Genomic DNA, 225,572 nt, shown 5'->3' on the forward strand with positions numbered 1-225,572 from the left:
CCTGGTCGACCCGGACCGTGCCCCCGAGGGAAAGCACACCTACTGGGCGTATGGCCATGTGCCGCGGGGCTGGGACGGCGACCTCACCGACGCCATCGAGCGGCAGATCGAGCGCTTCGCCCCCGGCTTCCGTGACCTTGTGCTCGCCCGTGCCACCGCGGCCCCCGCCGAGCTGGCCGCCCGCAACGCCAACTATGTCGGCGGCGATATCGCCTGCGGGGCCTTCTCCGGCCTCCAGACGCTGCTCCGCCCCAAGCTCGCCCTGGTCCCTTACGCCACCTCGCACCCGGCCGTCTTCCTGTGCTCCTCAGCCAGCTGGCCCGGCCCCGGGGTGCACGGCATGTCCGGCCACAACGCGGCAAAGGCGGTCTGGCGCCGTCTGCGCCAAGCCAGGTGACGGGGCCCAGGGAGCCGGTTTCGGCTGACTCGGGCGGCTATGGGGCCGTATAACCGGATTCATTCGAGTGGCGTGACGTGCGTATCCGCCATGCCAGACCGTGCGGCGTGGTCGCCGGACCCATCCGCCGGATAGGCTCACAGAGGCGCGACTACCTGTTCGAAAGCAAGGGACGACCCACATGACGCAAACAGGGCGCGTGCTGATCGCCGCGGATAAGTTCAAGGGATCGCTCACGGCCGTCCAGGTCGCCGAGCATGTGACGGCTGGACTCCACCGCGCCCGGCCGGGTGTGGAGATCGAGGCACTGCCCGTCGCGGACGGCGGCGACGGCACCGTCGCGGCGGCGGTCGCAAGCGGCTTTGAACGGCGTGAGGCCGTGGTGACCGGGCCACTCGGGGATTCCGTGACCGCCGCGTACGCGCTGCGCGGCACCACCGCCGTGGTCGAGATGGCTGAGGCCTCCGGCCTCCAGCTGCTGCCTGAGGGTGTCTTCGCACCGCTCACGGCGACCACCTACGGCAGCGGTGAGCTGCTGCTGGCCGCCGTGGAGGCGGGAGCCCGGACGATTGTCTTCGGTGTCGGCGGCTCGGCGACCACGGATGGCGGCGCGGGCATGCTCGCCGCGCTGGGTGCCCGCTTCCACGACACGGACGGCCAGCTGGTCGCGCCCGGCGGCGGATCGCTGCGGAATCTGGCAAGCGCGGATCTGTCCGGCCTGGATCCCCGGCTCGCGGACGTCGAGATCATCCTCGCCAGCGATGTGGACAACCCGTTGACCGGTCCGAAGGGTGCTCCGGCGGTCTATGGTCCGCAGAAGGGTGCCACCGAGGATGATGTCGCCGCGCTGGACGCGGGCCTCAGCCGGTACGCGCGTGTGCTGGAGCAGGCCGTCGGGACGCGGGCCGCGGAGTGCGCACTGGCGCCGGGCGCGGGCGCGGCGGGCGGTATCGGCTATGGGGCGCTGGTCGGTCTGAACGCGACGTTCCGTCCCGGCATCGAGGTGCTCCTCGATGTGCTGGGCTTCGCCCCGGCGCTTGACCGTGCTGACCTCGTCATCACGGGCGAGGGCTCCATGGACCTCCAGACCCTCCATGGCAAAGCTCCGGCGGGGGTGGCGGCGGCGGCCCGTAAGGCGGGCAAGCGGGTGGTGGCGGTCTGCGGCCGTCTGGCGATCGACGAGCAGTCGATCGCTGCGGCGGGGATCGAGGCGGTCTATCCGCTGACCGACATCGAGCCCGATCCCGAGAAGTGCATGGCCAACGCGGGTCCTCTGCTGGAACGGACCGCCGAGCGCCTGGCCGGCCACTGGCTCAGCTCGTAGCTCCGCAGGGCGGCCGCGTTGGGGGTTTCCCCGGTTCCCGCCCCTTCCCGGCTGTGCCGATGTGCGGCTCCGCCGCGTGGCGGGGCTTTATCCGGCTGCGGGGTGCCGGGGGCGGGTTTCCCCGTATCCCGCCCCTTCCCGGAAACCGGGGCTTCGCCCCGGGGCCCCGGGGGTTGGCCGGTGCGGGCCGGTGGCCGGGTTGTGCCCATCCACAGCCCCTCGCGGGGCTGCGAGTGCCCCCAGTTTCGGGAAGGGGCGGGAATTGGGGGAGCCCCACCGCTACGCCGCGGCGTCCGTGAGGCGGAAGGCGTCCAGGGCGAGGGTCATTTCCGTGAGGTCGCGAGGGTGGGACAGCGACCGCGAGGTCAGCTGCTCCAGGCGCCGCAAGCGGTTGAAGACCGTATTGCGGTGGCAGTAGAGCCGGGTCGCCGCCCGCCCCGCGGAGGCCCGGCACTCCAGCCAGGCGTCCAGCGTCTCCAGCAGCACCGCACGGTCGGCGGCCTCCAGCTCAAGCAGCGGGCCGAAGACATCCGAGATCAGCAGCCCGGCCAGCTCCGGCTGGCTGACCACCAGCGCGGTCGGCAGCCTCTCGTCCAGCCGTACGCAACGGTCGGCCTCAGGCGCACAGGTCCGCAGCGCGACCTCGGCCAGCCGACGGGCCCGGCCGAGCTCGCCCAGGCTCTCCACCACCGGGGAGATGCCGCCCGGCCCCGGGCAGCGGGCGCTGAGCACCGCCGCCAGCGCGGCGAGCCCGGACTCGCCCAGGGCCACCACCGCCACCTCGTAGTCGGTGCGCATCCGCCAGGTGAAGCCCATCCCCTCGGCGGCGGAGATGCGGTGGAAGGGGGCCTGCCCCGGACGCCGCTCGGCGCGCAGCGCCACCACCGCGTACCGGCCCTGCTCCGGCAGGTCGAGCGCGGCCGAGGCGCGCTGTACCAGGCCCGGCGCGTTCTGTCCCTCCAGGAGCGCGTCCAGCAGCGCCTGTACCCGTTCATCGGTGCGCCGCAGCATCTCCTGCTCCGTGGCCCGGTAGGCGTCCGCGGCCGTGGCCGCCTGCCGGTCGACGGTCGCCCACATCGCCGTGGCCGCGTGCATCACGGCCGACAGCGCCTCCGGACCCTGCTCGTCCGCCGTCTCCAGCAGCGCGTCCCAGGTGATATACCCCGCATGCCGGTAGGCGTGCACCAGCAGATCGAGCGGCAGGCCCTGCTCGGCCCGGCGGCGGCCGGTGCGCTCCGCCAGCTCCAGGTCACGGCGCTCGGTGGTGGTGGGGGCCGCCATCACCTCGATGCCCAGGCGCATCGCCGTACAGACCGAATGCCACTGCTCATCGGACGACAGCGCCCGGCTGTACAGCGGTGAGTAGTCATTGAGGTCGGTGACCAGCTGCTCGGTGAGCTGCGGCACCTGCTCCAGCAGCTTCCGGGCAGCACAGGTCACCAAAGTGCGCTCTTGCTCGGTGCGGGGCTTGCGGACGGTCACGTCACCTCCCGGCGGCACGGGCGGCCAGGATGCCACCTCCACGGGCGCCTGGACAGAGCTGTGCCCGTGCACAGCTCGGCGGCTCCGCCGCTGGTCACCGGTAGCGATTCCGCCATGGCGCGTGGACGCCGCACCCACACCGGTGCTGTGGTGAGCGCCTTATCCGGTTGGAAGGAGGAGCCGATGACGGCTGCGGCTCTGGAGCTGCGGGGGGTGTCCGTCGGCTACGGCCCGGTGCGGGCACTGAACGCGGTCTCCGTGGAGGTGCCCGAAGGGGCGGTGGTCACCGTGCTCGGTGGCAATGGCGCGGGCAAGTCAACACTGCTGCGGGCGGTCTCCCGCACGCTGCCCTTTCACGGCGGGGCGATCGGCTCGGGCTCGGTCAGCTTCGCCGGACAGCGGTTGGACGGGCTCTCCCCGGCCCAGGTAGTGGCGACCGGCGTGGTGCAGGTGCCGGAGGGCCGCCAGGTGTTCGCCCGGATGACCGTGGCCGACAACCTCAGGGCGGGCGCACTGGGCTCCCGGGGCGGTCGTAAGGCCGCCGCGGCGGCGCTGGAGCGGGTGCATGACCTCTTTCCGGTGCTGGCCGAGCGGGCCCAGCAGCGGGCCGGGCTGCTCTCCGGCGGCGAGCAGCAGATGCTCGCCATGGGCCGGGCCCTGATGGCCCGCCCCCGGCTGCTGTTGCTGGATGAACCCTCCCTGGGCCTGGCGCCGATGATGGCCGCCCGGATCGCCGATACGGTGCGGGACATCAACGCCCAGGGCACCTCGGTCCTGCTGGTGGAACAGAACGCGGCCCTCGCCCTGACGCTCGCCTCCTCGGCGTATGTGCTCGAAGTCGGCGAGATCACTCTCGAAGGACCGGCCGGAGAGCTCGCCGCCTCGGATGAGGTACGCCGTCGGTATCTGGGCGTGGTCGACGAGGACGCCGCCGCTGACGCTTCCCGTGCCGAGCAGGCGGTTCCGGCACTGGGCAGGTGGTCGCAGTGAACGCCCCGGCCAGAGTCCCGGCCACAGCCCCGGACATACCGGCGCTCGCAGTCCGGGAGGTGACCGTGCGCTTCGCTGGGCTGACCGCCCTGGACGCCGTCTCCTTCACCGTCGAGCCCGGCAGCGTGCACGCCGTCATCGGCCCGAACGGCGCCGGCAAGTCGACCTGCTTCAATGTGCTCTCCGGGGTCTACCGGGCGGCATCCGGCAGCGTCCGCTTCGGCGATGACGAGCTGACCGCCCTGGCTCCCCACCAGATCGCGGAGCTCGGTGTCGCCCGTACGTTCCAGAACATCGCACTCCCCGCACATCTCACCGTCGCCGATGCCCTGATGCTGGGCCGTCACCGGCTGACCCGGGCGGGCTTCCTCGCTGCGGGACTGCGACTGCCCTTCGCCACCAGGGAGTCTGCCCGGCACCGCGAACGGATCCGGGAGATCGCCGCGTTCGTCGGCCTGGAAGGCCAGCTGGACCAGCCGACCGGTGCGCTGCCTTACGGCTCGCAGAAGCTGGTCGAGCTCGGCCGTGCGCTGGCCATGGAGCCCCGGCTGCTGCTGCTGGATGAGCCGGTGGCCGGTATGACCGCCGATGAACGGCGCCGCACCGCGGCCGTCATCGCGGGAGTACGCGAAAGCCTCGGCATCTCCATCGTCCTGGTCGAACACGACATGGGGGTGGTGATGCGGCTCGCGGACGCGGTGACCGTACTCGACTTCGGGCGCCGCATCGCGGATGGCGCGCCCGCACAGGTACAGAGCGAACCCGCGGTCGTGCGTGCCTACCTGGGCGAGGAGGCAACCCAGTGACGACCTTCACCGAACTGCTGCTGAACGGGCTCTCGCTCGGCTCGGTCTATGCGCTGATCGCCCTCGGTTTTGTGGTGATCTTCAAGGCGACCGAGGTGGTGAACTTCGCCCACGCCTCACTGCTGCTGGCCGGCGGCTATGTCGCTGCCGTGCTCCAGGAGGACATCGGCTTCTGGGCCGCGCTGGTCGCGGGGATCGCGAGCGCCGCCACCCTTGGTGCCCTGGTCGAGTTTCTGGTGATCCGCCGCTACCGGGGGCGGGACCACAGCGTGCTGGCCATTGCCACCATTGGCGTCGATATCCTCCTCATCACGGAGCTGACCCGGCGGATCGGCTCCCGGGTCTACGGCCTGAACGACCCCTGGGGCGACCGGCTGCTGACGATCGGGACCATCACCATCCCGCAGACCCGGGTCGCCGCGCTGGTCGTCGCGGCCCTGCTCATCACCGCCTTTCTGCTCGCCTTCCGCTACACCTACTGGGGTGTGGCGATGCGCGCGGCGGCCGAGCACCCTGAGACCGCGGCGCTGATGGGCGTGCGGCTCGGCCGGGTATCGATGTCCGCCTGGGCGGTGGCCGGGGGACTGGCCGCTGTCGCCGCGCTGTTCCTCTCCGTCTTTCCCACTCCCGGCCTGGAGCGCGGCACCTCGCTGGCCGCGTTCAAGGCGTTTCCGGCGGCCATCCTCGGCGGTCTCGATTCCACCACCGGAGCGCTGGTGGGCGGACTGATCGTCGGCGTGACCGAGGCGCTGGCCACCGGCTATCAGGGCGAGCTGTCGTTCCTGGGCCGCGGCATCGGAGAGCTGGCGCCGTATCTGGTGATGATCATGGTCTTGCTGGTGCGACCGGCTGGGCTCTTCGGAACGAGGGAGCTGACCCGTGTCTGAGCGTCCCACTGGATACACCTGGGCCGTACGCGGTGCGCTCGGTGTTCTGCTCCTCGCCCTGCCGTTCTATCTGGACCGTTTCTGGCTGCAGGCCGGGCTCTTCGCGATGGCCGCCGCCATCGGGGCGATCGGCCTCAATATGCTGACCGGATCGACTGGCCAGCTCTCCTTGGGCCATGCCTTCTTCCTCGCCGTCGGCGCCTATGGCTACTGCGTCCTCGCCGGGGACGGCGGCGGCAAGGGGGAGCTGATCGGTTTCGGCCTGCCGCCCTGGCTGGCGATGCTGCTGGCGGTGCTCATAGCGGGGGCCGCGGGCGGGCTGTTCAGCCCGATCGCCGGGCGGCTGCGCGGTGCGTATCTCGGCATCGCCACGCTGGCGCTGATCTTCGTCGGTCAGCATGTACTGTTCAACGCCCATGATCTGACCGGTGGTTACAACGGCCGCGATGTGCCACCGCTGTCGCTGTTCGGCTTCGCCTTCGACGACACCGAGGTGATCGTCGCCGCGGTGCCCTTCCAGTCCGCCGAGAAGCTCTGGTACGCCGGTCTGGTCCTGCTCACCCTGTCCGCGCTGTTCGCCCGCGGCGTCCTGCGCGGACGTCCGGGCCGGGCGATGAACGCCATCCGCGATCACCGGATCGCCGCCGGGGTGATGGGGGTCCCGGTGGCCCGCTACCGTGCCGGCGCCTTTGTCCTCTCCTCGATGTACGCGGGCCTGGCCGGGGTGCTGCTCGCGCTGGCCTTCCAGCGCACGGTGCCGGAGTACTTCGGGTTCATTCTCTCCCTCGAATATCTGGCCATGATCGTCATCGGTGGCCTGGGGTCAGTGGCGGGAGCGGTCCTCGGCGCCGCCCTCGTCTCACTCCTGCCGCAGGTTCTCAGCCGTTACGGCGACGCTCTGCCGCTGGTCTCCGCACCCGGTACGGGCGGCGTCTCCCCGGGCGAGATGGCCCGCTATCTGTACGGCGCCACCGTGGTCGCGGTGGTGCTGTTCCTGCCGGGCGGCCTGGTCCAGCTTGCCGCCCGTCGCATCCCCGGCAAGCGCGTCTCACTCAAGAAGGCCCTCAAGGAAAAGGCCCTTAAGAAAGAGGCCCCTGAGAAAGAGGTACAACCATGAGGAAAACCCGTGTGCCACGCACGGCCATCGCCGCGTTCACGGTTCTGGCGGCCCTCTCCGCAGGGTGCAGCAGCAAGGCCGTCAACGAGGACAAGGGCGGTACGGACGCCGACGGTGTGAAGACCGGCAACGGTGTCACCGACAAGGTCATCCCGCTGGGGGTGCTCACGGATATGACCGGCCCCTACGCCTCGCTGGGCAAGAGCGTCACCCAGGCGCAGCAGCTCTACGTCAAGAAGATCAACGCGGACGGCGGGATCTGCGGCCGCAAGCTGAAGCTGACCGTGCGCGATCACGGCTATGACGCGGGGAAGGCGATCCCCGCGTACACCGAGCTGCAGCCCGAGGTGCTGGGCTTTGTCCAGTTCATCGGATCCCCGTATGTGAGTGCGACCAAGGGGCGTATCGGCAAGGACAAGGCGCTGGTGGTGCCGCAGGCCTGGGCGGCCTCGCTGCTGGGCAGCGAGTACATCCGCACGATTGGAGCGACCTACGACATTGAGACGATCAACGCCGTGAACTTCCTGGTCGAGGAGAAGGGGATCAAGAACGGCGACAAGATCGGCCATGTCTACTTCGAGGGCGACTACGGGGAGAACGCCCTGGAGGGATCCAAGTACGCCGCGAAGAAGGCCGGGCTGACCATCGTCGGGCAGAAGATCAAGCCGACTGATGAGGATATGTCGGCCCAGGTCGCGGCGTTGAAGCGGGCCGGAGTCAAGGCGATACTGATCAGCGCCGGGCCGCGCCAGGCGGCCTCTCTGGCGGGTGTCGCGGCGGGCGGCGGGCTCAATGTGCCCGTGGTCGGCAACAACTCCGCGTTCGCCCCGCAGCTGCTGAAGACCCAGGCGGCTCCGGCGCTGATGAACGACTTCTATATCGCCGCTTCCACGCTGCCGATCGGTGCGGAGGACCCGGCGCCCGCGAAACTCGCCAAGGAGTACAAGGCCGCGTACCCGAAGGACTCCCTGGACAACGGCGTGGTCGCGGGCTGGACTGCGGCCGGTGCCTTCGGCACGATCCTGAAGAAGGCATGCGAGGACAAGGACCTCACCCGGGAGGGAGTCGCCAGGGCACTGTCCAAGGTCAAGAACTTTGACGACGGCTTTGGCATCGCCCATGACTTCTCGGACCCGGCCACCCCGTCGACCCGCAAAAGCCTCATCCTCAAGCCCGACGACAAGGTTCCGGGCGGCCTGAAGGTCCACAAGGAGGCCGCGGCGTCGGACGTGGCCGAGGGCTTCACCTTCGGCGACTGACCCCCGCACCCGCGAACGACGCCGCGCGCATCGCCGGGCACATGTGCCCGGCGACGCGCGCGGAAGTGGTGACGGCTCAGCCCTGCGCGGCGGCGCGGGCCTCCCGCCGGTTGTCGCGGAACGTATTGACGCGCCGTGCGGTGGCGAAGAGCGGGATCACCGCACCCAGCACCACCTGGAGCGCGCAGCCGGTCTGGAGCAGCAGCTCACCGCCAGGTGCGTCGAGGGCCCAGGCGGCCAGCATGCCCATCGCCAGCACGATCCAGCTCAGCATCGCCACCGCGAGCAGCCCCCGCGGCTTCGGGTACTCGACCCGGCTCACCATCAGCCAGGCCACCCCGATGATCGCCAGCAGCGTGGGGATGAACGGCAGCTCCAGCAGCACGATCGATACGAGCGTGAGCGCCCCGAAGGGGCTCGGCATGCCCTGGAAGATCCCGTCCCGCAGGGTCACGCAGGAGAATCTCGCAAGCCGCAGCACCACCGCCAGCAGCACCACGATGGCGGCGAGCGCCGAGACATGCTGGTGCGCGTCATTGGCGACCATGCCCCAGACCAGCACAAAGTACGCAGGCGCCAGCCCAAAGCTGATCAGGTCGGAGAGGTTGTCCAGCTCCGCGCCCATCGCCGAGCTGCGCAGCTTGCGCGCCACGATCCCGTCGAAGAGGTCGAAGATCGAGGCGAGCAGCATCAGCATCACCGCGGTGGCCGCGCTGTGCCGTGCCATGCCGCCGTCCTCGCTGCCCGTCAGATGCGGGATGAGGACACCGGTCGTGGTGAAGTACACGGCCATAAAGCCGCAGGTGGCGTTACCGAGCGTGAGGGTGTCTGCTATAGAGAGCCGCGTCGACAGCGGCATTTCCTCGTCGTCCGCCTCGGCGTCGAGTGTCCAGGCGGCCGGTGGAGTATCAGGATCAATCACGGTCAAGACGTGTCACCCCCGCGGTGGTGGCCTGACCCACCTCAAGGGCGGTCTCGACACCCTCCGGGAGGTAGATGTCGACGCGTGAACCGAAGCGGATCAACCCGATCCGTTCCCCCTGCTCCACCTTGGCGCCCTGCGGCACATAGGGAACGATGCGCCGCGCCACGGCTCCGGCGATCTGCACCATCTCGATGTCGCCCAGCTCGGTGTCGAAGTGCCAGACAACGCGCTCGTTGTTCTCGCTCTCCTTGTTGAACGCCGGAACGAATCCACCGGGGATGTGCTCGACGGAGCTCACCGTGCCCGCGAGCGGGGCGCGGTTCACATGGACGTTCAGCGGGCTCATGAAGATCGCGACGCGGGTCCGTCCGTCCTTCCACGGCATGATGCTCTGCACCACACCGTCGGCCGGGGAGATCACCCTGCCCTGGGCGATCTCCCGCTCGGGGTCGCGGAAGAACCACAGCATGCCAGCGGCGAGCGCGGTGGCGGGCACAGCGACAGCGGCCGCCTTGCCGGAGCGCCGCGCGCGGGCGAGGCTGATGGCGGCGGTGGCCACCGTCGGCAGGAGCCACGGCGACGCTCCGCGCGCGAGACGCACGCGACCGCCTGGTGCAGAAGAGGGGCTGTGGGGCATGGATGACCTTCGTAGCGGAGGGTGCCGCGCAGATACGGGGGGCCACGGCTTTACCGAATGGTATCGGTTTCTGGCGGCAACTGGGCAAGCCAGAACCGGAGCCAGGGCCCAGAGACCCAGTTCGGGGTGTGATCCTCTTCTCGAAGAAAACACCCCGAAAAAGGACATTCAGCCCTGGAAGCGGTACTCCTCAAGGAGCCTGCGACCAATGATCATTTTCTGGATCTCAGCAGTTCCTTCACCGATCAGCAGCATCGGAGCCTCCCGGTAGAGCCGCTCGATCTCGTACTCCTTGGAGAATCCGTAACCGCCATGGATACGGAAGGCGTCCTCCACGACCTCCTTGCAGTACTCCGAGGCCAGATATTTGGCCATGCCCGCTTCGAGGTCATTGCGTTGACCGGAGTCCTTCTTTCGGGCGGCGCCGACCATCATCGCGTGTGCTGCCTCCACCTTGGTGGCCATTTCAGCCAGCTTGAACTGGATGGCCTGGTGCTGGGCGATCGGCTTGCCGAAGGTGTGCCGCTGCTGCGCGTAGGAAACACCCAACTCAAAAGCACGCTGGGCGACTCCGCAGCCACGGGCGGCCACATTGACCCGGCCGACCTCGACGCCGTCCATCATCTGGTAGAAGCCGCGCCCCGTGCCGCCGCCGAGTACCCGATTGGCCGGGATGCGCAGCCCATCCATGATCAACTCAGTGGTGTCGACACCCTTGTAGCCCATCTTGTCGATCTTGCCGGGGATGGTCAGACCTGGCCTGACCTCGCCGAATCCCGGCTCCTTCTCCACCAGGAAGGTGGTCATCGACTTATGCGGGGCCGTCCCCTCCGGGTGGCCCTCGTCGGTGCGGCAGAGCACCGCGACCAGCGTGGACGAACCACCGTTGGTCAGCCACATCTTCTGGCCGTTCAGGAGAAAGTCATCGCCGTCCCGGGTGCCCTTGGAGGTGATGGCGGAGACGTCCGAGCCAAGCCCCGGCTCCGACATGGAGAAGGCGCCGCGGATGTCACCGGCCGCCATCTTCGGCAGAAAGTAGTCCTTCTGCTCCTGGGTGCCGTGCTGCTTGAGCATGTAGGCGACGATGAAGTGCGTATTGATGATTCCCGACACGCTCATCCAGCCGCGGGCGATCTCCTCGACGCACAGCGCGTAAGTGAGCAGCGACTCACCGAGACCGCCGTACTCCTCCGGGATCATCAGCCCGAAGATGCCGAGTTCCTTGAGTCCTTCGACGATCTCGGCCGGATACTCGTCCTTGTGCTCAAGCTCGGTGGCGACCGGCAGGATCTCTTTGTCGACGAATCCGCGGACTGTGGAGATGATCTCCTGCTGAATATCCGTCAGTCCATCGGTCTGCGCGAGACGTCCCATCTCACTTCTCTCCGTTCTGCCGCTGGCGTGCCTGAAGCTCGGGGCGGCCCGGCTGCTCTCCGCCGCGTTCCTTGATGTAGGTGGCTGTAGGCACCATCACCTTGCGGCGGAAGACACAGACGAGGGTGCCGTCCTGCTTGTAACCCTTGGTCTCGACATAGACGATCCCCCGGTCCGACTTGGACTTGGACGGGGTCTTGTCCAGCACGGTCGTCTCGCCGTAGATGGTGTCGCCGTGGAAGGTCGGCGCCACATGCTTGAGCGACTCGATCTCCAGGTTGGCGATCGCCTTGCCGGACACATCCGGCACGGACATGCCCAGCAGCAGCGAGTAGATGTAGTTACCGACCACCACGTTCTTGCCGAAGTCCGTCGTCTTCTCGGCGTAGTTGACGTCCATATGGAGCGGGTGGTGGTTCATGGTGAGCAGACAGAAGAGATGGTCGTCGTACTCGGTGACGGTCTTTCCCGGCCAGTGCTTGTAGACGGCGCCGACCTCGAACTCCTCGTATGTGCGGCCGAACTGCATGGTGTGGGTCTCCGGTGGGGTGTGGTGGTGAGCGGTCGGTGCGGGGCGCCGGGCGGGGTTCCCCGTATCCCGCCCCTTCCCGGAAACCGGGGCTTCGCCCCGGGGCCCCGGGGTTTGCCGGTGCGGGCCGGTGGGCGGTGTTGTGCCCACCCGTTCCGCCCTGCGGAACGACTGCCCACAACACCCTGGGGTCTGGGTTACGCCTGCGGGGGTTCGAACTTGGAGGTGCGGTGCAGGCCTGCCGCGCGGCCCTTCCCGGCGATGACGAGCGCCATCTTGCGGCTGGCCTCGTCGATCATCTCGTCACCGATCATCGCTGAACCCTTCTTGCCGCCCTCCTCGGAGGTGAAGTACTCATACGCGTCGAGAATCAGCTCGGCGTGGTCGTAGTCCTCCTGCGAGGGGGAGAAGATCTCATTGGATGCCTCCACCTGCCCCGGGTGCAGCACCCACTTGCCGTCGAAGCCAAGGGCCGCGGCGCGCTGCGCCACCTCGCGGTAGCCCTCCACATTGCGGATCTGCAGATACGGGCCGTCGATCGCCTGGAGGTCGTGCGTACGGGCGGCCATCAGAATCCGCATCAGGATGTAGTGGTACGCGTCGGCCGGGTAGCCCGGCGGCTGCTCGCCGACGACCAGGGACTTCATATTGATCGAGGCCATAAAGTCGGCCGGGCCGAAGATGATGGTCTCCAGCCGCGGCGAGGCGGCCGCGATCTCGTCGACGTTCACCAGGCCCTTGGCGTTCTCGATCTGCGCCTCGATACCGATCCGTCCGACCTCGAAGCCCATCGTCTTCTCGATCTGGGTGAGCAGCAGATCGAGCGCGACGACCTGCTGCGCGTCCTGCACCTTCGGCAGCATGATGCAGTCGAGGTTGGGGCCCGCGCCCTCCACAACCGTGATCACATCGCGGTACGTCCAGTGCGTCGTCCAGTCGTTGACCCGCACGACCCGGGTCTTGCCGGTCCAGTCACCCTCGTTCAGCGCCTTCACAATGGTGTGCCGGGCGTCCGGCTTGGCGAGCGGGGCGCAGGCATCTTCCAGGTCCAGGAAGACCTGGTCCGCGGGCAGGCCCTGGGCCTTCTCCAGAAAGCGCGGGTTACTGCCGGGTACAGCCAGGCAGGAACGGCGCGGACGGAGCCGGTTGACGGTCATGCGGGGACCTCCAGAGGGTCGAGCTGGTTCGCTGTGCGGATCTCATCGACGATACGGCCGATGATCTCCGTAATGCCGAAGTCCTTCGGGGTGAAGACCGCCGCGACTCCGGCGGCGCGCAGCGCCTCGGCATCCGCGGCGGGGATGATGCCGCCGACGATCACGGGCATGTCGTCCACGCCCGTACGGCGGAGCCGGGCCAGTACGTCCGGCACCAGCTCGGCGTGCGAGCCGGAGAGGATGGACAGTCCGACGCAGTGCACATCCTCGGCGACGGCCGCCGAGACGATCTGCTCCGGGGTGAGCCGGATGCCCTGGTAGACCACCTCGAACCCGGCGTCCCGGGCCCGTACGGCGATCTGCTCGGCGCCATTGCTGTGCCCGTCCAGGCCCGGCTTGCCGACCAGTAGCCGCAGCTTGCCGGAGCCCAGCTCGGCTGCCGTGGCCTCGACCTTGCGGCGGACCTCGGCCAGTACGGAACCCTGCTCAGCGGAGACCGCGACCGGTGCGCCGCCCACTCCCGTTGGTGCCCGGAACTCCCCGAAGACATCGCGCAGCGCCCAGGCCCACTCCCCGGTGGTGACCCCGGCACGCGCGCACTCCACGGTGGCGGCCATCAGATTGGTGTCCCCGGCCGCCGCCTTCTTCAGCGCGGCCAGCGCCTCTTGGGCGCGCGGCTCATCACGCTGATCACGCCAGGTGTGCAGGGCCTCCACCACCCGCGCCTCATTGGCCGGGTCGACGGTCATGATGGCCGTGTCGAGGTCGGCGGTGAGCGGGTTGGGCTCGGTGGACTCGTAGCAGTTGACCCCGACGATCTTCTCCTCGCCGGATTCGATCCGGGCCCGTCGCTCGGCGTGCGAGGAGACGAGCTGGGACTTCAGGTAGCCGGACTCCACGGCCGCCATAGCCCCGCCCATCTCCTGGATCCGGTCGATCTCGGCCAGGCACTCGGTGACCAGCGAATCCACCTTTTCCTCGATGACATGGGAGCCCGCGAAGATGTCCTCGTACTCCAGCAGATCGCTCTCATGGGCGAGTACCTGCTGGATACGCAGCGACCACTGCTGGTCCCAGGGCCGGGGAAGGCCCAGCGCCTCGTTCCACGCGGGCAGCTGCACGGCGCGGGCGCGGGCGTCCTTGGAGAGAGTGACGGCCAGCATCTCCAGCACGATGCGCTGGACGTTGTTCTCCGGCTGCGCCTCGGTCAGGCCGAGGGAGTTGACCTGGACGCCATAGCGGAAGCGGCGCTGCTTGGGGTTCTCGATGCCGTAGCGCTCGCGGGTGACCTTGTCCCAGATACGGGTGAACGCCCGCATCTTGCACATCTCCTCGACGAAGCGGACGCCCGCGTTCACAAAGAAGGAGATACGGGCCACCACATCGCCCATCCGCTCCTGCGGCACCTGCCCCGAATCCCGGACCGCGTCCAGCACGGCGATCGCGGTGGACATCGCGTAGGCGATCTCCTGGACGGGGGTGGCTCCGGCCTCCTGCAGGTGGTAGCTGCAGATATTGATCGGGTTCCACTTGGGGATGTGGTTCACCGTGTAGGTGATCATGTCCGTCGTCAGCCGCAGCGACGGAACGGGCGGGAAGACATGCGTCCCGCGCGACAGGTACTCCTTCACGATGTCGTTCTGCGTCGTCCCCTGGAGCCTGGCGGGGTCCGCGCCCTGCTCCTCGGCGACCACCTGATAGAGCGCCAGCAGCCACATGGCGGTGGCGTTGATGGTCATCGAGGTGTTCATCTGCTCCAGCGGAATGTCCTGGAACAGCCGCCGCATATCGCCGAGATGGGAGACGGGGACCCCGACCCGGCCGACCTCGCCACGGGCGAGGACATGGTCGGGGTCATAGCCGGTCTGCGTCGGGAGGTCGAACGCGACCGACAAGCCGGTCTGGCCCTTGGCGAGATTGCGCCGGTACAGCTCATTGGACGCCTCGGCGGTGGAGTGCCCGGCGTAGGTCCGCATCAGCCACGGACGATCCTTCTGACGCTTGGTCATTGAGCCCGCTCTTCTCAGACGTTCCGGCTGGGCTTGCTCGTCTGCTCCGCTGGCGCGTCGCGGAACAGGTTGATGGCGTCGATGTGCTTGGCGCGCATCTCCTCGTCGCGCACGCCCATGCCCTCCTGCGGGGCGAGCGCGAGCACGGCGACCTTGCCCTGGTGGAGGTTGCGGTGCACGTCGTACGTGGCCTGACCGGTCTCCTCCAGGCTGTACGTCTTGGACACGGTGGGGTGGATCTTGCCCTTGGCGATCAGACGGTTGGCCTCCCACGCCTCCCGGTAGTTGGCGAAGTGCGAGCCCACGATGCGCTTGAGCGACATCCACAGATAGCGGTTGTCGTACTCGTGGTTGTAGCCGGAGGTCGAGGCACAGGTGACGATGGTGCCGCCCTTGCGGGTGACGTACACCGAGGCGCCGAAGGTCTCCCGGCCGGGGTGCTCAAAGACGATGTCGACGTCCTCGCCCCCGGTGAGCTCGCGGATGCGCTTGCCGAAGCGCTTCCACTCCCGGGGGTCCTGGTTGTGCTCGTCCTTCCAGAACTTGTAGCCCTCGGCCTTGCGGTCGATGATCGCCTCGGCGCCCATCTTCCGGCAGATCTCCGCCTTGTCCTCGCTGGAGACGACACAGATCGGGTTGGCGCCGCCGGCCAGCGCGAACTGGGTGGCGTAGCTGCCGAGACCGCCGCTGGCGCCCCAGATGAGGACATTGTCGCCCTGCTTCATGCCCGCGCCGTTACGGGAGACCAGCTGCCGGTAGGCGGTGGAGTTGACCAGACCGGGGGCGGCTGCCTCCTCCCAGGTGAGGTGTCCGGGCTTGGGCATCAGCTGGTTGGACTTGACCAGCGCGATCTCGGCGAGGCCGCCGAAGTTGGTCTCAAAGCCCCAGATGCGCTGCTCGGGGTCGAGCATGGTGTCGTTGTGCCCGTCGGCGGACTCCAGCTCCACGGAGAGGCAGTGCGCCACGACCTCGTCGCCCGGCCGCCAGGCGTTGACGCCCGGGCCGGTGCGCAGCACGACCCCCGACAGGTCGGAGCCGATGATGTGGTACGGCAGATCGTGCCGCTTGGCCAGCGGCGACGTGCGTCCGTAGCGCTCCAGGAAGCCGAAGGTCGACAGTGGCTCAAAGATCGAGGTCCACACCGAGTTGTAGTTCACGGAGCTGGCCATCACGGCGACCAGGGCCTCGCCCGGGCCCAGTTCGGGCACCGGGACGTCGTCCAGGTGAAGGGACTTACGGGGGTCCTTCTCCCAGGTGGCCAGCCCCTGGAACATCTCGGCGTCGTCCTTGTGCACGGTCACCGCGCGGTAGGACTCCGGGAGCTGGAGCTGGGCGAAGTCTTCTGAGGTGCTGTCTGGCGCGAGAATCGCGTCAAGGATGCTGTTCACGGTATGCCTCCGGCGAAGCGTGTTACGGGGACGCTTGAGGGACGTCGGGATGAGGCAGTGCCGTCGGTTCGGCGAGGTGTTGCTGTTGGCAGCGCTGGTGAGCGCGGGAGGTGCCTGTGACGCAGGCATCCGGACGCACGGTCGAGCCGTGGGGACAGTGCCCGGACTGGGGCTTACGCTATGACACCCAGTGCCAGTGCACAAGACACTGGGTGCCAAGAATTTCCCTCAATTGTCATCCCCACCGCCCGCATGGGCAACGGGTGGGGTGTCCCCGGTCCCGCCCCTTCCCGAAACTGGGGGTTTGCGCCCCCAGACCCCCACGGTGTTGTGGGCAGTCTCTGCCAGGGGCGGAGGGTGGGCACAACACGGCCGCACCCTGGGACCGGGGACCCCCGGAGCGGGGTCGCCCCATGGGGCAGCGCGCTAGCTCTGGCGCAGGGCGCGTTCGATGGTCTGCATGACCTCATCCAGCGGAGCATCCGTGCGGGCCACCGTCACCAGCACCTTGCCCTGCGCCGAGGCCCGCGCGGCGGGCCCGCCCCGCCCAGTGGTCTCCCCCCGGCTGGCGCCGAACCCGGTGCCGAAGGTCTGCCGCACAATCCCGAACGCGTGATCCAGCTGCGCCTCCACATCGCCCACCCCGCCGCCGCGCAGCCAGCGCCGCAGCACATGGTTGTGCGCGGTGACCACCGCCGACGCGGCGACCTCGGCGAGCAGCGGGTCGTCGTCACCGTCGTGGTGCGCGGCCTCATCGAAGTGGCCCAGCAGATAACGGGTGAACAGCCGCTCATAGCGGGCCACCGAGGCGATCTCCCGCTCGCGCAGCGCGGGCACCTCCCGGGTCAGCTTGTAACGCTCCACGCTCCCGGCCGGTGAGGCCGCGTACATCTTCATGACTTCCTTGATGCCTCGGCACACGGTGTCGAGTGGATGCTCATGCGCGGGCGCGGCATCCAGCACGGCCCGGGCGCGCTCCAGAGTGTCATCGTGGTCCGGGAAGATCGCCTCTTCCTTGGAGCGGAAGTGGCGGAAGAAGGTACGGCGGGCCACACCCGCCGTGGCGGCGATCTCGTCGACCGTGGTCGCCTCGTAACCCTTGGTGGCGAAGAGCTCCATCGCGGCCGCCGCCAAGTCACGCCGCATCTTCAGGCGCTGGGACGATGCGGGCGTACGGGCGGTCTTTGTGGGCTGCGACATGTGTTGAACGTTACACGGGGATATGCGCTCGGGAGGCGGGCTGCCCAGAGGTGGCTCCAGCAGCCCGCCCCACCCGGGGGCCTCGCTCACCGACGGGCGTACTCACGGAAGCCGCGCCCCGACTTACGGCCCAGGCAGCCCGCCGCGACCAGATGCTCCAGCAGTGGCGCCGGGGCCAGGCCCGGGTCGCGGAACTCCTTGTGCAGGACCTGCTCGATGGCCAGTGACACATCGAGCCCGACGACGTCCAGCAGCTCGAAGGGGCCCATGGGGTAGCCGCCGCCGAGCTTCATGGCCGTGTCGATGTCGTCGAGGGTGGCGTAGTGCTCCTCGACCATCTTGATCGCGTTGTTGAGGTAGGGGAACAGCAGCGCGTTCACGATGAAGCCCGCACGGTCGCCGCAGTCCACCGGGTGCTTGCGGATCTTGCCGCACACCTCGCGCACGGTGGCGTGCACATCGTCGCCGGTGAGGACCGTACGCACCACCTCGACCAGCTTCATCGCGGGCGCCGGGTTGAAGAAGTGCATCCCGATGACGTCCTGCGGCCGCGAGGTGGCTCTGGCGCAGGCGACGACCGGTAGCGAAGAGGTGGTCGTCGCCAGCACCGCGCCGGGCTTGCACACCTTGTCCAGGGTGGCGAAGAGCTGCTGCTTGACCGTCAGGTCCTCGGCGACCGCCTCCACCGCCAGATCCACCTCGGCCAGCGCGTCCAGCGAGCCCGCCGGGGTGATCCGGGCGAGCGTCGCGTCGCGGTCCTCCTGGCTCAGCCGCCCCTTCTTCACCGAGCGGTCCAGGGACTTGGCGATCCGGGCCTTGGCCGTTTCGGCCTTCTCCTCGCTGCGGGCGGTGAGCACCACCGCGTAGCCCGCCTTGGCGAAGACCTCGGCGATACCGCTGGCCATGGTGCCCGAGCCCGCCACCCCCACCGCGTTCACCGAGCGGGGAGCACCGCTCTGCGCGCCCTCGGCCGGGGTCTCGGCGTCCGGGACGACGGTCGGGCTCCCCAGCGACTCATAGGAGTAGAAGCCACGGCCCGCCTTACGTCCGGTGAGCCCCGCCTGGGTGAGCTGACCCAGGATCGGGGCGGGAGCGTGCAGCCGGTCCCGGGACTCGGCGTACATGGCGTCCAGGACGGTACGGGCGGTGTCGATGCCGATCAGATCGAGCAGGGCGAGCGGCCCCATCGGCAGCCCGCAGCCCAGCTTCATCGCGGCGTCGATGTCCTCCCGGGTGGCGTACTTGGCCTCGTACATCGCGGCGGCCTGGTTCAGGTAGCCGAAGAGCAGCCCGTCGGCGACAAAGCCCGGCCGGTCGCCGACCGCGATCGGCTCCTTGTCCAGTTCCTCGGCGAGCTGGGTCACCGCGTCAACCGCGTCCGGCGAGGTCAGCACGCAGGAGACCACCTCGACGAGCTTCATCGCCGGAGCCGGGTTGAAGAAGTGCAGGCCCACGACGCGTTCGGGGTGCGCGGAGTCGGCGGCGAGCCGGGTGACCGAGAGCGCGTTGGTGCCGGTGGCGAGGATCGCGGTCGGCTTGACGATGTCGTCCAGCGCGTGGAAGACCTGATGCTTGAGCTCGTAACTCTCGGGCACGACCTCAATCACCAGCTCGGCGTCGGCGGCGGCCTGGAGGTCCGGGTAGGTGCGGAAGCGGGCCAGGATGTCCTGCCGTTCCTGCTCGGTGATCCGCTCACGCTCGACGGCGCGGGCGGTGGCGGCCTCCAGGCTGAGGACGGCCTGCCGGGCCGCCTCGCCGCTGGTGTCGATGCCGATCACCTCGCGCCCTGCGCGGGCCAGGACTTCGGCGATACCGGTGCCCATCGTGCCGAGGCCGACGATGGCAACTGTGGTCAGGGAGGGACGGTCCATCACGGGACTCCAGGAGGGGTGACGACTGACTGAGCAGATGAGGGTGCTGGTGCGCCACACGGAAGGGCGCGCACCGAAAGCGCAGGCATGGACCGCGGCTACGCGGACATACGCGTGGCTGTGTGGAGTTGCCGGGCCGACCCTGTCCCGGGGGCCGGACCGTACTGGAACGTACTGGAACGTACGTGGCGTACTCGTGCTGAACCGACTGACACTCTCGGCGGCTGCGTCACCAGGCCGCCTGAGCGGGGGTGCCGCTCTGATGAGCACGCTAACTCACGAGTAACAAGAACACCAGAGGGCAGAACACGCCATGATGTGTGGTGCGGGTCACTCGGAAGGCGGGGCAGGGATGGATGATCAGCTCCAGACGCTGGCGCGGCGGGTGCGGGGTGAGGCGGAGCGGGCGGAGTGTGAGCGGCTGCTGGCCCTCGTACGGAGGGGCGACCGCGCGGCGCACGATGAGCTGGCACTGGTGCTCACCGAGCCCGGACGGCCGCTGTGGATGCGGGAGATCGCCGCGTACGCACTCGGCTGTGCGGGCGACCGGCGGGCCTTTGAGACGCTGGTCTTCCTGCTCAACTACCGCGATCCCGCGCGGGGTGCCACCGCCGCGGCCGCACTGGCCCGGCTCGGTGATCCGCGTACCGCCCGCGCCGCCGCGACCCTGGCGACCAACGAGCTGCGCACCGCCTATGCCCTGCACCCCATCCGGCTGCTGGCCCAGCTCGGCGCTCCCGAGTCCGTACCGGTGCTCATCACCACGCTGCGGCGGCTGCTGGCCGGACCTGACCACTACTGGCCCATCGCACGGGCCTGCGCGGAAGGGCTCGGGCAGCTCGGCGACCCCCGGGCCCGGACGGTGCTGACCGCGGCCAGGGAATTCGATCAGCTGCGCGCCGTCGCCGACAAAGCACTGCGCTGTCTGTGACACGGTCTGTGACTCATATGCGCTCTTGCCCCGAATGCGGCGGCGGCATCTACTGGGCGCTGCGGCTACAACTGGCTGCAACTGGCGGGTGAGCAACGGAGGTGGAGTGAGCGTGCGGCCCCTGACCTTTGTCGTCGGCACCGGGCGCAGCGGCTCGACCGCGCTGTCGAGCATCGTGAACCTGCACCCCGATGTGCTCAGCCTCAATGAGCTCCTCGCTTCGGTCGGCGCCGACCCCCGCCGTGACCCGCTGCCCGACAAGCCGCTGTCCGGGGTGGAGTTCTGGAGTCTGCTCGCCGACCCGAACCGGGTCTTCGACCGGATGATCCGCAGCGGTGCCCCGTTGCCGGAGTTTCTCTACAACCGGTCCCCTGGCCGCTTCTCGGCCGAGACCACCGGCATCCCCGCGCTCTGCCTGATGGTCCTGCCGCATCTCACCGACGACCCGGACACACTGCTCGATGAGCTCGCTCCCCGGGTCACCGCCTGGCCCAGCCGTCCGGTCGCCGCGCACTACGCGGCGCTGTTCGATCTGCTCTGCGCCCGCTTCGGCCGCCGGGCGGTCATCGAGCGCTCGGGCTACTCCCTGGGCTGGGTGCCCCGGCTGCGCGAGACGTTCCCGGAGGCGCGCTTTGTCCATCTGTTCAGGAACGGGCCGGACTGCGCGCTGTCCATGAGCCGTCACTCCGGCTACCGGATGATTACGCAACTGCGGGAGATCGAGGAGTCGGCCGGGGTCAGCTCGCTGGCCGACCTCACCGAGGAACACATCCGGTCTCTGCCCCCCGAGCTGGCCGGACTGCTGGCCGACCGGTTCGATCCCGCCCTGGTCCTGGAACGGCCGCTGCCGGTTACCCGGTTCGGCTCATTGTGGTCGCGCATCATCACCGATGGGGTGGCCATGCTGAACAAGATCCCGGCCCGGCAGCGTACGACCCTGGCGTACGAGGACCTGCTGGCCGCACCGGAGCGGGAGCTGGCGCGGCTGGCCGAGTTCGCCGGTGTGGAGCCGCTGCGGGACTGGCTGGACACCGGGCAGGCCATGCTCGACAGCGGACGGCGCGGCGCCGCCCTGCGGCTGCCGCCGGAAGAGCTCTCGGCGCTCCGCGAGAGCTGCGCCCCGGGTATGGCGGCCTTGCGCGGAGCGCGCTGATCCGCCTGTTCCTCAGGCGCCCGGCAGCGTGAGGCTCTCCGGGATCGCGTCGAAAGCCTCTGCCGCCTGGCGGGAAACTCTACCCTCACGAGAGGGTAGAGTTCTGGTGGAGAGGCGGTGCGATGGTGCGGCAGCTGATGCGGATCGGCGAGGTGTCCGAGCGTACGGGCTTGTCCCTGCGCACCATCCGGCACTACGAGGAGGTCGGCATCATCGGCCCCACCTCCCGCAGCGAGGGGGGCTTCCGGCTCTATACGGAGGCGGAGGTGCGGCGGCTCGCTGTGGTGCGCCGGATGCGGCCGCTCGGTTTCTGCCTGGAGGACGTACGGTCGTTGTTGGGAGTGCTGGAGCGGCTGCCCTCTACGGACCGGGCGGCGTCCGGGACTGATATCCAAGCGCACGATGAACTGGTGGCGACATTGCGGAAATTCTGGCAGGAAACGGACGCGAGGTGCGAGGGCCTGCGCCAGGAGCTGGCGAAGGCGGAGGACTTCGCCAGCTCGCTGCATGGTCATCTGGCACGCCTCGCGGAGGCGTCGGCGGCTCCGGGCGGGAAGCGATGAGCGGGCCCGCTGAAGAGGCCGCGCGCCGTCGTACGTTCGCTGTGATCAGCCACCCCGACGCGGGTAAGTCGACGCTGACCGAAGCCCTGGCCCTGCACGCCCATGCGATCACCTCGGCGGGCGCGGTGCACGGCAAGGGCAGCCGGAAGGGCGTCTCGTCCGACTGGATGGAGATGGAGAAGGCGCGCGGCATCTCCGTTACCTCCGCGGTGCTGCAGTTCGGTCACCGGGGGCAGGTGCTCAATCTGCTGGACACCCCGGGCCACGCCGACTTCTCCGAGGACACCTACCGGGTGCTGGCCGCCGTCGACTGCGCGATCATGCTCATTGACGCGGCCAAGGGCCTGGAGGAGCAGACCCGCAAGCTCTTCGATGTCTGCCGCCACCGTGGCATCCCTGTCATCACCTTCGTCAATAAGTGGGACCGGCCGGGCCGGGACGCCCTGGAACTGCTGGATGAGATCGAGCGGGAGTTCCGGCTGCGGCCTACGCCGGTCACCTGGCCGGTCGGTATCGCGGGCCATCTGCGCGGCCTCGTCGATGTCCGGGACCCGGACCGCATGCTGCGCTACACCCGTGCCCCCGGCGGTGCGAAGGAGGCCCTCGAGGAGACGGTCGAGGCCGACCGCGCCGCCGCCGAGGAGGGTGAGGACTGGGTACAGGCCACAGAGGAGCTGCACCTGCTGGCCGAGACCGGCGCCGAACACGACCAGGAGTCGTTCGAGGCCGGCAAGTCAACCCCGGTCTTCTTCGGTGCGGCCCTGAGCAATATCGGGGTACGGCTCCTGCTGGACGCGGTCGTCGATCTCGCTCCGGCACCGGCTGGGCGCCCGCTGGAAGGCGGGGGAGAGCGTCCGGTCGACGCCCCCTTCTCCGGGCTGGTTTTCAAAGTGCAGGCCAATATGGACCCTTCGCACCGCGACCGGATCGCCTTTATGCGGGTCTGTTCCGGGATCTTCGAGCGTGGCATGACCGTCACCCGGGCGGCGACCGGGCGGCCCTTCGCCACCAAGTACGCACACAGCGTCTTCGGCCAGGACCGCTCCTCCGTCGAAACCGCCTACCCCGGTGATGTGGTCGGCCTGGTCAACGCCGCCGCGCTACGCGTCGGGGACACTCTCTACACGGACAAGAGAGCCGTCTTCCCGCCGATGCCCACCTTCGCGCCCGAACACTTCGCGGTGGTACGCCCGGTGGACATCGGCCGCTCCAAACAATTCCGGCGCGGCATCGCGCAGCTGGACGAGGAGGGCGTCGTCCAGGTGCTGGTCTCCGAGCGGCGCGGGGAGCAGGCACCGGTGCTGGCGGCCGTAGGACCCATGCAGTTCGATGTGGTTCGGCACCGGATGGAGAACGAGTTCGGCGCCGCGGTCCGGCTGGAACCGCTGCAGTACGGCCATGCCCGCGCCACCGACAAGGCCGGAGCCGAGGCGCTCAACCGCTCCCGGCTGGTCCATGGTGAGGCGATGGTCCGCACCCGCGACGGTGCGTATCTGGGGCTCTTCCCCAACCGCTGGCACATCAGTTCCTTTGAGCGGGAGTTCCCGGACACCCCCCTGGAACCCCTTATCGCGGCTCACGAGTAGGGAGGCGAGCCATGGCGCACGACCTGACCTGTCCCTCCTGCGGTGAGTCCGACGCACTGCACGGAGAGCCGTTCGAGGGCGATATCCGGGTGACCTGCCGGGCCTGCGGCGCGGTGTGGCTGCGGGGCGGTGCGCGCTGTGCGAGCTGCGGCGGTACCGACATCGTGGCGCGTCCGCAGGCGATGACCCGGCACTCGCGCGGCACGCAGCTCTCGATCATCGGCTGGCGGCAGCTCCCGCTGTGCCGGTTCTGCGACTCCGAGGCGCTGGAGCGGTCCATTGCGGAGAACGTCCCGGTGCCGGACACCTATGTCTCCGCGGCGCTGCACGCCCCCGGTGACGCCAAGGCGCCAGTACGGCCAGTACGGTCCGTGCGCCCCGCACTGGCCCGGGTGGCAGCACCCGAGCCGGACGCGCAGCCGCGGGCGGCGAAGCCCGCCACTGAGCCTGCCGCCAAGCCCGCCTCCCGCCCGGCCCCGCAGCGGCCGAAGGCCAAGCCCGCCAACACTCAGGTGCCCACCGTCCGGCAGGCGATCCAGGCCTTCCTCACCGAGGCGTCCGGCGAGGTGGACAACACCGCGATGCTGCTGCTCGGCACCCACCTCGGCTCGTACAACCGGCTCAGCACGCTCGATGAGCCAGGCGCCGCCCATGCCCTCGCTGAGTGGTTCGACGGCCGTTGGGAGGACCGGAACAGCCCGGCCGGTCAGCGGGCACTGAGCACGGTCTGCCGGGCCATCGACTTCTGGGGCGCCCGCGGCTGGCTCGCCTCGGATCCGGCGGCGGAACTGCGCTGACCGTGGCCTCGGCGCGTAACATCTTCCGCAGGTACCTGTCGGCCTCTGAGCTCAGCCTTGTCTGTCCAGCTGGCGCCGCAGTGTCGCGGCGAAGTCCTCGGCGGCAATGAGCTGGGCGCGCAGCTTCTCACAGCGGGCGTCCGCCACCTTGCGGTAGGCGTCCAGTCGCTCGCGCAGCCGTTCCCGGTCCGCCGCCGGAGGCGGCTCGGTCGCGGAGAGCCGGTCGGTGATCTCCAGCAGGTCCCGCGTCTCCTCCAGTGAGAAGTCCAGCGGCTTCATCCGCCGGATCACCATCAGTCGCTCCACATCGGACTCCGTGTAGAGCCGGAAGCCGCCCTTGCTGCGGGCGGAGGGGGTAACGAGCCCCACTTCCTCGTAGTGCCGGATCGTGCGCAGCGACAAACCCGTTCGCTCGGCCACCTCGCCGATCTGCATCTGCCGCTGAGTCATCGCCGCGCATTCTCCTCTTGGTTGCCGTCACTTTTCGGATGCGCTAAGCACAGCCCCGCCCAGTGAGATGAATCACAGGGTCGGAAGCATTGTTCACCTGTGATTCATAGCTCACCGGTCGCATCCATCCCTCACGTCAGGGTAGAGTCTGTTTCACGGGCGGAACACCGCCCAGCCGCAACGAAGGCCCGACGGGGCCCGGCGGCACCCGCAGACCTCTCGGGCAATGATGCCCGACCGGTAGCCCACGGCGGCTACCGACTCCCGGTCCCGCACTGTCCTGGACGACGGCCGCGATGTGACCGGACTCCCGTCCCGGAGTCGCGCACGATGCGCGCGCAGCCGCTCTGCGCGCCCGAACAGAAACGGATGCATGTCCGCTCTAGCAACAGCCTCCCGGCTGCGTATGTCCCGCCCGGACTTTCTGTCGTCCCCGAAGGTGTTCCGCACCGAGGTACTGGCCGGTCTCGTGGTCGCCCTCGCGCTGATTCCCGAGGCGATCTCGTTCTCGATCATCGCCGGGGTCGACCCCAGCGTCGGCCTGTTCGCCTCCTTCACCATGGCCGTGGTGATCTCGGTCATCGGTGGCCGCAAGGCAATGATCTCCGCCGCGACCGGGGCGATCGCGCTGGTCATCGCCCCGCTCAACCATCAGTACGGGCTGGGCTATCTCATCGGCGCCGTCATCCTCGGCGGCCTGATGCAGGTCGCGCTGGGCGCGGTGGGTGTGGCCAAGCTGATGCGCTTTGTGCCGCGTTCGGTGATGGTGGGCTTCGTCAACGCCCTGGCCATCCTGATCTTCCTGGCCCAGGTGCCGGAGATGACCCATGTGCCATGGCCGGTCTACCCGCTGGTTGTCGGCGGACTGGCGCTGATGGTCCTCTTCCCGAAGATCACCAAGACGGTCCCCGCGCCGCTGGTCTCCATCGTCATCCTGACCGTGATCACCATCGCGGCCGGCATCGCCGTGCCGACCGTCGGCGACAAGGGCGAGCTGCCCTCCGCGCTGCCGGTGCCCGGCCTGCCCGACATCCCCTTCACCCTGGACGCGCTGGCCACCATCGCCCCCTACGCTTTCGCATTCGCGCTGGTGGGTCTGATGGAGTCGCTGATGACCGCCAAGCTCGTCGATGACATCACCGACGAGCACTCCAACAAGACCCGGGAGTCCATCGGTCAGGGCATCGCCAATGTCATCACCGGCTTCTTCGGCGGCATGGGCGGCTGCGCGATGATCGGCCAGACCATGATCAACGTGAAGACCGCGGGCGCCCGCACGAGGCTGTCCACCTTCCTGGCCGGTGTCTTCCTGATGGTCCTGGTGGTCGTCTTCGGGCCCGTCGTCTCCAACATCCCGATGGCGGCGCTGGTCGCCGTGATGATCCTGGTCTCCTTCGCCACCTTCGACTGGCACTCGGTCGCCCCCAGGACGCTGCAGCGTATGCCGGTCAGTGAGACCGTGGTGATGGTCGTGACGGTGATCGCGGTCGTGGCCACCCACAATCTCGCCATCGGCGTGATCGTCGGTGTTATCACCGCCATGGTGGCCTTCGCCCGACGGGTGGCCCACCTGGCCCAGGTCTCCGGGGTCGTTGACCCCGACGGCGGGCAGGTCGTCTACTCGGTCACCGGCGAGCTCTTCTTCGCCTCGTCCAATGACCTCGTCTACCAGTTCGACTACAAGAACGACCCGGACGATGTGGTGATCGACCTGTCCAGCGCCCACATCTGGGACGCCTCCTCGGTGGCCGCACTGGACGCGATCGAGACCAAGTACGCCTCCCGCGGCAAGAAGGTCACCATCGTCGGCCTCAACAAGCCCAGCGCCGAGATGCACGAGAAGCTGGCGGGCCAGCTCACCGCCGGCCACTGAGCCGACCGCCCTCCCCGCCAGCCATGGGCCGCGGGAAGGGCGGTCTTCACACCGCGCGGCCGGACCGGACACCATGCCCTGACTGCCCCGGTCCGGCCCGCGCACTCCCCAGGAGCATCCGCTGAGCACCTCCGCTGACTCCCCGCCCTCCAACCCCGTCGGCCAACAGCGGGCTGGGGGACCGGTATCGGGGAGCCGCCGCTTCTCCGGCTGGCGGATCACCGGCTTCAGCGCCCTGGCCCCGGTCGGGGCTGTATTCGGCTCGCCGTCTGGGCGATCGTGGTCCCCATCGCACTGCTGGGCATCCGTAACCGGCCCGCGGATTTGGGCCAGCACGTGGACGGAACACCGCCGCAAGGCGGCCAAGCCGCCGCCCACGAGGGCAGCGGCTGCCCGCTGCGGCAGGTGCTGCGCACCGGGATGTTCTGGGCGACAGCCGCCTGTCTGGCCGCCAGCAGCATGCTCGTCACCGGCCTGAACTTCCACCAGATCGCCCTGCTCGGTGAGCGCGGCCTCAGCCCCGTCGCCCACCTCGGCGCGATCCGTGGCAGCGCCCACACCGTCACCGTCGCCGCCAGCGCATTCGGCCCCGTCGCGGTCGCCCTGGGCTGCGACCTCACCGGCCAGTACGCAGCGGAGCCCTCTTACGTGAAGGCGTCGGTGCGTGCCGTGCCGTCCCAGCCGCCGGACGGGGCCCGCAGTTTGTACAGGGCGGCGACGGTCGGGGCGACATCGACCGTACGGGCGGGAGCGTCGCTGACGGCGCCGGCGCGGATGCGCTTGGAGCCACCGGTGATGAAGAAGGGGATGGGCAGCGTCGCGGGGTGGCCGTGATTGCCGGGGATGGGGTTGGAGAGCGGGCGCGGGTCGGAGAAGCGGTAACCGGGGCGGACATAGGCGACCAGGTCTCCGGCGTGGGTGCCCAGGCGCAGTTCGGCCGGGTCGTGGACCGACAGCACCCCCTTCTCCGCGGTGACCAGCTGCCGTGCCCGGGCCAGCGCCCGCTTGCGCTGGCTGGCTGGGCCGGTCCAGTAGAGCAGGTCAGCGCCTCCGTTCTGGGCGATCTCGACCCGGTCCTTGAGGAGCGGGTCATCGTTCAGGACGGGGGCGAGGGTGACCATATGGGTGGGTATGGACCAGTCCATGGAGTGGTCGGCCAGTACGAGGAGCACGCTGTTCTCCCACCGGCCGGTCTCCTTGAGGTGGCGGACGACCCGGCCGATCTGCACATCCGTGTTGACGAGTGCGGCCTTGCGCGCCAGCTCAAGCGTCGTACCGGTGAGGTCGCTGTGTCCGACCCGGTCCACATCGCCGAAGTTCACGAACATCAGGTCAGGATCGGCACTGTCGATCATCGCGATGGCGGCGTCGGCGGTGAAGTTGTCGGGTGCGTGCCCGGTGAGCGGCAGCAGCGGCCTGGGCTCCCACTGCACATCCGCGCGGGTGCCGAAGATGCCGTGCAGATAGCGCTTCGACAGTACGGTGCCGCTGGTCCGGCCCGTTCGGCGAAGCAGCTCGAACAGGGTGGTGGTCCGCAGGTCGCCGGGCCGGTCCAGATCGCGTACGGCCTTCTCCGCCCGGTCGTACACCGCGTTCGCCGGTACTCCGGACCGGTCGGGGCGTACGCCCGTCATCATCATGACGTGGTTGGGGATGGTCTCCATGACCGGCAACGACTGGGCGCCCGGGTATGTCGTGCCGGTGTCGCGCAGCTTGGACAGGCGCGGCATGAGGAGCGGGCGTATCTCGTCCGGTCGGCACCCGTCCACCACGAGGACATAGGTGCGCAGCCGCGACTCGGCGGCGCCAGCGGTGAGGGCGCCGAACCCGAGGCCGCCGAGTATGGCTCCGCCCGCGCCGCCTGCGACGGTGGCGAGCAGCTTACGGCGGGACATGCGGGACTGGGCATGGCGGGACAAGGATGCCTCCAACAGGGGTGGGGAATGGGGGCGTTGCGATCAGCGGGCGAGCGCTACGCGACGGTAACATTCGTTCCCGTCCTGTCGGCTACGTTTGTGTGACCGCAGGCGTAACGGACGGAGCTGCCATGGCGGGATGGCTCCGACGGTGAGGCGTCCTCGGCGGGGGATCCGGTCTGATGCTTCTTGGACTACAGCAGGGTGAGTTGGGTGCAGCCTGAGGTGCTCTCGGGCTCCTCGGCAGGGTCCGGGAGGCGGCGGGCCGTGCCGGGGGAGGAGGGGCCGATGCCGTACTCGGCGGCGAGTTCGTGCACTTGGCGGGTGATACGGCGCTGGTACCACTTGGGGGCGTAGGAGCCGTCGGCGTACAACGCCTCGTAGTGGCGTACAAGGCCGGGGTGGTGCTCGGTGAGCCAGGTCATGAACCACTCGCGGGCGCCGGGGCGCAGATGCAGGGTGAGCGGGGTGACCGAGGTGGCGCCCGCGGCGGCGATGGCGCGGACGGTGGCGCGGAGCTGGGCGGGGGAGTCGCCGAGGAAGGGGATCACCGGGGCCATCAGCACCCCGCAGCCGATGCCGTGCTCGGTCAGGGTGCGGACCACGCCGAGGCGGCGCTCGGGCGCCGGGGTGCCCGGCTCGACGGTGCGCCACAGGGGCTCGTCGAGGAAGCCGACGGAGACCGAGACCCCGACATCGGTCACCGCCGCCGCGGAGCGCAGCAGATCGAGGTCGCGCAGGATCAGCGTCCCCTTGGTGAGGATGGAGAACGGGTTGGCGTAGTCGCGCAGCGCGGTCAGGATGCCCGGCATCAACCGGTATCGCCCTTCCGCACGTTGGTAACAGTCGACATTGGTGCCCATCGCGATGTGCTCGCCGCGCCAGCGGCGGGCGGCCAGCTCACGGCGGAGCAGATCGGGCGCGTTGGTCTTCACCACGATCTGGGAGTCGAAGCCGAGTCCGGTGTCCAGGTCGAGATAGCTGTGCGTCTTGCGGGCGAAGCAGTAGACGCAGGCGTGCGAGCAGCCCCGGTAGGGGTTCACCGTCCATTCGAACGGCATCCGGGAGGCGCCCGGCACCCGGTTCACGATCGAACGCGCCCGTACCTCATGGAAGGTGATCCCGCGGAACTCGGGGGTGTCGAAGGTACGGGTCACGACGTCCGTGCCGAACAGCGTGACCGGGCCGCTGTCGCCGTCGTCGCGCAGATTGTCCCAGCGCATGGTGCCTCCTCGTGTCGCCGTTCAGGAATAGAACATCTGTTCCCATCAACGGTGTCAAGCTGGATTTTGGTGGGTGGCGTGATGGTGGTGGGATGACTGTGAAGCCCGTAGCGACGGTCCATGGGTCGACGCATCACCACAGGAGGAGTCATGGCGCAGGTCGAGGCCACTACGCAGCGTGAGATCGCGGCGGATCCGGACGATGTCTTCGACGCCATCGCGGATTACAGCGGCACCCGCGAGAAGCTGCTCCCCGGCCACTTCAGCGAGTACGAGGTCCGTGAGGGCGGTGACGGCAAGGGCACCCTGGTGCACTGGAAGCTCCAGGCGACCAGCAAGCGGGTCCGTGACTGTCTGCTTGAGGTCGATGAGCCAACGGAGGGGCAGCTCGTGGAGAAGGACCGCAACTCCTCGATGGTCACCACCTGGACCGTGACCCCCGGTTCGGCGGCGGGGAGCTCCCGGGTGACCGTCACCACCACCTGGAATGGCGCCGGTGGCATCGGCGGCTTCTTTGAGAAGACCTTCGCTCCCAGGGGACTTGGCCGGATCTACGACGAGGTGCTCGCCAAGCTCGCCGCCCAGGTCGAGAAGTAACCCTCCGGTCCACTCACCGGTTCGGGTGGTTTCCGGCAAAGGCAGTGGTGCGCCCGGCGTGCCACTGCCCCGCTGAAAGCCGCAGCTGAGCGGCCGGAAAGGCGCCCCGGGCAACGGACTTGACCGCCCGTTGGGCAGGGAGTGCCCGACTTGCTCATCCTTGTCGCGCAATGCGAGAAATAGCAGCCCATACGGGGCGAAGCTGGCCTGACAAGGGGAGTGTGAATGGGCGGGATCCACCTGCTGGAGAAGGAGCGCCCGACGCCTGCGTCCGTCGCGGTGACGCTGGAGATCCCCGGACCAGACAAGACCCCGCCGCCTCCGACGGCACCGGTGGGATCGCCTGTGCCACCGGCTGTGCCGTCAGCCGTCTCACCGTCCGACGCACGACCCGGCCCGCGCCGGAACCGGCTGGTCTTCCCCGCCCTGCTGCTCGCCCTGCTGCTGGCGGCGCTCGGCCAGACCATCGTCGCCACCGCCCTGCCGAAGGCCGCCGGTGAACTCCACGGTCTGGACGGGATGTCCTGGGCCCTCATCTCGTATCTGCTCGCCGCCACCATCGTGCTGCCGGTCCACGGCAAGCTCGGCGACCTCTTCGGGCGCAAGGGTCCCTTCCTGTTCGCCCTCGCCGTCTTTGTCATCGGCTCCGCGCTGGCCGGCTGGTCCCGCTCGACAGAGGAGCTCACGGTGTACCGCGCTCTCCAGGGCATCGGCGCGGGCGGACTTGTGGTCGGTGCGCAGGCGATCACGGCCGACCTCGTGCCGCCCCGCGCACGCGGCCGTCATATGGGCCTGATCGGTGCCACTCTCGGCCTCGCGGTTCTCGCCGGACCGGCGCTCGGCGGCTTTGTCACCGACCATGTCTCCTGGCGCTGGTGCTTCTACGCCAACGTCCCCCTCGGGGCGCTGACCTTCCTTGTCCTCGCCCTCGCCCTCAAACTGCCGCGCCCCGCGCGCCGCCACAAGCTCGATGTGCCCGGCGCGCTGCTGCTCGCCGCCGCCACCAGCTGTCTGATTCTGCTGGCCCATTGGGCTGTCACGGAGTACGGCTGGCAGTCCCGGGCTGTGCTCGGCCTGGCCGCGGGCGCCGTCGTCACGGCTCTGCTCTTCCTCGTCATCGAGCACACAGCCGATGAACCGATTCTCCCACCGCGGCTGTTCCGGGACTCCGTCTTCACCGTCACCAGCGTCCTCAGCGCCCTTGTCGGGGCCGCGCTCTTCGGCGTCGCCAGCCATCTGCCCGCCTATCTGCAGCTGACCGAGGGCGCGAGCGCCACCGAGTCCGGGCTGCTGATACTCCCCATGGCGGGCGGCGTCATGCTGGCCTCCATCACCTGCGGGCAGCTCATCGCCCGCACCGGCCGCTACAAGCTCTATCTCCTGCCTGGCTGCGGCACCGTGGCCGTCGGCATGTGGCTGCTCTCCCGGCTGGAGCCCGGAACACCACGGGTGGGCTACGGCGCCTGGCTGGCCATCGTGGGCATCGGTATCGGTCTGGTGCTGCCCGTGCTCATCCTGGCGATGCAGAATTCCGTACGCCCGGCTGATCTGGGCGCCGCCACCGGCGCCCACAACTACGCCCGGCAGCTGGGCGGTTCGGCCGGTGTCGTCGGTGTCACCGCCTTTGGCGCCCTGCCGCAGATCTTCCTTTACTTCGTACCCGTGCTGGTCCTCGGACTTGTGCTCAGCTTCCTGCTCAAGGAGAAACCCCTGGTGGTCACCCACACCCATATCCCGGAAGCCCGCAGCCCACAGCCCCGTACCGGCGGGGTGCCGCTCCCCTCCGGCGGTGTGCCGGTGTGCGGTGCCGTGCAGCACCATGACGGCAGCTCGGTGCCGCGTGCCGCGCTCACCCTGATCGACAGCGGCGGCGGGCAGATCGGCCGCAGCGCCACCGGGGAGGACGGCCGCTATGCGCTGACCGTGCCCGGCGCGGGGTCGTATGTACTGATCGCGGCGGCGGCCGGGCATCAGCCGCAGGCCGTCAGCGTTACGGTCGGCGAGCGACCGGTTGATCTCGATGTCGTCCTCGGCGGCGCCGGGCAGCTCGGGGGCAGCGTGCTCACCCCCGAGGGCAACCCGGTCCGGGACGCGGCCGTGACGCTCACCGATGTACGGGGCGAGGTGGTCGCCACCGCGCGCAGCGGATGCGACGGCGGCTATGTGATGGCCGACCTGGTCGCCGGTGAGTACACCCTCGCCGCCAGCGCCCCCGTCTACCGCCCGGCCGCCCTCCCGGTGACCGTACAGGCCGCCCGCGAGACCCAGCAGGACATCGAACTGGCGGGTGGCGCGGTGCTGCGCGGAACCGTGCGCACCAAGGACGCCGGACGGCCCATCGAGGACGCGCGGGTGACCCTGATGGACGCGGCGGGCAATGTGGTGGACACGGCGCTCACCGGCGCGGACGGGACCTTCCGCTTCGCGGACCTCGCCTCCGGTGAGTACACCGTCATCGCGGCGGGCTATCCGCCGGTCGCCACCGTGCTTCAGATCGCGGGCGGCGGCCGCACCGAGCACGACCTCCAACTGGCCCACGATGCCTGAGCCATGTATCGCCGTTTCAATCGCCGTTTCAACTGACGGGTCATTGGGCGGAATGGCTGACTGACAGAGGTGTGCACCTGTCACAGTCCGCCCTAAGGCTTTTGTGACATCGGAGGGACGCGTAACGTTCCGAGCATGAAGATCCTCATCAGCGCCGATATGGAGGGCGCCACCGGGGTCACCTGGCCTGCCGATGTGCTGCCGGGTTCGGCACAGTGGGAGCGCTTCCGGCCGGTGTTCACCGGCGATGTGAACGCCGCCATCGCCGGGTTCTTCGCCGGCGGCGCCGATGAGGTGCTGGTGAACGAGGCCCACTGGAGCATGCGCAATCTGCTCCTGGAACAGCTCGATGGCCGGGCCCAGCTGCTCACCGGGCGGCACAAGGCGCTCAGCATGGTGGAGGGCGTACAGCACGGGGATGTGGACGGCATCGCCTTTGTGGGCTACCACACGGGTGCGGGCACCGAAGGGGTCCTCGCCCATACCTATCTGGCCAACTCCATCACCGGCGTCTGGGTCGACGGCACCCGGGCCAGCGAGGGCCTGCTCAACGCCCTGGTGGTCGCCGAGTACGGGGTGCCGGTGGTGCTGGTCACCGGCGACGACAAGACGTGCGAGGACGCCAAGGGGTATGCGCCGGGCGCCCGTACGGTCGCCGTCAAGGACTATGTCTCCCGCTACGCCGCCGTGTGCCGGGCCCCGGCCCGTACCGCCGCCGATATCCGTGCTGCGGCCCGCGCCGCCGCCGCGCTTGCGGTACGGCAGGAGCCGGTGACACAGCCGCACGAGGTGGCGCTGGAGTTCGATGCCGAGCATCTGGCCGGAGCGGCCACCGTGGTGCCCGGGGTACGGCAGGTGGGGGAGCGGCGGGTGGTGTACACCTCGCCGACCATGTACGAGGGCATCCGCTGCTTCAAGGCGGTCACAACGCTCGTTTCGGCGGCAGTGGAGGAGACATATGGCTGAGCAGGCCGGGCAGGTTGTGCAGGCTGGTCAGGCCGGACAGGCTGGACAGGCGGGACAGGCCGCCCACATTGACCAGCGGGCGCTCGATGAGGCGGTGAGCTACACCTCTGAGCTCATCCGCATCGACACCACCAACTATGGCGGCGGGGACGGCGCCGAGCGCCCGGCCGCCGAGTATGTCGCGCAGAAGCTGGCCGAGGTGGGTCTTGAGCCCACCTTGCTGGAGAAGGCCCGGGACCGCACCAATGTGGTCGCCAGGATCGAGGGCATGGACCCGTCGGCGGACGCGCTGCTGGTCCACGGCCATCTCGATGTGGTCCCGGCCGAGCCCGACGACTGGACCACGCACCCTTTCGCCGGGGAGATCCGTGACGGGGTGGTGTGGGGACGCGGCGCCGTCGATATGAAGGGCATGGACGCGATGGTCCTGTCCCTCGTACGCGCCTGGGCGCGCGCCGGAGTGCGGCCGCGCCGCGATATCGTGCTCGCCTTCACCGCCGATGAGGAGGACAGCGCCGACTATGGCTCCGGCTTCCTGACCGACCACCATCCCGAGCTCTTCGAGGGCTGTACGGAAGGCATCAGCGAATCCGGGGCCTTCACCTACCACGCCGACGAGGACCTGCGGCTCTACCCGGTCGCGGCGGGGGAGCGCGGCACCGCCTGGCTCAAGCTCACCGCGTACGGCCGGGCCGGACATGGCTCCAAGATCAACCGCTCCAACGCGGTGAGCCGTCTTGCCGCCGCCGTGACGCGCATCGGCGAGTACGCATGGCCGGTCCGGCTCACCCCCACGGTACGGGCGGCGCTCACCGAGCTGGCCGGGCTGTACGGGCTCGAACCCCCCGCGTTCGGCGCGCCCGGCTTTGACGTGGACGTCCTGCTCGGCAACCTGGGTGCCGCCGCCGCACTGGTCGAGCCGACCATCCGCAATGGCGCCAACCCGACGATGTTCAACGCCGGTTACAAGGTCAATGTCATCCCCGGCAGCGCCACCGCGTATATCGACGGCCGCATGCTGCCCGGCTTCGAGGAGGAGTTCGCCGCCACCCTGGACCGGCTGACCGGACCCGATGTCGAGTGGGAGTTCTACCACCGCGAGCCTCCCTTGCATGCGCCCGTGGATTCCGCGGCCTATTCCACGATGAGCGAGGCCCTGCGACACTTCGACCCGGACGCGCATGTCATTCCGTACTGCATGCCGGGCGGCACCGACGCCAAGCAGTTCGCCCGGCTCGGTGTCACCGGTTACGGCTTCTCCCCGCTGCGGCTCCCGAAGGGGTTCGACTACCCGGCCCTCTTCCATGGCGTTGACGAGCGGGTGCCCGTCGACGCCCTGCATTTCGGCGTCCGAGTCCTTGACCGCGCCCTGCTCGCCCTTTAGGAGGCGCACCCGATGGCGACGACCCGTTCAGCACCCGTCCCCTACGGCACCTGGCCCTCCCCGATCGACGCGCACCTCGTCGCCGCCCACGACGGGAAGCCGGAGTTCCTGGGGGCGATCGGCAGCGAGCTCTGGTGGACCGCGCCCCGCCCGGCGGAGGGCGGCCGCCGGGCGCTGATGCGGCTGCGCCCGGAGGGCGGTGCCGCCGAGTCCGTGCTGCCCGCGCCCTGGAATGTACGCAGCCGGGTCATCGAATACGGCGGCCAGCCCTGGGCCGGAGTCCAGCGGGCCGCGGGCGGACCGCTGGTGGTCTTCGTCCACTTCGCCGACCAGCGGCTCTACGCGTACGAGCCGGACACCCCCAGCAGCCCACCACGCCCGCTGACCCCCATCTCGCTGGTCGGGGGCGGCCTGCGCTGGGTGGACCCGGTGGTTCTGCCGGAACGCGGTGAGGTCTGGTGCGTACTGGAGGAGTTCACCGGTGAGCGGCCCACTGAGGTGCGGCGGGTGCTCGCCGCCGTACCGCTGGACGGCACGGCCGCCGATGACCGGGAGCGGCTGCGTGAACTGACCGACGACAGCTATGACTTCATCACCGGGCCCCGGCTCTCCCCCGACCGGCGGCATGTCGCCTGGCTCGCCTGGGATCATCCCCGGATGCCCTGGGACGGCACCGAGCTACGTCTCGCGGAACTCACCGAGGACGGCTGGCTGGAGCGGGTGCGTACCGTACTGGGCGGCCCGGAGGAGTCCATCGCCCAGATCGAGTGGGCCGCCGACGGCACGCTGCTCGCCGTCACCGACCGCTCCGGCTGGTGGAATCTGCACCGCGTCGACCCGGAGGGCGCCGCGCCGGTCAACCTCTGCCCGCGCGATGAGGAGTTCGCCGACGCGCTGTGGCGCATCGGGCAGCGCTGGTTCCTGCCGCTCGCCGGGGGCCCGGTCGCCGTGCTGCACGGCCGTGGCGCCAAGGCCCTGGCCATACTGGACCCGGAGACCGGCGAGCTGGTGGACGCTCCGGGGCCATGGACCGAGTGGGGTGCGGCTCTCGCGGTCGACGACACCCGGGTGGTGGGGATCGCGGCCAGCCCGCGCAGCGCTTACGAGATCGTCGAGCTTGACACCGGCACCGGGCACAGCCGGGTACTCGCCGAGGCGCACCGGGATCCGGTGGACCCGGCGTACTATCCCGAGCCGCTGATCCGCACCTTCACCGGCCCCGAAGGCCGCGAGATCCATACACATCTGTATCCGCCGCACCACCCTGACCACGCCGCCCCCGACGGTGAATTGCCGCCGTATGCCATCTGGGCGCATGGCGGCCCGACCGGGCGTTCTCCGCTCGTACTCGATCTGGAGATCGCCTACTTCACCTCCCGTGGCATCGGTGTCGCCGAGGTCAACTATGGCGGCTCCACCGGCTACGGCCGTGCCTATCGCAACCGGCTGCGGGAGCAGTGGGGTGTGGTCGATGTCGAGGACTGCGCCGCTGTCGCCCGGGCCCTTGCCGATGAGGGCGGTGCGGACCGTGCCCGGCTCGCCATCCGTGGTGGCAGCGCGGGCGGCTGGACCGCCGCCGTCTCGCTCTGTTCGCCCGCCGCCGAGGGACTGTACGCCTGTGGGGCCATCAGCTTTCCGATCCTCGATCTCACGGAATGGACGGGCGATGCGACCCATGACTTCGAGTCCCGGTATCTGGAGTCCCTGGTCGGCCCCTACGAGCGCTGCCCCGGCCGCTACCGGGAGCGCTCTCCGGTGCACCACGCGGACAGGGTCAGCGTGCCCTTTCTGCTGCTGCAGGGGCTCGACGACGTGATCTGCCCGCCGGCGCAGTGCGAATGCTTCCTGGAGGCGGTGGACGGGCACGAGGTGCCGCACGCGTATATCGCCTTTGAGGGCGAGGGCCATGGCTTCCGCCGCGCCGACAGCATCGCCCGCGCCGTTGAGGCCGAGCTCTCCCTCTACGTCCAGACCTTCGGGATCAGCCGGGACGACGTACCCGCCCTGGAACTGAGCAAGTGACGGAACTGAGCACGTGACGGAATTGAGCAAGTAACCGGGGCGCGGCGCACGCCACGTCGGCCAGCTTGACATCGTTCGCGAGCTGGCCGACGGGACCTTGGGGAGTGGGGATTCAGCGCTGCTGCGCGTACACCTTCTCAACGAACTCCGCGATCTTGTCGTCAGACAGATGGTGCGCGAGGTCCGCCTCGCTGATCATGCCGACCAGCCGCTTGTTCTCGATGACCGGCAGCCGGCGGATCTGGTGCTCCTCCATCTCGTGCAGCACCTCGTTGATATCGGCGTTGGCGTCGATCCAGCGGGGGGTGCCCTTGGCGAGATCCCCGCAGGTCATCTTCGACGGATCGCGTCCTCCGGCAATGCACTCCACGACGATGTCGCGGTCCGTGACGATTCCGCAGAGTCGCTCGTTCACATCGCTGATGGGTAGTGCTCCCACACCCAGCTCACGCATCAGCTGGGCGGCGCGGTCGAGCGTCTCGGTGTTGGGAATCCACTGCGCACCCGGGTGCATGATGTCTTTGGCAGTGGGCATGACGTGTACCTCCAGAGTGTCCGGCAGAGTGTCCGGACGGTGACTTCCGTACGGCATCCTCATCGTCCACCGGCCCGGCGGGCCCGGCAACCGGAGCCGCCCTCAGCAGCCACCTGCCCCGGCGGTATCAGGTCCGGACGCGGCCACCCGGTTCACCCGGTCGGAGCAACGGCTCGGCGTAACCGGTCGCAGTAACTGGAATGCGCTTGCCGGGACCGCTGTTATGGCGGGTATGAAAGCCATCGCACAGCACAGTTACGGCGGCCCGGACGCGCTGGAACTCACCGAGCTGCCCGAACCCAAGCTCGCCCCCGACCAGGTCCTGGTGCGGGTGAAGGCCGCGGGCGTCAACCCCGTTGACTGGAAGATCGGCGCGGGCTATCTCGACCCGGCGCTGGAGACACACTTTCCGCTGGTCCCCGGCTGGGATGTGGCCGGAGTGGTCGAGCAGACCGGGCTGGACGCGAGCGAGTTCGCTGTCGGCGACGAAGTGATCGGCTATGTCAGGAAGGACGAGGTCCAGCACGGCACCTACGCCGAGCTGGTCGCCGCGCATGTGCGGCACGTGGCCCGTAAGCCCGCCGCACTCGACTGGTCGCAGGCCGCCGGACTGCCGCTGGCCGGGCTGACCGCCCTGCAGTCCCTGGACCGGCTCGCTGTCGGTGCGGGGGACACCGTGCTGGTGCACGCCGCGGCGGGCGGCGTCGGTTCACTGGGCGTGCAGATCGCCGTGGCGCGCGGGGCCCGGGTGATCGGCACCGCCAGCGAGCGTAACCATGACTTCCTGCGCGGACTTGGCGCCGAGCCCGTCACCTACGGCGAAGGGCTCGCCGACCGGGTCCGGGAGCTGGTCCCGGCGGGTGTGGACGCGGCCCTCGATTTCGCCGGGGGCGGCGCGGTCGAGGTCTCGCAGCAGGTGCTCAAGAAGCCGGAGCGGGTGCTGTCCGTCGTCGACCCCGAGGTCACCGCCAAGGGCGGGAAGTACCTCTTCGTACGGCCTGACGCGGGCGGCCTCACCGCGCTCGGGGATCTCGCCGACGCCGGCAAGCTGACCATCAGCGTGGAGCGTGCGCTGCCGCTGGCCGATGCCGCCGAGGCCTGGCGGCTCAGCCAGCAGGGCCGCACCCGGGGCAAGCTCGTCCTGAAGGTGAGCTGACCGGACATCTTCTAGCCGCCCGCTCCCGGACGGTCGACGTACTCGAAGATGGAGCCGTCCGGGTGGCGGGCCACCACGCTGCGGCCGATCGGGGTGGGTTGCGGACCGGCGATGATGTCGGCGCCGACCGCCTTGAGTTCAGCCACCGCCGTATCCGCGTCCCGGACCGCCAGGGTGGCTGTGATCTTGCGTAGTACCTCCAGATGCCCGGCGGGCCCGGTCATCAGAATGAAGGGGCCGACCGCGGCGGCCGACACCGGACCGCTCTCGAAACGCATCGCCTCGGCCCCGGTCAGGCGTTCGTACACCGCGATCGCGGAGTCCAGATCGTCGACGCACACACGCAGTGATGTTCCCAGGATGTCCATGGGCCCGAGGCTAGTTGGCGATGATCCACCGTGTCAGGCGCGGCACCGGATCTCGCCGTGCAGGACGGAGAACCAGCCGTCCGGATGCGCCCCCCAGGTACGCCAGGCCCCCGCGATCCGCGCCAGCTCGTCCGCCGTCGTATGCCCGCCGTCCACCGCGATGCGGGCGTAGTCCGAGCCGACCGTGCGGTCCGCCCAGAGGCCGCTCCACCAGGCGCGGTCCTCCGGTGTGGCGAAGCACCAGGTGGCCGAGGAGGCCGCGATCTCGGTGCAGCCCGCCGCCCGGGCCCAGGCCAGCAGCCGGCGGCCCGCGTCCGGCTCGCCGCCATTGGCGCGGGCGACCCGGCCGTAGAGCTCCTGCCAGGTGTCCAGCGCGGGCAGTCGTGGATACCAGGTCATCGCGGCGTAGTCCGACTCGCGGACGGCGATGGTCCCGCCCGGGCGGCACACCCGGCGCATCTCCCGCAACGCTTGCACCGGGTCGCCCACGTGCTGGAGGACCTGATGGGCGTGGACGACATCGAAGGTGTCATCGGGGAAGTCCAGGACGTGCACATCGGCCTGGCGGAACTCGACCTGGTCCAGACCGCGTTCAGCGGCGACCGCGCGGGCGGCCGTCAGGATGTCCGCGCTGTGATCGACCGCCGTGACCCGGCCCGGTGCGACCAGCTGGGCGAGATCGGCGGTGATGGTGCCTGGGCCGCAGCCCACATCGAGCAGGGTCATTCCGGGCCGCAGCCAGGGCAGCAGATACCCCGCCGAGTTGGCGGCGGTGCGCATGGGGGCACCGCCCATGCCCTTAAGGCTATGGGGGAAGTGGGAGCGCAGTACGGACTCGTGGTGGCCGTGGGTGTACACGGCGGTCTCCTCCGGCATGGTCCGTACGGTACGCCCATGGTCCATATTCCGAGAAGATGTGTCTTGCTATGTGGTCAGCGGCCGGTAGACCGTCAGTGCGTGGTCGGTCTTGGTCAGCAGCAATTCGCCGGGGGCGTCCATGACTTCACCGTCGTACGCCAGCCGGGTGCCCGGCTCGATCCAGTCGATCTGCAGCTTTCGCAGCCTGGCGTGCGCCCACACCGGCGACCGCCCCGACTGGACCACCCGGATATCCAGCAGCCCGTCCGCCAGATTGCTTCTCCGCCGTGGCGTGAGCCCCAGCCCCTTGTACCGGCAGTTCCCCGCGAAGAGCAGCCGCAGATGACGGTGCACTCCGTTGACGCTGACCTCCACCGTCCGTCCGCGGCGCAGTGCCCGTGCGGCGGCCAGCACGCCCGCGGACCACTCGCCTATATACGGCGCCCAGCGGTCCCGGGTCCGCAGCAGGTCCGGATAGACGCCCAGCGCGAAGGTGTTGATAAAGCTGCCGTCCGTGCCGAAGTGGGCCAGATCCACGGCCACCGCCTCGCCGCTGGTCACCGCGGTGCAGGCCGCTGCCGGGGTGGTGATGCCCAGATCGGAGGCGAAGTGGTTGCGCCGTCCGCCCGGCAGCACCGCCAGCGGCAGCCGGTGCCGGGCGGCGGTCCGGGCGGCGGCGCTGACCGTGCCGTCGCCCCCGAACACCCCCAGCGCCCCGCCGAGTTCAACCGCTCGCAGCGCCGCGCTCTCCAGCGTCCCGGCGAGCTGTCCGTCGCCCTGGCGGGAGTGGTACAGCCGCAACTCGGCTCCCGGCAGCAGCGCGGTGATCTGCTCGACGGCCGGGGGCGCCGGGCCCGCGCCCGTATTGACCACGACGACCAGGCCGCGGCCTTCCGGCAGCGCGGGAGCCGACGCGGGCGGCCGGACCGGTTCGGGGCCCGGGAACAGCCCGCGGACAGCGAAGGCCGCGCCCACGCCCAGGGCCAGGCCCGCCAGCACATCGCTGGGGTAGTGCACCCCCACGTAGACACGGGAGAACGCGACGGAGGCCGCCACCGGGGCCACCGCGACGCCCCAGCCGCGTGACTCAAGGGCCACTCCCGTGGCGAAGGCCGCCGCCGAGGCCGAGTGCCCCGACGGGAACGAGGTGCTGACCGGCTGCCGGTGCAGCTGCCGGATCACCGGTACGGCATCCAGCAGCGGCCGGACCCTGCGTACTGACCGCTTGCCCAGGGTGTTGACCGTCAACGACGCGAGCGCCAGCGAGGCGGTGCCGCGCAGTGCGGCGCGTCCCACCCGTGACCGGCCGCCGAGCCCGGAGGCGGCGATCGCGGCAGCGGTGGCGAACCACAGCAGCCCGTGGTTCGCACTGCGGCTGAGCCGGGGCAGCACCGGTTCGGCACCCGGCCACGCACGCCTGGCCACCATGCCGAACAGCCGCCGGTCCGCGCTGCTCAGCGCGGCCCGCAGCCGCCATGGGCCATCGTGCCCGGGACCGCTCACGGCTGGGTAGCCGCTCCGCCGGGCCAGGTGTCCGGCGCGGCGCGGCTGATATCGGCGAGTGCGGAGTCGGGGTCCTGCTCCTGCGCCAGGTCACCGAGGGTGACGATGCCCAGGGGGCGGCCCGCCTCAGCGACCGGCAGCCGCCGGACCGCGTGGGTCCGCATCAGATTGATGGCGACCGTGACCTCGTCGTCGGGCGAGACGGTGATCGGTTTCGGGGTGCAGACGGACTGGCAGCTCACGGTCAGCGGGTCCACACCGTCGGCGACCGCACGCATCACGATATCCCGGTCGGTGAGCACACCGATCAACTGGCCTTCCTTGGCGACCAGCACATCCCCGATGTCCTGTACGCGCATGAGCTGCGCCGCCTCCACCAGTGAGGCGTCGGGGCGTACGGAGGTGACGGTCGGGGTCATGACTTCCCGTACGAACTGTGCCATGACTGCTTGCCTTTCGTGGAACGGGATCCGTGGCTGAGCCGACGCCGTGGCGCTGGCTGTCACCAGCGGATCGACTCGTGTGGACGTGCCCCGCCACCGGGCGGCGCGCCGCCCTCGTACGGCCAGCGCAGCAGCGCACCCAGACCGCCGACCGGCAGCCCAGTGGGCAGCTCCGGCTCCTCGGCGTGCGGTCGTACGGAGATCACTTCGGCCCCCGTGGTGGCCGCCGAGCGCAGCAGCGCGTCATCGGCGCGGGCCGAGACCGGGTGCAGCTCGCCCAGATAGTGGGCCTCGGTGCGGCGCACCGCGATCTGGTCGGGTTCGTCGCCGACCCATACCTCGCGGTACAGATCGGGGCCGTCGGGCCGTACGAGAAGAGCGGCGATGCGGTGCTCCCGGGCCGCGCCGACCAGTGCGGGCACGCCTTCGACGGCGTCGACCTGGCCCTCCTCGGTGGGCACCCGGCCCGCCAGGAAGCGGTCCATCACCTGGGCGGTGTTCCGATGGATATGGGCGGCGCGGGCCGCCTCCACCTCGTCGTCCAGCCGCCCCGAGCGCTCGGCCTCCACCACCGCGTCACGCGTTTCGGGCGGCAGATTGTCCCGTACGGTCAGGCACTGGCGGTGCTCACCGGTGAGGACGACCAGGGTGGCGCCGGTCTCCTTCTGGCAGGCCAGCAGCGCCTCCGCGATGACCGCCGCGTTACGGTCCCAGGTGTTCTCGACCGCGTTCTGGAAGCGCCGTTCGGACCAGTCGGTGGTCGGGGTCCGATGGACCGGCCAGTCGTCCCCATCGACCCGGCCCGCGCTGTGGGTACCGAGCGGGCCACGTATCTCGAAGTCCGCACCGGTGCGATCGATATGGGCGATCAGGCAGCTGGGCTCGGCTTCGCCGAAGTCCAGCAGCGGACCGGTGTGCGGCAGCGGCGCCCAGCAGGTGTACGGCCCGCCGCCGGGCGGCGGAGTCGTCAGCGCCGGGTCGAGCACCACCTCGCCATGAGTGGCGAACACCGCCCGCCCCGGCGGCTGCGAGGTACGCGGCAACGCGCTCAGCGTGTCGTACACGGCCCGGCAGGTGGGTTCGTCAGCGCCCTGCTGCGCCAGCCGGTCACAGGCCGCGCGGGCGCTCAGCTCCTGCTGGGCAGGCGCGTCCTCGGAAGTGGTCGTAGTGTCGAAGTAGACCGAAGCCCAGGGGCCGGGCCGGTCATAGAGCGGGTTGAGGAATCCGAGCTCCATGGCTCCCTCCTTGGATCGCCGCATCCGGGTACCCGGGTAGGCGCAGGTGACACGGAAGGAGGGCACCGGAACATGAGCGGAATCGATCCGGTGCGGCTGACTGAGGCACAGCTCCTCAAGGAGCTGGAGACCATCCACCGCACCCGGCACGACACACTGCTGCATGGCTCGGCGGACGCCTTGGCCACCCACAACGTCCGCATGGCGGAGCTGGAGGGCGAATATCTGCGCCGCCACCCACGGCGCCCGGTCGCAGCCGGGCGCACCAGGGAAGGGGCCCGGGCCCGGGAGTGCTGAACTGCCGCTGAACCGGGTGTGTTTGCCGTCCGCGGGGCGGGGCACTCGGGAGGTGGTCGAGCGGCGGCCCCCGGTGGGGAACACAGCGGCTTTAGGCGCGGGATCAGGGCCCGCGCCTAAAGCCCTGTCCGTGTCCGGGCAGGGGTGAGTGGTGTGAGTAGCCCGCCAGCGCTCGGGTACCCGGCGCGCATGACCGATAAGAGGATGTATCCCAAGCCCGGTGAGGGACCCGGTCCGGTACGGGCCGAGGATGTCTCTGAGCCGGTGGCGAGGCTCATCCGGGAGGAAATCCGGGTCGCCACCGATGAGCTGCGCACCGAGCTGCGCGAGCATGCCCGCCGCCGTGAGGTGCGGCTGCGCAGCGCCGCCGCCGTGCTGGGCCTGTTCGCCGGTGCGACGCTGACCGCGGCCCTGGTGCTGCTGCTCGATCTGGTGATGGTGGCCTGGGTGGCGGCTCTTGTGGTCGGCCTGCTGCTGGCGGTGCTGGCCTGGGCGCTGCGTACCGCCACCCGGGAACGGCCGCGCCATATGGACGCACCGGGCGGCGCACAGGACGCGGTCGTCGTACCCGGCACACCGCCGGGCGGGCCCGTACCGCCGCAGCCCCCGACCGCCAAGCCCCCGCCCCCGGAGGAGGCGGAGCGCCCCGAGGAGCCCGGTCAGCGCTAGCTCATGCCCGGCCCAAAGCTCTTAGCACAGCAGCCGGGGCCTGCCCCGGTGCCGGTGCGCCGCCACGGCCTCGACGAAGGCGTGGACGAAGTCCACACTCGCCAGACCGTCCGCCGTATCCGTCACCACCCCACGGTCGCTGACCGTGCCCGCGCCATCGCCCGCGATGTGCAGTCCACGCGGTTCCAGCGTGGCCAGCGCTCCGACGCCGGACCCCAGCGCGCCGATCGCCTTGCCGTGCCGGTAGGCGTCGCGTACGAAACGGATCACCGCGTCATCGCCCGCCAGCTCCCGCGCGTTGGCCGGCCCTCCGCCGGGCAGCAGCACCGCGTCGTAGAGCACCGAGGCGACCGTGGGAAGAGCCCGGTCCACCGGGTGCTCCTGACCGTCCGAGCCGGACACCGTGCCGTCGTGCGGGGCGAGCGCCTCGACGACCGCGCCGCGTTCGCTCAGGGCCTCCCGCATCTCCCGGACCTGGACGGCGTCGACCCCGGCGGTGACGAGCACCGCGATCTGCCGGGTGCGGATGGATCCGTCACCGCGCAGCGACTCCTGGCTGAGCGCCGGTGAGCAGAGCTTGTGGTGCTGGACTGCGGGCTGCTCCGGCCGGGCGACCCCGATGCCCTCGGCGACGGATCCGGCCAGCCCCTCATCGACGTTCGACAGCTCCTGCACCGTGCGCTCCCGGATACTGACCGAGCCGACCTTGCCCAGTTCGAAGCGGAACGCCTGGACGATGTGCTCCTTCTCCCAGTCGCTCATGCTGTTCCAGAAGAGCGTGGCCTGGCTGTAGTGGTCCTGGAAGCTGGAGCTGCGCCGCCGGATCTTCGCGCCGTCGATGTGTTCCGCGTGGTGTCGGAAGACGCCGCCGTCACCGCCGCCGGCCCCGCCGATCACCGGGCAGCCACCGCCGAGTGAATTGGGCGAGTAGCTGGTGCCCGAGTGAATGGCGGACTGGTGATAGCCGTCGCGCTGGTTGGTCCGGACCGGCGCGACCGGCCGGTTGACCGGCAGCTGGGAGAAGTTGGGGCCGCCGAGCCGGATCAGCTGGGTGTCCAGATAGGAGAAGAGCCGCGCCTGGAGCAGCGGATCATTGGTGAAGTCGATGCCGGGCACCACATTCCCCAGATGGAAGGCGACCTGCTCGGTCTCGGCGAAGAAATTCTCCGGATTGCGGTCGAGAACGAGCCGGCCCAGGGGCTGCACCGGCACCTGCTCCTCTGGGATGATCTTCGTCGGGTCGAGGAGATCGAAGTCAAAGGCGAACTCGTCCCACTCCGGCACGAGTTGCACACCCAGCTCGTACTCCGCGTACTCACCCGCCTCAATGGACTGCCACAGATCGCGCCGGTTGAAGTCCGGATCACGGCCCTGGCACTCCTGCGCCTCGTCCCAGACCAGCGAGTGCACCCCGAGCTTCGGCTTCCAGTGGAACTTCACGAAGGTGCTCTCACCCCGCGCGTTGACGAAGCGGAAGGTGTGCACACCGAAGCCCTGCATCATCCGGTAGCTGCGCGGGATGGCCCGGTCCGACATCAGCCACATCATCATGTGCAGTGTCTCGGGCTGCAGCGAGACAAAGTCCCACAGGGTGTCGTGGGCGGAGGCCCCGGTCGGGATCTCATTGTGGGGCTCGGGCTTGAGCGCGTGCACGAAGTCGGGGAACTTGATGCCGTCCTGGATGAAGAAGACCGGCATATTGTTCCCCACCAGGTCGAAGTTTCCCTCCGAGGTGTAGAACTTGGTGGCGAAGCCTCTCACGTCCCGCACCGTGTCAGCCGAGCCGCGCGGCCCCTGCACGGTGGAGAAGCGCACAAAGACCGGCGTACGGACCGAGGGATCCTGCAGGAACGCCGCCCGGGTGAAGGCCCCGCAGCTCGCATACGGCTCGAAGTACCCATAGGCGCCCGCCCCTCTGGCGTGCACCACCCGTTCCGGGATGCGCTCATGGTCGAAGTGGGTGAGCTTTTCGCGGAAGTGAAAGTCCTCCATCAGCGTCGGGCCGCGCTCTCCCGCGCTGAGCGCGTCATCGGTGTGGTCGACCACTACCCCCTGGTCAGTGGTGAGCGGTCCCTCCCTCGGATCATCGGCGTGGTGCTCGGCGCGCTGCCGCTGCTTGCGGTCCTCGGACATGGGGTGCTCCTCCCGCTCGGTTGACGCCGGGCGAGTTGCCTCGTCAGCGCCATCCGAAACCGGTCGGAGTTCACCCCTCGTCCTGCTCCTCGCCGCGCCGCCGGGCGTCGGCGCGCTCACGACCGAGAAGTTGACACACAGCACGGAGGACCCCGGGCACAAACCAGGACGGCAGGAGCCCGTACATCAGATAGCGGGTTGTCGGCGCCTCGGTGTCATGCGCCCGGTGCCGGGCCAGCGGTCCTCTCACCGGCGCGCCACCACCCGCAGGGTGCGCAGCGTCTGGTCCGCGGTGTCCGGCACATACATACCGGCCTGGACGCCCGACGTCAGATAATCCACCGTCTCCCGGCTGATGCGTTCGCCCGGTACGAGCACCGGCAACCCCGGCGGACAGGGACTGGCCGTCTCCGCGGCGATGCGGCCGACCGCGTCCTCGGCGGGTACCTGCTCGGCCGGCCCGAAGTAGGCGTCGCGGGGCAGCATCACCTGCTCCTGCTCCAGACCGGCGGGCGAGGGCAGGCGCACCTCCGCCGGGGGCGGCAGCGAGCCGCGCTGCTTGACCAGCTCGATCAGGGCGTCGGTGAGGTCGAGGACCGACTCCTGGCTGTCGGCGTGGGTGAGCTGGATGACGATACGGCGGTGGTCGGCCAGCGCGACATCGATCTGGCGGTGCGCACGCAGCCAGTCCGCCACCGCGTAGCCGCTGGTGCCAAGCCCCGGGACATCGATGACGGTGACCAGCGGATCGCGGTCATACGCCCGGCCCGGCCCGGTGAGCTCCTCCGCGAGCGGGGTCAGCCCGGCGAGCTTGCCGACGGCCTCGCGCAGCCCATCGGCCAGCGACAGGGCGTCGTCCAGCAGTTCGCGGCCCCGCTCGGCCATCTGCCGCCGCCAGCCGTCGATCGCGGCGTAGATGAGTACCGAGGGGCTGGCGGTCTCCAGCAGCTCCTCCCGCATGCGCAGCACCGACGGATCCACCAGCTGTCCCCGCAGATGGAAGACCGAGGCTTGCTCCAGACCGGCGCCCATCTTGTGCACGCTGGTCACACCGACATCGGCGCCCGCCTCCATGGCTCCGTCGGGCAGCCGGGGGTGGAACGGCAGATGGGCGCCCCAGGCCTCGTCCACGATCAGCGGGCGGCCCTGCTGATGGCAGACCTCCGCGATGCCCCGGGTATCGGCGCAGGTCCCGTACGCCGTGGGGGAGATCAGCACCATCCCCTTGGCGTCGGGGTGGCGGGCGAAGGCTTCGGCGACCTCCTGCGGGCCCGGCGGATGGGAGAAGTGGTAGCCGGCGTCCCAGTGCGGCCGTACCCACACCGGCTCAATGCCGGCCAGTACCAGACCGGAGACCACGGACTTGTGGGCGTTACGGGCCACCAGCAGCTCGTCGTACGGGCCCGCCACCGAGAGCATGGCCGACTTGACCGCCAGCGAACTGCCGCAGGTCGAGAAGAAGGCGTGCTCGGCCCCGACCGCGTCCGCCATCAGTGCCTGGGCGTCGGCGAGAATCCTGCCGGACATCCGGCGGTCGTCCAGGCCGCTCAGCGACGGCAGATCGGCCGCGAAGACGTCCTGCCCGAGGGTGGCGATGACCCGGGGATCGGCGCCGGCTCCCTGCTTGTGCCCCGGCGGGGTGAAGGAGCGGTGTCGCACGCCGCGCCGGTGCTCGGTGAGCGCGTCCAGGACCGGTGCGATGGAGTGGTCCCGGGTGCGGTTGTCCCGGGCGGTCACTGACATCACTGCTCACCCCCGCTTCCGACGGCGTTCACACCCATGTCGATCGCCTCTCTCAACGAGCCAGCCGTGGCAGGACCTTGGTGCGGTAGAAGTCGAAGAAGCCGCGCATATCCGGGCCGATCTGGTTGATGAGGACCACATCGAATCCGGCGTCCACGTAGGCGCGCGCGCTGCGGATGTGCTCCTCCTCGTCATCGCCGCACGGGATGGGGGAGTCGGCCACCTGCTGCTCGGTCACCAGCTGGGCCGCCTGCTCGAAGTGGCGGGGTGTGGGCAGCAGCTGCCCCAGCTCGCCGGGGAGGAACATGTTCGGCCAGCGCTGGTGTACGGCGCGTACCGCCGCGTCACGGTCCGTGTCGTAGCAGACCTTCATCCCGCCGTGTGCGGACGCCTGGCCCTGCTGTCGTCCGCCGCCGCTGTGCCGGAAGCGGTCCACGGCCTCCCGGTCGGGCGACATGGTGATGAAGCCGTCACCGATCCGTGCGGCCAGCTCGGTCGCGGCCGGACCGGCACCCGCCACATCGATCGGCACCGGTTCATCGGGGACGTCATAGAGCCGGGCGTTCTCGACGGTGTAGTGCCGCCCTTGGTGGCTGACCTCGTCTCCGGTCATCAGCCGCCGGATGATCTCGACCGCCTCCTCGAGCATCTCGTGCCGTACGGCCGTGCGCGGCCAGGCGTCACCGAAGATGTGCTCGTTCAGTGCCTCGCCGCTGCCGACACCCAGCCGGAAGCGGCCGCCCAGCAGGATGCCGCTGGTCGCGGCGGCCTGTGCGATGACCGCGGGGTGAATACGGACGGTCGGGCAGGTCACCGCGGTCTCCACGTGAAGAGTGGTCGCCCGGGACAGGGCGCCGATGACAGACCATACGAAGGGGCTGTGTCCCTGGACATCGTTCCACGGGTGATAGTGGTCGGAGATCCACAGCGAGGTGAAACCAGCCTGCTCCGCCATCTGTGCCTGCTCGACGAGGGCGTTCGGCCCATAGTCCTCGCTGGCCAGGAAGTAGCCGTACTCGGTCATGACGACAGACCTCCACTGCGCCGGTACCGGAGGCCCTCGGGTATCCGGCCGGTCCACACGGAAACCTTGTTTTAGCCGGGGGGCGTGGGGTACACGATGTTCGTGCTTTGGACCGAAGGCACATTCCGCGGGAGCGGTGTCACGGCCGCCCCCGGGCTGAGCCTCGGTCCGGCCTGTGCCTGATCTCGCGGTGATCATCGCAGTGCAGTCGACCTCCTTAGGAGAGACGACAGCCATGACGACCGTACAAGCACGCGCCAAGCACGCACGTCACTCACATGACGACGCCCCTGACACCACGGCCCAGTTCGAGCGCATCGCGGCGCTGCCGGACGGGCCGGAACGTGAGGCACTGTGTCAGGAGGTCGTGAGGGCTTGGATGCCGATGGCGCAGCGGCTCGCCCGGCATTTCCGAAACCGGGGGGAGTCGATCGAGGACCTTGAGCAGGTGGCCGCCCTGGGCCTGGTGAAGGCCGTCCGCCGCTATGAACCAGGGCGCGGCAGCGCCTTCGAGAGTTTCGCCGTACCCACGATCGTCGGCGAGGTGAAGCGGCACTTCCGTGACCATATGTGGGGCCTGCATGTGCCCCGGAGAGTGCAGGAACTGCGTAACCGAGTGCGCACCGCCCACCGGCGGGTCAGCACCCGGCTCGATGGCCGCACCCCAAGCGTTCAACAGCTCGCTGAGATCAGCGGCCTTACCGAGGAAGAGGTACGTACCGGCGCGGAGGCGCTGGACAGCTACAGCACGCTGTCCCTGGACGCCGAGCTGCCCGGCTCCGATGACGGCTACTCGCTGATGGACGCGCTGGGCACCGCGGAGCCCGGCTATGACCTGGTGGTGGACCGGGAGTCGGTCAAGCCGCGGCTCGCCGGTCTCCCGGAACGCGAACGCAAGATCCTCTATCTCCGCTATTTCTGCGATATGACGCAGAGCAACATAGCCGAGCAGCTGGGCATCTCCCAGATGCATGTATCCCGGCTGCTCAGCCGTACGTGCGAACGGCTGCACAACGAGATCGAGGCCGACCGGCAGTGTGCCCGCACCGAGGCACCGTCACCCCGACCCCGGCGGTGCAACTCGCAGTCGGCGTAGGTCGCGGTCGGGTGCAGGCTGCGATCGGTGCAGGTGCCAGCCGGTGCAGGTGCCAGCCGGTGCAGGTCACAGCCGGTGCAGTGCCAGCGCGATATGCCGGGCGATCCGGTCGATGACGCCTGCCTCGGCGAGCGCGAAGGCAAGGCGCCCGCCCGAGCGCAACAGCGTGAGCGCGCCAAGGGGCGGGCCGCCAAGGCCTGTCCGGAGCGGCACACACAGCAGCGAGCTGACCTCCGCCCGGGCGAGTACGGCGGACCCGGAGGCGTCCCGGCCAAGCGCCTCCGGGTCCTCCGGACGCACCTGAAGGGCCTCCATGCCGTGCTGGACCGCGTCGACAACCAGGGGGCACTCATCGGGCGACTGCTTGGCCACGGCGGTACGGACCACGGTGGCCGAGGAGGCGAAAACGGCGGTCCGCTCCAGCTCGCCTCCGGGCAGCGCCAGATCGATGATCACCCAGTCGGCGAATCGATTGTGCAGCACTGTGCCCACGCTGTCGGCCACCGCTTGGGCGGTCTTGGCGGAGATCAGGGCGGCCGCCATATCGTCGAACAGGTCCAGCAGCTCGGTGTTACGGGTGGCCTCGGCAAGATCCGGGCGGGCGGTACGTGGGTCCACCAGCGGCACATCCGGGGTCACCGGCCGGGGTGGCGGGGCGGTGGCCTGCTGGAAGACGGCGAGCACCGCGGTGTGCGGCTCACGCGGCGGGCGCAGCGGAGTCAGTGTGGTGCGCAGCTCCGGGCCGCTCCCCTGGGCTCCCCGCTCCGGGGAGCGCAGTAGCCGGACCATCAGACTGCGCTCACCCTCACCCCGGGCGACCGCCGCGACCTGCGCCCGGAAGGCCGCCCGCTGATCGTGCGCCAGCGCACCCGCCAGCCCCCGGCCGGAGGCGTAGCCCTCACGCATCCCGAACACCTGTGCGGCGGCGTGGTTCAGTCGCCGCACCACCGTGTCCCGGTCCAGCAGTGCGACCGGCAGCGGAAGCCGCTGAAAGAGGGCACGCTGAAGATGCTGCTCATCAGAGCTGCCGCGCCCCGGACCCCGGCGCTGCGGTTCCACACCCGCCGACTCGGCCATGTGGATAACGTATCGCCATACGACTCGCTGGTCCCCCGTTTCCCTTCCGCGACACCGGGCACCATTCCGGATGGAGCCCCGAGCGACGGCGTTTCCCAAGGAAGGCGTTTGCGCAGGAAGGTCCAGCCATGCAGGATCGCCGCGAAGCGGCCCCGTCCGAGCCGGCAGCTGAGGGGTTCGCTCCCGAACCCGAGGTCGGCTCTCCGGTTCGCAGCCTCGCCCACCTCGCCGAGCAGATCGCCCGCCGTACCCCCGGTTGCTGCGGAGTGGCCGCCACGGCCAGCGCCTCCGACGGCCCCGGCGCCGCTGACGCGCCGGGGGAGCCCGTCGTCGTCACCCATCCTGATCTGTCCACGCTGGTCGAGGTGCAGCAGGAGTCCGGCGAGGGCCCGATCCCGGACGCGCTCGCCACCGGCCAGGCCGTCGGGGCGGCCGACCTTCTCTACGACGACCGCTGGCCGCACTATCGCGCCCGGGCCCTGGACCTCGGGGTGCGCTCCAGCGCGACCCTGCCCTGCGAGCGGGATGGGCAGGCGGTCACCCTCAGCGTGCACGGCTTCCGGCCCCGGCCCGTGGAGGAGGCCGTCGGCGGGGCGACCGCGCTGCTCGGCGACCTCACCGCCCTCGGGCTGGAGCGGGACCGCCGCTACCGGGAGGCGCTGGTCCAGGTGGATCAGCTCGCCACCGCGCTGCGCACCCGGCCCGTCATCGATCAGGCCTGCGGCATCCTGATGCATGTGCTGGGCTGCGATGCCGACGAGGCCTTTTCCCTGCTGCGACAGCTGTCTCAGCGCAGCAACCGCAAGATGTCCGAGCTCGCTGGCGCCGTGGTACGGACCCGGGGGCGCGGTATGGAGCAGGAGTTGCGCCGGTTCCGGCAAACGCCGTAGCAGCTATGTGTCCGGCCAGCGGGCCTTCGCGCGGTCTGCGAAAGTGGAAGGAATCGTGCGGTATACCGGGCGATACACGGACACCGGAGGCGCCGATGCAGAGCACCCACCCGGATACCTCCGACACCACCGCCGCCGCCCTGGCCACCGCGGCCTGCGGCTACTGGCACCGCCGCGGGCTGCCCACCGCACCCGGCCAGGTGGTCGCCGCCCCCGGCGCACCTGTAATGCTTCTCGCCCTGCTCGCCGCGACCGGTGCCGGTGGCGTACGCGGCGGCAGTGGGGTACTGCTGCCCCGGCCCAGCGCCGCCTGGTACGCCCCGCAGGCCCGGCTGTTGGGCCGCCCGCTGCACCCGGTGCCGGTGCCCGCCGAGTGCGGCGGGGTGCCGGACCCCTTCGCTCTGCTGGAGACCGTGCGCCGCGTCCGGGCCGGGGGCGGCGACCCCCGGGTGCTGCTGCTCTCCGTCGCCGACGACCCCACCGGCACCGCCGTACCGCCCGAGCTGCTGCATGAGGTGTGTGAGGCGGCGGCCGACGAGGGGCTGCTCATCGTCAGCGATGAGAGCTGGCGCGACACCTCCCACGACCCGCACGACACGGTGATCGTCAGCCCCGCCGAGATGCTGCACAGCGCGGGCACCGACGCGGACTGGGTCGTCGTCCTCGTCGGTCTGGGCGCCGCCCTGCTGCCACCGGGACTGCCCGCCGGAATCGCCCGCTTCCCCGGCACCGACCAGGGCCGGGTACTGGGCGACGCGGTCCGCGAGGTTCTGGACACCCTCCATACGGAGCTTTCCCACCCCGTCGCCGAGGCCGCCGCCGAGGCCCTCACCGAGCCCGCCGCGCTCCGGGAGCAGCGCGCTGCCACGGCCCGTACCCACGGCGCCTACGCCACCGCACTCCAGCACGCCGTCACCGAGGCCGGAGCGCTCTGCCGTCCGCCGCACGCCGGACGGCAGCTCTACGCCGACTTCGAACCGCTGCGCTCGGACCTCGCCGCCCGTGGCATCGAGGACGCGGCCACCCTGGAGGCCGAACTGGTGGTCCGACTGGGCCCTTTCGTCATGGGCGGTCACCGCTTCGGCGACGACCCGCACGCCCTTCGGGTGCGGCTTTCCACCGAAGTGCTGGCCCGGGGCGCCCCGACGCCCCCCGAGGGTTCCGGGGTTCTGGACGGGGTGAGATCAGCTCTGACCGAGCTGACCGCCACCCACTGAGCGGTCCGGCAGCTGCACCGACCCTGGTTCCGGAAACCCGCAGGAGCCCCCGTGACCGATCACACCGATCACACCGACCACACCGAACAGCGCGAACAGCGCGAACAGCACGAGCAACGCGATCAGCGCGAACGGCGAAGCAGGCGTACGGTGTCTGACTCCGCCGGCCCCGCCGAGCCCCGGCCGCTCGGTGAACGCCGCCGCTGGCCACGCAGCTTCGCCGACCGGCTCACCGCGCCGCTGCCCGGTATCTACACCTTCCCCCGGGTCGTTCGTCAGGGCGGTATGCGCCCCAGCGCCGAGGCGTTGCGCCAGGTGCCGCAACTGCCGTTCGAACCCGCCCCACTGCCGCACGTCGACGCCGCGACGGTCGCCGTCACCTGGGCCGGACACGCCAGTTGGGTGCTCCGCGTCGGTGGGCTGACCGTCCTCACCGACCCGGTCTGGTCCCGCAGGATCCTCGGGACCCCGGCCCGCATGACCCCGGTCGGTGTCGCCTGGGACGAGCTGCCGCCCATCGACGCCGTCGTCATCTCCCACAACCACTACGACCACCTTGACGCCCCCACCCTCAGGCGACTGCCCCGCGACACCCCGCTCTTCGTTCCCGGCGGCCTCGCCGCCTGGTGCCGTCACCGCCGCTTCACCCGGGTGACCGAGCTGGACTGGTGGGAGGCCGCCGAGCTGCCCGCGCCCGGCGGCACCGTCCGCTTTGACTTCGTCCCCGCCCACCACTGGTCCAAGCGCACCCTGACCGACACCTGCCGCTCGCTGTGGGGCGGCTGGGTGCTCACCGACCGCACCGGCCAGCGCGTCTACTTCGCGGGTGACACCGGTTACGGCCACTGGTTCGCCGAAATCGGCCGCCGCTACCCGGATATCGACCTCGCCCTGCTGCCCATCGGTGCCTATGACCCGGGGTGGTTGCTCCGGCCCGTGCACACCAACCCGGAAGAGGCAGTGCGCGCCTGCCAGGACCTGGGCGCCCGTCATATGGCCCCCATGCACTGGGCGACCTTTCTGCTCTCCGCCGAGGCCCCGCTGGAGCCGCTGATCCGGGTCCGCGCCGCCTGGGCCAAAACCGGCCGCCCCGCCGGGCAACTCTGGGACCTCCCGGTAGGCGGCTCCCGTGTACTGGACCCCTAGGGGGTGTCTGGTGGATCTCCGCGGCGTCGCGACGCCTGGCACGCACGCTCGCTGCGTTGTCGTCGGTCGCCAACCAACCAGGTTGGCTTCCTCCTCCGCCTTGCGATCGCACGCACCAGACGCCGCTCCTTCCTCCACGGAGATCCACCAGACACCCCCCAGTCGAACTGAATCGCGATCCGCCGGATTGTGAACCGGTCGGCGTTCCACCGGGCCTGAGGAACTAACTAACTCTCTGACACTCTGGTGAATACGCCGTTCGGTGAACCTTATACTTCGCCCATGGCACAGAAGATCGTCACGCTTTATATCGATGACCTCACCGGTGAAGAGGCTGAAGAAGCCCAGACCCACACCTTCTCGCTCGATGGTGTGGCCTACGAGATCGATCTCGGACCGGACAGCTACGAACAGATGCTCCAAGCCTTCGGTCCCTTCCTGAAGGCTGCCCGTAAGACCGGGAAAGTCAAGGGGCCGGGGGCGGCCAGGCGGCAGGCCAAGGCCGGCGGCGAGGACTCCGCCAAAATCCGTGAGTGGGCCAAGGAGCACGGCTACGAGGTCAGCGACCGGGGCCGTGTCCCCGCGAACGTCCGGGAAGCCTACGAAAAGGCCCACTGAGGAGAGTTTCGCAGACAGCGGATAGTGGAGGCTGAGTTGAACCCCCTCTCCCCGGAGGGGGTTCACAGCTGTCTGGAGTCACGCGTTGGGCTGGGCCCAACGAAAGACCACGAAAGTCTGTCCGGCGGTGTCGCCGGTCTTGTCACCACATCATTCCCTCGGCCGTTTCCATTCACCTTCGAACGGGCGCCGATTCCGTTTGAGATGGGACAAAGGAAGACAGGCACGCCGCACAACCGCGGACGCCGGGTCGCCGCACCCTACGCTGGGACCATCCGCACCCCAGCACCCAGACGCGAGGATTACGCCCATGCCCCAGCCCGAGCCCCTCACCGCCACCGAGATCGATGCCGCCCTCGCCGAGCTGCCCGGCTGGCAGCTGGCTGGAGACCGCATCACGCGGACGTACTCCTTCGGCAAACACCTTCCGGCAGCCGCCATGGTCATCCATATCGCGGCAATCCAGGAGGAGCTGAACCACCACTCGGATATGGAGCTCGGCTACAACAAGCTCACGGTCTCCGTGAATACCCACAGCGTCGGATCCAAGGTCACCAGCCTGGATACGCGACTGGCCCGCCGGATCGAGGAGATCGCGGCGGGCCATGGGGCGAGCTAGCTGACTACCCCCGCACCAGACTGAGGCCGTAGGCCGACAGAATCGGGTTGACCGGCTGGTAGAACGTGGTGCCGTCGCTGCGGCAGTTGCCGGACCCACCGGAGGTGACACCCTGCGCCTGGCTGCCGGTGATGAAGGAGCCACCGGAGTCACCCGGCTCGGCGCAGGCCGAGGTCCGCGTCACACCGCGTATCGTGCCCTGCGGATAGGTGACGCTGGTGTTGTGCTGCTGGATGGTGCCGCAGCGCCAGCCCGTGGTGGAGCCGGAGCGGCAGACCGAGGAGCCCACCGGAGCCTGGGTGGACCCGGCGACCCGCTGGCGGGAGCCCTGCACCCGGGAAGTCGGGGTCCAGTTGGCGTTGGTGGCCACATACGCCATGTCCCTGCCGGGGAACTGCGAACCCCGGAAGGTGCCCTGGCCGACCCGGTTGTAGCCGGTGGTGGACGCGCCGACCCGGCCGCAGTGTCCGGCGCTGACAAAGCCGCGCTCGCTGCCGCGGGTCACCGCGAAGCCGATGGAGCAGCGGGCGGAGTTGTTGATGTAGTACGCTTGCCCGCCGACAAGGTCGTAGAAGGGCTTTGGCTGCTCAGCGGACTTGACGATGCGTACCTTGCCGGCGTCGGCACCACTGGTGGCGATGAACTTCTTCGCCTGTGCGGGCTTCGCCGACTCCACCACGACGCTGTTGGACTTCACATCGACGTACCAGACAGCTGTGGCGTCGGGGGTCTTCTTCGCCGCCGCCCTGTCGAGCTTGGCCAGCGCCGAGTCGAGCGCGTTCAGGCTGTGGTCGACGACCTTGGCGGTCGCACCGGCACGCTCGATCGCGGCGGCCTGGCTGTGATTGAGCGAGCCGGTCGTGGCAACGACGAGCTTCGCGGTCTTGCCGGTCACCCAGGCACCGCCGTACTGGCCGCCCAGATCCTTGCGGAGGGCGGGCTCAAGCACGCCCGCCCGCTCTTCGTTGACGACTCGGGTCTGGGCTTCGGCCGGGGTGAGGCCGAGGTCGCGCTCCATGGCCTGCAGCATCCCAGCGGAAAGCTGCACCGTAGCCTCCTTGGCCTGAGAGGCTTCCTGCGCTCCCGCGGTAGCGGGAAGAGTGGTGATACCGAGTGCGGCGATCGCTACGCCTGCCGCGGCGATCGCACTGCGTCTGCGGAGCATGGGGGTTCTCCTCAGTGTTGTAGGGGGTGCAGCTCAAACTAGCCACCCCGAACTGAGGTGTGTACCTGTCAATCCACCCCTCTCGCGGTGCGATGGAACCGGATAGCGGACACTCAACTGGCCGTGCCGAACTGCCCGTTCGCCGCCAGCCACTCCGCGTAGCGCGCATTGCGCCGGGCCGCTTCACTGTGGACTTGCCGGGCGTGCAGCGCCGCCGCGGGCGCCGCGCCAGCGGCCGGTGACCCGGGGTGATGTCCGATCAGATGTCGCCAGCTGAGCGGCGTTCCGGCCAGTGGCAGCGTCACGATGCCGGGGGTCGGCGGGAACGTCGCACGGCACAGTCCGACCGCCCGGCCGACCTGCACAAGATGGATACAGGAGGAGGTATCCGTCTCGAAGACGGAGAGCGGGGTGAAGCCCGCCCGGGCGCAGGCGGCGGAGAAACAGTCTCCGAAACAGCCGTCGCCCGGAGCGTTCGCCCACCGCTCCTCGGCGAGCTTCCCCAGCTCCAGCTCGCCTTCGCCCGCGTGTGGATGCTCCTCCGAGAGCATGATGAAGACCGGGTCGCGTCCCACCGCCTGCCATGACAGCTGGTCGGCGGCGGGCGGCGGGCTCTCCCCGCACACCCCGATCAGCGCGAAGTCCAGCCGCCCCGCCCCCACCAGGTCGCAGATCTCCTTCACCGACCATGAAGTGAAGGTATTCACCGGCGCGTCCGGATGCATCGCGGAGATACGGTCCACCAGCGCCCCCAGCAGCGGGCCGTGCGTACCCCCGATCCGGAACCGTGGAATGTCCCCCCACGACTGGGCGAACCGCTGTGCGTCCTCCTGGAGCTGCCGCATGCCTGGCAGCAGCACCCGGGCGCGGTCAAGTACCAGTTCGCCCAGCGGGGTTGGCTGGGCGCCCGCTCGGTCCCGGATGAACAGGGCTCCGCCCAGCGCTCGCTCGATCCGCTTGAGCTGACTGCTGAGCGCCGACTGGGCCAGCCCCAGCGATGTGGCCGCCCGGGTGAGGCTGCCCGCCTCGTCGATCGCCCGGATGACCTTGAGATGTCTTACCTCCAGGTCCATGCCTGGAAATTACGGCTTCGTGCAGATCACGGCAATACAAGGGCCAGCCCGTAGACCGGCGGATGTGAGCGTCAGCCGACCCAGTCCTGGGTGTCCGGATCCGGCCCGAGGCGGGTGCCGGTATTCAGACCGGCGATTGCGGTCATGTCACCCGCGTCCAGCTCAAAGCCGAAGACATCGATGTTCTGCCTGATTCGGGATGGCGTGGCGGACTTGGGAATCACCACATTGCCCAGCTGCAGATGCCAGCGGATAATGACCTGCGCCGGGGTCTTGCCGTGCTTGTCGGCGATCGCACCGATCCGCTTGTCGTTGAGGATGCCCCTGCCCTGGCCCAGCGGCGACCACGCCTCGGTGGCGATGTTGTGCGCGGAGTGGAAGGCGCGTAGCTGCTCCTGCTGCAGATTGGGGTGCAGCTCGATCTGGTTGAGCGCGGGGGCCACCGAGGCCTCACCGAGCAGCCGCCGCAGGTGGGCGGGGTGGAAGTTGCAGACACCGATCGCCCTGACCCGGCCCTCGGCGTACAGCTTCTCGAAGGCCCGCCAGGTGTCGACGTAGCGGTCGAACATCGGGAGCGGCCAGTGGATCAGATAGAGGTCCACATAGTCGAGGCCGAGCTTGCCGAGCGATGTGTCGAAGGCGCGCAGCGTGGTGTCGTACCCCTGCTCACTGTTCCAGAGCTTCGTCGTGATGAAGAGCTCCTCGCGCGGCAGCCCGGAGGCGGCGATGGCCTTGCCGGTGCCCTTCTCATTCTCGTAGGCGGCTGCGGTGTCGATGCTGCGATACCCCGCGTCAAGCGCATGGCCGATGATGGCCGGGGCTTCCTCATCCGGCACCTGCCACACCCCGAAGCCGAGCTGAGGCATCGTGACGCCGTTATTGAGAGTGATGCCGGGAACATTGCTCACGAGCGCTGCGTCCTCACGTCGGTCAGAGACAGATACACCCCCAGCATCAACGACAACCCCCCACGCCGCATGCTGTGAGCAGTCGCAGCCCCGCGTCAGGAGTAAGCGGTACCGCAGCTTGCCGGGACCGATCGGTCTGGGATGGGCCCTGTGGCCCTCCTGCTCTGACTCCTGGCCGCGGCGGCACAATCGGGACACGGGCGGACTCGGCGTTGCCGCCCCGGCCGCCGCCCAAGTCTCCGTCCCAGCCGGGCTGAGCCACACGCCCAGCTGAATTGGCTGGATCGGTAGCTGTGCGCGTGGGTAGCAGGCGACGCTCAGAAATGGCTGCGCTGCCCCTGGGCATAGCCGCTCGCCTAGGGCTCGAACCCTCCAGCTTTAGACGCACGCGTATGTAATTGAGCTTTGTGGCTATGGCTCGTCTCACCGGATGCGGGCTTGACTGAACCCATGACTCAGAACACGCAGAGCACGAAGGCAGCCCATACGAAGACGACGCTCGTCATCGGCGGCACCGGTAAGACCGGGCGCAGGGTGGCGGAGCGACTCACGGAACGTGGCCTGCCGGTGCGGGTCGGATCACGCTCCGGCGAGCCGTCCTTCGTGTGGGAGGACCCCGCAACCTGGGAGGCCGCGCTTGACGGCGTCGGCGCCGTCTACATCACCTACTACCCGGACCTCGCGTTCCCGGGAGCCGCCGAGACCGTCGGCGAGTTCTCCCGGTTCGCCGTTGGCAAGGGGGCGCGGCGCCTGGTGCTGCTCTCCGGCCGCGGTGAAGAAGGCGCCCAGACCAGCGAGCGCGCCATGCAGGACTCAGGTGCCGACTGGACCGTCGTCCGGGCCAGCTGGTTCGACCAGAACTTCAGCGAGAGCTTCTTCCTGGAGCCCGTGCTCGCCGGCGAGATCGCCCTGCCCACCGGGGATGCCGTCGAGCCGTTCGTCGACGCCGACGACATCGCCGAGGTCGCCGTTGCCGCGCTCACAGACGACAAGCACATCGGCAAGATCTACGAGCTCTCCGGCCCTCGGCTGCTGAGCTTCCACGACGTCGCCGCGGAGCTCTCCAAGGCGACCGGCCGGGAGATCCGCTATACGCCGGTCACGATCGACGAGTACCGCGCTGTCCTCGAGGAGAATGGCCTGCCGGTCGAGTTCGCCGACCTGTTCGGTTTGATCCTCGACGGGCGCAACGCACACCTCGTCGACGGCGTCCAGCAGGCGCTGGGCCGACCGCCCCGGGACTTCAGCGAGTTCGCCCGCGACGCTGCTGCCACTGGCGTCTGGGCGGTCTGATCCCCACACGGCCGACGGGCTCCGCGACCGACGCACGCCAATGGACGGAGCCCGCAGGGCAGAAGGCGCCACGTCGCACGGGCACGCCTGGTGCCGGCCGACCCGCCGCTGGGCAGCCGCCGGCGTACCAGGGCCGGATCGGCGATTCGCTCGGGTGACCCAGCTGCAGCCAGCTCATCGTTGAGCGGGGTGTTGAACCGGCGAGTTACGGCGATCACCGCCAGGTACAGAGCAAAGGCGGCCGCGACCGGGAGCAGAACCTGCCGCCCGTCGCCGACCAGATGCAGTGCCGTCGCCAGGCCCGTCGACAACAGAGCACCCACGAAGCCGATGACGAACCACCCATTGAGAATCGCCACGTTGACCCGCTGCATCACATCGATGAACGTTCTGTCGTCCGTGCGGCGCAGCCCAGGCATCACCGAACAGGCGTATGCGTAGAAGAGGCCCGCGACCAGCCCCATCGTCATCGTTGCCGCCACCAGTGACGCGGTTCGCGCCAGTTCCATCATCCCACCCCTCTCATCTTTAAGACTTGTGAATATGAAAACATGTCAATTCATTCGCCAGCATCTAAACTCTGGACCATGGACACACTCACGGCCCTACTCGAAGGACCGAAGGCGCGCGGAGCGTTCCTGCTCAAGTCGGTCTTCAATCCGCCGTGGTCCCTGCGCATCGAGGACCAGGCACCGGTCTCCGTGGTGACGATGGTGCGCGGCGACGCATGGGTGCTCCTGGCCCACGGCACACCAACGCTGCTGCGTCCCGGTGACGTGGCAGTCATGCGCGGACCGGACCCGTACACCATCGCCGACGCCCCTGACACGCCTGTTCAGATCGTCGTCGGGCCCGAGCAGCGATGCAGCACCTCCCAGGGCGAGGATGTCACTGAGACCATGGCCCTGGGAGTGCGTACCTGGGGCGATGACAGGCGGGACGGCTCGTCGGTGATGCTCAGCGGCACTTATCAGGCGCCCAGCGAGATCGGACGGCGTCTTCTCGACGCCATGCCCGCGCTGCTGGTCCGGCCCGCCGAGGCCGGGGACAACACGCTCGTTTCGCTGCTCGCCGCAGAGATCAGCAAAGACGAGCCCGGCCAGGAGCTGGTACTCGACCGCCTCCTCGACCTGCTGCTCGTCAGCGTCCTGCGCACCTGGCTCGCCACCCCCGGCAGCGGCGCCCCCGCCTGGTACCGGGCCCAGAGCGACCCGGTCGTCGGCCCCGCACTGCGGCTGCTCCATGACAACCCGGCCCATCCCTGGACGGTGGCGTCGCTTGCCCTCAAGGTCGGCGTCTCCCGCGCCGGGCTGGCCCGCCACTTCACCGCATTGATCGGCGAGCCTCCAATGGCGTACCTCGCGGGCTGGCGGCTCACCCTCGCGGCGGACCTGCTGTGCGAGCCGGACTCCACAGTGGCCACGGTGGCCCGGCGGGTCGGGTACAGCAGCGCCTTCGCGCTGAGCGCCGCGTTCAAGCGGGTACGCGGGATGAGCCCGCAGGAGTACCGCCTCAGCGGCCATGCCGCCTCGGCCCGGCCGCTCAGCTCTCGGATACCATCCTTAAACGCCTGTGACCTTCGGAAACGCCGGTGAAATAGATCCCCTCAAGCTGGCAAGCGAAAGGCGGCGCCTCTGTTGCGGAGCACACTGCTGAGCAGCTTCGCACTCGCTGATCCTGCACCTGGGTGCAGGCTGCCTCCCGTCAGCTGATCGAGTCATTCGGTTCATGCGTTCGGTGACGCTCTTCCGGAGGAGTAGTCCATGGAAGTGCTCTCCTTGTCGCCTTGTTCAGCTTGGCCGTACGGTTCAGCTCGCGGAGCTGGGCAGGGCCCCGGTCAGATCCTTGGCCGCCCGGTGGGCCTGGATGGCCCGCTCGACGTCGTCGTCCACCAGTTCGTGGTTGATGGCGAACGCAGCGGCGGCCCCCATCCCGGCCGAACTGACCACAAGTGCCCGCGAGTCCACGACGTTGCCCACCGCCCAGATGCCGGGCACGCTGGTCCGGCCTGTACGGTCGGTGGTGACCCAGCCGTTCTCGTCCTGCTCGCAGCCCAGCCCGGTCAGCAGGCCGTCGCGGGGCACCATGCGGGGCACGAGGAACACCGCGCCGCGGGACACCCCGCTGCCCTCGGCCAGTTCGACGCCGCGCAGCTGGTCGTCCTCCACGACGAGCCGCTTGGCCGTGCCGTCGACGACGCGCACCTCACGCGCGGCCAGGGATTCCCGCTCGTCGTCGGTCAGCTCCAGGGTGTGCCGGAAGAGCACGACGTCGTCGGACCACTGGCGCAGCAGCAGCGCGTGCCGCACCGCGGCCGGGTGTGTGCCCAGTACGCCGAGCGGCTGGTCCCGCACCTCGTACCCGTGGCAGTACGGGCAGTGCAGCAGGTCCTTGCCCCAGCGCTCCCGCACCCCGGGGATGTCCGGCAGGTCGTCGCGCAGCCCGGTGGCCACCACGACCCGGCGGGCAGTGAGCGCCGGGCCGCCGGCCAACCGTACGGCGAAGCCCCGCGTGCCGCCCTCGGCGGCCTGCTGCACCTCGTCGACCTGGCCGTCTATCAGCTCGGCGCCATACCCGGTCACCTCGGCCCGGCCTGCCTCCAGCAGCGCCGCCGGGGCCATCCCGTCCCGGGACAGGAAGCCCTGCATGTGCGCGGCGGGCGCGTTGCGCGGTGCCCCCGCGTCCACGACCGCCACGCTGCGACGCGACCGAGCGAGCACCAGGGCCGCGTTGAGCCCGCCGGCCCCCGCGCCGATCACCACGACGTCGTACTCGGAATTGTTCTGGGTCATGTCCGTCTCTCTCATCTCTCTCGTCCCGCCGAACCTCTCCCGCGATCAGCGCTGTCTCACAGGGTGCGATCGCGGCCCGGGGCGGGCAATTTTTGTTGCTGTTTCCGCAACGGTCCTGTGCAATGGACGACATGGAGCAATCACCTGCCATCACCCAGGTCCTCCGTCAGGTGGGCCCCCGGCTGAGGCGGCTGCGCACCCAGCGCGGCGTGGCGCTGACGGCCCTCGCCGAGGCCACCGGAATCTCCAAGAGCACGCTGTCCCGCCTGGAGTCTGGGCAGCGCCGCCCCAGCCTGGAGCTCCTGCTCCCCATCGCCCAGGCCCACCAGGTGCCCTTGGAGGAACTGGTCGGTGCGCCGGAGGTCGGCGACCCCCGCGTCCGGCTCACGCCCAGCAACGTCAACGGCAACCGGGTGCTGCCGCTGACCCGTCAGCCCGGGCCGCTCCAGGCGTTCAAGATGGTGATTCCGGCCGCCCGCAAGACCCCCGACCTGTGCGACCACGAGGGCTACGAGTGGCTGTATGTGCTCTCCGGCAGCCTGCGGCTGATCCTGGCCGACCACGATCTGGTACTGGGACCGGGCGAGGCCGCTGAGTTCGACACCCGGCTGCCGCACTGGTTCGGCAGCACCGGGAACGGCCCCGTGGAGATTCTCAGCCTCTTCGGGCGCCAGGGGGAGCGTATGCACGTACGGGCTCAGCCCCGGGTACGAGACAGGCCCCCGGCCCCGTGAAGTCCGCCGCCAGCGTGTCGAGCAGCAGTTCGCGCGCCGTGTGCTGTGACCGGGAAGGTTTGCCGGGGTTGGGGTGGTCCGGCCAGGCGGCTAACGGGCAAGATCGTCGGATGCCTTATCTCGGGCTGATGACCGTAGTCGTGCGTGACTACGACGAGGCCATCGCTTTCTACGTGGACGTCCTGGGGTTCGTCCTTATCGAGGACACCCGTGTCGATGACCGGAAACGCTGGGTTGTCGTCGCTCCGCCCGGGGCGAGGGAAACGGCGGTGCTCCTGGTCCGGGCCGCGACCGGTGGGCAGGAGGCTCGTATCGGCGACCAGACGGGCGGCCGTGTCGGCTGGTTTTTGAACACCGAGGCGTTCGAACGCGACTACGAGCGTATGCGGGCGGCTGGGGTCGCGTTCGAAGAGGCACCGCGGCAAGAGCCTTACGGCACGGTCGCCGTCTTCAGGGATCTGTATGGGAACCGCTGGGACTTGATCCAACTGTCTCGTGACCGCGACGCCGGGGAGGCTGGTGACGCGGGGTGAAAGGCGGCCGGGCCGTCACGCCGCCAGCCGGTGTCGTCCGCCCCAGCAGATGTCCTTTTCGCTGCGGACGCGGGCACGTTCGCGTCGCTGGGCGGCCAGAAGGTCCGGGTGGCGGGAGTTCGTGTTGCGCCAGCGCAGGTGGGCATCGAGAGTAGAGAGCAGGACGCGCTTGAGCTTGTAAGGGGCGAGGTGGTCGCGAACAGCGCCGGCTATCCAGGTGCCGATACCTTTGCCGCGATGCGCAGGAGCCACGTATACGTCGCAAAGCCAGGCGAAGGTTGCCCAGTCGGTGACGACACGCGCATAAGCGACCTGAGAACCGTCGGCGTCATAGGCAGCAAAGTTGAGAGAGCCGCGTACCGACTGCTCGACTGTTTCGCGGCTGCGGCCCAACGCCCAGAACGCGTCAGTCGAAAGCCAGTGGTGGATCGAGTCGATGTCGAGACGGTCTGGGTCTGTGGAGAGCTCGTAGCCGTCTTCCCTGCTTGTGATCAGGCTTAGGCATCGTACTTACGGGCACGCTCGGGCAGCCGGAGGCACCCTCACGAACCAGTACCGTCACTCGGGGCGACGGATCACGGAAGTTGAGCCAGAACCCAAAAAGACCGATCGTGTGCCCAAGCCGTCGTGGGCGCGGAGCCGTCGACGACGTCAGGCGGGCGCGGTGGTGAGACCGGCGGCGTGGGTGAGGAGGCGCGCGGTGTGTGTTCCGCCGAGGAGGGCGTGGTGGGTGGTGGTGGGGCGGCAGCGGTCGAGGTCCGGTACGTACTCGGTCATGACGACGCCTGCGTGGTGGGTGTCGGGCTCTTCGAGGTGTATGGGCCAGCCGCGGCCGTGCAGCGCGTCGGCGAACTCCTGGGAGTGCTGGTTCTCGACGACGACGTCCGTCGTGCCGTGGACGAGCCAGACCGGCACCGCAGCGGCGGAGGTACGGGCTAGATCGTTCAGCGGGCTGTTGCCTGTGGTGCGGGATGGCCAGTCGTAGCGGGCGGCGATGCTGAGGGCCGCCATGGGGCGCCAGCCACCGACGAGATCGGGACGCAGCGCGATGGCCACGGCTGCGGGGCCGCCCGCCGACCATCCGGCGAGTACCAGGTGGTCGGCGCCGCCGCCGGGAGAGGCCGCGTACTCCCGGGCGAACTCCAGGGAATCCAGCAGGTGTGCACGCCCACCGTCGGGTGCGTCGGAGCGCCAGTCGGGCACGAGGACGGCCGCGCCTAACCGCGCTGCCGTCTCCGCCAGTGGCTGGAGCACATCCCGCTCGTCCGGGCCTCGGCCATGCCAGAGCAGCACGGTTGGCAGCGAGCCTGGATCCGCGGCCCCAGGGCGGTAGATGTCGATCGCCTTGCCGTTAACTCCGTGCGCGAGGGTATGGGTCACACCGAACGCTGTGGTCACGCTGGGTTGCTCCTGGCGCTTCGGGGCAGTCCGTGGCCGGGGTACGGCCCGCGGGGCGGGGCTTCGGGCAGTCGTGGGCGGTCAGGCGCTGGGGAAGTTTCCGCCCTTGACGGCCGCGACGAACGATGCCCAGCCGTCCACGGGGAAGACAAGCGCTGGGCCGCTTGGATCCTTGGAGTCGCGCACTGGGATGATGGCGGGGTAAGCATCAGTGACCTCAAGGCAGTTGCCATTACTAGCCCCGCTGTAGCTTGACTTGCGCCATGCGCTCAGCGTCGACGCGTCGGGTATGTGCTTACCGCTGTGCATGCTCGTATTCCTCTGCAACAGCCCTGATCAGGGCGAGGGATTCCTGGTGCGACAAGGCGTCGCCCAAGGCGAGATCGTAGGACACCAGCGACTGCTCGACCACTGCCGGAGAGTCCAGCACGGTGCCCGTGTGCAGCCCCTCAACGTAGGCGATCGGCGCCATGTCCTCGAACCTCATCAACGTAACCGCACTCTCTAGCAGAGCGTGTGCCCCACTAGAGAACGGCAACACATGGAGCCGCACCCGCTTTTCGCCAAGGTGAGCGATGTGCCGTAGCTGACCGGCCATGACGGACGGTCCGCCAATGGGGCGGCGGAGTACCGACTCATCAAACATGGCCCACACCTCAGGAGTCAGTGAGCCGTCAAGGATCTTGGCACGGTCAAGCCGTGTGCGGATGTTGTCCGCACACTGTTCCTCGCTCAGACGAGGGAAGCCAGCGGCAAACACCGCACGCGCGTACGCCTCTGTCTGCAGCAGGCCCGGCACCAGCGAGCTGGCATACTCGCGGATCATCACGGCCTGCGGCTCCAGCTCCGCCACTTCCTCGAAGAACGTGGCCAACTTCCCGTCGGGCAGGAAGCGTACGAACACCCCGCCCGTGTCCAGCGCCTGGTCAAGCCGCTGTGCGTCCTCCGGGGAGGGCAGCCGCCGCCCTGCCTCAATATGCGCGATATGGGACCGGGACATAACTGCCTCAGTGCCCAGCTTCTGCTGCGTCCAGCCCTTCGCCTCCCGCCGCTCCCGTAGCTCGTCCCCATACGCATTCCTTTTCGCCGAACCACGCTTGTCCGCCATGCGGTGAACTCCTTTTTGTGCTGCCTGCGTTGGCACGCGGCTACCACTGGTGACAATACCCACGGCCACTCCACGCTGTGAGCAGTTCAGTACAGAGCGGAGGGGTCGAAACCATGACGACGCAGCTGAGTGGCGCGTTCAGGAACGCGGACCGTCCTTCTGTGCCGGGAGCTCGCCGCAGCTCTCCGGGGCGACGCTCACCAGCCGGCAGAGCTGGGGAAGAAGTGACCGGCCGATAACCACGCCACGAGAAGACCCCGGTGAGGTAGTGAGACCCCCGGGGCGTGGCCGCCTGAATGGAGTGAACGACATGAGCATTATCCATGCCCTGATTGCTATGGCCAGAACGGCGATCGCAGCCCTGTACGGACTGGAGAAGCAGCATCCGGCAACCGTCCAGAGCCCGCCTCAGCCACCACCAGCGCCGTGCCCGGAGCCTCCTGCGGCGCTGCCCCGGCATCGGAGTCCTTACGGCCTCCCTGTTATGTGGACGGTCAGCCGCTTGTACGGCCGTACTTGGTGGAGTATGAGCGGCGGCAGCGCCGCCGTCTGGTCATGGCGGCGCACCACGGCATTGTCGTTGACTGCGTTGTCGTTGGGGGTGGCCGGTGAGTGGGTTGTGTGGTGCGCGGCGTCCTGCGTGGGTTGGCCTGCCGCCCCTGTGCGCCGCCCGGTTCTCCTGTGTCCGTCAGCAGGGGCATGACGGGTTGCACCGTGATGTCCATGGTGAGAGCTGGATCGACCCGGACTCTGAACTGGCCGAATGTCTGGGTGTGGCTGTTGCTGCCGAGTATCTGCGGGCCATTCTCGGGTGGAGTGATGACCGGTGACGATGACGATCAAGGTTTACCGGGTACGTCCGGACGGCCGCCGGATCACGGTCGTGCCACGCCGGACCGTCGGCGAGAGCGACCCCACCCGGCTCCCCGGATCACTGAGATTCCCGCCGTGCAGCTGCCCGCGGTGCACACCCCGGCAGCCTGAAGGGGCGAAGTAAGGCCCGTCAGGGCAGTCCGGTTTGCGTGGCCTGACCGTCCGTACGGCGCAGGAAGCCCAGGGCTGTGCCCTACGAGGCGGCATGACCCAGGGAGTTGTGGCGGGACTGGGACATCGGGCGGTCAGCGTTTCTGCGAGGACGCGGAAGATGAGGGAGCCAGGACGAGATCCGCGCCATGCTCAAGCCACTGGGCCCCGTCCGCGATGTCTCGCCAACGCCGAACCGCAGGACAAAGTGAAGGTCTACCAGAACCTCGGGCTCAAGCTCACCTATGAGCCCAGAAAAACAGCTCGTACGGGCCGAGGCTCGCCTTGACCCGCACAAGTTATCGGTGTCCGAGGGGGGACTTGACCCAAAACCCCAACCACTCGTAGTCCGTGGTGACCTGCTTCTTCGCGGCGGAGCCACCGATCGGGTCGACCAGCTGGGAATGCTGGAATGATCCCCGAGGTAAACGCGCCCCACAAGGCCGGGGCCGTGAGGCCGGGCCAGTTCCACCCGAGTGAGTGCCGTCGCGTGTTCCGGCACCGGCATCGGTTGGTGCTCTGGGCGGGACTGCATGTAGAAGGCGGAAGGTGTGACCAGCGGATTTTCGCTGGCGCTCTGCTGATCGAGGGGAGCTTTAACCCTTCCGTGCCGGAGAGGGTGCGGTGATGGCTGCTACCTCACCTGGCCGGGTTTCCTCCACTGGCCACGCGATGGTGATGCGGTCCGTGACCGCGATCACGGCCGCAGTCATCGGGCTGACGTTCCTGTTCGGGTTCGGCAACGTGCTGGCGCTGGGCCTGCGGCTGGGCGTGCCGACGTACGTCGCACCGCTGGTCGCTCCCGCCGTGGACCTGTCGGTTCTCGGCCTGCTGCTGGGCGTGCGCTACCTGGCACTGAATGATGCCCCGCGTGAGCAGATTCGTCCGGCCCGTCGCCTGCTGGTGCTGGCAAGCGTGATGACGCTGGCGTTGAACGTGACGGAGCCGCTGCTCGCGGGCCACTACGGCAAAGCTGCCTTCGAAGCGGTCGGGCCGCTGCTGCTGATCGGCTGGGCCGAAGTCGGCCCCGGCCTTCTCCAGGCCATCAGCACCACGGGTGGTGCGTCGGAGGCGGCGTCCGAACCGGTCGCCGATCCCAAGCAGCCCGCCGTCGTCAGCGGGGAGAAGGAGTCGGACCCATGCCCTGAGCAGCGTGGCCAGTGAACGGAGAAGACCTCTATGGCTTCCGGGAGGGGGCGACTTCAGTTGGCTCCCGAGCCGAGTGTGGGGCCGGGAGGGAAGGGCGCGTCGTGCTTGGAGGAGGAGCTGTTGGAGCAGGCCCGCGCTGAGGATGCTCAGCACAGGGCCAAGTTCCAGCGGCCGATCTCTGCAGAAACACTTCAGAAGCGGCTCGGCGTCGGGGCGAGGAAGTCTCGGGCACTGGTGGCTGCGGTGCGCTATGAGGCGAGCGAGGTGGGGCGTCAGGAGAGCGCGAGTCAAAGAGATGGAGGCGGTTCGCGCGAGGAGGGTGCTCTTGTCTGAGAAAGGAGGTGTTCCATCTAGCTAGTGGCTCATCTCGATTCGGTGGCCGGGTAATTGATCGTTGGCTGGTTGCCGGGCAGGCTGTTTCCACGCGCTGATGGTGGAGGTGGTCGTGGGGCGGCGTCCGGGAGTGTTTGTCCGGCCGGTGAGCATGGAGGAAGGGCGCCGGTTGCAGCGGATCAGCCGGACCGCGAAGGATCCGGTGCGGCTGCGGCGGGCGATCGTGGTGATGATGTCCGCGCAGGGCCAGGCCGTTCGCGACATCACCTCACTGATGCAGGTCGGCGAGGACTACGTTCGCGACATCATCCACGCGTTCAACGAGCGGGGATTCAAGGCACTTGACCCAAAATGGAGCGCTGGAAGTCCTCCAACGACCCCAACTTTGTGGCCAAGATGCACCGGGTCCTGGCGCTCTACGACACCCCGCCCACCGACGGCCGGGTGTCTGCGTGGACAAGTTCGGGCCGCTGAGCCTCCAGCCGCGCAAGGGCAAAGCCTGGCGCCCGCGAAGCTCGCCGCGCCGACTGCGGGCCACCTACAACCGTCGCGACGGCGTGATGCACATGCTCGCCGCCCTCGACCTGGCCACCGGCAAGGTCTACTATCGGATCCGCGAGCGCAAGCGATGGCGCGAGTTCCTGGCCCTGCTCAAGACCCTGCGCGCCCGCTGGCCCGGGGAGAAGCTGTATGTGGTGCTGGACAACTTCTCTCCGCACAAGCAGCCGAACGTGCGGGCCTGGGCTGCGGCCCACGATATTGAGCTGGTCTTCCTGCCGACCTACGGATCGTGGCTGAACTGGATCGAGTCCGAGTTCGTCGCCCTGCGCTACTTCGCGCTCAACGGCACTGACCACCGCAGCCACACCGAGCAGAACGCCGCCATCGGGGCCTACATCCGCTGGCACAACGCCCACGCTGAGCCGAAGACCAACTTCGCCCCCGACTCGGCCATCCGCATCTGGACCAATTACCCGGCCAAAGCAGCATGATGAGCCACTAGCTCCGCAGGCAGACGCTCAGCGGGACGGACACGGACGGGAACGTTCAACCGCTCTGCCGCTCGTGTCATCGCATGAAGACCGGCGAGGACTTCGGGGCGAGGTCGACGCCGTTTTAACGTTCCGCAATTTTAAAGACTTCCTCGATGGGCAGGAGGAAAGGCTTGTCGGTGACGCTCCTGGCCTGCACCGGAGGAAGCCCCTGGTAGACCGAGACGGTCGCCCCTTCCGCGTTCACGAGTACGAGTTGTGCAGGCGCGTGCGTCCCACCATTGACCACGAGTTGGGGCACACCGTCCACGTATCGCAGGCTGAGCGTGCCGATGTCCTCGGGCTTGACCTCGGTTGCCGGGATGAGCCCCAAGTTCGTTTCGGGCTTCACCTCTTCCGTCGGGACCACGACCGGGTTCGCGCTACCGCTCCGAGCCTGTGCAACAGGAACCAAGAAAATCACCAGGTACTTCGATGATTGATTCAAATTCTCGCTCTGGCATTTAGGTGCCTCCAACAGGGCGTAGCGGTCGTCGAGTCGAGCGTCCCATGACACAGCGTCACCAGTTAGCGACTTTCGACGGAACGGCTAAGAACCGACGGTGGCGCAAAGACACCACTTCGGACCGGCCCTGACCAGCCCAACAACCCCCACCCTTCGGGAGGCGCCCCCATGCCGCGCAAACCCCGTCCCCCGGGCAGTGTCCCCGGGTGCCCCGAGCTGATCCGAGCCAGCGGACGGTGCGCGGAGAGGAAGTGCGCCGTACCCATCGATACGTACTCACTTGGATTTGTCGTACTGAATCCACTCCTTGCGGCGCAGCGCGTGCCCCACCGGGGACTTCACCCGCTCCGCGAACTCCATCACCTCGGCGTGCGCACCGGCGGTCCCACTGCCGCAGAACAACGTGACCCGCTCCGCCTCGTCGATCAGGCGGGCGAGCTTCTCGATCTCGGCCTCCCCCCGACGCACCGAGCGGAGGTAGCCGAGGCAGTGCCCCCGCACGCCGCCCCACGACCATCAGCTCGTGGAAACAGCCTTCCCGGCAACCGGCTAACGAGCAATTACCCGGCCAACGAATCGAGACGAGCCACTAGCTGACCAGGACGGAGCCGCACCAGCCCCTGTGTCGTTTAGCGGTTGCCGTCAGCATCGGGTCCTGGAGCAGAAGCGATCCGGGCCGGCCAGGCTGGGTTCTCGAGTGCGGAATCTGCGGATTATCTCCAGATAGTCGCGTGAGTCCGCCAAGCGAAGACCCTTGCTGCGGAATGCCGCGAAATCTGCCGCGGAGGGCCAGGAGCGGTACTGTCGCTGCCTGCGGTCCTGCGGCCGGGTCGTCGGCCAGCGACCCGACTCCAGGTCGGGCAGTATCCGCAAGAACAGGTCGATGCCGAGCGGATACAGCTGCAGTCCGTGCCAGAACATGGACCGCTCGGGATCAACTGGCAACCGACGGATGCCAATGATGGGACCGGTGTCTATGCCCGCGTCGATCACGTGCAACGTGCTGCCCAGGCTGGATTCGCCGGCCAGCATGGCGTACATCGGTGAGAACAACCCCGCATACCGTGGCAGGGCGCCCGGATGAATGTTCAGTACCCCGAGCCTGGCCAGTGCGATGGTCGGCGGCTTGAAGATGAGGCCGAATCGCACGGACAGGATCACGTCCGGGGCGAACTCTTTGATGAACGCATACCCATCACCGCGGTTTATCTCCCTGATGGTACGGATCGGGGTACCGTGCTGTCGCGCAAGATGGCTGTAGGTGAGCAGCTCTCCGGGCGGAACCGTCCGGCGGTCCAACTCCGGACGCACCCGCTCGTTGAACAGGTTGCCGAACCACCGCAACCAGGCCCCCGGATCACCCGTGCTCCGCCGTCCGGGCTCGACGGGGACCAGGGCCACTGCGACCGCGTTCCCAGTCAACCCGGGAAGCAGCCGGTTCAGCGCCACGCACGACGTCACATCATCCTGCGAGCAGACCAGAATGCGCATAGAGAGCCCCGTTCTCCAGTCGATGCGGTTGTGCTGAACCCATCAGCACGGTTTCCGGGCGCCCCGGGCCGCCGCCCGAGGGACCCAGAGCAGTCGGATATGCCCTCTACAGCTCCAGGCTGACGTCGTAGGCGCGCAGCCATCGGTCCAAGGCGAGCACCCGCTCAGCGAAAGGCCGCAGTTCAGCGTTGTCGGCGCGGGCGATCGCGCTGTGCACTGCCGCGAGGTCGAGCAGCTCCCGTGTGGGGGCGTCCCGGTCCGCCAGCAACTGTCCAAGCTCTGCCCGTACGGCGTCGTCGTAGGCTGGATCCTGCGTGGTGGGGTACGGGCTCTTCACCCGCTCGGCGACGACGTCGGGCAGGACATCACGCGCAGCGGCACGCAGCAGCGATTTCTCCCGGCCGTCGAACGTCTTCATCGCCCACGGAATATTGAAGACGTACTCGACCAGGCGATGGTCACAAAAGGGGACTCGGACCTCCAGCCCACTGGCCATGCTGGCCCGGTCTTTCCGGTCGAGGAGGAACGGCAGGAAGCGGGTCAGATGAAGATGGCTGACCTCACGCATCCGCTGCTCATGGCCCGTCTCGCCGTCCAGCCATGGCACCTCAGCGAGCGCTTCGCGGTAGCGGGCGCTGCGGTATCCGGCCACGTCCACCTTCGCGGCGTCGAACAATCCCGTGAGCATGGGCCGCTTGACCAGCCACGGAAAGGTCTCGGCGTGTACCGAATCCGGGTCATGGGACCACCAATAGCCCGCGAAGACCTCGTCGGCAGACTCCCCGGACAGCGCCACCGTGGAGTGTTCACGGATCGCGCGGAAGAGCAGGTACAGCGACGTATCCGTATCGGCTTCGTCCAGGCCGAGAGGCAGGTCCCGCGCTGCCATGACTCGGTCCCGGTTGGCTTGGTCGATCAACTGGGCGGTGTCCAGCAGGACATCACGATGGTCCGAGCCGACATGCCCGGCCAGTGCGTGGGCGTATGGAGCGTCCGGCGTGCTGCGCAGCACATTGGGCGTGAAGTTCTCGACATGGCCGCTGAAGTCCAAGGAAAAGGACTGGACCGGCCCTGCACCACTGGCCTGAAGGCGCTGGGCCGCCAAGGCGGTAATGACCGACGAGTCCAGCCCTCCGGACAGCAGCGTGCACAGCGGCACGTCAGAGATGAGCTGCCGGGCCACGATGTCCTCCAGTAGCGCACGAATGCGCCCCACCGTGGTGTCCAGATCGTCGGTGTGCGCATACGAACGAAGACCCCAGTACTGGCGTTCCGCCAGACAACCGCGGCGTACCCGCAGGATGCAGCCGGGGCGCAACTCTCGCATGCCAAGATAGACAGCATGGCCCGGCGTCTTGGCCAATGCGAGCAGCTCGGCCAGACCCTCGGCGTCGACCGCGGCCTTGACCTGGGGATGGGCCAAAATAGCCTTGGGCTCCGAGCCGAAGATGACACCGCCGGGGATGGGGTAGTAGTAGAGCGGCTTGATGCCCATGCGATCCCGCACCAGCAACAGCTCTTCCTTGTGCGGATCCCACAGCGCCAGGGCGTACATACCGTTGAGCCGCTCGGTGAATTCCTCGCCCCACTCCAGATAGGCGTGCAGCGCGACTTCGGTATCGCTGTCGGTCCGTAAGGAGTGGCCGAGACCTTCCAGTTCGACCCGCAGCTCACGATAGTTGTAGATTTCTCCGCTATAAACGGTGACGAGCACGGTGCGGCCGTCCTCCTCAACCGCCATGGGCTGTGCGCCACCCGCCACGTCGATGACGGCCAGGCGACGATGGCCGAGGCCGACGTGGGTCTCCAGCCACAGCCCCCCGGAATCCGGCCCCCTGCAGATCATCGACTCGGTCATCGCGGCAAGTACGCCACGTTCAGCCGTGACGTCCCGGTCGTAGCAGACCCATCCCGCAATTCCGCACAAGACGTTCGCACCCCCTCGCCGCATCATCCAGGTCGCCGCATCATCCAGGCAAAGCTCGACGGCTTCAAGGTGGCAATCCGGCAGGTGAGTTCGAGCCTCAAGCAACAACGGCGAGCGGCTTCGGATTCCGGATCCGCGACGACGAGGAGGTCGCCGTGTTCCTACGTCGGGAGTGCAGTCCGGCACCGTATGCACGGCGGCGAGCAGCGCGGCGCCTCGGCGCGGGGCGTTACGCGACGGCCTCGCCGCGGATGTGGCGCGCCGGCTGCCTTCGCGCTGCCCTTCACGAAGGTGAGGACGTACTGGTGCCGGGGAGCTGGCCGGCGCCTTCTCGGCCAGCTCTATTACTGCCTACAGCACAACAAGCTGTTCGACGAGCAGGCAGCCTTCCCCGCCCCACTCGCCGTCGCAGCTTGACTTCTAGCGACGCGAGGCGTCTGGTGAACCTCGCCAAGCTCCGCTTGAACGCGGAGCACGCCACCGCGCTGCTGCGGCCCTGCTCGTCCTGACGCGCAGCGAAGTCTCCCGGTGACAAACGACATCCCCGCACCGATCAAGCTCGCAGGCCCTCTCGGCGACAGCCGCGTTGACTTCGGGCAGCGCATCCAGCTGGGGACCGGCCGCCGACCACACCGGTTCAGCGCGGTCCCGGCGCGGGTCAAGCACCACCAACTTAACTGGCAGCTCCAGAACAGCGAGCAGCCGCCGGACCACGGCGGCAGAGCTCCCTCCGGCATCGTCGGTGAGATCGGTGGTGAATGCCACCACCTTCCGGCCCTTGGCGATCCGCAGCGTGTGCACGAGGACGGCCGCGCTGGCCAACAAGATCACCCACCCGCGCAACGTCTACCTGTCCGAGCGCGATCTCGTGCCTCCGCTCGACGACTGGCTCACTCGGGCCTTCGCCCCGCACCGGCTGGAGAAGACCATCGCCCTCATGCAGGCCGCCCAGCCCGACATCGCCCCTTTGCCTGCCGCTGAGGACGCCGCCCGGGTGATCGCCGAATGTGACACCAAGCTCGCCCGCTTCCGCGAAGCCCTGGAAGCAGGCACTGACCCGAAACTCGTCGCTCAGTGGACTGCTGAGGTGCAAGCCTGCCGCGCCGAAGCCCTCAGCCAGTCCCGCCAGGCCACCGGCCAGCGCCGTATGACCAAGGACGAGATCCGCGCCATGCTCAAGCCACTGGGCCCCATCCGCGACGTCCTCGCCGACGCCGAACCGCAGGACAAGGCCGAGGTCTACCAGAACCTGGGACTCAAGCTGACCTACGAGCCCGGAAAACAGCTTGTGCGGGCCGAGGCTCGCCTCGACCCGCACAAGTTATCGGTGTCCGAGGGGGGACTTGAACCCCCACGCCCGTTAAAGGGCACTAGCACCTCAAGCTAGCGCGTCTGCCATTCCGCCACCCGGACCGGTGTGTCGTCGCGGCGCTTGGCCGCGGCGACACGGATAACGATACCAAGCTTTGCGGGTGGTTCTCACCCAGGTCAACGGGTGGCAGCACGGGGCGAAACGGGCATCACCGTGCGTAGCGGCAGGGGTCGGGCGGCCCCTGCCGTCGCAGGTCAGGCGGCTGCTTCGGGTTGGAGCCGGTAGTCGGGGAAGTTGCCCGGGAGGCGTTCGCCGGCGGGGCCCTGGGTGACCGCGCGGATCAGAAGGTCGCCGCCTACGAAGGCGCCGCGCCAGGAGGCGCCGAAGCCGCCGAAGAGCTCGTCGCGGTCGCCACGGGAGCGGGGTTTGTTGTGGCCTACTTTGAAGGCGCGGATCTGGGGGGCGAGGCGGGCGTAGGTGGCCTCGTCGTCGGTGGAAAGGGTGGCGACCAGGGCGCCGTTGCTGGCGTTCATGGCGGCCAGCAGCTCCGCTTCCGTATCGACCAGGACGATCGTGTCGACGGGGCCGAAGGGCTCGGCGTGGTGGAGCGGGGAGGACGGGGGCGGGTTGAGGAGGGTGAGGGGTGGGAGGTAGGCGGCGGTGTCCTGGTCGGGGAGGAAGCGGCCGTCGCGCAGGGTGCCCTGGTGGAGGGGTACGGCGCCGCGGTCGATGGCCTCGGTGGTGAGGTCGGCCAGCTCCTTGGCCTTCGCGGCGTTGATCAGCGGGCCGAAGTCCAGCTCGGGAAGGGGGTCGGCGGGATCGGCCACGGCCAGTGGGTGGCCATAGCGCAGGGAGCGGACGGCGGGGAGATAGGCGGCGAGGAAGTCGGCGAAGAGTGAGCGCTGGACGACGAAGCGCGGGTAGGCGGTGCACCGTTGCTTGGCGTAGTCGAAAGTCTTGCGGAGGAGCGGGGTGAGGGTGTCCCAGTCGAAGTGGTTCCAGACGCCCCAGCAGTTCAGGCCCTCTTGTTCCAGAATGTGCCGCTTGCCGAGGTCGGCGACGGCGGTGGCGACGCGGGCGCCGGTGTCCCGGCCGCCGACGAAGGAGACACAGCCGATCTCGGGCGAGCGGACCAGCGCCTCGGAGAGCTCGCCGCCGCTGCCGCTGACCAGGGTGATGGGGAGCCCTTCGCGTACGGCCAGGGCGCAGGCGAGGGTGAGGCAGGCCACGCCGCCGTCGGTGGGGGCCTTGGCGATCACGGCGTTACCCGCGAGCGCCTGGATGAGCATGGCGTGCACAAGCACGCTCATCGGGTAGTTCCAGCTGGCTATGTTCGAGACCGGGCCGGGGAGTGGGGCGCGGCCCTCGGTCATGCGGTCGATGTGCTCTACATACCAGCGCACCCCGTCGATCGCCCGGTCCACATCGGCCTGGGCCAGCCGCCAGGGCTTGCCGATCTCCCAGACGAGGAGCAGGGCGAGCAGTTCGCGGTGTTCGGTGAGGGCGTCGAGTGCGGCGGTGACCCTGGCCTTACGGCTCGGGAGGGGCGTATGCCGCCAGGACCGGTGCTGATCGAGGGCGGCCCGTACGGCCCGCCCGGCGGTGGCGGCGTCCAGCCGTGGCGGTCCCGCGATCGGGGTGCCGTCGACGGGCGTGGTGGCGAGCAGGGGGCTGCCGTCCAGCTGCCAGCGGTCGTCCCAGAGATTGCGGACGCGGTCGTCGCAGAAGGCTTCGGGTGCGAGGGCTACAGCGCGCTGCCAGGCGTCTGACCAGGCAGTGCCGGGCTTGAGGACGAGTTCAGGGGTGAGGGTTGGCCGTGCCATGTGTGTCTCCGCTCTCACGTGATTCAGGGGAATCTCAGTTGAGCCGGTCGAGAGGGCATCGTGCGGTGTCAGCGGGGTCGCTGCCAACCCCTACTTATCAGGCCTCCCTGGCCGTTCCCCTGGTACTCGCGGTACCAGCGGTGCGGGAGAATGAGGTCGGGACCGGCTGACGAGAGAGCGGGGAGCGCTTATGGGACGGGTCACTGAGCGGCGTCCCGTGACCCGGATCCGGGACGGGGCGGTCACCAGGCGCCCGGACACCCTGGTCGCCGAGGAGCCGCTGGAGATCCGGCTGAACGGCAAGCCGCTCGCGATCACGATGCGTACCCCGGGGGATGACTTCGCGCTGGCGGCGGGCTTTCTGGTCAGCGAGGGTGTGCTCGGCGCGGCTGAGGAGCTGGCGAGCATCGTCTACTGCGCCGGGGCCACGGGTGGGGGAGGCGCGAATACGTACAACGTCGTCGATGTGCGGCTCGCCGACGGGGTGCCGGTGCCGGATATCACCTTGGAGCGCAATGTCTATACGACGTCCTCCTGCGGCTTGTGCGGCAAGGCCAGCCTGGACGCCGTACGGACCACCGCCCGGTGGTCGCTCTGCGATGACTCGCCGGTTCCTCCGGTCCGTATCAGCAGTGAGGTGCTCTCGGCGCTGCCCGACCGGCTGCGGGCGGCGCAGCGGGTGTTTGACCGGACGGGGGGCCTGCACGCGGCGGGGCTGTTCACCGCCGGGGGCGAACTGCTGGACAGCCGGGAGGATGTAGGCCGCCACAACGCCGTTGACAAGCTGATCGGCCAGGCGCTGCGGCAGGGGCGGCTGCCGCTGTCGGACACCGTCCTGCTGGTCTCCGGACGGGCCTCCTTCGAGCTGGCGCAGAAGGCGGTGATGGCGGGCATTCCGGTGCTGGCGGCGGTCTCCGCGCCCTCGTCGCTCGCCGTCGACCTCGCCGCCGAGGCCGGGCTGACCCTGGTGGGCTTTCTGCGCGGGGCTTCGATGAATGTGTATACGGGCGAGCATCGCCTCGTCACCGTCACGGCCGGTCCGCGACTCTGACCAGGCCGTTGAAGACGCCGATGTACGCGCTGCCGTCCGGGCCGATGGTGATGGGCGCCCAGTTGTTGTCGTAGAGGGGGCCGGTGCCGGTGAGGCGTTTCCAGCGGGGCTCGCCGGTGCGGAAGTCCACGGCGGTCAGGTACCAGGCGTCGATGCCGAGGGCGTTGGGCTCTTTGGTGTAGAAGTACAACAGCCCATTGCCGGTGGAGAGTTTGGCGACCGTTGAGGGTGAGCGCACCGGGCTCTCCCAGACGGTGTCACAGCCGCTGCCGTCCGCGCGGATGTCGATACGGGCCGCCCCGCCGGTGACCGTCCTGCCGCCGATGAGTGTGGTGACGTTCGCATAGCCGTAGTTGTTCTCGACGATGAGGCTGTTGCCCCAGCCGATCAGGGAGTTGTCGGTGGTGGAGCGTCCGCTGTCGAAGACCGGGACCGCGCAGACCAGCTCACCGTCGCGCCGGTGGACGAGGACGTTCATCCGGTCGTCGGCGTTGTCGGTGATCGCCACATAGCCGTTGTCCTCATCGCCCAGGAGGGTGGGGGTGGTGCCTGAGCCCTGGTTGACCGAGCCTGGTTTGGCGGCGCTGCCGCGGTCGTAGCCGCGGCGCCAGATGATCTGTGGGGTGCCGTCGGTGGCCGCGCGCAGGCTGTAGAGCGCGTGGTCGGAGACGATCGAGAGGGCATCGGGTCCGGCCGTAAAGGAGTTCTGGATCTCCTCGCCGTCGAGGCGGATGGTGCGGACCACGCCGGTGTCCGGGTCGAGGTTGCCGATACGGCCGAGCCGGGTCACCCACCAGATCCGGCCGTCCCAGTCCGGCACGACGGAGGTGACCGGGTCGCACTCGCCGGTTGGGTCGAGGCTGGTCCAGCTGACGCAGCCGGCGGGGGCGTATGCGCCGAGGTCCCAGTCGTCGGTGACGGTGAAGCGCCACTGACCCTGTTCGTCCTGGTGGTGGGCGAGGCGCAGTAAGTGGTTCCGGGAGTCGGCGAGTACGAGGCGGTCCTTGTGGTCGAGATAGGCGTACGCGCCGCCCGAGGTATCCGTGAAGATCTTGGCGAGGTCCAGCCGGGTGATCGCTTCAATGGTGGAGGGGCGCTGGGCGAGTTGGTACTCGGCGAGGGTCCGTAAGGTCTTCGGGTCCAGCAGCTTCACCAGGAAGCCGGTGAAGGTGCCGCAGACGGTGATGATGCGCCCGGCGCGGTCGAAGGTGACGGTGGCGCACTCACCGCCGAGCGTGGCCATGGCCCGGCTGGTGACTTCCGGGTCCGCGCCCAGCGGCCCGGGATAGGGGTGGGTGTCGCTGGCCGCCGCGTCACCGTGCATGCCGTTGCTGCCGTTCGGTGCCAGATACGGGTGCTGGGGCGGCGGCGGCCCCGGCAGCGGGGCGGCCTCGGCGGGCGCTCCGGCGTAGCCGGGGACCAGCCGGTGGCCGGGCGTCTTCGGTACCGGGTCGGCCTGCACCGGGGCGAGAGTGGTCAGGAGGCTCACGGCCAGCAGGCCCAGCACCGATGAGCAGTTGAGCCGTGGATGACGCATCGGGGTCTCCTCTTCCGCTCGGTTGCCGGGCGGAAGGAGACCGTACGAAGGGGCGGCTCAGGAGTCCATGGGCGCCTCGGCCCGCTCCGCGCGGCGGCCCTGGCGGCGGGAGATGACCGCGCCGGCCATCAGCTGTATCTGGTGGAAGAGCATCAGCGGCAGCACGGCCAGCGAGGCCTGGGCGCCGAAGAGCACCGCGGCCATCGGCAGTCCGGCGGCGAGTGATTTCTTGGAGCCCGCGAAGACGATGGCGACCCGGTCCTCGCGGACAAAGCCGAGCTTCCGCGTGCCGTAGGCGGTGAGGGCCAGCATGGCGGCCAGCAGCAGGGCCTCGGTGCCGAACAGGCCGAGCAGCCGCCAGGGTGAGATCTGCTGCCAGATGCCCTCCGTCATGCCCTGGCTGAAGGCGGTGTAGACGACCAGCAGGATGGCTGTCCGGTCGACCGGGGACAGCGCCTTCCGGTGCCGGGTGATGAAGCCGCCGATCCAGCGGCGCAGCAGCTGTCCGGCGAGGAAGGGCGCCAGCAACTGGGTGGCGATGCTCAGCAGGCCCTCGGTGGAGAAGCCGGTGGTGGCGCCGATGAGCAGCCCGGCCAGCAGTGGGGTGAGCACCATGCCCAGCAGGCTGGAGTAGGTGCCCGCACAGATCGCGGCGGGCACATTGCCGCGGGCGATGGAGGTGAAGGCGATGGAGGACTGGATGGTGGAGGGCACGATGCACAGAAAGAGCAGCCCCATCCACAGCTCCTCGGTGAGCACATACGGGACCAGTCCCCGGGCGGCGAGGCCGAGCAGCGGGAAGATCACGAAGGTGCAGACCACGACCGTGAGGTGCAGCCGCCAGTGGCGGATTCCGTCCACGGCCTCGCGGGTGGAGAGCCGTGCGCCGTAGAGGAAGAAGAGCAGCCCGATCGCGATCTTTGAGGCGGTGCCGATGGCCGTCGCGGCGCTGCCGGTGGCGGGCAGCAGCGCGGCGAGTACGACCGTACCGATGAGCAGCGCGATAAAGGGGTCGAGGAACCGGACGATGCGGCGCATGATCCCTACTGAACCATGGCCGGGGTTCCGCACCCCGCCCGGGGAGGTCGCGTGCAGATATGAGTGGTGTGCCGCAACGACTCCCGGCGGGGACTGGCGATGTGCCGGTAATGCCCCGAGTGACCTGCGTTGACGCCCTTCCCGGCCGCCCTCCGGATCCGGTACCGTCGCGACGCTGTGTGTGTGCCATCGCACAGCACACCGAGGAGACCAGCAATTGCGCGAGTTCACCGTCCCAGCCCTGGTGACGGCGCCCCAGGTTGGAGGGCTGGCGGACGCCGTCTTCGACCATGCCGACGCGGATCCGTACCAGGTGTCGCTGGCCCGTAAGGACGCCGACGGACACTGGCGGGACGTCACCGCGGGTGAGTTCCGCGACCAGGTGCTGGCTCTCGCGAAGGGGCTGCTGGCCGAGGGCGTGCGGTTCGGCGACCGGGTGGCGATCATGTCGCGTACCCGTTACGAGTGGACTCTCTTCGACTTCGCGCTCTGGTCCATCGGGGCCCAGCCGGTGCCGGTCTATCCGACCTCCTCGGCCGAGCAGGTGTACTGGATGCTCCATGACGCGGAGGTCTCGGCGGCCATCGTGGAGCATGAGGACCACGCCATGACCGTCGGCTCGGTGATCGGCCGGCTGCCGCTGCTCAGAAAGCTGTGGCAGCTGGACTCGGGCGCCGAGGACGAGCTCCGGGCAGCCGGGGCGCGTATCGACACGGATGTGGTGCAGCGCCACCGGATGGCGCTGACCCCGGAGACCACGGCCACCATCATCTACACCTCCGGCACCATTGGCCGTCCCAAGGGGTGTGTGATCACGCACGCCAATTTTATGTCCGAGTGCGACAACATCGTCGAGAAGTACGAGCCGGTCTTCCACTCCAAGCCCGGGGACCAGGCGTCCACGCTGCTGTTTCTGCCGCTGGCCCATGTCTTCGGGCGCATGGTGGAGGTCGCGGCGGTGCGCGGCCGGGTGAAGCTGGGCCACCAGCCGGATATGACCGCTGCCGCGCTCCTGCCCGACTTCGCCGCCTTCCGGCCGAGCTTCATCCTGGCCGTGCCGTACCTCTTTGAGCGGATCTTCAACGCCGCACGCCGCAAAGCGGAGGCCGAGGGGAAGCTGGGCCCCTTCGACAAGGCCGTGGAGGTGGCGGTGCGCTACGCCGAGGCGGTCGAGCACCAGTCGTTCGGGACAGGCCGGGGACCGGGCGCTGTGCTGCGGATACAGCACCAGATCTTCGACAAGCTCGTCTACGGCAAACTGCGGGACGCGATGGGCGGCCGCTGCCGGCACGCCATGTCGGGCGGCTCAGCGATGGAACGGCGGCTGGGGCTGTTCTTCGACGGCGCGGGCATGCGGATCTTCGAGGGATACGGTCTGACGGAGTCGACCGCGGCAGCGGTCGCCAACCCACCCGAACGGACGCGCTTCGGCACGGTGGGCCGTCCGGTACCGGGGACGACGGTGCATGTCGCGGAGGACGGCGAGATCTGGCTGCACGGGGGCCAGATCTTCCAGGGCTACCACAACCACCCCAAGGCCACCGATGAGGCGCTGCACGACGGCTGGCTGGCCACCGGTGATCTGGGCTCACTGGACGAGGACGGCTATCTGACGATTACCGGGCGGAAGAAAGAGATCCTGGTGACGTCCGGCGGTAAGAGCGTGGCGCCCGCGCAGCTGGAGAACCGGGTGCGGGCGCACCCGCTGGTGGCCCAGTGTGTCGTGGTGGGCAACGACCGCCCGTATGTGGCCGCGCTGGTCACCCTGGACCCGGAGGCAGTGGCGCACTGGCTGTCGATGCGGCACAAGCCGGAGCTGCCCCCTGCGGAGCTGGTGCGTGACGCGGATCTGGAGAAGGAAATCCGGCGGGCGGTGGTCGCCGCGAACACGCAGGTGTCGCAGGCGGAGTCGATCCGGACGTTCCGGATACTGGGCGCTCAGTTCACCGAGGAGTACGGGCTGTTGACGCCTTCGCTGAAGTTGAAGCGGAAGGCGATTGAAAAGGCTTACGCGGTGGAGATCGAGGCGCTGTACCGCACTTAGGTCCCGGGGCCGGGGTGGGGGTTCCCCTATCCCGCCCCCTTCCCAGCTGTACCGATATGCGGCTCCGCCGCGTGGCGGGGCTTCGCCCCGGGCCCCCGGGGTTTGACGGGTGCGGGCTGCCCGGCGCTGGACGCATCTGCGGGTGCGGGGGCGGGGTGTCCCGCCCCCGCACCCGTGGGCTTCGGTCTCAGTGGCCGTGGGGTTCGTCGTCGTGCCCGTGGTCTGCGGGCTCCTTCGACGGCTCTGGCGTGCTGGACTCATGCGCGGAGGGGGCGGGCGAGGCTTCCTCCGTCGCATCCCCATCGGCGTCCGTGCCGGGGCGGGTCTCCTGCGGCTCGGTGCCCTGGTTGTGGCCGGCGTCGTCACCGTCGCGGTGGCCGTCGTGGTGGCCGTCGTCACCGTGCGGAGCCGACTCCTCCGCCGTGCCGTGGCTGTGGCTGTGGCTCACAGCGCCCTCGACCGCAGGCACCGTCATGCCCACCACCACCGCACTCGCCGCACCGACCAGCACCACCGCCCGCAGCGAGGAGGCAAAACCACGGGAGGCGCGCCGCCGCATCTGCCACAGCGCCACCAGGCAGATCACCACCTCGAAGGCCACGGCGGTGGCACCCACCCGGGTGACCTCCTCGGGCACCCCCGCGCTGGGGCCCACCGGTACCCCCGCCGTCCGGCTGACCGCCCACATCGCGATGACGCCCGCGTTGGCGAGTAGACCGAGCAGCATGACGACCCGGCCGGAGGCCCGCAGGGCCGCCACCGCCCAGCCGGTCTGGAAGGCGCCGACGGCGTAGAAGAACACCCCGGCGACCCACCACTCGGCGTGGTGGTCCGCGGCCGACGCGATATGGATCGCGGCCGCCCCCAGCGAGGCGAACGCCGCGACGATACGGCCGGCGCCCACATCCGCCAGGACGCGCCCTTCGTTCCTGTTCGTGATCTCCATATGCAACTGTCCAATCCGTTCTGTCCGAAGGAAATCGAGAAGCCTTCCTTGTGCGTGCTGCTGGCGCTGGCAGCGGCACGCGGCGTGGCTTCTAGATCCGCAGCACGGACAGAGCGGCCAGGGACGGTTTCGGAGGAGACCGGGACGGCACCGTGGCGCCGCGCCACAGGAGAGCAGGGTGCAGGTCGTCCAGCAGGGTTGTGGAGCGGCCTGCGGCCAGAATCCAGGGATGGGGTCCGCCGCTGGTGACTATCTCGCAGGCGGTTTCATCATGACCGCTGTCGTCATGCGATTCGACGCCGCACGCCTGCGGCGTCGAGAACGACGCGGCCACAACCGCCAGTGCGTCGTCGGGATGACCTGGCAGATGCGTGGCCGGCCCGGCGAACCCGTGGCCCACAGCGAGCACGGGGATGGCGACAAGCGCCAGCCAGCGCATCACCGGTCCGGCGCGCATCCTATGGTCTCCCTTCGAGGCCCTGTCGTTTGTGGCCGCCTACCCAGTGCACCCAGGCACATGTCCCAGCCCCGCGCACGGCAGGCACCGGGAGCGGGCCGGAAGCCCCTTGGCGCCGTGCGCTCCGTGACCGCAGCTCACCACCGCGCTGCGGTCACGGCCGGACCGGGGCGGGTCGCCCCGCATCGTGCGGCCGCGCCGCCCGCCTACGCGGACTTGTTGACCATGGTCTTGCCGCAGCAGCATGTCGGGCTCTGCTGCCCGCTGCGGGGCAGCGGTAGACCTCACCCTCGCGGAACGGCATGGTCCTCGTCTCTCTCGTCACGTCCGCCGCCGCATCCGCACCGGCGGCGGCCCGCTGCCCCTACCCCGTGACGCCGATCATGGACTCCCAGTCCGTCAAAGCGGCCGAGACGGTCGGGAAGGCGTCCCGCGGCTACGACGCGGTGGTGAGACCGGCGGCGTGGGTGAGGAGGCGCGCGGTGTGTGTTCCGCCGAGGAGGGCGTGGTCGGTGGTGGTGGGGCGGCAGCGGTCGAGGTCCGGTACGTACTCGGTCATGACGACGCCTGCGTGGTCGGTGTCGGGCTCTTCGAGGTGTACGGGCCAGCCGCGGCCGTGCAGCGCGTCGGCGAACTCCTGGGAGTGCTGGCTGTCGATGACGACGTCCGCCGTGCCGTGGACGAGCCAGACCGGCAGCGGAGGGGCGGATGTTCGGGCCAGATCGCTCAGCGGGCTGTTGCCTGTGGTGCGGGATGGCCAGTCGTAGCGGGCGGCGATGCTGAGGGCCGCCATGGGGCGCCAGCCACCGAAGAGATCGGGACGCAGCGCGATACCCACGGCTGCCGGGCCGCCCGCCGACCATCCGGCGAGTACCAGGCGGTCGGCGCCGCCGCCGGGAGAGGCCGCGTACTCCCGGGCGAACTCCAGGGAATCCAGCAGGTGTGCACGCCCACCATCGGGTGCGTCGGAGCGCCAGTCGGGCACGAGGACGGCCGCGCCTAACCGCGCTGCCGTCTCCGCCAGTGGCTGGAGCACATCCCGCTCGTCCGGCCCTCGCCCATGCCAGAGCAGCACGGTAGGCAGCGAGCCCGGATCTGCGGCCCCAGGGCGGTAGATGTCGATCGGCTTGCCGTTAAGCCCATGTGCGAGGGCGTGGGTCACACCGAACGCTGTGGTCACGCTGGGTCGCTCCTGGCGCTTTGGGGGAAGTTCCCGCCCTTGATGGCTGTGACGAACGATGCCCAGCCGTCCGCAGGGAAGACCAGCGCTGGGCCGCCCGGATTTTTGGAGTCGCACACGGGGGCGATGGCGGGGTAAGCATCGGTGATCTCAAGGCAGCTGCCATTGCTGCCCCCGCTGTAGCTTGACTTGCGCCATGCGCTCAGCGTCGACGCGTCGGCTATGTGCTTACCGCAATGCATGCTCGTATTCCTCTGCAACAGCCCTGATCAGGGGGTGGGTCGCAACGGACGCTGTGGTCAGGCCGGGTTGCTCCTGGCGCTTTTGGGCAAGTTCCCGCCCTTGATGGCAGCGACGAACGATGCCCAGCCGTCCGCACGGAAGACAACCGCCGGGCCACGCGGGTTCTTGGAGTCCCGCACGGGGACGCCAGCGGTGTAGCAGTCGCTAACCTCGAGGCAGTCGCCATTTCCGCCCCCGCTGTAGCTTGACTTGCGCCAACCGGTGAGGGCAGACGCGTCTGGGATGACATGCTCAGTGCTCATGGGAGTGTTCCTCTGCAACAGCTCTTGTAAGGGCTAGTGAATCTTGCAATGGCAGTGCCTCGCTCAGGGCAAGATCGTAGATTGAGCGGCCCTCGGTGACCAGGGCCGGATCGTCCATGAGACGGCCGGTAAGCACTCCCTCGGTGTATGCGGCGGGTGCTGTGTCCGTGAAGCTCATGAGAGAGACCATGCCTTCCATGAGGGCGTGTGCCCCGACAGTGAATGGGAGTACGTGCAGCCTCAGACGCCCAGCCTCGGCCATGTCGGCAATTTTGGTGAGCTGTTCGGCCATGACATGCCGACCCCCGACTGTCCGTCGGAGCACAGCCTCATCCAGCAGCGTCCACACCACCGGGTGAGCCGGGTTGTCGAGGATGCGTGCTCGCTCTGTTCGGTTGACCACGCGCCGGTCAACATCCTCAGCCGTGTAGTTGGGGTGGTAGGCACGGAAGACAGCACGGGCATATGCCTGTGTCTGCAGCACTCCAGGTACCAGTAGCGCCGCGAATTGCCGGATCTCCGCTGCTTGCTGTTCCAACTCGGCGGCCTCGGCGAAGTGATCGGCGTAGCGGTGCTCCAGATCCTTCAGCCAGCGAGCGAACCAGCCGTCGGTGCCCAGAGCCTGATCGATACGGGTCGCGTCGTCCGGATTGGGCAGACGGCGTCCAGCCTCAATATGGCTGATCAGAGTGGGGGAGCAGACAACCTCTTCACTCAGTGCCTCTTGGGTCAAGTTGGCAGCCAGGCGCCTGCGGCGTAGCTCGTCGCCGTACTTCTGGCGGGCCGTACTGGGCTGCTTCTTCGTCATCCATTAACTCCCCTACTTGAAAGCCTCGTTGTCAGCTTTCTCCCCCTAGCAGCGTAGCGGCCAGGACATCACGCTGTAAGCAGTTCGATACGCAGCGAAAGGGCCGAAGTGGCGGCCTCTGAACGGAGCAGAGCGACATGCGAATTTCCCACGCCCTCATTGCTATGGCCAGAACGGCGATCGCAGCCCTCTACGGACTGGAAAAGCAGCATCCGGCAACCGTCCAGAGCCCGCCTCAGCCACCACCAGCGCCGTGCCCGGAGCCTCCTGCGGCGCTGCCCCGGCATCGGAGTCCTTACGGCCTCCCGGAGCCTCCCTGTTATGTGGACGGTCAGCCGCTGGTGCGGCCGTACTTGGTGGAGTATGAGCGGCGGCAGCGCCGCCGTCTGGTCATGGCGGCGCACCACGGCATTGTCGTTGACTGCGTTGTCGTTGGGGGTGGCCGGTGAGTGGGTTGTGTGGTGCGCGGCGTCCTGCGTGGGTTGGCCTGCCGCCCCTGTGCGCCGCCCGGTTCTCCTGTGTCCGTCAGCAGGGGCATGACGGGTTGCACCGTGATGTCCATGGTGAGAGCTGGATCGACCCGGACTCCGAGCTGGCCGAATGTCTGGGTGTGGCTGTTGCTGCCGAGTATCTGCGGGCCATTCTCGGGTGGAGTGATGACCGGTGACGATGACGATCAAGGTTTACCGGGTACGTCCGGACGGTCGCCGGATCACGGTCGTGCCACGGCGGACCGTCGGCGAGAGCGACCCCACCCGGTTGCCCGGATCCCTGAGCTTCCCGCCGTGCAGCTGCCCGCGGTGCACACCCCGGCAGCCTGAAGGGGCGAAGTAAGGCCCGTCAGGGCAGTTCGGCCAGCGTTTCTGCGAGGGCGCGGAAGATGAGGGCGGTGGAGGTGGCGCCCGGGTCCTGGTGGCCGACGCTGCGGGCGCCGAGGTAGGAGGCGCGGCCCTTGCGGGCCTGCATCGGGGTGGTGGCGCGCATGCCCTCCTCGGCGGCGTCCGCGGCGGCGCGGGCCGCGGTGGTGAGGTCACCGCCGGAGTCGGCCGCCTTCTGGAAGGCGTCCAGCGCGGGGGCGTAGGCGTCGACCATGGTCTTGTCCCCGGGCGTGGCCGCGCCGAGCTTCTGGAGGCTCTGCAGCCCGGCGGCGAGGGCGGCGGCGAACTGCCCGGTGTCGGCGCTGGGCACGTCCAGCGCCTTGCCCATGGCGCGGAAGGCGCTGCCGTACAGCGGGCCGGAGGCGCCGCCGACGCTGGAGATCAGGGTGGTGCCGGCCTTGACGAACACGGCGCCGACGGTGGCCGGTTCAAGGTTGGCGAGGGCGGCCTTGACCGCGGTGAAGCCGCGTTCCATGTTGATGCCGTGGTCGGCGTCGCCAATGGCCGAGTCGAGCTGGGTGAGTTGGTCCTTGTGCTCGGCCATGGCGGCGGCGATGGCCTGCACCCAGGTGCGGGCGAGGGCGATGTCGGCGAGGTCCATGGGGGCCACGGGGTCTCCGATCTGGCGGGCGGACGGCTGTGGGTGTGGGGCGGAGCGTGGGGCGGTACGGCGGTCAGGCGCCCCAGCGCAGGGCGGGGGTGTTCACCGGTGCGTCCCACAGGGACAGCATGTCGGCATCGGCCTTGCAGACGGTGATCGAAACACCCGCCATGTCCAGGCTGGTGACATAGTTTCCGACCAGATTGCGGGCGATGACGATGCCCCGGTCCGCGAACGCGGCGGCGACCTCGTTGAACGCCACATACAGCTCCAGCAGCGGGGTGCCGCCCAGACCGTTGACCATGACGATGGTCTGGTCGCCGGTGGCGAGCGACAGCTCACCGAGGATTGGCTCCAGCATGGCGGACACGATCTCCTTGGCCGGCCGGAGCGGTTCCCGGCGGCGGCCGGGCTCACCATGGATGCCGACGCCGACCTCGATCTCGTCCTCGGGCAGCTCAAAGCCGGGTTTGCCCGCCGCGGGGGTGGTGCAGGCGGTCAGGGCGACGGCGAAGGAGCGGGAAGCGGCGTTGACGCGGCGTCCCAGCTCGGCCACCGCGGCCAGGTCGGCCCCCTGTTCCGCGAGGGCACCGGCGATCTTCTCGACGAGGACGGTGGCCCCGGTGCCCCGCCGCCCGGCGGTGAAGGTGGAGTCCTCGACGGCGACATCGTCGTCGATCAGGACGGTCTCCACGGTGCTGCCTTGCTCGGTGGCCAGTTCCGCGGCCATCTCGAAGTTGAGCACATCGCCGGTGTAGTTCTTCACGATGAACAGCAGGCCCGCGCCGCCGTCGACGGCCTGGGCGGCGGCCAGCATCTGCCCGGGGACGGGGGAGGTGAAGACCTCCCCGGGACAGGCGGCGTCCAGCATGCCCGGCCCCACGAAGCCGCCGTGCAGGGGCTCATGGCCGGAGCCGCCGCCGGAGACCAGCGCGACCTTGCCGGGGCGGGTGCCCTCGGCGCGGGTGATGACCTTGTGCTCCCGGTCGACACGCAGTGTGGGGTGGGCGGCCGCGATCCCGGCGAGGGCGTCGTCGAGGACGGCCTCGGGCGCGTTGATGAGCTTCTTCACGACGGACTCCTCTGGCGGCGGCTGCGACTGCGGCTGGGACGTGGGTGTTCATGATTGCTGAACGTTGTTCGGAAGTTAGGCCTGTGTTTCTGGCCTGTCAAGAGCTTCGGCGGTCGCCATTGGCCATGGGTGCGTACGGAGCGTACGGGTCAGACAGCCCCGTACCGGGCGGCTCCCCGGGGGGCGCCCAGGTCCCGGGAGAGGCTGCGGGCGGTCTCCCGGACGGCGACCCCCAGCTCCTGGCGGGCCGACTCGGCCAGCACCCGCTCGACGGGGCCGACGATGCCGATGGCGCCCACCACCTCGCCGGAGCGGCCGATGGCGGGGGCGGCGATGCCCGCGTCGCCGATGGCGGACTCGCCGTCCTCCACCGCGTAACCCCGGCGGCGGACCTCTGCCAGCTGGTCCGCCAGCTCGGCCGGGTCGGTGATGCTGGCGCCGGTGAGCTGGGCCAGCTCGGCGCCGAGGAGCCGTTCCCGCTCGGCCGGCGGTGCGAAGGCCACCATCGCCTTGCCCAGTGCGCAGGTGCTCCACGGGATGCTGGCCCCGACCTCCAGGATCTGCACGGCGCCGGCGGGCCGGAAGGCATGGTGCACGACCAGGATGTGATCGCCGGTGAGCACGGCCACCCACACCGCCTCACCGGCCCGGGTGGCGAGCTGGTCGGCCCAGGTCAGTGAGCGGGTCCGCAGCTCCTGGGTGTCCAGATAGGCGTTGCCCAGGTGCACCAGGCCGGGGCCGAGCTGGTAGCGGGAGCTCTCCCGGTCCTGGACCACCAGGCCCTCGGCCTCCAGCGTGCGCAGCAGGGCGTGGACGGTGGGCTTGGCCACGCCCAGCCGGTCGGCCAGCTCGGTCACGCCCAGCCGGGGCCCCGCTGCCGCGAGCTCCCGCAGGATCTGGACCGCCCGCTGCACGGCCTGCACCATAAAGAAACTCCTTATTCCCAGGGATTCAGTATTGCTGAACAGCGTTCCGGGATTTACCGTAAGCGTTCATGAGCGCACCTGTCGGCATCGTACTCGTGTCCCACAGCGCCGATCTCGCCTCCGGGCTTCACCAGCTGGTGCGGCAGATCGGCTCCGACGAGGTCCCCATCGGCACCGCCGGAGGGACCGACGACGGCCGGATCGGCACCAGCTACGACGTCATCCACGAGGCCATCCGGCATGCCGACCGGGGAGGCGGCGTCGTCGTCCTCCCCGACCTCGGCAGCTCCGTCCTCACTGCCCGCACCGTTCTCGAGGACCATCCCCGTTCCGACGTACTGATCGTTGACGCTCCCTTTGTCGAGGGAGCCGTCGCAGCCGTGGTCACCGCCGCATCGGGCGGAGACCTGGAAGCCGTCGCCAAGGCCGCCCAGGAGGCCCGTCATGTCAGCAAGCTCTGAGCCCACCGCCGCCGTGCGGCACGAGACCACCGTCGTTCTCCCCGCCCATCTGCACGCCCGCCCGGCGGGCAAGCTCGCCCAGGCCGCAGCCCAGTTCACCAGCACGGTGCAGCTCGAGTACGACGGCCGGACGGTCAACCCGACCGGTGTCCTCGGTGTGATGGCGCTGGGCGCCATGGCCGGGAACACGGTCACGGTGCGCGCGGAGGGCCCCGACGCGGAGCAGGCCGTCACGGCCCTGGCCGGCATCCTCGCCGCCGCCGAATAGCCGGAGGCCAGAATGCGCCTGCCGGTGCCGGACGGAACCCGTCCAGCACCGGCAGGCGCAGTGTGGTCAGCTTGTGAAGGCGTCGGGGTTGGCGCAGTGGGCGAGCGGCTCACCGCGCAGATAGCGGCCGACCTCGGCCGCGACGATGTTCGCGGCCTTGTGCGCGACCTGCTGGCTGCCGCCCGCGATATGCGGGGTGAGGACGACGCCGGGGGTGGTCAGCAGCCGGGACCCGGCCGGGACGGGCTCCTCGGGGAAGACGTCGAAGCCCGCGCCCCGGAGCTGTCCGGAGTCCAGCGCGTCACACACCGCCTCGTAGTCGAGCAGTGCGCCACGGGCGCAGTTCACGAGGACCGAGCCGCGCGGCATGGCCGCGATCTGGGCGCGGCCGATCATGCCTGTGGTCTCCTCGGTGACCCGGGCGTGCAGGGAGACGATGCGCGAGCGGACCAACAGTTCATCCAGGCTGACCTGTTCCGCGATGCCCGCCAACGCCTCGGGGGCGGCGTACGGGTCGTGGACGAGGACCTCGGCGCCCATGGCGGCCAGCACCTTGGCCACCCGGCTGCCGATGGCACCGTAGCCGACCAGGCCGACAGGGGTGCCCTCGATCTCGATGCCGCAGCTGTCGTAGTCGTAGTAGTCGCCACGCCAGATACCCCGGCGCAGCTCGGCGTGAGTGTCGCCGACGCCGCGGGCGGCGGCGAGCAGCAGCGTGAGGGTGTGCTCGGCGGTGGCGGTGGCATTGCGGCCGGGGGCGTAGCAGACGGCGACCCCGTGTTGGGTGGCGGCATCGAGGTTGGCGTTGACCGGGCCGCCGCGGCTGACGCAGAACAGCTCCAGATCGGGGCAGTTGGCCAGGATGCGCTCGGTGAGCGGGGCGAGCTGGGTGACGCAGATCTGCACTCCCCGCAGGGCCTCGATCATCTGGTCCTCGGTGCCGGAGGCCTCCGTCACCTCGGCGACCGTGCCGAACGGGGTGTGTGGCCATGGGAGTTGGAGCTCCCGTACGGCTACGGGGCTGTCGGCTGCCGCTGTCACGGCATCCGTGAGCAGTCGGGGGAGGACAAAGTGGTCGCCGGCGGCCAGCACGGTGGTGCTCATGGAATCTTCTCTCGTCTCTGCGTTTCTGCGTCAGCGGAGTGCGGGGGCAGGGGTGAGGGCAGGCGCGTTGAGGCGGAGCAGCGCTGCCCGTCCGTCCTTCATCCGCAGCTCGGTCAGCGCGCCGTTGTGCAGCTCGGGGAAGACCCGCCGGTAGTTGGTGAGCGGAATGTCCAGCAGCTGGCAGAGCAGCAGACGCAGGAGCGTGGAGTGCGCCACGACCAGGACCCTGCCCACCGGATGCTCCTGGGCGATGTCGGCCAGGCAGGCCGCGGCGCGCTCGGCGGCGCGGCGGGGGTCTTCGCCGCCAGGGAGGTGATGGTTGACGGGGTCGGAGAGAAAGGCGTCGAGCTGCTTGGGAAACCGCTGGCGCATCTCGGCTCTGGTCAGCCCTTCCCCCCTTCCGAAGTCGACTTCGTGGAGGCGTTCATCGATACGCGGGGTCAGGTCGCAGGCCGCCGCGGCGGGGGCGGCGGTGAGGCGGGCCCGGGAGAGTGGGGAGCTCCAGACAGCGCTGAGGTCGGCGGTGGCGGCCCAGTCGGCGAGCGCGGCGGCCTGCTGCCGCCCGCGCTCGGTCAGGGCCACATCGGTCAGTCCGGCGTAGCGGTTCTCGGCGTGCCAGGCGGTCTCGCCATGGCGTACGAGGATGAACTCGGTCACTCTTGGGCCTTTCCGTGGACGTGGTCGGCGACCATCGGGTCGAGCCAGCCGCGCTGGGTCAGCGCGTTGACGAAACTGAGGTAGCGGGGTTGGCAGGCGGCGGTGCGCTCCGGGTCAGGCAGGAGCTCCTGACGGATACGGACCATCGAATCCGCCGCGTCCGGCAGGGAGGCGCCGGAGGATGTGGCGGCGAGGACGGCCATACCGATCGCGCTCTCGGCCTGTTCGGGCAGCGAGACCCGGCGGCCCAGCACATCCGCACGCAGCTGCGACCAGTAGTGGTTGCGGGTTCCGCCGCCGGTGAGGGTGAGCGGCCCGTCGGTCGGGGCACCGAGGTGATCCAGGTAGTCGAAGCACAGCCGCTCCAGGTAGGCCACGCCGAGCAGGCAGGCGTGGAATCGTTCGGGTTCGCCGGCCGGGTCGCCCAGGACGAAGGGCGTGGCGTCGGGAGCGCGGAAGGGGAAGCGCTCACCGCGCGAGACCAGGGGGTAGATGACCGCGTCGCCGGGCGCGGCGGCGGCCCGTGCGGTGAGCAGCTCCAGGTCGGCACCCGGGAACTGCTGGGCGATGATGCCTGCTCCGCTGCTGGAGGCGCCGCCGGGCAGCCAGCTGTCGCCCGGTCCCCGGTGGCAGTACACAACGCCGCCGGGGTCACGGACCAGGTGCGGGCTCACGCCCTTGAGCACCAAGGTGGTGCCCAGTACGGAATTCCACGCGCCGGGCGTGAGTGCGCCGGCGCTGAGCTGCGCCGCGCAGCCGTCGGTCATTCCCGCGACGATGGCGGTCCCTTCGGGGATGCCGGTGGCCCGCGCGGCGGCGGCGCATACGGTGCCCAGGACGCTCCCGGAGCGCACCACACGCGGCAGCAGGCTGTGCGGCACGCCGAGTTCGGACAGCTCCTTGTCCGGCCAGCGTTCCTCGGCCAGGTGGTAGCCGCTCTTCAGCGCGTGGCTGGCGTCGCTGGCCACCTGGTGCCCGGCCAGCCGCCAGGTGATCAGGTCGGCTTGATGGAGCAGCCGGGTTCCGGCCGCGGTCGCCGGGGCGGCGTGCTCCAGCAGCCAGCGGAGCTTGGGAAGGGCCCAGGAGGGCTGCATGCTGCGGTAGCCGAGCTCCTGCCAGACGGCTGAGCCGGTCTCGTTCACCTCGGCGGCCTGCTGGACGGCGCGCCCGTCGTCGTACATCAGGCCGGGGGTGAGCGGGGTTCCGGCGGCGTCGGCCAGCAGGATGGTGCCGGAGGTGGCGTCGACGGCCAGACCGCGGACCCGCCGTGGGTCGAGGTGCGTGAGGACCTCGCGGCAGGCGCCGGTCAGCGCGGACCACCACTGCTCCGGATCCTGTTCGTGCCGGGGGCCGTCGCGGTGGCTGTCGAGCGGCCGGGCGGCCGTGGCCAGCACCTGTCCGGTGCCGCTGACGGCGACACAGCGGGCGCTCTGGGTTCCCAGGTCGAGCCCGAGCCATGCGTCGTCCGGTGACAAGGGGTCAGGCATGGGGCGCTCCCTGGCTGGTGGAGATCCCGGATCCGGTGGCGGACGGCTGCCAGCCGGCGTCCCGGGCCAGTGCGCGCCAGGCAAGGAAGTCCTCGTAGAGCGCGGCGTACAGCGTGCCGCGTGCCGGGTCGGGGTCCCAGGCCGAACCCATGCGTACGTAGGTCGCTGCGGCGCTGTGCATGCTCGACTCGGCGCCGGTGAGCACAAGACCCGTGACGAAGGCTCCCTTGGCGCCGATTTCCGTGTCGGTGGAGCGTGCTGTGGGGACACCGGTGGTGTCCGCGATGAGCTGGCACCAGGCGTCGCTGTTGGCACCGCCGCCGCAGAGTCTGAGCTCGTTCACCTCGCTCCGGGAGGCCGCCAGGGAGTCCCGTACGGTCAGGGAGAGGCCCTCGAATACGGCCCGGGCGACATCGGCCCGGCCGTGTTCCAGGGTCAGTCCCCAGAACGTGCCCCGGGCCCGGGGGTCGAGGAAGGGCGCGCGCTCGCCGGCCGGCGAGAGGTAGGGCAGAAACGCCATGCCCCGGGCGCCGGGCTCCGCCGTGAAGGCGAGTTCGGCCAGCTCCGGCGGTCCGTCGAGACCGAGGGTGGCGGCGGCCCAGCTGAGGACTTCTGTGCCGGCCAGGGTCGGGAAGGCGCGCAGCACACGCTCGCGCCCCCGGTAGGCAATGTTGATTCCGCACGGTTCGCCTGCCGTGTCGACGGTCTTACGGACGATCTCGGTGCACAGCGTGGTGCCCAGGATGCTGCACGCCTGGCCGGGGTTGACCACTCCGACACCGCGCGCGGTTGAGGCGATGTCATAGGGCGCCATGACCACGGGCAGACCCGCCGGCAGCCCGAGCTGGCTGGCCGCTTCCTGGGTGATCTCAGCGATCCGTTCCTGTTCGCCCAGCACTCTGGGCAGCAGTCGGCGCGCCCACTCCAGGCCGAACAGCTCCAGGATCTTCGGGTCGTAGTCGCCCGTGGAGTGGTCGAGGAAAGGAGCGGAGGCATCGGAGGCGTCGACCGCCACCTCACCCGTGAGACGCAGAAAGAGCCAGCCGGCGGCGGTCAGTGCGGAGGCGGAACGCTCCAGCCGCCCCGGGTCGTGCGCGGCCAGCCAGCTGAGGATGGCGTTGGGCATCCCGCTGCAGGTGAGCGAGCCGTTGCGGCGGAAGGCATCCTCCAGCACGCCGTCACTCGCCCAGCGCTCCAGGATCGTGCCCGCGCGCCCGTCGGACCAGAGCAGCGCCGGGCCGGTGGGGCGGCCCCGCTCGTCGACCAGCCAGCAGCCGTCTCCCTGGGCGGTGAAGGAGACCAGCCACACGGGGTCGCGCAGCTCGGAGAGCACATTGCGGACGGTGAAGACCACCGCGTTCCAGACGGTGTCCATGTCCTGCTCGGCCCAGCCAGGGTGCGGACGGTCCACCGCGGTGCCCAGACGGGAGACCGCGATCTCATTGCCCTGATCGTCGAACACCACCGATTTGATCATCGAGGTGCCGACATCAATGGTCAGAACCGACATGATTACCGTCCTTCGCAGTGACAGGATCAATTGCGCCCATACCGGGCCGCAAGCATTCGCCCGCCAGGGCGCCGCCGGACCCCTCTGGCCTGGTGGGATGCAACTCCCACCGCATCGGGGGCGTCAATGAATCCCCGGAACTTCTCACCACCTGTGTGATCTCTCGCGTGAACTTACCCAGGGGTGCTTCTGCCGCCGTGCTGGGTATCGGAGCCGCGGAAGCCGCCAGGGAAGCACCCCGGTAGGCGTGAAACCCACGTGATGTTCACATGGGTTTCCGCAGAGTCAGGCCCGGCAGAGTCAGGCCCGCCCGACCACCTTGAGCGTAACGCCGAGATCGCGGATACGGCGCTGCTCCTCCGCTGGCAGGCCGCTGTCGGTGAGGACAATGTCGAAGGCGGTGAGCGGGGCCAGGGTGTGCAGTCCCTCGCGGGTGAACTTGGTGTGGTCGGCGAGCAGAACACGCCGGGCGGCGGAGTCGATCAGGGCACGCTTGACGTGCACGGTCTCCTGGGACTGGTGATAGCAGCGGCCCCGGGTGATGGCCGTGGTGGACATGAACAGGGTGTCGGCGCGGAACGAGGCCACGGCCTCCGCCGTGTGGAGCCCGAGGAAGGCGTCGTAGGCGGGAAAGTACGTGCCGCCGAGCGCCACCAGGCTGATACCGGACTCGCCAGCCAGCAGTTTGATCACCGGAAAGAAGTTGGTGATCACGGTGAGCGGGGTGCGTTCGGTGAGCCGCTCCGCCAGATACAGACAGGTGGTGCTGTCGTCCAGCATGATCGCCTGACCGGGTGCGATCAGGCTGAGGGCAGCGTCGGCGAGCCGCTTCTTGGTGTCGGCCATGGCGGCCATCCGCTCGCTGACATTGCCGTGGAAGACGGTTGAGGAGAGTGCGGTCGCGCCGCCGCGGACCTTGCGCAGCCAGCCCTGGGACTGCAGCGCGTCCAGGTCGCGGTGGATGGTCATCAGGCTGACACCGAACTGCCCGGCGAGATCGGCGGCGCGCACGAATCCCTCGCCCGAGACGCGGTCGCGGATGTACTGCCGCCGGTCGCGCTGCTCGTCGGAGCGGGGCACGCGCCCAGCGCCGCCTGGGGTTGATGTGTCCATTGGCCGTCACCTCATCGAAGAGCCAATGTGATGTTAACGCACACCTCACGTACTGTTCCCGAGGTGTTTCACGAGCCTGAGGGGCTTCCTCCCAGCAGTCGGAAGAGCTTCTTAACGTGATCTTGTCGGCAGTTGGCGTTGCGTTCCCGGGATTCATTGTCACCGGTAGCGGAACGGGTCTTTCCTCTTCGCAATCGTCCACCGCCGGCCTGTCAGGCCTCGGCAAGCGGGACGTGGATACCTACTGGAGGGAAGGTGTGTCCCCCATGACCAGTTCACCCGGGCTGCCCATGGAAGCCCCAACGCAGAAACCTCGCGGACGGCTGGAGCGGCTGGGCATACCCCGGCCGCTGGCCTGGGGGTTTCTCGGTGTACTGATCTTTATGATCGGTGACGGGGTGGAGTCCGGTTACCTGTCGCCGTACCTGATGGAACGTGGCGTCTCCAAGGACTGGGTGGCGCTGATCTTCACCGCCTATGGGATCACCGCCAGCATCGCGGCATGGCTGTCGGGCGCGCTGTCGGAACTGTGGGGGCCGCGCCGGGTGATGTGGGCGGGCCTGGGGATCTGGGCGCTGTTCCACGTTGTCTTCCTGGTGGTGGCGGTGCCGAGCGGCAGCCCGGTGATCCTCATGCTCAGCTACGCCTTGCGGGGATTCGGCTATCCACTGTTCGCCTTCGGCTTCCTGGTGTGGGTCGCCTCCGCCACGCCGCAGTCCCGGCTGGGCAGTGCCGCCGGCTGGTTCTGGTTCGCCTTCACCGGGGGGCTGCCGACGCTCGGCTCCCTGGTGGCCAGCGGGCTGATCCCGCAGATCGGGGCGTACTGGACGCTGTGGTTCGCCCTGGGCCTGGTGACGGCCGGTGGTTTCATCGCACTGCTGGGCGTGCGCGAGCGCACCGGCTTCCACCGTCTGGCGCCCCCCGGCGAGCGCCCGCTGGTGACGCTGCTGGGAAGTGTCACGATTCTGTGGCGCAGACCACGGGTGGGCCTGGGCGCCCTGGTCCGGGTCATCAACACAGCGCCGCAGTTCGGCTACCTGGTATTTCTGCCGATCTTCTTCACCGAGACGATCGGCTTCAGCCTCGAACAGTGGCTGCGGCTGCTGACGGTGATGTTCGCGGTCAATATCGTGTTCAACCTGATCTTCGGCATCCTCGGGGACAAGCTGGGCTGGCGGCGCACCATCGCCTGGTTCGGCGGCCTGGGCTGCGCGGTGACCACCCTGCTCCTGTACTACGTACCCACCGCGAGCCAGAACTACGGTCTCGCGCTGCTGGTCGCGGGACTCTACGGAGCCACGCTGGCCGGTTATGTGCCGCTGTCCGCGCTGATGCCGTCGCTGGTTCCCCGGCACAAGGGCCAGGCCATGTCCGCGCTGAACCTCGGGGCCGGGGCGAGCGTGTTCACCGGCCCCGCGATCGTGGGCATCTTCCTGGGCACACTCGGCGTGGTCGGCGTGATGTGGATCTTCGCTGGACTGTATGTGGCCAGTGCGGTGATGACCCTGTTCCTGCGCCTGCCCGGCGAGCAGGAGACCCCGGGAGGGAGCGCGGAGGAGCGGGCCGGGCAGCCCGGCGCCCAGGTCGACAGCCCGCTCGCGCCGAGTCCCTCGCCCTAGGACTGGGCGAGGACCTGATCCGACGCGTCCATGAGGGCCGGAGGTCTCCCACTCTCGGGTGGGAGACCTCCGGCCTTCCGTACGAGTAGCGGTGGCGGGCGGGGGGAACCCGGGTCGTCCAGACAGAAAGCGAGGCGAACTCCCATGATCGGATCCCTACGTCACCGATCAGCCGAGACCGCCGAGACGCCCCAGACGGCCCAGACGGCCGAGCACTCGGTGGGAGAGCTGGTCAAGCAGGCATCGCAGCAGCTGTCGGAACTGGTCCGCCGGGAGATGCGGCTGGCGCAGGCAGAGATGGCCGGGAAGGGCAAACGAGCGGGACTGGGCGGCGGGATGTTCGGCGCCGCCGCGGTGGTCGCGTTCCTCGCGTTCCAGGCGTTGCTGGTGGCCGCGATCGCCGCTCTGGCCCTGGTTCTGCCTCTCTGGGCCGCCGGCCTCATCGTCGCGGGCGCGCTGCTGGCCGTGGCGGGCCTTCTGGCGCTGACGGGCAAGCAGCAGGTGTACAGCGCGACGCCGCCGATGCCGGAGCGGGCGATCGGCAGCATGAAGGCGGACGTCGCAGAGATCAGGGAAAGGGCACACCGATGAGGCACCATGCCGGAACAGACGGCCGCCCCGGAGTCAGCGAACGGGAGCTGCGGGACGCGGTGGAGCAGACCCGTGAGCAGCTGGGCGAAACAGTGGAGGAGCTGGCAGCCAAGTTTGATCTGAAGGCCAAGGCCCAGGAGAGGGCCGCGCACGTCAAAGAGCGCGCTGAGCGGACCGCCCGCAGCGGGCCGGGGCCGCTGATAGCCATGGGCGCCGGGGCGCTTGTCGCCGTGATGCTGCTGCGCCGGCTGCTCAGCGGAAGGCGGTGCTGAGCATGGGCAAGCTGCTCTACAAGCCGCTGGGCATGCTGTTCGGCGTGCTCGGCGGCATGCTCGCGGGTGTGATCTTCAGGCGGCTGTGGGGGCTGATTACGGGTGAGGACGACGCCCCCGAGGCCACCGACGAGGAACGTGGCTGGCGCGAGGTACTCCCGGCGGCAGCGCTGCAGGGCGCGGTCTTCGCCGCGGTCAAGGCGGCGGTGGACCGTGGCGGGGCCACGGGCGTACGCCGGGTGACCGGCCGCTGGCCCACCTGACCCACGCGCCTCACTGGTTCTCGCCGGGCTCGCCCTGATCCAGGCCCTGCTCGTCGCCGCGTGGCCGTCGTGGCCATTTACGTGTGTCGCGTGGCCTGACGTACGGCTCTTCCTCCCGGGGATGTCCACCCGCGATGGCCCGTTCCCGCGAGAGTTCGGCGTCGAATTCCAGGCCGAGCAGGATCGCGAGATTGGTGAGCCACAGCCAGATGAGGAAGATGATGACACCGGCCAGCGTGCCGTAGGTCCTGTTGTACGAGCCGAAGTTGGCCACATACAGGGCGAAGCCCACCGAGGCGAGCAGCCAGATGAGCACGGCCAGGAAGCTGCCCGGCGTCAGCCAGCGGAAGCCCCGTTCCTTGACATTGGGTGCCGCCCAGTAGAGCAGGGCGATCATCAGCACCACGAGCAGCACCAGAACCGGCCACTTGGCGATCGCCCAGACGGTGACCGCGGTGTCGCCGAGCCCGATGGTTTCGCCCGCCCGCTCGGCCAGCGGGCCGGTGAAGACCACGATCAGCGCGCTCAGGACCAGCAGAATCATCAGCAGCACGGTCAGACCCAGCCTCAGCGGGGTGGTCTTCCAGATGGGACGGCCCTCCGGAAGGTCGTATACCGCGTTGGCGGCCCGGATGAACGCGGCGACATAGGCGGAGGCGGCCCACACGGCGCCCACCAGGCCCACAACGGCGAGAATGCCTCCGGTGGTGCTGCTCTCCCGCAGCTCCTCCACCGCCGAGTTCAGCGTGTCACGCACCGCTCCGGGGGCCAGCTGCTGGATGTTGTCCAGGACCGTCCGGGCCGCCGCCGCGCCGATCACGCCCAGCAGCGACACGAGGACCAGTATCGCCGGGAAGATCGACAGCACGCCGAAGTAGGTGAGGGCGGCGGAGCGGTCCGGCAGCTCGTCTTCGCTGAACTCCTTTCCGGTGCGTCGAAGCACCGCCCACCAGGACCGTCTGTGCAGATCGGTGGGGCGATCCGGCGCCGCCGCCACGACCTCCTGACTGGGTCCGGTGCCTACGGCGAGTTCTTCCCCGCTGTGTTCTGCCTCGCGGCGTTCTGCCTCGTGGCGTTCTGCCTCGCTGTGTACTTCCGCGCTGTGTTCTGCCTCGCTACGGTCTTCCGCGCCGTGTTCTGCCTCGTCACGTCTGTCGTTGTCGTGCTGCGCCATGGCGTACCCCTCGTTGTGGTCACTGCGGCGATCGGGTCCCCCGGATCGCCCGGACCAATCCGGCGGCCCGGAGCCACTGGGCTGCCGGAGCCCCGGTCACACCTCGGTGACCTGGGCTTCCAGGCAGGGGCAGGCCCACCCGGGTGGCGAGCGGTGGCGGCTCCGGAGCTTGGGGCTGAGGGTGGAGGTTAGCGAGCGTCCCCGGCCGGGTGACCGCTGCGGGCCGTACGCACGCACTGGAGGCGAGGTGAGCGGATTGTCGGCCATGGGGGCCACACCACGGGCGGTACAGGGTGCGCCCTGCTGGGTGAGTCTGATGGTGCGCGACCTGGAGGCCGCACAGGCCTTCTACGGCGCGGTGCTGGGCTGGGAGTACGAGCCCGGCGACCAGGGCCGACGAGGCGATTCCATTGCCCTCGCTCAGGGTCTGCCGGTCGCCGGTCTGCGGGAGACGGCCCAGCAGATGGGGATGCCGGTCTCCTGGACCGCGTATTTCAAGGTCGACAGCGCTGACAGCGTGGTGGAACGCATCCGGGAACGCGGTGCCACGGTCGCCGTCGGGCCGCTCGCGTTCAGCAAGGGCCGGGTGGCCTGGGCGGCGGACCCGGCCGGCGCGGTGTTCGCCATCTGGGAGGGCGACGTGGCGAACTGGCAGTTCACCCGCAGCGTCGGCGCACCGACACGGCTTGAGCTGCGCACCAGGGATCCGTTCGCCATGGCGCTCTTCTACGGAGAAGTGTTCGAGTGGGACACCGACCAGGGCACCCATGATATCCGCTACGAGCACGACCAGGTGATCCTGCGCATCGGCGGACACTCGGTGGCCCACTACTCCGGCGGAGCGGTCGAGTCCGCACCCGATCCGCGCGTCCGGCCCCGGTGGCACATTTATTTCTTTGTGGACGACGTCGATGCCGCGGCGCAGCGGGCCACCGAAGCGGGCGGTTCCGTTGTGGCACCGCCGAGCAACTCACCCTTCGGCCGCGTGGCCGGGCTGCGGGACCCGCAGGGCGGCCTCTTCGATATCGCGTCCGATGTCTGACCACGCGCGCTGACTGCCACTATTCGACTGCCGCTCTTCGCGGGCCAGTTCGCGTACCACCGACATATCGTCAAAGGGGATCAGCTCGTCACCGACTGCCTGGTGCGGTTCGCTGCCCTTCCCTGCCACGAGGACGATGTCCTGCGGCCGTGCGGCGCCGAGGGCGTACCGGATCGCCGCACGACGATCGGTGACTCGCTGGAACGGTGTGCCCGTCGCCATGAGCGCGGGAGTGACCTGGTCGAGAATCGCCTCGGGCGATTCGGTGCGCGGGTTGTCCGAGGTGAGGACGCACAGGTCGGAGAGCTCGCCGGCGATCCTTCCCATGGGGGCGCGCTTGGTGGGATCCCGGTCACCGCCGCAGCCGAAGACGGTGATGATCCGGTCAGCAGCGAACCCGCGGATGGTGGTGAGGACCTTCTCCAGGGAATCCGGCGAATGGGCGTAGTCCACGATCACGGTGGCACCTCGCGGCGTATCCCACCGTTCGAGCCGTCCCGGGACGGCCGGCATACGGTCGAGCGCGCTGACGAGCGCGTCCAGGTCGTGCCCCAGAAGATGACAGGCCGCCACCGTGGCCAGCGCGTTGGACACCGAGAAACGCCCCGGCACGGGGATCGCCGCCGCGAACTTCCGGTCGCCGTGGTGCAGCGTGAAGCGGGTTCCCGCCGCGTCCGAGTCAAGGTCGGTCGCCCGGTAGTCCGCTTCGGTGTCCAGAGCGTACGTGGTCACGGCTCCGGGCATCAGCGCCTGGATCCGGTCGCTGACCGGGTCGTCGGCGTTGACCACCGCACGGCTGCACAGGCCCTGGAACAACCGCAGTTTGGCGGTCGTATAGCTCTCCATCGTGCCGTGGTCGTCCAGGTGATCCTGCGTGAGGTTGGTGAAGACCCCGACATCGATGAAGGTCCGGTCCACCCGGTGGGTGAGCAGGGCCATGGACGTGGCCTCCAGCACGACGGTGCTGGTGTTGCGGTCGCGCATGTACCCCAGCAGATACTGGAGTTCGGGTGACTCGGGGGTGGTGAGTACGGACCTGGGCATCGGGATCATCACGCTGCCGATACGGCTGCCGGCCGTCCCGATGACCCCGGTCCTCGTACGCTCAGCGGTTCTGAGGAGCGCCTCGACCATGTAGGACACGGACGTTTTCCCATTGGTGCCGGTGACCGCCACCATCTCCATGGACCGTCCCGGCTCGCCGTAATACCGGGCGGCGGCGACCGGTGTGACGGTACGGGTGTCCGGCACCCGCACCACACATACGTTCTCCGGCATGTCCCGTGGCCCCGAAGTGTCGCCTTCGATGATGACCGCGACCGCGCCGCGGTCCACCGCCTGCCCGATTTCCTCCGGCCCGCCCTCAGCATGGCCCGGTACCGCGATGTACAACGAGCCAGCCGTCAGCCGGAGGACGTCGAAGCTCATTCCCGCGGTGACCGGTGTTCCCGGGTCACCCTGGAGAACCTGGTAGTCATGCCCGTCAAGCAGTTCGCTCAGTTTCAACAAGTGTCCCGTCGAGGGTTGGTGACTCGGTTATCCGTTCCGGTCCGCGATGCCTCCGCGATGCCTCCGCGATGCCTCCGCGATGAGCCCGCGAAGCTCAGGAGCTCTGTGCTGCGCGGGGCGCCGGACGTCCCGATGCGCCGGAGCGGGCTGATGAGGAGCGGCGGGCCTGGGCCGGCCGACTGCGGCGGCCACGAGAGGAGTTCGCGCTGCGCTTGGGGCGCTCGGGGGCCGGTGCGGCGATGATGACCGGGACGCCGGAGGGCGCCTGGGCGCCGGTGATGCGGGTGAGTTCGGCGCTGCCGGAACGGACCTGGGTGGTGTGCGGGGTGATCCCGGCGGTGGCCATGAGCCGGTTCATCTCGCGCCGCTGGTCCGGCAGGACCAGGGTGACCACGCTGCCGGACTCACCGGCCCGGGCGGTACGGCCGCCACGGTGCAGGTAGTCCTTGTGGTCGGTCGGCGGGTCCACATTCACGACCAGATCGAGATTGTCGACGTGGATGCCACGGGCGGCGACATTGGTGGCGACCAGGACGCTGACGTCCCCGCTCTTGAAATGCTCCAGCGTGCGGTTGCGCTGCGGCTGGGACTTCCCGCCGTGCAGCGCGGCGGCTCGTACACCGCTGCGCAGCAGGTCCCGGGCCAGCCGGTCGACGGCGTGCTTGGTGTCCAGGAACATGATCACCCGGCCGTCGCGGGCCGCGATCTCGGTGGTCGTCGCGTGCTTGTCGGGACCGTGGACGTGCAGTATGTGGTGCTCCATCGTGGTCACGGCGCCCGCCGACGGGTCTACCGAGTGGACCACGGGGTCGTTCAGGAACCGGCGCACCAACTGGTCGACGTTACGGTCCAGTGTGGCCGAGAACAGCATCCGCTGACCGTCCGCACGCACCTGCTGGAGCAGGGCGGTGACCTGGGGCATAAAGCCCATGTCGGCCATCTGGTCGGCCTCGTCGAGGACGGTGATCCGCACCTGGTCCAGGCGGCAGTCACCGCGCTCGATCAGATCCTTCAGCCGCCCCGGAGTGGCGATGACCACCTCGGCTCCGCCGCGCAGCGCACCGGCCTGGCGCCCGATGGACAGTCCGCCGACCACCGTGGCCAGCCGCAGCCCCAGCGCCAGCGCATACGGGGTGAGGGCGTCGGTGACCTGCTGTGCGAGTTCCCGGGTGGGCACCAGTACCAGTCCCAGCGGCTGACGCGGCTCGGCTCGCTGTCCCGCCATACGGGCCAGCATCGCCAGACCGAAAGCGAGGGTCTTGCCCGAACCGGTACGCCCCCGCCCCAGGACGTCACGGCCGGCGATCGAGTTCGGCAGGGTGGCCGCTTGGATGGGGAACGGCTCGGACACACCCTGGCGGGTGAGCGCCGTCAGCAGGGGCGCGGGCATATCCAGCTCCGCGAAGGAAGCGACCGCGGGCAGGGACGGTGTGCTGCTCTTCGGCAGTGCGAACTCGCCCGTCACCGCGGCGACGGCCTTACCGCCCTGGCGCCTGGGTTTGCTATGGGGCCGGCCGGCTGCGCCATTGCCGGTACGGTTACGGGTGTAGCGGTCTTTAGCACGATTAGTGCGGTTCATAGGGAACCTTCCTCGATGCGGCGCGTGTCGAGGAAACCCCAGCGGCAAAGAGGCCGTCTAAGAACCACATGAACGAGCCGAAGCGTGTGAAAACGAAATCTGCATGCGGACATCGTGCGCCCGGGCCTAGAACAGGCCGACGCTGTCTGTCTGCGGAAACTGCGGAAACTGCGGAAAAAAGGTGGCGGCCAAAGGGGCCAGGGCTGCGGATCTGCGTCCGGCCGTGGCCAGGCCTGTACGGTTGCCATCCGCCATGCGGCGGCACATCACCGCGGCTGAGTGAAGCTGAAGCCTTCTTTGCTGTGGCCAGTAGCCATTTTCTCTCTCCCTCGGGGCAGTTCCGGGGGCCTGCGGTCCGCAGGTCCCTCGTCGCCGCGATGATTGCCCCGTCCGGAGAACAGCACCGGAAAACAAAAGCGCGCCTGGTGGTTCAGAAACCAGCAGGCGCACACAACTCTCATGGGAACCACAACTGCAACTTTCCACAACGGTAGCACAGTCGGGGCCGCCGCGTACCGGTGGCCGGGGGATCTTCCCCGCAGGGGGCCCCTCCGGCCGTCCGGCGAGGCATACTGGAAGCAATGACTAAGCCAATCGTGCCCCGGCGTCACCTGCCGACGAGCCCCTTCAGCGCCCCATCCGTCCCCCCGCCCAAGCTGTTCGCCGTGGGCGACCGGGTGACGCACGACCAGTACGGACTCGGCCGGGTCGTCGGTGTCGAGGACGGGATCGCGGCCCTTGTCGATTTCGGCTCCCGGCAGGTACGTGTCGTGAGCCCATACACCAAGATGTCCAAGCTCTGAGACCGATCGCCGCGCCGTCAGGCGTCTTGCGGATACCAGCGCAGCTCGATGGTGTTGCCGTCCGGGTCGCTTACGTAGAGTGATTGACCGGTGCCCCGGGCGCCGAAGCGTTCACCGGGGCCGTCCAGGACCGTGAAGAGGCCGGAGTCGATGACCCGCTGCCAGTCGAGGGGCTCGACGACCAGACAGATGTGGTCGACATTGGAGCCTGCCGGGGAGTCCTGTGGGCGCTGCACGAGATCGATGATGGTCGTCGGGCCCACGCGCACCGAAGGAAAGGGCGCCTTGCCCGCGCGCCACGCGTCGACACGGACCGGCTCAAGACCGAGCGGGCCGCAGTAGAAGTCCAGAGAACGTTCGATGTCGGCGACGTTGAGGACAAGATGGTCGAAGTCGATCACGCGCATGGTGGCTCCATGAGGTCGTGCCGTATCAGGCAGGCCGGACGGGTCTAAGCACGCTGAGCAACCGGCCAGTGAAACAGCTCCGCCGATGGGAAATGGGCGGTAAGAGTAAAACACGCTGGAGCCGCAAATCTCCTCGTTGGTACAGGCCTTGTTGGTACAGGCCTTTGGTATGTCCAACTGTTCTCCTGGGTGTCGCTCCGCATTCGCTGCGCTGGCGGGCGAACTCGGCCCGCGGGTATCGGTATTGGGCGGATGATCGGGCGGGCGGAGGTACCATTTCGGTGCTCGGCTGTTCGGGTCGAGCGGTATGCTCGAACGTGTGTGCCGGGTGGGTGGTAGGTCCTTGAGCTGGTGCGCTCTGCGGTTTGCAGGTGTCAGGGCATGGCAACTTCCCCGGCAGGCCAACTCCTGCTAATCCTCACCGATTTACTCGGGTGTGCGTGAGGCTGAGGGACCTGTAGCGAGTTTGAATAGTTCTTCATGAACCTCTTCCCCCGGCCTCTGATCGTGGATCAGAATGACGCCCCCCACAGGTGGTACACGAAAGGCCCGGAATCCGCATGCCTGATGGCCGCGAAGTCGCCTCGTCCGACGCCGAACTCACCGAATCCGTGAGAGGGGGCGAGAGCGAAGCGGCGGTGGCAGAGCTGTACCGCCGCCATCGTGGTGCCGTCTTCGCCTATGCCCTCACCTGCTGCCGTGACCCCCACACCGCCGAGGACCTGACGTCCGAGGCGTTCACCCGCACCATTCAGGCCGTACGCTCCGGAGGCGGACCGGAGGCCGCCTGGCGTCCGTATCTCCTCACCGCCGTCCGCCGTACCGCCGCTGACTGGGCCAGGACATCCCGCCGCACCGAGCTGTCCACCGACTTTGAGCAGTGGGCCACCGACCCGGCCCGGGCTCCGGACGCCGAGAGCGGCGAGGAGCGGATGCTGCGCCGGGAAGACAACCGGCTGGTGCTGCACGCCTTCCGCTCCCTGCCCGAACGCTGGCAGACGGTGCTGTGGCACACCGTCGTCGAGGAGGAGCCAGCCGCTGAGGTCGGCACCCTGCTGGGCATCGGCGCCAGCGGCGTCGCCTCACTCGCCTCCCGCGCCCGCGAAGGACTGCGCGAGGCCTACCTCAACGCACATATCGACCGCACCTCCCACGCCGACGACTGCCGCCGCTTCAGCGCTCTGCTCGCCGCCACCGTGCGCCGCTGTGGCCGTCGGCCCAACAAGGACTTCGAACGGCATCTGGACAACTGCGCGCGCTGCCGCCGCGCACTGCTGGAACTCACCGACCTCAACGAACGTATACGGGCGTCGCTCGCGGCGGAAATCCTGCTGTGGGGCGGCTCGGCCTATCTCGCGGCGCGGGCGGCCGAGGGCGTGGCGAGCGCCACGGCCGCGGTATACGCACCGCAGGGCGTCGGCCCCGACGGCGGTGGCGCGGGCCTGCTGGCCAAGGCGAAGGCGTCACCCCTGGCCATGGGTGCGGCGCTGGCCGCCGTCGCGGCCGGGGCTTTTGTCATACCGATGCTGCCGTTCGACGGTGGTGAGGGGGAGCAGCGCTCCAGCCCGCCGGCGGCGCACACCAACGCCCCGCCGCCGGCCACCGTTACGGCGAGTGCCACGGTCACGGTGACGGCGAGCGCCAGCCCGTCACCTACGCCCACGCCCACGGTCGGCAGCAGCCGCCCGGCCAGTACCGCGCCGCCTGCCAGACCGCCGAAGCCGTCACGGCCCTCGCGTCGCCCCTCGCCCACCGGGCCTGGGCCGGTGCTGGTGTCCACCACCCTTGTCAACGCGGGCAACGGCGCCTGCGTCGATACCTACGAAAAGACGGTCGTACAGAACCCCTGCGACGGCAGCAGGAGGCAGACCTGGGAGTTCATCGCGGCCAAGGACTCCGACGACCGGGGGTTCGGCTGGCTTCGCAACGCCGCGTCCGGCCACTGCCTCGACTACAGCCAGCGGCCCGAACGTGACCACACCGGCGCCGTCTACATCTTCGCCAAGCAGTGCCCCTGCCGTACGGACGGCACCGGACAACTCTTCGCCCCCTACCAGGCGCATGACGGCAGTTACTTTGTGAACACCCGGCCGGAGGACTCGCTGGGCGACCGCATGCAGCTGGGCATGCATCGCTGGTGGAAGGACGAAGGAAGGGCAGCGCCCCCGGAGAATCAGCGCGTCGTGATCACATACAACTACTACGGCTCGGCCGCCCTGCGCTATCGGGCCGACTTCTGAACGGGCCCTCCGCGACTGGTAAAGCCTCCGCAAGCCGCGGAACGGCCTCACCAGATGCCCTCTCTTCCCTGTCGCTCTGTCATGTGCCCATTCCTCCCCCAAGGATTTCTCATGCCACGACGCGTCCTGACGCATCTGCGGTACCTGCACTTCGCGGATGCACACATCACTCAGCTGGTACCGCACGGCCGGGGGAACTCCTTCCAGGCCATCGTCCTGCGCCACTGGGCGGCCGTGGCCGCCTACCTCCACACCTGCTTCAGCCACCCCCCGACCGCGCTGCTCAACACCGAACGCGTCTTCAGCCACAACTACGAGGACACAGCCCGCTCCCGAATCGACCCGACGATCTCCTGGCGGGTACATCTGCTGGTCACGGCCCGTGCGCTGGCGCTGCGGGAGTGGAGTCGTGCCCCGGAGTCCCCGGTGTTCTCCGACGGCTTCCGGGCCTGGGCGGAGAGCGGAGGCACCTGGCCGCTGACCGTCAGCCCGCATCTCACCGAGGCGTACGGCCGCCTGCCCGGTGGTTCGCGGTCGGCGCTGTGGCACAGTGTTGTGGAAGCCGACCCGCCCGCACTCACGGCACAGGTGCTGGGCATACGGCGCCAGGACGTCGGGGCGTTGACGGACCGGGCGCGGACGAGTCTGCGGCAGACCTATCTGAAGCTGCACCACCGCAGGGCCGCCGCCGTGTGGGACGAGCCTGCCGGGCTCCGCCGGAAGGAACAGCCGGACCTGGCCGATCTCGACGGCCAACTGCGGGCTCAGCTGCCCGTGATACTGCTCGGGTGGTGGGACGGCGTTCGCTACGTCGAGGCGCGTACCACGACGCGGACACCGGCCGCCCCACTCCCTTTTCTCCGGCAGGCGAACGGCGGGCGTATCACAGCCCGTTGACGCGTGCCTCGCGGTCGATCTCCACCGCGGAACCACCGGCCGCTCCGCGCATCATGCGCCGCTTCGCGCGGGAGCGGCCGTGACGGACCTCCGCTGCCAGCCGCTCACTGCGCAGCGCCAACTGGAGCTCGAATCGGCTGTGCGGATCCCGTAGCGCCGAGCCGTAGAGCTTCTCGATCTGCCGCATGCGGTACCTGACGGTCTGCGGGTGCACCTTGAGGATTTTCGCCGCCTCGTGCGCGCCTCCGCACTCGAGCCAGGCGAGCAGCGTCTCGACCACGCGCTCGCTCTGCCTGGGGGTGAGATCCGCGAGAGGTTGCAGCCAGCGCTTGGCGAACAGCCCGGCCAAAGAGGCGTCCTGAAGCAGCAACAGTGTCGACAGGTGTTCGTCCACATAGACCAGGCGAGTGCCCGGGTCGTGGAGGTCTGGAATCAGATCCAGCAGGCCGCGTGCCCAGCGCAGTGAGGAGCCAGCGTCAGCCAGCGGAACGGCGGGGCCGACTGCCGCGGTACGGCCGCGCAGCAGCCTGCCGAGCAGTTCCCGGGTTCCCGCACCCGGGTCATCCGGGTCGGGGAGCAGCAGATATGTCCCCTGACCTGCTGAGTCGGCGAGGACGGCGGAGTCATCCAGGGCGTGGAGCGGCGCCCCTGGGCGGGGCAGGACCGCAACGGCCCGCACCGTGTTGGGCAGGGCCCAGCCAGCGGACCGGGCCAGTTCGGTCACGGTGCTGTGCGGAACCGGCGCCTCGGCGGTGAGTGCCTCAAGGAGCCGTTGCTGTGGGGTCCGTCGGTCGCGCCCCACGGCGTCGGACGTCGTCACCCGGCTGAGAACCGTGCGGACGGCCCGTTCCACCCCCGTACGGACCGTGCCGGATGACTTCGGGACCTCCTCCCGGATCGCCTCGGTCAACGCCTCTATCAGGGAAGGAAGGTGCCCGCGAAAGGTGCTGGCGGTATCGCGCGCAAGCCGGGGTCGGGGGCTTTGCAGGGTTGCACACATGTCTACCTCATCGGCATGACGGTTTCGGGCTGTCGCTCGGTGGGAGCGATCGACTGCATAGGGAGGACAGTCCAACCGGCTTGTCCATCCCGCGACTTTGCCCGACCTTTACCAACTGACTGCCGTGGGTGCACTGTGGTGCAGACCATTAAGCTCCAAAATTCATCGCATTACTCTCGAATTCGGTCGTCTGTTACCCGGTATTCAAGCATTCACGTATTCAACGGTTCCGCGCCGGCCGGCGGTGGCGAGACGGGATGCTGCGGCGTGTGGGGGAGTGGCGGCGGGGTGGGGGTGTACGGGCACTCGGGCTGCCTGACCGGTGGGCGGTGATCCGCGCACGACGCCAGCAGCGCGCCACCGAGGGCGATACCGGCCACCAGACCGATGATGGTGAGCGCTGTGCCGGACCGGTTCAGTACCCTCACCGAGGGCCGGTGCGTGCCATGCGCGCGGCTGCGGCTTCCGCTGCGGCTACGTGGCCTCGGCCGCCGAGACGGCCCGGGGAACCTGGGCGGCGGCGGCCCGCCTCCCGCCGGTGTCCGATGCCTTGCCCGTCCCACCGCCCGACCCGCCGCTCGTTCCGCTGTCCGTCCCATTTCCCGTGCCAGAAACGGCGGATCGGTGAGCGGCACCGATACGGACGCTTTGACCCGCAGATACTCCGAGCCCGGCCACCAGCCCAGCAGCCGTTGCGGCAGCTGGACCGCCAAGCGGGAGTCGAGGTGGGCCAGATCCTCGTAGACAGACCGGCAGTCCGTGCAGACACTCAGATGCCCGGTGGACGTGTCGGCCAGCGGAGCCGTGGCGGGAAAGCCCAGTTGTGCGATCGTTTCCCGGCAGTCCTCCCGATCCAGCCGTTCGAGATACAGGCTTGTACGAGACTGGAAGAGCATGCTGCGGGCCTGCTCACCGTGGAACTGGAGCTGTCGGCGGTCCAGTCCGGTGATGCGGGAAACCGATTCGGGATCGTCCTGCTCCACCACTGTGTGCCACAGCAGGCACTGGGCGGCGGACGGCAGCCGCTGAAAGGCCTGCGCCAGATGGAAGTCGTCCTCCAGGGACCAGCGTGATCCGCTCTCCGTCCAGGCCCGGAACGCCATGGACAGGGCCCCACTGGCCCGGTAAGACCGCCCGGTCGCGCCGTCCCGCACGCTGTCCAGAAGTTGGCACCGCACCGTCCCGGAGTGCCATCGTGCCAGGGAGTAGTCCCTGGACAGCAGCTTGTACAGCAGCCGGGAGAACGCGTAGTCCGTCAGCTCATGGGCTTCCACGGGGGACGGCATGCACGACGTGGCATAGGCGTACGCGGCCGCGTAGTGGCGACGGTAAAGATCACGAAATAGCTCGACTCGCCCCTCCCGCACTTCGTGTATGAGATCGGCGTCGGAGAGCGAACGGAGGGAATGCCGTGGCGACAGCAAGTCGCGGACCAGAGGCATCTGGGGGGACCTTCCGCTGGAGGCGATTGCACGGGCAGGATGATGCCGAATTGCGGCCGGGCGCTGTCGCTTTACTCCTGAAACGACAAAGAATTCCCGAGTTGCCGAGGGCTCCCTACAGTGCTGTGCCGGACCGGAGCGGCTCCCGTATGAAGATGGTCTCGGAACCTCAAAAACACGGTTGCAAGCGATCAAAACTGGGCAGGGCTGTGATCGCTTTATCACCCCCCTCAGCTCCCCAACCGGAGAGGTTTCATGGACAACGACCTCGTCATCGACAGCGCCGCGGGCCGGGCGTTCGACGAGACCCAGGTGCCGCTGTACTACTCCAGGAAGACCGCGGACATCCTCTACAAGTACGGTCCGGGGCCCAGAGTCCACTTCCATATGGGCATGTTCGGCGCTGGCGAGACGCCGAACACCACCGTCTCCCAGCGCGTCATACGCCGGCGCATCATCGACTCCCAGGAGGCCGTGCTCCATCACGCGGCCAGCCTCTGGCGGGTGGCGGAGCAACCACCCGCCACCCTGCTCGACATCGGCTGCGGCCTGGGCGGCGGAGCCATCTACTGGGCCCAGGAGTTCGGCGCGTCCGTGACCGGCATCACGGTCGCCGGTGACCACATCCGTGTCATACGCGACCTCGCCCAGCAGGCCGGCGTGGCCGACAAGGTGACCCCGGTCCTCGGGGACATCCACGATCTGAAGGAAGAGCGCCGGTACGACGCCGCCGTGGCCATCGAGAGCTCCGGGTACATGGACCGCGAGCGGCTGTTCTCCGTGGTGGCCAAGGCGCTCAAGCCCGGCGGCTGGTTCGGCATCCAGGAGCACTTCCTGTGCCGTCCGGAGTGGACCGAGTTCATCGACGGCTACTACAAGACCCGTCTGGGCACCTTGACCGAGTACCTCGACGCCGCCTACGCGGCCGGTCTTGAACTGGAGCAGGACGAGAACATCACCGACCGCGTCGCCGAGTTCTGGGTGCAGTCCATGGCCTGGAGCACCGCGGAGCTGGAGAAGGCGGAGCGCACCGGGAAGCCGTCGCCGATCAAGCGTGCGCGGCTGACGGAGTCGGCGCTCACCCATGGCAAGCTGTTCCGGGTGTGGCGTGACCACGCGGTGGAGACCCGGCACCTGATCTTCCGCCTCAGGGACGACCGAATATGACCGAGACCGAGACCTCTGAACCGGCCATCGGATGGCAACTTCCCGCGTTCTACTGCCCGATCGAGACCGACATCGATATCCACCCCCAGGCAGCGGCGCTTGAGAAGCGCGCCATTGAGTGGATCGACGCCTTCGGCCTCTACCCCGACGCGACCGAACGCGCCTGGGGCCTGGCCACCCACAGTGCCGAGTTCAGCTGCCGGATCATCCCGCACGGCGACCCGGACCCACTGCTGCTCTTCATTGAGTGGAACTACTGGGCCAACGCTGTTGACGACTGGCATGACTCGGGGGCCAACGCCACCAGCACGGCGGGCATCGCCGACCACAGCGTCCGGCTGATCCGCGCCCTGGAGGCCCCGGGCTCCGCCATGCTGCCGCCGGGTCCCCTCACCGCCGCGCTGGACGACCTGGTGGCCCGTACCCGGGCCATGCTCACCCCCTTCCAGCTGCGCCGGTTCGCCGATGGGACGCGGGACTGGCTGTTCGGCGCCGGATGGCAGACCGCGAACGCCGAGCGCGGCGTCATGCCCGCCCTCAACGACTTCGCCACCATGACGGTGTCGACGAACGGGACCCGGTTCACACTCGCCTTCAGCGATATCTCCAACGGCATCCAGCTGTCGCCGGAGGTGTTGTACTCGGCCCCCGTACAGGCCCTGACCGACGCGGCCGGTTTCATCGTGAGCAGCGACAACGACCTGTTCTCCTATGCCAAGGAGGACCACCATGACCTGCCGGAGCAGAACCTCGTCAATGTCCTCGCGCACCGGAACGGCTGCTCCCCGAAGGAGGCCCTGCCGGAGGCGGTGGCCATCCGGGACCGGGTGATGACGCTCTTCCTACGGCTGCGGGAGCAGCTCGCCCAGGACGCCGACCCCGAGCTGAACCGGTACCTGGAATCCCTCGGGCACTATCTCTCCGGCTGTCTGGCGTGGATGAACACGGCCCCCCGGTACGCCAGTCCACGCAACCGCAACCCACTTCCGGTACCCGGCGCGACCTACAGCATCACCTACCGCGACACTCCCACCGACCCCAGCCCCGACCCGGTCCCCATCCCCTCCATAGCCTGGTGGTGGAACCAGCTGGACCCCTGAGCAGGAGCCCTACCCCAGCGGTAGCTGCACGAGCGTGGATTTTCCCCAACCCGGCCCCTTCCCGAAACTGGGGGGCTGCCGCCCCCAGGCCCCCACCCCGCGTTGTGGGCACTCGCAGCCCCGCGAGGGGCTGTGGGTGGGCACAACACCCGGCCACCGTCCCGCACCCGGCAAACCCCGGGGCCCCGGGGCGAAGCCCCGGTTCCGGGAAGGGGCGGGAATTGGGGAATCCCACCCCGCGGCACCCCCCGGGGCCGGGCGGAGCCCCGCCGCGCGGCGGAGCCGCATATCGGCACAGCCGGGGAGGGTGGGACTGGGAAAGGTCGCCCGGCGACTGCCTAGCCGTGCTGGTGGTCGGCGGTGTCGTGGATGTCCCAGGCCGGGAACGGATCGTCCCAGCTCGCCCACCGCGCGGCCCCCACGGTGAGTTCCGGGCCGGTGAGCAGACAGTCGGCCAGGGCCGCACGGAGTGCGTCATGGCGCAGTCCGGTGCCGATGAAGACCAGCTCCTGCCCCTGCACCGCCGTGCCGTCGCCGTGCACCCCGGAGGGTTCAAAGCGGGCCACGGCCCCGGCCTGCGACCACAGTCCGGTGACCTCAGGGCGGGTGGCGAGGGTGAAGAAGCCCTTGGAGCGCAGGACGTCACCCAGTTCGCCGTCGCTGAGCGGACCCGTGATCAGCTCCCAGAGCCTGGTGGGGTGGAAGGGGCGTGGGTCGCGGAAGACGACCGAGGAGATGCCGTACTCCTCGGTCTCGGGGATGTGGTCGCCGTTGAGCTCGGCGACCCAGCCGGGTGCCTGCTCGGCCTTGGCGAGGTCGAAGAGGCCGGTGCCCAGGAGCGCGGCGGGGTCGATCTCGCCGCGTACGGTGCGGTGGATGCGGACCGAGGGGTTGAGCCGCAGCAGAGTGGCCTCAAGGCGCTGGGCTTCTTCCTCGGTTACCAGATCGGTCTTGTTGAGCAGGAGGACATCGGCGAACTCAATCTGGTCGATGAGGAGATCGCTGACGGTGCGCTCATCGTCCTCGACCGGGGCGAGGCCACGCTCGACGAGGTCGTCGCCACGGTCGAGCTCGGCCCGGAAGCCCGCCGCGTCGACCACGGTGACCATGGTGTCCAGCTGGGCGATCTCGGTGAGGGTGGCGCCGTCATCCCGCGCGAAGGCGAAGGTCGCGGCGACCGGCATGGGCTCGGAGATGCCGCTGGACTCGATGAGCAGATAGTCGAAGCGCCCGGCACGGGCGAGCCGTTCGACCTCTTCGAGAAGGTCGTCGCGAAGGGTGCAGCAGATACAGCCGTTGGTCATCTCGACCAGCCGCTCCTCCGTACGGGAGAGCGCCGCACCGTCCCGGATCAGCGAGGCATCGATATTGATCTCGCTCATGTCATTGACGATGACGGCGACCCGCATCCCCTGGCGGTTGCTGAGGATGTGGTTGAGCAGCGTGGTCTTTCCGGCGCCGAGGAAGCCGGAGAGAACGGTCACGGGCAGTCGGCCGTCGCCGGGTGAGGTGAGCATGCCGCCATGCTAAGCAATTGGAAATCATTTTCACAAACGTCCGGCTACTGGCTGCACGCACCCCCGTCGGCACGCCGCTTCCAGCACACGACGCCGCCTGCGGTCGCGAGCAGCAGCGCCGCACCACCGGCCATGGCGGCCGTATTCGGTCCACCGAAGGAGCCGCCCACCCCGGTGCGCGGCGGGCCAGCCGGTTCGCCCCGGTCGACGGTGAATGACGCGGTCCACAGCTCGCCGCCCGGGCAGTCCCCGTTGACACCCCAGTCCGAGAACCGTTCGACGGCATGGGGGCCGTCCTCGGAGAAGCTGGCCGCGGGCGCGAGCTGGGCCTTGCCCCGGTAAGCGGGACCAGCGGCCTCGTCGGTCTCGTCCTGGCCCATGACCCGGGCCAGCTGGACCGACTCCTTGGTGAAGGCCTGGGAGCTGGCCGTAATACCGCTCGGGATGTCTCCGCTGACGCGGTCACAGCTCACAAAGATGGTGATCGGCTCACCCGGGTTGACATGCCTCGGCGCGACCTCGGCATCCGCGGCGAACGCGGAGGTGGCCGGGAGACCCATCAGACAGGCGGCACCCAGGAGTGCCGTGGACATCAGGGGCGCACGCCGCATGTGCCCTCTCCAGCTTCCCGGGCGCAGCCGCAGACTGGATCTCTGCGCAAGGGGGTTACCGCGCTCCGTCCCATCTGAACGCTAGACGCGCCGGTGGGGGTCCGCATGCCGCGCTCCGCCATCGGAGGGACCGCTCTGTTCAGCGTTCCGGGCCAGGAACCACGGCGATCGGACAACGCGCGTGCACCAGCGCCGCGTTGGTCACCGAGCCCACCGCCCGGTTGGCGCGGGGCAGCCGGTGGCGATGCCGGCCCACCACGATCAGGTCGCTGGACTCGGATGCGGCCACCAGCCGCCCCGCGGCGTCCCCCGGAGCCACCACGAACTCCACCCTGACCTGGGGATAGCGATCCTCCATGAAGATCCGGAGCCGGTCCCGCTGCGCCTGTGCGACCTCCCGGGCTATCTCCGGACCCTCGGGGTCGGTGGTCTCCGGATAGGAACCCAGCAGCGTCAGCGTGGAGAACGGCACGGGGAATGTCGTGATCACCTGAAGCAGGGAATCCCGCTGCCCCGCCTCCTGGAAGGCGAAGTCCACCACAGCGTCAATGGTCTCCCCGGGCTCAAGCCCCAGCACCACACGCCCGTACGGCTCGGCCACGGCGCCATGTCCCCGTTCCCGGTGCGGTACCACCACCACGGGACAGGCCGCGTGTGCCGCACAGGCACGGCCGTTCGATCCCAGCAGCAGGCTGGCAAACCCGCCTCGGCCACGGGAACCGAGAACAAGCAGCTGCCCCTGGGCGCCCATCTCGGGCAAGGTGGCCGCAGGCGCACCGCTGACGGTCGTATAGCGCACTTCGGGAAGGCCGGCGCGGCCTTCGAGCTGCTCCCGTACCCAGTCGAGCACCGGGTCCTGCCCGGTCGGGGGCGGCTCGGGGAGGGGCTCCGGCGCACCATGGATGTTCGGCGGCCAGGGCCATACGTGGACCACCAGCACCTCCGCGCCCCGCAGCCGGGCGGCGACCAGCGCCCACTCCAGCCCTCGCAGGCTGTGGTCGGAGCCATCCACGGCAGCGATCACCGGGAAGGTGGCCATCGCGCATCAGTCCTCTCGGGCCTCCAGGCATGGGAAGGCTTGGGAACGCTTCGGAACTTCCTGGTTCCAGGGTGCGGCCGTTCGGGCACCGGCGCGAGTCAGTGACACGGGCCTTTGACCGCATATTCCGTCATGTTCAGATCCAAGACACCGAGTTGAGCCAGCATGGCCATCTCAGTCCGTGGCTACCCGGCGTCAACCTGTGACCGGAGGTGGATATGCTTCTTCCGGTTCAGCGTACTGCGGCAGTGACCACAGTTGACCCCTGTGACGGGTATGCCCCACTGCGCTGTGTCCCGCTTGTCGTCCCGGGAACTTTCGATGTTTTGAGGGTGCTGTGCTGATGGTTCGAGCTGGATCGCCACCGGGGGGTCCCCGGTCCGCCTCGGCTGTTGTGTGGATACTCCCCACCGCGGTGACCGCCGCGGCCGCGATCATCGCCGCGTCCTTGGTGTCCTCAGGGGCACGAATACCGATCGCCTGGATCGGTCTCGCGGCCACGCTGTCGGTGGGGGTCATCGCGGCCGAGGCCGCACGCCGGGGCCGGGCTCTGGAGGCGCTGCGCGAACAGACCGCGGCCCGCGATGCCGCGCTGGCCCGGCAGGAGGCCGAGACCGTACACCTGGCCGAGATACTGCTGCCCGAGGTGGTGGAACGGCTTCGGCAGGGCGACTTCCCGGAAGATGTACGGAAGACGGTCGCCTCACGTCAGCCCGGCCCCGCGCCCGGGATCACCCCCGAATTCCAGGCCGCCCATCAGGCGGTGCTGCGCACCGTCGTGGACACGGTGTCCGCCGAAGAGGACCTGCGTGAATCCGCCCAGCGTGCGTTTGTGAACATCGCCCGCCGGGTGCAGGCCATTGTGCACCAACAGGCCCAGGAACTGCGGGATATGGAGGACCGGCACGGCCAGCGTCCCGATGTTTTCGGCGATCTGCTGCGGCTGGACCACGGCACCGCGCTGATCGGCCGGCTGGCCGACAGCATCGCCGTGCTCGGCGGTGCCCGCCCCGGCCGCCAGTGGAGCAGGCCGGTGCCGCTGTTCAGTGTGCTGCGCGGCGGTATGTCGCGGATCATCGACTACCAGCGGGTCGAGCTGCACTCCGTGTCCGAGGTGGCAGTCGTGGGCCCGGCGGTGGAGCCGCTGATCCACGCCCTGGCTGAGCTGCTGGACAACGCCACCCGCTACTCACCACCACAGACCCGGGTACATCTGACCGCTGTTGAGGTGCAGTCCGGTATCGCCATCGAGATCGAGGATGGCGGCGTCAGCATGAGCGAGGAAGCCCGCAGGCGGGCGGAACACATGCTGCAGCAGGCGCAGGAGGGAATTGACCTCAATGACCTGGGAGAGACACCACGGCTGGGCCTGGCCGTGGTGGGACGGCTGTCGCAGGCCTACAACTTCCAGGTGTCGCTGCGGCCCTCCGCCTACGGTGGTGTCCGCGCGGTGCTCGTTGTCCCGCAGGACCTGATCACCACCGCCCCCGCGACCGGCCGGGCCCATGGCATCGGCGCCTCCTCAGGCCCCCGCCCGGCCAAGGCCGTACCCCAGTCACAGTCCCAGCCGCAGTCCCAGCCGCAGCCGCAGCCGCAGCCGCAACGTCAGCCGGTCTCGGCCCCGATGCCCTCAGCCACCCCCGCCGTCTCCGACCCCAGCGACACGGCGGACGACATCCCCGTCGTTACCGAGCGGACCCCCAGCGGGCTGCCGCAACGACGCCGCAAGACCCGGGCGACCACGCCCGCCACCCCCACCCCCGCTGCCACGCCCGTCACCTCCCCCGCTCCGCCCGCTCCGGAGCCGGACGCGCCGCCTGTACAGCCCGGTATGTGGATGGCCGCATTTCAGAGCGGTCTGTCCGGTGAGACCCCGGCGACCGCACCTGCCAGCCAGAACAGTGACGAGTCGTCGGAAAAGAGTGAGTAGCCATGATTCAGCACCGGGGCAATATGGACTGGATGCTCAAGGACCTGGCGGAGAGCGTCCCGCAGACCCGTCATGTGGTGGTGCTGTCCGCGGACGGCCTGCGGATGGGCAGTTACAGCACGGACACCGACACCGCCGACCGGCTGGCCGCCGCCTGCGCGGGGCTGCAGAGCCTGGCGGGCGCGGTCTCCGCGGAACTCCCGCACAGCGATGGCCAGATGCGCATGGTCGTGATCGAGCTGGACGGCGGCTTCTTCTACCTCATGGCGGCCGGCGCCGGAGCCTATCTGGCCGTGCTGGCCGATGAAGGAGTGGACGCCGGGCTGATCGGGCAGCGAATGCGGGACCTGGTGGCCCGTATCGGCGAGCACCTCAGCAGCCCGCCGCGCCACGACGGACAGGCCGTATGAGCGAAGCGGACCAAGACCAGAAACAGGACCAGGAATGGGACTGGGATGACGGAAGCAGCCCCGAACGGCTGTATGTGATCACTGGTGGCCGCAGCGGTTCGTCCGTCAGCACCTCCCTCGATCTGGTCACGCTGATCGTGGCCAGATCGGGTCCGAGGCCCGGGATGCAGCCGGAGCACGCCTCCATTGTCCGGCTGTGTCACTCCCCGCTCTCCGTGGCGGAGATCTCCGCGTATATGAGCCTGCCGGTCAGCGTGGTCACCGTGCTCCTGGGCGACCTGCTGGCCGACGACCGGGTAGTGGCGCGTGCGCCGGTCCCCTCAGCCCAACTTCCCGACCCCGCACTGATTGAGGCAGTGATCCATGGACTTCAAAAGCTCTGAGACGGTCGTCGGGCCGCGGAGCGAGGACGTGCTGCCGGAGACGGCCACCGCCGCGGTCAAGGTGGTGATCGTGGGCGGATTCGGCGTCGGCAAGACGACCCTGGTCGGCTCGGTGAGTGAGATCCGGCCGCTGACCACCGAGGAAACGATGACCCAGGCCGGTGTCGGCGTGGACGACACCGTAGGGGTGGAGCGTAAGACGGCGACCACCGTGGCGATGGACTTCGGCCGGATCAGCCTCAATGACGAGCTGGTGCTCTATCTGTTCGGCACCCCCGGACAGCAGCGCTTCTGGTTCCTGTGGAACGGCCTCTTCGATGGCGCGCTGGGCGCGGTGGTGCTGGTCGACACCCGGCGCCTGGAGGTCAGCTTCGATGTGATCGGCCGGCTGGAGGAGCGCGGCGTGCCCTTTGTGGTCGCCATCAACACCTTCCCCGACGCCCCCAGCTATCCCGCGGAAGAGCTACGGGCCGCACTGGATCTGCCCGAGAGTGTGCCGATCATCAACTGCGACGCCCGCCAGCGCGCTTCCAGCCGTGACGTCCTGATGACGCTGATGCGCTATCTGCACTCCCTCGCCGTGACTCCGGAGGCTTCGTGACCACCCCTCCCACCAACCCCGCCACTCCGCCCCCGGGATGCCCGGCCCATGGACTCGGCCCCGAAGGGCCGCGCAGGCTGTACGGCCCCGAGGCCGAAGCCGACCCGCGCGGTCTGTACGAGCGGCTGCGCGCCGAGCACGGCACGGTGGCCCCCGTACTCGTCCACGGCGATCTGCCCGCCTGGCTGGTGCTCGGGCACCGGGAGAACCTGGACGTCGCCCGGACCCCCTCCCGGTTCTCCCGGGACTCCCGTCGCTGGCGCGATATGCGGGAGGGAAAGGTTTCCGCCGACCATCCGCTCACCCCGGTGGCCGCCTGGCAGCCGGTGTGCAACTTCGTCGACGGCGCGGAGCATGAGCGGCTGCGCCGGGCGGTGACCGAGTCCATGGCGCGGTTCGACCGCCGTGGGATCCGCCGCTATGTGACGCGCTTCGCGGGCCAGCTGATCGACCAGTTCGCCGGCGCCGGACACGCGGATCTGGTGAGCCAGTTCGCCGAGCCGCTGCCCATGCTCACCATGACGCAGCTCGTCGGTATGCCCGAGGAGTACGGCCCCCGGCTGGTCGAGGCCGCCCGCGACATGATCAAGGGCACCGAGACGGCGGTCGCCAGCAATGAGTACGTCACGTCCGCGCTACGGCAACTTCTGGAGCGCAAGAAGGCCGAGCCCGGGCAGGACTTCGCCTCCTGGCTGATCGAGCACCCCTCGCAGCTCACCGACGATGAGATCGTGGAGCATCTGCGGCTCGTACTGATCGCCGCCTTCGAGACCACCGCCAACCTGATCGCGAACACACTGCGGATGGTGCTGACCGACCGCCGCTTCCGCGCGAATCTCTCCGGTGGCCATATGACGCTGCCCGACGCCCTGGAGCAGGTGCTCTGGGACGCGCCGCCGCTCACCACGATCCTGGGCCGATGGGCCACCGGCGACACGGTGCTGGGCGGGCAGCGGATCAAGGCCGGTGACATGCTCCTGCTGGGGCTGGCGGCCGGGAACGTCGACCCGGAGATACGGCCCGATCTGACCGACCCCGTGCATGGCAACCGTTCGCATCTGGCCTTCAGCGGTGGTCCGCATGAGTGCCCGGGCCAGGACATCGGCCGGGCCATCGCGGACACCGGCATCGATACCTTGCTGACGCGGCTGCCGGCGCTTCAGCTTGCGGTGCCGGAGGCTGAGTTGCGGTGGGTGTCCTCCCTGATGTCGCACCATTTGGTGGCGTTGCCGGTGCGGTTTGCTGCGCGGGTGCCTGCGGGGGGCGGGGGGAAGGGTGCCGCGCTGGCCGCGCGGCGGCTGGCTGAGCCGCTTCCTGCGGCTGCGGCTGCGCCCGCGCCGCCTGCGGAGGAGCCGGAGCCGCGCAGGCCCTCCTGGTGGTCCCGGATCCTCCGGGCCCGCTGACCGTTCCAAACCAGTGCGCAGGAGTGAGTCTTGGACCCACGTCCCGGTACTGCGCGCATCCCGAACGGTTTTGGACGCTCTGGTCTCCCGCGTTCTCCGGTCAGTCCCCGTCCGGGCGCGTGCATCGTGTGCACGCTCCGTGACGGGGCGGCGGGTTCCCTCACGTCCCCCGGTCACCGCGATCGGCCTGGATGGTCCGATGCCCATGACGATCGCTCTGGTCGTCATGGGGCGGTGCCGTCCGTCGCCGGGTTGTGGGGCGACCAGCACTGGCGCAAGCCCCCAGCGCCCGCGTTTCACGTTGTAGTGGATGCGGTAGGCCACGGCCCGGTTCGCGTCGATCCGAGGACCCGCACCGTGCAAGTGAAGCGGGCTCAGCGTCCCCCGGACCGTGCACGGGCAGGCCGTGGTGGCCGTACGAACTGCAAGGTGAGCGTGGCGGGTGGCTCGGCCACCCCGGGGCCGCCCGCGTCGGCCCAGGCGAGGATCTCCTCGGTGCAGTCAGCCCCCATGGCCCAGCCGATCCACACCGCACGGCCACCGAGGCGGCGGCCCTCGGCGGAGGGCTGTACCACGATGATGTTCGCCTGGCCGCACGGCCCAAGGCAGTCGGTCGTACGGAACGCCAGCCGTCCGCCGGAGTTCTCGGCGGCCGTCCGTATCCGGTGGAGCTGCCCCTGGTGGTCGGCTCCCGGATGCTTACGGGCGTCGCCGCAGCAGCACCCCCGGCAGATGACAATCGTGCAGGGGCGGGCCGTTGAGGGTCGGATGATCGCAGCGCTCACACCCGGAGCGTACGGGCCGCGGACTGAGTACTACTTCAGCAGCCGTGACATACGGCGGTCCGCGAGCGGCTTCCCACCGGTCTGGCAGTGCGGGCAGTACTGCAACGATGAGTCGCTGAACGACACTTCACGCACCATGTCCCCGCACACCGGGCACGGCTGACCCGTACGGCCGTGCACCCGCATCCCGCTGCGCTTTTCCGCCTTCAGCTCACCGACCCCGACCTCCCGGGCATGCTCGACCGCCGTGCGCAGGGTGCCGCGGAGGGCCCCGTACAGCACCTCGACCTCATGCGCGGTGAGATCGTCGGCGAGCCGGTACGGCGACATCCGGGCCGCATGGAGGATCTCGTCCGAGTAGGCGTTGCCGATACCGGCGATCACGCTCTGATCCCGCAACACGCCCTTGACGCGGTGCCGTCTGCCCCGCAGCAGCCCGGCGAACACCTCCAGCGTGAAGGCGTCATCCAGCGGCTCCGGACCGAGCCGTGCGACACCCGGCACCTCGGCCGGATCGCGTACGCAGTAGACCGCCAACCGCTTCTGGGTGCCCGCCTCGGTGAGGTCGAAGCCGCCGCCTTCCGGCCCCGCCAGCCGCAGCCGCAGCGCCAGCGGCCCCCGGCCCGGCCGGGCCGGGGCGGGCGGCTCCTCCTGCCAGCGCAGCCAGCCCGCCCGGGCCAGATGGATGACCAGGGACAGCTCATCCGTCCGCAGACCGAGGAACTTGCCATGGCGGGTCACCGCCGTGAAGGCCTGCCCTTCCAGCGCGGTCACGGGCGGGTCATACGTCTTGAGCACGCTCACCGCCACCGGCAGGACGCTCGCCACCGACCGCCCGACCAGGCGCTCGGCCAGGAACCCGCGCAGCGCTTCGACCTCCGGCAGCTCCGGCATACGTTCAGTCTGCCGCAGAACCGCCCGCATAACCTCCTGGGCCTGCGTCCGGCCGGAGTGCCGCGCTCCGAGATCTGCCAGTAACGGAGAGCAACAGGGGCCTGCAACCAGAACTACGCCGTTCCGGCGGATGTGGATCTGTCCGCGTACCGCAGCGCTGTGATCTGGTGCAAGCGCTTCTCGGTCTCCTTCGGCGCGGCTGATCTGACCGCGTCAGCGTGAGGCCGTCTTACGCGCGGTACTTGGCGAACTGGTGCAGCGCCGCTTGGGCGTAGGCGACCCGCCGGTCCAGGCGGTGCTCGTGCCACGCGTAGTTGGACCGCATATAGCGGAAGTCCAGCGCGGTCCTGAGTGATCCCCTGGGCCGCCACACGACGCGGCGCGGGCAGCCCCAGACGATCAGATCAGCGGAGTCACCCAGCGTCACCAGGGTGATCAGCAGGGAGACCACGAAGAACACACACCACAGCGGCAGCAGCAGCGCGAAGCCCAGCCAGCCCAGCCAGGTCCCCTTGTACCCCAGCAGGGGTGGCTGCCCGTCAGCCAGATCGATCCTCCAGTAGGCTCGCCAGCTCTGATGGGAGCGTCCACGGCTGAAGCGGCACAGCACCTCATCGTTGTCGTCCAGAACGGTGAACCGCTGCGGCTCTCCCTTGGGCAGGGGCTCAGGGTGGACCGAGCACATCACCTGCTTCTCCGGATCCTCCAGCACCAGCACCGGGTGGTCTTCATGCCGCGCGGCCAGGGTCTCGGTGCGCTCCTCCACCTCGGCGACCGTGGTGGGCGCGCTGGGCGTGGGCGGACCGGAGGCGGCCGCGCTGTCCGGGCCTGGTGGGCTGCCGGGTTTGAGGAGACGTATGCGGGCCAGCGCCTCCTCGGCACGGTGCTCGCCATCGGGCAGGATCATAAAGCACTCGCCCTCGGGCCACAGCCCGGAGTGGGAGCCCGAAGTGCCGCTCACCTCGACGGTGAAATCTGACTGTGCCATCGCCCGCTCCCTGTCTGCCTGTTGGAGTCCAGCGGAGATTGTGCCAAGGCCGGACGGGGCGTGTAGAGGGCGCGTTGTCCCAGCGCGCCCACGGAAGGGTTGACTTAAACATTTGTTGAAGTTGGATGCTTTCCATGCGCCCGGAAGGGCGCAACTCACAGGAAAGAAGGGGAAGTTCCCATGTCCAGCGACACCATGCAGACCATCGCTCCCGGCACAGTCCAGCCCGCTCTTCACCGTTCCGGTCTCAACTGGTGGCAGGCGCTCGGCGCGGGAGCGATCGCCTCGGCTCTGGTCAATCTGCTGATCCTCGGCATCGGCCATCTCGCGAACGCCTCCTTTGTCATCCTTGATGGCAGCGAGGCTCATCAGGTGGATGCCGGAGGCGTCATCCTCTCCTCAGTCGTCCCGCTGATCGTCGGTGCTGGAGCCGCCATCCTGCTGGCCCTGTGGAAGACCGTCTTCCTGCGGACCGCCCAGTACCTGGGAGCCGCACTCGCCCTGCTCTCCGTCTGGGGGCCGCTGACGGTCGACGCCGATGGCGGCACCATCGCCGCCCTCTCCCTGATGCACATCACCCTTGGCATCGCCGTCGTCACCAGCCTGGAGGCCTACCGGCGCCACCGGCTGGGGCGCTGAGGCGCCTGTTAAGCAAGCGCACATCCGCGAGCTCCTGAGCGTCCACGTCCAGTCCAGCCTGTCCGGCCAAGAAAGAGGAAGGCGGACCGATTCCCGTCGGTCCGCCTTCCGCTCGTGGACAGGAGAGCCCGCCGTGACCGTCCCCTACGCCCCACCGTCCCCGCCAGCCCCAGCCGACCCCACCGGCGTGCCCGCCAGCTACACCGTCTCGCTCGCCCAGGACGAGAGCGAGGTACGCGCCGCTCAGCGCCTTCGGCACCAGGTCTTCGCCGGTGAGCTGGGAGCGCGGCTCGTCGGTCCGGAGCCCGGCCTGGACACCGACTCCTTCGACGCCTACTGCGACCATCTGCTCGTCAAGGAAGAGCACAGCGGCATGGTGGTCGGTACATACCGGCTGCTGCCGCCGGAGCGGGCCCGGATCGCCGGACGGCTCTACTCCGAGGGTGAGTTCGATCTGACGAGTCAGCGAGCCATCCGCGACGACCTGGTCGAGGCCGGCCGCTCCTGTGTGCACCCCGACCACCGCGACGGTGCCGTCATCGCCCTGATGTGGGGTGGCATAGCCCGCTATCTCACCCGTACCGGCCATAACTGGCTCGCTGGCTGCTGCTCCGTCCCGCTCGCCGATGGCGGCGCCCTCGCCGCCGGAGTGTGGGACCGGGTCGCGGCCCACCATCTGTCGCCCGAGGAGTACCGGGTCACCCCGCACACCCCGTGGCGCGCCAACTCCCTCGCCCCGCCCGGGCGCACCCCGCTGCCGCCGCTGCTGCGCGGCTATGTGCGGCTGGGCGCCTGGGTCTGCGGAGAGCCCGCCCATGACCCGGACTTCGGTGTCGCGGACCTCTACGTACTGCTCTCCCTTCGGAACACCAATCCCCGCTACCTGCGCCGTTTTCTCTCCATAGTTCCCTCCCTCCTCCCGGCCTGATATGACCACCATCAGTCCCTGGCTGCCCACCGCGCCGTGCACCACCAGCCGCTGTCTGCCGCCGGACGTGCCGATGGTGGGTCCGGGCCGACGGCTCATCCGGGCTGTGGCCGTGGTCAGCGTGCTGCTCGCCGGGATCGTGCTGTCCCCGCTCGCCCGGCGCTGCACCGCTCAGCGGCGCGACCGGCTGGTGCGGCTGTGGACCCGTACGGTGGTCACCGCCTTCGGCATCCGGATACGCGCTGTGGGCAGCTTGGCGCAGGGCCCCGTGCTGGTCGTGGCCAACCACATCTCCTGGCTGGACGTACCGCTGCTCGCCGCCGTCAAACCCGGCCGCATGCTGGCCAAGAGCGAGGTCGGTGAGTATCCACTGCTGGGTGCGCTCGCCCGGCGCGGCGGCACCCTCTTTATCGACCGGGAACGGCTGCGCGCCCTCCCGGCCACCGTCAACGCGATCGCCGCCGCCCTGCGCGGCGGTTCGACGGTGGTCGCCTTCCCCGAGGGCAGCACCTGGTGCGGCCGGCGGCAGGGCCGCTTCCGCCCCGCCGTCTTCCAGGCCGCGCTGGACGCCGGTACGGCCGTGCAGCCGGTGGTGATCCGCTACCGGCTGCCCGGCCAGGACCCGACGGCGGTCGCCGCCTTCGTCGGGGAGGACACCCTGCTCGCCTCACTGCGCCGGGTCACCGCGGCCCGTGGACTGGTCGCCGAGGTGGTCGCGCTGCCGCCGGTAGCCTGCGGCGCCCATGTGGACCGTAAGTTGCTGGCCCGAGCCGTACAGGACCTGGTGATGCCCGAGGCAAGGGGTAAGGATTACGCTCCTGGGCATGACGGCACTCCGTGAGGATGAAACGACCACCACCACTCCGCAGACAACTGGCCGCTGGAGGAAGCTGACCCCACGGCAGGCCCGGCTCGTACGTGGCATCACCGCCGCGGTCGTCATGGTCGTGGTGGCCGTCGCCATGGTGGTGCGGTTCGCCAGCGAGCCCTCGCTTCTCACCCTCGGCCTGTACGGGATCGCGCTGATTCTCTCCGGCACGGCCATCGTGCTGAGCCGCCGAGGCCGCACCCGGCTGGCGATGGCCGTCCTGGCCTGCGGCCTGGCCGTAGTAGTCCTGGCCGAACCCCTCCTACGAGCCAGCTCCTAGCCCCGAGGTGTTGTGGGCACTCGCAGCCCCGCGAGGGGCGTGGGCCCGCCCTGCTACGCAACCACCCACCCATCCCAGCCACGACGCTCCGGCCAACTCCGCAGCGGAGCTCGCGACGCTTGGTGGGCACAACCCCCGGCCACCGGCCCGCACTGGGCCACCCCCGGGGCCCCGGGGCGAAGCCCCGGTTCCGGGAAGGGGCGGGATACGGGGACACCACCCCCGGCACCCCGCCCCTGGGCGAAGCCCCGCCACGCGGCGGAGCCGCACACCGGCACAGCCGAGAAGGTGGGGGCACTCCCTGAGGGCACCTCCTGGGGGCACCTCCCAGACGAAGTCTGGGGGAGTTAGCTGGGGGAGGAGTCTGGGGGAGGGGCAAGGGGAAACGGCCCCCAGGGTGGCGGGGTGCGGTGCGCCGTCTCCGCTCCGCCGCTGCCATGCGGTGCAAAGCAGCCGCAGTAGGCTGCCACCATGACGAACGAGCTGCCCGAGATGCGAGCCTCGGACGCGGAGCGGGACCGGATCGCCGAGCTGCTGCGGGATGCCTTCTCCGAAGGGCGGCTCAGCACAGATGAGTTCGAGGAGCGGCTGGAGGCCACCTATCAGGCCCGTACCCGGGGCGAACTGGAGCCGCTGGTACGCGATCTGCCGCAGCCCAGCGCCGCCGCCACCCCGGCGGCAGCCACCGCCAAGGGGCGGTGGGCCGGGCGATTCGGCGGCAAGCCGACCTCGCGTGGTGGCGTCGCCATCATGGGCGGTTTCGTCCGCAAGGGCCCATGGACCGCGCCGCGCACGTTCAACTGCTTCGCCTTCTGGGGCGGCGGTGATATCGATCTGCGCGAAGCCCGCTTCGAGGACCGCGAGGTGGTGATCCGGGCCACCGCCATCATGGGCGGGGTCAACATCACCGTGCCGCACGATGCCGAGGTCATGGTCAGCGGACTCGGCATCATGGGCGGCTTCGATCACAGCGCGACCGGCGCCGGATCGCCCGGCGCACCCCGTATCGTGATCACCGGTTTCGCCTTCTGGGGCGGGGTGGGCGTCGAGCGCAAGCCTCCCGCGGGGGAGGAAAGAAAAGAGCTGGCCGGGGACGAGTAGGAGGACACATTGTCCCGTGAGCGCGCCGCGGACATGGCCGAGCTTCAGGCGACGGCCTGTGCGGAGCTTGGCTCACCGCTCTACGCCGCCCTGCTGCGTCGGGTGGCCGACGATATCCGGACGGGCGGCCCCTGCGCCGAGGCCGTGGCCGGGTACGAGGAGGCACCAGGGCCCGCCGCTATCGCCCTGCGGCTGCTCGGCGGGGTGCACGGGCTGGTGCTCACCGGACGGGCGCCCGAGCTGGCCGCGCACTACCCCAGCGCTGGCGGGGCCTTCGACCCGCGGCGGCCGGACGCGGCCTGGCCCGCCTTCCGGGCCGCTGTCGCGGCCGAACTGCCCTGGGTACGGGACTGGATGACCCGGCCGCCGCAGACCAATGAGGTCGGCCGGGCCAATCTGCTGATCGCTGGACTGCTGACCGCGGTGGAGACCTTCCAGCTGCCGGTGCGGCTCTTTGAGCTCGGCGCCAGCGCGGGGCTCAACCTCCGCGCTGAACAGTTCCATTACATCGCACAGGACTATCGCTGGGGGCCTGCCACCTCCCCGGTCGTACTGGACGCGGCCTGGCGTGGCACCCCGCCCGAATGGCTGACCCGGGCCGCCACTCGGCACCCGTCGATCACCGTCGTGGAGCGGCGCGGCTGCGACCTGAACCCGGTTGACCCACTGTCAGCGGACGGCGCGCTGGCGCTGCGGGCCTATGTCTGGCCCGACCAGACCGCACGCTTCGCCCGGCTGGAGGGCGCGCTGGGAGTGGCGGCCGAGATCCCGGCCGAGGTGGCCGCCATGGGAGCCGCCGACTTCCTCTCCGGGGTCGAGCCACGGGAGGGGACCCTGACGGTCGTATGGCACTCCGTCATGCGCCAGTACGTTCCCAAGGAGGAGTGGGCCCTGGTCCAGACACAGCTGGACGAGCTGGCCGCCGCCAGCACCCCGCAGGCGGGCTTCGCCCATATCGCCTTCGAACCAGGCCGGGTGGGCGAGCAGCACCGCTTCCGGCTGACCGTACGGCTGGGGGAGAGCGCTGAGGCCGACCTGGCCGAGGCGGCGCCGCACGGCCTGCCCGCCCAGGGCCCGCAGCCATGACCGCCCGCATACGCCACCGCACCCCGGCCACCGAGGCCGAGGCCATCGCCGTGCAGCGGGAGCTGCGTACCCAGGTACGGGTGGACTGCTCCGGCCCGGCGCCGGGTGCGCCCGGCACGGCGGTGGCCGGTGTCGATGTCGCCTACGACGATGAGCGCGACGAAGTCGCGGCCGCCGCCGTGGTGCTGGACGCCCGGACCCTCGCCGTCATCGACGAGGCCACGGCGGTCGGCCCGGTGCCCTTCCCCTATGTACCCGGGCTGCTCGCCTTCCGGGAACTGCCCGCCGTGCTGGCGGCGCTGGAGAAGCTGAGCCGTACCCCCGATCTGGTGGTGTGCGATGGGTACGGCCTCGCACATCCGCGACGCTTTGGCCTGGCCAGCCATCTCGGAGTCCTCACCGGGCTGTCGGCGATCGGGGTTGCCAAGAACCCCTTCGGCTTCCACCATGGCCCCCTCGGGGAGGAACGGGGCGCGAGCGCGCCGCTTCTCGACCCGGAGTCGGGGGAGGAGGTCGGCGCCGCGCTGCGTACCCAGGCCCGAGTGAAGCCGGTCTATGTCTCCGTCGGTCACCGGATGACCCTGGCGGGCGCCTGCGCTCATACCCTGCACCTCGCCCGCGACTACCGGCAGCCGGAGACCACCCGGCGCGCCGACCGGCTGTGCCGTCAGACGCTCGCGCGCTGATGAGCCACCCGGAAGACCAATCCCGCCCGGCGCAGCCGGGCGATCAGCGCATCGCCCATCGCGACGGCCGTGGTCACCTGGCCGGCGCTGTCCGGGAGCTCGTCGAAGGCCAGGCACAGCGCCGACTCGGCCAGCATCTTGGCTGTCTCGTCATACCCTGGATCGCCGCCCGACACCTCGGTGTACACCTTCTCCCCGCCGCCTTCGCCGACGAAGCGCACCGAGAACCAGCTCTTCGCCCGCCGCGCCTGGCTCGGCCCCTCACCCGGCGCCAGCCGGGAGGACAGCCAGCGCCGCGCCGGGCCGAGCTGCGCCAGCGCGAAGAGGGCGCCCACCCCGGCTACTCCGCCCACGGCGACCGGCAGATGCCTGACAGCGGCGGCGTGCCGATAGCGGAAGTCCGGCCCGTAACGCTCCAGCGCGGCGGCGGAGCGCCCCACAATCTGCGGGTCGATGGTGGGCAGCGGCACCGCCCACGCCCCGGCCTCGCGGCTGTGCCGCATCCCGCCCAGCGGGGTGGAGATGCGGCGGCCCGGTGGCCGGGGTTCAGCCCGCCGCCGGGCCTTGGCCGTACGCACCATCTGCGGACCACGGGAGAAGGCGTCCAGCGCGGAGGCGAGGGTCCCGCCGGAGAAGGTACCGCCCGCCCGTACATAGCCGTCGACCCGCAGCGGTACTCCTTCCGGCAGCAGCCCGACGGTGAAGAGCACCCCGAGATCGTGCGGGACCGAGTCAAAGCCACAGGCGTGCACCAGCCGGGCGCCGTTCTCCTGGGCCCGCTGATGGTGCTTCAGATACATCGCGTCGACGAACTCAGGTTCGCCGGTCAGATCGGCGTAGTCCGTACCCTCCGCCGCGCAGGCGGCCACCAGTGGTTCGCCGTAGCGGATATAGGGTCCGACGGTGCTGGCCACCACCCGGGCGTCGGCGGCCACCCGGCGCAGTGATCCGGGGTCGCTGGCGTTGGCGTGCAGCAAGGGGAGCTCGGCGCAGTCGGGGCGGATCTTCCCCAGCCGCTCACGCAGCCGCTCCAGCTTCTCCGCGTTGCGCCCGGCGAGCGCCCAGCGGCAGCCGTCGGGGGCGTGCGCGGCCAGATACTCGGCGGTCAGACCGCCAGTGAAGCCGGAGGCGCCGAAGAGTACGAGATCGTGGGTCCGGGACACACCTGCTCCTCGATAGGGGCCGTTGGCAGACGGTGGGCGACCGTCAGAGGCCGAGCCTAGGCTGATCCGTATGGCCAAGAAACAGGACGATCCACTAACGGTGCGGGAAAAGGTGCGGGAGTTCGCGCTGGGGCTGCCGGGGGCGGGGGAGGAGTTCCCCTGGGGCGAGAGTGTCGTCAAGGTCAATAAGAAGGTCTTCGTCTTTCTCGGCGTGGACGACGGCAGCTATCCGGCGGGTATCACGGTCAAGCTGAAGACCCCGGAGGTCCATGGGCACGCGATGACCTCCCCGGGCGCCCAGCCCGCGGGATACGGACTGGGCAAGGCGGGCTGGGTGTCCATTCCCCTGGAGGAGGAGGGCGCCCCGGCGGTTGATCTGCTCTGCGACTGGGTGGAGGAGAGCTACCGGGCGATAGCCCCCAAGAAACACATCGCCGAACTGGACGCGAGCTGACCCCGCAGGAGAGCTGTCCCCCAACCCGGCCCCGTGTTGTGGGCACTCTCCCCCAGACTTCGTCTGGGAGGTGCCCCCAGCCCCGCGAGGGGCTGTGGGCCCGCCCTGCTACGCAACCACCCACCCACCCCAGCCACGACGCTCCGGCCCACCCCGCAACGGGGCTCGCGACGCTTGGCGGGCACAACACCGGCCACCGGCCCGCACCGGCCGCCCCGGGGGGCCGGGGCGAAGCCCCGGTTACGGGGGCCCGAAGTGCGTCCAGGTTGGCTGCGGGGGGACTCCCCTGTCCCACTCCTTCCCGAAACCGGGGGCTACGCCCCCCAGACCCCACTCCGTTGTGGGCACTCTCCCCCAGCTAACGCTGGGGGTGCCCCCAGGAGGCGCCCCCAGCCCCGCGAGGGGCGTGGGCCCGCCCTGCTACGCAACCACCCACCCACCCCAGCCACGACGCTCCGGCCCGCCCCGCAGCGGGGCTCGCGACGCTTGGTGGGCACAACACCGGCCCACCGACCCGCACCGGCAAACCCGGGCCCCGGGGCGAAGCCCCGGTTACGGGAAGGGGCGGGTATAGGGGAACTCCACCCACAGCACCCCGCACGGGCGAAGGCGCGCCGCGCGGGCGGAGCCGCATATCGATACAGCCGGGAAAGGGTGGGATACGGGGAAGCCCACCCACGGCACCCCGCACCGGGGCGCAAGTCCCGCCGGGCGGGGGAGCCGCATACCGGCACGCCCGGGACGGGGCGGGAGGCCGGGGGCAGCCCTCCCGCGGCAGACCCAGCCGTACCGCCAGGTAATCCGCAAGGCGCTAGGTCTTGTGGAAAGTGGAACACGTTCTTAGCATCGCTGGTGTTACATCACTTGTGTCACACGGCTGGGGGCTTGATGACAGCAGCGACAGCGCAGGGGCACGGCCCCCTGGCCGGGGTGCGCGTAGTGGAGCTGGCCGGGATCGGGCCCGGCCCTTTCGCCGGGATGCTGCTGGCCGATCTCGGCGCCGATGTCGTACGGGTCGACCGGCCCCGCGGCGCCGGTCTGGCGGTCAATCCGGCGTATGACGTCACCAACCGCAACAAGCGCTCGGTCCTCGTCGACCTCAAGGCCGGGGACGGCCCCGCCACCGTGCTCGACCTCGTCGAGCGCGCCGATGTGCTCATCGAGGGATACCGCCCCGGAGTCGCCGAGCGGCTCGGTGTCGGACCCGCGGAGTGCCTCGCCCGGAACCCCCGGCTCGTCTACGGCCGGATGACCGGCTGGGGCCAGCAGGGCCCGCTGGCCCGGCAGGCCGGACATGACATCGGCTATATCGCCCTCACCGGGGCCCTCGGCATGATCGGACCGGCCGAGGGTCCGCCCGTCGTCCCCGCCAATCTGCTGGGGGACTACGCGGGGGGCTCGCTCTATCTGGTGATCGGCGTGCTGGCCGCGCTGCACCACGCCCGCGCCCGGGGCGAGGGGCAGGTCGTCGATGCCGCGATCGTGGATGGGGCCAGCCATCTCACCGCGATGATCCACGGAATGATCGCGGCGGGCGGCTGGCAGGACCGGCGCGCCGCCAATCTGCTGGACGGCGGCTGCCCCTACTACGGCACCTATGAGACCGCCGACGGCGGCTTTATGGCGGTCGGGGCGCTGGAGCCGCAGTTCTACGCGGAGTTCATCCGGCTCCTCGGTATCGGGGAAACGGCGCCCAGCCGCGATGACCTCGCCCACTGGGATGAGCTGCGGCAGGACATCGCCGCCCGCTTCAAGACCCGCACCCGGGAGGAGTGGACCGAGGTCTTCGAAGGCTCGGACGCCTGCGTCGCCCCGGTGCTGTCGCTGAGCGAGGCCCCGGCGCACCCCCACCTGGCGGCCCGCGACACCTTCGTCGAGCACTCCGGCATCACCCAGCCCGCCCCCGCACCGCGCTTCTCCGCCACCCCCGGCTCCGTACGCACCGCTCCCGCCCAACCCGGCGCGGACACCGCCGAGGTGGCCCAGGACTGGGATGTGCCCGCCCTCACCAAGGACGCCACCTGATGGAACTCGCCACCTCCCTGCAGTACGCCGATGACCCCCGCCAGGCCGCTGACCAGGTCGCCGCCCTGGAGTCCGCCGGTCTTGACGCCGTCTGGGTCGCTGAGGCATACGGCTTTGACTCGCCCACGATCATGGGCTATCTCGCCGCCCGCACCGCGCGGATGAAGATCGGTGCGGCCATTCTCAATGTGTACTCCCGGACACCCGCGCTGATCGCCCAGACCGGGGCCGGACTTGACGCCGTCTCCGGCGGCAGGGCGCTGCTCGGCCTGGGCGCCTCCGGGCCACAGGTCGTTGAGGGCTGGCACGGCAAGCCCTATGACAAGCCGCTCGGCCGCACCCGGGAGACGGTCGAGCTGTGCCGCCGTATCTGGCGCCGTGAGGTCATCGACCACCACGGCATCACCGATATGCCGCTGCCCGAGGAGAAGGGTGGTCGGCTCGGCAAGCCGCTGAAGATCCTCACCAAGCCGGTGCGCGAGGAGATTCCGCTGTACATCGCCGCGTTGGGACCGGCCAATGTGCGGATGACCGCCGAGATCGCCGACGGCTGGCTGCCGCATCTCTTCCTGCCGGAGAAGGCCAAAGAGGTCTGGGGCAAGCCGCTGGCAGAGGGCGCCGCGCGGCGCGACCCGCGGCGCGGACCGCTGCGCACCGTCGCCGGGTCGGTCATCGCGATGGTCGACGACCCAGATGACGCAGTGCGGGTGCGGGATCTGCTGCGTCCGCTGATCGCGCTCTATGTAGGCGGAATGGGCGCCCCGGGGAAGAACTTCTACAACGATCTGGCCTGCGCCTATGGCTATGAGGCCGAGGCCAAACGGATTCAGGAGCTCTATCTCGCGGGCAAGAAGAAGGAAGCCGAGGCCGCGGTCCCGGCTGAGTTCTGCGAACTGATCTCCCTGTGCGGGCCTGAGGGATACGTACGCGACCGTATCGAGGCCTTCCGGGAAGCGGGTGTCACCCAGCTCAATGTCGTGCCGGTCGGCCCGGACCCCGCGAAGCTCATTGAAACCGTCAAGGGCTGGCTCTGAGGAGGGCGCACCACACCATGAGCAGTATGCAGCGCGAGATCTTCACCGAGGACCATGACGCCTTCCGGGAGACGGTCAGGACCTTTCTGGCCAAGGAGGTCACCCCGCACCATGAGCAGTGGGAGCGGGACGGCGTCGTCAGCCGGGACGCCTGGCTGGCCGCCGGACGGCAGGGGCTTCTCGGGCTCGCCGTCCCCGAGGAGTACGGCGGCGGCGGAAACGATGACTTCCGCTACAGCGCCGTGCTGATGGAGGAGTTCACCAAGGCCGGAGCCTCCGGCATGGCCGTCGGCCTCCACAACGACATCATCGGGCCCTATCTTCTCTCCCTCACCACCGAGGAGCAGAAGCGGCGCTGGCTGCCCGGCTTCTGCACCGGCGAGCTCATTACGGCCATCGCCATGACCGAGCCGGGCGCGGGCTCCGATCTCCAGGGCATCCGCACCACCGCGGAGGACCGGGGCGATCACTGGCTGCTCAATGGCTCCAAGACGTTCATCTCCAATGGCATTCTGGCCGATCTGGTGATCGTCGTTGTCAGGACCACACCGGAGGGCGGGGCCAAGGGGCTCAGCCTGCTGGTCGTCGAGCGTGGCATGGCGGGCTTTGAGCGCGGCCGCAACCTCGACAAGATCGGCCAGAAGGCCCAGGACACCGCGGAGTTGTTCTTCAACGATGTACGTGTCCCCAAGGAGAACCTGCTCGGTGAGCTCAATGGCGCCTTCATCCATCTGATGACCAATCTCGCCCAGGAGCGGATGGGCATCGCGGTGGCCGGAATCACCGCCGCCGAGCAGGTGCTCGCCCTGACCATGGAGTATGTCAAGGAGCGGGAGGCCTTTGGACGGCCACTGGCCAAGCTTCAGCACATCCGCTTCGAGATCGCTGAGATGGCCACCGAGTGTGCCGTCACCCGCACCTTCCTCGACCGCTGTATCGCTGATCACGCGGCGGGCAAGCTCGACGCCGTACACGCCTCGATGGCCAAGTGGTGGGCCACCGAGCTGCAGAAACGCGTGGCCGACCGCTGCCTCCAACTGCACGGCGGCTACGGCTATATGACCGAATACCGGGTTGCGAAGGCCTTTGTGGACGGCCGGATCCAGACCATCTACGGCGGCACGACCGAGATCATGAAGGAGATCATCGGTCGTTCGCTGCTCGCTTGAGAAAGGGTTACTACCTACCGTGAGCACCGACGCGTTCGTATACGACGCCATCCGCACCCCGCGAGGGCGCGGCAAGGCCAGTGGTGCGCTGCACGGCACCAAGCCCATCGATCTGGTGGTAGGGCTCATCGACGAGATCCGCCGCCGCTTCCCCGATCTCGACCCGGCCGCCATCGACGATGTGGTGCTGGGCGTCGTCAGCCCGCACAGCGATCAGGGCTCCGACATCGCCAAGATCGCGGCCATCGCGGCCGGACTTCCCGACACGGTCGCGGGCCTTCAGGAGAACCGCTTCTGTGCCTCCGGCCTGGAGGCGGTCAATCTGGCCGCTGCCAAGGTCCGTTCGGGCTGGGAGGATCTGATCCTGGCAGGCGGTGTGGAGTCGATGTCCCGCGTTCCGCTGGGCAGTGACGGCGGCGCCTGGGCGATGGACCCGATGACCAGCTTTGACACCGGCTTCGTCCCACAGGGCATCGGCGCCGACCTGATCGCCACCATGGAGGGCTTCAGCCGCCGGGATGTGGACGAGTTCGCCGCCCTCTCCCAGGAGCGGGCGGCCAAGGCGTGGAAGGACGGCCGGTTCGACCGCTCCGTCGTCCCGGTCCGCGACCGCAATGGGCTGACCGTGCTCGACCATGATGAACATCTGCGGCCCGGCACAACGGCTGATTCGCTCGCCGGTCTCAAGCCCTCCTTCGCCGTGATCGGCGATATGGGCGGCTTCGACGCGGTGGCGCTGCAGAAGTACCACTGGGTGGAGAAGATCGATCACGTTCACCACGCGGGCAACTCCTCCGGCATTGTCGATGGCGCGGCGCTGGTGGCCATCGGCAGCGGTGAGATCGGCCAGCGCTATGGTCTGGAGCCGCGCGCCCGGATTCTGTCCGCCGCGGTGTCCGGCGCCGACCCGACCATCATGCTGACCGGTCCGGCGCCTGCCTCCCGTAAGGCGCTGGCCAAGGCGGGCCTGACGATTGATGACATCGATCTGGTGGAGATCAATGAGGCCTTCGCGGCTGTGGTGCTGCGCTATGTCAAGGACATGGGGCTGGACTTGGAGAAGGTCAACGTCAATGGCGGCGCGATCGCCATGGGGCACCCGCTGGGTGCCACCGGCGCGATGATTCTGGGCACGCTCATTGATGAGCTGGCGCGGCGTGATCAGCGGTATGGGTTGGCGACGCTGTGTGTGGGCGGCGGTATGGGGATCGCCACCGTCATCGAACGCCTCTAGGGGTGGCCCCCAATCCCGCGCTCCCAGCTACCTCCCCCAGCTACCTCTGGGAGGCGCCTCCAGGAGGTTGCCCCCAGGAGGGCCTCAGGGGTGTGCCCCCGTGCCTTGGGCGCGGGCTCGCGGGCGGGCCCCCGGTGCTGGGCTGAGCCGCCTGCCGTCGCCGCGTAACCCGCACGCGCATGAACAGAATTCACCTGGAGACATACGACATGCCTGAGTCCATGACGATCCGCTGGGATCGCGACGCCGACAACATCGTCACGCTGACCCTCGATGACCCCAATCAGTCCGCCAACACCATGAACGAGGACTTCAAGACCTCGCTCACCGCCATCGCCGACCGGCTGGAGGCCGAGAAGGACTCCATCCGCGGTGTGATCGTCACCTCGGCGAAGAAGACCTTCTTCGCGGGCGGCGATCTGCGACTGCTGATCCAGGCCACACCCGAGCACTCCACCGAGGTCTTCGACAGCGGCATGCGGATCAAGCGCGATCTGCGCCGTATCGAGACCCTCGGCAAGCCCGTCGTCGCCGCCATCAACGGCGCCGCGCTCGGCGGCGGCCTGGAGATCGCGCTGGCCTGTCATCACCGCGTTGCCCTGGACGCCCAGGGTTCCAAGATCGGACTGCCCGAGGCCACCTTGGGCCTGCTGCCCGCGGGTGGTGGCGTCACCCGTACCGTCCGGCTGCTCGGCATCGCCGATGCCCTGCTGAACGTGCTGCTCCAGGGCCAGCAGTACTTCCCCGCCAAGGCGAAGGAGAAGGGCCTGGTCCACGAGGTCGTGGACACCCAGGAGGAGTTGATCGAGCGGGCCCGCGCCTTCATCGACGCCAACCCCGAGGCCCGGCAGCCCTGGGACACCGAGGGGTACAAGATCCCCGGGGGCACCCCGGCGCACCCGAAGTTCGCGGCGAACCTCCCCGCCTTCCCGGCCAACCTCAAGAAGCAGACCGGCGGCGCCGAATATCCGGCGCAGCGCAATATCCTCGCGGCAGCTGTCGAGGGCGCCCAGGTCGACTTTGAGAGCGCCCAGGTCATCGAGGCCCGCTACTTCGTGGAGCTGGTCACCGGCCAGATCTCCAAGAACATGATCCAGGCCTTCTTCTTCGACCTCCAGGCCGTCAACTCGGGTGCCAGCCGCCCGAAGGGCATCCAGGCCCGTACGGCGCACAAGGTCGCCGTCCTCGGAGCGGGCATGATGGGCGCGGGCATCGCCTACTCCTGCGCCAAGGCGGGGATGGAGGTCGTACTCAAGGACGTTTCTCTTGAGGCCGCAGAGAAGGGCAAGGCTTACTCACAGGGGCTGCTGGACAAGGCGCTGGCCAAGGGACGTACAACCCAGGAGAAGCGCGACGCGCTGCTCGCCCGGATCACCCCGACCGCTGATCCGCAGGCCCTGGCGGGCTGTGACGCCGTCATCGAAGCGGTCTTCGAGGATCCCAGCCTCAAGCACAAGGTCTTCCAGGAGATCCAGGACATCGTCGCCCCCGACGCCCTGCTCTGCTCCAACACCTCCACACTGCCCATCACCCTGCTCGCCGAGGGCGTCAAGCGGGAACAGGACTTCATCGGGCTGCACTTCTTCTCACCCGTCGACAAAATGCCCCTGGTCGAGATCATCAAGGGGAAGAAGACCGGAGCGGAAGCGCTGGCCCGCGCCTTCGACCTGGTCCGCCAGATCAAGAAGACCCCGATCGTCGTCAATGACTCCCGGGGCTTCTTCACCTCACGGGTCATCGGTCATTTCCTCACCGAGGGGATGGCCCTGGTCGCCGAGGGCGTTGAACCCGCCTCCGTCGAACAGGCCGCGGCCCAGGCGGGCTACCCGGCCAAGGTGCTCTCCTTGCTGGATGAGCTGAACCTCACCCTGCTGCGTAAGATCCGCAGCGAGGCACAGCAGGCGATCGAGGCCGACGGCGGCACGTGGCCCGAGCATCCGGCGGACCAGGTGCTCGACCGGATGATCGATGAGTTCCAGCGGCCCGGACGTTTCGCCGGAGCGGGCTTCTACGAGTACGAGGACGGCAAGCGCACCCGGCTGTGGCCCGGGCTGCGGGAGCACTTCACCAAGCCGGACACAGAGATCCCGTTTGAGGACATGAAGGAGCGGATGCTCTTCGCCGAAGCTCTGGACACCGTCCGCTGCGTGGAGGAAGGCGTCCTGACCTCGGTCGCCGACGCCAATATCGGCTCCATCATGGGCATTGGCTTCCCACCGTGGACCGGCGGTGTGCTGCAGTACATCAATGGCTACGAGGGCGGCCTGACCGGCTTCGCCGCCCGCGCCCGCGAGCTCCAGGAGCGCTACGGCGACCGCTTCGCCCCGCCCGCGCTGCTCATCGAGAAGGCCGAGAAGGGCGAGACCTTCACCGACGGGTGACGGGCGACCCGTGACGGGCGACGGGCCCAGTCCGCCGGTTCACCGGCCCAGCCGCGGAGCGCGCTCCTTAGGGAACGCGCTCCGCAGCTCCTCCTTCAGCGACCGCTGAAAGGCGGTCAGCAGCGCCTGCACCACCAGCGGCTGCATATGGGCCGACAGCGACTTCATCCGCTCCACCTGCTCCGGGGCCGGTTCCCGCTCCCGGTAGGGCTCCCACACCTCGGCGCGGAAGAGCTGGCTCAGCTCCCGGGCCACCTCCCGGGTGTGCTCCAACACCACCTTCCGGGCGGCCAGGATCGACTCCAGCGACATCGGTACGTCCAGCAGCCGCACCCCCAGAGGCAGCATGCCCGGATCGACCCGGAAGACCGCCGGGTCGTCCGTGCTCTCCAGCACGCTCATCGCGACCAGCCGCTCCAGGTCCTCCTCCGTCAGCTCCCGGCCGCTGCGCCGCGCCAGCTGTTCACGGGTCACCTCATCGGCCGTGTCGGGCATCCAGGAGGCCACCAGGGCGCGATGTATGGCCAGGTCATAGGCGCTGAGGTCTTCCGGGAGCTGCTGCACATAGCGCTCGATGGCGGACAGCGTCATGCCCTGGCTCTGCAGCTCCTCGATAAGCGCCAGCCGGGAGAGGTGGTCGGGCCCGTAGCGGCCGACCCGGCGCGGACCGATCTCGGGCGGCGGCAGCAGCCCACGGGTGCTGTAGAAGCGTACGGTGCGTACGGTGACGCCCGCGCGGGCCGCCAGCTCGTCGACGGTCAGGCTCGCGGCCTCCATCTGCTGGGTCATCTGCGGCGCCCTCTCTCTCGCTCCTTCGTACCAATCGTGTTCAACAGTATTGCTGTCTCACTAGTCCTGTGAAACCTTCTGAGCCGCGCGGACAGCAGTTACGGCATGAGAAACGGCATGAGAAGACGCCCCTCCCGGAGGCCTCCTTGACCACGATCCTGCGACTGCCCGGGAATGACCCGGCTCACCTCACTCTCCCCGCCCTCCTCCTGCGCAACGCCGAGGACCATGGTGGTCTCCCGGCGCTCTCCTGGCGGGCCGCCGACGGCGACGGCTGGACCACCCTCAACTGGGCCGAGACGCGCCAGCGGGTCGCCGAACTCGCCGCCGGATACGCTGCGCTGGGCGTCGAACGGGGCGAGCATGTACTGCTGATGATGGGCAACCGGCCCGAGCACTGGCTCACCGACCTCGCACTGGTCCATCTCGGCGCGGTACCGGTGAGCGTCTACGGCACGGCCGCGCCCGAGCAGGTCGCCCATATCGTCCGGCACAGCCGTGCCCGCTTCGCGGTGATCGAGGGCGCCGCCGAGCTGCCCCGCTGGGAACCGCTGCTGGGCGTGCTGGAACGGCTTGTCGTCGTGGAGCCGGACGCGGTGGGCGACCACACCTCATACGCCGGCGTCCCGCGTCCCCATGACACCGAGGCCTTTGAGAAGGGCTGGCGCCAGACGCGGGCCACCGACCCGCTGACCGTCGTCTACACCTCCGGCACCACCGGTGACCCCAAGGGCGTGGTCATCTCACACCGCAATGTGGTGCTCAACGCCATCGCACTCGACCAGGTGGTGGAGCTGCCCGAGCACGCGGAGCACATCTGCTATCTGCCGTTCGCGCATATCGCCGAGCGGATGCTCGGTATCTATCTGCCGGTTTTCCGCGCCTCGCATGTCCATCTGTGCGCCGATCCGGCCCAGGTCGCGACGGTGGCGAAGGAGCTGCATCCAGCGCAGTTCTTCGGGGTGCCGAGGGTCTGGGAGAAGCTGGCCGCCTCGGTGAAGGCGGCCCTGACCCTGCTGCCCCAGGAGCAGCGCGCGGCCGTCGAACGCGCCGGGGAGGTGGCCCGCGAGTTCGTGAGCCACCGGGAGCGGGGCGAGGAGCCGCCGGGAGAGCTGGCCGCCGCCTACGACCAGGCCAAGTCCCGCGTACTCGATCCGCTGCTGGCCATGGCGGGCTTTGACAAGCTGGTCTGGACAGCGAGCGCGTCGGCGCCGATGCCGCTGGATGTCGTGAGGTTCTGGGCGGGCTTCGGCATCATCATCATGGACGCCTGGGGGCTCACCGAGACCATCGGTGTCGCGACGGCCAACAGCCCCACCGGGTTCCGCCTGGGCTCGGTCGGCCGTCCGCTGGACGGTCTTGAGGTACGTATCGCCGCCGACGGCGAGATCCTGGTACGCGGCGCCACGGTCTTCGACGGCTATCTGCGGGCCGACGGTTCGGTGGCCGCGGCCACCGACGCCGAGGGCTGGTTCCCGACCGGGGACATCGGCAGGCTGGATGACGACGGCTACCTCTGGCTGACCGACCGCAAGAAGGAGATGATCGTCACCTCGACCGGGAAGAACGTATCCCCCGCGCTGGTTGAGAACGCCCTGAAGGAGCACCCGCTGATCGGCCAGGCCCTGGTACACGGTGACGGCCGCTCCTATCTGGTCGCCCTGCTCGTCCTGGACCCGGAGATGGCCCCGGCCTGGGCGGCCCAGCACGGCATCGAGGCGCCACCGGCCGAGCTGGCCGGCCACCCGGCGGTGCACGCAGAGATCGACCGGGCCGTCCGGAGCGCCAACGCCCGCCTCAACCGCACCGAGCAGATCAAGCGCTACCGCCTGCTGGGCGAGGAGTGGGGCCCGCAGACCGGCGAGCTCACGCCCTCGCTGAAGCTGCGCCGCCGGGTGATCCGCGAGAAGTACGGCGAGGTGATCGAGGAGCTTTACGCGGCGGACGGTCCGGCCGAGCCCGCCGGATAGCCGGGCAGCGGGGCCCGCCCGTTCTCCCAGGCGGCCAGGACGGGGTCGACCACACGCCAGCACTCCTCGGCCTCATCGCCTCGGATGGTCAGGCTGGGGTCGCCACGGAAGATATCCAGCAGCAGCCGGGCGTAGGCGGGCAGCCGCTGCGGTGCCAGCTCCAGACCGAGCTGGGCGGACTCCAGCTCAAACGGGTCACCCGCCCCATTGAGGTTGATGGTCGCGTCGATCCGCTCCGGGTCCAGGGAGAGCCGCAGAAGATTCGGCACCGCTCCGCCGGACTGGCCGAACGCCAGATGCGGCACCGGCTTGAAGCGGATGTCGATCGCGGTGCGCGGTTCGCCCAGCGCCTTGCCGGTACGCAGCAGGAACGGCACCCCGGCCCAGCGCCAGTTGTCGACGGCCAGCCGCAGCTCGGCATAGGTCTCGGTTCCCCGGGCGGGGTCGACCCCCGGCTCATCGGTGTAGTCGGGGACCTTGCGCCCCGCCACGGTCCCGGCGGTGTAGCGAGCCCGGACCGCGCCGTCGCCCTCCGCCGCCTCGGCGGCGGAGGGTCCCCGGACGGCTCGGAGCAGTTGCACCTTACGGTCCCGCAGTTCGCGTTCGTGCAGGCTGTGCGGGGGGTCCATGGCGATCAGGCAGAGCAGTTGGAGCAGATGGTTCTGGACCATGTCGCGCAGCGCCCCGGTCTGGTCGTAGTACCCGGCGCGTCCCTCCAGGGTGAGGTCCTCGTCCCAGACGATGTCGACCCGCTCAATATGGCCCGCGTTCCACACGGGTTCGAAGAGCCGGTTGGCGAACCGCAGCCCCAGGATGTTCTGGACCGTCTGCTTGTTGAGGAAGTGGTCGACGCGGAAGACCCGCTCCTCGGCCAGGCACTCGGCGAGCATGCCGTTGAGCTCACGGGCGGACTCCTGGCCCTCGGCGAAGGGCTTTTCGAATACGACGCTGCTGCCCGTCGGCGGCCCGGCTTTGGCCAACGACCGCACCGCGGGCTGGTAGAGACTGGGTGGCAGGGCCAGATAGATGACACAGGGCCCCTCGGCGCGCTCTGTCGCGGCCTTCATCCCATCGGTGTCGGTGACATCGGCTCGGATGTACTCGCATCGCGCGGCGAGCTCCTCCCGGGCTGCCCGGGGCGACTGGGGCGCGTGCTCGTCCAGCGCCGTACGGAGGTGTTCCTTGAACTCCTCGTCGGTCAGCTCCTCCCGGCTGACGCCGCGCATCCGGAACTCGTCCGGCAGCTCCCCGGCGTCGGCGAGCCGGGTCAGGGCCGGGTACAGATAGCGCCCAGCGAGATCACCGGTGGCTCCGCAGAGTACGAGGGTGGTCACGGGATACCTCCATCCGGTCGGGGGTGGTTCAGTCCTCGAACCAGGACTGGGTGGACAGCTCGGGGCGTTTGCCCTGCTCAACCCGGGCGATGGTCTCGGCGCTCGAGATCAGTCCGACATGGCTGAGCCCCTGGGGGAAATTGCCCAGCATTGACCCGTTGACCGGGTCGATCTGCTCGGAGAGCAGGCCCAGCGGGCTGGCGTATGAGCAGACCCGCTCGAAGAGCTCACCCGCCTCATCCATCCGGCACTGCCCGACCAGATTGTCCACCAGCCAGAAGCTGCACAGTACGAAGGCCCCCTCGGGCTCACCGATACCGTCCGCGGTCTCCTCGGGCAGATAGCGGTACAGCAGGCCACCGCCCGCGTCGAGCTGTTTGGCGATCGCGTCGGCGGAGGCCACCATGCGGGGGTGGTCGGCGGCCACCACCCGTCGCAGCGGCAGCGCCAGTACGGAGGCGTCCAGCGCCCCCCTGCCGCCGAGCTGTCCGCCCAGTGCTCCGGACCGCTCGTTCCAGGCGTCGCGGAGGATACGGTCCCTGATCCGCTCGGCCTGTGCCGCCCAGCCCTCTGGGTCTCCCGGCAGTTGGAGGCGGCGGGCCAGCCGCGCCGCCCGGTCCAGCGCGACCTGGCACATCGCCACTGAGTAGGTGAAGGGCTGAGCCTTCGCACGGACCTCCCAGATGCCGTGATCGGGCCGGTCCCAGAGCGTACGCGCCTGTTCGGCCAGCGCCGTCAGCCGCTCCCACAGCGCGGGCCGGATCTCACCGCCGAGGGCGGCCCATTGGAACGCACAGTCGAGGATCTCCCCGAAGACATCGTGCTGCCGCTGCCGGGCGGCGCCGTTCCCCCAGCGCACCGGCACCGAACCCCGGTAGCCGGACAGCTTGCTGTCGATCACCTCCGGCGGTGGCTCCTCGCCCGCGATGTCGTACAGCACACGGGGGATGGGGTGGCGTTCGGTCGCGCTGAGCACCCAGTCCAGAAAGCCGGCGGCCTCGTAGGCGAGGCCGAGCCGCCGTAGCGCGAAGACGGAGAAGGCCGCGTCGCGGATCCAGGAGTAGCGGTAGTCCCAGTTGCGGCTGCCGCCGATGTGCTCCGGAAGCGAGGAGGTGGGAGCGGCCACGATGGCGCCGTTCTCGACATGGTCCAGCAGCTTCAGGGTGATGGCGGAGCGGCGGACCAGGTCCGCCCGCGGCAGATCGTTCTTGACCTCCGCCGCCCAGTCGCGCCAGATCCGCAGGGTCTCCTCGATCCGGTCATCGGCGGCGGGGCCCGGCTCGGGCCCCGCCGCACCATCCCAGTCGAGGATGAGATGCAGCTCCTCGCCCTGCCGCAGTGGCACGGTGGTCTCCGATCCGGTCAGCGGCCGTGAGGCGCGCACCCGCAGGGGCGTGTGTTCCACGCCCTCGCGTGGCCGCACGACCACCCGGAGATCGACATCGCCGTGCGTCACACGGGCCCGGCGCACCAGCGCACCCTCGGCCGCCGGCTCGTCGTGCTGCAGACGTGCCCCGGAGCGCAGCAGGAAGGCATCGGTCACCTCCACCACACCGCTGTCCGTGTGCATCTGTGTCACCAGGACGCCGGTGTCTTTGAGATAGCTCTGGGCGCTGAGCCGCAGCCCAGCCGGGACCAGCCGGAGCTCACCACCGTGCCGCTGGTCAAGGAGCCCGCAGAACAGCGGCGGATCGTCAAAGCGGGGAACGCACATGAAACCCACTGAGCCGTCCCGCCCGATCAGAGCGCAGCCACGGCCGTCCCCGACCAGACCGTGGTCCTCGATCGGCGGGTATCCCTGGTGTGCGGTGAGGGGTCGCGGTGCAGTCATGCGCGCCGGGTACCCGATCCCCGCCGCTCTACGGCTGCCGGGTTTCCGGCCGGCGAGCCGGGCGGCCGCCACGCTGGGACCGCACCCCACCGCGTTGAGTCCTGCTGTGACGGATGATCGACCCGCTACCCGTACGGCGAGGAGTGCTCATGAGGCGGAGGTCGCGGTGGCAGAACATCCAGTGATCGGATATCTCATCTGGGCGGTTCTCTTCGCCGCCCTGTTCATCTGGGAAGGCTTCGGCCTCGCACGGGCCGGCGAGGCCTACCCCACCCTCAGTGACGCCCTGCGCGCGGTGATGCGCTATCCGGTGGCGCGATGGGTGCTGTTCGGGTTGTGGCTGTGGTTCGGCTGGCACACCTTCGTCCGTGGCTGGCACTTCCTGCTCCGGGACCCGCAGTGATGCCCCTCGCGCAGAACATCTCGACCATGCTGGTCGGCTATCTGCTGGTCATGGGAATCCTCGGCCTCGGCCTGCGCATCCTGAGCCGGTACCCGGACGAACGCGGGCGGCTGGCCCGCACCGCGGGCAGAGGCGTGAGTCGGGGCTGGGCCGGGCTGATCCGCCAGGTCGTCGGCACCGCCGTGGGCGGCTACGTGCTGTTGATGATCGTGCTGGTCGGCCACTACTTCGGCATCGCACATCTATTCGGTGTGGCGCACCTGAACGGTCGAGTGGTGGCGAGCGCGGTCACCGGTTGCGCCGTGCTCGTGGCGGTCGTGCTGCCGGTGTTCTTCATCGCGTCATGGCTGGTCGAGTGGCGGCGGCGCGGGCGGGGGCACGGTGCTGGGCGCTAGGGGGTGTCCGGTGGATCTCCGCGGCGTCGCGACGCCTGGCACGCACGCTCGCTGCGTTGTCGTCGGTCGCCAACCAACCAGGTTGGCTTCCTCCTCCGCCTTGCGATCGCACGCACCAGACGCCGCTCCTTCTTCCACGGAGATCCACCGGACACCCCCTAGCTCAGCCCGTAGTCCTGCTGTTCACGGGTGGCCGCAGTGCGCCATGGGCCCCTCCTGTACTGGGAGTTGTAACAAAGTCATTGAGTTAGTCTCTGTGTATCCGCCGCTGTGTGGTTCAGTGGACGGGCGAGCAGGGGAGGGGCCGATGGCCGTGCAGGACAAGAGAGCGAGACCGGACGCGTCGCTGTTCGACCGTGCGCTGGCACCGGCTCCGCCCGAGGACGCGCTGCGGGAGAAGATCCTGGACGCCGCCCGTGAGCAGTTCATGACCTTCGGACTACGCCGCTCGACCGTCGACGATGTGGCCAAGCGGGCCCGGGTGTCCCGGGTGACCGTGTACCGGCGGATCGGCAACAAGGACCAGCTGGTGCAGGAGTGCCTGCTGCGCGAGTACCGCCGCTTTGTGACCGAGGTCGACGAGGCCGTGAGCGCACTGCCGACCATGGAGGAGCGGATGGTGGAGGGCTTTGTGGTTCTCCTGCGGCATATCCGCGACCATCCGCTCATTGGCGGTCTGATGCGGCTGGAGCCAGAGCTGATGCTCCCGTATCTGACCGTTGACAGCGGACCGTCGTTTCTGGCGATGCGCGAGTATCTTGCCGCACGGTTGCGGCACGCCCAGCGGACCGAGGGCAGACCGGACCGTGACCCGACGCCGGTAGCTGAGCTGATGGTGCGGATCACGGTGTCTTTTCTGCTGAACCCGGTCAGCTGCTTCGAGCTGGACGACGACGACCAGTCAAGAACCTTCGTCCGCCGCTACCTGGTCCCCCTACTGGACAGCTGACCCCGCCCACCAGCGCGGGCTTACCGGCCCGCCCCGTTGCTGGGTGCGGCCCCCGCAATCACCCCGCTGCGGGGGTGCCATGGGTGGGTGTCCCCGATTCCCACCCCTTCCCGGAACCGGGGCTCCGCCCCGGGCCCCGGTTGTGTTTCGGATGCGGGTCGTGTTGTGGCCACCCTCCCCCAGCTAACTCCCCCAGACTCCGTCTGGGAGGTGCCCCCAGGAGGTGCCCCCACGCCCCAGCGGAACGACTGCCCACAAACACGGTGGGGGTCTGGGGGCGGCAGCCCCCAGTTACGGGAAGGGGCGGGATAGGGGAAACCCTAGAAGCGGGCGTGCAGGCGGCGGGCCAGCTCGATGGCCCGCGCAGCCCGCTCCCGGGGCGTGGCGAACGACGTGAGATCGGCATACGGGCTGAAGCGGCGCACCGTGATCGCACGGGGCGCCGCGAACGACCGCAGCCCCTCGGCACCGTGGATCCGGCCGTACCCCGACTCACCCGAGCCACCGAAGGGCAGGGACGGCACGGCGGCGAAGCCGAGGACGGAGTTCACCGACACCGCACCGGAGCGCAGCCGCTGGGCGGCCGCCAGACCGGTGCGCCCGGAACCGGTGAAGACCGCCGCCCCCAGCGCGTACGAGGAAGCGTTGGCGCGGTCGACCGCCTCGTCCAGATCGCGCACCGAATTCACCGCCACCACCGGTCCAAAGGTCTCCTCCCGCATGGCGGGGGAGTCCTCGGGGACATCCACCAGCACGATGGGGTGCACATACGGGGCGCGTACCGACTCCGGTCCGCCCAGCGAGGCGTGGGCGCCCGCCGAGACCGCCTCCTTGAGGTGGTACTCGACCGTGCCCGGCTGGGAGGGGAGGGTGAGCGGCCCGTAGTCCGCCTCCCCGTCCGCACCGGTGCGCAGCGACCGGGCCCGCTGGACGATCCGCTCGCACAGCTCCTGGTGCACCGACTCGACGGCGTAGACCCGTTCAACACCCACACAGGTCTGTCCGGCGTTGGCCATCGCGCCCCAGACGATCGCCTCCGCCGCCTCCTCCAGGTCGGCGTCCGCCGCCACCAGGACGGCATCCTTGCCGCCGCCCTCGGCCAGCATCGGGGTCAGCGTCTCGGCGCAGACCGCGGCGACCTTACGGGCGGTGGCGGGCGAGCCGGTGAAGGCGACCTTGTCCGCCCCGGACCGGGCCAGTGCCGACCCGGTGGGGCCCAGCCCGGTCACCGTACGCAGCAGCTCCGCGTGCTCGGGTACCGCCTCGGCGAAGATCCGGGCCAGCAGCAGCCCGGTGCCGGGGGTGAGCTCGGAGGGCTTGAAGACCACACCGTTGCCCGCGGCCAGCGCGTAACCGATCGAGCCCATCGGCGTGAACACCGGATAGTTCCACGGCCCGATCACGCCGATCACCCCCAGCGGGCGGTAGGCGAGCAGCGAGCGCTGGTGGACCGCGAGCAGGCCGGAGGGCACGCGCCTGCGGCCCAGCACCCGACGGGCGTTGCGCGCGGCCCAGTCCAGATGCACTACGGCCAGCAGCACTTCAGCCCGTGCGTCGGGCAGGGGCTTGCCGGTCTCGTCGGCGATCATCCCGGCCACCTCATCGGTCCGCCGGGCCAGGGCGCGCTTCCAGGCCAGCAGCGCGGCACGCCGCCCGGACCAGCCCTTCGCCGCCCAGCCGGCGGTGGCGGTGCGGGCCTGGTCAACGGCCGCCTGGACCTCCCGGGCCCCGAACGCCCGGTATTCGCCGAGCTGTTCACCGGTACCGGGCGAGAAGCTGGCGAAGGTCTCTGCGGGTTCTGCGGGTTCTGCGGGTTCGGCCGGTTCTGCTGCTTCTGCGGTCATGCGGGCTCCTCGCAGGGAAGTGGCTTCAGCGGACGGTTGTGGGCCCAGGCCGGACCGAGGTCGTCCAGGGTGTAGCCGAAGGGGTACGACCTGGCCTTGACCGGCGACGGGCACCACTTCGGGCGGGCCGGTCCGAGTCGTACCAGGGTGGAACGGGTACGGATGGTGCCCTCGGCCAGCTTCCGTACCCACTCTGGCTGGAGCGGGAAACCGAGGGCGCGCAGCAGGGGCTCATCCAGCAGGGCGAGCGAGAGCCGGGCGGCCAGCGGGCGCAGCGGCGCCGGATACCAGCTGGCCATGGTCCGGAAGGTCGCGGTGGCCACCCGGCGGTTGGCCGGATCGTAGGCGAACATCTCCGCCTCGTAGTCATCGAGCAGCTTCTCGAATCCGGCGTAGTCGCGCGGCGCGCCCTCGATGCCCATCATCTCGGCCAGCCGATGGCCGACCAGGGCGAGCGTACGCACCTCGTTGGTGCACAGCGGGCGCCAGCCGAACCGGTCGATCCACCGTTTGGGGCCGACGACCGTGGTGGCGAGAACATATAGATAGTCCTCGTTGGGAATCTGGTACTTCCCGTGAATCCGGTTGAGATGGCGGGCGGCGGCCTTGGCGCGCTCGGAGTGGAAGCCCTCGGCGGCCATCTCATGACCGATCAGCACGGTGTCGTCGTAGCGCTTCTGCCCCGCCTTCTCAAATTCCTGGGTGCGGTCCAGAAGCCGGGAGATCCGGGGCACGCCATAGTCGCGCAGAAAGGCGATGCTCACTCCCTGGGCGTAGTCCCAGGGGAATTCATAGCGGGTGATCCACTGGAAGATCTGGTCGAGGTCGCGCTCCGGATCCATCTGGCGGATCTTCCTCAGGCGGCTGTAGCGGCCCATACGGCTCTGCTCTCCTCTCTCAGGGGTCGATCCGGGTCTTCAGATCGCGGTAGCGCACATCTGCGGTATCGACAAGAACCTGACCCGCCTCAACCGGCTCCAGGCTCAGCTTCGGCAGCCGCACGGCGACCGGCAGATTGGCCGGGATGACGTCCGCGCCGATACAGATACGCGGGGTCTTCACCTTGAGTCCCGGGATTTCGATGGAGCCGCGCAGATAGGTCGCGTAGACATCGACATCGCGGATGTCCAGCTGCACATCGAGTACGTGTCTGCGGCCGCGTGGGGCGTCGAGTTCAAGGTGATAGTCCGTGGCGACGATCCGTTTGGCGTGCACCCAGAGCACCTTGATCCGGCCCTCCGCGGTCTTCAGGTAGGTGCTGCCGTGGATGATCGCGTCGGTCGCCTCCAGCCGGGTGGCGTTCACCCGAGGGTGCCGGGGGCTGACCGGGTAGGTGGCACGGGGTCGGCCGGGCTGTCTGCCGAGGACAATGGGGGGCTTGAGCGCGCTGAGGTCATCGGGCTCCCCGATCTCACCCGGATCGGCGTTGTCCAGGTCACCGGTGTCGATCCCGGTGAGGCAGGGCAGGCCCACCATGGGCCCCTTGAGCCCCGGCTCCTTCGCAGGGCGCGGCGGAGTGCCCGGGCGGTCATCGGAGCCGCTTCCCGTAGCGCACTCCTGGGCGGGCTTGTCCCAGGGGAAGAGCGGAATACCGGTCAGCGGCCAGGTCGGCACGGGCTCATCGCACCGCTCGACGGCGCTGGCCCGCTGCTGGGGCAGGGCCACGGTCAGGGTCGCCGTCAGGACTACCGGCATCGCGAGGCTGAGGGCGGGCCGCCCATACGCACGGCGACCCTCACCCGCTTTTGGGGCGGCCACCTCCCCAACAGGCGTACTCTCCTGCGGCTCTTCCGACGCGGGCGGATCAGGCATCCAGCCAAAGGCCATCGAGGAGCCGAACAGCCCCAGCCCCACCCCGATGCCCAGACCGCCCAGATTGGTTGTGGCCAGGGAGGTCAGTGAGGCGATCGCGGTGACCACCGAGATGAACATCCGCTGGTGCGGTGCGAAGACAAAGAAGAGCCCGCCCGCGATCAGCACCAGACCTATGGCGACCGCCGATATCGCGCCGACGCCGACGCGGAGCATCAGCGGCAGCGGCGCGAACGGAAGGAAGATCAGCCACAGCCCCGCGCAGCTGGTCCAGACCCCGGCCCAGAACGGGCGCCGCCGACGCCAGTGCCGCAGCGGACGGCGCACCCCGGGGAGGGGCAGGATCCGGTCGAGCCAGGCACCGGTCTCCTTGGCGAGCTCGCCGAGGAAGCCGAAGACGAAAGTGAACATGGCGACGCCTCCCGGGGCTCAGTAGCACTCGGTGCCGTCTCGGTGCAGCGCGATGTCCACCTTGCTGAGGGTCAGCGAGCCGCCGTTGGTGGCCCAGGCGGTGCTCCGTACATCGCGGGCGACGGCGGTGTCGGCCTGGACCCCGAAGAGTCCGGGCGGCCCGGTGACGCCGGGTGCCTTGGTCAGCGTGGCGGCGTCCCGCCCGGCCTCCACACCGGTGACCCGGCCGCCGCTGCTGGTCAGCGCGTCCGCGTTCACGACGATGTTCTCGCCCTTGACCGGCTTCTGATCGCCGGACTTCACCAGCAGGGACACCTCGCCGACCAGCGGGAGCTTCTGCTGCATCGACAGACAGACCCCCTTCGCCGTACCGGACTTGATCCCGGCGAGCAGCACCGCCTCGCCCCCCTTGCCGTCCTTCTTCCCGACCGCGGCGGGGAAGCTGGAGATGCCCTCTCCGGTGATCTCGTCGGCGGACACCTTGAAGTTCTTCCCGGAGACGGCGAAGGAGGCCGCCATCGCACCCTGGGCGATGGCGATGACGACGGCGCCCACACAGGCGACGCCCGGCACGAACATGACGGCGGATCTCTTCCAGTGCGTACGGCCCGTACCGGCCGTAGCTCTGCTGCTCTCGGTGGTCGTGGTCATGGCGAAGACCTCTTCCCGTCGCGGCCCAAGAATCAAAGTTACAAAGACTATTGACTTGTTTCATGAGCCGCGTCAACACTGCTGACGCGGATTCAAAAAGGAGGCCGAATGACGACCGAGACCATCCCGGACCACATACGGGCTCCCCAACGCGGCGGTCTGGCCTGGCGGTTCTTCGGCGACACCCGCTGCATGCTGGTGTCCCCGCAGCTCTTGCTCCTCCAGGTCGCCCACCCCGTCGTCGGCGCCGGGGTGGCGCAGCACTCAAACTTCCGCGCCGAGCCCTGGCCCAGGCTGTGGCGCACCCTGCTCTCCCTCTCCACCGTCGTATACGGCGGTCAGCGCGCCGCCGAGGCCGAGGCGAAGCGACTGGTCGAGGTGCACCGGACCATGAAGGGCGTGGACGACCGGGGCCGTCGCTACCACGCCCTCAACCCGGAGGCGTACCACTGGGTGCACGCCACCCTCGTCAAGGGCGCCGTCGACGCCCACCAGCTCTTCGGCACCCCCATGACCGAGCAGCAACGTGAGGGCTACTACCGGGAGATGCGGAACGTCGGGCGGATCTGGGGCCTGGGGGACCACCATCTGCCGGAGGACTGGGCCGCGTTCAGCACGTACTACGACACGATGGTCGATGCGCGCCTGGAGCTGAACCAGTCCGTGCGCGATGTACTCGATGAGCTGAAGCGGCCGCAGAAGCCACCGGTGTGGTGGGTGCCGAACCTGCTGTGGCGGCCTTTCGCCGCCATCGCCTCGCACTATGCGCTACTGGTCACCATCGGCGGTCTGCCGCCCGTGCTGCGTGCGCGCTTCGGGCTCGACTGGACGCCGAAGCAGCAGCGTAAGCTCCGCCGCTTCGCCCGGCTCACCCGCTTCCTGATGGCCCTGGTGCCGCCACCGCTGCGGATCGCCCTGGCGCTCTTCGTCGCCTACTGGTCCACCCACAAGCCGGGGACCGATCCCCGCACGCGGCGGCCGCTGGGGGCATCATGAAGAGTACGGAAGGGGTGAACACCATGACAGAGCAGCCGCACCGCGCCGCCCCCGAGCCACCGCCCCCGGGCGGGGTGCTGTGGTCGCTGGCCGGTGATGTGCGGATGCTTCTCTCCCTGCCCGCCGCACTCACCATGCAGGTCGCCCACCCGGCCATCGGCGCCGGAGTCGACGATTACTCCGTCTTCCGTACGGACCCCTGGGGCCGCGGTGAGCGGTCCCTGCGCAGCCTGCAGCTGTGGGTGTACGGCGGTGAGCAGGCTGCCGAGGAGGGGCGGCGGCTGCGGCAGCTGCACAAGACCATCCAGGGCACCGACGCCCATGGCCGCCGCTACCACGCCCTGGACCCGGCGTACTACTCCTGGGTACACGCCACCGGCTACCCGGTCTACCGCCATGCGCAGAAATACCTCGGACGCCCCTTCAGCGCGGCTGAGGAACGGCAGCTCTACGCCGAATGGCTCCAGGTCGGCCGGATCCTCGGCATCCAGGACCGCGATATGCCGCAGACCATCGAGGAGTTCTGGCCCTACTACGACAAGATTCTCGCCGAAGAGCTGGAGAAGACCGTCGTCGTACGGGAGCTGATCGCCCTCGACCGCCCCATTCCGCCCCTCGACCGCGGCCCGCTGCCGGTCCGGCTGCTGCTGCGGGCGCTGTGGCCCGTACTGCTGCCGGGGTTTGTGCGCTTCCGGCGGTTTCTGACTCTCGGGCTGATGCCACCGGAAGCCCGGGCCGCGATCGGTCTGGAGTGGACGCCGAAGCAGGAGCGGCGGCTGCGCCGCTTCGGCCTGTTCGTCCGGGTCGTCGCGCCGATGCTGCCCGAGCGGCTGCGCTATCTGCCCATCGCCCGTGCGGCGCGGCGGCGCGCCCGCGCCGCACGGGGTTGAGCGGATGCGTTGCTGGGCGGATGCGTGCTGGGCGGATCAGTGCTGATGAATACCGTTGGTCGCCTGGATCTTCTTCCAGGACTTGGGCTGCGTGGGCGGTGTGCTCTGCGCGGGCTGCGCGGATGACGCCTTCGCACCGGGTGCCTTCGCGCCGGGCGCCTTCGCCGGAGAACCCGGCTTGGCCGCCGTATACAGCCAGGTGCGGAAGAGCTTCCCGAGTTTCTTCCCGGAGACCGACTCGGCGTAGCGGATGAAGTCCCGCACCGAGGCGTCACCATCGGCGTGCTCAGCGGGCCAGCCCTTCAGAATGGCGAAGAAGTCCTCGTCACCGATCCTGTTGCGCAGCGCCTGGATGGCGAGCGCGCCCCGGTCGTAGACCGCCAGATGGAACTGGTTCTCCGGGCCGGGATCGCCCGGCTTCACCTTCCAGAACGGGTCATCGGCCGGACGCGAGGCGTAGACATAGTCGGCGAGCTCCTGCGCGGTGCCCTCGCCCTCCTCCTCGGACCAGAGCCACTGGCTGTAGCGGGCGAAACCCTCGTTGATCCAGATGTCCTTCCACTGGCTCACCGAGACGCTGTCGCCGAACCACTGGTGCGCCTGCTCATGCACCACGACCGAGGTATTGGACCCCCGGGCGAAGTTCCGCGGGCTGTAGAAGGGCCGGGTCTGAGTCTCCAGCGCGAAGCCGGTGTCCGTATTCGGGACGTAGCCGCCCAGCGCGCTGAAGGGGTACGGGCCGAAGTAGCCCTCCAGCCACTCGGTGATCTCCGGCGTGCGCTCGACGCTGGCCCGGGCGGCGCCCGCGTGTTTTCCCAGGTCCTTGCTGTAGGCGTTGAGCACCGGCAGCCCGCTGGCCGTCGTATCGGTGGTGATGTCGAACTTGCCCACGGCGAGCGTGGCCAGATAGGTGGCCTGCGGCTTGTCGGAGCGCCAGGCGAAGCGGGTCCAGCCCGCCCGGGACGTCTGCGACGTCAGCACCCCATTGCTGATCGCCTGGGTGCCGTCGGGCACCGCCACGCTCACATCGTAAGTGGCCTTGTCTGTCGGGTGGTCATTGCTCGGGAACCACCACCAGGCCGCTTCCGGCTCCCCTGACGCGACCCCGCCGTCCGGAGTGCGGTGCCAGGACGTACCGCCGTGCACCTTGACGGTGGAGGGGGTGCCGGAGTAGCGCACCACTATGGTGATCCGCTGGTCCTTGGCGAGGGGTTCGGCCGGGGTCACCTCCAGCTCGTGAGCACCGGAGGTGGCGAAGGTGGCGGGCCGGTTGTTGACCCGGATCTCGCTGACCTCTAACGCGAAGTCCAGATTGAAGCGGGACAGCGCCTCAGTGGTGGTGGCGAGTATGGTCGCCGTGCCGCCCAGCCGGTCCGTCTCCGGCTGGTACTTCAGACGCAGATCGTAGTGCGAGACGTCGTAGCCGCCATTGCCGTACTCCGGATAGTAGGGATCGCCTACCCCAGGCGCGCCGGGAGCGGGCTGGGCCGCGAATGCCGGGATCGCCAGCAGCAGAGAAGCGGCCACCGCGCCCGGGACGATCAGTCTGTGACGCACGAGTCCTCCAACGTGCTCGATGCAAGGGTCCCCTGGAGCCTAGGCCGGTTACCCGAGCGCGTCCTGAGAATTACGGCCATTCATGTGATTGCCAGCTGTCCGGATTACCGGCATGGGTCATGGCGTAACGGGCGGCCGCCGCACTACGGTTGGCGCATGGATCTCGAACCCGCTGTCGCGCTGGTCTCCACTGTCGCGGGCAGTGCCGCGACAGCGGCGGGCGGCGCCGCCTGGCAGTCCCTGGTCGGCCTCTTCCGCCGGGCCACCGGCCGGGCCGGGGTGGGGCCGGTCGACCCGGGTGACGAAGCGGCCGTGCGCGTCCTGGCCGGGCAGATCATCGACCGCGCCCGCAGCGACGCGGAGTTCGGTGCGCGGCTGCGCCAGTGGGCCGAGGAGCACGGCGGCGAGGTGCGTAACACCATCTCCGGCGATGCGAAGATCGAGGGCCCGGTGATCCAGGCCCGCGATATCCACGGCGGCATCAACCTCGGCTGAGGCCACCGGGACCATGAGCGCATCGCTCATGGGGGTGACGCTATCCGGAATGACCCATGCCGGGCACGGAAACGGTCCGACGTGGGGATACTCAGACCGTGTCTAAGTATCCCGCCTACGCCACATTTGGCCTCGCACCGGCGATGCGCACCGGTGGCGTGCTGCCCGGTGGCGCCTATCAAACGCACCGGGAATTCCTGGACTTCATCGTTGACGGCAGGCCCCTGCTGCTGCGCCTCGATGATGTGGACGCCGTCTCCCCGCTCGCCGCCGACCTTGGGCCGACCGTCTTCACCACCCATGTGCGGCGGCTGCTGACGGAATCGGAGGCCCCGCTGAGCGGCGGGCGCTACGTCATATACGGCTGCCCCGAGTGCGAGGGGCTGGACTGCGGGGCGGTCACCGCGGTGATCGAGCGGAAAGGGGAGCGTGGCGCGCCGGACGAGGCCATCGTATGGCGGGACTTCGCCTGGCAGACCGGTGAGGCCGCCGATCTGGCCCGCGACGGCTATCCCGGGATCGGGCCGTTCCATTTCCGGGCCGAGGAGTACCGCGCTGTGCTGGAGCGCCTGATCGCCGCGGGCGAGCCGGAGCCCGCGCCACGGCGGGTGCTGCTGGTGGGGCAGCGGGCGGCGGTGCTGCAGAAGCTGGCCGCGGCGCTGCGCGGCATCGGCATCGGCGCGGAGATCTCCCGGGACGCGGCCGGGGCGCACGCCGATGAGCTGCGGACCTACGGCGCGGTCGCCTTCGGCCAGGCCGTCAGCGAGGAGGAACGGTCGGCGGTACGGGCCGCGTTCGCGGCCGCCGGAGTGGAGGTGCCGTACGTCGACGGGCTGGCCCCGGTCATTCCGGTACTGGTCGCCCAGATAGAGCAGGCCCTGGACCGAGGCCCGGCCGAGCAGCGCCGACTGACCGCCCTGCGCGCCCAGGACGGCGCGGTAACCCTGGAAGTGGCCGCGGCCTGCGGAGTCCGGCTCACCCTCCACCGGCTGGACCGGCTCTACCGCACCCACACCCACGAGCTCCTGGACACCCTCCTGGCCCCGGGCACCCACCGGATCACCCTGCACCGCAGGGCCACCCCGGGGAGGTCCTACGTAGTAGCCCGCACCACAGGCAGCGTGCTGGTCACCCCCGTCATCGGGTAATCGGAGGATGCTTCCACCTTTAGGCGGGGGAGAAGATGGCCTCTCCAACCAACGGCGAGGGCCCAGCACAAGGCCGTACGCCGTAGGGGAGTGGCCCGCAAAGGATTTACTGCCCCACTTGTCGTGTGCTGTGCTACCGCCATGGTCGACACCACGGCACACCCCACCGTTCCGCTCCGGCCGATGACGGTCCCCGCTCACGAGGCGGCCGACCGCAGCCGGGCCTTCCATGAGGTGATGGCGCAGCGCCGCACCGTCCGCGACTTCGACTCCCGGCCGATCCCCGAAGAGGCGCTGGAATGGGCCATCCGCACCGCCGCCACCGCACCCAGCGGAGCCCACGTTCAGCCCTGGCGCTTTGTCGTGCTCACCGACCCCGAGCGCAAGCGGCGGTTGCGCGAGGCCGCCGAGGCCGAGGAACGGGAGTTCTACGGCCGCCGTGCCTCCGAGGAGTGGCTGACCGCGCTCGCCCCGCTCGGCACGGACTGGCGCAAGCCATTCCTGGAAATCGCGCCCGCCGTAATCATCGTCTTCGAGGTCCACAAGGGCCCCGAGACCCCGCGCCCCTACTACACCAAAGAGTCAGTGGGCATCGCCGTCGGCCTGCTCCTGGCATCCCTGCACCAAGCGGGCCTGGCGACGCTGACCCACACGCCCAGCCCCATGCGCTTCCTCAACGACATCTGCGACCGCCCCTCCGAGGAGCGCGCCGCCTACGTCATCCCGGTCGGCTATCCGGCCCCGGACGCCCACGTCCCCGACCTGCAACGCAAGGACCTGGATGAGGTGATGATCCGCCTCTGAGCGGCACTGGCTTTGCTACGGATATCAGCCTCAGCTGTGAGCCACTACCGAAACCACGATCAACCTGCCGTACATCACGGCGTCCGCCGCGCGTCCCACCGGCGCCGCGCGAGACAGGCCGTCGTGACTGCTTCGGCTGAGGCGGTCTTGCGACTGTATGGGATGGTGTGCCCAGAATTCCTCGGGACCGGGGGCTAACAGCCGGGAACGGTTGTGAGCGGGGCTAGTTGGGCCACAGCGCTGTAAGGGGGGACCGTGTCGAGAGGTGAGGACCTGACGGCCGGCGGACTGCTCATGGCGGAGTATGAGGTGATCAAGGGGGAACAGCGGGCGCGTATCGGGTTTCGCGACAACCTCCTCTACGCCACGCTCGCCTCCATGGCCGCGGTCATCGCCGTCACCCTGCAGGCCAACCACCGCGTCGAGTTACTGCTGTTGCTGCCGCCAGTCTCAGTGCTGCTCGGATGGACCTATCTGGTCAATGACGAAAAGATCTCGGCCATAGGCCGCTATGTGCGTGAGGAGTTGGCCCCGCAACTCGCAGCTCTGACCCATGGCCAGAACCAAGTGCCGGTCTTTGGCTGGGAGGTGGCCCACCGCAGCGATCGACGCAGAATGTCGCGCAAGTGGCTGCAACTCGCCGTGGATCTGCTCACCTTCTGCGCATCACCGGCGGCCGCCGTCGTTGTGTACTGGGCAGCGGGGCAGGTGCGGGCACCGCTGCTCGTCCTGTCGCTGGTCGAGCTGGCGGCGATCGCGGTGTTGGGTGCGCAGATAGTGCTTTACGCGGATCTGAAGAGCTCGCGAGCGGCACCCCCCGGGTAGCCGTGCGGCCGTCACCCTGTGAGCTCGCTGGCATCAAGTTCTTCATATGTACAGAACAGTGCCGCAGGGCAAGATCTGCCTCTAGGCTGAATGCCCGCAGGGAGAGCTGGTTGGGTGCGAGGGGGACGCACGTGACACCACTTGGGTTCTCGGAAAGCCCTGCTCGGCGCCGGACGCTGGGGGAGATGGTGGAGGTCTTGGGAGGGTCGGCGGCACTGGCCGATCCCCGTGGGCGGCACCAGTGGCGGCGGGAGCTTACGGACGCACTCGAAGGCTTGGCGCTGGAGCCGTATCCGACGCCCCGCCAGGAGTTCATCGATGCGATACGCGCCTGCGGTGCCCGCCCTGGCGGGCTGGAACTGTTGCTGGAGATCACCCATTTCGTGGTGCCCGCGCTCTCCCACCGGCTGCGGCCGCTACTGGACGAGTGGAATGCGGCGGACCTGTACGGCACACGTGACTGGACGGCATTGCACAGCGCCCTCGACATCGGTCTTCCAGAACTGAACACGATGGTTACCGAGGTGTGCGGAGACCGGATCCGTCTCCCTTCCCACTGTGCCACCGCCTGGCATGCCTTCGTCCATCTGGCCTGCCGTAACACACCGCCCGGTGGTCTTCCGCCGAGCATGGTGCTCCTGGAGCACCTTGCCCTGCATGCCGATCTGGCTTCCTCGGTCGGGGAGCTGCACGCCTGGAACGATCACTTCGCCCAGACGTGGAAACTGACACATGGCCACGGCGGTCTCCTGGCACTACGCGCCGCGCTGGCCACCGACCGTGCGCTCGGAGGTTCGGTGGGCGCTGAACGACGAGCAGAGGACAACGCCGCGCCGGAGCGTCCGGTGATCAGACTGTTCATTAAGGTGGAGCCGGACCTGACCCCGGTCGAGGCCAAAGGCAGGAGACGCGGCCGGGAGGAGACCCGCTACCGGCTGTCGTCCCGGGTGAGGTACGCCGAGTCACCCGGACTGCACCAGGAGGATGCGGACGAACCTCAGGGACCGGTGCCACGGAGCCGGATATCTGTGGCTGTCGCTGAGTTATTGACCCGGATGGCCGAACTGTGGCAGTCGCGCTCCGAGGACGTGGTACTGGAGTTCTTCCTGCCGACCGAGCTGCTGAACGAACCGGTGGAATGGTGGGATCGTGACCCCCGGCTGGATTACGCCAACCCCCTGCTGAGCAAGTATCCAGAGATCTTCACCCACTCTCTCGAACGTGTGCAGCGGCGGGAACTGCACCACGCCTGGCGCCTGCGCTGGGCACGGTGGCAGAGCCAGCCGGACAAGGGAGATGTTTATTGGTGTGATCCCGACGGACGTCGGGCTGACGAGCATCTGGCGTTACTGGACGCGAGAATCGGCAAACGGGACGAGGTGGTGGCCATGGTGCTCAGCGGGCCCCCGCAACCGGGGAGCGGGCTGGGGCTGCGGGAGTTGCGCCTGGGGCTGGACCTGGGTGTCCCCGTCTTCATCCATCACCGCGAGGACAGCGCTTCGCAGGCGTTCCGGAGCCTCGTCAGCGAGGGGCTGAACGAGGACGGTCTGGTCAAGCTTCCAACTCGTGCGCGACACTGGAAAGGTGACTCCGCTGCCGGTGGACTCGACTCGGATGAGGACCCAGCCAGGCATCTCAGCCTGGTCTGGGACGATCCCGAACTGCTTCTTGACGGCGGACCATGTGCTCCCGCCACTTTCGTTGGGGGGATCGATTGAACGCGTCGGAAAACAGCGGAGGGCCGACGACGCCAACCGCGACAAACGGACTCTTGTACCAGGGGACGGGAGCCGTATCGCCCGACGTCCCCTACGAGGAGCGTGAGTGGCCGCAGGGGCCGCGGTGGCGGACCTTCCACGGCGGGCCGTGCCTGCCCCAACCACCCGACGATGAAGAGGCCGACCGCCGGCTGGGGCCTGTCGGAGTGGTCCGCCGGCCTTCGGCCACCGAAGTCCGCTTGGTGAACGCCGCTATTCTGCTGCGCCGCCCCTTGTTGGTGTCGGGACGTCCCGGCGTAGGCAAGTCCACTCTCGCCTATCGGATCGCCCGCGAATTGCGGCTCGGGCGTGTGCTGCAGTGGCCGGTCACCAGCCGTACGACACTGGCCTCCGGGCTTTTCGAGTACGACGTGATCGGCCGCGCCCAGGCAGGCCAGGCGTGGTATGCGGCGCAACAGCGCGCTGGTGGGGCGGAGGACGGGACGGAGCCGGGCGGCTCCCGCCCCGGAACGAGCGTGGACATCGGGGATTTCGTCCAGCTCGGGCCGCTGGGTACGGCACTGCTTCCGCACTCTCTGCCGCGTGTCCTGCTCATCGATGAGCTGGACAAGGGAGACGCTGATCTCCCGAATGACCTCCTCACTCTCTTCGAGGACGCGTGGTATGCCGTGCCGCCCCTCGTTCGAGTGAAGCGCCAGTCACCAGAAGTGGTCGTTCACACCGCAGATCCAGGCAGAACCGCTCCGGTCAAAGAAGGAATTATCAGGGCACGAGCGTTTCCGATCGTGGTCATGACGTCAAACGGTGAGCGCGAGTTTCCGGAAGCGTTTATGCGCCGGTGCCTGCGACTGGATATACCGGATCCCGGCCCGGAAGCACTGGGCGAGCTGGTCACCGCTCATTTCGCCGACCGGCTGGGGGACATGCACGGAAAGCTGGTCCGGGACTTCATGATGCGCAGCGAACAGGTCGACGGTCTCGCAGCCGATCAACTGCTCAACGCAGCCCATCTTGTGTCGTCGGGCGCCTACTCGTACGCCGAGGGTGACGACGCCGAGTGGCAGGCGGTCCTGAGCTCCATCTGGCATCCGTTGAACGCGGATGGGGCGGAACCGGGTGCTTGACCAACCGTCGATGCCCGAGAGGGCGGAGGCAAGCAGTGGGGCGGAGGGCCCGGCGGCTGCCCCAGCCGGTGGGCGCCTTGGAGTAACCGAACTGCACTGGTGGGAGATTGCTGACGCACTGTGGCTCACTCAGCACTGTCCGCAGCTCACGAACCCCGGTCGGCACCCCGACGCGGCCGAGCCGTCCGAACCCCTAGGCCCCACTGGTCCGTTGGAGCTGCCCGCCGACGATCCGTCCAGCGCCGGCATGAACTCCTCGGAGACTGACCAGGGCAAGGGGGCGGACGACAGGCCGACGCAGCTGACGCCGCCGACAACGCCGACGCCGACGCCGCCGCCGACGCCTCCGTCAACTGCCCTTGACGGAAGCGGCGATGGCCTACCGCTCCACGCACCAGCAGGAAGGACGGCCGCCCAGTCCCGTGGGTTCTCCTCCCCGGAGGCGGACCCAGCGGCTGAAGGCGATCGGCACCGGGCCGGGCCGAGGTTCCGCGTCTCGCCGAAAGGCCGGATCGCCGGTGGCCTGGACGCGGCTTCCTTAGGGCGGGCGCTGCGCCCCCTGAGGCAATACGCCCGTTCGACGCGAACCCAGGAAGTGGACGAGGAGACGACCGCCGAGCGGTTGGCCGAGGACCCTGGCCTGCCCCCCGGGGTGAGGCCGGGGCTTGAGCCCCGGTGGAACGCGGTGCTGGTCGTGGATACCGGGCCGTGGATGGCCGTATGGCGCAGTGCCACCCTCCGGTTCGCCGGCGTGCTGCGCCGCTACGGCGGCTTCCGCGACCTCGAGCTGCGGCGTCTCAACACCCGTTCCGAGGCATTGGGGGATGTCGAACTGTGTGGGCCCGGCGAACGGACGCGGCGCCAGCCCTCGAAGGCCCTCGTCGACCCCACCGCACGTCGGATCGTCTTCGTCCTCACCGATGGTCTCGCCCCCGCTTGGCGGTCCGGCGCGGCACAGCGACTTCTGGCCGTCTGGGGCCGCCATCAGCCTGTGGCAGTGCTCCATTCGCTGCCCCAGCGTCTCTGGCACCGCACCGGCCTCTTCCCGGACCGGGTGCGGTTGCACACGTCAGGGCCAAGGGCGGCGAGCGGACAGGTCAAGTGGGAGTTCACCGAACCTTCCGTTGCCGCGCCGCTCCGTGAGCCGGGCGCGGGGCGCCGGGCGGTGCCCATACCCGTGCTGGAGATCGCTGGGGAGTGGATCGCGCCCTGGGCCCGTTTTGTGGCGGGCGAGGGACCTCGGCGGCTGGACGTGGCAGCGGCACTCGTGGGGCCGTGGCGGCGACCGGAGCCGACGGCCGGGACGCCGGAGGCGGTACGGACTCCGCTGAGCGCGGCGGAACGGGTGGCCCGGTTCCGCGTCTGGGCCTCGCCGGAGACCTTCGATCTGGCGACCCGGCTGGCCGCAGTTCCGCTCGACCTGCCGGTGATGACCGCGGTGCAGCGCCGCGCCATGCCCCGTACGGGACCCGCCCATATAGCCGAATTCCTTATGAGCGGCCTGGTGGAACCACTGCTGGGCAGCGGCGACCGCTCCTTTCTGTTCCATGAGGGCGTCCGAGAGGAACTGCTTGCCTCCGGTACCAGGCAGGCAACCGAACTGGCGTCCAGAGCCGCCGCGGAAACACTGGCGCCGCACGATGGCGCCGCACGGGAACTACTGACCTATTTCGATGGCGGGGAGGTCGCCCGAAAGCCCGAGGTAACCAGGGAGAATGCGCGCTTCCGTCAAATCGAACATGCCGTTCTGCAAGCCCTGTCGGGATCCCATGTACGCCGTGCTCGTCAGCTGCAGGAGCTTATCGACACCGGTGCCGACCGGGTCTCTTCCGAGGACCTGATTGACCCGAGTGATTCGACTGAGACTGCGGGCTCGGCGCGCCAGGTGAGCAATGTCCTTCATGATGCGATAAGTAAAGGCTCTGACGCGGTGAATCATCCAGGAATGCCTGATACGCCCACTTCTCCCTCGCAGGAGGGTGTGACCCCTACTGGTGCACAGCAAGGAGGCATGCCGGTGACCACGGTCTCCCAGCGGCCGGCGACGACGCCGAGCACCGGGGCGGGGGTCGGCGTACCACTCGACCGGTCTTCTGCGGTGTCGGTGGGGCGCCCCCTCATCTGGGGAAACACGCCACCCAGGAATATGCTCTTCACCGGGCGCGACGAGCTGTTGCGCCAGCTGGAGCGCGGGCTCAGTGAAGGGCCGACGGCCGTCCTGCCCCATGCCCTGCACGGCATGGGCGGCGTCGGAAAGTCTCAGCTGGCCCTGGAATACGTTTACCTTCATGCCTCGGAATACGACGTCGTATGGTGGATCCCGGCTGAGCGGCCCACCCAGATCGCCCAGGCCATGGTGGAACTCGCGCAGCGCCTCGGTCTGCCGGTGACGGGCGAAGCGATTACGGCGGTACCGGCCGTGCTGGAAGCTCTGCGCACAGGGAATCCGTACAGCAACTGGCTGCTCGTATTCGACAACGCGGAAAGCCCCGAGGCAGTCCAGGAGTTCTTCCCCAGCAGCCCCCAAGGCGGCCCGACCGGATCCATTATGGTGACCTCACGCAACCCCCAGTGGAACACGCTTGCCCATCCGCTCGAAGTCGATATCTTCGAGCGGAGTGAGAGCATTCAGCTTCTCCAGCGCCGTAACCCCGATCTGCCCGCTGAGGAGGCAGACAAGCTGGCGGAGGTCCTTGGCGACCTGCCGTTGGCGGTCGAGCAGGCCTCAGCCTGGCGCGCCGAGACGGGCATGCCGGCGGCGGAGTATCTGCGGCTCTTCGATCAGAAGCGGGCCGAGTTGATGACGGTTTCCCCGCCGACCCAGTACGAACAGACGGTGGCCACCGCATGGAACGTCTCCCTTGACCACGTCGAGAACAAGAACCGTGCCGCACTGCAGCTCTTGCAGGTCTGTGCGTTCTTCGCGTCCGAACCGATTTCTCGGTCACTGTTCTCGGGCGCCCCAGTCGAACCCATCGCCCCCGATCTGGACCGGGCACTCACTGATCCCCTGAGGCTGGGCCGCGCCATCCGGGAGATCTACCGCTACTCCCTTGCCAAGATCGACCACCGCGGAGACTCCATTCAGATGCACCGTCTGGTGCAGGCGGTGCTGGTCGCGAGGATGAGTGAGGAACAGCGCGCTCGTATGCGGCGTGGCGCGCACCTGCTGCTGGCGGCCAACGCCCCTCGCGACCCCAAGGACCCTGAGCACTGGGCACGCTTCGGCAGTATCTACCCGCATGTGGTGGTCTCCGGGGCTGTTGAGTCGGAGTCCCGGAACGTGCGTCAGATGGTCATCCACATCGCGGAGTATCTGTTCTACTGGGGTGATCACTCTGGCGCTCGTGCCTTCGCTCAGCACGCATACGACGACTGGTGCGAGCGGTTCGGCGAGAACGATCAGCAGACACTTCTCCTCCTTCGCCACCTGCGCTATGTGGTCTGGACGATGGGCCGTTATGCGGAGGCGGCGAAGATGGGCCAGCGCATGCTCGAAGGGGCGCGGGCCGCCGGACCTGAGGGCGAGGAGGAACTGCTCACCGTCATGGGGCAGGTGGCTGCCGACCGACGTGCCCAGGGCGACTATCGGGGGGCCCTGGACCTCGACGAGGACGTTTACGCACGGGCTGTACGCGCCTTCGGCGAGGACGATCCCGAAACACTGCGCCATGCGCACAATCTCGCCACCGGCCTGCGGGCACTGGGTGATTACCGCCGGGCTCTGGAACTCGACGAGGAGACATGGCGGCGCCGGGTCGAGACCCACGGTGATGAGTCACTCCCCAGCCTGATGACCGAGATGAGTATCGCCATCGACCGGCGTGAGCTCGGCGACTACGCGATCGGCGCACAGCTCTTCGAGGGCGTGGTCGACAAGTTCCGGAGAGTGTTCGGAGAGCTCAATCCCAACACCCTGCGGGTCATGGCGCGGCTGGCCGCTTCACGACGCAAGGCGGGCGACCACAGCGGGGCCATTGAGCTGAGCAAGTATGCCCGCAAAGCACTCACCGAGCGGTACGGTCAGCGCAGCCCGGACTCCCTGGCCGCATCCCTCGGCCTCTCGCTTGACTTGCGGCAGACGGGGGAACTGAACGAATCATGGCGCCTGGGGGAGGCGACCAGGGACCTCTATGTGGAGGTCTTTGGACTGAATCACCCCAACACCCTCGCGGCTGAAACCGACCTCGCCATCACACTGCGGCTGCTGAACAATACGGACGCTGCCCGCCGGATCAACGGGTCGGCGCTCACCCGGGCTCGCGAGACCCTGCCGGAGACCCATCCCAATGTGCTCGTCTGCGCCGTGAACCTGGCCAGCGATCTGTTCGCGCAGGGCGACGCCGCCGCGGCACTGGAGCTGGACGAAACCACTCTCAGGACTGCGGTGAAAACCCTCGGTGAAGACCATCCCACCTTGCTGGCACTGAAGAGCAACCTCGCTTGCGACCTCAAGGCGCTGCGGCGGTACGAAGAGGCGAATGCCATGCACACCGCCGTGGTCAAGAGCCTTCAGTCCAGGCTCGGTGAGGCCCATCCAGCCTGCGCCGACGCGCTGGCCTGGCGGCGTGCCAACTGCGACCTCGACGCAAACCCCTTGTGACAGCACTCCGTTCACGGGCGAGGGTGGGACGGGCGGTCAGGCTCATGGCGCCAGCTTTCGTCCCACCCAGTCCGCGACCGCCACCGGATCGGCTGGCTCCGTGTCTCCTATGGCCCCGTGCACATCGCGAACCAGCTCCGGACAGCGCAGCAGGGCCTGTGCCGCCGCCGGGTGTCCCCCCAGCAGCTCCAGCGCCAGACGAAGGCCGGCCCAGGCACCTGCGGCGGAGCGCAACACGGGACTGTCGGAGGCCGTCGGCGCGTCGCATGCGCTGTCGTGTGCGCTGGTGATCTCCGCCTGGTAGAGCCGCAGCGCGGCGGCAGCGTCACCAGTGAGCAGGAAGAGATCGGCCGGTCGGGCGCCCCGGATGACGGCCGCCATCCCGCCTGGTGTGTCGGGAAGCCCCTTGAGCAGCGGGTCCATCAGTCGCGTCCGCAGGAGTACGGCCCGGGAGTCCAGGTTCCACGCATTCGGGTCCGGCGCCAGGCGTGGCGCCGGACAAGGGCGCGGCGGCGGGGACGGGACCGGCGTCTCGTCCGCGAGGGTGCGCCTCTTCCAGCCGCGTACCAGCCAGGCCACCATCGCGGAATCCGGCACCAGGTGGTGCAACCGCCAGCCAACGGCATGGTCGTCGGCTGCCTGCTCGGCGTCGGCGAGGATACGCGGCGGGACGGGGGCATCCTGCCAGCGCCCGACCGTCTCCAGCAGCTGTTCGACCACTCGGCGTCCCAGCGGTGTCAGCTCGGCGTCTTCACGCAGCGGTGGAAGAACGCGCAGAAGCTGGTGCCGACGCAGCGCGAACTCGAACTGAGCCAGCATCATCGTCCCCTCTTCCGCCAGGGAACGGCGCAGGATACTGCCGTACCAGAACCGGGCCACTCCGGTGAACGCGTACACCCCCTGCAACATCCCGCGCAGCGGTCGAGGATCGTCGCGCCACGGGGCGTACAGCCGGTTCTCGTTCTCCTCGCTGTGCAGCGAGTACATATGCGTCAGCGCACTGAGCTTGCTGTGCTGGATCTCATGAGTGAGCGCCGCCGCGAACTGCGCGGTGTCGGCCTGCCGCGGAACAACCGGCCCTGGGGAGTTCGCTCCTCGGGTGGCTGGTCCCGAGGCGGCCAGACCCCCTATGCCATCCCCTGAGGTGGCGCTGTGCCAGCGAAAGGGCTCCTGGGTGAAGAGCGGCTCGATAGTGCGCAGGCATGCGGTGACGTCCTCCGCCGCCTGCGGATCGGCGCTCGCCAGCAGGGCTGAGGCTTCTCGCAGGAGCCCCGCCCAGCCGTCGACGGCCTCGTCGGACAGCGCTTCGGGAAGAGCGTCAACGGGCTCCACGGGAAAGATGCGGTAACGGCTCAGGTCGTCGAGAAACACCTCCTGCGTGCCCTCCGGAAACTCAGGGGAGATCCGGTGCGGCACACGCCATGTGCTGGTGGTCCGCCCCGGTGGATCGGGGACACGGACTTCCGTGGCTCCAGGGTGAATGGTGAGCGTCCCCTCGCAGAAGCTCACTTCAACCGCTGCCCATTGGGGAAGGCCGGGGAGCGTGGCACAGCCGAGAGAGGGAAGCCAGACCGTGCCCTTACGGGCCGGTACGCGAAGCGAGAGGCTGACACCGGTACGGATGGCACAGGCCGCGGCAATCGCGTGCAGTTGGCCCAAGTCCACCCACAACGGCGGCTGACCGCCGCTCGGCTCCGGTGAGTCCCGTAGCCGGCGCAGAGTGCGAGCCAGCCACAGGCCCGTCTCCGGCAGCAGCAGAACGCCATCTGTCACCACGCTGCTCTGTTTCTCCGCAGCGACGAGTAACTCCCAGGCCTCGTCGACACGCAGCAGTGGTCCGGTGAATTCGGGCTGGTCGGCAGCCATCTTCATCAGGATGTCGAACAGCAGCAACCGGTAGCTGCGCTCCCCGTCCCACAGATGAGCGACAGCAGCCGCGCCACCTCCACCACCGGCCAGCGCGTCGAAATGACGGGGCGGCAGCCCATGCCGTGGAACGCGCGTCACAGGATGCGGCTCACGCTGCACGGGCGTCTCCTCCCTGGCACAGCTCGAAAGCCGTCAAGCGGTTCAGCTCCGCAAGCCGTTCAGCTCCGCAAGCGGTTCAGCTCCGCAAGCGGTTCAGCTCCGCGAGTTGTCCGCGAGGGGGGAAGCCGGGTGACCGAGGATTCGTAGGATTCGCTGCTCGAACTCGTCTCGCCTGCATCCGCGGTGCGTACGAAGGTCCTCTAACGTGACGTCTGTCAGGTCGAGGAGCTCTGACTCAATGACGGTACCGGCCTGTTCCATTCTGGCGCACCCTCCCGGCTCCGGACCGCAGCCGGTCCGTTCATCTTATGATGCCGTAGTGTTCCGGGGCTCGAAACCCCGTGTCTCGGACATCATCTCCGCTGGCCTGGGGCTTCGTTGTCTGGGCGAAAGCCCGGCATATCCGCCAGTACGGCTTCGAGTTCGTGCAGTGCCCGCGTGCCCGAATCCACCATGCTGACGGCTTCCCATAGCCGGGTGAGGCCATGGGGAAAAGCGAGACAGGTGTCGATCACTCCCAGCAGATCGACACGGGTGATCTGCGACCGTGGCACACTGCTGGCGATCTCTGTGGGCAGCTGCCCCAGCACCGCGCCGCGCGTGGCCGGGTCCGCCATCGTCGGTACCGCTTCCAGCGCCAGCACCAGCCGCTTCCGCTGGTCGAGCCCTGTCGCCGTGGAGCGCTGCGCACTCCGGTCCTCTCTCTGCCCGTCTCGGGGCGGCGAAGCGGGCCGGCTCACGCCCTCGGAGGCAAGGGCGGCGATGAGGGCGCAGGCGAACGCGGCGGCGTGGCTGGCGGCGGTGCGTTGGGATCCATGCGCGTCCGCTGCCTGTTTGCCTTCGTCGGCTCTGTCGCTGACGCCACGGATGGTCAGGACAGGCAGCGAGCCGAGATGCCCGGCCTGCGCGACACCGGCGCTCTCCATTTCGATGATCGCAGCGTCGTTGTAGTGGCGGTACAGCTGCTGAGCCAGTGACGAACCGCGTGAGTTGAGCACGACCTCGCCTGCGGCGGCGGGTTTGAAATGGACCGTAGGCGGACTGGCCTGACCCTCCTCAGGCAGCCGATGGAGCCACGCGCCGCTGTTGTCGACGTACCGGCCGAGCTGTTCGAGATGGTGAGAGGCGTCCCAGGACCGTGGGCGCGCCAGCAGCCGATCAGCCTCTGCCTTGCCCCCCTGGTATGCGTGCACTCGGGTGGGGACGACGACATCGCCCAGTTCGATGTCGTCCTTGAGCGCACCCGCCACACCCACGAACAGCAGGGCCTGTGGCCGAAACAAGGTGTTCGCCCGCTCGGTGAGTGTGGCGGCGGCATGGTTTCCCTCGCCGATCACGGCCACCGCAATCCGCAGTGACACGCCGGGGAGCTCCCCGACTTCGAAGACGGTCCCGGCGGGGTGCCGCTGCACCCGCACATCGGCCAAGTGATCTCGTACCGCCTGGTACTCCACATTCAGCGCGGTCAGAATCACCACCGGCCGGGCACGGTCATTCGGCTCGCTCACTCCAACCCCTTGGCATCCGCGACGCGCTCCAGCTGGGCGCTAACGACACCAGCGCCGGAGTATTGTCCCACTCACTGACGGCGCCCGACCCGGTACGAACCCGGGTTCTCGCCCAAGGCCGCCCAGGGCCCAGCACACAGGGGCCCAGGGCGGCTGTTACGAGAAACCCGGGTTGCTCACACCGTCAGGCGTTCGCCTGGCGGGCCTCCTTACGGGCGCGACGGGCGGCGAGGCGCTCGTCGAACTTGCTCGCCTCGCTGTCCAGCCCACCCATAAACAGCCCCAGCTCCTCCTGCGCCTTCAGACCGTCCGGCCCGAGGCCGCCGATCTCCAGCACCTTGAGGAAGCGCAGCACCGGCTGAATCACATCGTCGTGGTGAATGCGCAGGTTGTAGATGCCACCGATCGCCATCTGGGCGGCCGCCCGCTCGAAGCCCGGCATGCCATGGCCGGGCATACGGAAGTTCACGACGACGTCCCGCACGGCCTCCATCGTCTGGTCCGGCGCCAGCTCAAAAGCGGCCCCCAGCAGATTGCGGTAGAAGACCATATGCAGGTTCTCATCGGTCGCGATCCGGGCCAGCATCCGGTCGCAGACCGGGTCACCGGACTGATGGCCGGTATTGCGGTGCGAGATCCGGGTGGCCAGCTCCTGGAAGGCCACATAGGCGACCGAGTGCAGCATGGAGTGGCGGTTGTCGGACTCGAAGCCCTCCGACATATGCGCCATCCGGAAGTTTTCCAGCTGCACCGGGTCGACTGCGCGCGAGGTCAGCAGATAGTCCCGCATCACGATGCCGTGACGGCCCTCCTCGGCGGTCCAGCGATGCACCCAGGTGCCCCAGGCGCCATCCCGGCCGAAGAGAGTGGCGATCTCATGGTGGTAGCTGGGCAGGTTGTCCTCGGTGAGGAGGTTGACCACCAGGGCGATCCGGCCGATATCGGTGACCTTGGACTGCTCGACCGCCCAGGGCTCCCCGCCCAGCGGCCCGTCGAAGTTCCGGCCGTCACTCCACGGCACGTACTCATGCGGCATCCAGTCCTTGGCGACCTGCAGATGCCGGTTGAGCTCCTTCTCGACGACTTCCTCCAGGGCGTAGAGCAGCCGCGCGTCGGTCCACTCGTCCGGTCCGAGTTGGTGGGCGGTGGTGAGGGTCACAAATGCTCCTGGCTACAAGACGACGGACACACCTACGGCGCCGTAGGTTACGAAACCGTAGGTTATGGATTACCCGAATGGCAAGGGCGGTCTCGCAGGGCGGCGGAATAGCCACCCTGTGTGATGACACACAAATGTACGCACGTGAGACCCCTGAGTCGCCAGCCCAAGCCCTCACTATGCGTAGCCGACCACGAACTCCTGTATCCCCAACCGGCCTTGGCGCCTACCAGCCTGCCAGGGTCGTTCCTGGAGATCGCGCCTGCTGTGAATCGCTGTCCCAAATGTGCGTAAAGACGGGAGCCATTGAGGTGATCGAAGAAGTGTACGAGTTCCAGTGGGTGCGCGGTACGGGGTGGACACAGCAGCACCCGGGCCGCCGGCACACATCTCGCCAGCCCGCACCCAGGCGATCACTACTACGGCTCCATCACCGCGCGGCCACTGACCGCCGACCCAATCCCACGTCACAAACCACCCCTACTCCCGCGCCGACGTAGGTAGGGCCGGGTCAGGCGTGCTCGTGCCAGACGTCCAGTACGTCCCGTACGGCGCTGGAGGCCTTCCTCTGCCCGTCGCGGTCGGCCCACAGGTGTGCATCGTGCTCAGTGAGCGTGACCGTCTCCCCGGCCACAACGGCAGCGAAGTTGAACTGACGGGTGTTCTTACCGCTCTTGGAGAGGTAGTCGAAGTGGCCCAGGTAGGCGCCGACAGCGGTGACGCTCAGTCCGGTCTCCTCCTCCACCTCCCGGCACAGGGCATGGATCAGAGTCTCGCCTGCGTCGACACCACCGGAGGGAAGCTCCCACAGCCCGCCCATGTAATCGCTCGCCGTCCGATGCAGCAGCAGCACATTGCCGTCCGCGTTGGGGATTACGGCGCCGACGACGGTCTTGTTGATGCCCTCACGGGCTGCGGCCTCGGTGAGCTCGGTGAGCAGGGCGGTCTCGACGGGAGCGATCATTCGAGCATCAGGTCCTTGTGGTGGGTGGCGACCTTGACCAGGGCCGTGACGTAGGCGTCGGCGAGAGGGATGTCCGCCTCGCGATGCCACACCGGGAGCTTCAACGTCGTGCCGCGCACCTGCTCGGCGACCGGTAAGTCTCCCTCAACAGGCCCCTGGTGGTCAGGGTAGCCGGACAGCAGGGATCCCAGGTGCTGGAACAGCGCATCCTCACTCAAGCGTGCCACCCCAGGGAGCGAAGTACTTCCCTGATACGGCGCGTTACACCGGCGAGGCCACACCCGACCGTGGCCTTCGCGGCGCAGTGCTCGAGGAATCCATCGTCCATAAGCCGCAGTGCCGTTGACATAGCCGTTGGATCAGGTCGCGACCTGCGGAAACGTACGGCAGAGATCGCAAAAACGGCGTATGCCAACGGCACTGCCGTGACCATTCGTTGTACCCGCCCTGCTACGTGGCGGTGAGCGCGTGGCGGGGGTGGTCGAGCCAGAGGTGTTGTCCTTCTGGCGTGACGGTGATGCCGAACCGCGACCGGTCGGGCTGTCCCCACCCCACCCACCGCAGATAGGCGTCTGACACCTCCTCCCATAGGTTGCGCTGGCCGTACCAGGTGACGCGGTAATCGGACTGTCCGGGTACGTAGTCGGCCGCTGCCCATGCTCCTTCTTCCCGTCCGGCCTCGACGAGCAGCAGTGACAAGGCCCCGGATGCGTCGCTGGCCGGGGCCGGAATCCTGGCGACGCCGCGTGCGAGTGCGCCGATCATCAGGTCTGCCGCGTATGAGCCTCCAGAGAGGGCTCGCGGATCGAGCCGCGTGGTGGTCTCGTGGGCGTCGTCGGTGTGATGGGGCGCCCACCTTGCCGTGCGGCGTTGGGAGCGGAGCATCATGTACGAGGCGAACGAGGGGAACCGTCCCACGGCACATCCGCTGCCGTCGGCCACCAGACGGGCGAGCTGCCCGGAGCCGTAGACCGGTGCCCACGGGGCGACGATCAGCCCTCCGGGCCGCGTCTGCGCCACCCACTCATAGGGGAACGTCTCCACGGCGCAGGTGACGTGGACGCGATCGTACGGGGCACCATCCGGCCATCCGGCAGCCCCGTCGCCGACGAGTAGGCGCGGGACGTACCCGGCAGCGGCCACGTTCTTGACCGCCTGGGCGGCGACCTGTTCGTCCACTTCGATGGAGACAACACCCCGGTCCCCGACCCGGTGGGCCAGCAGCGAGGCCGTCCACCCCGTGCCGGTGCCGATCTCCAGCACCCGGTGATGGTTGTACACGTCAAGGAGGTCAAGAGTAGTGAAGACGATGCCGGGCGCCGAACAGGAACAGGTCGGCGCCCCCTTCCCGCTCCGGACGTCCCCGGCTCCATCGTCAAACTGCGTAACGATGGAGGTGTCCGCGTAGACGGCATCCCACCACCGGGCGGGGTCCTGGCAGCGGTCGATGGCGTATCCGGGCTCGGGACCATCGGGAACCGCCCACGCCACGTCGGGCACGAACAACTGACGTGGGGTGGCGTCGTAGGCGGCCCGCCACGGTTCGGCGAGTCGGCCGCTAGCGGCGAGGGCGTCAGCAAGCGCCTGCGCCCGCCCCTGGCTCATCATGTCGGTCACTGCCTGGCCTCCTTGCTGAGGAGGTCAGCGAGGGCGCCCGCGACGCTGATACCGACTTTGGACGCGAGCCAGCCCCATTCGCCGCTCTGGTTGGTTTCCAGGAAGATCCACCGCCCGGAGGTGTCGCGGATGAGGTCCGCCGCGCCGAAGACCAGGCCCAGCCGCTTGTGCAGTTCGACAAGCCGCACTGACACGTCGTCGGGCAGGTCGATGGTGCGGTAGCTGAGCGCATCGTAGTCCGAGCGCCAGTCGGTGCGGGCGGCTTCTGAGGCCGCGTCGATGGCCACTGTGAAGACGCGGTCGCCGACGACCACGGCGCGGGCTTCGTGTTCTTTGTCTACCTGCTGCTGGAACAGGTGAGCGGTCCGTCCAAGGGCGGGATCCAGCAGCTCGTCGGCGTCGGTGACGGGTGAGGTATAGATTACGCGAATCTGCCCCTCATCCCCGTGCCAGATTCCGGCGAGCGGCTTGTAGACGATAGGTCGCGCGAGTTCCTTGGCCCAGTGATGCGCTCGCTCGGGCTCATTTGTGATGATCGTCCTCGGGATGTGCAAACCCACTGCCGCCGCAGCGGCCAGCTGGTTCGGCTTGTACTCGCACCGGGCTGCTGCAACTGGATCGTTGACCCACCGCACCCCGCCGAGAGCTTGCATGACACCGCCGAAGCCACGCCGGGCCTCCCCATAAGCGAAGAGCTGTTCCGGCCGGGACATGCCCTCAGGCAGCGTGAACTGTGTGGGCCGCCGGTAGTAGACGCTGCCCACATCGGCAAGATTGACAACCTCGCGGTCTGTTTCGACTTCGGTGAGCGCCCCTGACCACATACCTCCTGTGCTGATCTCGGCAGACATGCTGACCTTCACGGGGAAGTCGGTGGCATCCAGGCGTGCTACGGGAATGCCCCGGAGGGCGAGTTCGGCCGTGACGCGGCTGGCCGTACGGTCCTCCTCGTCAGTGAGGACCAAGACAGTCTGTGTCATGACAGCCCCCGTCAGTCGTCCTGCATCTCTTCCTGGGTTGGACCGCTGCCATCCGGATGACCCTCACTCGTCTCCTTTGAACCGCCCTCGTGCGCACCGGCAGTCGGCCGGGGAACGGTCAGGAAGCGCAGCCCCCACGGCCGCACTTCACTCGGCTGGTCGCCGGTGCTGGACAGGATGTGACGGATGGGGTTGAGCGGGAAAACATCGCCAACGCGCACGAACAGTCCACGCGACTCGCCGTCGGGCGAGTGCAGCAAGAGATCCAGTTGTTCATTGGTCGGGGTCACGTCGTTCGTCGGTGTCGCCATTACTTCTCGCCTCTTCCTTGTTGAAGGGTTGTGGAAACGATGCGCGTACCGGTGGCGCCCAACAAGAGCGCATGGCTGGTGCGCCAGCTCTGCCGGATCGGCGCCCTCGACAAAGCTGAATTGGTGGCCCGCTCCGGACGGTGGGAATGTGAACGAGCCGTCCGCTGCCGGTGCGGGAGTAACGCCCAGTCGACTGCAGGCGCGCTGCTCGACCGAAAGTTCAGGATTACGGCGAGGTCCCCGCAACCCCGTCTGAGCCACCCCCAGAGCAGGATGGCCGCTCGCTGAGCCGCAGCATCATGTGGGCCATTGAACTCCGGTGTCCCGCTGCGGCGGCCGCCTGACCTTGAGGGAGCCCAGCGACCGGTAAAGTTCCCGCTGCGAGACATAGGGGTCCCACCATTCCTCGACACCCGGGGGAGAGGCCGCTAGCCGTCCGCGCAGGTTCCAGGCTGCTCACCACACCGGCCCCCTGTCATGGTGCCGAGCGAGGCCCGATGCGGTGGGGGTGAGCGGGAGGAAAAGGACGGGCCGTGCCGTCCACTCCAGACCCGCTGGGCCGAGGCATGCGACGAACGTGTACGCCTCGCCCGCTTTGAGCCGCATCGCTGCTTCCCACTGCCCGTGGTCCAGCCACCGGTATGCCCGCTCGTTGTCTTCGGGGTCGAAGCCGGAGACCAGTTCCCGGACGGACATCCGCATCCATACCAGTGCCCGTACAGCGGTGTCGGCTTCGTGAGCCCGGGATCGTATGGTCTCTCCGCCGTCCGCCGTCGGTGTCCGGGCAGTGAATTCGCACCACCACCCGCGCCGCAGCAGCGGGGGCGGCTGGTGCATCAGGATGCGTGACACGGCTCCCCCTCGTCGTCAGATTCTGGGGTCACCGTGAGGACGTAGCAGACCGGGTAATCCGCGATCACAAGCGCGTATGCCTCGCCGTGGTTCAGGCGTGTCAGGGCTCGGGCGTGCTCATGGCCGTCGCCCAGCCAGGTCCGTACCGAGTGGGCCATGACAGGGGTGAGCTGGTCCACGATCTGCTGAGCGCGCCACGCCAGCCATACCAGCGCCATGTACGGCGATGTCGCGGGGTGGGAGCCTAGGAGGGCCATCGGGCACGTGCCACACGTTGAGTACGCGACGCATTCCGCCCGGTACGTCGGCGCGCCCGGAGGGGGCGTGACTGGCTGAAGGGTCAGCATCCTGTCTCCGGATCATTTGCTGGCAGTTTGAGAAGGAACCAGACGGTCTTGCCGACCACTCGCCTCCTGACACCCCAGTCGTCAGCGAGCGCATCGACCAGTTGAAGTCCGTGACCCTGGCCGGGGCCTGATAGCCGCTTGTGGGGAAGCTTGTCGCTGGCGTCGGAGACTTCCACAAGAAAGTGATCGCGGTTAAGGGTGAATGATGCCGCGATCTCTCTGCCAGGCGATGATTTTGCGTGCCGGTATGAGTTGGTCATTAGCTCTGTGATCAAGAGCTCAGCCGTTTCGACCAGTTGGGGGTGCCCCCACTCTTCGAGGCGGCTGCGAACCATCTCGCGAGCGAGGGGGACGCTCCTTCGGTGACGCGTGAACCGCCATTTCGCCTGTCGTAAGGGTGTGTTCACCTGACATCCCTCCTGTTGCGTCCCGTTCCGGCACGCCGAGATCGACTGCGCGTGACGGTGTGAGCACCGACCGTGCACTGTGCGGCCAGCATGCTCCTCCTGGTAGGCAAAGTGCAACCAGGCAACTTGAGTTGATGTATTGATCTTGGACAGCACCCATGCGTCAGTGCAGACTGAGGGCTACGAACCCACCTCTCACACGCGGGATGAGCCATGGCGCCCCTCAATCGCAACCCGACCGTGAGGCATCGCCGCCTCGCCCGGACGCTGCGCCACCTACGTGAAGCGGCCGAAGTGACCGCAGTCGCTGCGGCCGATCACCTCGACTGCTCAGAGTCCAAGATCAGTCGCATTGAGAATGCCCAAATCGGCATCAAGAAGGGTGATCTACTTCTTCTGCTTGATCTATACAAGGTGGACTCGGAGCGTACGCGATCGGAGCTGGTGGCCCTCGCGAAGGAGAGCAGCCGTCGCGGCTGGTGGGACCGCCATAGAGGTTCGCTGTCACCTCTGTACGCCGACTACATCGCACTGGAAGCGGACGCATCAGAGGTCTACAACATCGAAACCACTCTGATTCCAGGGCTATTGCAGACCGAGGACTACGCTCGCGCTGTCGTTCAGGCCCAACAGCCGAACTCTCCAACGAGTGTCGTCGACATGCTGGCGCAAGTCCGCATGCGACGCCAGGAAGTGCTGGACGGCCCGAACGCATTACAGCTGTGGGCCATCGTGACGGAGTCTGTGCTACGGCACAACATTGGCTCACGCAAGGTCATGTGCGGGCAGCTCGAACACCTCCTCGCCATGGCTGAGCGCACGAACCTCAGTATTCAAGTCCTTCCGGATGAGTCCTTCGCGCACGCGGCACTGGCGACATCGTTTGTCATCCTGAGCTTTCCCGGGCAGGTAGAGAGTGATGTCGCATATGCCGACACGCTCCTCAGCACGGTCTACGTTGAAGACCCACCGGAAGTAGCCGAATACTCAAATGTGTTCCGCCATGTCATGTCAGCAGCACTCCCACTGCCTGAATCTGTCGCGCTGATAGAGCACGCATTGAACGAGAAGAGACGGTAGAAATGGACAGCAAGCAAATAAAGACTGCATCTGCAAGCGGCCTTGATTGGCGCAAGTCGTCTTACAGCAACGCTCAGTCGAACTGTGTCGAGATCGCCCCGAACCACAACTCTGCCGCCGTACGGGACTCCAAGTACCTGCATGGTCCTGTCATAGTCTTCCAGGCTGAGACGTGGAGGGGCTTCCTCACAGTCCTAATAGCCGGTGAGTTCCGCCGGTAGAGGTTGCATCGTCATATCGTTACGTAGGGTAGAGGAGAGCGTATGAGAAAGCTCCATGGTTGCACCGAAGGGAACGTGAAGTGGTTCAAGTCGTCCTACTCCAGCGGAGCCCAAAAACTGCCTCGAAACTGCCAAGGCCCCCGGCATGGTCCCGATACGTGACAGCAAGAACCCGCAGGGGCCTGCACTCGCCTTTACCTCCCATGCCTGGTCAGCGTTCATCGACGGCGTTAAGGCTGGTGAGTACGACGGCTGAGTGCAGGAAAAGAGAAGAGCTGTCCTGTCCACGGCTAATGATCGTGGACAGGACAGGATTTCTGTTACACGCCGTCCAGCCTGTGAAGCTGGGTGCGGGTGCGGGTGCGGGTGCGGGTGCGGGTGCGGGTGCGGGTGCGGGCGAGGGGCGAGGGGGAGAGATCGGGGCCTGACGGTGCTCGGATAGGAGCGTGACGCTGGCCCCAGCACTACGCGCTCCGACGCTTGTTTGCGCCGGGATCTTCCGCGGTCAGGGATCGACCTGACCAGGTGGTCAGCTCTCCCGGGGTTTCCGGCTGCGCTCCGTGGCCGTCCACTCGTGATCGAGAATTGAGTGAACCACGGAGTCGCGCCATTTCCCGTCCTTCTTGATGTGCTCGCGGATGTACCCTTCCTCGGTCATCCCTTCAGCTAGCATGGTCTTCTCAGCCGCGACGTTCAGCTCGGATCGCGCCGCCCAGATGCGGTGTAGATCTAGGTCCGCGAAGGCGAGAGCAAGTAGCAGGCGCAGCATCTCCCTCCCGTATCCGGCCCCCCAGGTATCGGGGCGCAGCGCGCCGCCGATGGTAGCTGCCCGTTGCTGGTGCGGGTCGATGGCCAGGCGGACGAGCCCGATCAGCTTGCCGCCGTCACGTTCAGCTACGGCGAGGGCGTACTCCTCGCGTGGCGATGCCGTCGCCGAGACCATGGACCGCGCGACGATGCGGCCGACATCGTCGCGCGAGCGCGGCGTGAAACTCAAGTGCTCAGTGGCCTCCGCGCTGCCGTAGATGGCCAGAACGCCTCCACGTCGTCGATGGTCAGTTCACGCAGTGCCAGGCGAGCGTCGTGACGGGCGACCGGGTACATGTCGGGACTCCATCCCTGCTGCCTAACGCGGCAGCGCGAGCGTCGGGCGGCTGCTGAACGCCGTGATTTCTTCGCGCAGTTCCCGAGCCATGCTGGCATCGCGGACTGGTCCGTGCATGAGTGACGCTCGTATGCGCTGGACAGAGCGGATGATTCCGGCGTTGTGTTGGCTTGCTGGGAGGTCGAGCACGGGGTGAACGGCCTCGGGGTCACCTGTGTAGAGACGAGCGAGAGCCAGGTTCGCGGCTGAACCAGCCTTCGACTAGGGAAGAGTGGCCATGGAGTGGAAGCAGCACGCGGTACGCCTGGCTGAGCGTCACGGACGGCGTATCCCGGTCGTATGCCCCCATCTGCGCGACGCCCGGAGGACCACTTCGTACCCCGCTGGTGGGAACGGGACGATGCGGGGTGGGCCTTGTGTGACGGTGCGTCCGATGAACCGAGGCGGCTGGACACGGCCTACGCGGATACGTCGTTGGTGACTTCGGTTGGTGGGCTGCGCGCCGACCACGCACAGGTTGAAGACCGTCCGGCCGGATAGCCCACGTCGTCCAGCACGCTCCCGAGGCTGGTAGTGCGCATGCTGCGCCACGCTCGGCTCTATGAGGGAGCCCGGGTACTGGATGTGGGTACCGGCTCCGGCTACTCCTCAGCCCTGCTCGCTCGCCGGTTCGGGTCAGCGTCCGTCGCCAGTATCGACGTTGACCCCTACCTGACCGAGGCGGCGAAGAAGCGCCTGGCAGCTATCGGTCTGCGCCCGCCGATCACGACGTGCGATGCGACAGGGCCGTTGCCTGGTGCGTACGACCGCATTGTCTCCATGGTGTCCGTCCGGCCGATCCCCGCGTCCTGGCTCGCTGCTCTCAAGCCTGGCGGGCGACTGGTGACCACCATCGCCAGCACATCGCTGATTGTGACGGCCACCAAAACGGATGACGGCAGCGCGGTCGGGCGGATCGAACGGGACTGGGCTGGATTCATGACAACCCGGTCCGGGAGTGACTACCCACCCAGCCTCCGCGATCAATTCAACGTGGTCCGTAACCGGGAGGGAGAGGACATCTCCCGGGGCCGGTACCCGGTGCTCAACCTCACGGAAGCCTGGGAGCTGCGCTCCATGTTCGAAGTCATGGCTCCGGGTGTGGAAGCGCATTACGAAGAACGGGGAAGGATCCGAACGGCTTGGCTGTTGCACAGCGACGGCTCCTGGGCTCAGGCAAGAGCGCTGTGGATTGACCCTCCGGAAGTCCACCAGGGCGGGCCGCGTCGGCTGTGGGACATCCTCGAACGCATCCGACACCGGCTGAACGCGGAGGGTGGATTGCCGCTCTACGGCAGCCGCGTCACCATCACGCCGGAAGGCGTGTGCCACCTGCAACGCGGGAACTGGACAGCCACCATCGGACAGTAGGCCGACCGCCCCAGTGCATTGGTGATCCTTAGCGCATGGGCGGGGCTCCGTAGCCGTGCCCATGCCCAGGCGATCATTACCGCCTGGGGCAGGGCAATCACCGTATGAGCACCGGCACCGGCCAAGAGGCCGCTGTGCCGCGCGCAAAGTTGGCGCAGAGTTCGCGGACAACGGCGGATCAGCACTCCAGTGCCAGGAGCGCAGCGCAGCAGACCCGGCCTTGAGCCGTGGGGGACCGCTCCTGACCCTCCGGGTAACGGCATGCACATCAGGCAGGCGAGGGCGCATGTCGCTGTGGGGCAATGACTCACCAGGCCCCCTGTACGCCCGTGCGACCTTGGGTACTCTTTGTTGTGATGGACGAAGTGACTGGAACCTGCAGCTGATATACGCGGAAAAACCCGTCAGATGCTCTACCACGTCCTCGAGGAGCACTGTCGTGTCAGCAATTACCGCTTTACTGTGCCTTACGCGTGTAACGCCAAATGGATCAACTTGCTTCACTCGTAACGCGGTCACTCAAGTTTCTTCGAGTGCTAATCAGCTCAGGAATGGCTGTTGCCACCGTCGACCGGCGCCGCGGGACTACTCCGGTTCCGTTCCGTTTGGGCTAGCCGCAGGAGGCTGAGGGGAAGAAGTCTCGGCTGGACTTCACGTCGCCATCTGACTTTCTCTCAGGCTAGCAGAATTCTGTAGGAAGGAGTGTATAGAGCTTCACCTAGGTGCAGGAACGTTCACTTCACGTCGCGAGACACGTACATGTATGAAGGAGGGCGCGATGCCTCAGGACATCGTTCTGGAAATTCCGTTCCCGGCGAGGATTAACCCCCACACGGAGGCCGTCCTAGTACGTCACATGGAGTGGCTGAAGGCTGCAGGGTTCCTCAGTAGTGACGAGAACATCGAGCGTTATCTGACGTGGAGGCTCGTAGAGCTCGCTGGTCGTTTCTACCCCGACGCGCTTGAGGACGACCTCGTGCTCGGGGCGCAGGGTCAGGCGTTCTTCTTCTTTTTCGATGACCTCTTCGACAGTCATCTTGGGGAAAGCCCTGCGGCCGCCTATCGTATCTGCTACGAGATGGCTGCTCTAGCCCGGCAAAGCCCGGACTCGACCTGGATCAAGCCTTCCTTCCCCCTCGCCCGCCTGTGGCTGGACCATTGGTGCCGTGCCCAAGAAGGTATGTCGGCAGCTTGGCGGGAACGCGCTGCCCGTCACTGGGAAGATTTCTTCCTGAGCTATGTCACAGAGGCGGCGAACCGTAAGAGCGGCGCCCTCCTGGGTACCGACCAGTATCTGAAGCTAAGGCGCCTAGCGATTGCTACCGAAGGGGTACTAGACACCGCCGAACGATGCGGGCGCTTCGAAGCGCCACCCGAGATCCACCAGAGCATGAGCATTCTGGAAATCCGGGACATCACCGCAGAGGTTGTTGTCCTCGCCAATGACCTGCACTCACTGGAGAAGGATCAAGTGAACGGGGAACTGAACAATGCCATCCTGTTGTTGCGCAGTGAACGAAGTTACTCACAGGATGAAGCGGTAAGAGAGGTGCGAGATATGGTCCATAAGCGCATCGCCCGGTTCCAGCAGCTAGGGCATGAGATATACAGGCTCTGTGATGACTTCGCTCTGTCAGCTGAGCAACGTGCAGGGACGCGCCGGTTCCTTGAAGTCAACCGTGCATGTATGCGCGGAAACTACGACTGGGGCCGGACCACCGACCGCTACAGCAAGGTGGGAATCCAGCACGTCAAACGTTCCCCCCGCATTGAAGACACTGTGGCTCACACAACGGAACGGAGGCCGGAGAATATCCGACTTCATACCCGACAGGTTGCGCCAGCGGCCGTCGGCTCCAACCCCCGCAGCAGGGGCAGCAGGGTAGGCGGGAATTCCGTAAGTGGGGCCAAGCCGACTGGCTAACGACTGCTGTGGCGGCCGGGGCCGGAGCCTCCGACCGCCGCTAAGGGACATTTGAAGGAATCCTCAACCCTCGAAGGGGGATGGCTACCGCCCGCGCCACCACCGCTTCATGGAATTCCACCAGGACAATCCGGTTTCCCGTTCGGTGATCGCCGGTGTTGACGTTGCAGTCGCCGTTTCCTTGAGGGAGGAATCCTCGGGCACCGAATGTGGCAAGGAGGTTTGTGGGTTCTGCTGGGAGATTCCGCTGGCGGTTTCGGAATCGGGGCGGCGGCGGTCGAACTTCACTGGGAGGGAGACCAAGTGACGGGTCCAAGTTGAGGAACGCCAACGGAGTTCGCTCTCAGGGACGGATAGCTGGAGATCGGGCAACCGCATGAGCAGGGTATCAATAGCAGTGTCGGCGATGGCCCGTGCAATATCCCGGCCTGGACACTCGTGCGGACCACCGCCGAAGGAGAGGTGGGAGCGGTTGCCGTGCATGGGGGTACTGAGGTCGGGGCGGACCTCAGAGTCAACATTGCCAGCAGCCAGGCCAAGCAGAAGCATGTCCCCGGCTTTGATGGACAGGTCGGCGATTTCTGTGTCGCCGGTGGCCCACCGGGCTGGAAGAATGATCGTCGGTGGTTCGTCCCACAGCACTTGTTCCACAGCGTCGGGAAGGGTCATGTGACCGCCGGTCAGGGATGCGCGAAAGCGTTCGTCTGTGAGCACCATGCGCAGCGTGCTTGCCATCAGACTGGTGGTGTTCTCGTTCGCGGCGATGAGGACGAGCCACAAGTGGTTGAGGATCTCGTCATCGCTGAGCTGGGAGGGGTGGCTGATCAGCCAAGAGGCTAGATCGGGGCCGGGCGCAGAATGCTTGCGGGTTACGAGTTTCCCCAACACATCCCTGATGTATTCGTTGCTGGAGACAGCCTTTTCCGAGCCTTTCACGAGCTCGGTGGCGGCCTCTACCATGCGTGGCCCGTACTCCTCGGGCATGCCGAGGAGTTGGGTCAGAACAATCATGGGCAGCTGCTGTGCGAACTGGTCTAGCAGCTCGGCATGCCCGTCAGGGGCGAATTCATCAATCAGTTGGTTGGAGAAGCGGGTGACATGGCGGCGGACCCCGCGCCGGTCGAAGCGCCCCAGGCTCTCGGTGATCGCGTCACGTAGTCGCCGGTGTTCCTCCCCGTCTGCGGACAGGCAGTCGGGTCGCCAGCCGATTACTGGCAGTACCGGAGAGTCGGGTGGGACCCTGCCTTCTTTCAACTGGTTCCAAATGCGAGAGTCATGAGAGAACCGGCTGGGTGTCCGTACGACGTCCAAGATCTCGCGGTAGCCGAGAACCAGCCAGGCTGGGAGATCTCCGGTGACCCGGACGGGCGCCACCGCGCCGTGTTTGGCGCGTAGCTTCTCGAACACGCTCATCGGGTCGGATTCGTACTCGGGCCCGAACAGTCGTACCGCTCCACCGGTGTCCGTGAGGGCGTGGGCCGGGCAGCCCGGAGGCGGGACGGTTGTTGAGTCGGGCTGGGTGGGGTCGGGAGTCGGGGGCGTCACTGGGGCTCCGGGGTTGCTGTGGTGAGGGTGTGCAGGTAGCGCATCAGCGTTAGCAGGGCATCGCGGCTGGAGGCGCGGTCGCGGGCGTCGCAGTCGATCATGGGTACGGAGTCGGGGAGGTCCATGGCCGCCCGGAGTTCGGACATGGGGTAGTGGGGGGCATCCGGGAAGGCGTTGATGGCGACGATGAAGGGCACGCCTTGGTCCTCAAGGCGTCCCATCACATCGAAGCTGACCTCCAGTCGACGGGTGTCGATCAGGACCACCGCGCCCAGGGCGCCTTCGAAGAGGCCGTTCCAGAGGAACCAGAAGCGCTGCTGGCCGGGGGTGCCGAACAGATAGAGCACCAGCTCGTCATTGAGGCTGATCCGGCCGAAGTCCATCGCCACGGTGGTCTCGGTCTTGCGCTCTACTCCGGCGATGTCGTCGACGCCGACACCGGCCTGCGTCATTGTCTCCTCAGTAGTCAGTGGTCGGATCTCACTCACCGAACCGACCAGTGTGGTCTTCCCGACCCCGAAGCCACCAACGATCACTACTTTGACCGCCGCGGTGGCTGAGGTCGGCAGGGTGTCTTCGCTCCGAGGACCTACGACGGCCTCAGAGGTTTTGAAGTCCATGCATCACCGCCTCGAGAAGTTCGACATCGGGCAACGAGGTGGCCGGGATCGGTGCCCGGGCCTCGACGTGGCCGCCGTCCAGTAGATCCGTGAGCAGTACCGTGACCACGCTGACTGGCAGATGGAGATATGCGGAGATCTCGGCGACGGACAGCGGGTAGTCGCATATCCGGAGGATCGCCGCGTGCTCCGGTTGCAGGCTCGTACTGGGCGTGCTCCGGGTCACGATCAGCGTGACCATGTCGAGATGGTCTTTTTCGGTGGGGCGGCTCCGGCCGGAGGTGATGACGTAGAGCCGTTCGGGGCCGCCCTCCTCCCAGTCCCGGGGTTGTTCTTGCTCTGACGTGCTCATGGGACCTGCCCGTCGGCCCGCGGCGGGCTGGTGAGGTGCTGTCCGATCCGGGCCACCAGGTCCCGCATGCGCTGCCCCATGAGCCCGGCGTCCACGCCGCTGTCGGCCAGCACCGCGAGATACGCCCCGGCGCCGGCCGCCATGAGGTAGAAGAAGCCACCGCTGACCTCGATCACGACGAGCTGCATCTGGCCGTCGCCGTGCGGGAATTCCGAGGCGATGGCCGCCGACAGGCTCTGCAGCCCTGCACAGGCTGCCGCGAGGCGATCAGCGGTGTCCTCGTCCGAGCCAAACTGTGACATGCACAAGCCGTCCGAGGACAGCACCACGACGTCACGGGTCTCCGGAACGCTGGACGCCAGGTCCTCAAGCATCCAGTCCATATTGAGCCGCTGCTGTGTCACCACTTGCTTACTCATCCTTACCTAACGACTCATCACTTCTCAGACTCATTACTGCGCAGGCCATCGGGGCCAGCTGGTGGTGGGGACTCGCCGGAGACACCCTCCTGAAAGGCGGCCAGCCATATCCCGGCCTGTGCGGGCGGATCGGCTGACGCCGGGGACTTGGGGCCAGCGGTGGAAGCCGGTTTTGACCTCCTGTGGGGGGATACGGTGCGGGCACGCCGACGGCGCTGTGGCAGTCCATTGGAGTTGCGCTGGGCCGGGAGGCCCACCGGGTCTTCAGTGGCCGTTTCGGGCCGCCTGGCCCCCGGCCTTGTTCTGGGCTTGGGCGGCGGCAGGGTGGCGGCCTTGGCCACCGCTCCACCAGGGGCGGGAGTCGCGGTGAGCAAGTCCGGCGGAACGACCAGGACGACGCGTACGCCGCCGTACGCGGATACGCGCAGGGAAACCTTGAAGTCGTTCGTATGGGAAAGGCGGCCGACTACGGCCAGGCCGAGTCGTGGTGACTCGCCGAGGTCGTTGAGGTCAAGCCCGGAGCTGGAGTTCTGCGCCAGTGCCCGCTCCGCGCGGATGCGGGCTTCATCGGTCAGGCCGACCCCGGCGTCCTCGATCTCGATCGCCACACCGGACTGGATCTCAGTGGCGGTGAGGTGGACGCGGGTCTGTGGTGGTGAATAGCGCGTGGCGTTGTCCAGCAGCTCGGAGAGAGCGTGGATCAGCGGTTCGACGGCGCGTCCGAGAACGCCGACCTCGGCCACCGAGTGCAGATCGACGCGCCGGTAGTCGATGATCCGGGACATGGCGCCGCGCAGCACGTTGAACAGCGGTACGTCCTGCTGCCACTGGCGGCCCGGGCGGGCGCCGCCGAGTACGGCGATGCTGTCCGCCAGCCGGCCGATCAGCGCGGTGCCGTGGTCCAGGTGCAGCAGGTCGCCGAAGACGTCGGGATCCTGACCGTGCTTGTCCTCCATCTCACGGAGGTCCTGGGCCTGTTGGTGAACAATGGCCTGGACTCGTCGGGCGATGTTGACGAAGGCTCGTTGGGCGGAGTCGCGCAGACCTTCCTCGGCCTCCACGGCTTGCAGAACGTAGCGCAGTACTGCCTCGTGCGCGGCTTCGAACTCGGGGCTGACCCGGGACTCATGGACGATGCTGTGCAGCACCTCTTCAGCCGGGGCGCCTTGCTGAAGCTGGCCCATGGCCGCAGGCAGGGTCTCCTTGGCCATCCGTACGGTCTCGGCCTCCTGGTCGGCCAGATGCCGATACAGGGTGGCCTCTCTCTCGGCGTACTGCCTGCGCAGTTCGTCGATCGAACGTCCCCGGCGTGCCACCGCCCCGGCTGCGGCGGCCACTGCCGCCGTTGCGATGATGCCGAGCCAGGCGACCTGGACACGGGCCATTGAGGGCGTGAATGACACCGCCACGGCCGTACACACGGCCACTAGTGCGGGTGGCAGTAGCCACATTGGGGTGGAGGCGGGCCCCCAGCCTCCGGGTGACGAACCGGCACGAACCATCGGCATCCTCAGAGCACTTATGGAAGGGGTAGGGCGAAAGCATGCGTTGTATGGGCACCAGCGGACGGGGTGCGTGAACAGGCTCGACGACTGTCGGATCACGCTCACCAGTGCTTGGCCGCCGTATCTTCACGGCGACGTTCCGCGCGCCTGGGGCCGGGTCCTAGGACGCCCGGGCCTTCGTGCGATCGGCGGCACCACAGCAGCCAGCGGCGACGGGCTGTAGCTGCCGCAACTCGCTGCGCGACAGCGAGCATAGCGGGATCCGGGGTGATTCTGTGGCCCGACTGCATATACCACATGAATGTACTCATGTGCGAAATTCAAATGAGTCGTTTAATAATCGAAATTGCTCGTGTGGCAAGGAAAATGACAACGGCGATAAATTTCTATACCGACACGGTCAGAAGCGAGGGCCCCGGGACGGATGTCCCGGGGCCCTCGCTTCTGTGTATAGCTGTCGAACGTCCTTACCGGCGGCCGCCCTTGGGGTCGACCAGCCCCGCGCGGCGCAGCGCGTCGGCCATCGCGTCGTTCGCCGGGGGAGCCGCGCGGCGCTGGCCACCGTCCCGGCCGCCACCGCGACGGTCGCCCTGCCGTTGACGCGGGGCCCCGCCGCGGGGCTTGCGGTCGCCGGGGGAGCCGGAGTTGGAACCCGGCTTGGCTGTGGTGCCGGGGTCGTCGAGCCGTAGCGTCAAGGAGATCCGCTTACGTGTTACGTCCACATCGAGGACCTTCGCCTTCACGATGTCACCCGGTTTCACGACATCGCGCGGGTCCTTGACGAAGCTCTTCGACATCGCCGACACATGGACCAGACCGTCCTGGTGGACACCGACATCGACGAAGGCGCCGAAGGCGGCCACATTGGTGACCACGCCCTCCAGGATCATCCCGGCCGAGAGGTCGCCGATCTTCTCCACGCCCTCCTTGAAGGTGGCCGTCTTGAAGGCCGGACGCGGGTCGCGCCCCGGCTTCTCCAGCTCCTTGAGGATGTCCGTGACCGTCGGCAGTCCGAAGACGTCGTCCACGAACTCCTCGGGTTTGAGCGAGCGCAGTGCTGAAGTGTTGCCGATGAGCGCCGCCACCTCGCTCCCCGTTGTCTTCACCATGCGGCGCACCACCGGATACGCCTCCGGGTGGACGCTGGAGGCGTCCAGTGGGTCGTCACCGCCACGGATCCGCAGGAAGCCCGCGCACTGCTCATACGCCTTCGGGCCGAGCCTCGGCACCTCCTTGAGCGCCTTACGGCTGCGGAAGGGGCCGTTGGCGTCCCGGTGCGACACGATGTTCTCGGCGAGCGTGGCGCCGATGCCCGACACCCGGGACAGCAGGGGTGTGGAGGCGGTGTTGACGTCCACCCCTACGCCGTTCACACAGTCCTCGACCACCGCGTCCAGCGAGCGGGACAGCTTCACCTCGGACAGATCGTGCTGGTACTGCCCGACACCGATCGACTTCGGGTCGATCTTCACCAGCTCGGCGAGCGGGTCCTGCAGCCGTCGGGCGATGGAGACGGCGCCGCGCAGCGACACATCGAGCTCCGGCAGCTCCTGGGAGGCGAAGGCCGAGGCCGAGTACACCGAGGCGCCCGCCTCGGAGACCATCACCTTGGTCAGCTTCAGCTCCGGCTGCCCCGCGATGAGCTCGGCCGCCAGCTTGTCGGTCTCCCGGGAGGCGGTGCCATTGCCGATGGCGATCAGCTCGACAGCGTGCTCCCGGGCGAGCGTGGCCAGTTTGGCCAGGGCCTCTTTCCACTGCTTCTGCGGGGCGTGCGGATAGATGGTGTCGGTCGCGGCGACCTTTCCGGTGGCGTCGACCACGGCGACCTTGACGCCCGTACGCAGCCCCGGGTCCAGGCCCATCGTGGCGCGGGTGCCCGCCGGGGCGGCCAGCAGCAGGTCGCGCAGGTTTGTGGCGAAGACGCCCACCGCGTCGTCCTCGGCGGCCTGCCGCAGCCGTAGTCGCAGGTCGATGCCGAGGTGGACCAGCACCCGGGTGCGCCACGCCCAGCGCACGGTGTCGGCGAGCCACTTGTCGGCCGGGCGGCCCCGGTCGCTGATGCCGAAGCGGTGGGCGATGGAGCGTTCGTACGAGGTCGGGCCCTCCGGCTGCGCTGGCTCCTCCGGTTCCAGGGTGAGGTCCAGGACCTCCTCCTTCTCGCCGCGCAGCATGGCCAGCACCCGGTGCGAGGGCAGCTTGGTGAACGGCTCGGCGAAGTCGAAGTAGTCGGCGAACTTCGCGCCCTGTTCCTCCTTGCCCTCCCGGACCTTGGCGGTCAGCCGTCCGCGCTGCCACATCCGCTCGCGCAGCTCACCGATGAGGTCGGCGTCCTCGCCGAACCGCTCGGTGAGGATTGCCCGCGCGCCCTCCAGCGCGGCGGCCGCGTCGGCGACACCCTTGTCGGCGTCCACAAAAGCGGCTGCGGCGGCCTGTGGTTCCACGGTCGGATCAAGCAGCAGCCCGTCGGCCAGCGGCTCCAGACCGGCCTCGCGGGCGATCTGCGCCTTGGTGCGCCGCTTGGGCTTGTATGGGAGGTAGATGTCCTCCAGACGGGCCTTGGACTCGGCTGCCCGGATCCGCGCCTCCAGGGCGTCGTCCAGTTTGCCCTGGCTGCGCACCGACTCCAGGATCGCCGCGCGTCGCTCCTCCAGCTCCCGCAGATAGCGCAGCCGCTCCTCCAGCGCGCGCAGCTGCGCGTCGTCGAGCAGCTCCGTGGCTTCCTTGCGGTAGCGGGCGATGAACGGCACGGTCGAGCCGCCGTCGAGCAGCTCGACGGCGGCCTTGACCTGCCGCTCCCGTACGCCGAGCTCATCGGCGATCCTGGCTTCGATGGACACAGTTGTTGCGGTCACGCCTGCATTCTGGCAGGTGGGTCGGACAAGACCGTGGACCCAGTCCGCATCAGGCCTTCCCCAACAGGTCAGCGGGGAAGGCGCCCGCCTCGGCGGCGGCCAGTGTGAAGCTCGTGGCCAGCTCGGTGAGGCGCTCGACGCCCGCCGCGCCCAGGTGCTCGTAGGGGGCGCGGTCGACGCGGTCGGTCTCGGCCTCGATCTCCTCGCGCAGGGCCACGCCGTCCTGGGTCAGCTCTCCGTTGGCGTCCAGCAGTTCCCGCTCGCGCAGCTCCCGCTGGGCGTCCGCCCACTGCTCCTCGGTCCAGCCACGGGTCGCGAAGACCCACCGCGGGCTCATGCCCTTGCCGGTGGCGGTGTGGCTGACCTGCGCCTGGATGCCGGTCAGCCCGGCCCCGAGCAGAACGGTGAGATGTCCGTCGCCGCGGTGCTCACGCAGCAGCGTGGCGGCGTGCCACAGCGCGAGGTGTGGTTCCTCGGGCACCGGGAGATCGGCATGGGCCGCGTAGAGCGGGCGGGCGCCGCGCTCGCAGGCCTCGGTGGCGCGTATCGCCAGCTCGGCCGCTTCGGCCAGTTCCTTGGAGGCGATCACTTCCTTGCCCAGCAGCCGCCGCAGCGTGGCGTCGGCGGCGCGCAGCCGTGCCGCCAGTACGGCCTCGGGGCTCACGGTCTGCCAGATGGCGGGCAGATGCTTGGCGATGAGGTCGTAGCTGAAGCTGTAGAAGGTCGCGGCGACGGTGCCCGGCCCTACCGCGCCCATCGGTGCGGACCGGCCGGCGAAATAGGCCGCGGAGCGGTCGGTCAGGCCCAGCGTGGTGAGCTCTTCGCTGAGCTCGGGGCAGAAGTAGAGGGCCGAGTGCAGCGGGTTGAGGACGTTGTGACAGCGACGTCCGGCGCGCTCGTCGAGAGAGGTCATACGAATACGTTACTGGGCGGTCGCTTAGTGCCATAGAGAGCTGCGCCTGATGGCAGAAAAAGTGGGAGAACCGTCATTGCGGCCATCGCCGCCTGGCACAACCATGGTGACCATGGAACGGCGCAGCGTACTTTTCGTCCTCTTCGAGGGTGTGCAGAGTCTCGATCTGACCGGCCCGCTGGAGGTCTTCACCGCCGCGGCCGAAGTCCTGCGCGACCCCACCGCCTACCAGGTGCGCACCGCCACCCTGGACGGCTCCCCGATCCGTACCTCCAGCGGGCTGACCCTCACACCCGACACCGCCCTGCACGGCTGCCGTGTCCCGCACACCCTGGTCGTCCCCGGTGGCCATGGCACCCGGTCGGCCGGCCCCCGGATCGTCGGCTGGCTGCGTGAGCGGGCACCACGCGCCCAGCGGGTGATGTCGGTGTGCACCGGCACCCTGCTGCTCGCCGAGGCCGGGCTGCTCGATGGCCGCCGGGCGACCACCCACTGGGCGTACTGCGACCTGCTCGCCGAGCGCTACCCCGCCGTGCGAGTTGAGCCGGAGGCTGTCTTCGTCCGTGATGGCAAGGTGGTGACCTCGGCCGGGGTCACCACCGGGATAGACCTTGCGCTCGCTCTGGTCGAGGAGGACCACGGCCGGGATGTGGCGCTCACCGTCGCCCGTCACCTGGTCGTCTTTCTGCGCCGTCCCGGCAATCAGGCTCAGTTCAGCGCCCAGCTGTCCGCCCAGAGCGCCCAGCGCCGTCCGCTCCGTGACGTCCAGCACTGGATCTCCGAGCATCCGGAGGCCGACCTGTCGGTAGAGGCTCTCGCCCGGCGTTCGAACCTCTCGCCCCGGCACTTCGCCCGGGCCTTCCGGGCGGAGGTGGGGATGTCTCCGGGCCGCTATGTCGACCGGGTGCGTCTCGAGGCCGCCCGCCGAAGGCTGGAGGACTCGGCGGAGGGCATCGAGGAGATCTCCCGGGCCTGCGGTTACGGCACCCCTGAAGCCATGCGCCGCGCCTTCATCAAGGCGCTGGGCGCTCCACCCGCCGAATACCGCCGGCGGTTCCAACCCCTATGAGGAGATACGTACCGTATGCAGATCGCCATCGTGCTCTACGACGGTTTCACCGCGCTGGACGCCGTGGGCCCGTACGACACGCTCAGCCGGCTGCCCGGCGCCGAGACGGTCTTCGTCGCCGAGCGCACCGGACCAGTACGCAATGACAGCGGCACCCTGGCGCTGGTCGCCGACAGCACCCTGGAGGAAGTGACGCGCCCGGATATCGTGGTGGTGCCCGGCGGGCCGGAGGAGAACGTACGGCTGGCTCAGGAGCCGCTGGGGGAGTGGCTGCGCACGGTTGACGCGCACACCACGTGGACCACCTCCGTCTGCACCGGCTCGCTGCTGCTCGCCGGAGCCGGACTGCTCAAGGGTCGCCGGGCCACCTCGCACTGGCTCACCCTGGAGCACCTTCCCGGCTACGGGGCCGAACCGACCGGCGAGCGGGTCGTCTTCGACGGCAAGTACGTCACCGCGGCCGGGGTCTCCTCGGGTATCGATATGGGTCTGGCGCTGCTGGGCCGGATCGGCGGCGATGAGGCCGCGCAGACCGTCCAGCTGCTGATCGAGTACGACCCGCAGCCCCCGTATGACGCGGGTTCCCCGCAGAAGGCGCCAGCCGCCATCGTGGCGTGGATGCGGGAGCGGAGCCGTAACATGGCGCCCGGGGAGCGCTCAGCCTGACCAGGCGGAGTATGGCGCACGGCGCTTGAGAAAGGCGGCGAGGCTCTTCGGGGCCTCGCCGCTTTCCCGTGTCTGCTCAGGGGATTTCCGGCTCACGGAATCCACAGCCATTTTCATGGCTTGATTTCATCGTCCGGTCAGGAAAGTGGATTCAGTTCCTCCACTATTGCGGCGACAGCGCGGCGCCTTGGCGCGCTTCGAGCTCTCGCAGAATTCACTGGTCAATGGATCTCTGCCGGCTCCCGAGGGTGGCCGAGATCACAGAACACCGGGCGGAGTTGCCGCCCGGACTCCCGTCGGGCCTGCCGGTGGTGACGTCTTCCCAGGTCCGCTGGGAGCGGTGGGCGGCCTTCCGGTGTGCTCCGCGGGTGTGTCCCGTACCCCGGCTGGAGTGTCAGGAGCAAAAGCTTGTTAAGCCTTGACAGATGTCGGCAAGATTTCCCAGCCTGTTTCCCCGCGGGCCGGTTAGTGTCTGTGGCAGTTGTTCCGCAAGGATTCCTACCCCCACTCATTCTATCCAGAGTTCAACCAAGGCTCCGGGCTGGTCCGCTCGCGTCCGTGTGCCGTGCTGCCCCAGTGGCCCATAGGGCACGAGCTCATGGGAGGAAGCGATGAACGCAAGCGTTATCGGCCCGCTTGGCTCGCTCGCCGCGGAGTTAGACGAGCTGGATCCATGTGAACTCCGTGCCAGTCCCGGCCTGAAGAAGTGGCGGCAGATGACCGCCGGTGTGCTGCCCGCGTGGCTGGCCGAGATGGACTTCCCGGTGGCGGAGCCGGTGCGCGAAGGGCTGCGGCGGTACCTCGCCCATGGGGCCCTGGGCTATCCGTACTGGCCTGACGGCAGTCCCCTTCGGGAGGCGTTCGCCCTGCGGATGGCCACCCGATACGGCTGGCACCCGGAGCCCGGCCACGTCAGGGAGTTCGCCACCGTCACCCAGGGCGTCCACCTCGCCCTGCACCTGGCCACCGAGCCTGGTGACGCGGTGGCGGTGCACACGCCGCTGTACGGCCCCTTCCGCGAGGGCCTCGCCCGGCTGAACCGCCGGCTGGTCCCCATCCCCCTGCTCGACACCCCGGAGGGATGGTCCATCGACCCCGAGCGGCTGGCCCGGGATGTGGCGGCCACCGGGTGCCGGGCGCTGGTGCTGGTCAATCCGCACAATCCCACCGGGCGGGTGTTCACCCGCGCTGAACTCGCCCTGCTCGCCGAATTAGCCGAGCGCCACGATCTGCTGGTCATCGCCGACGAGATCCATGCCGATCTGACCTACGCTCCGCACCGCCACATACCGTTCGCCTCGCTCAGCCCGGAGACCGAGGCACGAACCGTCACCCTTACCTCGGCGACCAAGGCCTTCAACCTCGCCGGTATCCGCTGCGCGGTCGGCCACCTGGGGCCGGACCGGCTGCGCGCAGCGGTGGACGAACAGCCCGTTGAGCTGTACGGCGCCGCAAACGTACTCGGTGTCCAGGCCTCGGTGCTGGCATGGACCCAGGGCGACACCTGGCTCTCAGCCGTACGGGAACACCTGGACGCCAACCGCCGAAGGCTCGCCGAGTTTCTGGGGGACCGGCTGCCGCAGATCGGCCATCACCCGCCCGAAGGCTCCTATCTCGCCTGGCTGGACTGCCGTTCACTGGGCTGGGGCGACGATCCGGCGGCCCGGTTCCGGGAGCGCGGCGGTATCGAGCTCAGCACCGGACCCGGTTTCAATCCAGGCGGAGACGGATTCGCGCGGTTCAACTTCGCCACCTCCAAGCGGCTGCTGGGCCAGCTCCTCGATCGCCTGGTACACAGCACCGCCCTCGATGCCCGGATCGGAGACCCCACATGTTGATCACGGTCGGCCAGTTGCTTCACGGTCCCGTCGGCGAACGCACCACCGACGGCGCGGTGCTGGTCCAGGAGGGGAAGATCGCCGCGGTCGGCGCACGTGCCGCGGTGGCGGCCCAGGCGCCGCCGTCCGTGACCCGGCTTGACTTCCCCGGCGCGACGCTGCTGCCCGGCCTGATCGACGGCCATGTGCATCTGAGCCTGGACGCCGGACCCGAACCGGTCACCACACTGCTGGCCAGCGACGAGACCTCGCTGCTGGAGGCCATGGCCAAGCGGGCGGCACAGTTGCTGGACAGCGGCGTGACCACCGTCCGGGACCTGGGAGACCGGGCTGCCTCGGCCGTACAACTGCGCCGGTCCATCGCTGCGGGGCGGCTGCCGGGGCCGCGGATCCTCGCCGCGGTGGCCCCGCTGACTCCGCCGGGCGGCCACTGCTGGTTCTTCGGCGGCGAGGTCGAAGGCGAGCGTGAGATACGGGACATGGTCCAGCGCAATGCCGCCGCGGGGGCCGATGTGATCAAGGTGATGGCGAGCGGCGGGCACATCACCGAGGGCGGTGCGGCCATGTGGGAGTCCCAGTTCTCCACCGGACTGCTCGCCGCCACCGTGGCGGAGGCCCGCCAGTGCGGTCTGCCGGTCGCGGCCCACGCGCACAGTACGGAGTCCATAGCCGCCGCCACGGCCGCCGGGGTGAACACCATCGAACACTGCCTGTGGCTGGACGGCGCCGACGGCGTGGACCGCCGCCCCGACGTGGCCAGGACCATGGCCGACCAGGGGATCTCGGTCTGCGGAACGCTGTGCGGCCACGACTGGCGTACCAAGCTGGAGAAGGAAGGGGAGGCCGCCACCCGGTCCTTCTACTCCCGGCTCAGCTGGCTCGACGAGCTCGGGGTCTCCCTGATCACCGGTACGGACGCGGGGATTCCGCAGGCGGCTTTCGATGACTACGTCAGCATGCTGGAGCTCTACGCCTGGCTTGGCTTCCCTGCTGAGCGCGTCATCGAACTCGCCACCGTCGGCTCGGCACGCGCGCTGGGCCTCTCCGGCGCTACGGGGCGGCTCCTGCCGGGGCTCGACGCCGACCTGGTGGTGGTCGACGGCGACCCCCGTACCGACCTGGCGGCGCTGCGCACCGTACGGCTCGTCATGACCAGAGGCGAGCCGCGCACCGTACACGGCCCCAGAGAACGGGCCTGAACGGCGGCGGACACCGAGAACCGACAACGGGGGAGCTGTGAAGAACAAGAGAGACCTCGGCCTGCTCACCGCCACTCACGGGGTCAACGACATGTACCAGGGCGCCATCCCCGCGATGCTGCCCTTCCTCCAGTCCGAACGCGGCTACAGCTACGCCCTGATCGCCGGGATCACCCTGGCCGCCACCGGACTCTCCAGCCTGGTTCAGCCGTTGGTGGGGCTGCTGGCCGACCGCCGCCCGATGGGCTGGCTGGTCACCGCGGGCATGGGCGCCGCGGGCCTCGGCGTTGGCCTGTCCGGGCTGGGCGACGCCTATCTGTGGACCTGGTTCGCTGTCGCCGTGTCCGGTCTGGGCCTGGCGGCCTACCATCCCGCGGCGGCCATGGCGGCGCGTGGCATCGGTGGCGGCGATACGCGGACGATGAGCGTGTTCGCCGTCGGCGGGAACATCGGCGTCGCCGTCGCCCCGCTGTATGTGGCCCTCGTCCTGGGCGCCACCGGGGTTTCCGGCACCTGGCTGCTCGCGCTGCCCGCCGTGGTGATGGGCGCGGGCCTGCTGCTGTCCCGGCACTCCTGGCACATCGCCGTCTCGGCGCCGGACCGTTCCCGGCCGGAGGCAGCACCGCGGCCTCCCGAGCACTCGCAGCATCCCAAGCCTCCGCAGCCCCCGAAGCAGGAACGGCCGGATGACTGGCGGGCCTTCGGCACTCTGTCGGTGATCTCGGTGTTCTGGTCGATTCCCTTCGTCATCATGGGGGCGTTCGCGGCGCTGTATGTGATCAGCCGCTTCGAGGTCTCGGCGGCGACCGGGTCGGCAACGCTCACCGCGTTCACCGCGGGCGGCGTCGTCGGCACACTCGCCGGTGGCTGGAGCGCCGAGCGCTGGGGCCGTCTGACGGCCCTGCGGTACGGCTACCTGATCTCCGCGCTGGCGGTCACCGGCGTCGTCCTCATGCCGCATATCGCCGGGGTGCTGGTCTGCGTATTCATATACGGAACGGTGCTGTTCGTACCCTTCGCCGCGCAGGTCACCCTGGCGCAGGACTATCTGCCTCACCGCATCGGCACGGCGAGCGGCCTGACCCTGGGGGTGACCATGTCGGCGGGCGGCCTGCTCTCGCCGCTCTTCGGCCTGCTCGCCGACGGCTGGGGAGTGCGGCCCGTACTGGCCACCCTGATCGGCGTTCTCCTGGTGCCCGCGGCCCTCGCCTGGCGGCTTCCCGAGCCTCGCTCAACCCCCGCGCCCGCGCCGGCGGCACCCGCTGGTGCTGACCGGTAGCACCTCACTACGACCACGCAAGGGAGAGACGATGACGACCACGGTGCACGGTCTGTCCGGGCTGCCGGAGCTCGCGGGCAGCAGCCTGGGCCCGACCGAGTGGGTGCGGGTCGACCGGGACCGCGTGGCATCCTTCGCCCACGCCACCGACGGCCAGGTGAACGCCCACGATGGCGAAGGAGACGGCGAAGAGGGCGGCGGAGGGGCCCCGTTGGGCGGGCCCGTCGCGGATGGATTCCACACGCTGGGGCTCATCGGCACGCTGTTCGACCGGCTGCTGGAGTTCCAGGAGATCCGGATGAACGTGATCTACGGACTGAACCGGGTCCGGCTGCCCAGCCCGCTGCCGGTCGGCGCACGGGTGCGGCTGCACGCCGAGATCGCCGAGGTGACGGAGGCCGGCGGCGGAGCCATGGAGATGGTCGTCAACGGCACCGTGGAGATCGAGGACGAGCCCAAACCGGCGTGTGTCGCGCAGGTGCTGTACCGGATCTACGACTGACCCGCCCCTCCGGCAGGCGGTCCTGCGGCAGGCGGTCCTGCGGCCGGAGGGCCACCACAGACATCGAGTACCGATTCCACGACCGAAGGGAACGCTCAGCCATGCCCGTCTACGCGCTTGGCCACCTGGAACCACAGATCCACCCCGACGCCTATGTGCACCCCGACGCGACGGTGATCGGCGATGTGCGCCTGGGCGCGTACGCGTCGGTCTGGCCGCAGGCAGTGCTGCGCGCTGACGACGGCCGGGTCGAGGTGGGAGCGCGTACGAACATCCAGGACGGCAGCGTCATCCATGCCGCGCCGGAAACACCCGCCGTCATCGGCTCCGGAACGGTCGTGGGGCACTGCGTGCATATCGAGGGCGCGCGGGTCGGCGATGGCTGCCTCATCGCCTCCGGCTCGGTCGTGCTCAACTCCACCGTGGTGGAGGACCGCGCCATGGTCGCAGCGGGCGCGGTCATCACCTTCGACGGGCGGGTGCCCACAGGACATATCGCGATGGGCGTACCGGCGAAGAACCGGGAGAACACGATGTTCCCCATCGAGAGCGTGACGGAAATCGTCGAGGACTACGTCAAAGCCGCGCAACGGTTCCGGACCGGCCTGCGCAGGATGGCGTGACCCATGAATTCCACGGAAGCCTAAACCAGCCGGAAGCTGAGGGGGAGCGATGTCGGACCTGCCAAGTCACCTGCCAAGTCACCATCCTTGCGTGAAAATCATCCGCTGGCCGCTGGAGGAAGGCAAGCGGGAACGATGCCGGAAATCCGGGGAGCTGAGGCTGTTAGTCGTCGAGGGCGGCGTCGACGCACCGATATGCGCGGACATCCGGGAGGACTGGATACGGGCGCCTTCCACGCGCGAGGACGTGCAGGCCCGTATCGCCATGCTGCAGGCCAGAAACCTGGGGTACTGCCTGCCGCAGGTCGACCCTGCCGGCATCGTACGCTGCGGCCCGCGCTCCGTGGCCGTCTCACCGACCGAGGCGGAACTGGTCAGGCTGCTGACCGTTCATTTCGGAGAGATGGTGCCGCGTGAATCCCTGAGAAAGCGACTGTGCGGGGGGAATCGCCGGGTGAGCCGGAACGCACTCGATCTGCACATCATGAGGATCCGTCGCCGAATCGCCCCGCTACGGCTTGAAATCCGGACGGCCTGGGGACGCGGCTACACGCTCACCACCGGCGAAAGCGAGGGCATCGAGCCGGTCCTGCCGGACAGCGGACGCCGGAACAGAGGCGCCCTTCCGGGAATTCCACGGAGCGATGCCCGGGCACCGGGCAGGCCATGCGAGGAATCCAGCCGTTGAGAACGGCCCGTCGCAACGGAGGCGCGGATGCGTAACGAAGCACTGGAGAAAATGATCGTCGGGGACATGCTCAGTACGCGGGCACAGACTCACCGTAATGAGACGTTCCTGAAATTCCATGAAGGCGACCTCAGTTACGGTGAGGTCGACCAGATGACCAACCGGATGGCCCAGGGGCTCGCGGCGCTCGGTGTCGACCGAGGCGACCATGTAGCGGTCATGCTCCCGAACTGCCCCGAACTCCTCTACACCATCTTCGCGCTGAGCAAGCTCGGCGCCGTGGCCGTGCCCGTGAACACGGCCCTGTGCGGCAACTTACTCCGCCGCACGCTGTCCGGCTCCAACTCCTCATTCCTCGTCGTGGACGCCCCGTACGCCGAGGAGTTGCCCGCGCTGACGCCTTGCCTGCCCGGACTGAAGCAGATCGTCGTGCGCACCCGGGACAGCGCGCGGTTGCCCTCCGGACACCTGGGCAAGCCGGCCGTCTCCCTGTCCAGCCTGCTGTCATACGGCGCCGACGCCCCCCGTGCGGATGTGGCGTTCTGCGACCTGCAGGCGATCATGTACACCTCGGGGACGACGGGCCCGTCCAAGGGCGCCATGGTCTCCCACGCGCTGGCACTGACCTGCGCCCTGGACTCGCTGGACTTCCTGGACCGGTGGGGCAAGACGACCTACTGCCCGCTGCCCCTGTTCCATGCGGCGGGCCTGTGGGACGGAGTGCTGTCGGCGCTGCTGTCCGGCAGTCCCGTCGCCATCGCCGACCGGTTCCATGTGACCAGGTTCTGGGACGATGTGCGGCACTTCGGCGCCCAGGCCGCGCTGAGCGTGTTCTCGATGATCCCGATGCTGCTCAACCAGGAGCCGAGCGAGCGGGACAAGGACCATCCCCTGGAAGTCTTCTATATGGGCAAGTCGGTCCTCGATGAGCCGCTGTACGACAGGTTCGGTGTCCGCTCGGCGGAGACCTACACCAGCACCGAGGTCGGCATCGCCACCGGCAGCCCCTACGGCGAGTGGAAGCTCGGCTCATGCGGGCAGGCACATGAAGAGCGCTTCGAAGTCAGTGTCGTCGATGAGCTTGACCGGCCGGTCGGTCCGGGAGAACCGGGAGAGCTGGTCGTACGGCCCCGGCAGCCGTACATCATCACGGGCGGCTACTACGGCGCGCCGGAAGCCACCGCCCACAGCTTCCGCAATATGTGGTTCCACACCGGCGACCGGGTGTGGCGTGACGCCGACGGCTACTTCTACTTCCTGGACCGGATGAAAGACGCCATCCGCAGACGTGGCGAGAACATTTCCGCCTTTGACCTGGAATGCGAGGTCAATCTGCACCCGGCGGTGCTGGAGTGCGCCGCGTTCGGTGTGCCGTCCGAGCTCGAGGAAGAGGACGTCAAACTGGCCGTTGTCGTACGCCCCGGGGCCACCCTGGACACCGCCGAACTGGCCGACTTCTGCGAAAAGCGGCTGCCCCGGCACATGGTCCCCCGGTACGTGGAGTTCCTGGACGAGCTGCCCCGCACGCCCACCGACAAGGTCGCCAAGCACCGGCTGCGGGCGGAGGGTGCCCACGGCATCACCTCCGGCTGCTGGGACCGGTACGCGCAGCGGGCCCGGCGCCCGGCTGCGGCCGTACCACAGGAGGGACGGGCGTGAACTGGGAGGAGACCCCCGACGAGCGGGACTTCCGGCATGAGGTACGCGCCTTCGCCCGGGAGCGCTTCCCCGTCGGCTACGGGCCGGATCCGGAGGCCGAGCACAGCCTGGAGCCCGAGGATGTGTGGGGTTACGACTGGCCCGCCGACCGGCTGTCCAGGGATCCGGCACGCCGCGCGGGCGCCCGTGCCTGGGCGGCGGCGCTGGCCGAGCGGGGCTGGATCGCCCCGGGCTGGCCCGTCGAGTACGGCGGCGCGGGGCTGTCCGCGATGCGGGAGTTCATCCTGCGGGAGGAGATGATGCGGGCCGGTGTCCCCACGGTGAACGGCATTGGAGCGATGCTGCTCGGGCCGACGCTCCTGGAGTACGGCACCGAAGAGCAGCGCGCCGCACATCTGCCCGGCATCGCGCGTGGAGAGACCACCTGGGCCCAGGGCTTCTCCGAGCCCGGGGCCGGCTCCGACCTGGCGTCGCTGCGCACCAGGGCGGTGTGTGCGGGGCCCGGCTCCGGGTCGTACCTCGTCAACGGGCAGAAGGTGTGGACCTCTTCGGCGCAGTATGCCGACTGGCTGTTCGTCCTCGTGCGCACCGACCCCGAAGCGCCGAAGCACAAGGGGATCACCTTTCTGCTCATCGACGCGTCCAGCCCCGGTGTCGCCATCCGGCCGGTCCAGGACATGCGCGGCGCCACACCCTTCGCGGAGATCTTCTTCGACGATGTCAGCGTCCCGGTGGCCAACAGGGTCGGCGCGGAAAACCAGGGCTGGTACGTGGCCATGGCGGCACTGGGCTTCGAACGCGCGGGAATCGGGGCCACCGTCAAGTTCGAGCAGGTGCTGTCGCGGCTGGTCGGCTGTCTGCGCTCGGAAAAGGAACCGGGCTGTCCGGGCCGGGACACCGCGGTACTGCGGCACGAGATCGCCCAGCGCTATATCGAGCTGCGCACGCAGTACAACCTGGCACGCCACACCGCCTCCCAGCTCGAAGCCGTTGGCATACCCGGCCACGAGGCGTCGGTCAGCCAGCTGTTCGGCGCCGAACTGCACCAGCGGCTGGCGCGCACCGGCGCCAAGGCCTTCGGCCCGTACGCGCAGCTGTGGCAGCGCGACGGCGCACCCATGGAAGCCGCCTTCGCCCATATGCGCTTCGACGCCGTCGCCGCCACGCTGCTCGGCGGCACCACGGAGATTCAGCGACGGGTCATCGCTACGCGCGGTCTCAAGCTGCCCAAATCCTGAGTCCTGAGCCCGGACAACGAAGATCGGAGAGGCGTGGTGGACCTGACCCCCACCGAGGAACAGCGGCACATCCAGGCAGCCGCGGCGGATCTGCTGGCCGCCAGGAGCCGGGAGGCGGGCGCCCGGGCCGTGCGCGCCGAGCCCGCGGGCTACTCGGCGGAGCTGTGGAAGGAGATGACCGGGCTGGGCTGGCCCGGACTCGCACTGCCCGAGGAATACGGCGGAGCCGACGGCGGATTCCTCGAACTCTGCCTGCTGTTCGAGGAACTGGGCCGACATCAGGTGCCCAGCCCGCTGCTGACCACCATGGCCTGTGCCGCGCTTCCCATAGCCCGCCACGGCAGCGCCGCCCAGCGCGCCCAATGGCTGCGAGCGGTGGCCCAGGGCCGCACGCTGAGCTATGTGCGGGCCGCGCCCCGGGGCGACTGGAACGCCACCGGCTCGGATGTTGTGGCGGAGCCGGCCGGCCAGGGCTTCCGGCTGCACGGCACCGCACTGTTCGTACCGTACGCCGGGACCGCCGACGCTCTGCTGGTGATCGCCCGGACCGGCGGCCCGGAGGAGCTGACGGCACTGCTGGTGGACAACGCGCCCCCCGGTGTCCGCTGCGAGCGGCTGGACGTGGTCGGCAACGACCCCCACTACCGGGTGGACTTCACCGCTGTGACCGTCCCCGGGGAGCGCGCGGTCGGCGCCGTCGGCTCCGGCCGGACGGTGGCCGGGACGGCCGCCGAGCTGGGCGCGGCGGCAACCTGCGCCGAGATGGCCGGCGGCGCGCAGGGCGTACTCGATATGACGGTCGGCCACGCTCGCCGTCGCGAACAGTTCGGCCGGCCCATCGGCAGCTTCCAGGCGGTCCAGCACCACTGCGCGAATATGGCCGTCGATGTGCTGGGTTCACGACTGGGCGCGTACGAATCGATCTGGCGGCTGTCGCAGGGTCTCCCGGCCACCATGGAGGTCTCGCTGGCCAAGGCCTGGGGGAGCGAGGCGTACCAGCGGGTGTGCGCGCTGGGACACCAGGTGCACGGGGCGATCGGCTTCACATACGAGCACGATCTGCACTTCTTCCACCGCCACGCGGTGGCGAGCGCGCTGGCGTTCGGCGACGCCGACCACCACATCGCCCGCGTCACGCGGTATCTGGGCCTGTAACCGAGCTCAGGCTGACCAGGTGAAGCGCGGCGGACGGCGCTCCAGGAAAGCGGCGACGCCCTCGGCGGACTCGCCGCTTTCCTGAGCCTGTGCCGCCCAGTAGGCGATACGGTCCTGGGGTGCAGGGCCGTCCGTGAACTCCTTCGCGGCGGCCTGTGTCAGGCCCGAGCGCGCCACCAGCGTCGCGGTGAACTCCGCGACCCGCTTGTCCAGCTCGTCCTCGGGCAGTACCTCGTCGGCCAGGCCGGTGCGCAGCGCCCTCGCGGTGTCGATCAGCTCACCGGAGAAGAGCAGGTACTTGGCCGTCGCCGGGCCGGTGAGCCGGGCCAGCCGCTGGGTGGAGGTGGGCGGATAGACGATGCCCAGCTTCGCCGGGGTGACCCCGAAGGAGGCGCCCTCGGCTGCGAACCGCAGATCGCAGGCGACGGCGAGCTGACAGCCGCCGCCCACGCAGTAGCCGCGGATCGCGGCCAGGGTCGGTTTGGGGAACGCGGCGAGGGTGTTCTCGGCGGTTACCGCGAGATCCCTCGGCGCGGTGTTCTCCCGGAGGCTGCTGATGTCGGCGCCGGCGCAGAACGTATCGCCCTCGCCGGTGAGCACCAGGGCCCGGACAGCCGGGTCGGCGGCGAGCTGGTCCAGCAGGGGTGGCAGCTGCTGCCACATTGCTGTCGTCATCGCGTTGCGTTTTGCGGGGTTGCGGAGGCGTACGGTCGCGACTCCGTCGTGCGTTTCGCACGCCAGGCCGGGGTTCATGGGGGGCGATGCTATCCGGTTGGCTTCGGGGGGCTCTCCCCGGTCCCGCCCCTTCCCGTGCCGATGTGGGGCTCCGCCCTGTGGCGGGGCTTCGCCTTGGGATGGGTGCCGTGGGTGGGGTTCCCCGTATCCCGCCCCTTCCCGGAACCGGGGCTTTGCCCCGGGCTCCGGGGTGGCCGGGTGCGGACGGTGGCCGGGTTGTGCCCACCAAGCGTCGCGAGCTCCGCCCCGGTGTTGGCCGGAGCGTCGTGGCTGGGGTGGGTGGGTGGTTGCGTAGCAGGGTGGAGCTACGCCCCTCGCGGGGCTGCGAGTGCCCACAACAAGGGGGGAGTGCCCACAACACTGGCTTGCCCACAACAATTGCTTGGGTGCGGATGGAGTAGTTGGGGCGGCGGGTGGGAGGTTGGGGAGGGATGCTGGGGTTGGAGGTGTAGCTATGGCTGACCGACCGAGGAAGGACGCTCGTCAGCAGGAGGCCAAGCTCAGCCGCAATCTGGGCTGGCTCGCTGTGCTCGGCGGGGTGCTGGTCGTGAGCGGCGTCGTCGGGCTTGTCTATGTCGGCGTCGCGACCATCACATCTATGCTGCTCTTCGGCTGGCTGCTGCTGATCGGCGGTCTCGTCGGGCTGCTGCACGCCCTGTTGTCACGTAAGGCGCATTACTTCTGGCTTGGGCTGATCGTCGCCGCGCTCTATCTCGCCGCGGGTGTGGTGGTCATCCGGTACCCCGGGGCGAGTGCCGAGGGGCTGGCGCTCTTCGCCGCGCTGCTCTTCCTCACCGGTGGTGTGTTCCGGCTGGTCGGAGGGATGGTGTTGCGGGGTGAGCAGATGATCTGGACGCTGGTGCAGGGTGCGTTCGGGATTGTGCTGGGCGTGATGGTGCTCGCCGAGTGGCCGGACAGCACGCTCTATGTGCTGGGCGCGTTCTTCTCTCTCGCGCTGCTCTTCGATGGGCTGGGTCTGATCGCTACCGGTGTCGGTGGACGGCACATCGTCGGCGTGGTCGCGCAGGGGCGCGAGGACATGGAATCCATGGGCGGTGACACAGAGTCCATGAATGATGAACGAGGTGACCAAGGGCGGACATAACACTGAATGAAATGCGCAGAACCGGTCTAGATCCTTCGATAGGTGACCAGTTCGGGACAGCGAGCCATCAGATCTCGGTATGTACCAACACTCGTAGTGGTAGGTGGCCTGTCAGCAAGGGCCGCGGTGGCTGCGGACAAGAGGGTGGGTGCCGGTCTGATGGAGAGCCGCGGGAGTGCCCTGCCGCAGCCGTCGGCCGAGGTTCCGGCGGCATATGAGGGAGCCTGGCGCTTCACCGCTCCCGCGCTGGACTCCTCGGTTCCACAGGTGCGGCACGCTGTGCGTGACCTGATCCGTCGCCAGCGGGCGCCGGTCCCCGAGGAGCTTTTGCAGGGGTTGCTGTTGATCGTGTCCGAGCTGGTGACCAACGCCGTACGGCATGCCGCCCTGCTCTCACCGGAGGTGGGTGTGGAGGTGTCGCTGGGCACCGGGTGGGTCCGTATTGCCGTTGAGGACAACCACCCCTACCGCCCCAAGGCGCTGGACGCCGACCCGGACCAGGAACACACCGGCGGACGTGGGCTGCTCCTGGTCAAGTCGGTCGTGGCCGAAGCGGGCGGCTCCTGCGATATTGAGCAGACGGCCGCCGGAGGCAAGATCATCTGGGCTGCCTTGCCCCTTCCCGCTCGCTGAGCTACCGACGCTCGCTGAGCTACCAGCCGGCTGCCGTTCCGGTCACCGCGCGGATTCCGGGGCGGGCCGCGTTCAGCACCGTCATGAACCAGGCCGAGAACGGTCCTTCCGCGTGCCGCTTCGCCAGCTCCTCGGGTGTGACGAAGGCGGTCTCCGCGATCTCGGCCGGGTCCGGCCGCAGCGGGGCCCGCACGAGCCCTGCGAAAAGGTGGTTGTACTCCTGCTCGACCAGTCCGGACGCCGGGTCGGGGTGGTTGTAACGGACCGTTCCCGCCTCCCGCATCAGGGTGGGCGCGACGCCCAGCTCCTCACCAACCCGGCGGGCCGCCGCCGCGAACGGCGGCTCACCGGGATAGGGGTGCCCACAGCAGGTGTTCGACCAGACTCCGGGGGAGTGGTACTTCTCCAGCGCCCGGCGCTGGAGAAGCAGACGTCCTTGGTCATTGAAGAGAAAGACGGAGAAGGCGCGGTGCAGCTGACCCGGGGCCTGGTGGGCGGAGAGCTTCTCCGCCGTGCCGATGGTCGTTCCGCTCTCATCGACCAGCTCAAGCATGATCGGGTCCGCTGCGGTTTTCGCCATGTTCATCCTTCTATTCGAATGACTGCTTTACGGCTGGCTGTCCCAGTGTGCCGTAAATCGCCTCAGTGGCAGAGTTTGGCTTCATGCTCAGCATGTCCATGCGGCTCGAGTTGGAACGTGCAGTGCGTCACTGCGAAGTGGTCGCCCAGGCAGTCCTGGAGCTCATGCAGTATCCGCTCATGCCCGACCGAGTCCAGGACCTCCTGGCTGACCACGACATGGACGGAGAGCACGGGCATCCCGGAAGTGATCGTCCAGATATGCAGATCGTGCAGGCCCTCGACACCGGGGACCTCCAGGATGTGCTGACGTACCTCCGCGATGTCGACATCCTTGGGCGCCGCCTCCAGCAGCACGTCCAGCGCCTCCCGGGCCAGCTTGACGGTACGCGGAACGATCATGACGGCGATCACCAGCGAGGCGATCGGGTCGGCCTGCGTCCAGCCGGTCAGCAGGATCACCAAGGCGGCGATCACCACGGCCAGCGAGCCGAGGGCATCGGCCATGACCTCCAGAAAAGCGCCACGGACATTGAGGCTCTCCCTCTGCCCACGCATCAGCAGCGAGAGCGAGACACTGTTGAGAGCGAGGCCGATCACACCGAAGAGGACAGTGAGCCCGCCCGGTACATCGGTGGGGTTGCGCAGCCGGTCAACCGCCTCGATCAGGATGTAGCCGCCGACCCCGAGCAGCAGCAGACAGTTCAGCAGTGCGGCCAGGATCTCGATCCGGGCGAACCCGAAGGTCCGGTGCGCGCTCGTGGGGCGGTTCGCGAAGTGGATCGCGACCAGGGCCATCCCGATGCCGATGACATCGGTCGCCACATGTCCCGCGTCGGCCAGCAGCGCCAGCGAGCCGGTGAGCCAGGCGCCGATGATCTCCGCGAGCAGCAGAGTGAGGGCGATGGCCAGCGTGATCCGCAGCCGCCCCTTGTACGCCGCTGCCGCGGTGCCGTTCGCCAACGGCCGTGGCCCTCCGTGGTCGTGCCCTGCACCCATGAACGCTGCCTCCCGTACTGCTGGTTCACTCTGGTCGTTTTCGTGGTCATGTTGTCTTCGGACTGGCCCAGTGAACTACGGGCGGGGGGTATAGGCAACGCGGCACTGAACACCGTTGTCATATGCTCTGACCTGGGCATTTGCGTCGCAGGTCAGCGCGGTCCGGGAGGCCGGGGGAGAGCCACGTCATGGCAGCAGCCTAATGACCGCCGGGGACGGCAGCGGGACCGCCGTTTTGGCGTAGCGGCCATGATCGACCATGCTGGTCCCGGCAGCGCAACCGAGCGACGGTGAATGTGCGGTGAACGGCCGCTTCCGCCGATCCGATAACCTCTGCCGACATGCCGCCCGTCCCCTGGGGGCGATGGCGCATCGCGGATATGCACGCTGCCAAGGAGTGGGTTCGTCTGTCGACCGCTATTCTCACCGGCTCGCCGGTCGCCGGGTCGCCGCTGGAGAGCGATCTGCGGTCGCTCGGGTTCACCGTGCGTGTGGCGGCGGATGCCGCCGAGGTGCCGGCCCTGCTGGACGCCGTTCCCGGCGGGGAGCGGGTTGCGCTGGTGGATGCCCGCTTTGTGGGTCATGCCCATAGCCTGCGGCTGGCGCTGACGGATCCCCGCTTTGCCGCTGGCGCGGTGCCGGGGGCGGTGTGTGTTGCGCCACAGGTGCGGGGGGCGCTGGTACGGGCCGTGGCGGCGGCGGTGGGGTTGGCCCCTGTCTCTCCCCTTCCCGAAGCCGGGGCTCACGCCCCGGACCCCGGGATGGTGGAGGCACCTTCCGGGGGAGTCGCGCGTTGTGCCCATCCCCTGAGTGCCCACGACGCGGAAGCGTCCAGCTTGCCCGATGCTGTGGTCGGCGTGCTTGACGCTGAAGGTGTTGCTGTGCATCGGCCTGAGTTGGGGGTGCTTGTTGCTGAGGTGCCGGGTGACGACGCCGGGCGGGTGGAGGCCCGGCGGGCGGTTGAGGCCGTTGATGACGAGGCCGTGCGGCTGCGGGCCGCCGTCAAGTCGAGGGACGGCTTCTTCACCACCTTCTGCGTCAGCCCCTACTCGCGCTATATCGCCCGCTGGTGCGCACGGCGCGGGCTGACCCCCAATCAGGTCACCACGGCCTCGCTGCTCACCGCCCTGATCGCCGCCGGGTGCGCGGCGACCGGCACCCGGGGCGGATTCATCGCCGCCGGTGTGCTGCTGATCGTCTCCTTTGTACTCGACTGCACGGACGGCCAGCTCGCCCGCTACGCGCTGCGGTACTCAACGCTCGGCGCCTGGCTGGACGCCACCTTCGACCGGGCCAAGGAGTACGCCTACTACGCCGGCCTGGCGCTTGGTGCGGCCCAAGGCGGCGATGATGTGTGGGCGTTGGCGCTGGGCGCCATGGTCCTGCAGACGGCACGCCATGTTGTCGACTTCTCCTTCAATGAGGCGAACTACTTTGAAGGGGCTGATACGGCCCATACGAGCCCCACGGCCGCCCTCTCCGGCAAGCTGGACAGCGTCGGCTGGACGGTCTGGGCGCGGCGGATGATCATTCTGCCGATCGGTGAGCGCTGGGCCCTGATCGCCGTACTGACCGCGGCCACCACGCCCCGTATCACGCTGACCGTACTGATCATCTGCAGTGCGCTCGCTGCCTGCTACACCACGGCCGGACGGGTGCTGCGCTCGCTGGCCCGGAGGGCTGTGCGGACGGACCGGGCCGCGCGGGCGCTCGCCGAGCTCGCGGACAGCGGGCCGATCGCCGAGGCCGTCGCCCGCACCGTGCGAGGCGCCGCCGCGCCGGTCGTCGCGGCGCTGGGCACCGTGGCCGTCATCGGCGCCGCGCTGTGGGCGCCCACCGGCAGCTGGTGGCCGGTACTGGCGGCCGCGTGCTACGCCCTGCTGTCCGGGCTGGCGGTCTCCCGGCCGCTCAAGGGTCCGCTCGACTGGCTTGTGCCGCCCCTCTTCCGCACCGCGGAATACACCACCATTCTGGTTCTTGCCGCCCGTTCTGAGGTGAACGGCGCCTTGCCCGCCGCTTTCGGGCTGGTGGCGGCGGTCGCCTACCATCACTACGACACGGTGTACCGCATCCGCGGCGGCACCGGGGCGCCTCCGCACTGGCTGGTGCGGGCGATCGGGGGGCACGAAGAACGAACTCTGGTGGTTACCGTCGCCGCCGCCCTATGGCTGGGCGTCGGCGACACATGGTTCACCATCGCGCTGACGGCCCTTGCGGGGGCCCTGGCGCTGGCGGTGCTCGCTGAGAGCATCCGCTTCTGGGTGTCCTCTGGTGCACCCGCCGTACACGACGAAACAGGAGAACCCGCATGATCGGCCTCGTGCTGGCGGCTGGCGCCGGACGGCGTCTTCGCCCCTACACCGACACCCTTCCGAAGGCCCTGGTGCCGGTAGGCCCGGAACAGGACGGGGAGGCCAAGACGGTCCTCGACCTGACCCTGGCCAACTTTGCCGAGGTCGGTCTGACCGATGTCGCGATCGTCGTCGGTTACCGCAAGGAAGCCGTGTACGAGCGCAAGGAGGCGCTGGAGGCGAAGTACGGCGTCTCTCTCACCCTCATCGACAACGACAAGGCCGAGGAGTGGAACAACGCCTACTCCCTCTGGTGCGCCCGTGACGCCATCAAGCACAGCGTGATCCTCGCCAACGGCGACACCGTGCACCCGGTCTCCGTCGAGAAGACCCTCCTCGCCGCCCGCGGCAACGGCCAGAAGATCATCCTTGCCCTCGACACGGTGAAGCAGCTCGCCGACGAGGAGATGAAGGTCGTCGCGGACCCCGAGAAGGGCGTTCAGAAGATCACCAAGCTGATGGACCCGGCCGAGGCCACCGGTGAGTACATCGGCGTCACCCTCATCGAGGGAGAGGCCGCCGGTGAGCTCGCCGACGCCCTGCAGACCACCTTTGAGCGCGACCCCGACCTCTACTACGAGGACGGCTACCAGGAGCTGGTGAACCGGGGCTTCAAGGTCGACGTCGAGCCGATCGGCGATGTCACCTGGGTCGAGATCGACAACCACGATGACCTCGCCAAGGGACGGGAGATCGCGTGCCAGTACTGACGCGACTGATCCCGTCCCCGCTGACGGTCGACATCCGCGCCGGTGCGCTGGACGGTCTGGCGGGTCTCCTGGCCGACCAGCGGATCGCCCCCACCGGCAAGCTCGCCTTCGCCATCAGCGGCGGCTCCGGCCACGCGCTGCGCGACCGGCTGGCCCCCGCGCTGCCGGGCGCCGAGTGGTTCGACTGCGCCGACGGCACGATCGACGGCGCGGTGCGGCTCGCCGACGCCGTCAAGAAGGCCGGTCGCTACGACGCGATCGTCGGCCTCGGCGGCGGCAAGATCATCGACTCCGCGAAGTACGCCGCCGCACGGGTCGGGCTGCCGATGGTGGCCGTCGCGACCAATCTCGCGAACGACGGGCTGTGCTCCCCGGTCTCCACCCTGGACAACGACGCGGGCCGTGGCTCATACGGAGTGCCGAACCCGATCGCCATCGTGATCGACCTCGACATCATCCGTGAGGCCCCGGTCCGCTTCGTCCGCGCCGGTATCGGTGACGCCATGAGCAACATCTCGGCCGTCGCCGACTGGGAGCTCTCCCACCGCGAGACCGGCGAGCCCGTGGACGGCCTCGCCGCCGCGATGGCCCGCAGCGCCGGAGACTCGGTCCTGCGCCACCCCGGCGGCATCGGCGATGACGACTTCCTGGTCATCCTCGCCGAGGCGCTGGTTCTCACCGGCATCTCGATGTCCATCGCCGGTGACAGCCGCCCGGCCTCCGGGGCGTGCCATGAGATCTGTCACGCCCTCGATCTGCTCTACCCCAAGCGCTCCGCGCTGCACGGTGAGCAGTGCGGCCTCGGCGCCGCCTTCGCGATGCATCTGCGCGGTGCCCTCGAGGAGTCCGCGCTGATGGGCGAGGTACTGCGACGGCACGGGCTGCCCGTACTGCCCACGGAGATCGGGTTCAACGAGGACGAGTTCGTCGGGGCGGTCGAGTACGCACCGCAGACCCGTCCCGGGCGGTACACGATCCTCGAACATCTGAACCTGTCCACCGACGAGATCAGGGACGCATACGCCGACTATGCAAAAGCCATCAGTAGCTGAACTCCGTCCCGTCGTTCACCCCGAGGGTGTGAAGGACAGGCGCAGTGGTGAGCACTGGGCCGGACGCCTCTATATGCGAGAGATCTCGCTGCGGTGGACCCGGCACCTGGTGAACACCAGGATCACCCCTAACCAGCTCACCTATCTGATGGTCGTCGCGGGCGTCCTGGCGGGCGCGGCACTGCTGGTGCCGGGCCTGACCGGGGCGCTCCTCGGTGCCCTTCTCATCCAGCTCTATCTGCTGCTCGACTGTGTCGACGGCGAAGTGGCCCGCTGGCGGCAGCAGACCTCGATCACCGGGGTCTACCTCGACCGGGTCGGTCACTACCTGGCCGAGGCGGCACTGCTGGTCGGCTTCGGCATCCGCGCCGCGGACATCTTCCACCAGGAGGGTGCCTCCACCCAGTGGATGTGGGCCTTCCTCGGTACGGTGGCCGCGCTCGGCGCCATCCTGATCAAGGCGGAGACCGACCTCGTCGATGTCGCCCGGTCGCGCAGTGGGCTGCCCGCGGTCCAGGACGAGGCGGCGGCGCCGCGTTCCCCGGGGCTGGCGGTGGCCCGTAAGGCGGCCGCCGCGCTGAAGTTCCACCGGCTGGTCGGCGGCGTCGAGGCGTCGCTGTTCATCCTCGCCGTCGCTGTTGCCGACACCATGCGGGGCGGTCTCTTCTTCACGCGGCTGGGGGTCGTCGTACTCGCCGCGATCGCCGTGCTGCAGACGCTGCTGCACCTGGTGTCGATCCTCGCCTCAAGCAGGCTCCGGTGAGCGCCCCCCTGAAACTCGGCGCGGTTGTCCTCACCATGGGCAACCGCCCCGAGGAGCTGCGCGCCCTGCTCGACTCGGTCGCCAAGCAGGACGGCGACCCCATCGAGGTCGTGGTCGTCGGCAATGGCGCACCACTGCCCGGGCTGCCGGATCTCCCCGGGGGCCTGCGGACCGTGGAGCTGCCGGAGAATCTGGGCATTCCCGGCGGCCGCAATGTCGGTATCGAGGCCTTCGGGCCGGGCGGCCGGGACGTGGACGCCCTGCTCTTCCTGGACGACGACGGGCTGCTGCCGGGCACCGACACGGCCGAGCTGTGCCGGGAGGCCTTCACCGCCGACGACGAGCTCGGCATCATCAGCTTCCGGATCGCCGACCCCGACACTGGCCAGACCCAGCGCCGCCATGTTCCCCGGCTGCGCGCCTCCGACCCGATGCGCTCCTCCCGGGTGACCACCTTCCTGGGCGGCGCCAACGCGGTCCGTACGGCGGTCTTCCAGCAGGTCGGCGGCCTTCCGGAGGAGTTCTTCTACGCCCATGAGGAGACCGACCTCGCCTGGCGTGCGCTGAACGCGGGGTGGGCGATCGACTACCGCTCCGACATGGTGCTGCACCACCCCACCACCGCCCCCTCCCGGCACGCGGTCTACCACCGGATGGTCGCCCGCAACCGGGTCTGGCTCGCCCGCCGCAACCTCCCGGCGCCGCTGATCCCCGTCTACCTGGCCGTCTGGCTGCTCCTCACCCTGGCCCGCCGCCCCTCACGGCCTGCGCTGCGGGCCTGGCTGGGCGGCTTCAAGGAGGGGTGGACGACGTCGTGCGGACCGCGTGAGCCGATGAAGTGGCGTACGGTGTGGCGGCTGACCAGACTGGGCCGACCTCCCGTCATCTGACAAGCTTCGGTCTGAGAGCATCAGGGACGAGCCACTGCAGAGTGAGGACGAAAGTTTCAACGTGAGCGAGTCAACGCACGATGGTGCGGTCGCCGTGAACCCCCCGCCATCACCCGACGACGGTCTGTCCCCGGCCGAGCTCGCGGCCAAGCACGGCCTGTCGGTGAGCGGGGCGCGGCCCCCTCTGCTGGCGTATGTGCGGCAGCTGTGGGCGCGACGCCACTTCATTCTGGCCTTCTCCCGGGCCAAGCTGCACGCGCAGTACAGCCAGGCGAAGCTGGGGCAGGTGTGGCAGGTCGCCACCCCGCTGCTGAACGCGGCGGTCTACTTGCTCATTTTCGGCTACATCCTGGGCGCGAAAGACGGAGTCCCCGGGGGCAACAAGAATTACATCCCGTTCCTGGTGATCGGCGTCTTCCTCTTCACCTTCACCCAGCAGTCGGTGATGACCGGAGTCCGCTCCATCTCCAGCAACCTGGGGCTGGTCCGCGCCCTGCACTTCCCGCGCGCCTCGCTGCCGATCTCCTTCGCCCTGCAGCAGCTGCAGCAACTGCTCTACTCGATGATCGTGCTGGTGGTCATCCTGTTCGCCTTCCGGGAGTTCCCCACTTGGCGGTGGCTGCTGGTCGTCCCGGTGCTGGCGCTGCAGTTCGTCTTCAACTCCGGGATCGCGCTGATCATGGCCAGGCTGGGCAGTAAGACCCCTGACCTGGCGCAGCTCATGCCGTTCATCCTGCGTACCTGGATGTACGCGTCCGGCGTGATGTTCCCGCTGCACTATATGCTGACGCACCCCGACCGGCTGGGCGCTCCGGAGTGGGTCGCCGATGTGGTCGCGATGAACCCGATCGCTGTCTATATGGACCTGATGCGGTTCTGCCTGATCCCGGACTATACCTACGATCACCTGGTGCCCCAGGTCTGGCTGGTCGCGGGCGGCTGGGCGCTGCTCTTCGGGGTTCTGGGCTTCGTGTATTTCTGGAAGGCTGAGGAGCGCTATGGCCGTGGCTGAACCAACCAGCATTGCAGGGATGCCGAAGGAGAGCGGTCCGGTCCCAACCGTCATCGCGGACGGGCTGCACATCGTCTATCGCGTCAACGGCGGCAGCAAGGGCAAGGGCAGCGCCACCGCCGCCCTGAACCGCATGATCCGCCGTAAGCCCGGCGGCAGCGGAGTGCGCGAGGTGCACGCGGTCAAGGGCGTCACCTTCACCGCCTATCAGGGCGAGTCGATCGGCCTCATCGGCTCCAACGGCTCGGGCAAGTCCACCCTGCTGCGCGCCATCGCCGGGCTGCTGCCGCCCGAGCGGGGCAAGGTGTACACCAACGGCCAGCCCTCGCTACTGGGCGTCAACGCCGCGCTGATGAACGACCTCACCGGCGAGCGCAACGTCGTGCTGGGCGGGCTGGCGATGGGCATGTCCCGCGAAGAGGTCCGTGAGCGCTACGAGGACATCGTCGCCTTCTCCGGGATCAACGAGAAGGGCGATTTCATCAGCCTGCCGATGCGCACCTACTCCTCCGGTATGGCGGCCCGGCTGCGGTTCTCCATCGCCGCGGCCAAGGACCACGACGTGCTGATGATCGACGAGGCGCTGGCCACCGGCGACAAGAAGTTCCAGAAGCGGTCCGAGGCCCGAATCCGTGAGCTGCGCCAGGAGGCCGGCACCGTCTTCCTGGTCAGCCACAACAACAAATCCATCCGCGACACCTGCGACCGGGTGCTCTGGCTGGAACGCGGTGAGCTCCGGATGGACGGGCCGACCGATGAGGTACTCAAGGCGTATGAGGAATTCGCCGGCGAATAGCGGACTCTGCCCGCCCGCGTCCAAAGCCCCCGTCGGCCGCGGGGGCTTTTTCGCGCAAGCGGGGAAAGGCGGGCGAGATATGCCCCGGGGTCAGTGGCACAGATATGCGACGTAGGCTGGACCGGTGCCGATTGGCGGCGGCGTGTCCGAAATCAAATGTTCTGGGCTAGCGGTGTAGAAACGGAGATGTGACGGCGATGGCTACTGGCAGTCCGTGGTGACGGCGGGCGCGCAAGGGCATGTGAGCGCGGTGCTCGACAAGGCAACGCGTGAAAACTTCCCGGTGGCACCCCGCTTTCTGCCGCGCGTCTGGCGGGAGGATCTGCTGGCCGTCTATGGGTACGCCCGTCTCGTCGACGATATCGGTGACGGTGACCTCGCTCCCGGCGGCGCCGACGCCCGGCTGCTGGGCCTCGACGCACAGTGGTCCGATGACCGCCTGGCCATGCTGGACGCCTTCGAAGCCGATCTGCAGCGTGTTTTTGACGTTGCCGACGACGGAGCCGCTGAGGGTCCCCGGCATCCGCTGCTGCGTGCCCTGATTCCGGCCGTACGCCGCTGCTCCCTCACCCCGGACCCCTTTCTCGCCCTCATCGAGGCCAACCGGCAGGATCAGCGGGTCCGCCGGTACCAGAGCTGGGGGGAGCTGATCGGCTACTGCCAGCTGTCCGCCAATCCGGTCGGACGCCTCGTCCTCGCCGTCACCGGCACCAGCACGCCCGAGCGGGTCCGCCGCTCCGACGCCGTCTGCACGGCCCTGCAGATCGTTGAGCATCTGCAGGATGTCGCCGAGGACCTGGGCCGCGGCCGGATCTATCTGCCCGCCGAGGACATGGCCCGCTTCGCCGTCAGCGAGACCGATCTCGCCGCCCCCACCGCGGGCGCCGCGGTGCGCACACTGGTCGCGTACGAGGCCGAACGCGCCCGGGCGCTGCTGGCTGAAGGCACCCCACTGGTGGCCAGCGTCCGGGGGCGGCTGAGGCTCCTCCTCGCCGGTTTTGTCGGCGGGGGCCGGGCCACCGTGCACGCTCTCCGTACGGCTGGATACGACGTACTGAACGGGCCTGTCAAGCCCGCCAAGCTCAGGCTGCTGCGTGAGGCGGGGGCGATACTGCGATGAGAGGGACGAGCCGCATCCTGGTGCGATCCCAGCCGCTGGCCGCGCCGGTGCTCGCGGCGTATGGCTACTGCGAGTCCATCACCGGCCAGCAGGCCCGCAACTTCGCCTACGGCATCCGGCTGCTGCCCACGCCCAAACGGCGCGCCATGTCCGCGCTGTACGCGTTCTCCCGGCGTATCGACGACATCGGGGACGGCGATCTGGAACTCGGCGCCAAGGAGTCCCGGCTGGCGGACACCCGCGCCCTGCTGGACCGTATCCGTGCGGACCGGATCCTTGAGGACGACACCGACCCGGTCGCCGTCGCGCTCGCCGACGCCGTCCGGCGATACCCGATTCCGCTCGGCGGACTCGATGAGCTCATCGACGGTGTTCTGATGGATGTGCGTGGCGAGACCTATGAGACCTGGGATGACCTGCAGGCGTACTGCCGTTGTGTGGCAGGCGCCATCGGGCGGCTCTCCCTGGGCGTCTTCGGTACGGTGCCAGGTGCCCGGCACGCCGACCGCGCTCCCGAGTACGCCAACACCCTCGGGCTGGCGCTTCAACTCACCAATATCCTGCGGGACATCCGGGAAGACGCCGAAGAGGGGCGCAGTTATCTCCCCCGTGAGGAGCTTGACAAGTTCGGCTGCTCCGAGGGCTTCGACTCCGATGCACCGCCCGCCGGAGCCGACTTCGCCGGGCTGATGCACCATGAAGTACAGCGCGCCCGCAGACTATTCGCCGAGGGGTACCAGCTGCTGCCGATGCTCGACCGCCGATCCGGTGCCTGCGTCGCCGCCATGGCCGGGATCTACCACCGGCTTCTCGACCGGATCGACGCCGACCCCTTGGCTGTGCTGCGCGGCCGGGTCGCGCTGCCCGTACGGCAGAAGGCCCTGGTCGCCGCCCGCGGGCTCTCCGGGCTCAACACCCGCGCCGTCCGCCGGAGCCTGCGGTGATTCGCGAGCGCCGGGCCGTGGTGATCGGCGGCGGCCTCGCGGGCGTCACGACCGCGCTGCGGCTCGCCGACGGCGGACTGGAAACCACCCTGATCGAGGCCCGGCCACGGCTGGGCGGGCTGGCCTTCTCCTTCCGCCGCAGCTCGCCCGCCGGAGAGCTGACCGTCGACAACGGTCAGCATGTCTATCTGCGCTGCTGCACCGCCTACCGCTGGTTCCTCGACCGGATCAACGCCCGGGAACTCGCCCCCTTGCAGAACCGGCTGGACGTCCCCGTCCTCAACGCCGACGGCGGTCGCCTGGGCAGACTCCGCCGCACCGCCCTGCCGGTGCCCTTGCATCTGGCCGCCAGCCTGGCCACCTATCCGCACCTCTCCCTCGCCGAGCGTGCGAGCGTCGGCCGTGCCGCCCTCGCCCTGCGCCGCCTCGACCCGGCCGATCCGGCTCTGGACGGCCTGGACTTCGCCACCTGGCTGCGCCGCCACGGTCAGTCCCCCCGTACCGTCGAGGCCCTGTGGGACCTCGTCGGCGTCGCCACCCTCAACGCCCGTGCCGAACACGCCTCACTCGGCCTGGCCGCCATGGTGTTCAAGACCGGGCTGCTCAGCGAGCCCGGCGCCGCGGACATCGGCTGGGCCCAGGTTCCCCTGGGCGAACTCCATGACACCCTGGCCCGCACCGCGCTGGACAAGGCGGCGGTACGCACCCTCACCGCCGCCCGGGCGCGGCACATCGGTCCCGGACCGGACGGCGGCTGGCGGGTCACCGCAGACCACGGGCGGGGGGAGAACGTACAGCTGGACGCGGATACGGTCGTCGTCGCCGTGCCGCAGACAGCGGCTCCCCGGCTGCTCCCCGACGGTGCGCTGCGGAACCCGGGCCGGCTTCAGGACATCGGGACCGCGCCCATCCTCAACATCCATGTGATCTACGACCGCAAGGTGCTCCGCCGCCCCTTCTTTGCGGCGCTGGGCTCCCCCGTCCAGTGGGTCTTCGACCGCACCCAGACCTCCGGTCTCGCGCACGCTCACGGCGCGGCGGGCAGCCAGTATCTGGCACTCTCCCAGTCGGCGGCGCACGAGGAGATCGACCAGCCGGTCGCCGCGCTGCGCGAGCGCTATCTCCCCGAGCTCCGGCGGCTGCTGCCGGGCACCCGCGAAGCGACCGTACGGGACTTCTTCGTCACCCGGGAACGCACCGCTACTTTCGCGCCCGCACCCGGTGTGGGACGGCTCAGGCCGTCGGCGTGCACCCATGCGCCGGGCCTGTATCTGGCGGGCGCGTGGACCGCCACGGGATGGCCAGCGACCATGGAAGGCGCGGTCCGCAGCGGGCTGACCGCCGCTGACCGCGCCCTGGCCCGGCTCGGGCGGCCGAACCACGACGCTTCCCGGGAGACAGTGTGAGCCGCCAAACGCAACGGAGACCGTGCCAGGTGCCGCACCCCCCGCAGTTCATGGAACAACTCATCTCAGGCATGCTGGTCTGGGCTTCTTTGGAGGAAATCAGGTGAACCCGGTGCAACCGGCGAACGCTGCCATCGACACGGCGAGCGTCACCGCACTGCTGGCGCGCGGACGGACGCTCGCCATGCCGGCGCTGCGCGAAGCCGTAGGCCGCCTCGCCGCGCCGATGGACACCGTCGCCGCCTACCACTTCGGCTGGATCGACGCCGAGGGCCGCCCCGCCGACGGCGACGGCGGCAAGGCCGTCCGCCCCGCGCTCGCCCTGCTGTCCGCTGAAGCGGCGGGTGCGAAGCCCGAGACCGGCATCCCCGGCGCGGTCGCCGTGGAGCTGGTGCACAACTTCTCACTGCTGCATGACGATCTGATGGACGGCGATGAGCAGCGCCGCCACCGGGACACCGTGTGGAAGGTGCACGGCCCGGCCCTGGCCATTCTGGTGGGCGACGCTCTCTTCGCACTGGCCAACGACATACTGCTGGAGTTGGGCACCCCCGAGGCCGGCCGTGCCGCACGCCGTCTCACCGCCGCCAGCCGCAAGCTCATCGACGGCCAGGCCCAGGACATCTCCTTTGAGCACCGCGAACGGGTCACCGTCGAAGAGTGCCTGGAGATGGAGGGAAACAAGACCGGTGCGCTGCTCGCCTGCGCCGTATCCATCGGCGCGGTGCTCGGCGGCGCCGATGAGCGCACCGCCGACGCGCTGGAGTCCTATGGGTACCATCTCGGCCTCGCCTTCCAGGCCGTCGACGACCTGCTGGGCATCTGGGGCGACCCCGAGTCCACGGGCAAGCAGACCTGGAGCGATCTGCGACAGCGCAAGAAGTCGCTCCCGGTCGTCGCCGCCCTGGCCGCCCCGGGCCCGGCAGCGCGGCGGCTCGGCGAGCTGCTGACCGCCGACGCCAAGCGTCCGCAGAGCGCCGGGGACTTCGACGAGGCCGAGTTCGCCGCCCGGGCGTCGCTCATTGAGGAAGCGGGCGGCCGGGAGTGGACCACCCAGGAGGCACGCCGTCAGCACGCCACCGCCCTCGCCGCGCTGGACGGCATCGAGATGCCGGCGCCGGTCCGTGAACAGCTGATCGCCCTGGCGGATTTCGTGGTCGTACGCCAGCGGTGACACCCTCTGGCCCGTAATGGCGGCGTCCGGAGCGTCACTGCAGAAGGGGAAGCCATGACAGCAACCACCAACGGCAGCACCACCGCCAGCCGAGGACCCGCCGGACCCGCCGGACCCGATGCCGTCAGAGCAGCCGCCGAACAGGTGACCGCACGGGCCGTGGAGCGGCTGCTCGCCCTGCAGGACGGGGCGGGCTGGTGGAAGGGTGACCTGGAGACCAACGTCACCATGGATGCCGAGGACCTGCTGCTGCGGGAGTTCCTCGGCGTCCGGGACCAGCGGATCACCGACGCCGCCGCCCGCTATATCCGGTCCCAGCAGCGCGAGGACGGCATCTGGGCGACCTTCCACGGCGGCCCCGGGGAACTGTCCGCCACCGTAGAGGCGTATGTGGCCCTGCGGCTGGCCGGGGACGCGCCGGACGCCCCGCATATGGCCGCCGCGGCCGACTGGATCCGAACCCAGGGAGGCATCGCGGCCACCCGGGTTTTCACCCGGATCTGGCTGGCTCTCTTCGGCTGGTGGCGCTGGCAGGACTTGCCCGAGATGCCACCCGAACTCATCTACCTGCCCAAGTGGTTCCCGCTCAATATCTACGACTTCGGCTGCTGGGCCCGGCAGACCATCGTGCCGCTCACCGTCGTCTGCGCCCACCGGCCCGTACGCCCCGCGCCCTTCCCCCTCGATGAGCTGCACACCGACCCGGACCACCCCAGCCCACCCCGGCCCAGGGCACGGCCCACCAGCTGGGAAGGGGCCTTCCAGCGGCTGGACCGGGCCCTGCACGGCTACCGCAAGACGGCTGTACGCCCACTGCGCCGCGCCGCACTGCGCAGTGCAGGTCGCTGGATCATCGAACGGCAGGAGAACGACGGCTCCTGGGGCGGCATCCAGCCGCCCGCCGTCTACTCGATGATCGCCTTGCGGCTGCTGGGATACGACCTCGACCACCCGGTGCTGCGTGCGGGCCTGGAGTCGCTGGACCGGTTCGCTGTCTGGCGCGACGACGGCAGCCGGATGGTCGAGGCCTGCCAGTCGCCGGTCTGGGACACCTGTCTGGCCACCATCGCGCTGGCCGACGCCGGGCTGCCCGCCGATCATCCGGCGCTGGTCAAGGCCGCCGACTGGATGCTTGATGAGCAGGTCAGCAAGGTCGGTGACTGGTCCGTACGCAGGCCGCAACTGCCCTCAGGAGGCTGGGCGTTCGAATTCCACAACGACACCTACCCGGATGTCGACGACACCGCCGAGGTGATCCTGGCGCTGCGCCGGGTGCAGCACCCGGATCCCAAGCGTCTGAACGCCGCCGTCGAGCGGGGAGTGCGCTGGACCCTCGGCATGCAGTCGCGCAACGGCGCCTGGGCCGCGTTTGACGCGGACAACACCAGCCCCTTTCCCAACCGGCTGCCGTTCTGTGACTTCGGCGAGGTGATCGATCCGCCGTCAGCCGATGTCACCGCGCACGCCGTGGAGATGCTGGCGGCCGTCGGCAGACACCATGATGTCCGCACCCGGCGCGCCATCGGCTGGCTGCTGGCCGCGCAGGAACCCAGCGGGGCCTGGTTCGGCCGCTGGGGCGTCAACTACGTCTACGGCACCGGCTCCGTCGTCCCCGCCCTCACCGCCGCCGGACTGCCCGCCACGCACCCCGCCATCCGCCGCGCGGTCCGCTGGCTGGAGCGAGTGCAGAACGACGACGGCGGCTGGGGCGAGGATCTGCGCTCCTACCGCGACCCCGACTGGATCGCCCGGGGAGCATCCACCGCCTCCCAGACCGCCTGGGCACTGCTCGCCCTGCTGGCGGCGGGGGAGCGGGAGTCCCAGGCGGTGCGGCGCGGGGTGCGCTGGCTCGCCGAGACCCAGTGCGAGGACGGTTCCTGGGAGGAGCCGCACTTCACCGGCACCGGCTTCCCCTGGGACTTCTCGATCAACTACCACCTCTACCGGCTCGTCTTCCCGGTCGCCGCGCTCGGCCGCTATCTGCACGGCTGCGAGCACACCACCCGGACGCCCTGATGCCCGGCGAGGGCGGCCCCGATCCACTGCTGATCGTCTGCGCGCTCGGCATCGAGCATCTCGCCCTGCGCAGCGCCGTCCGCGACGCCCGGGGCACCCGGCCCGGGCCCGCGGGCCCCGTCGCGCTGCTGCGCACCGGCATGGGCCCGCGGGCGGCGCGGCGCGCTGTGGACCGGATGCTGGGCGACCAGCTGCGGACCGGCTTCGCCGGGGTGATCGCCACCGGTTTCTGCGCCGGGCTGGCGCCCGGGATGCGGCCCGGCGATCTGGTCGTCGCCGAGGAGGTCCGGGACGCCGAAGGCCGTATGCGGTGTACGGGCAGCGACCGGCTGGCCAGCGCGCTGGCACGGCTGGGCACCGTGCACACCGGGCCGCTCGTCAGCAGCGACCATGTGGTACGCGGTGCCGAGCGGACCCGGTTGCGGGCCACCGGCGCCCTGGCCGTGGACATGGAGTCCGCGGTCACCCTGCGAACCGCCACCCGGAGCGTGGCCGGAACTGCGAGGGGAACCTGCCCGATTGCGGCTGTTCGGGTGGTGGTGGACGCTCCAGAACACGAACTGGTCCGGTTGGCGACGGTAAGCGGTGGAATATCGGCATTCCGTGTCCTCCGCTCTGTCCTACCTGCCTTCTATGAATGGCACCGTTCACTGTTGCTCCCCTGGAGGTGAGCTCGATGGCCATGCCGCTGCGCCAGGCGATCCGCGTGGGTACGTATCTCTTCGGACAAAAGCTCCGCAGGCGCGATAAGTTCCCCCTCATCGTTGAGCTGGAACCGCTCTACGCCTGCAATCTCCAGTGCGAGGGCTGTGGCAAGATCCAGCACCCGGCCGGAGTGCTCAAACAGCGGATGCCCGTCGCGCAGGCCGTTGGCGCCGTGCTGGAGTCCGGGGCGCCGATGGTTTCCATCGCGGGCGGTGAGCCGCTGATGCACCCGCAGATCGATGAGATCGTCCGGCAGCTGGTCGTCCGGCGGAAATATGTCTTCCTGTGTACCAACGCCATGCTGCTGCGCAAGAACCTCGACCGGTTCGCCCCCTCGCGCTACTTCGCCTTGGCCGTACACATCGACGGGCTGCGGGAGCGGCACGACGAGTCCGTCGCCAAGGAAGGTGTCTTCGACGAGGCGGTGGCCGCCATAAAGGAGGCCAAGGAGCGCGGCTTCCGCGTCACCACCAACTCCACCTTCTTCAACACCGACACCCCGCAGACCGTCATCGAGGTGCTCGACTACCTCAATGACGACCTCAGGGTGGACGAGATGATGATCTCGCCCGCCTACGCCTATGAGAAGGCTCCCGACCAGGAGCGCTTCCTCGGCGTCGAGCAGACCCGCGAGCTGTTCAGGAAGGCCTTCGCCGACGGCAACCGCAAGCGCTGGCGGCTCAACCACAGCCCGCTCTTCCTGGACTTCCTGGAGGGCGGTGCTGACTTTCCCTGTACCGCCTGGGCGATCCCCAACTACTCGCTCTTCGGCTGGCAGCGCCCTTGCTATCTGATGAGCGACGGCTACGTTCCCACCTACCGGGAGCTCATCGAAGAGACCGACTGGGACAGCTACGGCCGCGGTAAGGACCCGCGCTGCGCCAACTGCATGGCGCACTGCGGCTATGAGCCCACCGCCGTACTGGCCACCGTGGGATCCCTCAAGGAGTCACTGCGCGCCGCCAGGGACACCATCACCGGCTGACACACGGCGCCGACACCACACCCCAGCCGTCATTGCCCCAGCCATCAATTGAGCAGGGTGATCAAGACCTTGACTGACTTTCATCTCCCCGGCCTGCTGGCCGGGCGTGGCGCTGAGCGGTACGAGCTGCACTCCCGGCACCTCAACCACCAACTGCCGCGTGTACTGCGCACCCTCGGCTTCGACAAGGTCTATGAACGGGCCGAAGGCGCCTATCTCTATGACGCCGACGGCCAGGACTATCTCGATATGCTCGCGGGCTTCGGGGTGATGGGGCTCGGCCGTAACCATCCCGTCGTCCGCCAGGCGCTGCATGATGTCCTGGACGCCCAGCTCGCCGACCTCACCCGCTTCGACTGCCCGCCGTTGCCCGGACTGCTCGCCGAACGGTTGCTGGAGCATGCGCCCCATCTCGACCGGGTGTTCTTCGGCAACAGCGGCACCGAGGCGGTTGAGACCGCGCTCAAGTTCGCCCGCTGCGCCACTGGGCGCCCGCGCGTGCTCTACTGCGAGCACGCCTTCCATGGACTGACCACCGGCTCGCTGTCGGTCAATGGCGAGGACGGATTCCGGGATGGGTTCGCACCGCTGCTGCCGGACACCGCCATCGCACTGGGCGATCTGGCGGCGCTGGAGCGGGAGCTGGGCCGTGGTGATGTGGCGGCGCTGGTGGTGGAGCCGGTCCAGGGCAAGGGGGTGTACGCGCCTCCGGACGGCTTCCTGCGCGGCGCCCAGGAGCTGCTGCACCGGCACAAGGCGGTCCTTATCGCCGATGAGGTGCAGACCGGTCTCGGCCGGACCGGCGACTTCTTCGCCTACCAGCATGAGGACGGCGTAGAGCCCGATCTGGTCTGTGTCGCGAAGGCACTCTCCGGCGGCTATGTTCCGGTCGGGGCGACGCTCGGCAAGGAGTGGATCTTCAAGAAGGTCTACTCCTCGATGGACCGGGTGCTCGTCCACTCCGCCAGCTTCGGGGGCGGTGCCCCCGCCATGGCGGCCGGGCTGGCCACCCTCGCGGTCATGGCGGACGACAGGATCGTGGAGAACGCCCGGCGGACCGGAGACCTGCTGCGTACGCGGCTGGCCGCGCTGGTCGACGACTATGAGCTACTGCACGATGTGCGTGGCCGGGGGCTGATGATCGGTATTGAGTTCGGCAGGCCTGCCGGGCTTGGGCTGCGGGGGCGGTGGACCATGCTGCGGGCGGTACGCAAGGGGCTCTTCGCGCAGATGGTCGCGGTGCCGCTGCTGCAGCGGCACCGCGTCCTCACCCAGGTCTCTGGCGATCACCTTGAGGTGATCAAGCTCATTCCACCGCTGATCATTGGTGAGCGGGAGGTGGAGCGCTTTGTCGACGCCTTCAGTCAGGTCATGGCGGAGGCTCACGATGGCTCTTCGCTGCTGTGGGATTTCGGCCGCACGCTTCTCACCCACGCGGCGGGCCTTCCCCGATCCCGCCCCTTCCCGTAACCGGGGCTTCGCCCCGGGCCCCGGGGTTGGCCCGGTGCGGGCCGGTGGCCGGGCGTTGTGCCCACCCGTTCCGCCCTGCGGAACGACTGCCCACAACATGGTGACGTCGGTTGGTACGGCTAGTCGAGGAGGCGGGTGCGCAGGCGGTTGCGGGGTTCTTCTGAGAGGCCCAGGCCTTCGCGGAGGTAGATCTCCACATCGCCCCAGGTCTCGATGATCGTGGCGTAAGCGGCCGCCAGATAGGCGGGCCGGGCGTCGAAGAGCGGGGACAGCAGCTCGCGTACCTCGGGGTCGATACGATTCTTCTCACCGGGATTGCCGCGGTGCATCTTGTAGCGGCGGTGTGGATCGTTGGACAGCAGATAGTCCGCCTCGATGGCGTCCCGCTCGACACCCACCGCCAGCAGCGTCACCACGATAGACAGCCCCGCCCGGTCCTTGCCCGCCGCACAGTGCATCAGCGCGGGCACGCTGTCCTCGGCCAGTGCGTGCAGCATCCGGCTGTGTTCGGTGGTACGGCCCTTGATGATCTCCCGGTACGCGGCGGTCATCCGGCCCACCCCCTGCCCATTGGAGAGCGTGGCCCGCAGCTGTGGCAGATCTCCCTCCCGCACCATCTGCCAGAACTCCGCACCATCGGCCGGATCGGTCAGCGGTATGTTGACGTTCCGTACCCCCGGCAGCGCCACATCGGGGCCTTCCAGGGCCTGGTCGGCGGAGTTCCGGAAGTCGAAGACCGTGTGCAGCCCGAGCTGGCTCAGGAAGGCCGTGTCCTCCGGCGTCGCATGGGCCAGATGTCCGCTGCGGAAGAGCACCCCCTGCCGTACCCGGCGGCCATCGGTCGTCGGCAGCCCGCCGAGATCGCGGAAATTGCGTACACCGGTGAGCACAGGCTCAAGGGCTTTGGACGTCACACGCGCTCCTCAGATACGGCAGCCAACTCCGTCGACGATACGACAATGATTGCCCTGGCAACCATCACCGTACGCACAGCGTGAGACACCGACCGCCCGCCGTGACAAGGTCCGGCGAAGGGCGAGGACGGCAACGGCCGGTATGCCCCCGCCGGGGGGCGGGTCAATATCATCGTGTGGTGCGGTAACTCCCCCTGGGTTACGGGGAGTTAAGATCGCGCGTCAAATTCACCCGTACGGGGCTGGCGCGGGGTGGCGAATATGTCAACTGCGCCTGCGTGGGCTCCCCGCGGCTACTAGCGTGAGCCTCACGCTGAGAGCCGGCGTGCGCTGATCTGTATCTCCCCGCCCGAGCGGGGGCGATCCGACCTCACAACGCTACGAGGACTGCGATGCCTGAACCCCCGAGCTATGCGGTGCACAACGGAAGAGAAAGCTCCGCTACCGGGCCCGCCGCCGCCACCGCCCTGGGTGGCTCCCCGTCGCTCGACGGCGTCCCGCATGACCTGTCGGCTTCCGGGAGCAAACGAGACAGGACGAACGGTGCCAACCGGGAGGGCGCCCGGCACGGCCGCAGCCCGGCCCGGGAGACGCCCAGTGATGCGGCGGTGCGGCGGCGTCTGGTGCGGCTGGCCGTGCTGCCCGCCGGGTTGAGCGCGGTCACCGCGGCCGCTGTCATCGGCTAT

At 68.9% G+C, this 225,572-nt stretch carries 211 protein-coding genes, 1 tRNA gene and 6 pseudogenes (2 of these 218 running past the window's edge); 118 read left to right on the forward strand and 100 right to left on the reverse strand.

Features of this window, described 5'->3' with window-relative positions; genetic code table 11:
• Both test1122_RS23160 and test1122_RS23165 read left to right on the forward strand, forming a co-directional pair.
• Nucleotides 1-397 carry the final stretch of a phytoene desaturase family protein gene (locus test1122_RS23160; RefSeq protein ID WP_232271103.1) on the forward strand. The gene continues 1,025 nt to the left of window position 1, outside the view, so only the last 397 of its 1,422 coding nucleotides appear in the window; the start codon falls outside the window, past its left edge; it ends in the stop codon at nucleotides 395-397.
• A gap of 181 nt (nucleotides 398-578) precedes the next feature.
• On the forward strand, nucleotides 579-1,721 hold the full coding sequence (locus tag test1122_RS23165) for a glycerate kinase (protein WP_232271104.1): 1,143 nt from the start codon (nucleotides 579-581) through the stop codon (nucleotides 1,719-1,721).
• A gap of 279 nt (nucleotides 1,722-2,000) precedes the next feature.
• On the opposite strand, the gene test1122_RS23170 is transcribed toward test1122_RS23165, so the two are convergent.
• Nucleotides 2,001-3,203: a PucR family transcriptional regulator gene (locus test1122_RS23170; protein ID WP_232271105.1), complete on the reverse strand. Its 1,203-nt coding sequence runs from the start codon at nucleotides 3,201-3,203 to the stop codon at nucleotides 2,001-2,003.
• A gap of 183 nt (nucleotides 3,204-3,386) precedes the next feature.
• On the opposite strand from test1122_RS23170, the gene test1122_RS23175 reads away from it, so the two are divergent.
• The 5 genes from test1122_RS23175 to test1122_RS23195 are packed head-to-tail and all read left to right on the forward strand — an operon-like array spanning nucleotide 3,387 to nucleotide 8,262.
• On the forward strand, nucleotides 3,387-4,193 hold the full coding sequence (locus test1122_RS23175; RefSeq protein ID WP_232271106.1) for an ABC transporter ATP-binding protein: 807 nt from the start codon (nucleotides 3,387-3,389) through the stop codon (nucleotides 4,191-4,193).
• On the forward strand, nucleotides 4,190-4,999 hold the full coding sequence (locus tag test1122_RS23180) for an ABC transporter ATP-binding protein (RefSeq protein WP_232271107.1): 810 nt from the start codon (nucleotides 4,190-4,192) through the stop codon (nucleotides 4,997-4,999). Before test1122_RS23175 ends, test1122_RS23180 begins: the two co-directional genes overlap by 4 nt.
• Nucleotides 4,996-5,886, forward strand: a complete 891-nt coding sequence (locus test1122_RS23185; protein ID WP_232271108.1) for a branched-chain amino acid ABC transporter permease — start codon at nucleotides 4,996-4,998, stop codon at nucleotides 5,884-5,886. The genes test1122_RS23180 and test1122_RS23185 overlap by 4 nt, the downstream gene beginning before the upstream one ends.
• Nucleotides 5,879-7,003: a branched-chain amino acid ABC transporter permease gene (locus test1122_RS23190; protein WP_232271109.1), complete on the forward strand. Its 1,125-nt coding sequence runs from the start codon at nucleotides 5,879-5,881 to the stop codon at nucleotides 7,001-7,003. Before test1122_RS23185 ends, test1122_RS23190 begins: the two co-directional genes overlap by 8 nt.
• A complete protein-coding gene (locus test1122_RS23195; RefSeq protein WP_422397046.1) occupies nucleotides 7,000-8,262 on the forward strand; it encodes an ABC transporter substrate-binding protein in 1,263 nt (420 codons plus the stop codon). Before test1122_RS23190 ends, test1122_RS23195 begins: the two co-directional genes overlap by 4 nt.
• Nucleotides 8,263-8,338: 76 nt before the next feature.
• Here the strand turns inward: test1122_RS23195 and pssA are convergent, their stop codons facing one another.
• The 9 genes from pssA to test1122_RS23240 all read right to left on the reverse strand — a co-directional run bounded on the left by pssA (nucleotide 8,339) and on the right by test1122_RS23240 (nucleotide 19,352).
• Nucleotides 8,339-9,190, reverse strand: a complete 852-nt coding sequence (pssA, locus tag test1122_RS23200) for a CDP-diacylglycerol--serine O-phosphatidyltransferase (protein WP_232271111.1) — start codon at nucleotides 9,188-9,190, stop codon at nucleotides 8,339-8,341.
• Nucleotides 9,177-9,824, reverse strand: coding sequence for a phosphatidylserine decarboxylase (locus test1122_RS23205; RefSeq protein WP_232271112.1), 648 nt, complete (start codon nucleotides 9,822-9,824; stop codon nucleotides 9,177-9,179). Before test1122_RS23205 ends, pssA begins: the two co-directional genes overlap by 14 nt.
• A 168-nt stretch (nucleotides 9,825-9,992) precedes the next feature.
• On the reverse strand, nucleotides 9,993-11,198 hold the full coding sequence (locus test1122_RS23210) for an acyl-CoA dehydrogenase family protein (protein ID WP_232271113.1): 1,206 nt from the start codon (nucleotides 11,196-11,198) through the stop codon (nucleotides 9,993-9,995).
• A gap of 1 nt (nucleotide 11,199) precedes the next feature.
• Complete coding sequence (locus test1122_RS23215) at nucleotides 11,200-11,727, reverse strand: MaoC family dehydratase (protein ID WP_232271114.1); 528 nt, start codon at nucleotides 11,725-11,727, stop codon at nucleotides 11,200-11,202.
• A gap of 197 nt (nucleotides 11,728-11,924) precedes the next feature.
• Complete coding sequence (locus tag test1122_RS23220) at nucleotides 11,925-12,884, reverse strand: HpcH/HpaI aldolase/citrate lyase family protein (protein WP_232271115.1); 960 nt, start codon at nucleotides 12,882-12,884, stop codon at nucleotides 11,925-11,927.
• Nucleotides 12,881-14,893 (reverse strand): protein meaA, encoded by a 2,013-nt coding sequence (locus test1122_RS23225; RefSeq protein WP_232271116.1) that lies wholly within the window; start codon nucleotides 14,891-14,893, stop codon nucleotides 12,881-12,883. Before test1122_RS23225 ends, test1122_RS23220 begins: the two co-directional genes overlap by 4 nt.
• A gap of 14 nt (nucleotides 14,894-14,907) precedes the next feature.
• Nucleotides 14,908-16,281, reverse strand: a complete 1,374-nt coding sequence (gene ccrA, locus test1122_RS23230; protein WP_232271117.1) for a crotonyl-CoA carboxylase/reductase — start codon at nucleotides 16,279-16,281, stop codon at nucleotides 14,908-14,910.
• Between the two features lie 426 nt (nucleotides 16,282-16,707).
• Nucleotides 16,708-17,481 carry a TetR family transcriptional regulator gene (locus test1122_RS23235; protein ID WP_232271118.1) on the reverse strand — a complete coding sequence of 258 codons (774 nt, stop codon included), beginning with the start codon at nucleotides 17,479-17,481 and terminating at the stop codon, nucleotides 16,708-16,710.
• A gap of 86 nt (nucleotides 17,482-17,567) precedes the next feature.
• Nucleotides 17,568-19,352 carry a 3-hydroxyacyl-CoA dehydrogenase family protein gene (locus test1122_RS23240; protein ID WP_232271119.1) on the reverse strand — a complete coding sequence of 595 codons (1,785 nt, stop codon included), beginning with the start codon at nucleotides 19,350-19,352 and terminating at the stop codon, nucleotides 17,568-17,570.
• A 352-nt stretch (nucleotides 19,353-19,704) separates the two neighbouring features.
• Between test1122_RS23240 and test1122_RS23245 the strand changes: the two genes are divergently transcribed.
• From test1122_RS23245 to test1122_RS23265, 5 genes are all read left to right on the forward strand, one after another.
• Nucleotides 19,705-20,283, forward strand: a complete 579-nt coding sequence (locus tag test1122_RS23245) for a HEAT repeat domain-containing protein (RefSeq protein ID WP_232271120.1) — start codon at nucleotides 19,705-19,707, stop codon at nucleotides 20,281-20,283.
• A gap of 106 nt (nucleotides 20,284-20,389) precedes the next feature.
• A complete protein-coding gene (locus tag test1122_RS23250; protein WP_338423564.1) occupies nucleotides 20,390-21,436 on the forward strand; it encodes a sulfotransferase in 1,047 nt (348 codons plus the stop codon).
• Nucleotides 21,437-21,558: 122 nt separating this feature from the next.
• Nucleotides 21,559-21,999, forward strand: coding sequence for a MerR family transcriptional regulator (locus tag test1122_RS23255; protein ID WP_232271121.1), 441 nt, complete (start codon nucleotides 21,559-21,561; stop codon nucleotides 21,997-21,999).
• Nucleotides 21,996-23,585 (forward strand): peptide chain release factor 3, encoded by a 1,590-nt coding sequence (locus test1122_RS23260; RefSeq protein ID WP_232271122.1) that lies wholly within the window; start codon nucleotides 21,996-21,998, stop codon nucleotides 23,583-23,585. The genes test1122_RS23255 and test1122_RS23260 overlap by 4 nt, the downstream gene beginning before the upstream one ends.
• Before the next feature lie 11 nt (nucleotides 23,586-23,596).
• Nucleotides 23,597-24,382, forward strand: coding sequence for an NADH-quinone oxidoreductase subunit E (locus test1122_RS23265; protein WP_232271123.1), 786 nt, complete (start codon nucleotides 23,597-23,599; stop codon nucleotides 24,380-24,382).
• A 51-nt stretch (nucleotides 24,383-24,433) separates the two neighbouring features.
• Here the strand turns inward: test1122_RS23265 and test1122_RS23270 are convergent, their stop codons facing one another.
• The gene (locus test1122_RS23270) at nucleotides 24,434-24,832 is read right to left on the reverse strand and encodes a MerR family transcriptional regulator (RefSeq protein ID WP_232271124.1); all 399 of its coding nucleotides are present in this window, start codon (nucleotides 24,830-24,832) and stop codon (nucleotides 24,434-24,436) included.
• Between the two features lie 373 nt (nucleotides 24,833-25,205).
• On the opposite strand from test1122_RS23270, the gene test1122_RS23275 reads away from it, so the two are divergent.
• Nucleotides 25,206-26,705, forward strand: a complete 1,500-nt coding sequence (locus test1122_RS23275; RefSeq protein ID WP_232271125.1) for a SulP family inorganic anion transporter — start codon at nucleotides 25,206-25,208, stop codon at nucleotides 26,703-26,705.
• A gap of 644 nt (nucleotides 26,706-27,349) precedes the next feature.
• Here the strand turns inward: test1122_RS23275 and test1122_RS23280 are convergent.
• The gene (locus test1122_RS23280) at nucleotides 27,350-28,600 is read right to left on the reverse strand and encodes an alkaline phosphatase family protein (RefSeq protein WP_232271126.1); all 1,251 of its coding nucleotides are present in this window, start codon (nucleotides 28,598-28,600) and stop codon (nucleotides 27,350-27,352) included.
• Between the two features lie 215 nt (nucleotides 28,601-28,815).
• Nucleotides 28,816-29,844, reverse strand: a complete 1,029-nt coding sequence (locus tag test1122_RS23285; RefSeq protein ID WP_232271127.1) for an Rv2578c family radical SAM protein — start codon at nucleotides 29,842-29,844, stop codon at nucleotides 28,816-28,818.
• Nucleotides 29,845-29,994: 150 nt separating this feature from the next.
• On the opposite strand from test1122_RS23285, the gene test1122_RS23290 reads away from it, so the two are divergent.
• From test1122_RS23290 to test1122_RS23310, 5 genes are all read left to right on the forward strand, one after another.
• Entirely contained in the window at nucleotides 29,995-30,441 is a 447-nt protein-coding gene (locus test1122_RS23290; RefSeq protein ID WP_232271128.1) for an SRPBCC family protein, read from the forward strand.
• A 225-nt stretch (nucleotides 30,442-30,666) separates the two neighbouring features.
• Nucleotides 30,667-32,988 (forward strand): MFS transporter, encoded by a 2,322-nt coding sequence (locus test1122_RS23295; protein WP_232271129.1) that lies wholly within the window; start codon nucleotides 30,667-30,669, stop codon nucleotides 32,986-32,988.
• Nucleotides 32,989-33,123: 135 nt separating this feature from the next.
• Nucleotides 33,124-33,954, forward strand: a complete 831-nt coding sequence (locus test1122_RS23300; RefSeq protein ID WP_232271130.1) for a M55 family metallopeptidase — start codon at nucleotides 33,124-33,126, stop codon at nucleotides 33,952-33,954.
• The gene (locus test1122_RS23305) at nucleotides 33,947-35,338 is read left to right on the forward strand and encodes a M20/M25/M40 family metallo-hydrolase (protein WP_232271131.1); all 1,392 of its coding nucleotides are present in this window, start codon (nucleotides 33,947-33,949) and stop codon (nucleotides 35,336-35,338) included. Before test1122_RS23300 ends, test1122_RS23305 begins: the two co-directional genes overlap by 8 nt.
• Nucleotides 35,339-35,350: 12 nt before the next feature.
• Nucleotides 35,351-37,360 (forward strand): S9 family peptidase, encoded by a 2,010-nt coding sequence (locus test1122_RS23310; protein WP_232271132.1) that lies wholly within the window; start codon nucleotides 35,351-35,353, stop codon nucleotides 37,358-37,360.
• Between the two features lie 112 nt (nucleotides 37,361-37,472).
• On the opposite strand, the gene test1122_RS23315 is transcribed toward test1122_RS23310, so the two are convergent.
• Complete coding sequence (locus tag test1122_RS23315; RefSeq protein WP_232271133.1) at nucleotides 37,473-37,895, reverse strand: CBS domain-containing protein; 423 nt, start codon at nucleotides 37,893-37,895, stop codon at nucleotides 37,473-37,475.
• Between the two features lie 232 nt (nucleotides 37,896-38,127).
• Between test1122_RS23315 and test1122_RS23320 the strand changes: the two genes are divergently transcribed.
• A complete protein-coding gene (locus tag test1122_RS23320) occupies nucleotides 38,128-39,051 on the forward strand; it encodes an NADP-dependent oxidoreductase (RefSeq protein ID WP_232271134.1) in 924 nt (307 codons plus the stop codon).
• An 11-nt stretch (nucleotides 39,052-39,062) separates the two neighbouring features.
• Here the strand turns inward: test1122_RS23320 and test1122_RS23325 are convergent, their stop codons facing one another.
• The 5 genes from test1122_RS23325 to test1122_RS23345 form a co-directional block, all read right to left on the reverse strand.
• Nucleotides 39,063-39,419: a VOC family protein gene (locus test1122_RS23325; protein WP_232271135.1), complete on the reverse strand. Its 357-nt coding sequence runs from the start codon at nucleotides 39,417-39,419 to the stop codon at nucleotides 39,063-39,065.
• A 33-nt stretch (nucleotides 39,420-39,452) separates the two neighbouring features.
• A complete protein-coding gene (locus test1122_RS23330) occupies nucleotides 39,453-40,295 on the reverse strand; it encodes a class I SAM-dependent methyltransferase (protein WP_232271136.1) in 843 nt (280 codons plus the stop codon).
• Nucleotides 40,296-40,343: 48 nt separating this feature from the next.
• Nucleotides 40,344-41,705: a bifunctional phosphatase PAP2/diacylglycerol kinase family protein gene (locus test1122_RS23335; RefSeq protein WP_232272042.1), complete on the reverse strand. Its 1,362-nt coding sequence runs from the start codon at nucleotides 41,703-41,705 to the stop codon at nucleotides 40,344-40,346.
• Between the two features lie 71 nt (nucleotides 41,706-41,776).
• Nucleotides 41,777-42,223: a CBS domain-containing protein gene (locus test1122_RS23340; protein ID WP_232271137.1), complete on the reverse strand. Its 447-nt coding sequence runs from the start codon at nucleotides 42,221-42,223 to the stop codon at nucleotides 41,777-41,779.
• A gap of 59 nt (nucleotides 42,224-42,282) precedes the next feature.
• The gene (locus tag test1122_RS23345; protein ID WP_232271138.1) at nucleotides 42,283-43,458 is read right to left on the reverse strand and encodes a baeRF2 domain-containing protein; all 1,176 of its coding nucleotides are present in this window, start codon (nucleotides 43,456-43,458) and stop codon (nucleotides 42,283-42,285) included.
• Nucleotides 43,459-43,530: 72 nt separating this feature from the next.
• On the opposite strand from test1122_RS23345, the gene test1122_RS23350 reads away from it, so the two are divergent.
• Together test1122_RS23350 and test1122_RS23355 are read left to right on the forward strand one after the other, a co-directional pair.
• Entirely contained in the window at nucleotides 43,531-43,755 is a 225-nt protein-coding gene (locus tag test1122_RS23350; protein ID WP_232271139.1) for a DUF6158 family protein, read from the forward strand.
• 189 nt (nucleotides 43,756-43,944) lie between these two features.
• Nucleotides 43,945-44,424 carry a phage holin family protein gene (locus test1122_RS23355; protein WP_232271140.1) on the forward strand — a complete coding sequence of 160 codons (480 nt, stop codon included), beginning with the start codon at nucleotides 43,945-43,947 and terminating at the stop codon, nucleotides 44,422-44,424.
• Between the two features lie 21 nt (nucleotides 44,425-44,445).
• Here the strand turns inward: test1122_RS23355 and test1122_RS23360 are convergent, their stop codons facing one another.
• The 4 genes from test1122_RS23360 to test1122_RS23375 all read right to left on the reverse strand — a co-directional run bounded on the left by test1122_RS23360 (nucleotide 44,446) and on the right by test1122_RS23375 (nucleotide 49,324).
• Nucleotides 44,446-46,557, reverse strand: coding sequence for a catalase (locus test1122_RS23360; protein ID WP_232271141.1), 2,112 nt, complete (start codon nucleotides 46,555-46,557; stop codon nucleotides 44,446-44,448).
• Nucleotides 46,558-46,627: 70 nt separating this feature from the next.
• Nucleotides 46,628-46,807, reverse strand: a complete 180-nt coding sequence (locus test1122_RS23365; RefSeq protein WP_232271142.1) for a hypothetical protein — start codon at nucleotides 46,805-46,807, stop codon at nucleotides 46,628-46,630.
• A complete protein-coding gene (locus test1122_RS23370) occupies nucleotides 46,804-48,300 on the reverse strand; it encodes an aminotransferase class I/II-fold pyridoxal phosphate-dependent enzyme (protein WP_232271143.1) in 1,497 nt (498 codons plus the stop codon). Before test1122_RS23370 ends, test1122_RS23365 begins: the two co-directional genes overlap by 4 nt.
• 52 nt (nucleotides 48,301-48,352) lie before the next feature.
• A complete protein-coding gene (locus test1122_RS23375; protein WP_232271144.1) occupies nucleotides 48,353-49,324 on the reverse strand; it encodes a TIGR03557 family F420-dependent LLM class oxidoreductase in 972 nt (323 codons plus the stop codon).
• Nucleotides 49,325-49,559: 235 nt separating this feature from the next.
• Between test1122_RS23375 and test1122_RS23380 the strand changes: the two genes are divergently transcribed.
• Nucleotides 49,560-50,420 (forward strand): SigB/SigF/SigG family RNA polymerase sigma factor, encoded by an 861-nt coding sequence (locus test1122_RS23380; protein ID WP_232271145.1) that lies wholly within the window; start codon nucleotides 49,560-49,562, stop codon nucleotides 50,418-50,420.
• Between the two features lie 66 nt (nucleotides 50,421-50,486).
• Here test1122_RS23380 and test1122_RS23385 read toward each other — a convergent pair whose 3' ends face one another.
• The gene (locus test1122_RS23385) at nucleotides 50,487-51,497 is read right to left on the reverse strand and encodes a PAS domain-containing protein (RefSeq protein ID WP_232271146.1); all 1,011 of its coding nucleotides are present in this window, start codon (nucleotides 51,495-51,497) and stop codon (nucleotides 50,487-50,489) included.
• A gap of 128 nt (nucleotides 51,498-51,625) precedes the next feature.
• Here test1122_RS23385 and test1122_RS23390 point away from each other — a divergent pair, with 128 nt between their 5' ends.
• The 5 genes from test1122_RS23390 to test1122_RS23410 all read left to right on the forward strand — a co-directional run bounded on the left by test1122_RS23390 (nucleotide 51,626) and on the right by test1122_RS23410 (nucleotide 55,987).
• A complete protein-coding gene (locus test1122_RS23390) occupies nucleotides 51,626-52,387 on the forward strand; it encodes an ANTAR domain-containing response regulator (RefSeq protein ID WP_232271147.1) in 762 nt (253 codons plus the stop codon).
• 95 nt (nucleotides 52,388-52,482) lie between these two features.
• Nucleotides 52,483-53,604, forward strand: coding sequence for an aminotransferase class I/II-fold pyridoxal phosphate-dependent enzyme (locus test1122_RS23395; protein WP_232271148.1), 1,122 nt, complete (start codon nucleotides 52,483-52,485; stop codon nucleotides 53,602-53,604).
• Nucleotides 53,605-53,754: 150 nt separating this feature from the next.
• On the forward strand, nucleotides 53,755-54,750 hold the full coding sequence (locus test1122_RS23400; RefSeq protein ID WP_232272043.1) for an MBL fold metallo-hydrolase: 996 nt from the start codon (nucleotides 53,755-53,757) through the stop codon (nucleotides 54,748-54,750).
• 282 nt (nucleotides 54,751-55,032) lie between these two features.
• Complete coding sequence (locus test1122_RS23405; RefSeq protein ID WP_232271149.1) at nucleotides 55,033-55,368, forward strand: histone-like nucleoid-structuring protein Lsr2; 336 nt, start codon at nucleotides 55,033-55,035, stop codon at nucleotides 55,366-55,368.
• A gap of 310 nt (nucleotides 55,369-55,678) precedes the next feature.
• On the forward strand, nucleotides 55,679-55,987 hold the full coding sequence (locus test1122_RS23410; protein ID WP_232271150.1) for a 4a-hydroxytetrahydrobiopterin dehydratase: 309 nt from the start codon (nucleotides 55,679-55,681) through the stop codon (nucleotides 55,985-55,987).
• A gap of 4 nt (nucleotides 55,988-55,991) precedes the next feature.
• Here the strand turns inward: test1122_RS23410 and test1122_RS23415 are convergent, their stop codons facing one another.
• The 3 genes from test1122_RS23415 to test1122_RS23425 form a co-directional block, all read right to left on the reverse strand.
• Nucleotides 55,992-57,152, reverse strand: coding sequence for a S1 family peptidase (locus test1122_RS23415; RefSeq protein WP_232271151.1), 1,161 nt, complete (start codon nucleotides 57,150-57,152; stop codon nucleotides 55,992-55,994).
• A gap of 113 nt (nucleotides 57,153-57,265) precedes the next feature.
• On the reverse strand, nucleotides 57,266-58,225 hold the full coding sequence (locus tag test1122_RS23420) for a LysR family transcriptional regulator (RefSeq protein ID WP_232271152.1): 960 nt from the start codon (nucleotides 58,223-58,225) through the stop codon (nucleotides 57,266-57,268).
• A 71-nt stretch (nucleotides 58,226-58,296) separates the two neighbouring features.
• Nucleotides 58,297-59,133 carry an aldo/keto reductase gene (locus test1122_RS23425; RefSeq protein ID WP_277879877.1) on the reverse strand — a complete coding sequence of 279 codons (837 nt, stop codon included), beginning with the start codon at nucleotides 59,131-59,133 and terminating at the stop codon, nucleotides 58,297-58,299.
• A 450-nt stretch (nucleotides 59,134-59,583) separates the two neighbouring features.
• Between test1122_RS23425 and test1122_RS23430 the strand changes: the two genes are divergently transcribed.
• Entirely contained in the window at nucleotides 59,584-60,426 is an 843-nt protein-coding gene (locus test1122_RS23430) for an NmrA family NAD(P)-binding protein (RefSeq protein WP_232271153.1), read from the forward strand.
• 149 nt (nucleotides 60,427-60,575) lie between these two features.
• On the opposite strand, the pseudogene test1122_RS23435 reads toward test1122_RS23430, so the two are convergent.
• Nucleotides 60,576-60,938, reverse strand: a pseudogene (locus tag test1122_RS23435) (anthrone oxygenase family protein); the annotation flags it as partial.
• Nucleotides 60,939-61,013: 75 nt separating this feature from the next.
• Between test1122_RS23435 and test1122_RS23440 the strand changes: the two are divergent.
• Nucleotides 61,014-62,021 (forward strand): AraC family transcriptional regulator, encoded by a 1,008-nt coding sequence (locus tag test1122_RS23440; RefSeq protein WP_232271154.1) that lies wholly within the window; start codon nucleotides 61,014-61,016, stop codon nucleotides 62,019-62,021.
• A gap of 213 nt (nucleotides 62,022-62,234) precedes the next feature.
• Here the strand turns inward: test1122_RS23440 and test1122_RS23445 are convergent, their stop codons facing one another.
• Nucleotides 62,235-63,218 (reverse strand): NAD(P)/FAD-dependent oxidoreductase, encoded by a 984-nt coding sequence (locus tag test1122_RS23445; protein WP_232271155.1) that lies wholly within the window; start codon nucleotides 63,216-63,218, stop codon nucleotides 62,235-62,237.
• Nucleotides 63,219-63,349: 131 nt separating this feature from the next.
• Here test1122_RS23445 and test1122_RS23450 point away from each other — a divergent pair, with 131 nt between their 5' ends.
• Together test1122_RS23450 and test1122_RS23455 are read left to right on the forward strand one after the other, a co-directional pair.
• Nucleotides 63,350-63,952: a helix-turn-helix domain-containing protein gene (locus tag test1122_RS23450; RefSeq protein ID WP_232271156.1), complete on the forward strand. Its 603-nt coding sequence runs from the start codon at nucleotides 63,350-63,352 to the stop codon at nucleotides 63,950-63,952.
• A gap of 110 nt (nucleotides 63,953-64,062) precedes the next feature.
• The gene (locus test1122_RS23455; protein ID WP_232271157.1) at nucleotides 64,063-64,485 is read left to right on the forward strand and encodes a VOC family protein; all 423 of its coding nucleotides are present in this window, start codon (nucleotides 64,063-64,065) and stop codon (nucleotides 64,483-64,485) included.
• 138 nt (nucleotides 64,486-64,623) lie between these two features.
• On the opposite strand, the pseudogene test1122_RS23460 reads toward test1122_RS23455, so the two are convergent.
• The 4 genes and pseudogenes from test1122_RS23460 to test1122_RS23475 form a co-directional block, all read right to left on the reverse strand.
• A pseudogene (locus test1122_RS23460) lies at nucleotides 64,624-64,980 on the reverse strand (GNAT family N-acetyltransferase); the annotation flags it as partial.
• 156 nt (nucleotides 64,981-65,136) lie between these two features.
• Complete coding sequence (locus test1122_RS23465; protein WP_232271158.1) at nucleotides 65,137-65,883, reverse strand: alpha/beta hydrolase; 747 nt, start codon at nucleotides 65,881-65,883, stop codon at nucleotides 65,137-65,139.
• Nucleotides 65,884-65,964: 81 nt separating this feature from the next.
• The gene (locus test1122_RS23470) at nucleotides 65,965-66,192 is read right to left on the reverse strand and encodes a DUF397 domain-containing protein (RefSeq protein ID WP_232271159.1); all 228 of its coding nucleotides are present in this window, start codon (nucleotides 66,190-66,192) and stop codon (nucleotides 65,965-65,967) included.
• Complete coding sequence (locus tag test1122_RS23475) at nucleotides 66,179-66,991, reverse strand: helix-turn-helix domain-containing protein (RefSeq protein WP_232271160.1); 813 nt, start codon at nucleotides 66,989-66,991, stop codon at nucleotides 66,179-66,181. Before test1122_RS23475 ends, test1122_RS23470 begins: the two co-directional genes overlap by 14 nt.
• Before the next feature lie 1,710 nt (nucleotides 66,992-68,701).
• Between test1122_RS23475 and test1122_RS23480 the strand changes: the two genes are divergently transcribed.
• Nucleotides 68,702-69,178, forward strand: coding sequence for a hypothetical protein (locus tag test1122_RS23480; RefSeq protein ID WP_232271161.1), 477 nt, complete (start codon nucleotides 68,702-68,704; stop codon nucleotides 69,176-69,178).
• A 339-nt stretch (nucleotides 69,179-69,517) separates the two neighbouring features.
• Here the strand turns inward: test1122_RS23480 and test1122_RS23485 are convergent, their stop codons facing one another.
• A complete protein-coding gene (locus test1122_RS23485; RefSeq protein ID WP_232271162.1) occupies nucleotides 69,518-69,760 on the reverse strand; it encodes a hypothetical protein in 243 nt (80 codons plus the stop codon).
• Between test1122_RS23485 and test1122_RS26720 the strand changes: the two are divergent.
• From test1122_RS26720 to test1122_RS23500, 4 genes and pseudogenes are all read left to right on the forward strand, one after another.
• A pseudogene (locus test1122_RS26720) lies at nucleotides 69,729-69,809 on the forward strand (hypothetical protein); the annotation flags it as partial. The gene test1122_RS23485 and the pseudogene test1122_RS26720 overlap by 32 nt on opposite strands.
• A gap of 38 nt (nucleotides 69,810-69,847) precedes the next feature.
• The gene (locus tag test1122_RS26635) at nucleotides 69,848-69,970 is read left to right on the forward strand and encodes a hypothetical protein (RefSeq protein ID WP_277879879.1); all 123 of its coding nucleotides are present in this window, start codon (nucleotides 69,848-69,850) and stop codon (nucleotides 69,968-69,970) included.
• Nucleotides 69,949-70,488: an IS630 family transposase gene (locus test1122_RS23495; RefSeq protein ID WP_232271163.1), complete on the forward strand. Its 540-nt coding sequence runs from the start codon at nucleotides 69,949-69,951 to the stop codon at nucleotides 70,486-70,488. The genes test1122_RS26635 and test1122_RS23495 overlap by 22 nt, the downstream gene beginning before the upstream one ends.
• Before the next feature lie 32 nt (nucleotides 70,489-70,520).
• A pseudogene (locus test1122_RS23500) lies at nucleotides 70,521-70,616 on the forward strand (HNH endonuclease); the annotation flags it as partial.
• Here the strand turns inward: test1122_RS23500 and test1122_RS23505 are convergent.
• The 6 genes and pseudogenes from test1122_RS23505 to test1122_RS23530 all read right to left on the reverse strand — a co-directional run bounded on the left by test1122_RS23505 (nucleotide 70,613) and on the right by test1122_RS23530 (nucleotide 77,546).
• The gene (locus tag test1122_RS23505; RefSeq protein WP_232271164.1) at nucleotides 70,613-71,044 is read right to left on the reverse strand and encodes a hypothetical protein; all 432 of its coding nucleotides are present in this window, start codon (nucleotides 71,042-71,044) and stop codon (nucleotides 70,613-70,615) included. The pseudogene test1122_RS23500 and the gene test1122_RS23505 sit on opposite strands and share 4 nt — an antisense overlap.
• Nucleotides 71,045-71,281: 237 nt before the next feature.
• Nucleotides 71,282-71,464, reverse strand: a pseudogene (locus test1122_RS23510) (ubiquinone-dependent pyruvate dehydrogenase); the annotation flags it as partial.
• Between the two features lie 171 nt (nucleotides 71,465-71,635).
• Complete coding sequence (locus tag test1122_RS23515; RefSeq protein ID WP_232271165.1) at nucleotides 71,636-72,484, reverse strand: formyl transferase; 849 nt, start codon at nucleotides 72,482-72,484, stop codon at nucleotides 71,636-71,638.
• A gap of 106 nt (nucleotides 72,485-72,590) precedes the next feature.
• Nucleotides 72,591-74,411, reverse strand: a complete 1,821-nt coding sequence (gene asnB, locus test1122_RS23520) for an asparagine synthase (glutamine-hydrolyzing) (protein WP_232271166.1) — start codon at nucleotides 74,409-74,411, stop codon at nucleotides 72,591-72,593.
• Between the two features lie 1,328 nt (nucleotides 74,412-75,739).
• Nucleotides 75,740-75,824 (reverse strand) — tRNA-Leu (locus test1122_RS23525).
• Between the two features lie 153 nt (nucleotides 75,825-75,977).
• The gene (locus test1122_RS23530) at nucleotides 75,978-77,546 is read right to left on the reverse strand and encodes an aldehyde dehydrogenase family protein (protein ID WP_232271167.1); all 1,569 of its coding nucleotides are present in this window, start codon (nucleotides 77,544-77,546) and stop codon (nucleotides 75,978-75,980) included.
• A 190-nt stretch (nucleotides 77,547-77,736) separates the two neighbouring features.
• On the opposite strand from test1122_RS23530, the gene fdhD reads away from it, so the two are divergent.
• Nucleotides 77,737-78,597, forward strand: coding sequence for a formate dehydrogenase accessory sulfurtransferase FdhD (fdhD, locus tag test1122_RS23535; protein ID WP_232271168.1), 861 nt, complete (start codon nucleotides 77,737-77,739; stop codon nucleotides 78,595-78,597).
• Here the strand turns inward: fdhD and test1122_RS23540 are convergent.
• Together test1122_RS23540 and test1122_RS23545 are read right to left on the reverse strand one after the other, a co-directional pair.
• Nucleotides 78,575-80,134 (reverse strand): NHL repeat-containing protein, encoded by a 1,560-nt coding sequence (locus test1122_RS23540; RefSeq protein WP_232271169.1) that lies wholly within the window; start codon nucleotides 80,132-80,134, stop codon nucleotides 78,575-78,577. The genes fdhD and test1122_RS23540 overlap by 23 nt on opposite strands.
• Before the next feature lie 57 nt (nucleotides 80,135-80,191).
• Nucleotides 80,192-81,172 carry a bile acid:sodium symporter family protein gene (locus tag test1122_RS23545; protein WP_232271170.1) on the reverse strand — a complete coding sequence of 327 codons (981 nt, stop codon included), beginning with the start codon at nucleotides 81,170-81,172 and terminating at the stop codon, nucleotides 80,192-80,194.
• Between the two features lie 217 nt (nucleotides 81,173-81,389).
• On the opposite strand from test1122_RS23545, the gene test1122_RS23550 reads away from it, so the two are divergent.
• Nucleotides 81,390-83,216 (forward strand): AMP-dependent synthetase/ligase, encoded by a 1,827-nt coding sequence (locus tag test1122_RS23550; RefSeq protein ID WP_232271171.1) that lies wholly within the window; start codon nucleotides 81,390-81,392, stop codon nucleotides 83,214-83,216.
• A gap of 187 nt (nucleotides 83,217-83,403) precedes the next feature.
• Here test1122_RS23550 and test1122_RS23555 read toward each other — a convergent pair whose 3' ends face one another.
• From test1122_RS23555 to test1122_RS23580, 6 genes are all read right to left on the reverse strand, one after another.
• The gene (locus test1122_RS23555; RefSeq protein WP_232271172.1) at nucleotides 83,404-84,162 is read right to left on the reverse strand and encodes a hypothetical protein; all 759 of its coding nucleotides are present in this window, start codon (nucleotides 84,160-84,162) and stop codon (nucleotides 83,404-83,406) included.
• A 91-nt stretch (nucleotides 84,163-84,253) separates the two neighbouring features.
• Complete coding sequence (locus tag test1122_RS23560; protein ID WP_232271173.1) at nucleotides 84,254-84,619, reverse strand: hypothetical protein; 366 nt, start codon at nucleotides 84,617-84,619, stop codon at nucleotides 84,254-84,256.
• A gap of 436 nt (nucleotides 84,620-85,055) precedes the next feature.
• Nucleotides 85,056-85,799: an alpha/beta hydrolase family protein gene (locus test1122_RS23565; protein ID WP_232271174.1), complete on the reverse strand. Its 744-nt coding sequence runs from the start codon at nucleotides 85,797-85,799 to the stop codon at nucleotides 85,056-85,058.
• Nucleotides 85,796-86,041, reverse strand: a complete 246-nt coding sequence (locus test1122_RS23570) for a DUF397 domain-containing protein (RefSeq protein ID WP_232271175.1) — start codon at nucleotides 86,039-86,041, stop codon at nucleotides 85,796-85,798. The genes test1122_RS23565 and test1122_RS23570 overlap by 4 nt, the downstream gene beginning before the upstream one ends.
• A 57-nt stretch (nucleotides 86,042-86,098) precedes the next feature.
• The gene (locus tag test1122_RS23575; RefSeq protein WP_232271176.1) at nucleotides 86,099-86,344 is read right to left on the reverse strand and encodes a DUF397 domain-containing protein; all 246 of its coding nucleotides are present in this window, start codon (nucleotides 86,342-86,344) and stop codon (nucleotides 86,099-86,101) included.
• Entirely contained in the window at nucleotides 86,334-87,152 is an 819-nt protein-coding gene (locus tag test1122_RS23580; RefSeq protein WP_232271177.1) for a helix-turn-helix domain-containing protein, read from the reverse strand. Before test1122_RS23580 ends, test1122_RS23575 begins: the two co-directional genes overlap by 11 nt.
• A gap of 137 nt (nucleotides 87,153-87,289) precedes the next feature.
• Here test1122_RS23580 and test1122_RS23585 point away from each other — a divergent pair, with 137 nt between their 5' ends.
• On the forward strand, nucleotides 87,290-87,601 hold the full coding sequence (locus test1122_RS23585) for a hypothetical protein (protein ID WP_232271178.1): 312 nt from the start codon (nucleotides 87,290-87,292) through the stop codon (nucleotides 87,599-87,601).
• Between the two features lie 95 nt (nucleotides 87,602-87,696).
• On the forward strand, nucleotides 87,697-87,819 hold the full coding sequence (locus tag test1122_RS26640) for a hypothetical protein (RefSeq protein ID WP_277879881.1): 123 nt from the start codon (nucleotides 87,697-87,699) through the stop codon (nucleotides 87,817-87,819).
• 173 nt (nucleotides 87,820-87,992) lie between these two features.
• Here test1122_RS26640 and dhaL read toward each other — a convergent pair whose 3' ends face one another.
• From dhaL to test1122_RS23600, 3 genes are all read right to left on the reverse strand, one after another.
• The gene (dhaL, locus tag test1122_RS23590; protein ID WP_277879914.1) at nucleotides 87,993-88,631 is read right to left on the reverse strand and encodes a dihydroxyacetone kinase subunit DhaL; all 639 of its coding nucleotides are present in this window, start codon (nucleotides 88,629-88,631) and stop codon (nucleotides 87,993-87,995) included.
• Between the two features lie 73 nt (nucleotides 88,632-88,704).
• The gene (gene dhaK / locus test1122_RS23595) at nucleotides 88,705-89,703 is read right to left on the reverse strand and encodes a dihydroxyacetone kinase subunit DhaK (protein WP_232271179.1); all 999 of its coding nucleotides are present in this window, start codon (nucleotides 89,701-89,703) and stop codon (nucleotides 88,705-88,707) included.
• Between the two features lie 149 nt (nucleotides 89,704-89,852).
• Nucleotides 89,853-90,629 (reverse strand): IclR family transcriptional regulator, encoded by a 777-nt coding sequence (locus test1122_RS23600; RefSeq protein WP_232271180.1) that lies wholly within the window; start codon nucleotides 90,627-90,629, stop codon nucleotides 89,853-89,855.
• 68 nt (nucleotides 90,630-90,697) lie between these two features.
• Between test1122_RS23600 and dhaM the strand changes: the two genes are divergently transcribed.
• Together dhaM and test1122_RS23610 are read left to right on the forward strand one after the other, a co-directional pair.
• Entirely contained in the window at nucleotides 90,698-91,090 is a 393-nt protein-coding gene (gene dhaM, locus test1122_RS23605) for a dihydroxyacetone kinase phosphoryl donor subunit DhaM (RefSeq protein WP_232271181.1), read from the forward strand.
• Nucleotides 91,074-91,358 (forward strand): HPr family phosphocarrier protein, encoded by a 285-nt coding sequence (locus tag test1122_RS23610; protein ID WP_232271182.1) that lies wholly within the window; start codon nucleotides 91,074-91,076, stop codon nucleotides 91,356-91,358. The genes dhaM and test1122_RS23610 overlap by 17 nt, the downstream gene beginning before the upstream one ends.
• 66 nt (nucleotides 91,359-91,424) lie before the next feature.
• On the opposite strand, the gene test1122_RS23615 is transcribed toward test1122_RS23610, so the two are convergent.
• From test1122_RS23615 to test1122_RS23635, 5 genes are all read right to left on the reverse strand, one after another.
• Nucleotides 91,425-92,462 carry a 2-hydroxyacid dehydrogenase gene (locus test1122_RS23615; RefSeq protein WP_232271183.1) on the reverse strand — a complete coding sequence of 346 codons (1,038 nt, stop codon included), beginning with the start codon at nucleotides 92,460-92,462 and terminating at the stop codon, nucleotides 91,425-91,427.
• Nucleotides 92,463-92,492: 30 nt separating this feature from the next.
• Nucleotides 92,493-93,119, reverse strand: a complete 627-nt coding sequence (locus test1122_RS23620) for a histidine phosphatase family protein (RefSeq protein WP_232271184.1) — start codon at nucleotides 93,117-93,119, stop codon at nucleotides 92,493-92,495.
• A complete protein-coding gene (locus test1122_RS23625; RefSeq protein WP_232271185.1) occupies nucleotides 93,116-94,606 on the reverse strand; it encodes an FGGY-family carbohydrate kinase in 1,491 nt (496 codons plus the stop codon). The genes test1122_RS23620 and test1122_RS23625 overlap by 4 nt, the downstream gene beginning before the upstream one ends.
• Nucleotides 94,599-96,116 (reverse strand): FGGY-family carbohydrate kinase, encoded by a 1,518-nt coding sequence (locus test1122_RS23630; protein ID WP_232271186.1) that lies wholly within the window; start codon nucleotides 96,114-96,116, stop codon nucleotides 94,599-94,601. The genes test1122_RS23625 and test1122_RS23630 overlap by 8 nt, the downstream gene beginning before the upstream one ends.
• Before the next feature lie 300 nt (nucleotides 96,117-96,416).
• Entirely contained in the window at nucleotides 96,417-97,229 is an 813-nt protein-coding gene (locus tag test1122_RS23635) for a DeoR/GlpR family DNA-binding transcription regulator (RefSeq protein WP_232271187.1), read from the reverse strand.
• Nucleotides 97,230-97,495: 266 nt separating this feature from the next.
• Between test1122_RS23635 and test1122_RS23640 the strand changes: the two genes are divergently transcribed.
• The 4 genes from test1122_RS23640 (at nucleotide 97,496) to test1122_RS23655 (ending at nucleotide 99,974) form a co-directional block, all read left to right on the forward strand.
• Entirely contained in the window at nucleotides 97,496-98,848 is a 1,353-nt protein-coding gene (locus test1122_RS23640) for an MFS transporter (RefSeq protein WP_232271188.1), read from the forward strand.
• Nucleotides 98,849-98,992: 144 nt separating this feature from the next.
• Nucleotides 98,993-99,439 (forward strand): phage holin family protein, encoded by a 447-nt coding sequence (locus test1122_RS23645; RefSeq protein ID WP_232271189.1) that lies wholly within the window; start codon nucleotides 98,993-98,995, stop codon nucleotides 99,437-99,439.
• Nucleotides 99,436-99,711 carry a DUF3618 domain-containing protein gene (locus test1122_RS23650; RefSeq protein WP_232271190.1) on the forward strand — a complete coding sequence of 92 codons (276 nt, stop codon included), beginning with the start codon at nucleotides 99,436-99,438 and terminating at the stop codon, nucleotides 99,709-99,711. The genes test1122_RS23645 and test1122_RS23650 overlap by 4 nt, the downstream gene beginning before the upstream one ends.
• Nucleotides 99,712-99,713: 2 nt before the next feature.
• On the forward strand, nucleotides 99,714-99,974 hold the full coding sequence (locus tag test1122_RS23655) for a DUF4235 domain-containing protein (RefSeq protein WP_422397047.1): 261 nt from the start codon (nucleotides 99,714-99,716) through the stop codon (nucleotides 99,972-99,974).
• Between the two features lie 10 nt (nucleotides 99,975-99,984).
• Here the strand turns inward: test1122_RS23655 and test1122_RS23660 are convergent, their stop codons facing one another.
• A complete protein-coding gene (locus test1122_RS23660) occupies nucleotides 99,985-101,148 on the reverse strand; it encodes a YihY/virulence factor BrkB family protein (protein WP_232271191.1) in 1,164 nt (387 codons plus the stop codon).
• A 265-nt stretch (nucleotides 101,149-101,413) separates the two neighbouring features.
• Between test1122_RS23660 and test1122_RS23665 the strand changes: the two genes are divergently transcribed.
• Nucleotides 101,414-102,190, forward strand: coding sequence for a VOC family protein (locus test1122_RS23665; RefSeq protein ID WP_422397091.1), 777 nt, complete (start codon nucleotides 101,414-101,416; stop codon nucleotides 102,188-102,190).
• Here test1122_RS23665 and test1122_RS23670 read toward each other — a convergent pair.
• Together test1122_RS23670 and test1122_RS23675 are read right to left on the reverse strand one after the other, a co-directional pair.
• The gene (locus test1122_RS23670) at nucleotides 102,119-103,696 is read right to left on the reverse strand and encodes a UDP-N-acetylmuramoyl-L-alanyl-D-glutamate--2,6-diaminopimelate ligase (RefSeq protein WP_232271192.1); all 1,578 of its coding nucleotides are present in this window, start codon (nucleotides 103,694-103,696) and stop codon (nucleotides 102,119-102,121) included. The two genes, test1122_RS23665 and test1122_RS23670, sit on opposite strands and share 72 nt — an antisense overlap.
• 97 nt (nucleotides 103,697-103,793) lie before the next feature.
• The gene (locus test1122_RS23675; RefSeq protein WP_232271193.1) at nucleotides 103,794-105,278 is read right to left on the reverse strand and encodes a DEAD/DEAH box helicase; all 1,485 of its coding nucleotides are present in this window, start codon (nucleotides 105,276-105,278) and stop codon (nucleotides 103,794-103,796) included.
• Between the two features lie 581 nt (nucleotides 105,279-105,859).
• Between test1122_RS23675 and test1122_RS23680 the strand changes: the two genes are divergently transcribed.
• Nucleotides 105,860-106,081 (forward strand): CarD family transcriptional regulator, encoded by a 222-nt coding sequence (locus test1122_RS23680; RefSeq protein ID WP_232271194.1) that lies wholly within the window; start codon nucleotides 105,860-105,862, stop codon nucleotides 106,079-106,081.
• Nucleotides 106,082-106,098: 17 nt separating this feature from the next.
• On the opposite strand, the gene test1122_RS23685 is transcribed toward test1122_RS23680, so the two are convergent.
• Nucleotides 106,099-106,488, reverse strand: coding sequence for a VOC family protein (locus test1122_RS23685; protein WP_232271195.1), 390 nt, complete (start codon nucleotides 106,486-106,488; stop codon nucleotides 106,099-106,101).
• Nucleotides 106,489-107,048: 560 nt separating this feature from the next.
• Here test1122_RS23685 and test1122_RS23690 point away from each other — a divergent pair.
• Both test1122_RS23690 and test1122_RS23695 read left to right on the forward strand, forming a co-directional pair.
• Entirely contained in the window at nucleotides 107,049-108,728 is a 1,680-nt protein-coding gene (locus test1122_RS23690; protein ID WP_232271196.1) for a sigma-70 family RNA polymerase sigma factor, read from the forward strand.
• Between the two features lie 111 nt (nucleotides 108,729-108,839).
• Complete coding sequence (locus tag test1122_RS23695; protein WP_232271197.1) at nucleotides 108,840-109,625, forward strand: hypothetical protein; 786 nt, start codon at nucleotides 108,840-108,842, stop codon at nucleotides 109,623-109,625.
• Here the strand turns inward: test1122_RS23695 and test1122_RS23700 are convergent.
• Nucleotides 109,612-110,535 (reverse strand): PucR family transcriptional regulator, encoded by a 924-nt coding sequence (locus test1122_RS23700; RefSeq protein WP_232271198.1) that lies wholly within the window; start codon nucleotides 110,533-110,535, stop codon nucleotides 109,612-109,614. The two genes, test1122_RS23695 and test1122_RS23700, sit on opposite strands and share 14 nt — an antisense overlap.
• A 302-nt stretch (nucleotides 110,536-110,837) precedes the next feature.
• A complete protein-coding gene (locus test1122_RS23705) occupies nucleotides 110,838-111,911 on the reverse strand; it encodes a hypothetical protein (RefSeq protein WP_232271199.1) in 1,074 nt (357 codons plus the stop codon).
• Between the two features lie 411 nt (nucleotides 111,912-112,322).
• On the opposite strand from test1122_RS23705, the gene test1122_RS23710 reads away from it, so the two are divergent.
• Together test1122_RS23710 and test1122_RS23715 are read left to right on the forward strand one after the other, a co-directional pair.
• A complete protein-coding gene (locus tag test1122_RS23710; protein ID WP_232271200.1) occupies nucleotides 112,323-113,234 on the forward strand; it encodes an SAM-dependent methyltransferase in 912 nt (303 codons plus the stop codon).
• Nucleotides 113,231-114,334, forward strand: coding sequence for a terpene synthase family protein (locus test1122_RS23715; protein ID WP_232271201.1), 1,104 nt, complete (start codon nucleotides 113,231-113,233; stop codon nucleotides 114,332-114,334). Before test1122_RS23710 ends, test1122_RS23715 begins: the two co-directional genes overlap by 4 nt.
• A 338-nt stretch (nucleotides 114,335-114,672) precedes the next feature.
• Here the strand turns inward: test1122_RS23715 and test1122_RS23720 are convergent, their stop codons facing one another.
• The 3 genes from test1122_RS23720 to test1122_RS23730 form a co-directional block, all read right to left on the reverse strand.
• Nucleotides 114,673-115,851, reverse strand: a complete 1,179-nt coding sequence (locus test1122_RS23720; RefSeq protein ID WP_232271202.1) for a GTP-binding protein — start codon at nucleotides 115,849-115,851, stop codon at nucleotides 114,673-114,675.
• A 44-nt stretch (nucleotides 115,852-115,895) separates the two neighbouring features.
• Nucleotides 115,896-116,462, reverse strand: a complete 567-nt coding sequence (locus test1122_RS23725; RefSeq protein ID WP_232271203.1) for a hypothetical protein — start codon at nucleotides 116,460-116,462, stop codon at nucleotides 115,896-115,898.
• A gap of 139 nt (nucleotides 116,463-116,601) precedes the next feature.
• Nucleotides 116,602-117,501, reverse strand: coding sequence for a universal stress protein (locus tag test1122_RS23730; RefSeq protein ID WP_232271204.1), 900 nt, complete (start codon nucleotides 117,499-117,501; stop codon nucleotides 116,602-116,604).
• Nucleotides 117,502-117,844: 343 nt separating this feature from the next.
• On the opposite strand from test1122_RS23730, the gene test1122_RS23735 reads away from it, so the two are divergent.
• From test1122_RS23735 to test1122_RS23755, 5 genes are read left to right on the forward strand one after another with little or no spacing between them, the layout of a single operon-like run.
• A complete protein-coding gene (locus test1122_RS23735) occupies nucleotides 117,845-119,431 on the forward strand; it encodes a sensor histidine kinase (protein ID WP_232271205.1) in 1,587 nt (528 codons plus the stop codon).
• 2 nt (nucleotides 119,432-119,433) lie between these two features.
• The gene (locus test1122_RS23740; protein WP_232271206.1) at nucleotides 119,434-119,841 is read left to right on the forward strand and encodes a roadblock/LC7 domain-containing protein; all 408 of its coding nucleotides are present in this window, start codon (nucleotides 119,434-119,436) and stop codon (nucleotides 119,839-119,841) included.
• Nucleotides 119,838-120,224, forward strand: a complete 387-nt coding sequence (locus test1122_RS23745) for a DUF742 domain-containing protein (RefSeq protein WP_232271207.1) — start codon at nucleotides 119,838-119,840, stop codon at nucleotides 120,222-120,224. Before test1122_RS23740 ends, test1122_RS23745 begins: the two co-directional genes overlap by 4 nt.
• Entirely contained in the window at nucleotides 120,205-120,825 is a 621-nt protein-coding gene (locus tag test1122_RS23750; protein ID WP_232271208.1) for a GTP-binding protein, read from the forward strand. Before test1122_RS23745 ends, test1122_RS23750 begins: the two co-directional genes overlap by 20 nt.
• Nucleotides 120,822-122,228, forward strand: a complete 1,407-nt coding sequence (locus test1122_RS23755; RefSeq protein ID WP_232271209.1) for a cytochrome P450 — start codon at nucleotides 120,822-120,824, stop codon at nucleotides 122,226-122,228. The genes test1122_RS23750 and test1122_RS23755 overlap by 4 nt, the downstream gene beginning before the upstream one ends.
• Before the next feature lie 374 nt (nucleotides 122,229-122,602).
• On the opposite strand, the gene test1122_RS23760 is transcribed toward test1122_RS23755, so the two are convergent.
• Nucleotides 122,603-123,013 (reverse strand): (2Fe-2S) ferredoxin domain-containing protein, encoded by a 411-nt coding sequence (locus tag test1122_RS23760; protein ID WP_232271210.1) that lies wholly within the window; start codon nucleotides 123,011-123,013, stop codon nucleotides 122,603-122,605.
• Between the two features lie 30 nt (nucleotides 123,014-123,043).
• The gene (locus test1122_RS23765; RefSeq protein ID WP_232271211.1) at nucleotides 123,044-123,907 is read right to left on the reverse strand and encodes an Fpg/Nei family DNA glycosylase; all 864 of its coding nucleotides are present in this window, start codon (nucleotides 123,905-123,907) and stop codon (nucleotides 123,044-123,046) included.
• Between the two features lie 117 nt (nucleotides 123,908-124,024).
• Here test1122_RS23765 and test1122_RS23770 point away from each other — a divergent pair.
• A pseudogene (locus test1122_RS23770) lies at nucleotides 124,025-124,129 on the forward strand (DM13 domain-containing protein); the annotation flags it as partial.
• A gap of 7 nt (nucleotides 124,130-124,136) precedes the next feature.
• Here the strand turns inward: test1122_RS23770 and test1122_RS23775 are convergent.
• The gene (locus test1122_RS23775) at nucleotides 124,137-124,895 is read right to left on the reverse strand and encodes a hypothetical protein (RefSeq protein WP_232271212.1); all 759 of its coding nucleotides are present in this window, start codon (nucleotides 124,893-124,895) and stop codon (nucleotides 124,137-124,139) included.
• Between the two features lie 180 nt (nucleotides 124,896-125,075).
• Between test1122_RS23775 and test1122_RS23780 the strand changes: the two genes are divergently transcribed.
• From test1122_RS23780 to test1122_RS23810, 7 genes are all read left to right on the forward strand, one after another.
• On the forward strand, nucleotides 125,076-125,534 hold the full coding sequence (locus tag test1122_RS23780) for a DUF6069 family protein (RefSeq protein ID WP_232271213.1): 459 nt from the start codon (nucleotides 125,076-125,078) through the stop codon (nucleotides 125,532-125,534).
• Between the two features lie 133 nt (nucleotides 125,535-125,667).
• Complete coding sequence (locus test1122_RS23785) at nucleotides 125,668-126,462, forward strand: GNAT family N-acetyltransferase (protein WP_422397048.1); 795 nt, start codon at nucleotides 125,668-125,670, stop codon at nucleotides 126,460-126,462.
• Nucleotide 126,463: 1 nt separating this feature from the next.
• The gene (locus tag test1122_RS23790; RefSeq protein WP_232271214.1) at nucleotides 126,464-127,303 is read left to right on the forward strand and encodes a lysophospholipid acyltransferase family protein; all 840 of its coding nucleotides are present in this window, start codon (nucleotides 126,464-126,466) and stop codon (nucleotides 127,301-127,303) included.
• Nucleotides 127,287-127,610, forward strand: coding sequence for a hypothetical protein (locus tag test1122_RS23795; RefSeq protein WP_232271215.1), 324 nt, complete (start codon nucleotides 127,287-127,289; stop codon nucleotides 127,608-127,610). Before test1122_RS23790 ends, test1122_RS23795 begins: the two co-directional genes overlap by 17 nt.
• A gap of 471 nt (nucleotides 127,611-128,081) precedes the next feature.
• Entirely contained in the window at nucleotides 128,082-128,711 is a 630-nt protein-coding gene (locus test1122_RS23800) for a DUF1707 SHOCT-like domain-containing protein (RefSeq protein WP_338423565.1), read from the forward strand.
• 9 nt (nucleotides 128,712-128,720) lie between these two features.
• Nucleotides 128,721-129,797, forward strand: coding sequence for a DUF2332 domain-containing protein (locus test1122_RS23805; protein ID WP_232271216.1), 1,077 nt, complete (start codon nucleotides 128,721-128,723; stop codon nucleotides 129,795-129,797).
• A complete protein-coding gene (locus tag test1122_RS23810) occupies nucleotides 129,794-130,483 on the forward strand; it encodes an endonuclease V (RefSeq protein ID WP_232271217.1) in 690 nt (229 codons plus the stop codon). The genes test1122_RS23805 and test1122_RS23810 overlap by 4 nt, the downstream gene beginning before the upstream one ends.
• Here the strand turns inward: test1122_RS23810 and test1122_RS23815 are convergent.
• A complete protein-coding gene (locus tag test1122_RS23815; RefSeq protein WP_232271218.1) occupies nucleotides 130,465-131,646 on the reverse strand; it encodes a saccharopine dehydrogenase family protein in 1,182 nt (393 codons plus the stop codon). The genes test1122_RS23810 and test1122_RS23815 overlap by 19 nt on opposite strands.
• Before the next feature lie 70 nt (nucleotides 131,647-131,716).
• On the opposite strand from test1122_RS23815, the gene test1122_RS23820 reads away from it, so the two are divergent.
• The 6 genes from test1122_RS23820 to test1122_RS23845 all read left to right on the forward strand — a co-directional run bounded on the left by test1122_RS23820 (nucleotide 131,717) and on the right by test1122_RS23845 (nucleotide 139,943).
• Complete coding sequence (locus test1122_RS23820) at nucleotides 131,717-132,100, forward strand: MmcQ/YjbR family DNA-binding protein (protein ID WP_232271219.1); 384 nt, start codon at nucleotides 131,717-131,719, stop codon at nucleotides 132,098-132,100.
• A gap of 888 nt (nucleotides 132,101-132,988) precedes the next feature.
• Entirely contained in the window at nucleotides 132,989-134,125 is a 1,137-nt protein-coding gene (locus test1122_RS23825) for a CaiB/BaiF CoA transferase family protein (protein ID WP_232271220.1), read from the forward strand.
• On the forward strand, nucleotides 134,125-135,159 hold the full coding sequence (locus tag test1122_RS23830; RefSeq protein ID WP_232271221.1) for an LLM class F420-dependent oxidoreductase: 1,035 nt from the start codon (nucleotides 134,125-134,127) through the stop codon (nucleotides 135,157-135,159). Before test1122_RS23825 ends, test1122_RS23830 begins: the two co-directional genes overlap by 1 nt.
• A 26-nt stretch (nucleotides 135,160-135,185) precedes the next feature.
• Nucleotides 135,186-136,328, forward strand: coding sequence for an acyl-CoA dehydrogenase family protein (locus test1122_RS23835; RefSeq protein ID WP_232272049.1), 1,143 nt, complete (start codon nucleotides 135,186-135,188; stop codon nucleotides 136,326-136,328).
• Between the two features lie 19 nt (nucleotides 136,329-136,347).
• Nucleotides 136,348-137,562: an acetyl-CoA C-acetyltransferase gene (locus tag test1122_RS23840; protein ID WP_232271222.1), complete on the forward strand. Its 1,215-nt coding sequence runs from the start codon at nucleotides 136,348-136,350 to the stop codon at nucleotides 137,560-137,562.
• A gap of 209 nt (nucleotides 137,563-137,771) precedes the next feature.
• Nucleotides 137,772-139,943 (forward strand): 3-hydroxyacyl-CoA dehydrogenase NAD-binding domain-containing protein, encoded by a 2,172-nt coding sequence (locus test1122_RS23845; RefSeq protein ID WP_232272050.1) that lies wholly within the window; start codon nucleotides 137,772-137,774, stop codon nucleotides 139,941-139,943.
• Nucleotides 139,944-139,982: 39 nt separating this feature from the next.
• On the opposite strand, the gene test1122_RS23850 is transcribed toward test1122_RS23845, so the two are convergent.
• Complete coding sequence (locus test1122_RS23850) at nucleotides 139,983-140,732, reverse strand: MerR family transcriptional regulator (protein ID WP_232271223.1); 750 nt, start codon at nucleotides 140,730-140,732, stop codon at nucleotides 139,983-139,985.
• Nucleotides 140,733-140,878: 146 nt separating this feature from the next.
• On the opposite strand from test1122_RS23850, the gene test1122_RS23855 reads away from it, so the two are divergent.
• On the forward strand, nucleotides 140,879-142,702 hold the full coding sequence (locus test1122_RS23855; RefSeq protein WP_232271224.1) for an AMP-dependent synthetase/ligase: 1,824 nt from the start codon (nucleotides 140,879-140,881) through the stop codon (nucleotides 142,700-142,702).
• Here the strand turns inward: test1122_RS23855 and test1122_RS23860 are convergent.
• A complete protein-coding gene (locus test1122_RS23860) occupies nucleotides 142,666-144,036 on the reverse strand; it encodes a glucose-6-phosphate dehydrogenase (protein ID WP_232271225.1) in 1,371 nt (456 codons plus the stop codon). The genes test1122_RS23855 and test1122_RS23860 overlap by 37 nt on opposite strands.
• A gap of 28 nt (nucleotides 144,037-144,064) precedes the next feature.
• Nucleotides 144,065-145,867, reverse strand: a complete 1,803-nt coding sequence (locus test1122_RS23865; RefSeq protein ID WP_232271226.1) for a glycoside hydrolase family 15 protein — start codon at nucleotides 145,865-145,867, stop codon at nucleotides 144,065-144,067.
• Nucleotides 145,868-146,033: 166 nt separating this feature from the next.
• Between test1122_RS23865 and test1122_RS23870 the strand changes: the two genes are divergently transcribed.
• The 3 genes from test1122_RS23870 to test1122_RS23880 all read left to right on the forward strand — a co-directional run bounded on the left by test1122_RS23870 (nucleotide 146,034) and on the right by test1122_RS23880 (nucleotide 147,614).
• On the forward strand, nucleotides 146,034-146,270 hold the full coding sequence (locus test1122_RS23870; RefSeq protein WP_232271227.1) for a DUF6186 family protein: 237 nt from the start codon (nucleotides 146,034-146,036) through the stop codon (nucleotides 146,268-146,270).
• Nucleotides 146,270-146,665: a DUF6256 family protein gene (locus test1122_RS23875; protein WP_232271228.1), complete on the forward strand. Its 396-nt coding sequence runs from the start codon at nucleotides 146,270-146,272 to the stop codon at nucleotides 146,663-146,665. Before test1122_RS23870 ends, test1122_RS23875 begins: the two co-directional genes overlap by 1 nt.
• Before the next feature lie 307 nt (nucleotides 146,666-146,972).
• On the forward strand, nucleotides 146,973-147,614 hold the full coding sequence (locus test1122_RS23880; protein ID WP_232271229.1) for a TetR/AcrR family transcriptional regulator: 642 nt from the start codon (nucleotides 146,973-146,975) through the stop codon (nucleotides 147,612-147,614).
• 320 nt (nucleotides 147,615-147,934) lie between these two features.
• Here test1122_RS23880 and test1122_RS23885 read toward each other — a convergent pair whose 3' ends face one another.
• Genes test1122_RS23885 through test1122_RS23900 form a run of 4 tightly spaced genes read right to left on the reverse strand, consistent with a single transcriptional unit; the run spans nucleotide 147,935 to nucleotide 152,332 of the window.
• A complete protein-coding gene (locus test1122_RS23885; RefSeq protein ID WP_232271230.1) occupies nucleotides 147,935-149,458 on the reverse strand; it encodes an aldehyde dehydrogenase family protein in 1,524 nt (507 codons plus the stop codon).
• Nucleotides 149,455-150,336, reverse strand: a complete 882-nt coding sequence (locus test1122_RS23890; RefSeq protein ID WP_232271231.1) for an oxygenase MpaB family protein — start codon at nucleotides 150,334-150,336, stop codon at nucleotides 149,455-149,457. The genes test1122_RS23885 and test1122_RS23890 overlap by 4 nt, the downstream gene beginning before the upstream one ends.
• 19 nt (nucleotides 150,337-150,355) lie before the next feature.
• Nucleotides 150,356-151,681: a DUF6114 domain-containing protein gene (locus test1122_RS23895; RefSeq protein WP_232271232.1), complete on the reverse strand. Its 1,326-nt coding sequence runs from the start codon at nucleotides 151,679-151,681 to the stop codon at nucleotides 150,356-150,358.
• An 18-nt stretch (nucleotides 151,682-151,699) separates the two neighbouring features.
• On the reverse strand, nucleotides 151,700-152,332 hold the full coding sequence (locus tag test1122_RS23900; protein WP_232271233.1) for a DUF6230 family protein: 633 nt from the start codon (nucleotides 152,330-152,332) through the stop codon (nucleotides 151,700-151,702).
• A 108-nt stretch (nucleotides 152,333-152,440) separates the two neighbouring features.
• On the opposite strand from test1122_RS23900, the gene test1122_RS23905 reads away from it, so the two are divergent.
• Both test1122_RS23905 and test1122_RS23910 read left to right on the forward strand, forming a co-directional pair.
• Complete coding sequence (locus tag test1122_RS23905) at nucleotides 152,441-153,328, forward strand: oxygenase MpaB family protein (RefSeq protein ID WP_232271234.1); 888 nt, start codon at nucleotides 152,441-152,443, stop codon at nucleotides 153,326-153,328.
• Between the two features lie 23 nt (nucleotides 153,329-153,351).
• Nucleotides 153,352-154,218, forward strand: a complete 867-nt coding sequence (locus tag test1122_RS23910; RefSeq protein WP_232271235.1) for an oxygenase MpaB family protein — start codon at nucleotides 153,352-153,354, stop codon at nucleotides 154,216-154,218.
• Between the two features lie 36 nt (nucleotides 154,219-154,254).
• Here test1122_RS23910 and test1122_RS23915 read toward each other — a convergent pair whose 3' ends face one another.
• On the reverse strand, nucleotides 154,255-155,775 hold the full coding sequence (locus test1122_RS23915; protein ID WP_232271236.1) for a M1 family metallopeptidase: 1,521 nt from the start codon (nucleotides 155,773-155,775) through the stop codon (nucleotides 154,255-154,257).
• 156 nt (nucleotides 155,776-155,931) lie between these two features.
• On the opposite strand from test1122_RS23915, the gene test1122_RS23920 reads away from it, so the two are divergent.
• The 7 genes from test1122_RS23920 (at nucleotide 155,932) to fxsT (ending at nucleotide 166,492) form a co-directional block, all read left to right on the forward strand.
• The gene (locus tag test1122_RS23920) at nucleotides 155,932-156,270 is read left to right on the forward strand and encodes a hypothetical protein (protein WP_232271237.1); all 339 of its coding nucleotides are present in this window, start codon (nucleotides 155,932-155,934) and stop codon (nucleotides 156,268-156,270) included.
• A gap of 143 nt (nucleotides 156,271-156,413) precedes the next feature.
• Nucleotides 156,414-157,418, forward strand: a complete 1,005-nt coding sequence (locus tag test1122_RS23925) for an oxidoreductase (RefSeq protein WP_232272051.1) — start codon at nucleotides 156,414-156,416, stop codon at nucleotides 157,416-157,418.
• 141 nt (nucleotides 157,419-157,559) lie between these two features.
• Nucleotides 157,560-158,222 carry a nitroreductase family protein gene (locus test1122_RS23930; RefSeq protein WP_232271238.1) on the forward strand — a complete coding sequence of 221 codons (663 nt, stop codon included), beginning with the start codon at nucleotides 157,560-157,562 and terminating at the stop codon, nucleotides 158,220-158,222.
• Between the two features lie 294 nt (nucleotides 158,223-158,516).
• On the forward strand, nucleotides 158,517-159,047 hold the full coding sequence (locus test1122_RS23935; protein ID WP_232272052.1) for a hypothetical protein: 531 nt from the start codon (nucleotides 158,517-158,519) through the stop codon (nucleotides 159,045-159,047).
• 185 nt (nucleotides 159,048-159,232) lie between these two features.
• Nucleotides 159,233-160,765, forward strand: coding sequence for a VMAP-C domain-containing protein (locus test1122_RS23940; RefSeq protein ID WP_232271239.1), 1,533 nt, complete (start codon nucleotides 159,233-159,235; stop codon nucleotides 160,763-160,765).
• Between the two features lie 242 nt (nucleotides 160,766-161,007).
• Nucleotides 161,008-161,889 (forward strand): AAA family ATPase, encoded by an 882-nt coding sequence (locus tag test1122_RS23945; protein ID WP_232271240.1) that lies wholly within the window; start codon nucleotides 161,008-161,010, stop codon nucleotides 161,887-161,889.
• Nucleotides 161,890-161,899: 10 nt separating this feature from the next.
• The gene (fxsT, locus tag test1122_RS23950) at nucleotides 161,900-166,492 is read left to right on the forward strand and encodes an FxSxx-COOH system tetratricopeptide repeat protein (RefSeq protein ID WP_277879882.1); all 4,593 of its coding nucleotides are present in this window, start codon (nucleotides 161,900-161,902) and stop codon (nucleotides 166,490-166,492) included.
• Nucleotides 166,493-166,534: 42 nt separating this feature from the next.
• On the opposite strand, the gene test1122_RS23955 is transcribed toward fxsT, so the two are convergent.
• The 11 genes from test1122_RS23955 to test1122_RS24005 form a co-directional block, all read right to left on the reverse strand.
• A complete protein-coding gene (locus test1122_RS23955; protein ID WP_232271242.1) occupies nucleotides 166,535-168,499 on the reverse strand; it encodes an HEXXH motif domain-containing protein in 1,965 nt (654 codons plus the stop codon).
• 374 nt (nucleotides 168,500-168,873) lie between these two features.
• Complete coding sequence (locus tag test1122_RS23960) at nucleotides 168,874-170,028, reverse strand: 5'-methylthioadenosine/S-adenosylhomocysteine nucleosidase (protein WP_232271243.1); 1,155 nt, start codon at nucleotides 170,026-170,028, stop codon at nucleotides 168,874-168,876.
• Between the two features lie 184 nt (nucleotides 170,029-170,212).
• Nucleotides 170,213-171,187 carry an acyl-ACP desaturase gene (locus tag test1122_RS23965; protein ID WP_232271244.1) on the reverse strand — a complete coding sequence of 325 codons (975 nt, stop codon included), beginning with the start codon at nucleotides 171,185-171,187 and terminating at the stop codon, nucleotides 170,213-170,215.
• A 511-nt stretch (nucleotides 171,188-171,698) separates the two neighbouring features.
• Complete coding sequence (locus test1122_RS23970) at nucleotides 171,699-172,151, reverse strand: NUDIX hydrolase (protein WP_232271245.1); 453 nt, start codon at nucleotides 172,149-172,151, stop codon at nucleotides 171,699-171,701.
• Entirely contained in the window at nucleotides 172,148-172,369 is a 222-nt protein-coding gene (locus tag test1122_RS23975) for a hypothetical protein (protein ID WP_232271246.1), read from the reverse strand. Before test1122_RS23975 ends, test1122_RS23970 begins: the two co-directional genes overlap by 4 nt.
• 232 nt (nucleotides 172,370-172,601) lie before the next feature.
• Complete coding sequence (locus test1122_RS23980) at nucleotides 172,602-173,759, reverse strand: methyltransferase domain-containing protein (RefSeq protein ID WP_232272053.1); 1,158 nt, start codon at nucleotides 173,757-173,759, stop codon at nucleotides 172,602-172,604.
• A 5-nt stretch (nucleotides 173,760-173,764) separates the two neighbouring features.
• Complete coding sequence (gene tgmB / locus test1122_RS23985; RefSeq protein WP_232271247.1) at nucleotides 173,765-174,748, reverse strand: ATP-grasp ribosomal peptide maturase; 984 nt, start codon at nucleotides 174,746-174,748, stop codon at nucleotides 173,765-173,767.
• An 11-nt stretch (nucleotides 174,749-174,759) separates the two neighbouring features.
• A complete protein-coding gene (locus test1122_RS23990; protein WP_232271248.1) occupies nucleotides 174,760-175,059 on the reverse strand; it encodes a hypothetical protein in 300 nt (99 codons plus the stop codon).
• A 456-nt stretch (nucleotides 175,060-175,515) separates the two neighbouring features.
• Entirely contained in the window at nucleotides 175,516-175,911 is a 396-nt protein-coding gene (locus test1122_RS23995; protein ID WP_232271249.1) for a hypothetical protein, read from the reverse strand.
• Complete coding sequence (locus tag test1122_RS24000; RefSeq protein ID WP_232271250.1) at nucleotides 175,896-176,129, reverse strand: hypothetical protein; 234 nt, start codon at nucleotides 176,127-176,129, stop codon at nucleotides 175,896-175,898. The genes test1122_RS23995 and test1122_RS24000 overlap by 16 nt, the downstream gene beginning before the upstream one ends.
• Nucleotides 176,130-176,251: 122 nt before the next feature.
• On the reverse strand, nucleotides 176,252-176,821 hold the full coding sequence (locus tag test1122_RS24005) for an ATP-binding protein (RefSeq protein WP_338423566.1): 570 nt from the start codon (nucleotides 176,819-176,821) through the stop codon (nucleotides 176,252-176,254).
• A gap of 57 nt (nucleotides 176,822-176,878) precedes the next feature.
• On the opposite strand from test1122_RS24005, the gene test1122_RS24010 reads away from it, so the two are divergent.
• From test1122_RS24010 to test1122_RS26725, 3 genes are all read left to right on the forward strand, one after another.
• Complete coding sequence (locus tag test1122_RS24010) at nucleotides 176,879-177,745, forward strand: DUF5753 domain-containing protein (RefSeq protein WP_232271252.1); 867 nt, start codon at nucleotides 176,879-176,881, stop codon at nucleotides 177,743-177,745.
• 2 nt (nucleotides 177,746-177,747) lie between these two features.
• On the forward strand, nucleotides 177,748-177,966 hold the full coding sequence (locus test1122_RS24015; protein ID WP_232271253.1) for a DUF397 domain-containing protein: 219 nt from the start codon (nucleotides 177,748-177,750) through the stop codon (nucleotides 177,964-177,966).
• Between the two features lie 145 nt (nucleotides 177,967-178,111).
• A complete protein-coding gene (locus tag test1122_RS26725; protein WP_338423567.1) occupies nucleotides 178,112-178,222 on the forward strand; it encodes a DUF397 domain-containing protein in 111 nt (36 codons plus the stop codon).
• A gap of 273 nt (nucleotides 178,223-178,495) precedes the next feature.
• On the opposite strand, the gene test1122_RS24025 is transcribed toward test1122_RS26725, so the two are convergent.
• On the reverse strand, nucleotides 178,496-178,963 hold the full coding sequence (locus tag test1122_RS24025; RefSeq protein WP_338423568.1) for a GNAT family N-acetyltransferase: 468 nt from the start codon (nucleotides 178,961-178,963) through the stop codon (nucleotides 178,496-178,498).
• Between the two features lie 687 nt (nucleotides 178,964-179,650).
• On the opposite strand from test1122_RS24025, the gene test1122_RS24030 reads away from it, so the two are divergent.
• Nucleotides 179,651-180,481, forward strand: a complete 831-nt coding sequence (locus test1122_RS24030; protein WP_338423569.1) for a methyltransferase domain-containing protein — start codon at nucleotides 179,651-179,653, stop codon at nucleotides 180,479-180,481.
• A gap of 778 nt (nucleotides 180,482-181,259) precedes the next feature.
• Nucleotides 181,260-182,405 (forward strand): terpene synthase family protein, encoded by a 1,146-nt coding sequence (locus tag test1122_RS24035; protein ID WP_232271254.1) that lies wholly within the window; start codon nucleotides 181,260-181,262, stop codon nucleotides 182,403-182,405.
• An 84-nt stretch (nucleotides 182,406-182,489) separates the two neighbouring features.
• On the opposite strand, the gene test1122_RS24040 is transcribed toward test1122_RS24035, so the two are convergent.
• From test1122_RS24040 to test1122_RS24070, 7 genes are all read right to left on the reverse strand, one after another.
• A complete protein-coding gene (locus tag test1122_RS24040) occupies nucleotides 182,490-183,818 on the reverse strand; it encodes a cytochrome P450 (protein ID WP_232271255.1) in 1,329 nt (442 codons plus the stop codon).
• A gap of 128 nt (nucleotides 183,819-183,946) precedes the next feature.
• Nucleotides 183,947-184,570, reverse strand: coding sequence for a GTP-binding protein (locus test1122_RS24045; RefSeq protein ID WP_232271256.1), 624 nt, complete (start codon nucleotides 184,568-184,570; stop codon nucleotides 183,947-183,949).
• Nucleotides 184,551-184,922, reverse strand: coding sequence for a DUF742 domain-containing protein (locus tag test1122_RS24050; RefSeq protein WP_232271257.1), 372 nt, complete (start codon nucleotides 184,920-184,922; stop codon nucleotides 184,551-184,553). Before test1122_RS24050 ends, test1122_RS24045 begins: the two co-directional genes overlap by 20 nt.
• On the reverse strand, nucleotides 184,919-185,305 hold the full coding sequence (locus tag test1122_RS24055; RefSeq protein WP_232272054.1) for a roadblock/LC7 domain-containing protein: 387 nt from the start codon (nucleotides 185,303-185,305) through the stop codon (nucleotides 184,919-184,921). Before test1122_RS24055 ends, test1122_RS24050 begins: the two co-directional genes overlap by 4 nt.
• 53 nt (nucleotides 185,306-185,358) lie before the next feature.
• Nucleotides 185,359-186,843, reverse strand: coding sequence for a sensor histidine kinase (locus test1122_RS24060; RefSeq protein ID WP_232271258.1), 1,485 nt, complete (start codon nucleotides 186,841-186,843; stop codon nucleotides 185,359-185,361).
• Nucleotides 186,844-187,313: 470 nt separating this feature from the next.
• Nucleotides 187,314-189,698, reverse strand: coding sequence for a Tex family protein (locus test1122_RS24065; RefSeq protein ID WP_232271259.1), 2,385 nt, complete (start codon nucleotides 189,696-189,698; stop codon nucleotides 187,314-187,316).
• A gap of 49 nt (nucleotides 189,699-189,747) precedes the next feature.
• Nucleotides 189,748-190,611 carry an SCO6745 family protein gene (locus test1122_RS24070; RefSeq protein ID WP_232271260.1) on the reverse strand — a complete coding sequence of 288 codons (864 nt, stop codon included), beginning with the start codon at nucleotides 190,609-190,611 and terminating at the stop codon, nucleotides 189,748-189,750.
• A gap of 112 nt (nucleotides 190,612-190,723) precedes the next feature.
• Between test1122_RS24070 and test1122_RS24075 the strand changes: the two genes are divergently transcribed.
• The 11 genes from test1122_RS24075 to test1122_RS24125 all read left to right on the forward strand — a co-directional run bounded on the left by test1122_RS24075 (nucleotide 190,724) and on the right by test1122_RS24125 (nucleotide 202,527).
• Nucleotides 190,724-191,680 carry a GlxA family transcriptional regulator gene (locus test1122_RS24075; protein WP_232271261.1) on the forward strand — a complete coding sequence of 319 codons (957 nt, stop codon included), beginning with the start codon at nucleotides 190,724-190,726 and terminating at the stop codon, nucleotides 191,678-191,680.
• Between the two features lie 15 nt (nucleotides 191,681-191,695).
• Complete coding sequence (locus tag test1122_RS24080; RefSeq protein WP_232271262.1) at nucleotides 191,696-192,346, forward strand: DJ-1/PfpI family protein; 651 nt, start codon at nucleotides 191,696-191,698, stop codon at nucleotides 192,344-192,346.
• Nucleotides 192,347-192,957: 611 nt separating this feature from the next.
• Nucleotides 192,958-194,184 carry a MalY/PatB family protein gene (locus test1122_RS24085; RefSeq protein ID WP_232271263.1) on the forward strand — a complete coding sequence of 409 codons (1,227 nt, stop codon included), beginning with the start codon at nucleotides 192,958-192,960 and terminating at the stop codon, nucleotides 194,182-194,184.
• Entirely contained in the window at nucleotides 194,178-195,383 is a 1,206-nt protein-coding gene (locus test1122_RS24090; protein ID WP_232271264.1) for a metal-dependent hydrolase family protein, read from the forward strand. Before test1122_RS24085 ends, test1122_RS24090 begins: the two co-directional genes overlap by 7 nt.
• A 37-nt stretch (nucleotides 195,384-195,420) precedes the next feature.
• Nucleotides 195,421-196,662 carry an MFS transporter gene (locus tag test1122_RS24095; RefSeq protein ID WP_232271265.1) on the forward strand — a complete coding sequence of 414 codons (1,242 nt, stop codon included), beginning with the start codon at nucleotides 195,421-195,423 and terminating at the stop codon, nucleotides 196,660-196,662.
• 31 nt (nucleotides 196,663-196,693) lie between these two features.
• Nucleotides 196,694-197,164: a hotdog family protein gene (locus test1122_RS24100; protein WP_232271266.1), complete on the forward strand. Its 471-nt coding sequence runs from the start codon at nucleotides 196,694-196,696 to the stop codon at nucleotides 197,162-197,164.
• Between the two features lie 101 nt (nucleotides 197,165-197,265).
• Nucleotides 197,266-197,787: a gamma carbonic anhydrase family protein gene (locus tag test1122_RS24105; RefSeq protein ID WP_232271267.1), complete on the forward strand. Its 522-nt coding sequence runs from the start codon at nucleotides 197,266-197,268 to the stop codon at nucleotides 197,785-197,787.
• 91 nt (nucleotides 197,788-197,878) lie between these two features.
• Complete coding sequence (locus test1122_RS24110) at nucleotides 197,879-198,475, forward strand: helix-turn-helix domain-containing protein (RefSeq protein WP_232271268.1); 597 nt, start codon at nucleotides 197,879-197,881, stop codon at nucleotides 198,473-198,475.
• 27 nt (nucleotides 198,476-198,502) lie between these two features.
• The gene (locus test1122_RS24115; RefSeq protein WP_232271269.1) at nucleotides 198,503-200,134 is read left to right on the forward strand and encodes an AMP-binding protein; all 1,632 of its coding nucleotides are present in this window, start codon (nucleotides 198,503-198,505) and stop codon (nucleotides 200,132-200,134) included.
• Nucleotides 200,131-201,372, forward strand: coding sequence for an acyl-CoA dehydrogenase family protein (locus test1122_RS24120; protein ID WP_232271270.1), 1,242 nt, complete (start codon nucleotides 200,131-200,133; stop codon nucleotides 201,370-201,372). Before test1122_RS24115 ends, test1122_RS24120 begins: the two co-directional genes overlap by 4 nt.
• A gap of 33 nt (nucleotides 201,373-201,405) precedes the next feature.
• Nucleotides 201,406-202,527 (forward strand): acyl-CoA dehydrogenase family protein, encoded by a 1,122-nt coding sequence (locus test1122_RS24125; protein WP_232271271.1) that lies wholly within the window; start codon nucleotides 201,406-201,408, stop codon nucleotides 202,525-202,527.
• 6 nt (nucleotides 202,528-202,533) lie between these two features.
• Here the strand turns inward: test1122_RS24125 and test1122_RS24130 are convergent, their stop codons facing one another.
• Complete coding sequence (locus tag test1122_RS24130; RefSeq protein WP_232271272.1) at nucleotides 202,534-203,280, reverse strand: enoyl-CoA hydratase/isomerase family protein; 747 nt, start codon at nucleotides 203,278-203,280, stop codon at nucleotides 202,534-202,536.
• Between the two features lie 436 nt (nucleotides 203,281-203,716).
• On the opposite strand from test1122_RS24130, the gene test1122_RS24135 reads away from it, so the two are divergent.
• Both test1122_RS24135 and test1122_RS24140 read left to right on the forward strand, forming a co-directional pair.
• On the forward strand, nucleotides 203,717-204,367 hold the full coding sequence (locus test1122_RS24135) for an HdeD family acid-resistance protein (RefSeq protein ID WP_232271273.1): 651 nt from the start codon (nucleotides 203,717-203,719) through the stop codon (nucleotides 204,365-204,367).
• Between the two features lie 159 nt (nucleotides 204,368-204,526).
• Entirely contained in the window at nucleotides 204,527-205,000 is a 474-nt protein-coding gene (locus tag test1122_RS24140) for an ATP-binding protein (protein ID WP_232271274.1), read from the forward strand.
• A gap of 19 nt (nucleotides 205,001-205,019) precedes the next feature.
• Here test1122_RS24140 and idi read toward each other — a convergent pair whose 3' ends face one another.
• Entirely contained in the window at nucleotides 205,020-205,580 is a 561-nt protein-coding gene (gene idi / locus test1122_RS24145; protein ID WP_232271275.1) for an isopentenyl-diphosphate Delta-isomerase, read from the reverse strand.
• A 62-nt stretch (nucleotides 205,581-205,642) separates the two neighbouring features.
• Nucleotides 205,643-206,578, reverse strand: coding sequence for a cation diffusion facilitator family transporter (locus test1122_RS24150; RefSeq protein ID WP_232271276.1), 936 nt, complete (start codon nucleotides 206,576-206,578; stop codon nucleotides 205,643-205,645).
• A gap of 407 nt (nucleotides 206,579-206,985) precedes the next feature.
• Between test1122_RS24150 and test1122_RS24155 the strand changes: the two genes are divergently transcribed.
• The 15 genes from test1122_RS24155 (at nucleotide 206,986) to test1122_RS24225 (ending at nucleotide 223,972) form a co-directional block, all read left to right on the forward strand.
• Nucleotides 206,986-208,890, forward strand: a complete 1,905-nt coding sequence (locus test1122_RS24155) for a DUF5941 domain-containing protein (protein WP_232272055.1) — start codon at nucleotides 206,986-206,988, stop codon at nucleotides 208,888-208,890.
• Nucleotides 208,887-209,639, forward strand: a complete 753-nt coding sequence (locus tag test1122_RS24160; RefSeq protein WP_232271277.1) for a phosphocholine cytidylyltransferase family protein — start codon at nucleotides 208,887-208,889, stop codon at nucleotides 209,637-209,639. Before test1122_RS24155 ends, test1122_RS24160 begins: the two co-directional genes overlap by 4 nt.
• On the forward strand, nucleotides 209,627-210,691 hold the full coding sequence (locus tag test1122_RS24165; protein ID WP_232271278.1) for an iron-containing alcohol dehydrogenase family protein: 1,065 nt from the start codon (nucleotides 209,627-209,629) through the stop codon (nucleotides 210,689-210,691). Before test1122_RS24160 ends, test1122_RS24165 begins: the two co-directional genes overlap by 13 nt.
• A 73-nt stretch (nucleotides 210,692-210,764) precedes the next feature.
• The gene (locus test1122_RS24170; protein ID WP_232272056.1) at nucleotides 210,765-211,454 is read left to right on the forward strand and encodes a CDP-alcohol phosphatidyltransferase family protein; all 690 of its coding nucleotides are present in this window, start codon (nucleotides 210,765-210,767) and stop codon (nucleotides 211,452-211,454) included.
• 35 nt (nucleotides 211,455-211,489) lie between these two features.
• A complete protein-coding gene (locus test1122_RS24175) occupies nucleotides 211,490-212,344 on the forward strand; it encodes a glycosyltransferase family 2 protein (RefSeq protein WP_422397092.1) in 855 nt (284 codons plus the stop codon).
• A gap of 61 nt (nucleotides 212,345-212,405) precedes the next feature.
• Nucleotides 212,406-213,356, forward strand: coding sequence for an ABC transporter permease (locus test1122_RS24180; protein WP_232271280.1), 951 nt, complete (start codon nucleotides 212,406-212,408; stop codon nucleotides 213,354-213,356).
• Nucleotides 213,343-214,152, forward strand: coding sequence for an ABC transporter ATP-binding protein (locus test1122_RS24185; protein ID WP_232271281.1), 810 nt, complete (start codon nucleotides 213,343-213,345; stop codon nucleotides 214,150-214,152). Before test1122_RS24180 ends, test1122_RS24185 begins: the two co-directional genes overlap by 14 nt.
• A gap of 214 nt (nucleotides 214,153-214,366) precedes the next feature.
• Nucleotides 214,367-215,272: a squalene synthase HpnC gene (gene hpnC / locus test1122_RS24190; protein WP_422397049.1), complete on the forward strand. Its 906-nt coding sequence runs from the start codon at nucleotides 214,367-214,369 to the stop codon at nucleotides 215,270-215,272.
• Nucleotides 215,269-216,216, forward strand: a complete 948-nt coding sequence (gene hpnD / locus test1122_RS24195) for a presqualene diphosphate synthase HpnD (protein WP_232271283.1) — start codon at nucleotides 215,269-215,271, stop codon at nucleotides 216,214-216,216. The genes hpnC and hpnD overlap by 4 nt, the downstream gene beginning before the upstream one ends.
• Nucleotides 216,213-217,622: a hydroxysqualene dehydroxylase HpnE gene (hpnE, locus tag test1122_RS24200; protein WP_232271284.1), complete on the forward strand. Its 1,410-nt coding sequence runs from the start codon at nucleotides 216,213-216,215 to the stop codon at nucleotides 217,620-217,622. The genes hpnD and hpnE overlap by 4 nt, the downstream gene beginning before the upstream one ends.
• 112 nt (nucleotides 217,623-217,734) lie before the next feature.
• Nucleotides 217,735-218,796: a polyprenyl synthetase family protein gene (locus test1122_RS24205; protein ID WP_232272057.1), complete on the forward strand. Its 1,062-nt coding sequence runs from the start codon at nucleotides 217,735-217,737 to the stop codon at nucleotides 218,794-218,796.
• A 54-nt stretch (nucleotides 218,797-218,850) separates the two neighbouring features.
• Entirely contained in the window at nucleotides 218,851-220,812 is a 1,962-nt protein-coding gene (shc, locus tag test1122_RS24210) for a squalene--hopene cyclase (RefSeq protein ID WP_232271285.1), read from the forward strand.
• Nucleotides 220,812-221,483 (forward strand): phosphorylase family protein, encoded by a 672-nt coding sequence (locus test1122_RS24215; RefSeq protein ID WP_232271286.1) that lies wholly within the window; start codon nucleotides 220,812-220,814, stop codon nucleotides 221,481-221,483. The genes shc and test1122_RS24215 overlap by 1 nt, the downstream gene beginning before the upstream one ends.
• Before the next feature lie 5 nt (nucleotides 221,484-221,488).
• The gene (gene hpnH / locus test1122_RS24220) at nucleotides 221,489-222,502 is read left to right on the forward strand and encodes an adenosyl-hopene transferase HpnH (protein ID WP_232271287.1); all 1,014 of its coding nucleotides are present in this window, start codon (nucleotides 221,489-221,491) and stop codon (nucleotides 222,500-222,502) included.
• A 69-nt stretch (nucleotides 222,503-222,571) separates the two neighbouring features.
• A complete protein-coding gene (locus test1122_RS24225) occupies nucleotides 222,572-223,972 on the forward strand; it encodes an aspartate aminotransferase family protein (RefSeq protein WP_232271288.1) in 1,401 nt (466 codons plus the stop codon).
• A gap of 119 nt (nucleotides 223,973-224,091) precedes the next feature.
• Here the strand turns inward: test1122_RS24225 and test1122_RS24230 are convergent, their stop codons facing one another.
• On the reverse strand, nucleotides 224,092-224,886 hold the full coding sequence (locus test1122_RS24230; RefSeq protein WP_232271289.1) for a tyrosine-protein phosphatase: 795 nt from the start codon (nucleotides 224,884-224,886) through the stop codon (nucleotides 224,092-224,094).
• A 392-nt stretch (nucleotides 224,887-225,278) separates the two neighbouring features.
• On the opposite strand from test1122_RS24230, the gene test1122_RS24235 reads away from it, so the two are divergent.
• A protein-coding gene (locus tag test1122_RS24235) for a sensor histidine kinase (RefSeq protein ID WP_232271290.1) crosses the window boundary here: on the forward strand, nucleotides 225,279-225,572 show its 5' portion. The gene runs 1,425 nt beyond the window's last position; 294 of the gene's 1,719 nt are visible here — the first part of the coding sequence; the start codon lies at nucleotides 225,279-225,281; its stop codon lies off the right edge, out of view.

Source organism: Streptomyces gobiensis, from assembly GCF_021216675.1.
In the GTDB taxonomy this organism is placed as follows: Bacteria; Actinomycetota; Actinomycetes; order Streptomycetales; family Streptomycetaceae; genus Streptomyces; species Streptomyces gobiensis.

Coding starts and splice junctions, on each gene's coding strand:
- test1122_RS23245 (WP_232271120.1), top strand. CDS start 19,705: ATGGATGATCAGCTCCAGACGCTGGCGCGGCGGGTGCGGGGTGAGGCG.
- test1122_RS26725 (WP_338423567.1), top strand. CDS start 178,112: ATGGTCCCGATACGTGACAGCAAGAACCCGCAGGGGCCTGCACTCGCC.
- test1122_RS23765 (WP_232271211.1), bottom strand. CDS start 123,907: ATGCCGGAGCTGCCGGAGGTCGAAGCGCTGCGCGGGTTCCTGGCCGAG.
- test1122_RS24105 (WP_232271267.1), top strand. CDS start 197,266: ATGCCCGTCTACGCGCTTGGCCACCTGGAACCACAGATCCACCCCGAC.
- test1122_RS23600 (WP_232271180.1), bottom strand. CDS start 90,629: ATGGTGCAGGCCGTGCAGCGGGCGGTCCAGATCCTGCGGGAGCTCGCG.
- test1122_RS24100 (WP_232271266.1), top strand. CDS start 196,694: ATGACGACCACGGTGCACGGTCTGTCCGGGCTGCCGGAGCTCGCGGGC.
- test1122_RS23990 (WP_232271248.1), bottom strand. CDS start 175,059: ATGGCGACACCGACGAACGACGTGACCCCGACCAATGAACAACTGGAT.
- test1122_RS23800 (WP_338423565.1), top strand. CDS start 128,082: ATGACGAACGAGCTGCCCGAGATGCGAGCCTCGGACGCGGAGCGGGAC.
- test1122_RS24070 (WP_232271260.1), bottom strand. CDS start 190,611: ATGACCTCTCTCGACGAGCGCGCCGGACGTCGCTGTCACAACGTCCTC.
- test1122_RS24050 (WP_232271257.1), bottom strand. CDS start 184,922: ATGAGCACGTCAGAGCAAGAACAACCCCGGGACTGGGAGGAGGGCGGC.
- test1122_RS23175 (WP_232271106.1), top strand. CDS start 3,387: ATGACGGCTGCGGCTCTGGAGCTGCGGGGGGTGTCCGTCGGCTACGGC.
- test1122_RS24160 (WP_232271277.1), top strand. CDS start 208,887: ATGATCGGCCTCGTGCTGGCGGCTGGCGCCGGACGGCGTCTTCGCCCC.
- test1122_RS24215 (WP_232271286.1), top strand. CDS start 220,812: ATGCCCGGCGAGGGCGGCCCCGATCCACTGCTGATCGTCTGCGCGCTC.
- test1122_RS23730 (WP_232271204.1), bottom strand. CDS start 117,501: ATGGCCACCTTCCCGGTGATCGCTGCCGTGGATGGCTCCGACCACAGC.
- test1122_RS23710 (WP_232271200.1), top strand. CDS start 112,323: ATGGACAACGACCTCGTCATCGACAGCGCCGCGGGCCGGGCGTTCGAC.
- test1122_RS23445 (WP_232271155.1), bottom strand. CDS start 63,218: ATGACCCAGAACAATTCCGAGTACGACGTCGTGGTGATCGGCGCGGGG.
- test1122_RS23475 (WP_232271160.1), bottom strand. CDS start 66,991: ATGGCGGACAAGCGTGGTTCGGCGAAAAGGAATGCGTATGGGGACGAG.
- test1122_RS23910 (WP_232271235.1), top strand. CDS start 153,352: ATGACAGAGCAGCCGCACCGCGCCGCCCCCGAGCCACCGCCCCCGGGC.
- test1122_RS23745 (WP_232271207.1), top strand. CDS start 119,838: ATGAGCGAAGCGGACCAAGACCAGAAACAGGACCAGGAATGGGACTGG.
- test1122_RS23485 (WP_232271162.1), bottom strand. CDS start 69,760: ATGTCGCGAACGGCCTGGCCCTGCGCGGACATCATCACCACGATCGCC.
- test1122_RS23340 (WP_232271137.1), bottom strand. CDS start 42,223: ATGGCACAGTTCGTACGGGAAGTCATGACCCCGACCGTCACCTCCGTA.
- test1122_RS24185 (WP_232271281.1), top strand. CDS start 213,343: ATGGCCGTGGCTGAACCAACCAGCATTGCAGGGATGCCGAAGGAGAGC.
- test1122_RS23685 (WP_232271195.1), bottom strand. CDS start 106,488: ATGCGCGTGATCGACTTCGACCATCTTGTCCTCAACGTCGCCGACATC.
- test1122_RS23725 (WP_232271203.1), bottom strand. CDS start 116,462: ATGCGGCGTGCGCCCCTGATGTCCACGGCACTCCTGGGTGCCGCCTGT.
- test1122_RS23845 (WP_232272050.1), top strand. CDS start 137,772: ATGCCTGAGTCCATGACGATCCGCTGGGATCGCGACGCCGACAACATC.
- test1122_RS23275 (WP_232271125.1), top strand. CDS start 25,206: ATGTCCGCTCTAGCAACAGCCTCCCGGCTGCGTATGTCCCGCCCGGAC.
- test1122_RS23545 (WP_232271170.1), bottom strand. CDS start 81,172: ATGCGCCGCATCGTCCGGTTCCTCGACCCCTTTATCGCGCTGCTCATC.
- test1122_RS23395 (WP_232271148.1), top strand. CDS start 52,483: ATGCAGAGCACCCACCCGGATACCTCCGACACCACCGCCGCCGCCCTG.
- test1122_RS23675 (WP_232271193.1), bottom strand. CDS start 105,278: ATGAACCGCACTAATCGTGCTAAAGACCGCTACACCCGTAACCGTACC.
- test1122_RS23410 (WP_232271150.1), top strand. CDS start 55,679: ATGCCCCAGCCCGAGCCCCTCACCGCCACCGAGATCGATGCCGCCCTC.
- test1122_RS24115 (WP_232271269.1), top strand. CDS start 198,503: ATGCGTAACGAAGCACTGGAGAAAATGATCGTCGGGGACATGCTCAGT.
- test1122_RS23270 (WP_232271124.1), bottom strand. CDS start 24,832: ATGACTCAGCGGCAGATGCAGATCGGCGAGGTGGCCGAGCGAACGGGT.
- test1122_RS23615 (WP_232271183.1), bottom strand. CDS start 92,462: ATGAGCACCACCGTGCTGGCCGCCGGCGACCACTTTGTCCTCCCCCGA.
- test1122_RS23795 (WP_232271215.1), top strand. CDS start 127,287: ATGACGGCACTCCGTGAGGATGAAACGACCACCACCACTCCGCAGACA.
- hpnD (WP_232271283.1), top strand. CDS start 215,269: ATGAGAGGGACGAGCCGCATCCTGGTGCGATCCCAGCCGCTGGCCGCG.
- test1122_RS23350 (WP_232271139.1), top strand. CDS start 43,531: ATGAGCGGAATCGATCCGGTGCGGCTGACTGAGGCACAGCTCCTCAAG.
- test1122_RS23835 (WP_232272049.1), top strand. CDS start 135,186: ATGCAGCGCGAGATCTTCACCGAGGACCATGACGCCTTCCGGGAGACG.
- test1122_RS23315 (WP_232271133.1), bottom strand. CDS start 37,895: ATGCCCACTGCCAAAGACATCATGCACCCGGGTGCGCAGTGGATTCCC.
- test1122_RS23635 (WP_232271187.1), bottom strand. CDS start 97,229: ATGGACACATCAACCCCAGGCGGCGCTGGGCGCGTGCCCCGCTCCGAC.
- test1122_RS23660 (WP_232271191.1), bottom strand. CDS start 101,148: ATGGCGCAGCACGACAACGACAGACGTGACGAGGCAGAACACGGCGCG.
- test1122_RS23650 (WP_232271190.1), top strand. CDS start 99,436: ATGAGGCACCATGCCGGAACAGACGGCCGCCCCGGAGTCAGCGAACGG.
- test1122_RS24135 (WP_232271273.1), top strand. CDS start 203,717: ATGGCTGACCGACCGAGGAAGGACGCTCGTCAGCAGGAGGCCAAGCTC.
- test1122_RS24000 (WP_232271250.1), bottom strand. CDS start 176,129: ATGGCGCTGGTATGGCTGGCGTGGCGCGCTCAGCAGATCGTGGACCAG.
- test1122_RS23450 (WP_232271156.1), top strand. CDS start 63,350: ATGGAGCAATCACCTGCCATCACCCAGGTCCTCCGTCAGGTGGGCCCC.
- test1122_RS24170 (WP_232272056.1), top strand. CDS start 210,765: ATGCGAGAGATCTCGCTGCGGTGGACCCGGCACCTGGTGAACACCAGG.
- test1122_RS23610 (WP_232271182.1), top strand. CDS start 91,074: ATGTCAGCAAGCTCTGAGCCCACCGCCGCCGTGCGGCACGAGACCACC.
- test1122_RS23515 (WP_232271165.1), bottom strand. CDS start 72,484: ATGCGCATTCTGGTCTGCTCGCAGGATGATGTGACGTCGTGCGTGGCG.
- test1122_RS23775 (WP_232271212.1), bottom strand. CDS start 124,895: ATGGCACAGTCAGATTTCACCGTCGAGGTGAGCGGCACTTCGGGCTCC.
- test1122_RS23310 (WP_232271132.1), top strand. CDS start 35,351: ATGGCGACGACCCGTTCAGCACCCGTCCCCTACGGCACCTGGCCCTCC.
- test1122_RS23850 (WP_232271223.1), bottom strand. CDS start 140,732: ATGACCCAGCAGATGGAGGCCGCGAGCCTGACCGTCGACGAGCTGGCG.
- test1122_RS23625 (WP_232271185.1), bottom strand. CDS start 94,606: ATGCCTGACCCCTTGTCACCGGACGACGCATGGCTCGGGCTCGACCTG.
- test1122_RS23665 (WP_422397091.1), top strand. CDS start 101,414: ATGGGGGCCACACCACGGGCGGTACAGGGTGCGCCCTGCTGGGTGAGT.
- test1122_RS23935 (WP_232272052.1), top strand. CDS start 158,517: ATGGCGGAGTATGAGGTGATCAAGGGGGAACAGCGGGCGCGTATCGGG.
- test1122_RS23300 (WP_232271130.1), top strand. CDS start 33,124: ATGAAGATCCTCATCAGCGCCGATATGGAGGGCGCCACCGGGGTCACC.
- test1122_RS23415 (WP_232271151.1), bottom strand. CDS start 57,152: ATGCTCCGCAGACGCAGTGCGATCGCCGCGGCAGGCGTAGCGATCGCC.
- test1122_RS24045 (WP_232271256.1), bottom strand. CDS start 184,570: ATGGACTTCAAAACCTCTGAGGCCGTCGTAGGTCCTCGGAGCGAAGAC.
- test1122_RS23890 (WP_232271231.1), bottom strand. CDS start 150,336: ATGGGCCGCTACAGCCGCCTGAGGAAGATCCGCCAGATGGATCCGGAG.
- dhaL (WP_277879914.1), bottom strand. CDS start 88,631: ATGGACCTCGCCGACATCGCCCTCGCCCGCACCTGGGTGCAGGCCATC.
- test1122_RS23750 (WP_232271208.1), top strand. CDS start 120,205: ATGGACTTCAAAAGCTCTGAGACGGTCGTCGGGCCGCGGAGCGAGGAC.
- test1122_RS24080 (WP_232271262.1), top strand. CDS start 191,696: ATGCAGATCGCCATCGTGCTCTACGACGGTTTCACCGCGCTGGACGCC.
- test1122_RS23380 (WP_232271145.1), top strand. CDS start 49,560: ATGACGACCGTACAAGCACGCGCCAAGCACGCACGTCACTCACATGAC.
- test1122_RS23470 (WP_232271159.1), bottom strand. CDS start 66,192: ATGCACAGCGGTAAGCACATACCCGACGCGTCGACGCTGAGCGCATGG.
- test1122_RS23355 (WP_232271140.1), top strand. CDS start 43,945: ATGACCGATAAGAGGATGTATCCCAAGCCCGGTGAGGGACCCGGTCCG.
- test1122_RS23865 (WP_232271226.1), bottom strand. CDS start 145,867: ATGACTGCACCGCGACCCCTCACCGCACACCAGGGATACCCGCCGATC.
- test1122_RS23370 (WP_232271143.1), bottom strand. CDS start 48,300: ATGTCAGTGACCGCCCGGGACAACCGCACCCGGGACCACTCCATCGCA.
- test1122_RS23280 (WP_232271126.1), bottom strand. CDS start 28,600: ATGTCCCGCCGTAAGCTGCTCGCCACCGTCGCAGGCGGCGCGGGCGGA.
- hpnH (WP_232271287.1), top strand. CDS start 221,489: ATGGCCATGCCGCTGCGCCAGGCGATCCGCGTGGGTACGTATCTCTTC.
- test1122_RS23320 (WP_232271134.1), top strand. CDS start 38,128: ATGAAAGCCATCGCACAGCACAGTTACGGCGGCCCGGACGCGCTGGAA.
- test1122_RS24040 (WP_232271255.1), bottom strand. CDS start 183,818: ATGAGCGTGTTCGAGAAGCTACGCGCCAAACACGGCGCGGTGGCGCCC.
- test1122_RS23645 (WP_232271189.1), top strand. CDS start 98,993: ATGATCGGATCCCTACGTCACCGATCAGCCGAGACCGCCGAGACGCCC.
- test1122_RS23305 (WP_232271131.1), top strand. CDS start 33,947: ATGGCTGAGCAGGCCGGGCAGGTTGTGCAGGCTGGTCAGGCCGGACAG.
- test1122_RS23555 (WP_232271172.1), bottom strand. CDS start 84,162: ATGGAGATCACGAACAGGAACGAAGGGCGCGTCCTGGCGGATGTGGGC.
- test1122_RS23570 (WP_232271175.1), bottom strand. CDS start 86,041: ATGCATTGCGGTAAGCACATAGCCGACGCGTCGACGCTGAGCGCATGG.
- fdhD (WP_232271168.1), top strand. CDS start 77,737: ATGGGACGGGTCACTGAGCGGCGTCCCGTGACCCGGATCCGGGACGGG.
- test1122_RS23540 (WP_232271169.1), bottom strand. CDS start 80,134: ATGCGTCATCCACGGCTCAACTGCTCATCGGTGCTGGGCCTGCTGGCC.
- test1122_RS23895 (WP_232271232.1), bottom strand. CDS start 151,681: ATGTTCACTTTCGTCTTCGGCTTCCTCGGCGAGCTCGCCAAGGAGACC.
- test1122_RS23215 (WP_232271114.1), bottom strand. CDS start 11,727: ATGCAGTTCGGCCGCACATACGAGGAGTTCGAGGTCGGCGCCGTCTAC.
- test1122_RS23560 (WP_232271173.1), bottom strand. CDS start 84,619: ATGCGCGCCGGACCGGTGATGCGCTGGCTGGCGCTTGTCGCCATCCCC.
- test1122_RS24085 (WP_232271263.1), top strand. CDS start 192,958: ATGAACGCAAGCGTTATCGGCCCGCTTGGCTCGCTCGCCGCGGAGTTA.
- test1122_RS23290 (WP_232271128.1), top strand. CDS start 29,995: ATGGCGCAGGTCGAGGCCACTACGCAGCGTGAGATCGCGGCGGATCCG.
- shc (WP_232271285.1), top strand. CDS start 218,851: ATGACAGCAACCACCAACGGCAGCACCACCGCCAGCCGAGGACCCGCC.
- test1122_RS23880 (WP_232271229.1), top strand. CDS start 146,973: ATGGCCGTGCAGGACAAGAGAGCGAGACCGGACGCGTCGCTGTTCGAC.
- test1122_RS23235 (WP_232271118.1), bottom strand. CDS start 17,481: ATGTCGCAGCCCACAAAGACCGCCCGTACGCCCGCATCGTCCCAGCGC.
- test1122_RS23640 (WP_232271188.1), top strand. CDS start 97,496: ATGACCAGTTCACCCGGGCTGCCCATGGAAGCCCCAACGCAGAAACCT.
- test1122_RS23630 (WP_232271186.1), bottom strand. CDS start 96,116: ATGTCGGTTCTGACCATTGATGTCGGCACCTCGATGATCAAATCGGTG.
- test1122_RS24075 (WP_232271261.1), top strand. CDS start 190,724: ATGGAACGGCGCAGCGTACTTTTCGTCCTCTTCGAGGGTGTGCAGAGT.
- test1122_RS23225 (WP_232271116.1), bottom strand. CDS start 14,893: ATGACCAAGCGTCAGAAGGATCGTCCGTGGCTGATGCGGACCTACGCC.
- test1122_RS23575 (WP_232271176.1), bottom strand. CDS start 86,344: ATGAGCACTGAGCATGTCATCCCAGACGCGTCTGCCCTCACCGGTTGG.
- test1122_RS23875 (WP_232271228.1), top strand. CDS start 146,270: ATGCCCCTCGCGCAGAACATCTCGACCATGCTGGTCGGCTATCTGCTG.
- test1122_RS23690 (WP_232271196.1), top strand. CDS start 107,049: ATGCCTGATGGCCGCGAAGTCGCCTCGTCCGACGCCGAACTCACCGAA.
- test1122_RS24015 (WP_232271253.1), top strand. CDS start 177,748: ATGGACAGCAAGCAAATAAAGACTGCATCTGCAAGCGGCCTTGATTGG.
- test1122_RS24010 (WP_232271252.1), top strand. CDS start 176,879: ATGGCGCCCCTCAATCGCAACCCGACCGTGAGGCATCGCCGCCTCGCC.
- test1122_RS23820 (WP_232271219.1), top strand. CDS start 131,717: ATGGCCAAGAAACAGGACGATCCACTAACGGTGCGGGAAAAGGTGCGG.
- test1122_RS23695 (WP_232271197.1), top strand. CDS start 108,840: ATGCCACGACGCGTCCTGACGCATCTGCGGTACCTGCACTTCGCGGAT.
- test1122_RS23430 (WP_232271153.1), top strand. CDS start 59,584: ATGACTCAGAACACGCAGAGCACGAAGGCAGCCCATACGAAGACGACG.
- test1122_RS23260 (WP_232271122.1), top strand. CDS start 21,996: ATGAGCGGGCCCGCTGAAGAGGCCGCGCGCCGTCGTACGTTCGCTGTG.
- test1122_RS24030 (WP_338423569.1), top strand. CDS start 179,651: ATGCTGCGCCACGCTCGGCTCTATGAGGGAGCCCGGGTACTGGATGTG.
- test1122_RS23705 (WP_232271199.1), bottom strand. CDS start 111,911: ATGCCGTCCCCCGTGGAAGCCCATGAGCTGACGGACTACGCGTTCTCC.
- test1122_RS23585 (WP_232271178.1), top strand. CDS start 87,290: ATGCGAATTTCCCACGCCCTCATTGCTATGGCCAGAACGGCGATCGCA.
- test1122_RS23255 (WP_232271121.1), top strand. CDS start 21,559: ATGGTGCGGCAGCTGATGCGGATCGGCGAGGTGTCCGAGCGTACGGGC.
- test1122_RS23345 (WP_232271138.1), bottom strand. CDS start 43,458: ATGGAGCTCGGATTCCTCAACCCGCTCTATGACCGGCCCGGCCCCTGG.
- test1122_RS23885 (WP_232271230.1), bottom strand. CDS start 149,458: ATGACCGCAGAAGCAGCAGAACCGGCCGAACCCGCAGAACCCGCAGAA.
- test1122_RS24060 (WP_232271258.1), bottom strand. CDS start 186,843: ATGGTTCGTGCCGGTTCGTCACCCGGAGGCTGGGGGCCCGCCTCCACC.
- test1122_RS23940 (WP_232271239.1), top strand. CDS start 159,233: ATGGTGGAGGTCTTGGGAGGGTCGGCGGCACTGGCCGATCCCCGTGGG.
- test1122_RS23285 (WP_232271127.1), bottom strand. CDS start 29,844: ATGCGCTGGGACAATCTGCGCGACGACGGCGACAGCGGCCCGGTCACG.
- test1122_RS23405 (WP_232271149.1), top strand. CDS start 55,033: ATGGCACAGAAGATCGTCACGCTTTATATCGATGACCTCACCGGTGAA.
- test1122_RS23195 (WP_422397046.1), top strand. CDS start 7,000: ATGAGGAAAACCCGTGTGCCACGCACGGCCATCGCCGCGTTCACGGTT.
- test1122_RS23205 (WP_232271112.1), bottom strand. CDS start 9,824: ATGCCCCACAGCCCCTCTTCTGCACCAGGCGGTCGCGTGCGTCTCGCG.
- test1122_RS23970 (WP_232271245.1), bottom strand. CDS start 172,151: ATGATCGCTCCCGTCGAGACCGCCCTGCTCACCGAGCTCACCGAGGCC.
- test1122_RS23780 (WP_232271213.1), top strand. CDS start 125,076: ATGTCCAGCGACACCATGCAGACCATCGCTCCCGGCACAGTCCAGCCC.
- test1122_RS24175 (WP_422397092.1), top strand. CDS start 211,490: ATGGGCAACCGCCCCGAGGAGCTGCGCGCCCTGCTCGACTCGGTCGCC.
- test1122_RS23360 (WP_232271141.1), bottom strand. CDS start 46,557: ATGTCCGAGGACCGCAAGCAGCGGCAGCGCGCCGAGCACCACGCCGAT.
- test1122_RS24055 (WP_232272054.1), bottom strand. CDS start 185,305: ATGGACTGGATGCTTGAGGACCTGGCGTCCAGCGTTCCGGAGACCCGT.
- test1122_RS23220 (WP_232271115.1), bottom strand. CDS start 12,884: ATGACCGTCAACCGGCTCCGTCCGCGCCGTTCCTGCCTGGCTGTACCC.
- test1122_RS24130 (WP_232271272.1), bottom strand. CDS start 203,280: ATGAACCCCGGCCTGGCGTGCGAAACGCACGACGGAGTCGCGACCGTA.
- tgmB (WP_232271247.1), bottom strand. CDS start 174,748: ATGACACAGACTGTCTTGGTCCTCACTGACGAGGAGGACCGTACGGCC.
- test1122_RS23390 (WP_232271147.1), top strand. CDS start 51,626: ATGCAGGATCGCCGCGAAGCGGCCCCGTCCGAGCCGGCAGCTGAGGGG.
- test1122_RS23930 (WP_232271238.1), top strand. CDS start 157,560: ATGGTCGACACCACGGCACACCCCACCGTTCCGCTCCGGCCGATGACG.
- test1122_RS23530 (WP_232271167.1), bottom strand. CDS start 77,546: ATGGCACGGCCAACCCTCACCCCTGAACTCGTCCTCAAGCCCGGCACT.
- test1122_RS23900 (WP_232271233.1), bottom strand. CDS start 152,332: ATGACCACGACCACCGAGAGCAGCAGAGCTACGGCCGGTACGGGCCGT.
- test1122_RS23265 (WP_232271123.1), top strand. CDS start 23,597: ATGGCGCACGACCTGACCTGTCCCTCCTGCGGTGAGTCCGACGCACTG.
- test1122_RS23720 (WP_232271202.1), bottom strand. CDS start 115,851: ATGCTCACCTCACCCGGCGACGGCCGACTGCCCGTGACCGTTCTCTCC.
- fxsT (WP_277879882.1), top strand. CDS start 161,900: ATGCCCGAGAGGGCGGAGGCAAGCAGTGGGGCGGAGGGCCCGGCGGCT.
- test1122_RS23330 (WP_232271136.1), bottom strand. CDS start 40,295: ATGCCGGAGGAGACCGCCGTGTACACCCACGGCCACCACGAGTCCGTA.
- test1122_RS23375 (WP_232271144.1), bottom strand. CDS start 49,324: ATGACCGAGTACGGCTACTTCCTGGCCAGCGAGGACTATGGGCCGAAC.
- test1122_RS24090 (WP_232271264.1), top strand. CDS start 194,178: ATGTTGATCACGGTCGGCCAGTTGCTTCACGGTCCCGTCGGCGAACGC.
- test1122_RS23295 (WP_232271129.1), top strand. CDS start 30,667: ATGGGCGGGATCCACCTGCTGGAGAAGGAGCGCCCGACGCCTGCGTCC.
- test1122_RS23335 (WP_232272042.1), bottom strand. CDS start 41,705: ATGGTGGCCAGGCGTGCGTGGCCGGGTGCCGAACCGGTGCTGCCCCGG.
- test1122_RS23210 (WP_232271113.1), bottom strand. CDS start 11,198: ATGGGACGTCTCGCGCAGACCGATGGACTGACGGATATTCAGCAGGAG.
- test1122_RS23240 (WP_232271119.1), bottom strand. CDS start 19,352: ATGGACCGTCCCTCCCTGACCACAGTTGCCATCGTCGGCCTCGGCACG.
- test1122_RS23385 (WP_232271146.1), bottom strand. CDS start 51,497: ATGGCCGAGTCGGCGGGTGTGGAACCGCAGCGCCGGGGTCCGGGGCGC.
- test1122_RS23905 (WP_232271234.1), top strand. CDS start 152,441: ATGACGACCGAGACCATCCCGGACCACATACGGGCTCCCCAACGCGGC.
- test1122_RS24035 (WP_232271254.1), top strand. CDS start 181,260: ATGCCTCAGGACATCGTTCTGGAAATTCCGTTCCCGGCGAGGATTAAC.
- test1122_RS23920 (WP_232271237.1), top strand. CDS start 155,932: ATGGATCTCGAACCCGCTGTCGCGCTGGTCTCCACTGTCGCGGGCAGT.
- test1122_RS24140 (WP_232271274.1), top strand. CDS start 204,527: ATGGAGAGCCGCGGGAGTGCCCTGCCGCAGCCGTCGGCCGAGGTTCCG.
- test1122_RS23740 (WP_232271206.1), top strand. CDS start 119,434: ATGATTCAGCACCGGGGCAATATGGACTGGATGCTCAAGGACCTGGCG.
- test1122_RS23655 (WP_422397047.1), top strand. CDS start 99,714: ATGGGCAAGCTGCTCTACAAGCCGCTGGGCATGCTGTTCGGCGTGCTC.
- test1122_RS23735 (WP_232271205.1), top strand. CDS start 117,845: ATGGTTCGAGCTGGATCGCCACCGGGGGGTCCCCGGTCCGCCTCGGCT.
- test1122_RS23420 (WP_232271152.1), bottom strand. CDS start 58,225: ATGGACCTGGAGGTAAGACATCTCAAGGTCATCCGGGCGATCGACGAG.
- dhaM (WP_232271181.1), top strand. CDS start 90,698: ATGAGCGCACCTGTCGGCATCGTACTCGTGTCCCACAGCGCCGATCTC.
- test1122_RS23810 (WP_232271217.1), top strand. CDS start 129,794: ATGACCGCCCGCATACGCCACCGCACCCCGGCCACCGAGGCCGAGGCC.
- test1122_RS23680 (WP_232271194.1), top strand. CDS start 105,860: ATGACTAAGCCAATCGTGCCCCGGCGTCACCTGCCGACGAGCCCCTTC.
- test1122_RS23455 (WP_232271157.1), top strand. CDS start 64,063: ATGCCTTATCTCGGGCTGATGACCGTAGTCGTGCGTGACTACGACGAG.
- test1122_RS23325 (WP_232271135.1), bottom strand. CDS start 39,419: ATGGACATCCTGGGAACATCACTGCGTGTGTGCGTCGACGATCTGGAC.
- test1122_RS23830 (WP_232271221.1), top strand. CDS start 134,125: ATGGAACTCGCCACCTCCCTGCAGTACGCCGATGACCCCCGCCAGGCC.
- test1122_RS23165 (WP_232271104.1), top strand. CDS start 579: ATGACGCAAACAGGGCGCGTGCTGATCGCCGCGGATAAGTTCAAGGGA.
- test1122_RS23980 (WP_232272053.1), bottom strand. CDS start 173,759: ATGATGAGCCAGGGGCGGGCGCAGGCGCTTGCTGACGCCCTCGCCGCT.
- idi (WP_232271275.1), bottom strand. CDS start 205,580: ATGGCGAAAACCGCAGCGGACCCGATCATGCTTGAGCTGGTCGATGAG.
- test1122_RS23440 (WP_232271154.1), top strand. CDS start 61,014: ATGGACACACTCACGGCCCTACTCGAAGGACCGAAGGCGCGCGGAGCG.
- test1122_RS23580 (WP_232271177.1), bottom strand. CDS start 87,152: ATGACGAAGAAGCAGCCCAGTACGGCCCGCCAGAAGTACGGCGACGAG.
- test1122_RS24150 (WP_232271276.1), bottom strand. CDS start 206,578: ATGGGTGCAGGGCACGACCACGGAGGGCCACGGCCGTTGGCGAACGGC.
- test1122_RS26635 (WP_277879879.1), top strand. CDS start 69,848: ATGGAGCGCTGGAAGTCCTCCAACGACCCCAACTTTGTGGCCAAGATG.
- test1122_RS23790 (WP_232271214.1), top strand. CDS start 126,464: ATGACCACCATCAGTCCCTGGCTGCCCACCGCGCCGTGCACCACCAGC.
- test1122_RS23925 (WP_232272051.1), top strand. CDS start 156,414: ATGCGCACCGGTGGCGTGCTGCCCGGTGGCGCCTATCAAACGCACCGG.
- test1122_RS23825 (WP_232271220.1), top strand. CDS start 132,989: ATGACAGCAGCGACAGCGCAGGGGCACGGCCCCCTGGCCGGGGTGCGC.
- test1122_RS23715 (WP_232271201.1), top strand. CDS start 113,231: ATGACCGAGACCGAGACCTCTGAACCGGCCATCGGATGGCAACTTCCC.